The sequence below is a fragment of the Amycolatopsis sp. WQ 127309 genome (assembly GCF_023023025.1).
Taxonomy (GTDB): Bacteria; Actinomycetota; Actinomycetes; order Mycobacteriales; family Pseudonocardiaceae; genus Amycolatopsis.
In genome coordinates this window covers 10619347-10840919 of the sequence record NZ_CP095481.1, presented here as the reverse complement: position 1 = coordinate 10840919, position 221573 = coordinate 10619347, and the positions used below count along the sequence as shown (strand labels likewise).

243 protein-coding genes and 2 tRNA genes (2 of these 245 only partly in view) are annotated in these 221573 nt (G+C 71.8%); 127 read left to right on the top strand and 118 right to left on the bottom strand.

Features of this window, described 5'->3' with window-relative positions:
* Both MUY22_RS48145 and MUY22_RS48140 read right to left on the bottom strand, forming a co-directional pair.
* Nucleotides 1-597: the 5' portion of an alpha/beta fold hydrolase gene (locus MUY22_RS48145; protein WP_247055146.1), read on the bottom strand. 453 nt of this gene lie to the left of the window's left edge; 597 of the gene's 1050 nt are visible here — the first part of the coding sequence; the start codon lies at nt 595-597; the stop codon falls past the left edge of the window.
* A 150-nt stretch (nt 598-747) separates the two neighbouring features.
* The gene (locus MUY22_RS48140; protein WP_247055144.1) at nt 748-1713 is read right to left on the bottom strand and encodes a zinc-binding dehydrogenase; all 966 of its coding nucleotides are present in this window, start codon (nt 1711-1713) and stop codon (nt 748-750) included.
* A 186-nt stretch (nt 1714-1899) separates the two neighbouring features.
* Here MUY22_RS48140 and MUY22_RS48135 point away from each other — a divergent pair, with 186 nt between their 5' ends.
* The 3 genes from MUY22_RS48135 to MUY22_RS48125 are packed head-to-tail and all read left to right on the top strand — an operon-like array spanning nt 1900 to nt 2944.
* A complete protein-coding gene (locus tag MUY22_RS48135) occupies nt 1900-2103 on the top strand; it encodes a hypothetical protein (protein WP_247055142.1) in 204 nt (67 codons plus the stop codon).
* Nucleotides 2104-2114: 11 nt separating this feature from the next.
* A complete protein-coding gene (locus MUY22_RS48130) occupies nt 2115-2579 on the top strand; it encodes a ribonuclease domain-containing protein (RefSeq protein WP_247055140.1) in 465 nt (154 codons plus the stop codon).
* Nucleotides 2576-2944 (top strand): barstar family protein, encoded by a 369-nt coding sequence (locus MUY22_RS48125; protein ID WP_247055138.1) that lies wholly within the window; start codon nt 2576-2578, stop codon nt 2942-2944. Before MUY22_RS48130 ends, MUY22_RS48125 begins: the two co-directional genes overlap by 4 nt.
* Before the next feature lie 622 nt (nt 2945-3566).
* On the opposite strand, the gene MUY22_RS48120 is transcribed toward MUY22_RS48125, so the two are convergent.
* Nucleotides 3567-4340, bottom strand: a complete 774-nt coding sequence (locus tag MUY22_RS48120) for an enoyl-CoA hydratase family protein (protein WP_247055136.1) — start codon at nt 4338-4340, stop codon at nt 3567-3569.
* Nucleotides 4341-4441: 101 nt separating this feature from the next.
* On the opposite strand from MUY22_RS48120, the gene MUY22_RS48115 reads away from it, so the two are divergent.
* The gene (locus MUY22_RS48115) at nt 4442-5017 is read left to right on the top strand and encodes a transcriptional regulator (protein WP_247055134.1); all 576 of its coding nucleotides are present in this window, start codon (nt 4442-4444) and stop codon (nt 5015-5017) included.
* A gap of 87 nt (nt 5018-5104) precedes the next feature.
* The gene (locus tag MUY22_RS48110; RefSeq protein WP_247055132.1) at nt 5105-6385 is read left to right on the top strand and encodes a S9 family peptidase; all 1281 of its coding nucleotides are present in this window, start codon (nt 5105-5107) and stop codon (nt 6383-6385) included.
* Between the two features lies 1 nt (nt 6386).
* Here the strand turns inward: MUY22_RS48110 and MUY22_RS48105 are convergent, their stop codons facing one another.
* From MUY22_RS48105 to MUY22_RS49910, 9 genes are all read right to left on the bottom strand, one after another.
* Nucleotides 6387-6899: a DUF3291 domain-containing protein gene (locus tag MUY22_RS48105; RefSeq protein WP_247055130.1), complete on the bottom strand. Its 513-nt coding sequence runs from the start codon at nt 6897-6899 to the stop codon at nt 6387-6389.
* A 64-nt stretch (nt 6900-6963) separates the two neighbouring features.
* Complete coding sequence (locus tag MUY22_RS48100; protein WP_247055128.1) at nt 6964-7593, bottom strand: cyclase; 630 nt, start codon at nt 7591-7593, stop codon at nt 6964-6966.
* Nucleotides 7594-7786: 193 nt separating this feature from the next.
* Nucleotides 7787-8530, bottom strand: a complete 744-nt coding sequence (locus MUY22_RS48095) for a sirohydrochlorin chelatase (RefSeq protein WP_247055125.1) — start codon at nt 8528-8530, stop codon at nt 7787-7789.
* Complete coding sequence (locus MUY22_RS48090) at nt 8527-9789, bottom strand: sulfate adenylyltransferase subunit 1 (RefSeq protein WP_247055122.1); 1263 nt, start codon at nt 9787-9789, stop codon at nt 8527-8529. Before MUY22_RS48090 ends, MUY22_RS48095 begins: the two co-directional genes overlap by 4 nt.
* The gene (gene cysD / locus MUY22_RS48085) at nt 9789-10709 is read right to left on the bottom strand and encodes a sulfate adenylyltransferase subunit CysD (protein WP_247055120.1); all 921 of its coding nucleotides are present in this window, start codon (nt 10707-10709) and stop codon (nt 9789-9791) included. Before cysD ends, MUY22_RS48090 begins: the two co-directional genes overlap by 1 nt.
* Before the next feature lie 20 nt (nt 10710-10729).
* Entirely contained in the window at nt 10730-11425 is a 696-nt protein-coding gene (locus tag MUY22_RS48080) for a phosphoadenylyl-sulfate reductase (protein ID WP_247055119.1), read from the bottom strand.
* Nucleotides 11422-11577, bottom strand: coding sequence for an Insertion element protein (locus tag MUY22_RS48075; protein WP_247055118.1), 156 nt, complete (start codon nt 11575-11577; stop codon nt 11422-11424). The genes MUY22_RS48080 and MUY22_RS48075 overlap by 4 nt, the downstream gene beginning before the upstream one ends.
* The gene (locus MUY22_RS48070) at nt 11574-13268 is read right to left on the bottom strand and encodes a nitrite/sulfite reductase (RefSeq protein WP_247055117.1); all 1695 of its coding nucleotides are present in this window, start codon (nt 13266-13268) and stop codon (nt 11574-11576) included. Before MUY22_RS48070 ends, MUY22_RS48075 begins: the two co-directional genes overlap by 4 nt.
* Nucleotides 13269-13368: 100 nt before the next feature.
* Entirely contained in the window at nt 13369-13455 is an 87-nt protein-coding gene (locus MUY22_RS49910) for a putative leader peptide (protein ID WP_371827718.1), read from the bottom strand.
* A gap of 258 nt (nt 13456-13713) precedes the next feature.
* Between MUY22_RS49910 and hemW the strand changes: the two genes are divergently transcribed.
* Nucleotides 13714-14946, top strand: a complete 1233-nt coding sequence (hemW, locus tag MUY22_RS48065; protein ID WP_371827561.1) for a radical SAM family heme chaperone HemW — start codon at nt 13714-13716, stop codon at nt 14944-14946.
* Nucleotides 14947-15189: 243 nt separating this feature from the next.
* A complete protein-coding gene (locus MUY22_RS48060) occupies nt 15190-16110 on the top strand; it encodes an NADP-dependent oxidoreductase (RefSeq protein WP_247055115.1) in 921 nt (306 codons plus the stop codon).
* Between the two features lie 3 nt (nt 16111-16113).
* Here the strand turns inward: MUY22_RS48060 and MUY22_RS48055 are convergent, their stop codons facing one another.
* On the bottom strand, nt 16114-16821 hold the full coding sequence (locus MUY22_RS48055) for a TetR/AcrR family transcriptional regulator (RefSeq protein WP_247055114.1): 708 nt from the start codon (nt 16819-16821) through the stop codon (nt 16114-16116).
* A gap of 112 nt (nt 16822-16933) precedes the next feature.
* On the opposite strand from MUY22_RS48055, the gene MUY22_RS48050 reads away from it, so the two are divergent.
* The 4 genes from MUY22_RS48050 (at nt 16934) to MUY22_RS48035 (ending at nt 19801) form a co-directional block, all read left to right on the top strand.
* A complete protein-coding gene (locus tag MUY22_RS48050; protein ID WP_247055113.1) occupies nt 16934-17350 on the top strand; it encodes an SgcJ/EcaC family oxidoreductase in 417 nt (138 codons plus the stop codon).
* Entirely contained in the window at nt 17347-17682 is a 336-nt protein-coding gene (locus MUY22_RS48045) for a hypothetical protein (RefSeq protein WP_247055112.1), read from the top strand. The genes MUY22_RS48050 and MUY22_RS48045 overlap by 4 nt, the downstream gene beginning before the upstream one ends.
* A gap of 67 nt (nt 17683-17749) precedes the next feature.
* Nucleotides 17750-18562, top strand: a complete 813-nt coding sequence (locus tag MUY22_RS48040; RefSeq protein ID WP_247055111.1) for a siderophore-interacting protein — start codon at nt 17750-17752, stop codon at nt 18560-18562.
* Between the two features lie 9 nt (nt 18563-18571).
* Nucleotides 18572-19801 carry a serine hydrolase gene (locus tag MUY22_RS48035; RefSeq protein ID WP_247055110.1) on the top strand — a complete coding sequence of 410 codons (1230 nt, stop codon included), beginning with the start codon at nt 18572-18574 and terminating at the stop codon, nt 19799-19801.
* On the opposite strand, the gene MUY22_RS48030 is transcribed toward MUY22_RS48035, so the two are convergent.
* The 6 genes from MUY22_RS48030 to MUY22_RS48005 form a co-directional block, all read right to left on the bottom strand.
* A complete protein-coding gene (locus tag MUY22_RS48030; RefSeq protein WP_247055108.1) occupies nt 19707-20930 on the bottom strand; it encodes a type I restriction endonuclease in 1224 nt (407 codons plus the stop codon). The genes MUY22_RS48035 and MUY22_RS48030 overlap by 95 nt on opposite strands.
* A 91-nt stretch (nt 20931-21021) precedes the next feature.
* Entirely contained in the window at nt 21022-22482 is a 1461-nt protein-coding gene (locus tag MUY22_RS48025) for an alpha/beta hydrolase (RefSeq protein WP_247055106.1), read from the bottom strand.
* 143 nt (nt 22483-22625) lie between these two features.
* Nucleotides 22626-23624 carry a TIGR03842 family LLM class F420-dependent oxidoreductase gene (locus MUY22_RS48020; RefSeq protein ID WP_247055104.1) on the bottom strand — a complete coding sequence of 333 codons (999 nt, stop codon included), beginning with the start codon at nt 23622-23624 and terminating at the stop codon, nt 22626-22628.
* A 9-nt stretch (nt 23625-23633) separates the two neighbouring features.
* Entirely contained in the window at nt 23634-25016 is a 1383-nt protein-coding gene (gene hydA / locus MUY22_RS48015) for a dihydropyrimidinase (protein WP_247055101.1), read from the bottom strand.
* Complete coding sequence (locus tag MUY22_RS48010) at nt 25016-25798, bottom strand: nitrilase-related carbon-nitrogen hydrolase (RefSeq protein WP_247064487.1); 783 nt, start codon at nt 25796-25798, stop codon at nt 25016-25018. Before MUY22_RS48010 ends, hydA begins: the two co-directional genes overlap by 1 nt.
* Before the next feature lie 10 nt (nt 25799-25808).
* Nucleotides 25809-27362, bottom strand: a complete 1554-nt coding sequence (locus MUY22_RS48005) for an NCS1 family nucleobase:cation symporter-1 (protein ID WP_247055099.1) — start codon at nt 27360-27362, stop codon at nt 25809-25811.
* Between the two features lie 247 nt (nt 27363-27609).
* Here MUY22_RS48005 and MUY22_RS48000 point away from each other — a divergent pair, with 247 nt between their 5' ends.
* From MUY22_RS48000 to MUY22_RS47990, 3 genes are all read left to right on the top strand, one after another.
* On the top strand, nt 27610-28302 hold the full coding sequence (locus MUY22_RS48000; protein ID WP_247055097.1) for a response regulator transcription factor: 693 nt from the start codon (nt 27610-27612) through the stop codon (nt 28300-28302).
* Nucleotides 28299-29318: an ATP-binding protein gene (locus MUY22_RS47995; RefSeq protein ID WP_247055095.1), complete on the top strand. Its 1020-nt coding sequence runs from the start codon at nt 28299-28301 to the stop codon at nt 29316-29318. Before MUY22_RS48000 ends, MUY22_RS47995 begins: the two co-directional genes overlap by 4 nt.
* Nucleotides 29319-29799: 481 nt before the next feature.
* Entirely contained in the window at nt 29800-31233 is a 1434-nt protein-coding gene (locus tag MUY22_RS47990) for a DUF4153 domain-containing protein (RefSeq protein ID WP_371827717.1), read from the top strand.
* A 105-nt stretch (nt 31234-31338) separates the two neighbouring features.
* Here MUY22_RS47990 and MUY22_RS47985 read toward each other — a convergent pair whose 3' ends face one another.
* A complete protein-coding gene (locus tag MUY22_RS47985; RefSeq protein WP_247064485.1) occupies nt 31339-31671 on the bottom strand; it encodes an SSI family serine proteinase inhibitor in 333 nt (110 codons plus the stop codon).
* A 58-nt stretch (nt 31672-31729) separates the two neighbouring features.
* Nucleotides 31730-33367, bottom strand: coding sequence for a PucR family transcriptional regulator (locus MUY22_RS47980; protein ID WP_247055091.1), 1638 nt, complete (start codon nt 33365-33367; stop codon nt 31730-31732).
* A gap of 145 nt (nt 33368-33512) precedes the next feature.
* On the opposite strand from MUY22_RS47980, the gene MUY22_RS47975 reads away from it, so the two are divergent.
* The gene (locus MUY22_RS47975; RefSeq protein ID WP_247055088.1) at nt 33513-35003 is read left to right on the top strand and encodes a CoA-acylating methylmalonate-semialdehyde dehydrogenase; all 1491 of its coding nucleotides are present in this window, start codon (nt 33513-33515) and stop codon (nt 35001-35003) included.
* Nucleotides 35004-35078: 75 nt separating this feature from the next.
* Complete coding sequence (locus tag MUY22_RS47970) at nt 35079-35933, top strand: aldo/keto reductase (protein ID WP_247055086.1); 855 nt, start codon at nt 35079-35081, stop codon at nt 35931-35933.
* Between the two features lie 105 nt (nt 35934-36038).
* Here MUY22_RS47970 and MUY22_RS47965 read toward each other — a convergent pair whose 3' ends face one another.
* The 4 genes from MUY22_RS47965 to MUY22_RS47950 are packed head-to-tail and all read right to left on the bottom strand — an operon-like array spanning nt 36039 to nt 38483.
* Nucleotides 36039-36533 carry a hypothetical protein gene (locus MUY22_RS47965; protein ID WP_247055084.1) on the bottom strand — a complete coding sequence of 165 codons (495 nt, stop codon included), beginning with the start codon at nt 36531-36533 and terminating at the stop codon, nt 36039-36041.
* Nucleotides 36530-37732 (bottom strand): hypothetical protein, encoded by a 1203-nt coding sequence (locus MUY22_RS47960; RefSeq protein WP_247055083.1) that lies wholly within the window; start codon nt 37730-37732, stop codon nt 36530-36532. Before MUY22_RS47960 ends, MUY22_RS47965 begins: the two co-directional genes overlap by 4 nt.
* Complete coding sequence (locus tag MUY22_RS47955) at nt 37729-38040, bottom strand: type VII secretion target (RefSeq protein WP_247055080.1); 312 nt, start codon at nt 38038-38040, stop codon at nt 37729-37731. The genes MUY22_RS47960 and MUY22_RS47955 overlap by 4 nt, the downstream gene beginning before the upstream one ends.
* Nucleotides 38041-38048: 8 nt before the next feature.
* A complete protein-coding gene (locus tag MUY22_RS47950) occupies nt 38049-38483 on the bottom strand; it encodes a YbaB/EbfC family nucleoid-associated protein (protein ID WP_247055078.1) in 435 nt (144 codons plus the stop codon).
* Nucleotides 38484-38694: 211 nt separating this feature from the next.
* On the opposite strand from MUY22_RS47950, the gene hrcA reads away from it, so the two are divergent.
* The 19 genes from hrcA to MUY22_RS47855 all read left to right on the top strand — a co-directional run bounded on the left by hrcA (nt 38695) and on the right by MUY22_RS47855 (nt 53784).
* Nucleotides 38695-39717, top strand: a complete 1023-nt coding sequence (hrcA, locus tag MUY22_RS47945) for a heat-inducible transcriptional repressor HrcA (RefSeq protein ID WP_247064483.1) — start codon at nt 38695-38697, stop codon at nt 39715-39717.
* Between the two features lie 31 nt (nt 39718-39748).
* Nucleotides 39749-40921, top strand: coding sequence for a molecular chaperone DnaJ (gene dnaJ, locus MUY22_RS47940; RefSeq protein WP_247055076.1), 1173 nt, complete (start codon nt 39749-39751; stop codon nt 40919-40921).
* An 8-nt stretch (nt 40922-40929) separates the two neighbouring features.
* Nucleotides 40930-41682: a 16S rRNA (uracil(1498)-N(3))-methyltransferase gene (locus MUY22_RS47935; RefSeq protein WP_247055074.1), complete on the top strand. Its 753-nt coding sequence runs from the start codon at nt 40930-40932 to the stop codon at nt 41680-41682.
* Between the two features lie 450 nt (nt 41683-42132).
* Nucleotides 42133-42492 carry a histidine triad nucleotide-binding protein gene (locus MUY22_RS47930; protein WP_247055072.1) on the top strand — a complete coding sequence of 120 codons (360 nt, stop codon included), beginning with the start codon at nt 42133-42135 and terminating at the stop codon, nt 42490-42492.
* Nucleotides 42493-42582: 90 nt separating this feature from the next.
* Complete coding sequence (locus MUY22_RS47925) at nt 42583-43659, top strand: PhoH family protein (protein ID WP_247055070.1); 1077 nt, start codon at nt 42583-42585, stop codon at nt 43657-43659.
* A complete protein-coding gene (gene ybeY / locus MUY22_RS47920) occupies nt 43656-44234 on the top strand; it encodes an rRNA maturation RNase YbeY (RefSeq protein ID WP_247055068.1) in 579 nt (192 codons plus the stop codon). The genes MUY22_RS47925 and ybeY overlap by 4 nt, the downstream gene beginning before the upstream one ends.
* A gap of 9 nt (nt 44235-44243) precedes the next feature.
* Nucleotides 44244-45590 carry a hemolysin family protein gene (locus MUY22_RS47915; protein ID WP_247055066.1) on the top strand — a complete coding sequence of 449 codons (1347 nt, stop codon included), beginning with the start codon at nt 44244-44246 and terminating at the stop codon, nt 45588-45590.
* A complete protein-coding gene (locus MUY22_RS47910) occupies nt 45583-45921 on the top strand; it encodes a cytidine deaminase (protein ID WP_247055064.1) in 339 nt (112 codons plus the stop codon). The genes MUY22_RS47915 and MUY22_RS47910 overlap by 8 nt, the downstream gene beginning before the upstream one ends.
* Entirely contained in the window at nt 45918-46814 is an 897-nt protein-coding gene (gene era, locus MUY22_RS47905; protein WP_247055062.1) for a GTPase Era, read from the top strand. Before MUY22_RS47910 ends, era begins: the two co-directional genes overlap by 4 nt.
* Before the next feature lies 1 nt (nt 46815).
* Nucleotides 46816-47118, top strand: coding sequence for a CD225/dispanin family protein (locus tag MUY22_RS47900; RefSeq protein ID WP_247055060.1), 303 nt, complete (start codon nt 46816-46818; stop codon nt 47116-47118).
* Nucleotides 47119-47146: 28 nt separating this feature from the next.
* Complete coding sequence (locus tag MUY22_RS47895; RefSeq protein WP_247055059.1) at nt 47147-47470, top strand: CD225/dispanin family protein; 324 nt, start codon at nt 47147-47149, stop codon at nt 47468-47470.
* Entirely contained in the window at nt 47467-47916 is a 450-nt protein-coding gene (locus tag MUY22_RS47890; protein ID WP_247055057.1) for a DUF2752 domain-containing protein, read from the top strand. The genes MUY22_RS47895 and MUY22_RS47890 overlap by 4 nt, the downstream gene beginning before the upstream one ends.
* Nucleotides 47917-48101: 185 nt before the next feature.
* The gene (locus MUY22_RS47885; RefSeq protein ID WP_247055054.1) at nt 48102-49199 is read left to right on the top strand and encodes an RDD family protein; all 1098 of its coding nucleotides are present in this window, start codon (nt 48102-48104) and stop codon (nt 49197-49199) included.
* 72 nt (nt 49200-49271) lie between these two features.
* Nucleotides 49272-49733, top strand: a complete 462-nt coding sequence (locus tag MUY22_RS47880) for a CD225/dispanin family protein (protein ID WP_247055052.1) — start codon at nt 49272-49274, stop codon at nt 49731-49733.
* A 52-nt stretch (nt 49734-49785) separates the two neighbouring features.
* Nucleotides 49786-50589, top strand: coding sequence for a DNA repair protein RecO (gene recO / locus MUY22_RS47875; protein ID WP_247064481.1), 804 nt, complete (start codon nt 49786-49788; stop codon nt 50587-50589).
* 60 nt (nt 50590-50649) lie between these two features.
* On the top strand, nt 50650-51501 hold the full coding sequence (locus MUY22_RS47870) for an isoprenyl transferase (RefSeq protein ID WP_247055050.1): 852 nt from the start codon (nt 50650-50652) through the stop codon (nt 51499-51501).
* Nucleotides 51498-51923 (top strand): YbjN domain-containing protein, encoded by a 426-nt coding sequence (locus MUY22_RS47865; protein WP_247055048.1) that lies wholly within the window; start codon nt 51498-51500, stop codon nt 51921-51923. Before MUY22_RS47870 ends, MUY22_RS47865 begins: the two co-directional genes overlap by 4 nt.
* 77 nt (nt 51924-52000) lie before the next feature.
* Nucleotides 52001-53044 (top strand): permease, encoded by a 1044-nt coding sequence (locus MUY22_RS47860; RefSeq protein ID WP_247055046.1) that lies wholly within the window; start codon nt 52001-52003, stop codon nt 53042-53044.
* A complete protein-coding gene (locus MUY22_RS47855) occupies nt 53041-53784 on the top strand; it encodes a TIGR03943 family protein (RefSeq protein WP_247055044.1) in 744 nt (247 codons plus the stop codon). Before MUY22_RS47860 ends, MUY22_RS47855 begins: the two co-directional genes overlap by 4 nt.
* Here the strand turns inward: MUY22_RS47855 and MUY22_RS47850 are convergent, their stop codons facing one another.
* On the bottom strand, nt 53785-54198 hold the full coding sequence (locus MUY22_RS47850) for a Fur family transcriptional regulator (RefSeq protein ID WP_247055042.1): 414 nt from the start codon (nt 54196-54198) through the stop codon (nt 53785-53787).
* A complete protein-coding gene (locus MUY22_RS47845) occupies nt 54198-54578 on the bottom strand; it encodes an ArsR/SmtB family transcription factor (RefSeq protein WP_371827560.1) in 381 nt (126 codons plus the stop codon). The genes MUY22_RS47850 and MUY22_RS47845 overlap by 1 nt, the downstream gene beginning before the upstream one ends.
* A gap of 270 nt (nt 54579-54848) precedes the next feature.
* On the opposite strand from MUY22_RS47845, the gene MUY22_RS47840 reads away from it, so the two are divergent.
* The 12 genes from MUY22_RS47840 to MUY22_RS47785 all read left to right on the top strand — a co-directional run bounded on the left by MUY22_RS47840 (nt 54849) and on the right by MUY22_RS47785 (nt 67636).
* Nucleotides 54849-55940 carry a hypothetical protein gene (locus tag MUY22_RS47840; protein WP_371827559.1) on the top strand — a complete coding sequence of 364 codons (1092 nt, stop codon included), beginning with the start codon at nt 54849-54851 and terminating at the stop codon, nt 55938-55940.
* The gene (locus MUY22_RS47835; RefSeq protein WP_247055036.1) at nt 55941-56579 is read left to right on the top strand and encodes a class F sortase; all 639 of its coding nucleotides are present in this window, start codon (nt 55941-55943) and stop codon (nt 56577-56579) included.
* Nucleotides 56580-56659: 80 nt separating this feature from the next.
* Nucleotides 56660-57319 carry a class F sortase gene (locus tag MUY22_RS47830; protein ID WP_247055034.1) on the top strand — a complete coding sequence of 220 codons (660 nt, stop codon included), beginning with the start codon at nt 56660-56662 and terminating at the stop codon, nt 57317-57319.
* Between the two features lie 92 nt (nt 57320-57411).
* A complete protein-coding gene (locus MUY22_RS47825; RefSeq protein WP_247055032.1) occupies nt 57412-58800 on the top strand; it encodes a glycine--tRNA ligase in 1389 nt (462 codons plus the stop codon).
* A 161-nt stretch (nt 58801-58961) separates the two neighbouring features.
* On the top strand, nt 58962-59894 hold the full coding sequence (locus MUY22_RS47820) for an ABC transporter ATP-binding protein (RefSeq protein ID WP_247055030.1): 933 nt from the start codon (nt 58962-58964) through the stop codon (nt 59892-59894).
* Nucleotides 59891-60631 carry an ABC transporter permease gene (locus MUY22_RS47815; RefSeq protein ID WP_247055028.1) on the top strand — a complete coding sequence of 247 codons (741 nt, stop codon included), beginning with the start codon at nt 59891-59893 and terminating at the stop codon, nt 60629-60631. Before MUY22_RS47820 ends, MUY22_RS47815 begins: the two co-directional genes overlap by 4 nt.
* Before the next feature lie 27 nt (nt 60632-60658).
* Nucleotides 60659-61864, top strand: coding sequence for a sensor histidine kinase (locus tag MUY22_RS47810; RefSeq protein WP_247055026.1), 1206 nt, complete (start codon nt 60659-60661; stop codon nt 61862-61864).
* Nucleotides 61861-62466, top strand: coding sequence for a DNA-binding response regulator (locus MUY22_RS47805; protein ID WP_247055024.1), 606 nt, complete (start codon nt 61861-61863; stop codon nt 62464-62466). Before MUY22_RS47810 ends, MUY22_RS47805 begins: the two co-directional genes overlap by 4 nt.
* A gap of 32 nt (nt 62467-62498) precedes the next feature.
* On the top strand, nt 62499-63152 hold the full coding sequence (locus MUY22_RS47800) for a YdcF family protein (protein WP_247055022.1): 654 nt from the start codon (nt 62499-62501) through the stop codon (nt 63150-63152).
* Nucleotides 63153-63186: 34 nt separating this feature from the next.
* A complete protein-coding gene (locus tag MUY22_RS47795; RefSeq protein ID WP_247055020.1) occupies nt 63187-64464 on the top strand; it encodes a deoxyguanosinetriphosphate triphosphohydrolase in 1278 nt (425 codons plus the stop codon).
* A gap of 266 nt (nt 64465-64730) precedes the next feature.
* Nucleotides 64731-65825 carry a serpin family protein gene (locus MUY22_RS47790; protein ID WP_247055018.1) on the top strand — a complete coding sequence of 365 codons (1095 nt, stop codon included), beginning with the start codon at nt 64731-64733 and terminating at the stop codon, nt 65823-65825.
* A 95-nt stretch (nt 65826-65920) separates the two neighbouring features.
* Nucleotides 65921-67636 (top strand): glycosyl transferase, encoded by a 1716-nt coding sequence (locus tag MUY22_RS47785; RefSeq protein ID WP_371827716.1) that lies wholly within the window; start codon nt 65921-65923, stop codon nt 67634-67636.
* 78 nt (nt 67637-67714) lie between these two features.
* Here MUY22_RS47785 and MUY22_RS47780 read toward each other — a convergent pair whose 3' ends face one another.
* A complete protein-coding gene (locus MUY22_RS47780; RefSeq protein ID WP_247055014.1) occupies nt 67715-68401 on the bottom strand; it encodes an alpha/beta fold hydrolase in 687 nt (228 codons plus the stop codon).
* 50 nt (nt 68402-68451) lie between these two features.
* On the opposite strand from MUY22_RS47780, the gene MUY22_RS47775 reads away from it, so the two are divergent.
* Nucleotides 68452-68991, top strand: a complete 540-nt coding sequence (locus tag MUY22_RS47775) for a DinB family protein (RefSeq protein ID WP_247055013.1) — start codon at nt 68452-68454, stop codon at nt 68989-68991.
* 1 nt (nt 68992) lies between these two features.
* Here MUY22_RS47775 and MUY22_RS47770 read toward each other — a convergent pair whose 3' ends face one another.
* The 3 genes from MUY22_RS47770 to MUY22_RS47760 form a co-directional block, all read right to left on the bottom strand.
* Nucleotides 68993-70378 (bottom strand): serine/threonine-protein kinase, encoded by a 1386-nt coding sequence (locus MUY22_RS47770; protein ID WP_247055011.1) that lies wholly within the window; start codon nt 70376-70378, stop codon nt 68993-68995.
* A 106-nt stretch (nt 70379-70484) separates the two neighbouring features.
* The gene (locus tag MUY22_RS47765; protein ID WP_247055009.1) at nt 70485-70835 is read right to left on the bottom strand and encodes a VOC family protein; all 351 of its coding nucleotides are present in this window, start codon (nt 70833-70835) and stop codon (nt 70485-70487) included.
* Between the two features lie 24 nt (nt 70836-70859).
* Entirely contained in the window at nt 70860-71465 is a 606-nt protein-coding gene (locus tag MUY22_RS47760; protein WP_247055007.1) for a TetR/AcrR family transcriptional regulator, read from the bottom strand.
* Nucleotides 71466-71567: 102 nt separating this feature from the next.
* On the opposite strand from MUY22_RS47760, the gene MUY22_RS47755 reads away from it, so the two are divergent.
* From MUY22_RS47755 to MUY22_RS47745, 3 genes are all read left to right on the top strand, one after another.
* On the top strand, nt 71568-72269 hold the full coding sequence (locus tag MUY22_RS47755) for a carboxymuconolactone decarboxylase family protein (RefSeq protein WP_247055005.1): 702 nt from the start codon (nt 71568-71570) through the stop codon (nt 72267-72269).
* Between the two features lie 90 nt (nt 72270-72359).
* Entirely contained in the window at nt 72360-72926 is a 567-nt protein-coding gene (locus MUY22_RS47750) for a carboxymuconolactone decarboxylase family protein (protein ID WP_247055004.1), read from the top strand.
* 62 nt (nt 72927-72988) lie between these two features.
* Nucleotides 72989-73759 carry a hypothetical protein gene (locus MUY22_RS47745; protein WP_247055001.1) on the top strand — a complete coding sequence of 257 codons (771 nt, stop codon included), beginning with the start codon at nt 72989-72991 and terminating at the stop codon, nt 73757-73759.
* Here the strand turns inward: MUY22_RS47745 and MUY22_RS47740 are convergent.
* Nucleotides 73731-74684: a sigma-70 family RNA polymerase sigma factor gene (locus tag MUY22_RS47740; protein ID WP_247054999.1), complete on the bottom strand. Its 954-nt coding sequence runs from the start codon at nt 74682-74684 to the stop codon at nt 73731-73733. The genes MUY22_RS47745 and MUY22_RS47740 overlap by 29 nt on opposite strands.
* Before the next feature lie 32 nt (nt 74685-74716).
* Here MUY22_RS47740 and dnaG point away from each other — a divergent pair, with 32 nt between their 5' ends.
* The 3 genes from dnaG to MUY22_RS47725 are packed head-to-tail and all read left to right on the top strand — an operon-like array spanning nt 74717 to nt 77970.
* Complete coding sequence (dnaG, locus tag MUY22_RS47735) at nt 74717-76633, top strand: DNA primase (protein ID WP_247054997.1); 1917 nt, start codon at nt 74717-74719, stop codon at nt 76631-76633.
* Between the two features lies 1 nt (nt 76634).
* On the top strand, nt 76635-77159 hold the full coding sequence (locus MUY22_RS47730) for a hypothetical protein (RefSeq protein WP_247054995.1): 525 nt from the start codon (nt 76635-76637) through the stop codon (nt 77157-77159).
* A gap of 49 nt (nt 77160-77208) precedes the next feature.
* Entirely contained in the window at nt 77209-77970 is a 762-nt protein-coding gene (locus MUY22_RS47725; protein ID WP_247054993.1) for a trans-aconitate 2-methyltransferase, read from the top strand.
* On the opposite strand, the gene MUY22_RS47720 is transcribed toward MUY22_RS47725, so the two are convergent.
* Nucleotides 77967-78143 (bottom strand): hypothetical protein, encoded by a 177-nt coding sequence (locus tag MUY22_RS47720; protein WP_247054991.1) that lies wholly within the window; start codon nt 78141-78143, stop codon nt 77967-77969. The two genes, MUY22_RS47725 and MUY22_RS47720, sit on opposite strands and share 4 nt — an antisense overlap.
* A gap of 164 nt (nt 78144-78307) precedes the next feature.
* Between MUY22_RS47720 and MUY22_RS47715 the strand changes: the two genes are divergently transcribed.
* Nucleotides 78308-78380 (top strand) — tRNA-Asn (locus MUY22_RS47715).
* A 286-nt stretch (nt 78381-78666) separates the two neighbouring features.
* Nucleotides 78667-78825: a hypothetical protein gene (locus tag MUY22_RS47710; RefSeq protein ID WP_247054989.1), complete on the top strand. Its 159-nt coding sequence runs from the start codon at nt 78667-78669 to the stop codon at nt 78823-78825.
* A gap of 5 nt (nt 78826-78830) precedes the next feature.
* On the opposite strand, the gene MUY22_RS47705 is transcribed toward MUY22_RS47710, so the two are convergent.
* Nucleotides 78831-79625, bottom strand: a complete 795-nt coding sequence (locus tag MUY22_RS47705) for a MerR family transcriptional regulator (RefSeq protein ID WP_247054987.1) — start codon at nt 79623-79625, stop codon at nt 78831-78833.
* Between the two features lie 78 nt (nt 79626-79703).
* On the opposite strand from MUY22_RS47705, the gene MUY22_RS47700 reads away from it, so the two are divergent.
* Together MUY22_RS47700 and MUY22_RS47695 are read left to right on the top strand one after the other, a co-directional pair.
* Nucleotides 79704-80066 carry a nuclear transport factor 2 family protein gene (locus tag MUY22_RS47700; RefSeq protein WP_247054985.1) on the top strand — a complete coding sequence of 121 codons (363 nt, stop codon included), beginning with the start codon at nt 79704-79706 and terminating at the stop codon, nt 80064-80066.
* 36 nt (nt 80067-80102) lie between these two features.
* Nucleotides 80103-80891, top strand: a complete 789-nt coding sequence (locus tag MUY22_RS47695) for an SDR family oxidoreductase (protein ID WP_247054983.1) — start codon at nt 80103-80105, stop codon at nt 80889-80891.
* Between the two features lie 242 nt (nt 80892-81133).
* On the opposite strand, the gene MUY22_RS47690 is transcribed toward MUY22_RS47695, so the two are convergent.
* Both MUY22_RS47690 and MUY22_RS47685 read right to left on the bottom strand, forming a co-directional pair.
* Entirely contained in the window at nt 81134-81622 is a 489-nt protein-coding gene (locus MUY22_RS47690) for a hypothetical protein (protein WP_247054981.1), read from the bottom strand.
* 257 nt (nt 81623-81879) lie between these two features.
* The gene (locus MUY22_RS47685; RefSeq protein WP_247054979.1) at nt 81880-82389 is read right to left on the bottom strand and encodes a hypothetical protein; all 510 of its coding nucleotides are present in this window, start codon (nt 82387-82389) and stop codon (nt 81880-81882) included.
* Nucleotides 82390-82775: 386 nt separating this feature from the next.
* Between MUY22_RS47685 and MUY22_RS47680 the strand changes: the two genes are divergently transcribed.
* The 5 genes from MUY22_RS47680 to MUY22_RS49900 all read left to right on the top strand — a co-directional run bounded on the left by MUY22_RS47680 (nt 82776) and on the right by MUY22_RS49900 (nt 86866).
* The gene (locus MUY22_RS47680) at nt 82776-84602 is read left to right on the top strand and encodes an FAD/NAD(P)-binding protein (protein ID WP_247054977.1); all 1827 of its coding nucleotides are present in this window, start codon (nt 82776-82778) and stop codon (nt 84600-84602) included.
* 54 nt (nt 84603-84656) lie between these two features.
* Entirely contained in the window at nt 84657-85907 is a 1251-nt protein-coding gene (locus MUY22_RS47675) for a putative PEP-binding protein (protein ID WP_247054976.1), read from the top strand.
* 344 nt (nt 85908-86251) lie between these two features.
* Complete coding sequence (locus MUY22_RS47670) at nt 86252-86431, top strand: hypothetical protein (protein WP_371827558.1); 180 nt, start codon at nt 86252-86254, stop codon at nt 86429-86431.
* Nucleotides 86428-86556 carry a hypothetical protein gene (locus tag MUY22_RS49905; protein WP_371827557.1) on the top strand — a complete coding sequence of 43 codons (129 nt, stop codon included), beginning with the start codon at nt 86428-86430 and terminating at the stop codon, nt 86554-86556. The genes MUY22_RS47670 and MUY22_RS49905 overlap by 4 nt, the downstream gene beginning before the upstream one ends.
* Before the next feature lie 136 nt (nt 86557-86692).
* Nucleotides 86693-86866, top strand: coding sequence for a response regulator transcription factor (locus MUY22_RS49900; RefSeq protein WP_371827556.1), 174 nt, complete (start codon nt 86693-86695; stop codon nt 86864-86866).
* Between the two features lie 12 nt (nt 86867-86878).
* On the opposite strand, the gene MUY22_RS47660 is transcribed toward MUY22_RS49900, so the two are convergent.
* Both MUY22_RS47660 and MUY22_RS47655 read right to left on the bottom strand, forming a co-directional pair.
* Complete coding sequence (locus tag MUY22_RS47660; RefSeq protein ID WP_247054974.1) at nt 86879-87913, bottom strand: aldehyde reductase; 1035 nt, start codon at nt 87911-87913, stop codon at nt 86879-86881.
* A 38-nt stretch (nt 87914-87951) separates the two neighbouring features.
* Nucleotides 87952-89019, bottom strand: coding sequence for an aldo/keto reductase (locus tag MUY22_RS47655; protein ID WP_247054972.1), 1068 nt, complete (start codon nt 89017-89019; stop codon nt 87952-87954).
* A 142-nt stretch (nt 89020-89161) separates the two neighbouring features.
* Here MUY22_RS47655 and MUY22_RS47650 point away from each other — a divergent pair, with 142 nt between their 5' ends.
* Both MUY22_RS47650 and MUY22_RS47645 read left to right on the top strand, forming a co-directional pair.
* Complete coding sequence (locus MUY22_RS47650) at nt 89162-89710, top strand: TetR/AcrR family transcriptional regulator (RefSeq protein WP_247054970.1); 549 nt, start codon at nt 89162-89164, stop codon at nt 89708-89710.
* Between the two features lie 254 nt (nt 89711-89964).
* A complete protein-coding gene (locus MUY22_RS47645; protein WP_247054968.1) occupies nt 89965-91152 on the top strand; it encodes a cytochrome P450 in 1188 nt (395 codons plus the stop codon).
* A gap of 30 nt (nt 91153-91182) precedes the next feature.
* Here MUY22_RS47645 and MUY22_RS47640 read toward each other — a convergent pair whose 3' ends face one another.
* From MUY22_RS47640 to MUY22_RS47625, 4 genes are all read right to left on the bottom strand, one after another.
* Complete coding sequence (locus MUY22_RS47640) at nt 91183-92253, bottom strand: DUF2855 family protein (protein ID WP_247054966.1); 1071 nt, start codon at nt 92251-92253, stop codon at nt 91183-91185.
* A 123-nt stretch (nt 92254-92376) separates the two neighbouring features.
* Nucleotides 92377-94110, bottom strand: coding sequence for a thiamine pyrophosphate-dependent enzyme (locus tag MUY22_RS47635; protein WP_247054964.1), 1734 nt, complete (start codon nt 94108-94110; stop codon nt 92377-92379).
* 19 nt (nt 94111-94129) lie between these two features.
* The gene (locus tag MUY22_RS47630) at nt 94130-95713 is read right to left on the bottom strand and encodes an FMN-binding glutamate synthase family protein (protein WP_247054962.1); all 1584 of its coding nucleotides are present in this window, start codon (nt 95711-95713) and stop codon (nt 94130-94132) included.
* A gap of 108 nt (nt 95714-95821) precedes the next feature.
* Nucleotides 95822-96634: a phosphatase PAP2 family protein gene (locus tag MUY22_RS47625; RefSeq protein ID WP_247054960.1), complete on the bottom strand. Its 813-nt coding sequence runs from the start codon at nt 96632-96634 to the stop codon at nt 95822-95824.
* Nucleotides 96635-96706: 72 nt separating this feature from the next.
* Here MUY22_RS47625 and MUY22_RS47620 point away from each other — a divergent pair, with 72 nt between their 5' ends.
* On the top strand, nt 96707-97294 hold the full coding sequence (locus MUY22_RS47620) for an isoprenylcysteine carboxylmethyltransferase family protein (protein WP_247054958.1): 588 nt from the start codon (nt 96707-96709) through the stop codon (nt 97292-97294).
* A gap of 99 nt (nt 97295-97393) precedes the next feature.
* The gene (locus MUY22_RS47615) at nt 97394-98110 is read left to right on the top strand and encodes a hypothetical protein (RefSeq protein WP_247054956.1); all 717 of its coding nucleotides are present in this window, start codon (nt 97394-97396) and stop codon (nt 98108-98110) included.
* Between the two features lie 222 nt (nt 98111-98332).
* Here the strand turns inward: MUY22_RS47615 and MUY22_RS47610 are convergent, their stop codons facing one another.
* Entirely contained in the window at nt 98333-99019 is a 687-nt protein-coding gene (locus MUY22_RS47610) for a TetR/AcrR family transcriptional regulator (RefSeq protein WP_247054954.1), read from the bottom strand.
* Nucleotides 99020-99028: 9 nt separating this feature from the next.
* Nucleotides 99029-99442 (bottom strand): hypothetical protein, encoded by a 414-nt coding sequence (locus MUY22_RS47605; protein WP_247054952.1) that lies wholly within the window; start codon nt 99440-99442, stop codon nt 99029-99031.
* 212 nt (nt 99443-99654) lie between these two features.
* Between MUY22_RS47605 and MUY22_RS47600 the strand changes: the two genes are divergently transcribed.
* The 9 genes from MUY22_RS47600 (at nt 99655) to MUY22_RS47560 (ending at nt 109092) form a co-directional block, all read left to right on the top strand.
* On the top strand, nt 99655-102087 hold the full coding sequence (locus MUY22_RS47600; protein ID WP_247054950.1) for a tetratricopeptide repeat protein: 2433 nt from the start codon (nt 99655-99657) through the stop codon (nt 102085-102087).
* 1083 nt (nt 102088-103170) lie between these two features.
* Nucleotides 103171-103338 (top strand): hypothetical protein, encoded by a 168-nt coding sequence (locus MUY22_RS47595; protein WP_247054947.1) that lies wholly within the window; start codon nt 103171-103173, stop codon nt 103336-103338.
* Between the two features lie 64 nt (nt 103339-103402).
* On the top strand, nt 103403-103909 hold the full coding sequence (locus tag MUY22_RS47590; protein ID WP_247054945.1) for a MauE/DoxX family redox-associated membrane protein: 507 nt from the start codon (nt 103403-103405) through the stop codon (nt 103907-103909).
* On the top strand, nt 103909-104406 hold the full coding sequence (locus tag MUY22_RS47585) for a TlpA disulfide reductase family protein (RefSeq protein WP_247054943.1): 498 nt from the start codon (nt 103909-103911) through the stop codon (nt 104404-104406). The genes MUY22_RS47590 and MUY22_RS47585 overlap by 1 nt, the downstream gene beginning before the upstream one ends.
* A complete protein-coding gene (locus MUY22_RS47580) occupies nt 104403-106232 on the top strand; it encodes an ABC transporter ATP-binding protein (RefSeq protein ID WP_247054941.1) in 1830 nt (609 codons plus the stop codon). The genes MUY22_RS47585 and MUY22_RS47580 overlap by 4 nt, the downstream gene beginning before the upstream one ends.
* The gene (locus tag MUY22_RS47575) at nt 106229-106657 is read left to right on the top strand and encodes a S26 family signal peptidase (protein WP_247054939.1); all 429 of its coding nucleotides are present in this window, start codon (nt 106229-106231) and stop codon (nt 106655-106657) included. The genes MUY22_RS47580 and MUY22_RS47575 overlap by 4 nt, the downstream gene beginning before the upstream one ends.
* Before the next feature lie 135 nt (nt 106658-106792).
* Nucleotides 106793-107350, top strand: a complete 558-nt coding sequence (locus MUY22_RS47570) for a YbaB/EbfC family nucleoid-associated protein (RefSeq protein WP_247054937.1) — start codon at nt 106793-106795, stop codon at nt 107348-107350.
* 15 nt (nt 107351-107365) lie between these two features.
* Complete coding sequence (locus MUY22_RS47565; RefSeq protein WP_247054935.1) at nt 107366-107701, top strand: hypothetical protein; 336 nt, start codon at nt 107366-107368, stop codon at nt 107699-107701.
* Nucleotides 107698-109092 carry a hypothetical protein gene (locus MUY22_RS47560; protein WP_247054933.1) on the top strand — a complete coding sequence of 465 codons (1395 nt, stop codon included), beginning with the start codon at nt 107698-107700 and terminating at the stop codon, nt 109090-109092. Before MUY22_RS47565 ends, MUY22_RS47560 begins: the two co-directional genes overlap by 4 nt.
* 56 nt (nt 109093-109148) lie before the next feature.
* Here the strand turns inward: MUY22_RS47560 and MUY22_RS47555 are convergent, their stop codons facing one another.
* On the bottom strand, nt 109149-110129 hold the full coding sequence (locus MUY22_RS47555) for a hypothetical protein (RefSeq protein WP_247054931.1): 981 nt from the start codon (nt 110127-110129) through the stop codon (nt 109149-109151).
* Between the two features lie 210 nt (nt 110130-110339).
* Between MUY22_RS47555 and MUY22_RS47550 the strand changes: the two genes are divergently transcribed.
* Nucleotides 110340-111368, top strand: a complete 1029-nt coding sequence (locus MUY22_RS47550) for a LacI family DNA-binding transcriptional regulator (RefSeq protein ID WP_247054929.1) — start codon at nt 110340-110342, stop codon at nt 111366-111368.
* Here the strand turns inward: MUY22_RS47550 and MUY22_RS47545 are convergent.
* Nucleotides 111361-112125: a thioesterase II family protein gene (locus MUY22_RS47545; RefSeq protein WP_247054926.1), complete on the bottom strand. Its 765-nt coding sequence runs from the start codon at nt 112123-112125 to the stop codon at nt 111361-111363. The two genes, MUY22_RS47550 and MUY22_RS47545, sit on opposite strands and share 8 nt — an antisense overlap.
* A gap of 95 nt (nt 112126-112220) precedes the next feature.
* Here MUY22_RS47545 and MUY22_RS47540 point away from each other — a divergent pair, with 95 nt between their 5' ends.
* Nucleotides 112221-112982, top strand: a complete 762-nt coding sequence (locus tag MUY22_RS47540; protein ID WP_247054924.1) for a CoA ester lyase — start codon at nt 112221-112223, stop codon at nt 112980-112982.
* Nucleotides 112982-113467: an N-acetyltransferase gene (locus tag MUY22_RS47535; protein WP_247054922.1), complete on the top strand. Its 486-nt coding sequence runs from the start codon at nt 112982-112984 to the stop codon at nt 113465-113467. The genes MUY22_RS47540 and MUY22_RS47535 overlap by 1 nt, the downstream gene beginning before the upstream one ends.
* Here MUY22_RS47535 and MUY22_RS47530 read toward each other — a convergent pair.
* Nucleotides 113428-113916, bottom strand: a complete 489-nt coding sequence (locus MUY22_RS47530; protein ID WP_247054920.1) for a MarR family winged helix-turn-helix transcriptional regulator — start codon at nt 113914-113916, stop codon at nt 113428-113430. The genes MUY22_RS47535 and MUY22_RS47530 overlap by 40 nt on opposite strands.
* A gap of 62 nt (nt 113917-113978) precedes the next feature.
* Here MUY22_RS47530 and MUY22_RS47525 point away from each other — a divergent pair, with 62 nt between their 5' ends.
* Nucleotides 113979-114377: a DUF6069 family protein gene (locus tag MUY22_RS47525; RefSeq protein ID WP_247054919.1), complete on the top strand. Its 399-nt coding sequence runs from the start codon at nt 113979-113981 to the stop codon at nt 114375-114377.
* Nucleotides 114378-114580: 203 nt separating this feature from the next.
* On the opposite strand, the gene MUY22_RS47520 is transcribed toward MUY22_RS47525, so the two are convergent.
* From MUY22_RS47520 to MUY22_RS47505, 4 genes are all read right to left on the bottom strand, one after another.
* Complete coding sequence (locus MUY22_RS47520) at nt 114581-115453, bottom strand: hypothetical protein (protein WP_247054916.1); 873 nt, start codon at nt 115451-115453, stop codon at nt 114581-114583.
* A 61-nt stretch (nt 115454-115514) separates the two neighbouring features.
* Entirely contained in the window at nt 115515-115976 is a 462-nt protein-coding gene (locus tag MUY22_RS47515; protein WP_247054914.1) for a peptidase inhibitor family I36 protein, read from the bottom strand.
* 94 nt (nt 115977-116070) lie between these two features.
* Nucleotides 116071-116979 carry an NADP-dependent oxidoreductase gene (locus MUY22_RS47510; protein ID WP_247054911.1) on the bottom strand — a complete coding sequence of 303 codons (909 nt, stop codon included), beginning with the start codon at nt 116977-116979 and terminating at the stop codon, nt 116071-116073.
* On the bottom strand, nt 116976-117425 hold the full coding sequence (locus tag MUY22_RS47505; RefSeq protein ID WP_247054909.1) for a nuclear transport factor 2 family protein: 450 nt from the start codon (nt 117423-117425) through the stop codon (nt 116976-116978). Before MUY22_RS47505 ends, MUY22_RS47510 begins: the two co-directional genes overlap by 4 nt.
* Nucleotides 117426-117522: 97 nt before the next feature.
* Here MUY22_RS47505 and MUY22_RS47500 point away from each other — a divergent pair, with 97 nt between their 5' ends.
* Nucleotides 117523-118341: a LysR family transcriptional regulator gene (locus tag MUY22_RS47500; protein ID WP_247054907.1), complete on the top strand. Its 819-nt coding sequence runs from the start codon at nt 117523-117525 to the stop codon at nt 118339-118341.
* Nucleotides 118342-118383: 42 nt separating this feature from the next.
* On the opposite strand, the gene MUY22_RS47495 is transcribed toward MUY22_RS47500, so the two are convergent.
* Complete coding sequence (locus tag MUY22_RS47495; RefSeq protein WP_247054906.1) at nt 118384-119301, bottom strand: hypothetical protein; 918 nt, start codon at nt 119299-119301, stop codon at nt 118384-118386.
* 73 nt (nt 119302-119374) lie between these two features.
* Nucleotides 119375-120238 carry a helix-turn-helix domain-containing protein gene (locus MUY22_RS47490; RefSeq protein ID WP_247054904.1) on the bottom strand — a complete coding sequence of 288 codons (864 nt, stop codon included), beginning with the start codon at nt 120236-120238 and terminating at the stop codon, nt 119375-119377.
* 133 nt (nt 120239-120371) lie between these two features.
* On the opposite strand from MUY22_RS47490, the gene MUY22_RS47485 reads away from it, so the two are divergent.
* Nucleotides 120372-121694, top strand: coding sequence for an alginate lyase family protein (locus MUY22_RS47485; RefSeq protein WP_247054902.1), 1323 nt, complete (start codon nt 120372-120374; stop codon nt 121692-121694).
* Nucleotides 121695-121704: 10 nt separating this feature from the next.
* On the opposite strand, the gene MUY22_RS47480 is transcribed toward MUY22_RS47485, so the two are convergent.
* Entirely contained in the window at nt 121705-122106 is a 402-nt protein-coding gene (locus tag MUY22_RS47480) for a hypothetical protein (protein WP_247054900.1), read from the bottom strand.
* A gap of 139 nt (nt 122107-122245) precedes the next feature.
* Between MUY22_RS47480 and MUY22_RS47475 the strand changes: the two genes are divergently transcribed.
* The 3 genes from MUY22_RS47475 to MUY22_RS47465 all read left to right on the top strand — a co-directional run bounded on the left by MUY22_RS47475 (nt 122246) and on the right by MUY22_RS47465 (nt 128309).
* Nucleotides 122246-124978, top strand: coding sequence for a ricin-type beta-trefoil lectin domain protein (locus MUY22_RS47475; protein WP_247054898.1), 2733 nt, complete (start codon nt 122246-122248; stop codon nt 124976-124978).
* 157 nt (nt 124979-125135) lie between these two features.
* Nucleotides 125136-126590: a glycoside hydrolase family 76 protein gene (locus MUY22_RS47470; protein WP_247054896.1), complete on the top strand. Its 1455-nt coding sequence runs from the start codon at nt 125136-125138 to the stop codon at nt 126588-126590.
* Between the two features lie 186 nt (nt 126591-126776).
* Nucleotides 126777-128309, top strand: coding sequence for an FG-GAP-like repeat-containing protein (locus tag MUY22_RS47465; RefSeq protein WP_247054894.1), 1533 nt, complete (start codon nt 126777-126779; stop codon nt 128307-128309).
* Between the two features lie 3 nt (nt 128310-128312).
* Here the strand turns inward: MUY22_RS47465 and dapA are convergent, their stop codons facing one another.
* Nucleotides 128313-129197: a 4-hydroxy-tetrahydrodipicolinate synthase gene (gene dapA / locus MUY22_RS47460; protein WP_247054892.1), complete on the bottom strand. Its 885-nt coding sequence runs from the start codon at nt 129195-129197 to the stop codon at nt 128313-128315.
* Nucleotides 129198-129270: 73 nt separating this feature from the next.
* On the opposite strand from dapA, the gene MUY22_RS47455 reads away from it, so the two are divergent.
* Complete coding sequence (locus tag MUY22_RS47455; RefSeq protein ID WP_247054890.1) at nt 129271-130152, top strand: LysR family transcriptional regulator; 882 nt, start codon at nt 129271-129273, stop codon at nt 130150-130152.
* 55 nt (nt 130153-130207) lie between these two features.
* Nucleotides 130208-130816, top strand: coding sequence for an RDD family protein (locus MUY22_RS47450; protein ID WP_247054888.1), 609 nt, complete (start codon nt 130208-130210; stop codon nt 130814-130816).
* Here MUY22_RS47450 and MUY22_RS47445 read toward each other — a convergent pair.
* Both MUY22_RS47445 and MUY22_RS47440 read right to left on the bottom strand, forming a co-directional pair.
* On the bottom strand, nt 130697-131347 hold the full coding sequence (locus MUY22_RS47445; RefSeq protein ID WP_256475199.1) for a response regulator transcription factor: 651 nt from the start codon (nt 131345-131347) through the stop codon (nt 130697-130699). The two genes, MUY22_RS47450 and MUY22_RS47445, sit on opposite strands and share 120 nt — an antisense overlap.
* A gap of 13 nt (nt 131348-131360) precedes the next feature.
* Nucleotides 131361-132524 (bottom strand): sensor histidine kinase, encoded by a 1164-nt coding sequence (locus MUY22_RS47440; RefSeq protein WP_247054886.1) that lies wholly within the window; start codon nt 132522-132524, stop codon nt 131361-131363.
* Between the two features lie 180 nt (nt 132525-132704).
* On the opposite strand from MUY22_RS47440, the gene MUY22_RS47435 reads away from it, so the two are divergent.
* Nucleotides 132705-133157, top strand: coding sequence for a hypothetical protein (locus MUY22_RS47435; protein WP_247054883.1), 453 nt, complete (start codon nt 132705-132707; stop codon nt 133155-133157).
* Nucleotides 133158-133173: 16 nt separating this feature from the next.
* On the opposite strand, the gene MUY22_RS47430 is transcribed toward MUY22_RS47435, so the two are convergent.
* On the bottom strand, nt 133174-133938 hold the full coding sequence (locus MUY22_RS47430) for a DUF1206 domain-containing protein (RefSeq protein WP_247054881.1): 765 nt from the start codon (nt 133936-133938) through the stop codon (nt 133174-133176).
* 129 nt (nt 133939-134067) lie between these two features.
* Here MUY22_RS47430 and MUY22_RS47425 point away from each other — a divergent pair, with 129 nt between their 5' ends.
* Nucleotides 134068-135180 (top strand): DNA alkylation repair protein, encoded by a 1113-nt coding sequence (locus tag MUY22_RS47425; RefSeq protein WP_247054879.1) that lies wholly within the window; start codon nt 134068-134070, stop codon nt 135178-135180.
* 243 nt (nt 135181-135423) lie between these two features.
* On the opposite strand, the gene MUY22_RS47420 is transcribed toward MUY22_RS47425, so the two are convergent.
* Entirely contained in the window at nt 135424-136350 is a 927-nt protein-coding gene (locus MUY22_RS47420; protein ID WP_247054877.1) for an NADP-dependent oxidoreductase, read from the bottom strand.
* A 49-nt stretch (nt 136351-136399) separates the two neighbouring features.
* On the opposite strand from MUY22_RS47420, the gene MUY22_RS47415 reads away from it, so the two are divergent.
* A complete protein-coding gene (locus MUY22_RS47415) occupies nt 136400-137065 on the top strand; it encodes a TetR/AcrR family transcriptional regulator (protein WP_371827555.1) in 666 nt (221 codons plus the stop codon).
* Here the strand turns inward: MUY22_RS47415 and MUY22_RS47410 are convergent.
* Both MUY22_RS47410 and MUY22_RS47405 read right to left on the bottom strand, forming a co-directional pair.
* On the bottom strand, nt 137025-137396 hold the full coding sequence (locus MUY22_RS47410; protein WP_247054875.1) for a hypothetical protein: 372 nt from the start codon (nt 137394-137396) through the stop codon (nt 137025-137027). The two genes, MUY22_RS47415 and MUY22_RS47410, sit on opposite strands and share 41 nt — an antisense overlap.
* A 75-nt stretch (nt 137397-137471) precedes the next feature.
* Nucleotides 137472-138356 carry an RNA polymerase sigma-70 factor gene (locus MUY22_RS47405; protein WP_247054873.1) on the bottom strand — a complete coding sequence of 295 codons (885 nt, stop codon included), beginning with the start codon at nt 138354-138356 and terminating at the stop codon, nt 137472-137474.
* 157 nt (nt 138357-138513) lie between these two features.
* On the opposite strand from MUY22_RS47405, the gene MUY22_RS47400 reads away from it, so the two are divergent.
* Nucleotides 138514-139005: a carboxymuconolactone decarboxylase family protein gene (locus MUY22_RS47400; protein ID WP_247054871.1), complete on the top strand. Its 492-nt coding sequence runs from the start codon at nt 138514-138516 to the stop codon at nt 139003-139005.
* Nucleotides 139006-139053: 48 nt separating this feature from the next.
* On the opposite strand, the gene MUY22_RS47395 is transcribed toward MUY22_RS47400, so the two are convergent.
* Together MUY22_RS47395 and MUY22_RS47390 are read right to left on the bottom strand one after the other, a co-directional pair.
* Nucleotides 139054-139926, bottom strand: coding sequence for an LLM class flavin-dependent oxidoreductase (locus tag MUY22_RS47395; protein WP_247054869.1), 873 nt, complete (start codon nt 139924-139926; stop codon nt 139054-139056).
* Nucleotide 139927: 1 nt separating this feature from the next.
* Nucleotides 139928-140947, bottom strand: a complete 1020-nt coding sequence (locus tag MUY22_RS47390; RefSeq protein WP_247054867.1) for an aldo/keto reductase — start codon at nt 140945-140947, stop codon at nt 139928-139930.
* A gap of 62 nt (nt 140948-141009) precedes the next feature.
* Between MUY22_RS47390 and MUY22_RS47385 the strand changes: the two genes are divergently transcribed.
* The gene (locus MUY22_RS47385; RefSeq protein ID WP_247054865.1) at nt 141010-141627 is read left to right on the top strand and encodes a TetR/AcrR family transcriptional regulator; all 618 of its coding nucleotides are present in this window, start codon (nt 141010-141012) and stop codon (nt 141625-141627) included.
* Nucleotides 141628-141631: 4 nt separating this feature from the next.
* Here MUY22_RS47385 and MUY22_RS47380 read toward each other — a convergent pair whose 3' ends face one another.
* Complete coding sequence (locus MUY22_RS47380; protein ID WP_247054863.1) at nt 141632-142093, bottom strand: MarR family winged helix-turn-helix transcriptional regulator; 462 nt, start codon at nt 142091-142093, stop codon at nt 141632-141634.
* 372 nt (nt 142094-142465) lie between these two features.
* Here MUY22_RS47380 and MUY22_RS47375 point away from each other — a divergent pair, with 372 nt between their 5' ends.
* Both MUY22_RS47375 and MUY22_RS47370 read left to right on the top strand, forming a co-directional pair.
* Complete coding sequence (locus MUY22_RS47375) at nt 142466-143317, top strand: geranyl diphosphate 2-C-methyltransferase (RefSeq protein WP_247054861.1); 852 nt, start codon at nt 142466-142468, stop codon at nt 143315-143317.
* Between the two features lie 15 nt (nt 143318-143332).
* Nucleotides 143333-144439 carry a family 2 encapsulin nanocompartment cargo protein terpene cyclase gene (locus MUY22_RS47370; RefSeq protein WP_247054859.1) on the top strand — a complete coding sequence of 369 codons (1107 nt, stop codon included), beginning with the start codon at nt 143333-143335 and terminating at the stop codon, nt 144437-144439.
* Nucleotides 144440-144490: 51 nt separating this feature from the next.
* Here the strand turns inward: MUY22_RS47370 and MUY22_RS47365 are convergent, their stop codons facing one another.
* From MUY22_RS47365 to MUY22_RS47320, 10 genes are all read right to left on the bottom strand, one after another.
* A complete protein-coding gene (locus tag MUY22_RS47365) occupies nt 144491-144829 on the bottom strand; it encodes a hypothetical protein (RefSeq protein WP_247054857.1) in 339 nt (112 codons plus the stop codon).
* The gene (locus tag MUY22_RS47360) at nt 144826-145650 is read right to left on the bottom strand and encodes a nucleotidyltransferase domain-containing protein (RefSeq protein ID WP_247054855.1); all 825 of its coding nucleotides are present in this window, start codon (nt 145648-145650) and stop codon (nt 144826-144828) included. Before MUY22_RS47360 ends, MUY22_RS47365 begins: the two co-directional genes overlap by 4 nt.
* The gene (locus MUY22_RS47355; RefSeq protein ID WP_247054853.1) at nt 145647-146276 is read right to left on the bottom strand and encodes a hypothetical protein; all 630 of its coding nucleotides are present in this window, start codon (nt 146274-146276) and stop codon (nt 145647-145649) included. Before MUY22_RS47355 ends, MUY22_RS47360 begins: the two co-directional genes overlap by 4 nt.
* Nucleotides 146277-146333: 57 nt before the next feature.
* Nucleotides 146334-147272: a hypothetical protein gene (locus tag MUY22_RS47350; RefSeq protein WP_247054851.1), complete on the bottom strand. Its 939-nt coding sequence runs from the start codon at nt 147270-147272 to the stop codon at nt 146334-146336.
* Between the two features lie 292 nt (nt 147273-147564).
* Entirely contained in the window at nt 147565-148119 is a 555-nt protein-coding gene (locus tag MUY22_RS47345) for an ATP/GTP-binding protein (RefSeq protein WP_247054849.1), read from the bottom strand.
* A 16-nt stretch (nt 148120-148135) separates the two neighbouring features.
* Nucleotides 148136-148507, bottom strand: a complete 372-nt coding sequence (locus tag MUY22_RS47340; RefSeq protein ID WP_247054847.1) for a DUF742 domain-containing protein — start codon at nt 148505-148507, stop codon at nt 148136-148138.
* Nucleotides 148504-148929, bottom strand: a complete 426-nt coding sequence (locus tag MUY22_RS47335) for a roadblock/LC7 domain-containing protein (RefSeq protein WP_247054845.1) — start codon at nt 148927-148929, stop codon at nt 148504-148506. Before MUY22_RS47335 ends, MUY22_RS47340 begins: the two co-directional genes overlap by 4 nt.
* Nucleotides 148930-148994: 65 nt before the next feature.
* Complete coding sequence (locus tag MUY22_RS47330; protein ID WP_247054843.1) at nt 148995-151403, bottom strand: ATP-binding protein; 2409 nt, start codon at nt 151401-151403, stop codon at nt 148995-148997.
* A gap of 380 nt (nt 151404-151783) precedes the next feature.
* The gene (locus MUY22_RS47325) at nt 151784-152785 is read right to left on the bottom strand and encodes a YafY family protein (RefSeq protein ID WP_247054841.1); all 1002 of its coding nucleotides are present in this window, start codon (nt 152783-152785) and stop codon (nt 151784-151786) included.
* A gap of 251 nt (nt 152786-153036) precedes the next feature.
* Nucleotides 153037-153327: a PASTA domain-containing protein gene (locus tag MUY22_RS47320; protein ID WP_247054839.1), complete on the bottom strand. Its 291-nt coding sequence runs from the start codon at nt 153325-153327 to the stop codon at nt 153037-153039.
* Between the two features lie 347 nt (nt 153328-153674).
* On the opposite strand from MUY22_RS47320, the gene MUY22_RS47315 reads away from it, so the two are divergent.
* The 3 genes from MUY22_RS47315 to MUY22_RS47305 are packed head-to-tail and all read left to right on the top strand — an operon-like array spanning nt 153675 to nt 155935.
* Nucleotides 153675-155072 (top strand): fatty acid desaturase, encoded by a 1398-nt coding sequence (locus MUY22_RS47315; protein WP_247054836.1) that lies wholly within the window; start codon nt 153675-153677, stop codon nt 155070-155072.
* Complete coding sequence (locus MUY22_RS47310) at nt 155072-155260, top strand: ferredoxin (protein WP_247054834.1); 189 nt, start codon at nt 155072-155074, stop codon at nt 155258-155260. The genes MUY22_RS47315 and MUY22_RS47310 overlap by 1 nt, the downstream gene beginning before the upstream one ends.
* Nucleotides 155261-155308: 48 nt before the next feature.
* On the top strand, nt 155309-155935 hold the full coding sequence (locus MUY22_RS47305) for a TetR/AcrR family transcriptional regulator (protein ID WP_247054832.1): 627 nt from the start codon (nt 155309-155311) through the stop codon (nt 155933-155935).
* 81 nt (nt 155936-156016) lie between these two features.
* On the opposite strand, the gene MUY22_RS47300 is transcribed toward MUY22_RS47305, so the two are convergent.
* From MUY22_RS47300 to MUY22_RS47285, 4 genes are all read right to left on the bottom strand, one after another.
* Complete coding sequence (locus MUY22_RS47300) at nt 156017-156868, bottom strand: haloalkane dehalogenase (protein ID WP_247054830.1); 852 nt, start codon at nt 156866-156868, stop codon at nt 156017-156019.
* Nucleotides 156869-156878: 10 nt separating this feature from the next.
* Complete coding sequence (locus MUY22_RS47295) at nt 156879-157337, bottom strand: MarR family winged helix-turn-helix transcriptional regulator (protein ID WP_247054828.1); 459 nt, start codon at nt 157335-157337, stop codon at nt 156879-156881.
* A 77-nt stretch (nt 157338-157414) separates the two neighbouring features.
* Complete coding sequence (locus MUY22_RS47290; protein ID WP_247064475.1) at nt 157415-158641, bottom strand: kynureninase; 1227 nt, start codon at nt 158639-158641, stop codon at nt 157415-157417.
* Nucleotides 158638-159036, bottom strand: coding sequence for a DUF5997 family protein (locus MUY22_RS47285; protein ID WP_247054826.1), 399 nt, complete (start codon nt 159034-159036; stop codon nt 158638-158640). The genes MUY22_RS47290 and MUY22_RS47285 overlap by 4 nt, the downstream gene beginning before the upstream one ends.
* A gap of 41 nt (nt 159037-159077) precedes the next feature.
* Here MUY22_RS47285 and MUY22_RS47280 point away from each other — a divergent pair, with 41 nt between their 5' ends.
* Nucleotides 159078-159830 carry a LysR substrate-binding domain-containing protein gene (locus MUY22_RS47280; protein ID WP_247054824.1) on the top strand — a complete coding sequence of 251 codons (753 nt, stop codon included), beginning with the start codon at nt 159078-159080 and terminating at the stop codon, nt 159828-159830.
* A 3-nt stretch (nt 159831-159833) separates the two neighbouring features.
* Here MUY22_RS47280 and MUY22_RS47275 read toward each other — a convergent pair whose 3' ends face one another.
* Entirely contained in the window at nt 159834-160115 is a 282-nt protein-coding gene (locus MUY22_RS47275; protein WP_247054822.1) for an isoamylase, read from the bottom strand.
* Nucleotides 160116-160321: 206 nt separating this feature from the next.
* Here MUY22_RS47275 and MUY22_RS47270 point away from each other — a divergent pair, with 206 nt between their 5' ends.
* Together MUY22_RS47270 and MUY22_RS47265 are read left to right on the top strand one after the other, a co-directional pair.
* Nucleotides 160322-160837: a hypothetical protein gene (locus tag MUY22_RS47270; protein ID WP_247054820.1), complete on the top strand. Its 516-nt coding sequence runs from the start codon at nt 160322-160324 to the stop codon at nt 160835-160837.
* A 68-nt stretch (nt 160838-160905) separates the two neighbouring features.
* Entirely contained in the window at nt 160906-161079 is a 174-nt protein-coding gene (locus tag MUY22_RS47265; protein WP_247054818.1) for a hypothetical protein, read from the top strand.
* Nucleotides 161080-161116: 37 nt separating this feature from the next.
* Here the strand turns inward: MUY22_RS47265 and MUY22_RS47260 are convergent, their stop codons facing one another.
* On the bottom strand, nt 161117-162130 hold the full coding sequence (locus tag MUY22_RS47260; RefSeq protein ID WP_247054816.1) for a hypothetical protein: 1014 nt from the start codon (nt 162128-162130) through the stop codon (nt 161117-161119).
* A gap of 191 nt (nt 162131-162321) precedes the next feature.
* On the opposite strand from MUY22_RS47260, the gene MUY22_RS47255 reads away from it, so the two are divergent.
* On the top strand, nt 162322-163284 hold the full coding sequence (locus tag MUY22_RS47255) for a hypothetical protein (RefSeq protein WP_247054814.1): 963 nt from the start codon (nt 162322-162324) through the stop codon (nt 163282-163284).
* A gap of 55 nt (nt 163285-163339) precedes the next feature.
* Nucleotides 163340-163831: a hypothetical protein gene (locus tag MUY22_RS47250; protein WP_247054812.1), complete on the top strand. Its 492-nt coding sequence runs from the start codon at nt 163340-163342 to the stop codon at nt 163829-163831.
* Nucleotides 163832-163882: 51 nt separating this feature from the next.
* Here MUY22_RS47250 and MUY22_RS47245 read toward each other — a convergent pair whose 3' ends face one another.
* Entirely contained in the window at nt 163883-164155 is a 273-nt protein-coding gene (locus tag MUY22_RS47245; RefSeq protein WP_247054811.1) for a hypothetical protein, read from the bottom strand.
* Nucleotides 164156-164343: 188 nt separating this feature from the next.
* On the opposite strand from MUY22_RS47245, the gene MUY22_RS47240 reads away from it, so the two are divergent.
* Nucleotides 164344-164417: transfer RNA gene (locus MUY22_RS47240), tRNA-Ile, on the top strand.
* Nucleotides 164418-164574: 157 nt separating this feature from the next.
* Here MUY22_RS47240 and MUY22_RS47235 read toward each other — a convergent pair.
* From MUY22_RS47235 to MUY22_RS47225, 3 genes are all read right to left on the bottom strand, one after another.
* Nucleotides 164575-165885 carry a hypothetical protein gene (locus MUY22_RS47235; RefSeq protein ID WP_247054810.1) on the bottom strand — a complete coding sequence of 437 codons (1311 nt, stop codon included), beginning with the start codon at nt 165883-165885 and terminating at the stop codon, nt 164575-164577.
* 156 nt (nt 165886-166041) lie between these two features.
* On the bottom strand, nt 166042-166569 hold the full coding sequence (locus MUY22_RS47230) for a dihydrofolate reductase family protein (protein ID WP_247054809.1): 528 nt from the start codon (nt 166567-166569) through the stop codon (nt 166042-166044).
* A 61-nt stretch (nt 166570-166630) separates the two neighbouring features.
* Nucleotides 166631-167611 (bottom strand): bile acid:sodium symporter family protein, encoded by a 981-nt coding sequence (locus MUY22_RS47225; RefSeq protein ID WP_247054808.1) that lies wholly within the window; start codon nt 167609-167611, stop codon nt 166631-166633.
* Between the two features lie 96 nt (nt 167612-167707).
* On the opposite strand from MUY22_RS47225, the gene MUY22_RS47220 reads away from it, so the two are divergent.
* A complete protein-coding gene (locus MUY22_RS47220; RefSeq protein ID WP_247054807.1) occupies nt 167708-168553 on the top strand; it encodes a LysR family transcriptional regulator in 846 nt (281 codons plus the stop codon).
* Here the strand turns inward: MUY22_RS47220 and shbA are convergent, their stop codons facing one another.
* A complete protein-coding gene (gene shbA, locus MUY22_RS47215; protein ID WP_247064473.1) occupies nt 168554-169150 on the bottom strand; it encodes an RNA polymerase sigma factor ShbA in 597 nt (198 codons plus the stop codon).
* Nucleotides 169151-169297: 147 nt separating this feature from the next.
* Nucleotides 169298-169786, bottom strand: coding sequence for an RNA polymerase sigma factor (locus MUY22_RS47210; RefSeq protein ID WP_247054805.1), 489 nt, complete (start codon nt 169784-169786; stop codon nt 169298-169300).
* A 599-nt stretch (nt 169787-170385) separates the two neighbouring features.
* Between MUY22_RS47210 and MUY22_RS47205 the strand changes: the two genes are divergently transcribed.
* The gene (locus MUY22_RS47205; RefSeq protein ID WP_247054803.1) at nt 170386-170649 is read left to right on the top strand and encodes a WhiB family transcriptional regulator; all 264 of its coding nucleotides are present in this window, start codon (nt 170386-170388) and stop codon (nt 170647-170649) included.
* Between the two features lie 291 nt (nt 170650-170940).
* Here MUY22_RS47205 and MUY22_RS47200 read toward each other — a convergent pair whose 3' ends face one another.
* From MUY22_RS47200 to MUY22_RS47190, 3 genes are all read right to left on the bottom strand, one after another.
* The gene (locus MUY22_RS47200) at nt 170941-171930 is read right to left on the bottom strand and encodes an RNA polymerase subunit sigma-70 (protein ID WP_247054801.1); all 990 of its coding nucleotides are present in this window, start codon (nt 171928-171930) and stop codon (nt 170941-170943) included.
* Between the two features lie 53 nt (nt 171931-171983).
* Complete coding sequence (locus MUY22_RS47195; protein WP_247064471.1) at nt 171984-173501, bottom strand: MDR family MFS transporter; 1518 nt, start codon at nt 173499-173501, stop codon at nt 171984-171986.
* Between the two features lie 79 nt (nt 173502-173580).
* On the bottom strand, nt 173581-174198 hold the full coding sequence (locus MUY22_RS47190; RefSeq protein WP_371827554.1) for a TetR/AcrR family transcriptional regulator: 618 nt from the start codon (nt 174196-174198) through the stop codon (nt 173581-173583).
* Between the two features lie 97 nt (nt 174199-174295).
* Between MUY22_RS47190 and MUY22_RS47185 the strand changes: the two genes are divergently transcribed.
* Nucleotides 174296-175039 carry an SDR family NAD(P)-dependent oxidoreductase gene (locus MUY22_RS47185; protein ID WP_247054797.1) on the top strand — a complete coding sequence of 248 codons (744 nt, stop codon included), beginning with the start codon at nt 174296-174298 and terminating at the stop codon, nt 175037-175039.
* 211 nt (nt 175040-175250) lie between these two features.
* Entirely contained in the window at nt 175251-176477 is a 1227-nt protein-coding gene (locus MUY22_RS47180) for an LCP family protein (protein WP_247054795.1), read from the top strand.
* A gap of 6 nt (nt 176478-176483) precedes the next feature.
* Here MUY22_RS47180 and MUY22_RS47175 read toward each other — a convergent pair whose 3' ends face one another.
* From MUY22_RS47175 to MUY22_RS47145, 7 genes are all read right to left on the bottom strand, one after another.
* Nucleotides 176484-177674, bottom strand: coding sequence for an acyl-CoA dehydrogenase family protein (locus tag MUY22_RS47175; protein WP_247054793.1), 1191 nt, complete (start codon nt 177672-177674; stop codon nt 176484-176486).
* Between the two features lies 1 nt (nt 177675).
* Nucleotides 177676-178581: a 3-hydroxyacyl-CoA dehydrogenase NAD-binding domain-containing protein gene (locus MUY22_RS47170; protein WP_247054791.1), complete on the bottom strand. Its 906-nt coding sequence runs from the start codon at nt 178579-178581 to the stop codon at nt 177676-177678.
* Nucleotides 178578-179324, bottom strand: coding sequence for an acetoacetate decarboxylase (locus tag MUY22_RS47165; RefSeq protein WP_247054789.1), 747 nt, complete (start codon nt 179322-179324; stop codon nt 178578-178580). Before MUY22_RS47165 ends, MUY22_RS47170 begins: the two co-directional genes overlap by 4 nt.
* Nucleotide 179325: 1 nt before the next feature.
* On the bottom strand, nt 179326-180069 hold the full coding sequence (locus MUY22_RS47160; protein WP_247054787.1) for a crotonase/enoyl-CoA hydratase family protein: 744 nt from the start codon (nt 180067-180069) through the stop codon (nt 179326-179328).
* Between the two features lie 15 nt (nt 180070-180084).
* Nucleotides 180085-181239, bottom strand: a complete 1155-nt coding sequence (locus tag MUY22_RS47155) for a CaiB/BaiF CoA-transferase family protein (RefSeq protein ID WP_247054785.1) — start codon at nt 181237-181239, stop codon at nt 180085-180087.
* Between the two features lie 119 nt (nt 181240-181358).
* Nucleotides 181359-182264: a LysR family transcriptional regulator gene (locus MUY22_RS47150; RefSeq protein ID WP_247054783.1), complete on the bottom strand. Its 906-nt coding sequence runs from the start codon at nt 182262-182264 to the stop codon at nt 181359-181361.
* 211 nt (nt 182265-182475) lie between these two features.
* Nucleotides 182476-183012 carry a TetR/AcrR family transcriptional regulator gene (locus MUY22_RS47145; RefSeq protein WP_247054780.1) on the bottom strand — a complete coding sequence of 179 codons (537 nt, stop codon included), beginning with the start codon at nt 183010-183012 and terminating at the stop codon, nt 182476-182478.
* A gap of 81 nt (nt 183013-183093) precedes the next feature.
* On the opposite strand from MUY22_RS47145, the gene MUY22_RS47140 reads away from it, so the two are divergent.
* Nucleotides 183094-183498: an ester cyclase gene (locus tag MUY22_RS47140; RefSeq protein WP_247054778.1), complete on the top strand. Its 405-nt coding sequence runs from the start codon at nt 183094-183096 to the stop codon at nt 183496-183498.
* Between the two features lie 115 nt (nt 183499-183613).
* Here MUY22_RS47140 and MUY22_RS47135 read toward each other — a convergent pair whose 3' ends face one another.
* Both MUY22_RS47135 and MUY22_RS47130 read right to left on the bottom strand, forming a co-directional pair.
* Nucleotides 183614-184123 (bottom strand): hypothetical protein, encoded by a 510-nt coding sequence (locus MUY22_RS47135; protein ID WP_247054776.1) that lies wholly within the window; start codon nt 184121-184123, stop codon nt 183614-183616.
* 400 nt (nt 184124-184523) lie between these two features.
* Nucleotides 184524-187499, bottom strand: coding sequence for a BTAD domain-containing putative transcriptional regulator (locus MUY22_RS47130; protein ID WP_247054774.1), 2976 nt, complete (start codon nt 187497-187499; stop codon nt 184524-184526).
* 277 nt (nt 187500-187776) lie between these two features.
* Here MUY22_RS47130 and MUY22_RS47125 point away from each other — a divergent pair, with 277 nt between their 5' ends.
* A complete protein-coding gene (locus MUY22_RS47125) occupies nt 187777-188991 on the top strand; it encodes a hypothetical protein (protein WP_247054772.1) in 1215 nt (404 codons plus the stop codon).
* A 341-nt stretch (nt 188992-189332) separates the two neighbouring features.
* Here the strand turns inward: MUY22_RS47125 and MUY22_RS47120 are convergent, their stop codons facing one another.
* From MUY22_RS47120 to MUY22_RS47085, 8 genes are all read right to left on the bottom strand, one after another.
* Nucleotides 189333-191405 carry a tetratricopeptide repeat protein gene (locus MUY22_RS47120; RefSeq protein WP_247054770.1) on the bottom strand — a complete coding sequence of 691 codons (2073 nt, stop codon included), beginning with the start codon at nt 191403-191405 and terminating at the stop codon, nt 189333-189335.
* Nucleotides 191406-191506: 101 nt separating this feature from the next.
* Nucleotides 191507-191866 (bottom strand): helix-turn-helix domain-containing protein, encoded by a 360-nt coding sequence (locus MUY22_RS47115; RefSeq protein ID WP_247054768.1) that lies wholly within the window; start codon nt 191864-191866, stop codon nt 191507-191509.
* A 344-nt stretch (nt 191867-192210) separates the two neighbouring features.
* Entirely contained in the window at nt 192211-193599 is a 1389-nt protein-coding gene (locus MUY22_RS47110; protein ID WP_247054766.1) for a cell wall metabolism sensor histidine kinase WalK, read from the bottom strand.
* A complete protein-coding gene (locus tag MUY22_RS47105; RefSeq protein WP_247054764.1) occupies nt 193596-194282 on the bottom strand; it encodes a response regulator transcription factor in 687 nt (228 codons plus the stop codon). Before MUY22_RS47105 ends, MUY22_RS47110 begins: the two co-directional genes overlap by 4 nt.
* Nucleotides 194283-194327: 45 nt before the next feature.
* Entirely contained in the window at nt 194328-194516 is a 189-nt protein-coding gene (locus tag MUY22_RS47100; protein ID WP_247054762.1) for a hypothetical protein, read from the bottom strand.
* The gene (locus tag MUY22_RS47095; protein ID WP_247054760.1) at nt 194513-194935 is read right to left on the bottom strand and encodes a DUF3435 domain-containing protein; all 423 of its coding nucleotides are present in this window, start codon (nt 194933-194935) and stop codon (nt 194513-194515) included. The genes MUY22_RS47100 and MUY22_RS47095 overlap by 4 nt, the downstream gene beginning before the upstream one ends.
* A gap of 70 nt (nt 194936-195005) precedes the next feature.
* Nucleotides 195006-196733 carry a CocE/NonD family hydrolase gene (locus tag MUY22_RS47090; protein WP_247054758.1) on the bottom strand — a complete coding sequence of 576 codons (1728 nt, stop codon included), beginning with the start codon at nt 196731-196733 and terminating at the stop codon, nt 195006-195008.
* Nucleotides 196734-196743: 10 nt separating this feature from the next.
* Entirely contained in the window at nt 196744-197274 is a 531-nt protein-coding gene (locus MUY22_RS47085) for a TetR/AcrR family transcriptional regulator (protein ID WP_247054756.1), read from the bottom strand.
* 23 nt (nt 197275-197297) lie between these two features.
* Here MUY22_RS47085 and MUY22_RS47080 point away from each other — a divergent pair, with 23 nt between their 5' ends.
* The 4 genes from MUY22_RS47080 (at nt 197298) to MUY22_RS47065 (ending at nt 199621) form a co-directional block, all read left to right on the top strand.
* Complete coding sequence (locus tag MUY22_RS47080; protein ID WP_247054754.1) at nt 197298-197738, top strand: SRPBCC family protein; 441 nt, start codon at nt 197298-197300, stop codon at nt 197736-197738.
* Nucleotides 197739-197804: 66 nt separating this feature from the next.
* Nucleotides 197805-198380: a TetR/AcrR family transcriptional regulator gene (locus MUY22_RS47075; protein WP_326951604.1), complete on the top strand. Its 576-nt coding sequence runs from the start codon at nt 197805-197807 to the stop codon at nt 198378-198380.
* Nucleotides 198381-198420: 40 nt separating this feature from the next.
* On the top strand, nt 198421-198792 hold the full coding sequence (locus tag MUY22_RS47070; RefSeq protein WP_247054750.1) for a helix-turn-helix domain-containing protein: 372 nt from the start codon (nt 198421-198423) through the stop codon (nt 198790-198792).
* A gap of 100 nt (nt 198793-198892) precedes the next feature.
* Nucleotides 198893-199621, top strand: coding sequence for a M50 family metallopeptidase (locus MUY22_RS47065; RefSeq protein ID WP_247054748.1), 729 nt, complete (start codon nt 198893-198895; stop codon nt 199619-199621).
* 86 nt (nt 199622-199707) lie between these two features.
* Here MUY22_RS47065 and MUY22_RS47060 read toward each other — a convergent pair whose 3' ends face one another.
* Both MUY22_RS47060 and MUY22_RS47055 read right to left on the bottom strand, forming a co-directional pair.
* Nucleotides 199708-200358 (bottom strand): response regulator transcription factor, encoded by a 651-nt coding sequence (locus MUY22_RS47060; protein ID WP_247054746.1) that lies wholly within the window; start codon nt 200356-200358, stop codon nt 199708-199710.
* Entirely contained in the window at nt 200333-201568 is a 1236-nt protein-coding gene (locus MUY22_RS47055; protein WP_247054744.1) for a sensor histidine kinase, read from the bottom strand. Before MUY22_RS47055 ends, MUY22_RS47060 begins: the two co-directional genes overlap by 26 nt.
* A gap of 165 nt (nt 201569-201733) precedes the next feature.
* Here MUY22_RS47055 and MUY22_RS47050 point away from each other — a divergent pair, with 165 nt between their 5' ends.
* Both MUY22_RS47050 and MUY22_RS47045 read left to right on the top strand, forming a co-directional pair.
* On the top strand, nt 201734-203185 hold the full coding sequence (locus MUY22_RS47050; RefSeq protein ID WP_247054741.1) for a glycosyltransferase family 39 protein: 1452 nt from the start codon (nt 201734-201736) through the stop codon (nt 203183-203185).
* Between the two features lie 10 nt (nt 203186-203195).
* The gene (locus tag MUY22_RS47045; RefSeq protein WP_247054739.1) at nt 203196-203861 is read left to right on the top strand and encodes a GPP34 family phosphoprotein; all 666 of its coding nucleotides are present in this window, start codon (nt 203196-203198) and stop codon (nt 203859-203861) included.
* Between the two features lie 237 nt (nt 203862-204098).
* Here the strand turns inward: MUY22_RS47045 and MUY22_RS47040 are convergent, their stop codons facing one another.
* Nucleotides 204099-204254, bottom strand: a complete 156-nt coding sequence (locus MUY22_RS47040) for a hypothetical protein (protein ID WP_247054737.1) — start codon at nt 204252-204254, stop codon at nt 204099-204101.
* Between the two features lie 199 nt (nt 204255-204453).
* Between MUY22_RS47040 and MUY22_RS47035 the strand changes: the two genes are divergently transcribed.
* From MUY22_RS47035 to MUY22_RS47025, 3 genes are all read left to right on the top strand, one after another.
* Nucleotides 204454-205215, top strand: a complete 762-nt coding sequence (locus MUY22_RS47035) for an isocitrate lyase/phosphoenolpyruvate mutase family protein (RefSeq protein WP_247054735.1) — start codon at nt 204454-204456, stop codon at nt 205213-205215.
* Nucleotides 205216-205241: 26 nt separating this feature from the next.
* Entirely contained in the window at nt 205242-206255 is a 1014-nt protein-coding gene (locus MUY22_RS47030; protein WP_247054733.1) for an aminotransferase class V-fold PLP-dependent enzyme, read from the top strand.
* Nucleotides 206256-206367: 112 nt separating this feature from the next.
* Entirely contained in the window at nt 206368-206961 is a 594-nt protein-coding gene (locus MUY22_RS47025) for a hypothetical protein (protein ID WP_247064469.1), read from the top strand.
* A 75-nt stretch (nt 206962-207036) separates the two neighbouring features.
* Here the strand turns inward: MUY22_RS47025 and MUY22_RS47020 are convergent, their stop codons facing one another.
* Nucleotides 207037-207978, bottom strand: a complete 942-nt coding sequence (locus MUY22_RS47020; RefSeq protein WP_247054731.1) for a ferritin-like domain-containing protein — start codon at nt 207976-207978, stop codon at nt 207037-207039.
* A gap of 124 nt (nt 207979-208102) precedes the next feature.
* Between MUY22_RS47020 and rimP the strand changes: the two genes are divergently transcribed.
* From rimP to MUY22_RS46985, 7 genes are all read left to right on the top strand, one after another.
* Nucleotides 208103-208654 carry a ribosome maturation factor RimP gene (gene rimP, locus MUY22_RS47015; RefSeq protein WP_247054729.1) on the top strand — a complete coding sequence of 184 codons (552 nt, stop codon included), beginning with the start codon at nt 208103-208105 and terminating at the stop codon, nt 208652-208654.
* Nucleotides 208651-209697 carry a transcription termination factor NusA gene (gene nusA, locus MUY22_RS47010; RefSeq protein WP_247054727.1) on the top strand — a complete coding sequence of 349 codons (1047 nt, stop codon included), beginning with the start codon at nt 208651-208653 and terminating at the stop codon, nt 209695-209697. Before rimP ends, nusA begins: the two co-directional genes overlap by 4 nt.
* The gene (locus MUY22_RS49895) at nt 209694-210089 is read left to right on the top strand and encodes a YlxR family protein (RefSeq protein WP_326943079.1); all 396 of its coding nucleotides are present in this window, start codon (nt 209694-209696) and stop codon (nt 210087-210089) included. The genes nusA and MUY22_RS49895 overlap by 4 nt, the downstream gene beginning before the upstream one ends.
* 78 nt (nt 210090-210167) lie before the next feature.
* On the top strand, nt 210168-213194 hold the full coding sequence (gene infB / locus MUY22_RS47000; protein WP_247054725.1) for a translation initiation factor IF-2: 3027 nt from the start codon (nt 210168-210170) through the stop codon (nt 213192-213194).
* Nucleotides 213195-213274: 80 nt separating this feature from the next.
* Nucleotides 213275-213568 (top strand): DUF503 domain-containing protein, encoded by a 294-nt coding sequence (locus MUY22_RS46995; protein ID WP_247054723.1) that lies wholly within the window; start codon nt 213275-213277, stop codon nt 213566-213568.
* A gap of 19 nt (nt 213569-213587) precedes the next feature.
* Nucleotides 213588-214070, top strand: coding sequence for a 30S ribosome-binding factor RbfA (rbfA, locus tag MUY22_RS46990; RefSeq protein WP_247054720.1), 483 nt, complete (start codon nt 213588-213590; stop codon nt 214068-214070).
* Nucleotides 214071-214074: 4 nt separating this feature from the next.
* Nucleotides 214075-214908 carry an alpha/beta hydrolase family protein gene (locus MUY22_RS46985; RefSeq protein ID WP_247054718.1) on the top strand — a complete coding sequence of 278 codons (834 nt, stop codon included), beginning with the start codon at nt 214075-214077 and terminating at the stop codon, nt 214906-214908.
* On the opposite strand, the gene MUY22_RS46980 is transcribed toward MUY22_RS46985, so the two are convergent.
* Genes MUY22_RS46980 through MUY22_RS46965 form a run of 4 tightly spaced genes read right to left on the bottom strand, consistent with a single transcriptional unit; the run spans nt 214892 to nt 216967 of the window.
* Nucleotides 214892-215302, bottom strand: a complete 411-nt coding sequence (locus MUY22_RS46980; RefSeq protein WP_247054716.1) for a VOC family protein — start codon at nt 215300-215302, stop codon at nt 214892-214894. The genes MUY22_RS46985 and MUY22_RS46980 overlap by 17 nt on opposite strands.
* Nucleotides 215303-215307: 5 nt before the next feature.
* Nucleotides 215308-215751, bottom strand: a complete 444-nt coding sequence (locus MUY22_RS46975; protein ID WP_247054714.1) for a helix-turn-helix transcriptional regulator — start codon at nt 215749-215751, stop codon at nt 215308-215310.
* Nucleotides 215752-215777: 26 nt separating this feature from the next.
* Nucleotides 215778-216410 carry a class I SAM-dependent methyltransferase gene (locus MUY22_RS46970; RefSeq protein WP_247054712.1) on the bottom strand — a complete coding sequence of 211 codons (633 nt, stop codon included), beginning with the start codon at nt 216408-216410 and terminating at the stop codon, nt 215778-215780.
* Nucleotides 216407-216967, bottom strand: coding sequence for a TetR/AcrR family transcriptional regulator (locus MUY22_RS46965; protein ID WP_247054710.1), 561 nt, complete (start codon nt 216965-216967; stop codon nt 216407-216409). The genes MUY22_RS46970 and MUY22_RS46965 overlap by 4 nt, the downstream gene beginning before the upstream one ends.
* Before the next feature lie 133 nt (nt 216968-217100).
* On the opposite strand from MUY22_RS46965, the gene MUY22_RS46960 reads away from it, so the two are divergent.
* Nucleotides 217101-217352, top strand: coding sequence for a hypothetical protein (locus MUY22_RS46960; RefSeq protein WP_247054709.1), 252 nt, complete (start codon nt 217101-217103; stop codon nt 217350-217352).
* A 20-nt stretch (nt 217353-217372) separates the two neighbouring features.
* Nucleotides 217373-218533, top strand: coding sequence for an SPFH domain-containing protein (locus MUY22_RS46955; protein WP_247054707.1), 1161 nt, complete (start codon nt 217373-217375; stop codon nt 218531-218533).
* Nucleotides 218534-218578: 45 nt separating this feature from the next.
* Here MUY22_RS46955 and MUY22_RS46950 read toward each other — a convergent pair whose 3' ends face one another.
* The 4 genes in view from MUY22_RS46950 to MUY22_RS46935 are tightly spaced (each overlapping or abutting the next) and all read right to left on the bottom strand, a layout consistent with a single transcriptional unit that may run on beyond the window.
* Nucleotides 218579-219523, bottom strand: coding sequence for an ABC transporter substrate-binding protein (locus MUY22_RS46950; RefSeq protein ID WP_247054705.1), 945 nt, complete (start codon nt 219521-219523; stop codon nt 218579-218581).
* The gene (locus MUY22_RS46945; protein ID WP_305879349.1) at nt 219523-220290 is read right to left on the bottom strand and encodes an amino acid ABC transporter ATP-binding protein; all 768 of its coding nucleotides are present in this window, start codon (nt 220288-220290) and stop codon (nt 219523-219525) included. Before MUY22_RS46945 ends, MUY22_RS46950 begins: the two co-directional genes overlap by 1 nt.
* Nucleotides 220287-221210: an amino acid ABC transporter permease gene (locus tag MUY22_RS46940; RefSeq protein ID WP_247054703.1), complete on the bottom strand. Its 924-nt coding sequence runs from the start codon at nt 221208-221210 to the stop codon at nt 220287-220289. The genes MUY22_RS46945 and MUY22_RS46940 overlap by 4 nt, the downstream gene beginning before the upstream one ends.
* A protein-coding gene (locus MUY22_RS46935) for a GNAT family N-acetyltransferase (RefSeq protein WP_247054701.1) crosses the window boundary here: on the bottom strand, nt 221207-221573 show its 3' portion. Its footprint extends 119 nt past the window's final position; the window shows 367 of its 486 coding nt (coding positions 120-486); its start codon lies off the right edge, out of view; it ends in the stop codon at nt 221207-221209. Before MUY22_RS46935 ends, MUY22_RS46940 begins: the two co-directional genes overlap by 4 nt.

Here is a 221573-nt window from a genome sequence, read left to right as displayed (position 1 = left end):
CACCGGGACGGGCAGCGATGAGTACAGCCGCAGCGGCAGCGGGTAGCGCGCCATCGTGCGGATCAGCCACGAGTCCACGAAGCCCGGTGCGGCGATCGAGACGACGCCGGAGAGCGGCAACCGGGCGTTCTGGGCGGCGCGCAGGCTCATGGTGCCGCCGAGGGAGTTCCCGGCCAGCACGACCGACCCGAGCACGGCCTGCTCGCGGACGACGGCGGTGGTGAACGCGTCGAGCTGCGGCAGCATCGGGCCGGGCCGCAACGGCTGGGCGTCCCCGAACCCGGGGAGGTCGACGGCGATCGCCGGGATCCCGGCGGCCGCGAGCTGCTCCAGGGCGGGGCGCCAGGTGTCGGCGCTGTCGCAGTAACCGTGCAGCAGCACCAGCCTCGGCGCGGACGGCCGCACGTGCGGAGCGGCGGCCCGGCGGCGCAACGAGCGTCGCGCGGGGGACTGATCCGGGTCCTGGACGGGCTCGCCGACCTCGAGGACGCGGGTGCGGACTCCGGCGTAGCGCCGGAAGGAGACCCGGACGGGGTCCGGGTCGCTGCTGGGCCGGCCGCCCGGTTCAGCCGGAACGGGCCGCTTCGTCGCGGTCATGACTCCAGATTAGCTGGCCGGAGTGGAGTTCCGGTGGACCTTCGGTGCTAACGACCAGATCTCGATAAGAGTCCGTTGACAATTCACGAAGTAGCCGGTAAAAGCGGTGACCTGGGCGGATCCACTGCGGATCCGTCCAGGTCACGGCGATCAGCGGGTGAAGACGATCTTCCCGGCGGTGTCGCCGTCCAGCATCGCCTGGAAGCCCTTGGCCGCGTCGGCGAACGGAAGTTCCGCGCCGATCTGCGGCCGCACGCCGGTCAGGTCGAGGTACGCGAGCAGATCGGCGAGCTCGTCACGGGTGCCCATGGTCGATCCGGAGACGCGCAGCTGCAGGAAGAAGACGCGCTGCAGCTCCGCGTTCGCGTCGGGGCCGCTGGTCGAGCCGGAGACGACGATGATCCCGCCCGGCTTGAGCGACTTCACCGAGTGCGACCAGGTCGCCTTGCCGACCGTCTCGAACACCGCGTCGACGCGCTCGGGCAGCCGCGCGCCGGACTCGAACGCCTGGTGCGCGCCGAGACTCGTGGCGAGCGCGCGCTTCTCCTCGGTGCGGCCGGTGACCCAGACCCGGAACCCGGCCGCCCGGCCGAGCTGCACGAGCGCCGTCGCGACACCGCCGGAGGCGCCCTGCACGAGCATCGTCTGCCCCGGCCGCAGCCCGGACTTCACGAACAGCATCCGGTATGCGGTCAGCCAGGCCGTGCCCATGGTGGCGGCCTCGGCGAAGTTCAGGCCGGCCGGCTTCGGGACGACGTTGCGCGCCGGCACGACGACCTGGTCGGCGAAGGTGCCCTGGTGCTTCTCGGTGAGCAGCGTCCGCTTCGGGTCGAGGGTGTCGTCACCCTGCCAGCCCGGCGCGTTGATCACCGAGTGGACGACGACCTCGGAGCCGTCGTCGAGGGTGCCGGCGCCGTCGCAGCCGAGGATCATCGGGAACTGGTCCGGCTTGATCCCGACGCCGCGCAGCGTCCAGAGGTCGTGCATGTTGAGGCTGGCCGCCTTGACGTGCACGCGGACCCAGCCGTCGGGCACGTCGGGTTCGGGGCGCTCGCCGACGACGAGCGAGTCCAAGGGGCTTTCGGCGTTGGGTTCTTGCGCGTAGACGGCGAACATGTCCAGAACGTACCTTCTCCCTAAACCCTGTGCCGCGTGTCGCCAGACACGTGAGCCGGGCCGTGCGTCGAGCGAGTCCGAACCCGGCTCCGCCGGATGGCTTCGCCTCCGCCGCAATCGGCTCCGCCGATTTCAGGAGAGAGGCCCTGGGGCGCGGCGGCACGAGACCGCGCGTAGGCTCACACCGTGTTCAACGGGCTTGCCGACTGGTGGGACGGGGTCGAGCTGTGGCTCGCCCAGGCGTGGTTCCCGGTCCAGTTCGTGCTGGTGATGGTGGTCGTGGTGCCGCTGTGCCTGGCCGCCGCCTGGGTCCTCGACAAGGTCGTCGGCCTCTTCGCCAGACGACTCACCCCGGGGCGTGACGACGACCGCCCCGACCGCTCGGCATAGGCTCGCGAACCATGTTCAACCGAAGGCGGATCACCGCCGCGCTGATCGGCCTCCTCGTGCTGGTGCTGGGGGGCTGGCTGGTCAAGGACAACCTCGGCGGCTCGTCGAACTCCTCGACCGCACCCACCACGAGCGCCGGTTCCGCCGCGCCCGCCCAGGGTGGCTCGGCGGTGCCGGGCACGGACTCGGGCCTGCCGGTCAAGGCGCTGTCCACGCTGCCGGCGCAGGCCGCCGACACCTGGAAGCTGATCAAGGCGGGCGGCCCGTACCCCTACCCCCGCAACGACGACGTCGTGTTCGAGAACCGGGAGAAGCGCTTGCCCGGCAAGCAATCCGGCTACTACCACGAGTACACCGTGAAGACGCCGGGCAGTGCCGACCGCGGCGCGCGCCGGCTGATCTCCGGCCGGGCGCACGAGCTGTTCTACACCGGCGACCACTACTCGTCGTTCGTCGTCGTGGACCCGGCCCGATGACCGCCGCGGAGCAAGCGAAAGCCGCCGCGGAAGAGGCCTTCGGGCGGGGCGCGTACCCGCACCTGGTCAACGCGCGGGCCGCCGTGGACAAGGCCGGCACGCTGAGCGCGTTCGCCGAGGCACTGTCCTTTCCGGACTACTTCGGGCACAACCTCGACGCGCTCTACGACTGCCTGACCGACCTGTCGTGGCTGCCGCCGGGCGAGCACGTGCTCATCTGGCCGGGCTCGGAGGCCCTGCGCAAGGCCGAACCCAAGACCTACCTGGCGATCCGCAGCGTGCTCTCGGACGCGCAGCGCACGCTCGGGCCGAGCGGCCCGAGCGCCGGCTCGTGGCGGCTCACGGTCGTGCTGCCGGACGCCTGAGAGCGCCTGACAGCGTCGTACCGGGGCTGGCTGCGAATACTTGCGCGTGACCGAATATCGCTCGATCGATTCGCCCGACGGCACCGCGATCGGCTACGCCCGTCGCGGTGCCGGGCCGGGGCTCGTGATCGTCCCGGGCAACAATCGGATCGCGCACGACTGCGACCGGCTGGCCGGCGAACCCGTCGATCGGTTCGCCGTGTCGGTGATCGACCGCCGGGGGCGCGGGGCCAGTGGTCTGGGACTACAACCTCGAGATCGAGGATCTTCGCGCTGTCCGGCGCGCCGAAGACGCGCGCCTCGTCTCCCGGCCACAGCTACGGCGGCCTGGTGGCCGCGGGCGGTGGCGGAGCACCTCGCCGCGTTCCTCGCGGGTTGACGGCTCGTGCGGCCGGCGTTCGGTGCGGCGGCTGGGGTTCTTGAGGTTGTTGTGCCGAGGGTGGGACGCACCCAATGTGGCGTTGGGTGCGTTCAACGCACCCAATGTGGCGTTCGGTGCGTCCAGCGCACCCAACGCCACATTGGGGCGCATCGCCCGCCGCTGCCCAAGGTCGAAACCTCGGCGTCGCACCGGCTCCGCCGCGCGTCAAGATCAGGGTGGCCGCACCGAACGCCGCACCGGCTAGTCCTGCGGGACCCAGTTCGGCTTGCGCTTCTGGGCGAAGGCCAGGATGCCCTCCTGGCCTTCCTCGCTCGCGAAGAACTTGGCCGAGAGGCCGAGCATGTCCTCGAAACCGTCCGACGGCGTCGCCGGGCGGGGGCGGCTCAGCAGCGCCTTCGTCGCGGCCAGTGCGTTCGGGCCGCCCTGGGCCAAGGCCTTGACGAACCGGGCGACCTCGCCGTCCAGCTCGTCGGCGGGGACGGCGGAGTTGAGCAGGCCGATCTCGACCGCGCGGCGCGCGTCGAACGTGTCGCCGGTGAGGAACAGCTCGTGCGCGGCGCGCGCGTTCAGGCGGGGGAGCACGGTCAGCGAGATGACCGCCGGGACGACGCCGATGCGCACCTCGGAGAAGGCGAACGTCGCTTCCGGCACGGCCACGGCGATGTCGCACGCGGCGACCATGCCGATGCCGCCGGCCCGGGCGGGCCCGGCCAGCCGCGCGACGACCGGCTTCGGGCTGCTCCACAGCTGCTCGAGGATCTTCGGGAACTCGTTGACGCCCTGGTCGCCCGCGCCGGCGCCGCGGGCCTCCTTCAGGTCCATCCCCGCGCAGAACACCGGCCCGGTGTGGGTCAGCACGACCACGCGCACGGCGTCGTCGACAGCGGCGTTCAGCAGGTACTCCGAGAGTTCGCGGCGCAGCTGCGCCGAGAGCGCGTTGCGGTTGTGCGGGGAGTCCAAGGTGATCGTGGCGGTGCCGCCCACCACGTCGTAGTGCACCAGTTCGTCAGCCATGACCGACACCTTTACACACCCCGGGCCGTGCGGCCGGTGTGAGCCCGGGCACTTGCACGAAAATACGTGCACGAAAACTCGTGCAAGGCTACGGTGGCGGTATGCCCGAACCGCGGACCGCCGACCTCAAGGCGTTGAAGGCCCTCGCGAACCCGCTGCGCCAGCGGATCCTCGAACTGCTCACGGCCGGCGGCCCGGCGACGTCGACGACGCTCGCCCAGCAGCTCGGCGTCACCAGCGGCGGCACGAGCTACAACCTGCGCGTGCTGGCGGACAACGGTTTCGTGGCGGAGATCCCGGAGCGGGCGCACGGCCGGGAGCGCTGGTGGCGCGCGGTCGAGCACGACATCCGCCTGCCGCCGCCCGGCGACCGGGAGGACCCGGCGAAGGCCGCGATCGGCGAGCTGCACCGGCTCTGGCTCGCCGGGGACACCGAGCTGTACGAACGCTTCGAGCGGGAACGGCCGGAGCTGGGCGAGTGGGCCGACGCCGTGCCGTACTCACGCGGCGCGATCCGCGTCAACCTCGAAGAGCTCGCCGACTTCTTCGAGGCCTACCTCGCGCTCCTGCGGCGCTACCAGCGCCCGGACGGCGAAACCCCGCCGGACGCGCGCCGGGTCGAGACGCGGCTGCTCGCGTTCCCCGCGCCCGCCGAGAAGGAGGCCGGCCTGGGCTGACGAAGAAGGCCCTGGGTGCCGAGCGGCCACTCGGCACCCAGGAAACGGAAAACCGCTCACGATCTCCCGAACCAAGGAGAACACTCCATGCTGCCCTGGGGCAAATCACGGCTCGCCGCCGTGGTCCTCCTGCTGGGCGCGGTCACGCCGTCGACGGCGTCCGCCCAGCCACCGAACGACCTCACCTTCACCGGCGCCGGCGGGATCCCGTTGCACGCCACGGTGTTCCGCCCGGCCGGCCCGCCGAAGTCCGCGATCGTCCTGCAGGGCGGTTCGGACTGGCAGGTGCGCGACGACCTGCGCGTGCAGGCCGAGATGTTCACCCGCCTCGGCGTCACCACCCTGGTCTACGACCGCCGCACGACCGGGTACTCGAAGACCAGCCGCGACTACGGCGTGCTGGCCGACGACCTCATCGCGGCCGTCGGCGCGCTGCGCACCCAGCCGGGGGTCGACCCGGCGGACGTCGGCGTCTGGGGCGTCAGCGAAGGCGGCTGGGTCGCGCCGCTGGCCGCCACGCGTTCCCCGGCCGTCTCGTACGTGATCACCGAGGGCTCGGCCGGGATGGGCGGCGGCCGCCAGACGTCGTGGTACTGGGGCAACGTGCTGCGCCACCAGGGGATCTCGGGTTCGCTGCTGCGGACGCTGCCGGTGCAGGGCGCCCGCTTCGCCGTCGGCGCCGGGCTGTTCCCCGAGGCGTACTACGACCCGGTGCCGGTGCTCGAACGGCTGAAGCAGCCGATGCTGGCGTTGTGGGGCGACTTCGACGTCAGCCACGCGCCGGTGGAGAGCTCGCGGATCTTCGCCGACGCCCTGCGCGCGAATCCGGACCACACCATCAGGTTCGTCGCCGACGGCGGTCCCGACCTCTACGCGACCACCGACGCCGGGTTCGACCGGCTGCCGCGCGTCGTGCCGGGTTATCCCGCGGCCGTCGGGGCGTGGCTGGCCGACCGGCGCGGCGTGCACGTCGAGACGCCGTCGTTCACCCAGCGCCCGACCGAGGCGCTCGCACCCCTGGCGTGGTGGGAATCGGTGTGGGCGCAGGGAATCGTGCTGCTCGTGCTGCTCGCCGGGTTCGTGGTCGCGCTGGTCCGGCGGGCTCGCTGGCTGGGCGGGCTCGGGCTGGTGACCGTCGCCGGGTTCCTCGCCCTGCTCGGCTGGGCGCAGGCGTCGGGGATGAAGGACTTCGGGCCGGTGCTGCTCGGCCGGCCGCTGCCGTGGCTGGCCTTGCAGGCGCTGGCCGTCGCGACGGTGGTGGTGTTCGGCTTCACGGTGGCGAAACCGGCCGGCCGCCGGGTGCTCCCGGTGGCCGCCGGTGTCGCTTTCCTGCCATGGGCCCTCTACTGGGGACTGCTGCTGCCCTGACTCAGGCCGGGCAGAGCCAGTCCGGGTCGCCTTCGCGGGCCTCGACGACGGCCGCGTCCGAGGCGGGGAAGTGCTGCTTCAGCGTGAACGCCTCGGGCGTCGGCCCGTGGGCGCGCAGGTGCTTGATCTTCTCTTCGGCGTCGGCGGGTGTCGGCCGGTAGCCGGCCGGCACCCACCACAGCGCGGTCATCACGTCCTTCACGTGGTGGAACCACTCGCGGCGACGCTTGAGGATCGCCAGGTGGCCAGGGGAATACGTGAAGGCGGCCAAGGTCTCCACCGACGTCCAGGAGGACATGTTGATCAGGAGACCGGACGTGCCGCGCACGTCCCATTCGAAGGCGCGGATCGAGATCGCGTTGTCGTCCTCGGTCTGCAGCCGCCAGACGAATCCCGGTGCGGCGTCGGCGAGGGCGTTGACGGGCTCTAGCGCGTCGACGAAGTCCTTGAAGGACGGATCGTCGATCGGTGCTTTCATCCGGGCGATGTTGACTTCTGCGAGTTCGTACCCCATGAGGCCACCCTACGGACGGTTCGCCGTCCGCAGGGTGGCCTTTTCACGCGGTGTCAGCCGATGGTCAGCCGATGGTCGTCGTGGTGAAGACCGGGCTGGGGTTGGGGAAGCAGGCGGTGGGCGCGGTGATGTCGCCGATGAAGGTGCCCGCCACCGCCTTGAAGGTCAGGCCGGGGTCGCTGTAGCTGGTGCCGGACAGCTTCGTCTCGATGGTGCCGGACGCGCCCGCGGTCAGGTGCGCGGTGATGGTCGGCAGCTCGAAGGTGGCGCCGCCGGCGATCGGGCCGGGGAAGCTCAGGGTCGCGACGCCGCCGGAGACGGCGATCACCGGTGCGGTGGAACCGAGGCCGGAGCCGCCGGTGAGGTCGGCACTGACGTAGGTGGAGTTGGCGGGGATCGGGAACTTCAGCGCGAAGGTGTTGATGTTCTTCACGGTGTTCCCGGCGACTTCGCCGGGCACCTCGTTCGGCGCCGGGTCGATGACGACGTCGAAGGCGGCGCCGGGCGCGACGGTGGCGGGCGCGGTGACGTCGGCGTCCTGGTTCAGCGAGACCTGCTGCGGCCCGATGATCGGGGCGTCGGCCTGGCAGTCGAAGGCGATGGTGGTGGCCGCCGAAGCCGGGGCGGCGAGGGCCAGCGGGAGGATCGCGGCCGCGGTCAGAGCGGCCAGCCGGGAAAAGTGAAGCGCTTTCATCTGTATCCACCTACCTGCGGTTTTGGAGGGGAGGAACGAGAGCTGCGCAGCGCTTAGATAGTTACCGGCAAGTTAACTAGTCCGTCAAGGATTTACCGTTCCCAGGCACGGTGGGTAACAGAAATGTGAATAAGACTCGCCTTTTGGCGGTGGTGATCTTCGCGGGTGATCGTTCCGGCGCACTCAGCGTGCGCTAGACGTGCGCTCCGGCGCGCAGCAGTTCGGTGACGGCGGTGGCGTACCGGGCGATCACGACGTCCGCGACGCGCGGGTCGTCCGCCAGCGGTGCGGCGAGGAACGCGCCCGGGTCCGCTTCGCGAGCCAAGCGGGCGATCCGGTCCGGCAGCAGGCCCGGCGCCAGGAACCACGACGCCACGATCAGGTGCTTCACGCCGCGGTCCCGCAGCCGCGCGGCGGCCGTGGGGATGTCCGGCTGGGTCGCCGAAGCGAACGCCTCGCTCACCGGAAGGCCGAGCCGCTCCTCCCAGCGCGCGGCCACCGCGGCGATGACGGCATTGGCGGAAGAGTTGGACGAGCCGACCGCGCTGAGCAGCACACCCGTGCCGCGCCGCCGCGGGGCCGCGGAAAGCCGGTCCAGCGCTACCGCTTCCAGCGCCGGGTCCGCACCGAGCACGTCCGATAGCTGGACGCGGAAACCGGGGCACTCGGCCGTCACCGACGACACCAGCGCCGGCAGGTCGACCCGGGCGTGGAACGCGCTGCCCAGCAGCAACGGCACCACGACCGCCGTCCGGTGCCCCGCCGCGTGCAACGAACGCAGCACGTCCGTCACCCGCGGTGCCGACAGGTCCAAAAAGGACTCGTGCACCGGCAGTCCCGGCGCCCGCGTGCGCACGACGTCGGCGAGCGCCCGCACGGTCGTGGCCGAGCGGGGGTCGCGGCTGCCGTGCGCGACGGCGACCAGGGGCGGGGTCACGAGAACCGCTCACCCACCAGCCCGGCGGCCAGGGTGTCGCCGTCCTTCGGGTCGATCACCAGGAACGCGCCGGTGCGCGGGCTGACGCCGTAGTCGTCGACGCTCAGCTCCTCGGCCAGCGTCAGGGTGACCAGGCCGATGTCGTTCAGCTCCAGCGAAGCCGGCCCGGCCACGCTGGCCAGCTTCTGCTCGTCGAACCGCGCGTGCAGCTCGCCGACCAGCGCCTGGACCGTGCGCGCGCCGTGCTTGACCAGCACCCGCGCGCCCGGCTTGAGCGGCTTGGACGACAGCCAGCACAGCGTGCCGGTGATCTCGTCGGTCACCTCCGGCGGCGAGTCCGCGGCCGCGATCAGGTCGCCGCGCGAGATGTCGATGTCGTCGGCCAGCAGCAGCGTCACCGACGTCCCGGAACCGGCCTCTTCGAGCGGGCCGTCGGCGGTGTCGATCCGCTCCACGCGGCTGCGGATGCCTTGCGGCAGCACGACGATCTCGTCACCCGGGCGGACCGTGCCCGCGGCGATCTGGCCCGCGTACCCGCGGTAGTCCGGGTACTCGGGCGTGCGCGGGCGGATGACGTACTGCACCGGGAACCGCAGCGCCGAGTCGTGCGGGTCGGGCGCGACCGGCACCTCTTCCAGGTGCTCCAGCAGGCTCGGGCCGGAGTACCACGGCGTCCGGTCCGACCGCGACGCGACGTTGTCGCCTTCCAGCGCGGACACCGGGACCGCGAGCACCGAACCACGCTGGTAGCCCAGGGATTCGGCGTGCGTGGCGAACTCTTCGGCGATCACCGTGAACGTCGCTTCGTCGTAGCCGACGAGGTCGATCTTGTTCACCGCCAGCACCAGCTGCGGCACGCCGAGCAGCGCGAGCACGGCCGCGTGCCGCCGGGTCTGCTCGATGACGCCCTTGCGCGCGTCGACCAGCAGCACGGCCAGCTGCGCGGTCGACGCGCCGGTGACGGTGTTGCGCGTGTACTGCACGTGCCCCGGGGTGTCGGCCAGCACGAAAGACCGCTTCGGCGTCGCGAAGTAGCGGTAGGCGACGTCGATGGTGATGCCCTGCTCGCGTTCCGAGCGCAGGCCGTCGACGAGCAGGGACAGGTCCGGTGTGGACAGTCCCTTGTCGACGGACGCGCGGGTGACGGCGTCCAGCTGGTCGGCCAGCACGGACTTCGTGTCGTAGAGCAGCCGCCCGACGAGCGTGGACTTCCCGTCGTCGACGCTCCCGGCCGTCGCGAGCCGTAGCAGGCTGGACATCAGAAGTACCCCTCACGCTTGCGGTCTTCCATGGCCGCCTCGGACATCCGGTCGTCGGCGCGGGTGGCGCCGCGCTCGGTGAGCCGCGAGGCGGACACCTCGGCGATGACCTCTTCGACGGTGCTCGCGGTGGACTCGATCGCGCCGGTGCACGAGCCGTCGCCGACGGTCCGGTAGCGCACGGTCCGCTCACGGACCTCTTCGCCCGGCCACGGTCCGCCCCACGGGCCTTCGGCGAGCCACATGCCGTCGCGCAGGTACACCTCGCGCTGGTGCGCGTAGTAGATCGACGGCAGCTCGACCTTCTCGCGGGCGATGTAGTTCCAGACGTCCGCTTCGGTCCAGTTGGACAGCGGGAAGACGCGGACCTGCTCGCCCGGGCGGTGCCGGCCGTTGTAGAGGTTCCACAGCTCGGGCCGCTGGCGCCGCGGCTCCCACTGGCCGAAAGAGTTGCGGAGGCTGAAGATCCGCTCCTTGGCCCGGGCGCGCTCCTCGTCGCGGCGGCCGCCGCCGAACACGGCGTCGAACTTGTTCGCCGAGATGGTGTCGAGCAACGGCGTGGTCTGCAACGGGTTGCGCATCCCGTCGGCGCGTTCCTCCAGGCGCCCGTCGTCGATCCAGTCCTGGACCTTCGCGACGACCAGGCGCAACCCGTGCTGCTCGACGACGCGGTCGCGGAACTCGATGACCTCGTCGAAGTTGTGCCCGGTGTCGACGTGCAGCAGCGGGAACGGCACCGGCGCCGGCCAGAACGCCTTGATCGCCAGGTGCAGCAGCAGCGTCGAGTCCTTGCCGCCGGAGAAGAGGATCACCGGGCGGTCGAACTCGCCGGCCACCTCCCGGAAGATGTGGATCGCTTCGGATTCCAGCGCGGCCAGGTTGTCCTGTGCCGCGTCGGCCGCGGGTTCCAGAGTCGTCATGCGTCCCTCGGTGTCTGACATCAGCCGTGCAGTCCGCACTCGGTCTTGCTCTGCCCGGCCCACCGGCCGCTGCGGGCGTCCTGGCCCGGCTCGACCCTGGCCGTGCAGGGCGCGCAGCCGATCGAGAGGTAGCCGATCGAGACCAGCGGGTTCTCGAGGATCCCGTGCTCGGCGATGTAGCCGTTGAACTCGTCGTCGGTCCACGCCGCGATCGGGTTGATCTTCACCAGGCCGTTGCGGTCGTCCCAGGTGACGATCGGGGTGTTCGCGCGGGTCGGCGCGTCGACCCGGCGGACGCCGGTGATCCACGCCGAGTAGCCACCGAGGGTCTTGCGCAGCGGCACGACCTTGCGCAGGTTGCAGCACTGCGTCGGGTCGCGGTCGTGCAGCTTCTCACCGTACTCGGCGTCCTGCTCGGCGACGCTCTGCTCGGCCTGCGCGTTGACGATCCTGACGTTCGGGTAGACGGCCTGCACCGCGTCGCGGGTGCCGATCGTCTCGGCGAAGTGGTACCCGGTCTCCAGGAACAGAACGTCCACATCGGACTTCGCCTTCGTGGCGAGGTCGATCAGCACGGCGTCCTGCATGTTGGACGCGACGATGAAGTCGTCGCCGAACGTGTCGACGGTCCAGCGGATCGCCTCGTCCGCGGTCGCGTCCGCGAGTTCCTTCGAAGCGCGTTCGGCGAGGGTCTTGTGGTCGGCTGTGGCGGTCATCGGGACACCTCCGGGAGGGACAGTCCGAGGAACTTCACCGAGAAGACCCGGCGACAAGCGGAACACAGCCAGCCGCCGTTCTCTTCCGGGCGCAGGTCCTCGTCGCCGCAGTACGGGCAGTAGTACGGCGCCGCGCGTTCGGTGCTCGTCACTGCAGGACGCTCTCTTCGGCGCGCGCCGCCCACTGCGGGAACCGCTCACCGGGCTCGCGCCCGGCGACGTAGGCGCGCACGACGCGTTCGACGTACCCGGTCAGCTCCGCCGCGGTCACCTTGTGCCCGCGCAGCTTCCGGCCGAACCCGGCGTCGAGGCCGAGGCCGCCGCCGAGGTGCACCTGGAAGCCCTCGACCTGGTTGCCGTCGGCGTCGGTGACGATCTGGCCCTTGAGGCCGATGTCCGCGGTCTGGATCCGCGCGCAGGAGTTGGGGCAGCCGTTGAGGTGCACGCTGACCGGGGTGTCCAGCTCGGCCTGGATGTCCGCGAGGGACTTCTCCAGGTCCGTGACCAGCTGCTGCGCGCGGGCCTTCGTCTCGACGATCGCGAGTTTGCAGAACTCCAGCCCGGTGCAGGCCATCACCCCGCGCCGCCACGGCGACGGGTTGCTGTCGAGACCCAGCTCCACCAGCGCCGCCTGCAGCGCCGGCACCTGCGCCTCGGGGACGTCGAGCACGACGAGCTTCTGCTGCGGGGTGAGCCGGACCCGGTTCGACCCGGCCCGCTCGGCGGCCGCGGCGACGGCGACGAGCGTGTCACCGGAGACGCGCCCGGCGATCGGCGCCGCGCCGACGTAGAACTTGCCGTCGACCTGCGGGTGCACCCCGACGTGGTCGATCGGGGCCGCGGGCGTCTCGGGCGCCGGGCCGTCGATCAGCTCACGCTTGAGGTACTCGTCCTGCAGCACCTGGCGGAACTTCCCGGCGCCCCAGTCCTTGACCAGGAACTTGATCCGGGCGCGGGCGCGCAGCCGCCGGTAGCCGTAGTCGCGGAACAGCGAGATGACGCCTTCCCAGACGTCCGGGATCTCGTCGCGCGGCACCCAGGCGCCGAGGCGCTGCCCGATCATCGGGTTCGTGGACAGGCCGCCGCCGACCCAGAGGTCGAAGCCGGGACCGTGCTCGGGGTGGTTGACGCCGACGAACGCGATGTCGTGGATCTCGTGCGCGACGTCGGACTGGCCGGAGATGGCGGTCTTGAACTTGCGCGGCAGGTTCGAGTAGGCCGGGTCGCCGATGTAGCGGCGCTTGATCTCGTCGATCGCCGGCGTGCCGTCGATGACCTCGTCCGCCGCGATGCCCGCGACGGGGGAGCCGAGGATGACGCGCGGGCTGTCGCCGCAGGCCTCCATCGTGGTCATGCCGGACTTCTCGAGCTTGTCCCAGATCGTCGGCACGTCTTCGATCCGGATCCAGTGGTACTGGATGTTCTGCCGGTCGGTGATGTCGGCGGTGCCGCGCGCGTGGGTCTGGGAGATCTCGCCGAGCACGGCGAGCTGCTCGGTGCTCAGCGCGCCGCCGTCGAGCCGGACGCGCAGCATGAAGTAGCGGTCGTCCAGCTCCTCCGGCTCCAGCGTCGCGGTGCGGCCGCCGTCGATGCCGGGCTTGCGCTGGGTGTAGAGGCCGAACCAGCGGAACCGGCCGCGCAGGTCGCCGGGGTCGATGGCGTCGAACCCGCGGTGGGCGTAGATGTTCTCGATCCGCGCGCGCACGTTGAGCGGGTTGTCGTCCTTCTTGGACCGCTCGTTCGGGTTCAGCGGCTCCCGGTAACCGAGCGCCCACTGCCCTTCGCCGCGCTTCTGCTTGACGCGCGCGGGGCGGGCGGGGGTATCACGCGTTGGCGAGGCCATGGGGGCGTCCTCCGAGAGGCTTTTCGTGGCACCGGGGGACGCGAAAACACCTTCCCTCCGGCGCCGCTGTCCAGATTTCGTGGCAGTGGTGGCGACGCAGTCAGCGAACGGGCACGCAGAGGGCACTGGCGACCCGCAGGAGGTCGACGTGGCGGCGCGCCACGAGGAGAACACCGGCAGAAGTCACCCGCTCAGCGTGCCACGCGTCCACAATGTGGTCCAGGCCTGTCCGGATGGTGGGAGAAGGGTCACTAACCAGCGAGAACGCGCCGCCCGGCGGACCCTCGACCTGCGCCTCGGACGCGCCAGGCCCGCCGCGGCCGGTGTCAACCGCTCGACGGCCGGGTCGGTGGGGGCCGGACAGCGCAGTGGCTCTCGTCCGGCCCGGCGTGGGTGAACGGCGTTGACCCGAACGGGCCCTCGGCGGGGGCCAGGCCGCGGCGGGGTGGACAATCGGAGGGTGCCTGACCTGCGTCCCGACCCCGCCACACCGATCGACCCGGCCTTGCCGGAAAGCGCGCTGAAGGGTCTCGGCAGCAGAGCGTTCGGCGTCTACGTGCACGTCCCGTTCTGCGCGACCCGCTGCGGCTACTGCGACTTCAACACCTACACCGCGGGCGAGCTGGACTCCGGCTCGTCACCGCAGTCGTGGCTGGAAGGGCTGCGCCGGGAGCTGGAGCTGGCCGCCAAGGTGCTGGTCGTGCCGCCCGCCGCGGAGACGGTCTTCGTCGGGGGCGGCACGCCGTCGCTGCTCGGCGCCGACGGCCTGCGGTCGGTGCTCGACGCCGTCCGCGACGTCTTCGGCCTCGCGCCCGGCGCCGAGGTCACCACCGAGTCCAACCCGGAGTCGACGTCGCCCGAGTTCTTCGCCGGGATCCGCGAGGCCGGCTACACGCGGGTGTCCCTGGGCATGCAGTCCGCGGCGCGGCACGTGCTCAAGATCCTCGACCGCGTGCACACGCCCGGCCGGCCGGGGAAGGCCGCCGCGGAAGCGCGCGCGGCCGGGTTCGAGCACGTGAACCTGGACGTGATCTACGGCACGCCGGGCGAGCGCCGCGAAGACCTGCAGGCGACGCTGGAGGCCGTGCTGGCCGCCGGGGTCGACCACGTCTCGGCGTACGCGCTGATCGTCGAGGAGGGCACGGCGCTGGCCCGCCGCGTCCGCCGCGGCGAGCTGCCCGCGCCGGACGACGACGTGCTGGCCGCGGACTACGAGATGATCGACGCGACCCTGTCGGCGGCCGGCCTGAGCTGGTACGAGGTGTCGAACTGGGCGGCCACCGACGCCGCCCGCTGCCGCCACAACCTCGCCTACTGGCGCGGTGACGACTGGTGGGGCGCCGGGCCGGGCGCGCACAGCCACGTCGGCGGGGTGCGCTGGTGGAACGTCAAGCACCCGGCGCGCTACACGTCGCTGCTCGCCGCCGGCGACTCGCCCGCGGGCGGGCGCGAGGTGCTCACCGACGACGACCAGCACCTCGAACGGATCATGCTCGAACTGCGCGTCGCCGAAGGACTGCCGCTGGACGTGCTGGACGAGCCGGGCCTGGCGCAGGCCCGGGCGGCGGCGGCCGAAGGGCTGCTCGATCCGTCCGCATTGGACTCCCGCGGCCGCGCGGTGCTGACCGACCGCGGCCGCCTGCTGGCCGACGGTGTCGTCCGCCGGCTCGCGGGCTGAGGTCCCCTTGCCCGGCCGGTGGCGGATCGTGGAAGCGGGAGCCCGGGGAAGCGACGCGATCGGTGTCCGGCCCCGCCGGAGCGTGGCCGAGTTACTCGACGGTGCGGCCCGTCAGCGGTACTGAGCACCACTCGCGAACCGGCTGATAGCAGCTCGGTGGGAGCGAGCCGCTTGATCGTCTCGGGCATAAATCTCCGGTGCACGTCGTTACTTGCATCAAGCAACGACGTTCGAGGAGGGCCCATGGCGCGCGCGATCAGGTTCGGCGAGTACGGCGAAGCGGACGTCCTGCGGGTGGAAGACGTCCCGCGGCCCGCGCCCGGACCGGGCCAGGTGCTCGTCGAGGTGCGTGCTGCCGGGATCAACCCCGGGGAGAGCTCGATCAGACGCGGGCTGCTGCACGACCGCTGGCCGGCGACCTTCCCTTCGGGCCAGGGCAGCGACTTCGCGGGCGTGGTCGCCGAACTCGGCGAAGGCGTCGAGGAGATCGAGGTCGGCGACGAGGTCATCGGCTTCGTCGAGACCCGGTCCAGCCAGGCGGAGTTCGTCGTGGCGCCGGCGGAGAACCTGACGCCGCGCCCCGACGGCGTGTCCTGGGAAGCGGCCGGTTCGCTGTTCGTCGCCGGTGCCACCGCGTACGCCGCGGTGCGCGCGGTGTACCCGCGTGAAGGCGAGACGGTCGTCGTCTCGGGGGCCGCGGGCGGGGTCGGCTCGCTGGCCGTGCAGCTCGCGAAGCTGTCCGGGGCCACGGTGATCGGCCTCGCGAGCGAGGCGAACCACGCGTGGCTGCGCAAGCTCGACGTCGTCCCGGTCGCCTACGGCGAGGGCGTCGAAGACCGGATCAAGGCCGTGGCGCCGAACGGCGTCCAGGCGTTCGTCGACACCTACGGCTCCGGCTACGTGGACCTCGCGCTGCGCCTCGGCGTCTACGCGGGCCGGATCGACACGATCATCGACTTCGCCGCGGCCGAGAAGTACAACGTGAAGGCCGAGGGCAGCGCCGCTGCGTCGTCTGCGGACGTCCTGCGCGAGCTGGCGACGCTGATCGCCAAGGGCCTGCTGGAGGTGCCGATCGCGAGCGTGTACCCGCTCGACGAGGTGCAGCACGCCTACCTCGAGCTGGAGCAGCGCCACACGCGCGGCAAGATCGTCCTGGTCCCCTGACGCTCACGTGTTCCTGGCCGCGACCACCTTCACGCCGGCCAGGAACACGTCGAGCGCGAACTCGAGCCGCTCGGCCGCGGTCTCCTCGGTGAAGAACTCGCCCATGAGCAGCATGTTCGGGAACGCGTCGGCGGGCAGCGACCGCATGTAGGCCAGCATCTGCTTCCCGCGCTCGGAGACGTCGTCGGCGTCGATCTCGCCCCACGTCCAGCCGCTCGCTTCGTAGGCGTACGCCTTGGCGTAGAGCGAAAGCGCGTCGCCCGCGAAGCTCGCCTGCTTGAGGTCGAGCCCGCCCGCGCGCAGCAGCGCGAGCATCGCCTCGCCCTGGTGCAGTGAGCTGGGATTGACGGGCACGGCGATGTTCCACGCCACCCGCGCGATGCCCGGGTGCGCGACCATCGCCCGGATCTGCGCCTCGACCAGCTCTTTCACCTGCTCGTCCCAGCGGGCCGGGTCGGGCTCCGGCAGCGGCAGGTCGCCCAGGACGGCGTCGAGCATCAGCTCCGCCAGCTCGTCCTTGTTCGACACGTGCGCGTAGAGCGACGCGGGTCCCGTCTCCAGCTCCTGCGCGACCCGGCGCATCGTCACCGCGTCGAAGCCCTCCTTCGCCAGGACCTCCAGCGCCGTCTTGACGACGAGCTCCTGCGAGAGCGCGGGTTTCGCGGCGCGGCGGCGCGGGGCGCGGCGCCACGGCGGCGGGGGAACGGTCAACGAGCACCTCCTGGGGGTTCACGAACGTAACGAACACTGTACTTGACGCGAACGGCGTTCGTATGTAGAACGGTGTTCGTAACACGAACAGCGTTCGCAAAGGGGATCTCTCATGACCACGACCACCGCCGAAGCCGACGTCCGCGCCGTGCTCGACCGGCTCACGCAGGCCTGGAACGACGGCGACGCCGCCGCGTACGGCCGGCTCTTCACCGAAGACGCGGACTACATCACCTTCTTCGGGCTGAACATGCCCGGCCGGGCCGCGATCGAGAGCGGGCACCGCGCGCTCTTCGAAGGGCCGTTGAAGGGCTCGAAGCTGACCGGGAACCTCGGCGCCGAGACCAAGGTGCGGTTCATTCGCCCGGACGTCGCCATCGCCGTGGTGGGCGGCGGCTCCTCGCTCGGCGGCGGCGAGACCGCCGACGCCGGCCGTGAATCCACCGTCGGTTTCGCGCTGGTCGAGGAGGACGGCGAATGGCTGATCACGGCGTTCCAGAACACCCGCGTCTCGGATCCGCGCGGGTGAAAACGCTTGCGGAGGCGGCCGGGGTGGTTCCGCGGCCGCCGGACGAGGTGTTCGAGCGGCTGCGCGGGTGGCTGACCGCGGGCGGTCACCCGATGCGCGTGGACTTCGACGCGGACCGCGGTTTCGTCGCCGTGCAGGGCGGCTGGTGGTACCGCGGCGAGTACCGCGTGACCGCCGATCCGGCCGGCAGCCGGGTCGAGCACCGGGTGGTCAACGCGGCCGAGTGGGGCCGGTGGGGCGTGCCGCTGGCCAATCGGTTCTTCCTGGGGTACCGCGAAAAGGTGGCTGCCGGATTCGTCGGGTTGCTGCGGGAGCTGGGCGGACCGGAGTAGCCGGGGGCGCGATCCGGCGCGTAGGGTGACTTAGGTAAGCCTTAGTACCTGAGCGAGGAGTTGGCCGATGGCCGAAGCACCCCGGCGGTCCGGACGGCCCGCGGTGAAGCTGCGCGTGCTGCGCACCGAGCGGCTCACCCCGCACATGATCCGGATCGTCGCGGGCGGGGACGGCATCGCCGGCTTCGCGCCCAACGCCTTCACGGACGCCTACGTGAAGGTCCTGTTCAAGGTGCCCGGCGTCGTGTACCCGGAGCCGTTCGACGTCCAGGAGATCCGGGCCACGCTCCCGCGCGAGCAGTGGCCGCGGATGCGGTCCTACACGGTCCGGGCGTTCGACCCGCAGGCCGGCGAGCTGGTCTTCGACTTCGTGCACCACGGTGACGAAGGCATCGCCGGCCCGTGGGCGGCCTCGGCGCAGCCCGGCGACGAGCTGCTGCTGTCCGGCCCGGGTGGCGCGTACGCGCCGGGCGCCGACGCCGGCTGGCACCTGCTGGCCGGCGACGAGAGCGCGCTGCCGGCCATCGCGGCGTCGCTCGAGGCGCTCCCGGCCGGCGTCCCGGCGCACGCCGTGATCCTGGTCGAGGACGCGAGCGAAGAGCAGGCGCTGGTCACGAAGGCGGACGCGCAGATCACCTGGCTGCACCGCGCGTCGGGCGGCGACGTCGCCGCGGCGGTGAAGGCGCTGCCGTGGCGTGAGGGCGTCGTGCAGGCGTTCGTGCACGGTGAGGCGGGCTTCGTCCGCGACCTGCGCCGGTACCTGCTCGACGAGCGGGGCGTGCGGCGCGAGCTGCTGTCGATCTCCGGCTACTGGCGCGTCGGCAAGGACGACGAAGCCTGGCGTGAAGAGAAAGCGGCCGAGCGCGCGCGGGAGAAGTAACCTCGCTGCATGGGTGAGCTGAAGGTAGACGTCGACCCGGCCGAGGCCGGGTTCGACGCGGCGCGGCTGAAGCGGATCGACGACCACTTCGCCCGGTATGTCGACAATGGACGGTTGCCCGGCTGGCTCGCGGTGGTGAGCAGGCACGGCAAGGTCGTGCACGTCGGCAGCGGCGGCCATCGCGACGTCGAGGCCGGGCTGCCGGTCGAGCCGGACACGCTCTGGCGGATCTTCTCGATGACCAAGCCGATCACGTCGGTCGCCGCGATGATCCTCGCCGAAGAGGGTCTCCTGGAGCTGGACGACCCGATCTCGCGGTGGCTGCCGGAGTTCGCGTCGCCGCGGGTGTTCGTCAAGGGATCGGCGCTGAAGCCGCTGACCGAGCCCGCCACGGCCCCGATCCGGGTGTGGCACCTGCTGACGCACACGGCGGGCCTGACGTACGGCTTCCACCACGGCCACCCGGTGGACGCGATCTACCGCGCGGCCGGCTTCGAGTGGGGCACCCCGCCGGGTCTGGACCTGGCCGCGTGTTCCGAGCAGTGGGCGAAGCTGCCGCTGCTGTTCCAGCCGGGCGCGGAGTGGAACTACTCGATCGCGACGGACGTCCTCGGCCGCGTCGTCGAGGTGGTGTCCGGCCAGTCGCTGGACGAGTTCTTCGCCTCCCGCATCTTCGGCCCGCTGGGCATGACGGACACGGGTTTCTTCACCACCGACACCGACCGCCTGGCGGCGATGTACCTACCGGACCCGTCTTCTGGCGGGATCTTGAGGAACGACGCGTTCGGAGCACTGGGCACGTCCCGCCCCACGTGCCTCTCGGGCGGCGGCGGTCTGGTGTCGTCGGCGTCGGACTACTGGCGTTTCTCCGAAATGCTGCTGCGTGGCGGAGTTCTCGACGACGTCCGGTTGCTGTCCCCGCGGACGGTGTCGTTGATGTCGAGCAACCACCTGCCGGGCCACGTGGACCTGGAGGCGTACGGCCGGCCGCTGTTCGCGGAGATGCCGTTCGACGGCCACGGTTTCGGCCTCGGGTTCTCGGTGCTGGAGGACCCGGTGAAGGCCCGGACGATCTCGTCGGCCGGCGAGTTCGCCTGGGGCGGCGCGGCTTCGACCGCGTTCTGGGTGGACCCGGCCGCGGACATCACGGTGGGCTTCTACACGCAGCTGCTGCCGTCGAGCACCTACCGGCTGCGGCCCCAGCTGCGGCAGCTGGTCTATCAAGCACTCGTGGACTGAGGTTCTTCGACGACGTCGGTGGCGATCGGGGGTGCGGCCACGTACCGCGCCACCGTTCGTCGCAGGTGGTCGGCGTGGGTGTAGATCTCTTCCACGCTCGTGATCGGGATCCGGGTTTCGGCCTTGTTCTCGTCGAAGACGCCGAGGTACTTCTTCGAGCGGTTGAACCACAGCCGCGCGATGGGCTTGCGGTTGTTGTCGTCGAGCAGCACGCCGAAGTAGGTCTTGGTGTCGCGCGCGGCGATCCTCGCGGCCGGCACCTCGCCGCAGACGATGGCGCGGACGACCCGGTAGCCCTCCAGCTCTTCTTCGGTGGTGACGAGGTCGTCGTCGCGCTCGGGGCTTTCGGCGGCCGGCGGTTCGGGCTGCTCCGGCTGCGATGCGGCGCCACCCGAGACGCTGACGTAGGCGTCGGGCCCGCCGAGGCGTTCTTCAGGCGGTCGTTGACCTGCTCGTTCAGGAACTGGCGGGTCGCCTTGCTCACCAGCGGGCCGAACTGCTCGCGCACGCGCTGGGTGAACGCCCCTTCGTAGACCCGCGTCGTCAGGAACTTCACCCACTCGTCCTCCGGCTCCTTGAACTGCGCCGCGAGGATCCGCTTCAGCTGCCCGATGTACTTCAGCTCGCCGGCCGCGCTGATGACCGAGTCGAGGTCGAAGTCCTCCTTCGTGAGCTTCGCCAGTTCGGGCAGCAGGGTCTCGTCGATGTCCGAGAAGTCCATCACCAGGAACGGCTTGGCGTCCATCCGGTTCGGCGCGTCGAGGTCGGTGTAGAACTGGTAGACCTGCCCGTTGGTCAGCACGGCGATCCGCGCGTTCGTGACGGCGAAGTAGCGGAAGAGCTGCGACGCGTGCTCGATCTTGAGCGGGTCGTTGATCTTCTTCGCCTCGACGAGGACCTGCACCTGCCCGTTGTGCACGATCGCGTAGTCGATCTTCTCGCCCCGCTTGGTGCCCACGTCGGCGGTGAACTCGGGGATCACCTCGGCCGGGTTGAACACGTCGTAGCCGAGCACGGTGCTGATGAACGGCATCACGAAGGCGTTCTTGGTCGCCTCTTCGGTCTCGATGCCGTCCTTGTGCTTGCGGATCTTCAGGGCGAGTGCTTGCGCGCGCTCCGCGATGTCCATGCCGGTGCCGATCTCTGCGGGAACTGATCAAGCGCCAGAGTCGCCGCGGCGGCCCGGTCTGTTACGGACCGGACGGCCGCGGCCCTCGTGCTCAGCCGAACGGGCCCTGGTCCGGGGCGCAGACCGTGCCCCGCGCGGGGACCGCGCCCGTCAGGAAATAGGTGTCCAGCGACTTGTCGACACACGCGCTCTTGCCGCGGGAACCGTGGCCGTACGTGTCGAGGCTCAGGAGGCGCGCGTTGGCCAGCAGCTTCTCCGTGCGCTGGGCGCCGTCGTACGGCGTTTCCAGGTCGCCCTGCTTGTTGGCCAGCAGGAGGATCGGCGCCGTCGGGCGGTTCCACGGGCCCGTGTAGCGGCCCGTGTCCGCGACGTCCCAGCTCGCGCACGGCAACGTCTTGTAGACGTCGTACGGGCCGAAGCCGCGGCCGACTCGGTCCGCTGCGCGGGCGTAGCCCGCCCAGACCGCCGGGTCACGCGGGTTTGCCGCGTCCGAGCACAGGGTTGCGCCGCCGCCCAGCATCGAATCGACGTCCGGGGGGCCGCCGGCGGACGCCGGGGCGAGCGACGACGGGTCTGCCAGCGCATTGAGGAACGCTGCCAGCTGCGGGGCCGCCTGGGCGTCCGTCAGGTAGTTGTGGATCTGGGCGATCGCGCTCTGGTACGTGACGGCGACCTGGCGACCGTTGGTGTCCGTCACCGTGATCGGGCCGGTCGCCAAGCGGTCGAGGATGGCCGGGTAGTCGAAGGTGCAGCGGGCAGCGCAGGCGTCCAAAAAGGACTGAAGCGCCCGCGGGCCGTCGACGTAGCCCGCCAGGCGGTAGCTCATCGGGCCCGCGCCGGTCGCCCAGCGCGAGGGGTCGTCGACGGCGTCCAGGGCCAGCGTGCCGACGCGGCCGGGGAACAGGTTCGCGTACGTCTCGCCGATGTATGTGCCGTACGACTTCCCGTAGTAGCGCAGCTTCGGCTCGCCGAACGCGGCGCGCAGCCGGTCCAGGTCGCGGGCGATCGTGCCGGTGGACAGGTGGTTCGCCAGCGGGCCGGCGTTCTGCTCGCACAGGTCGGTCACGGTCTGGGTGTCCGCGATCTGCTGCTGCTCGGCGGCCGGCGTCAGCGGGAACGTCCCGAGGGCGCGTTGCAGCACCTGGACCTGCGACGGATCCGTGAAGCAGTGGATCTTCGAGCTCGCCCCGACGCCACGCGGGTCGATCCCGACGATGTCGTAGCGGGTGTGCAGGAAGGGCGTCAACGCCGGGGCGAACCGGCCGGACGAGCCCGGGCCGCCGGGGTTGTAGAAGATCGTGCCCAGCTTGCGGGCCTGGTCGGTGGCGGGCAGGCGGCCGATCGCGACCGACACCGTCCCGGCGGACGGGTCCTGATAGGACAGTGGGACGTCGAGGCGGCCGCAGTCGTACCCGCCCGGCGAGCCGGTGGGGCAGGTTTCCCAGACGATTCCGGCGGGGCTCGCCACTGCCACTGCCGCGGGCGCGCTCAACGCCACCACGCCCACCGCCGCCCCCAGAGCCAGCGCAGCACGGAGTTTCGGAGATTTCATGGGCCCGATCGTCCCGCCGCCGGGACCGGGGGCGCGCTGGTGCGCACCCCCGGAACCGGGGTAGGGCGAGCCCTACGCACGCCGAAAGCCGTGAAGGCCTCCCTCGCGGCCATAAGAGCCGGGAAGGAGGCCTTCACGGCCTTTCAGGCGGTCAGCTTCGGGATGATCTGTGTGCCGTATGACGCGAGCGTCGCTTCGCGGTCGTCGTGCATCAGGTACAGCGAGAACTGGTCGACGCCCAGCTCGGCCAGCTCCTGCAGGCGGGAGACGTGCGCCGATGCCGGGCCCAGCAGGCAGAAGCGGTCGACGATCTCGTCCGGGACGAACTCCGTCGACGGGTTGCCCGCCTTGCCGTGGTGGCTGTAGTCGTACCCCTCCCGCTCGCGGATGTAGTCGGTCAGCTCCTTCGGCACCGCACCCGACGAGCCGTAGCGCGCGACCAGGTCGGCGACGTGGTTGCCGACCATCCCGCCGAACCAGCGCAGCTGCTCGCGCTGGTGCGCCAGGTCGTCGCCGACGTACGCCGGGGCCGCGACGCAGATCGTGATGCCGCCCGGGTCGCGCCCGGCCGCGCGCGCCGCGTCCCGCACCGCGCCGATCGTCCAGCGCGCGATCGCCGGGTCCGCGCACTGCAGGATGAAGCCGTCGGCGTGCTCGCCGACCGTCTTCAGCGCCTTCGGCCCGTACCCCGCCATCCACATCTCCAGCCGGCCGTTGCGGATCCACGGGATCTGCACGGTCGTGTCGTTCAGCTCGACCGCCCGCCCCTCGGCGAGCTCCTTGACCACGTGCATGCAGTCGCGCACGGTGGCCAAAGTGGACGGTGGCTTCCCGACGACCCGGTGCGCGGAGTCGCCGCGGCCGATGCCGCAGACCGTCCGGTTGCCGTACATGTCGTTGAGCGTGGCGAACGTCGACGCCATCACCGACCAGTCGCGCGTGCCCGGGCTGGTCACCATCGGCCCGACCACCAGCGACGACGTCGCGGCCAGGATCGCCGAGTAGATGACGAACGGCTCCTGCCACAGCACGCAGGAGTCGAACGTCCAGCCGTAGTGGAATCCGGCGTCCTCGGCGTCCTTCATCAGCCGCACGACGTCCCGCGCGGGCGGGTCCGTCTGCAGCACGATCCCGAAGTCCATGGGCCGCTCCTAGTTCAGGTACTGGTTCAGCGAGCGGGACAGGAACTTGCCGTGCGAAGTACTTCCCGAGAAACCGGAAGGCGACACCACGACCCGCCCACGAGACAGGACCGTGTGCACACGACCGGTCAGCTCGAACCCTTCGTACGCCGAGTAGTCCACGTTCATGTGGTGCGTCTCGGCCGACAGGGTCTGGGTCGCCGTGGGGTCGTAGACGACGATGTCGGCGTCCGAACCCGCGGCGATCACGCCCTTGCGCGGGTACAGCCCGAACATCCGCGCCGGCGTCGCCGAGCACGTCTCGACCCAGCGCCCGAGCGTCAGCTCGCCCGCGACGACGCCCTGGTGCAGCAGGTCCATCCGGTGCTCGACGCCGGGCATGCCGTTCGGGATCGCCCGGAAGTCGCCGCGGCCCAGCTCCTTCTGGTCCTTGAAGCAGAACGGGCAGTGGTCGGTCGAGACGACGGACAGGTCGTTCGTCCGCAGCCCGCGCCACAGGTCGGCCTGGTGCGACTTCTCCCGCAGCGGCGGCGAAGCGACGTACTTCGCGCCCTCGAAGTCCGGCTTCGCCAGGTCCTCGATGGACAGGTAGAGGTACTGCGGGCACGTCTCGGCGAAGACGTTCTGCCCCTCGTTGCGCGCCTCCGCCACGGCCGCAAGCGCTTGCGACGCCGAGAGGTGCACGATGTAGAGCGGCGAGCCGGTGACCTTCGCGAGCTGGATCGCCCGTGACGTCGCCTCGCCCTCCAGCTCCGGCGGCCGGGTCAGGCCGTGCTGCACCGGGTCGGTGTTCCCGGCGGCCACGGCCTGCGCGGCCAGCTGGTCGATCGCGATGCCGTTCTCCGCGTGCATCATGATCGTGGCGCCGATCTCGCGCGCCTTCTGCATGGCCAGCAAGATTTCGCCGTCGGTCGAGTAGAACACGCCCGGGTAGGCCATGAACATCTTGAAGCTGCCGACCCCGGCGTCGACGCAGGCTTCCATCTCCTTCAGCGACTGGTCGTTGACGTCGGAGACGATCATGTGGAAGCCGTAGTCGATCGCGCAGTTGCCGTCGGCCTTGGTGTGCCACTTGTCCATCGTGGACAGCAGCGACGTGCCCTTGGCCTGCACGGCGAAGTCGATGATCGTCGTCGTGCCGCCCCACGCCGCGGCCGTGGTGCCGGTGGCGAACGTGTCGACGGAGTGCGTGCCGCCGAACGGCATCTCCATGTGCGTGTGCGCGTCGATCCCGCCCGGCAGCACGTACTTGCCGGTGGCGTCGATCGTCTCGTCGCCGGTCAGCGTGCCGGGCGCGCCGACGGCGGCGATGGTCTCGCCGTCGACCAGCACGTCCGCCAGCAGCGCACCCGACGGCGAAACGACCTGACCGCCCTTGATGAGCGTGGTCATCAGGCCTCCGTGAGGGGGCCGTAGGTGTCCGGCCGGCGGTCGCGGTAGAACGCCCACAGGTCGCGGACCTCGTCGACCAGGGTCATGTCGAGGTCGCGGATGACGACCTCGTCGTCGGTGTCGGACGCGGCGTCGCCGATCAGCTGGCCGCGCGGGTCGGCGAAGTACGTCTGGCCGTAGAAGTCGTTCTCGCCCAGGGGTTCCACGCCGACGCGGTTGATCGCGCCGACGAAGTACTCGTTCGCCACGGCGGCCGCCGGCTGCTCCAGCTTCCACAGGTACTGCGACAGGCCGCGGCTGGTCGCCGACGGGTTGAACACGATCTTCGCGCCCGCCAGGCCCAGCGCGCGCCAGCCCTCCGGGAAGTGCCGCTCGTAGCAGATGTAGACGCCGATGCGGCCCACGGCGGTGTCGAACACCGGGTAGCCCAGGTTGCCGGGCCGGAAGTAGAACTTCTCCCAGAACCCCTTGACCTGCGGGATGTGGTTCTTGCGGTGCTTGCCGAGGTACGTGCCGTCGGCGTCGATCACCGCGGCGGTGTTGTAGTACACGCCGGGCTGCTCGACCTCGTACATCGGCACGATCAGCACCACGCCGTGGCGCGCGGCGACCTCCTGCATGAGCTTGGTCGTCGGCCCGTCCGGGATGCCCTCGGTGTAGGAGTAGAACTCGGTGTCCTGCACCTGGCAGAAGTAGGGGCCGTAGAACAGTTCCTGCAGGCAGACGACCTGGGCGCCCTGCGAGGCGGCGGAGGCGATGTGGTCCACCGCCGCCTTGATCATGGACTCCTTGTCACCCGTCCACCGCTGCTGGATCAATGCGGCTCGGACCACGCTCACTGGCTTCCTCCTTGTTCGATGATGCGGACAGGGCGGCGAAGACGACGAACGCCGAGACGAAGCCGACCACCCAGTTGTAGTCGTAAAGCGGCTTGAGGAACGGGATGAGCCCGCTGTCGGGGAACGGCCCGCCGTACGCACCGCCGACCGAAAGAACGGCTCCGACCAGCGTCGCGACCAGCGCGCGCCAGTTCCAGCCCCCGCTGAACCAATACACCCCATCGGGTGTGTAGAGGTCCTTCAGCTTGAGCTTCGTGCGGGCGATCACCCAGTACCCGGCCACCAGCACGCCGGCGACCGCGCCGAGCAGGCCGCCGTAGAAGCCGAGCCACGCGAAGATGTAGATGTTCGGGTCGGAGTAGAGGCGCCACGGCTGGATCAGGATGCCGATGACGCCGGTGATCCCGCCGCCGATCGCGAAGGTGATCTTCTTCGGGAAGGCGTTGGAGAAGTCGTAGGACGGGCTGACGACGTTGGCCGCGAGGTTCGCCGAGATCGTCGCGAGCACCAGCGCGACCAGCGCGACGACGACCACGACCGGGCTGGTGAACTTGTCGGCCAGCTGCGCCGGGTCCCAGATGTCCTCGCCGTAGAGCACGTGCCCGCCCGACGTGGTCAGGATGGCGACGATCGCGATGAACGTCATCGTCGTCGGCAGGCCGAGGATCTGGCCGCGGACCTGCTTGCGCTGACTGCCGCCGAAGCGGGTGAAGTCGGGCATGTTCAGCGAGAGCGTCGACCAGAACGCGATCATCGCCATCAGGGACGGCGCGAACACCTTCCAGAAGTCCGGGCCCCAGCCGAGCTTGCCGCCGTCGGCCAGGATCGGGCCGAGTCCGCCCGCCTTGACCAGCACGTAGCCGAGCATGATCAGGAAGCCGACCGACACCAGCGGCGCCGTCCAGTTCTCGAACCGGCGGACCGCGTCCATGCCGCGCCAGATGATCAGCATCTGGCCGATCCAGAAGACCACGAAGGACAGCCAGAGCGTCCAGTGCTGCCCGGCGATCTCCGGCGCGTCCCGCCACCACGAGCCGAGCAGGCGTCCGAGGATGACGTAGATGGCCTCGCCGCCGACCCAGGTCTGGATGCCGAACCAGCCGCACGCGATGAACGCCCGCAGCAGCGCGGCCAGGTTGGCGCCGCGCATGCCGTAGAAGGCGCGGGCGAACACCGGGAACGGGATGCCGTACTTCGTGCCGGCGTGGCTGTTGAGCAGCATCGGCGCCAGCACGACCAGGTTGCCGATGGTGATGGTGATGAGCGCCTGCACCCAGTTCATGCCGAGGGCGATCAGCGACGCGGCCAGTGCGTAGCTGGGGATGTTGTGCGCCATCCCCATCCAGAGCGCGAAGTAGTTGTAGGTGGTCCAGGTTCGCTTTTGGACCGGGACGGGGGCCAGTTCGTCGTTGAAGAACCGGCTGCCTTCGAGAGACCGGACGTCACCGGGTTCGAGCTCGACCCGGCCGTCCTCGTGCACGCGCTGGTCTGCGGGTGTCGGCGCCATTGCGGAATCTTCCGCGCCGGTGCGCGCGGGTGGCATTGGCAGACTGTTCACTCTTCGGCGCGTCGGAACGCAGACTGTCGATTGCGTTCACGTCGTGGCAATGCATGACGTACGTCACACATCACGCCGTAGTCCTCACGCAACCTCTTCGCAACACGCGGGCCCCGTGACCTGCCGGTTCGCGTCTTCACAGGATCTCCACAGTTCGCGCCGACCGTCTCCACCTCCGGTGCTTAAAGTCGCCCCTATGGAACTGGGTGGACGGCGCGTGCTGGTCGTCGAGGACGACGTCACGATCGCCGCGTCGATCGCGGCCCGGCTTCGGGCCGAAGGGTTCACCGTGGACGTCGCCCACGACGGCCCGGCCGCCGTCGAGGCCGAAGCTTCGCTCGAGCCGGACCTGGTGGTGCTGGACGTGATGCTCCCGGGCTTCGACGGCCTGGAGGTCTGCCGCCGGATCCAGGGGCGGCGGCCGGTGCCGGTGCTCATGCTGACCGCGCGCGCCGACGAGACGGACATGCTGGTCGGGCTCGGCGTCGGTGCCGACGACTACCTCACGAAGCCGTTCTCGATGCGGGTCCTGACGGCTCGGGTGCACGCGCTGCTGCGGCGCGTCGAGCGATCTTCGTCCGCGCACGGCGCGCGGATCGTGCTGGGCGACCTCGAGATCGACGTCGACCAGCGGCGCGTCGCCCGGGCCGGGGTGGCGGCGCAGCTGACGCCGATCGAGTTCGACCTGCTGGTGCACTTCGCGCGGCGGCCACGGGTGGTGCAGCCGCGGGAACGGCTGCTCTCGGAGGTGTGGGCGTGGGACGTGCACGGCACGTCCGCGGGGACGCGGGCGGTGGACAGCCACATCAAGGCCCTCCGGCGGAAGCTCGGCGCGGACCTGATCCGCACCGTGCACGGCGTCGGCTACGCGCTGGAGGCGGGATCGTGAAGCGCGTCATCGTGACGGTGGCCGAGCTGCTGCCGCGGCCGCTCGACCGCGTCCGGTCGATCAAGCTGAAGCTGGCGATCCTGATGCTCGCGTCCGGCGGGGTCGCGTTCGCCTTCTTCAACTGGCAGATCGGCTGGCTGCCGCCGAAGACGACGATCACCGCGATGGTGCTGGCCCTGGTGCTCTCGCAGGTGCTGGCGCACGGGATGACCCGGCCGCTGCGCGAGATGACGGCGGCCGCGCGGGAGATGGCGAAGGGCGACTACACGCGTCGCATCCGCGCCACCACTCGCGACGAGGTGGGCGAGCTGGCGCAGGCGTTCAGCCAGATGGCGGGCGACCTCGGCGACGCGGACCGACAGCGCCGCGAGCTGGTGGCGAACGTGTCCCACGAGCTGCGGACGCCGATCACGGCGTTGAGCGGGGTGCTGGAGAACCTCGTCGACGGCGTCGAGGACCCGGACCCGGCGACGTTGAAGACGGCGCTGCAGCAGACCGAGCGGCTGGCGACGCTGGTCGACGAGCTGCTGGACCTGTCGCGGCTGGACGCGGGCGCGATCCCGCTGCACAAGACGTCGTTCCCGCTGGCCGCGTTGTTGTCGGACGTCGTCGGCGAAGCGGCCTTCGCGGGTCGCGGGGTGCGCTTCGAGGTGGCGGTGACGCCGCCGGAAGCGGTGGTGACGGCGGACCGCGGCCGGCTGTTCCAGGTGGTGGCGAACCTGCTGGAGAACGCGGCCCGCCACGGCCCCGCGGGCGGCGTGGTGCGGATCCTCGCGGAGACGCGGGTGGGCGAGGTGCGCATCGACGTGTGCGACGAAGGCCCGGGCATCGCCCCGGCGGACCGCACGCGGGTCTTCGAGCGCTTCACGCGCGGCGAGCGCCCGACCGGCGGCGGCACGGGCCTGGGGCTGGCGATCGCGCGGTGGGCGGTGGAGCTGCACGGCGGGTCGATCGGCGTGGTGGAGCCATCGGCGGGAACCGGCGGCCGGATCCGGGTGACCCTCCCGACGGCCTGAGTGCCGGGGGTCGTGAGAAGCCGAGCACAGCGGCACCTGACATTTGCGAACGTGAACGCGAGTACGCGAGAAAGCAGGCGAGATGCCCAAGTCCAGTGTCGGTGGCGGCGGCGTGCCACGCGGTAAGCGCTCGGCCGGGCCTCGGGTGGCCGGGGCGCCGGAGGGTTCGGGCGGTTCGGCCACGCCGGTTGACGCGACCGCGCCGGGAAGTGGCGGCGCGCGGAGGGGTGCAGCGGCCGGTGGCGGGCCGGAACTTGGTGCGGCTGCGGGACGCGAGCCAGAGACGAGCGGTCGGTCGGGGCAGGTGTGGTCGGCTGCGGGCGCGGCCGGTGGAGTGGGCGCGGCGGGAGGTGTCGGCGCGCGGCAGGGTGCGGTTGGCGGTGGCGGGCCTGAGCTGGGTGCTGCCGTGGGGCCGGAACCAGGGACGGGTGGTGGGTTGGGGGCCGGTGGTGGGGTGGCCGTGGCCGCGCCGCCGGTGTTGATGCGGCCGCTGCCGCCGCCCAAGTCCGCTGTGGTGCCGTTGCCGTCTTCCGTGTTGCCGGCCGCCGGGGTGGCTGGGGTGGTTGCCGCGCTGGTGCTGCCCGTTTGGCGGCCCGGGATCGGGTGGCTGCTCACCGGGATCGCCGTTGTCGGGGCCGTCGTCGTCGCCGATCGGCGGGCTCGGGACGGCCAAGACGGGACCTTCACCTGGCGCAACGCCGGGTGGGCCGCCCTTTCCCTCGCGTTGCTGGGCATGGGGGCCATCCGGGCGTCCGGGTGGCTGTTCGTCCTCTGCGTGCTGGGGGCCGTCGTCAGTGGATCGCTGGCACTGGTGGGGAAGCGGACCGTCCACACCGTTCTCTACGACGTGCTCGCCGTCCCGCTCGAAGCGCTGCGGGCGGTTCCGTGGGCCGGCCGCGGACTCGGGAAGTTCACCGCTCGCCGCGACGGTGTGGCCCGGCGGATCGCGCTCGCCGTGCTGGCCGCCGCGGTGCTCGTCGCCGTCTTCGTGCCGCTGCTCGCCAGTGCCGACGCCGCCTTCGCCGCGCTCGTCCGGGCGATGATCCCCGACCTCAGTGTCGCGACCGTCGCGCGGTGGTGTCTCGTCTTCGTCGTCGCCGCGTCGGTCGTCGCCGGGGCCTGTTACTTCCTCGCCGCGCCACCGCCTCGGGCGACGGCCGACCGTCCACATCGGAGCAAATACGGTCTGGAGTGGACGGTCCCGCTCGGCGTCCTCGTGCTGCTCTTCAGCGTCTTCGTCGCGGTCCGGCTGGTCGCGCTCTTCGGTGGCACCGAGTACGTCCTGCGCACCAGCGGCCTGACCGCGGCCGAATACGCCCGCGGCGGCTTCTGGCAGCTCTGCGCGGTGACGGTGCTGACGCTCGCCATCGTCGCCGCCGCGCTGCGCTGGGCGCCGGACGTCACCCGGGCCGACCGGCTCCGCCAGCGCGTCCTGCTCGGGGCGCTCAGCGGGCTGAGCCTGGTGCTCGTCGGGTCCGCGCTGAGTCGCATGTGGACCTACCAGGAGGCCTACGGCTTCACGGTGTTGCGGCTGCTGGTCGAAGTCTGCGAGCTGTGGTTCGGCGCGGTTTTCGTGCTGGTGATCGCTTCGCTGGTCAAGCTGCGCTCGGCGTGGCTGCCCCGCGCGGCCGTCGGCACCGCCGCCGCGGCGCTGCTGACGCTCGCCCTCCTCGATCCGGAACGGCTCATCGCCGACGCCAACCTCGACCGCGCCGCGGCCGGAAAGCCCCTGGACCACAGCTATCTCGGCGGGTTCTCGACGGACGTCGTCCCGGTCGTCTCGGCGCGGCTGCCCGAGCCGGTGCGCACCTGCGTGCTGCGGCGGATCCTCGCCGACGACACCCCGGACGGCTGGCCCGCGTGGAACCTCAGCCGCTCCACGGCGCGCGAGGTCACCCTCGGCCGGTGCGGCTGAACCGAACGGGGCGTTCGTGCGTGGTCCATGAGGTCGAGCGGGAGCCACCGGGCCGTCGTGGGGGCGGCCCGGCGGCTCCCGCGCGCGAAAACCGATGAAACCCGTTCAGAAGGCGAAGACGTCGTCGGAGTCGCGGACGGCCTCGCAGCGGTTGGCGTAGGTCGTGCGGAACGACACCGGCTTGCCGCGCCAGGTGCCGACCACCGTGATGTCGACCGGGGCGTAGATCAGCGTGCACGCCTGCTGCCGGCCGCGGATGCGGGTGAAGTCGCCGTTGACGCCTTCGAGGACGTCGCACGCCTTCCCGCGCTTCGGGTGCGTGCCGCCGGTCGGGTCGCAGGTCAGCACGACCGAGCCGATCCGGTCGGCGGTGTCGTGGCTGGTCAGCTGCAACGTCGACGCCGGCGGCTGCGCGGGCGCGAGACAGCTCAGGCTCATCAGGCAGGCAGCGAACGGGAGGAGGGCCATATCGGTCTCATCGGCAGGCCGAAGGTGCTCACTGTGCTGCACGTCCGGGTGAGTCTTCTTCGCTCGGCCGGGTGAGGTCCACCGCCAGCAGCGCGACGTAGAGCGAGAGCATCGACTCCGGCTCCTCCAGCCGGACGCCGAGGACCTGCTCGATCCGGGCGAGCTGCTGGTAGTACGCCGTCCGCGAGGTGTGCGCGGCCGCGGCCGCCGCGGACTTGTTGCCGCCCTGCTCGCAGTAGTGCCGCAGCGCCTGCACGAGCCGGCTGCCGGACGCGGCGTCGCGGTGCAGCAACGGCCCCAGCTCGCGGGTCGCGAACGCCGTCACCCGCTCGTCCCCGGCGAGCAGGTGCAGCAGGCCGCGCAGCCGGACGTCGGACAGCCGGTGCAGCACCCGTTCCTCGCCGGCGCCCAGGGCGGCGGCCGCGACCTGCCCGGCTTCCAGCAGCGTCCGGCTCGCCTCGGCGGGCGAGAGCACCGTGGTGCCGACCGCGAGCACCCCCGGGGCGCTGCTGCGCGCCTCGCGGACGTCGGTGGCGAGCCGCTGCAGCACCGCGTCGGCGTTCGCCTCGAGGGACAGCGCGATCAGCGCCCGCACCCCGGTATCGTCGGTCGCCACCAGCGCCGACACCTTCGCGCGGCGCGCGGCCAGCGCCGTCGCCTCGGCCAGCTCGCGCAGCACCGGCGGCGTCGACAACGCCGGCCGCCCGGTGCCGGTGAACCGCGGCCGCACCGCGAGCCCGACCAGCTGCCGCCCGGCCAGCGGCACGGCCAGCGCGGACGCCCGGGCCAGCAGCTCCGCCGACGGCGCGGGCGAGGCCAGCAGCTCGGCGAGCACCGCGCGGTGGGCCTGGCGCTCCAGGCCGTCGGAGTCCTTGGCGACCAGCCGGTGCACGGCGAGCGCGGACGCGGCGCGTTCGGCGACCACGCGGTGGCGGTGCGGCGGCTGGTCGGCGCACACGACGATCAGCCGCGCCCAGTCGTGGCCGCGCGCGCCGACGATCGTGACCAGCCAGCCCGCGTTCGCGTGGTAGCCGGTGCGCTCGCCGACCTGGACCACCCGGGACCGCGCGGGCCAGCCCGTGAGCAGCTCGGCCGGGTCGGTGCCGGCCGCGTCGTAGGCCAGGACCTCGTGCGAGAGCGTCTCCAGCACCACCGGCTGCTCGGTGAGCCGCGCGACCTCGCCCAGCACGACGCCGGGTTCGGCGCCCGCGACCGTGAGCGCGGTGAACGTCTCGTGCACCCGCTCGGCCGCGCGCAGCTCGGCGACCTGGGCGTCGACGATCTGGCCGTTGACGGCCTCGGTGACGCTCACGAACCGCGTCTCGCGTGACAGCGTGACCAGCGGGAACCCGTGCGCGTCGGCGGCCTCGACCAGGGCCGCGGGCAGCTTGTCGCTCCAGTGCCGGACCAGCTCGATCACCACGCCGGCGGCGCCGACGCCGGCCAGGTCGGCGACGTAACGGGCCAGCGACGGGCCGTCGTCGGGCAGCGCGACGCCGGTCGTCAGCACCAGCTCGCCGCCGCGCAGCAGGTGCGCGATGTCGGCGACCTCGGCGACGTGCGCCCAGCGCACGGGCGCGTCCAGCCCGGCGGCACCCGCGACGACGTGCGGCCGGCCCTGGCGCAGCACCGGCAGCGCGAGCACGTCGGCCACGGTCGGGTACACGGCACCTCGCTGGTGATGGTTGCGATGATCGGCAGGGGACAGACTGTACGGCCGGGGCGGCGAGTCCGTACACGTTGCCGATGGCGTCCGCGTGGCGCCCGCCCGGACACTCGCAGGGACGTCCCCGAGCGAAGGAGTGCCCGTCGTGACCGACCGCATCAGCCACTGGATCGACGGCAAGCCGTTCACCGGGACCCCGGCCCGCACCGGCGACGTCTTCGACCCCGCCACCGGCCAGGTCCGCGCGCAGGTCGACTTCGCCGGGCAGGCCGAGGTGGACCAGGCCGTGGCGGCCGCGGCGGCGGCGCTGCCGGGCTGGCGCGGGACGTCGCTGGCCGGCCGGACGCGGGTGCTGTTCGCCTTCCGCGAGCTGCTCTCGGCGCGCAAGCACGAGCTGGCGAAGATCGTCACGAGCGAGCACGGCAAGGTCGAGTCCGACGCCGCCGGCGAGATCGCCCGCGCGATCGAGAACGTCGAGTACGCCTGCGGGGCCGCGCAGCTGCTCAAGGGCGGCTTCAGCGAGAACGCCTCCACCGGCGTCGACGTCTACTCGATCGCCCAGCCGCTCGGTGTCGTCGGCGTCATCTCGCCGTTCAACTTCCCGGCCATGGTGCCGCTGTGGTTCGTGCCGAACGCGCTCGCCTGCGGCAACACCGTCGTGCTCAAGCCCAGTGAGAAGGACCCGTCGGCGGCGGTGTTCCTCGCCGAGCTGTTCGCCGAGGCCGGGCTGCCCGCGGGCGTGCTCAACGTGCTGCACGGCGACAAGATCGCGGTCGACGGCCTGCTGGAACACCGCGACGTCAAGGCGATCTCATTCGTCGGGTCGACGCCGATCGCGCGGTACGTCTACGAGACCGGCACCCGCCACGGCAAGCGCGTCCAGGCCCTCGGCGGTGCGAAGAACCACATGATCGTGCTGCCGGACGCCGACCTCGACCTGGCCGCCGACGCCGCGGTGTCCGCCGGGTTCGGCTCGGCGGGGGAGCGCTGCATGGCCGTGTCGGTCGTGGTGGCCGTCGACCCGGTCGGCGACGAGCTGGTCGCGAAGATCGCCGAGCGGATCGGGAAGCTCAAGGTCGGCGACGGGCGTGACCCGGAGTCCGAGATGGGCCCGCTGGTCACCCGCGCCCACCACGAGCGCGTCGAGTCCTATGTGGACGCCGGGGTCGGGGCGGGCGCGTCGCTGGTCGTCGACGGCCGCGGCGTCGAGGTGCCGGGCGACGGCTTCTGGCTCGGCCCGACGCTGTTCGACCACGTGCGCCCGGAGATGTCGATCTACACCGACGAGATCTTCGGCCCGGTGCTGTCGGTGGCGCGCGCGGCGTCCTACGACGAGGCCCTGGACCTGGTCAACGCCAACCCGTACGGCAACGGCACGGCCATCTTCACCGGCGACGGCGCGGCCGCGCGGCGGTTCCAGAACGAGGTCGAGGTCGGCATGGTCGGCGTCAACGTCCCGATCCCGGTGCCGGTCGGCTACTACTCCTTCGGCGGCTGGAAGGACTCGCTGTTCGGCGACAGACACGCCTACGGGCCGGAGGGCTTCCACTTCTTCACGCGCACCAAGGTCGTCACCTCGCGCTGGCCCGACCGGTCGCACGCCGGGGTGAACCTGGGGTTCCCGCGCAATTCCTGACGTGATCCGGGATTGTCCGGGGCGCTTCGCGGGTTGAGACCCGGTGGAGCACCCCGGACGACGATGGGACGAAAGATGAGTGCGAAGAACTCAGGCACCTTCACGATCGGTGGCGACCTGCCGGTGACCCGGCTGGGGTACGGCACGATGCAGCTCACCGGGCCCGGCGTCTGGGGTGACCCGAAGGACCCCGACGAGGCCGTCCGCGTGCTGCGGCGCGCCGTCGAGCTGGGTGTCACGTTGATCGACACCGCCGACGTCTACGGCCCGTTCGTCGCCGACCTGCTGCTGAAGAAGGCCCTGCACCCGTACGCCGACGACCTCGTCATCGCGACCAAGGCCGGCTTCACCCGGCAGGGCCCGAACGAGTGGATTCCCGTCGGCCGGCCCGAGTACCTGCGCCAGCAGGTCGAGCTGAGCCTGCGCCACCTCGGCCTGGAGCGGATCGACCTGCTGCAGCTGCACCGGATCGACCCGAAGGTGCCGGTCGCCGAGCAGATCGGGGAGCTGAAGAAGCTGCAGGACGAGGGCAAGATCCGGCACATCGGCCTGTCCGAGGTCGGCGTGGCGGACCTGCAGGAGGCGCAGAAGACCGCGGAGATCGTGTCCGTGCAGAACATGTTCAACCTGGTCAAGCGCGACGCCGAGCCGCTGCTGGAGCACGCCACCGAGCACGGCATCGCGTTCATCCCGTGGTTCCCGCTGGCCACCGGCGCCCTCGCCGGCCCGGACAGCCCGCTGAGCACCCTGGCCAAGGAGCACGACGCGTCGCCGTCGCAGCTCGCGCTGGCCTGGCTGCTCAAGCGCTCGCCGGTGGTGCTGCCGATCCCGGGCACGTCCTCGGTCGCGCACGTCGAGGACAACATCGCGGCGGCGGACATCGAGCTGACGGACGCCGAGTTCGACGCCCTCTCCGAGGCGGCCGCCTGACCCCCTGTGGGAAAGCCGTGAAGGCCTCCTTCCCGGCCATAAGAGCCGGGAAGGAGGCCTTCACGGCTTTCAGGTGGTGGTGAGCGCGCCGAGGGCGGGAGATCGCTACGCGGGGAGCACGTTGATCAGCAGCTTGCTGCGCGGCGTGACCAGCACGGTGTTGACCCGGTCCGGCCGGATCCGCTCGCGGAGCTTCCGCTCCAGCGGGTAGGTCCGGCCGCCGGCGCGCAGGCTGAACGTCTCGATGCTCTTGAACCCGGCCGGGCTGTGGTGCAGGCCGATCGGGTACTCGTCGGTGAGACGCGCGGTGTCGAAGTCGTGCGTCCAGCCGGTGACCGCGAGCAGCCGCCCACCGGCGGCGTCGGCCAGCCGCCGCCAGCAGATGTACGAGAACCAGGCGGTCAGCGCCAGGATCGGGACGACGGTGCCCAGCACCTCGCCCGCGGTGTCGGCCACCGTGGCGATGAGCACCGCGACCACCACTCCGGCGACCGCCACCACCGCGGCCGCCCAGAAGTTGAGGTCGAGCAGCTTCCCGCGCTGGGCGGGGTGGAGCTGCCCGTTGCGGTTGGCCAGCTCCACCTCGGCCTGCTCGATCACTCGCCCTCGCCTTCGGGGTGTTCCTTCTCGTAGGCCTCTTGGCCCTCGTGGTAGCGGTCGATCTGCTCGTTCTCCTGGCGGCGGCCCTCGGTCGCCACGCCGACGTTGTCGGCGGTGTTCCAGCGGACCTGTTCCTTGGGGTCGAGCACCTTGTGCTGGTTCAGCACGTTGCGGCCCTCCTCGGAGTACTTGCCAGGGCCCTCGAGCTTCTCGCGGCCGGGCACGTGCTCCTTGGCGGCGTCGCTCCAGCCCTTGGCCGTCTCCTCGGCGGTCTTCGCCTCCTTGCCCGCCTGCTTCAGCTCGGTGGCCTTGCGCTCGATGCCCGCGGCCGTGTCGACGCTCTTGTCCACCAGCTTGTCGACGCCCTTGCCCACCCTCTTCAGCGCGTTCGCCGCGCCTTCGAGGGCCGCCTTCGACTTGCCGGCGCCCTTGGCCAGGCTCTCCAGCTTCTCGACGACCTTCGTGATGCGCGTGCTGATCTTCTCCGCGAGCACCCCGCCCTCGACGACGGAGTCGGCGATGAACGCCGCGATCGTGCCGCCGAAGGTGCACCACGACGCCGCGAGCGCGGCCAGCGCCTTGACGATCAGCTCGCCGACGAACGACGAGATCATGTCGCGGATCAGCCCGCGCTCGGTGCCGACCAGCGCGGCGCCGACGTTCATCGCCGTCGATGCGCTGTCGGCGTGCGAGGCCGCTCCGCGCAGGACGCCGACGTAGCTCTCCGCCGTTCGCTGGTACGCCTCCGCGGAGCCGCAGTCGCTGAACGACTGCCCGACCTTCGCCGCCTTCTGCTCGTACTGCTCGGCCGTCTCGGTGAGCTGCTTCGAGATGTTCGACCAGGTCACGGCCTTGGCCGTGACGGCCTCGGGCTTGCCGGCGAGCTTGTCGAGGCCGTCCTTGAGGAAGCTGATGTGCTCGATCAGCCAGCCGACACCCGCGCCGGCCAGCGTCCCGAGCGGGTCCATCGCCGCGCCCAGCAGGTCGAGGGCGTCGGTGCCGACGTCCATGGCGAGGTTGCCCCAGTCGCCGTTGCGCGCGTCGGTCAGCGTCGAGGCGGCGTCGCTGAAGATGCCGGCGCCGCCGGTCTGGGCGTTGACGTTGTCCAGCTCGCCCTTCGAGCCGTCGCCCATCCCGCTCCAGAAGCCGCCTGACGACTCGCTCGTCGCGACCAGCGGGTTCTCCTGCGTCTCGGTCATGCCGGCAGCTCCTTGCCGATGCCTTCGATGAGGCTCTTCGTGTGCTGCTCGTGCTCGCTGAACGCCGTGTGCGCGGTCTTCACCCGGTCCGCGACGTCGTGCCCGGCGTCGACGGCGGCCTGGAGGAAGCCGTCGGCCTGGTCGACCCACCCCTGGATCGGGACGGCGAAGACCTGCCCGACGATGCCGAACGCGTCGAAGTCGAGCGCCTGGGCGGTGCCCGCGGCGTCGAGCGCCTGCTGCACCCGGCCGGCGATCTCGCGGATCTCGTCCTCGTGGCCGCCGAGGACGTCGAAGTCGACCTTCATGGCCGCCATCACAGCCCCCGGCGCAGGATCGGGCCGCCGAAGTCCTCGTCGTCACCCGGCCGCGGCGGCGGTTTCCGGGGGAAATCCCGAGGTGATTCCTCTTCGGGCAATTCGGGCTCCGGAATCTGTTCCCGGAGGAATTTCATCGCGTCGCTGCCGGCGCCGATCACCGGCGCCATCACGCTCGTCAGCTGCTGGGCCGCCTGCACCTGGGCGCGTCTCGCGGTGGCCACGACGGCGGCGGCGAGGCGGGCGCGCGGCAGCTCGTCGGCACGCGGGCCGAAGGTGAGTTCCTGCAGCGCACCGCTGGTGTTGACGGTCACCGTGACGGCGCCGTCGGCGCTCGTGGCCGTCGCCGAGATGTGCTGGAGCCGGACCTTGGCCTCCGCGGCGCGCCGGGCGATTTCGGGCATACCGGCCGAAGCGGATTCAGTGGTGTTCACGGCGACCTCGAAAGTCGGGGAAGGGCATGCGGATCAGAGGCAGCAAACCCCGTTTCGGTTCCGCCGACAACCCGGAAAATCTTTCCGAGAACAACGCATGGGAATTCATTTGTCCGTTCTTTACCCGGGGCGAGACGGGCGGTGTTGAGCGCGACCGGCTCAGGCTTCCGTAAACTCGGCATGAGCAGCGAGCGAAGTGGGTGAGGAACGGGTGGCCAACGCGGACGAACGCCGCTTCGACGTGCTGCGCGCGATCGTCGCCGACTACGTCTCCAACCAGGAGCCGGTCGGCTCGAAGACGATCGTCGAACGGCACAACCTGGGCGTGTCCAGCGCGACCGTGCGCAACGACATGGCCACCCTCGAAGAAGAGGGCTACATCACCCAGCCGCACACCAGCGCCGGGCGGATCCCGACCGACAAGGGCTACCGGCTCTTCGTCGACCGGCTGTCCGAGATCAAGCCGCTGAGCGCGGCCGAGCGCCGCGCGATCACGACGTTCCTCGACAGCGGCACGGACCTCGACGACGTCCTGCGCCGCTCGGTCCGGCTGCTCGCGCAGCTGACCCGGCAGGTCGCCGTCGTCCAGTACCCGATGCTGACCAACGCCGCGGTGCGCCACCTCGAAGTGGTGCCGCTGACCCCGGCCCGGCTCATGCTGGTGCTGATCACCGACTCCGGCCGCGTCGACCAGCGGACCGTCGACCTCGGCGACGTCATCACCGAGGACGGCGTCGCGCGGTTGCGCACGGTGCTCAACGCCGCGATGGCCGGCCGGCGGCTCAACGAGGCCGCCGCGCGCGTCGCCGAACTCCCCGACAAGTCGCCCGGCGAACTGCGCGACGCGCTCATCCGCGTGTGCACGGTGCTGGTCGAGTCACTGGCCGAACACCCCGAAGAACGCCTGGTCCTGGGCGGTACGGCGAACCTCACCCGCAACGTCGCGGACTTCCCCGGCTCGCTGCGCCAGGTCCTCGAAGCGCTCGAGGAGCAGGTCGTCGTCCTCAAGCTCCTCGCCGCCACCCGCAACCCCGGTGCGATCACGGTGCGCATCGGTGAGGAAAATGAGGACGAGCAGATGCGCAGCACCTCGGTCGTCTCGATCGGGTACGGCCAGGACATGGTGCTCGGCGGCATGGGGGTGGTCGGCCCGACCCGGATGGACTACCCCGGCACGATCGCCGCGGTGCGCGCGGTCGCCAACTACGTGGGTCAGATCCTGTCCGGCCGCTGAGCCGGGCAGAGCAGAAGGAGAAGCAGAGACGGTGGCGAGGGACTACTACGGCATCCTCGGGGTGGCGAAGAACGCGAGCGACCAGGACATCAAGCGCGCGTACCGGAAGCTGGCCCGAGAGCTGCACCCCGACGTCAACCCGTCGGAGGACGCGCAGCACAAGTTCGGCGAGGTGACGACCGCCTACGAGGTGCTGTCCGACCCGCAGAAGCGCAAGATCGTCGATCTCGGCGGCGACCCGATGGACGGCGGCGGCCGCGGCGGCGCGGGGGGCGGCGACCCGTTCGCCGGCTTCGGCGGCCTCGGCGACATCATGGACGCCTTCTTCGGCGCGGCCGGTGGCGGTGGCGGCGGTCGCGGGCGTGGCCCGCGCAGCCGCGTCCAGCCCGGTTCCGACGCCCTGATCCGGCTCGGCCTCAGCCTCGAGGACTGCGCGACCGGCGTGGACAAGGAGATCGCGGTCGACACCGCGATCGTCTGCGACCTCTGCCGCGGCGCGGGCACCACCGAGGGCACCGGCGTCAAGACCTGCGACACCTGTGGCGGCGCCGGCGAGGTCCAGTCCGTCCAGCGGTCCTTCCTCGGCCAGGTCGTCACGGCCCGCCCCTGTCCGGTCTGCCGAGGCTTCGGCGAGGTCATCTCCGACCCCTGCCGCCAGTGCGGCGGCGACGGCCGCATCCGCGCCCGCCGCAACGTCACCGCGAAGATCCCGCCGGGCGTCGGCGACGGCATGCGCATCCGGCTGTCCGGCCAGGGCGAGGTCGGCCCCGGCGGCGGCCCGGCCGGCGACCTCTACGTCGAGATCGACGAGACCCCGCACGAGGTCTTCGTCCGCCAGGGCCACGACCTGCACTGCAACTTCCGCATCCCGATGACCACGGCCGCGCTCGGCGCCACGGTGCCCATAGCGACCCTCGTCGACGGCGACTACGAGCTCGACGTCGAACCGGGCACCCAGCCCAACGCCGAGCTGGTCCTCACCGGCAAGGGCATGCCCCGGCTGCGGTCCTCGGGCCGCGTCGACGGCCGCGGCGACCTCCACGTCCACATCGACGTCGTCGTCCCGACCAAGCTCGACGAGGCCCAGCGCGAGCTGCTCATGGACCTCGCCACGCAGCGCGGCGAGGAAGTCCCGACCCTGGCGTCCAACGGCAACAAGCACGGCGGCCTGTTCTCCAAGCTGCGCGCCAAGAACCACCGCTGAGCTGCGCTGTGCCCGACACCACCCTGCCGGTCTTCCTCGCCGCCTCGGTGCCCGCCTCCGGGCGCACCGTGCTCGACGGCGAGGAAGCCCGGCACGCGGCGACCGTCCGCCGCCTGCGCGTGGGGGAGCGGCTGATCCTCTCCGACGGCGCGGGCGGCCTGGCCCGCTGCGTCGTCGACGCCGTCCAGCCCGGCCGCGACGCGCAGCTGACCCTCACGATCGAAGAACGCTGGACCGAGGAACCACCCGCGCTGCGCGTCGTAGTGGCCCAAGCCCTCGCCAAGGGCGACCGCGGCGAACTCGCCGTCGAACTCGCCACCGAGGCCGGCGCCGACGCCATCGTCCCCTGGCGCGCCGCCCGCAGCGTCGCCAAGTGGGACGACGGCGGCCGCGGCGACAAGGCCCTCGCCCGCTGGCGCACCACCGCCCGCGCCGCCGCGAAACAGGCCCGCCGCGCGCACGTCCCCGACGTCACCGAACCCGTCGGCACCCGCGAGCTCGCCGGTCTCGCCACGACGATGTCCCTGGTCATCGTCCTCGAGTCCGACGTCCCCGACCGCCTCACCGACCTGACGCTGCCCGACACCGGCGACGTCCTCCTCGTCGTCGGCCCCGAAGGCGGCATCACCGACGACGAACTCCACACCCTGCGCGAAGCCGGTGCCCGGGCCGTCCGCCTCGGCACCACCGTCCTGCGCACCTCCACCGCCGCGGCCGTCGCCCTCGGCGCGCTGGGCGCCCTCACCACCCGGTGGCAGTGAAAAGATCACCCCCGAAAAAAAGGCCGGTTTTTGCGCCCAGTTATGGCGCGATCACGCTCCGACCCGTTACTCTCGTTTACTAACGCGCCACACAGTGTTTCGGCGCGCCACTGGGAAAACACAGACCCCGCCGGGCACCTCCCCCCTCGGTCCGGCGGAGCCGCGGACGCGGTAGATCGACCCCCAGGATCTACCGCGCCGCGGCGTTTTCTCTCGCTTCGCTCGCTCCAACGCCGCTTCTGCGTTCGCGATGCCCTCTGGGGGTCAAACCCCCAGACCCCCAGCCGGGGCAAGCCCCGGACCCCCGCGGCTTTTGTGTTTCTCTCGTTCAAAAGGCGCGTTCCTTGCTCGGGCCTTCGGCCCTCGCCTCGTGTGGTCGGGTTGCTCGCTCGCTTCACTCGCATCGGTTCGTGTGGTCGGCTTGCGGGGTTGGTCGATAGGGTTCCTCCTATGAGTGAGGACGAGACGCTCTTCGAGCGGATCATTGCTGGTGAGATCCCTGCCGATGTTGTGTACTCGGACGAGACGACCTTTGCGTTCCGGGATATTCGGCCTCAGGCTCGGGTTCATGTGCTTGTGGTGCCCAAGAAGCGGTACCGGAACCTTGCTGAGTTGGCTGCCGGGGATCCGTCTCTCTTGGGTGAGGTTGTTGCTACTGCTCGTAAGGTTGCCGAGTTGGAGGGCATCCTTGGGAGTGGGTACCGGGTGGTTTTCAACACTGATGGGGATGCCGGGCAGACTGTGTTCCACGTGCATGCTCATGTGCTTGGTGGGGAGCCCTTGGGGTTCTTCGGGGCTCATGCGGGCTGATTAGCGGAAACCCGTCTGCGTTCTGTCGGTGGGTGCCAGTAGCATCGAGGGGTCAGTAGTCCCTCACCGAGAAAGCAGGGCCGAGGCCACGTGGCCGGAACCGCACCGGGTGGAGCCGCCCGACCCGACGTCCCCGGAGACGTCCCCAAGACCGACGACAGCGCTGCCACCCAGGCGGCCCAGTCCCGGTTCCCGATCCCCGACGCCGCCGCCCTCAGCCTGCTCGGCTCCCGCGACGAGAACCTGCGTGTCGCCGAGGAACTCCTCGCCGCCGACGTGCACGTGCGCGGCAACGAGGTCACCCTGACCGGCACCCCCGCCGACGTCGCCTTCGCCGAACGCGTCTTCGCCGAGCTCGTCACCCTCGCCACCGGCGGGCAGCAGGTCGGCCCGGACACCGTCCGGCGCACGATCGGGATGCTGAGCACCGGGGACGCGTCCCCGGCCGAGGTGCTCAGCCTCAACATCGTCTCCCGCCGCGGCAAGACCATCCGGCCCAAGACGCTCAACCAGAAGCGCTACGTCGACGCCATCGACAAGCACACCGTCGTCTTCGGCATCGGCCCGGCAGGCACCGGCAAGACCTACCTCGCCATGGCGAAGGCCGTCCAGGCCCTCCAGGCGAAGCACGTCACCCGCATCGTGCTCACCCGCCCGGCCGTCGAAGCCGGCGAGCGCCTCGGCTACCTGCCCGGCACCCTCAACGAGAAGATCGACCCCTACCTGCGGCCGCTCTACGACGCGCTGCACGACATGGTCGAGCCCGAGTCGATCCCGCGGCTCATGCAGGCGGGCACCATCGAGATCGCGCCGCTGGCCTACATGCGTGGCCGGACGCTGAACGACGCCTTCATCATCCTCGACGAGGCCCAGAACACCACGCCCGAGCAGATGAAGATGTTCCTCACCCGGCTCGGGCAGGGCTCCAAGATCGTCGTCACCGGTGACATCACCCAGGTCGACCTGCCCAACGGGCAGCGCAGCGGCCTCCGCGTCGTGCGCGACATCCTCGGCGGCGTCGAAGGCCTGCACTTCGCCGAACTGACCAGCCAGGACGTCGTCCGGCACAAGCTCGTCGGCGACATCGTCGACGCCTACGAGAAGTGGCAAGCCGTGCAGGACGCCCAGGACCAGCAGAGCAACGGCTGGAAGGGCACCCGGCGTTGAGCATCGAAATCGCCAACGAGTCCGGCGTCGACGTCGACGAGACGTCCATCGTCTCCGCGGCCCGCTACGCCCTCGACAAGATGGAGGTCAGCCCGCTCGCCGAGCTGTCCATCCTCCTGGTCACCCTCGAAGTCATGGAAGACCTCCACGAACGCTGGATGGACCTGCCCGGCCCCACCGACGTCATGGCCTTCCCGATGGACGAGCTCGACTCCTCCCGCCGTCCCGACGCGCCCGACGCGTCCCCGGCGCTGCTCGGGGACATCGTGCTCTGCCCGGCGTTCGCCAAGGACCAGGCCAAGACCGCGGGCCACCGCCTGATCGACGAGCTGCACCTGCTCACCGTGCACGGCTGCCTCCACCTCCTCGGCTACGACCACGCCGAACCCGCGGAGGAGCGCGAGATGTTCGCTCTCCAGAAGCGCATCCTCGGCGAGTACCAGGACGCCGTCGCCGCCCTGGAGAAACGCAACGCCCAGCGCAACACCGACGACCGCGTCCTCGGCATCGCCGGACTCGACGCGGACGCCGAGCCGGCCGTGGACGCCGGCCCAGCCGCCGGGGAAACGCCCTAGGCGCCAGCCATGGTCCAGCTCCTCTTCGCGATCGCGCTCGTGCTCCTCGCGGGCGTGTTCGCGGCGGCCGACGCCGCCGTCAGCACCGTCTCGCAAGCCCGGGCCGACGGCCTCGCCCGGATGGGCGTGCCCGGCGCCGGGCACCTCGCCGCGGTCATCGCCGAACGGCGCCGGCACATCAACCTGCTGCTCCTGCTGCGCCTCGGCTGCGAGCTCACGGCCACCGTGCTGGTCACCGTCTTCGTCGGCACCCGGCTGGCGCCGCTCGGCCTCGCCGTGCTGGTCACGGCGGTCGTCATGATCGTCGTGAGCTACGTCCTCATCGGCGTCGGCCCGCGCACCCTCGGCCGCCAGCACCCGTACCGCATCGGCCGCTACGTCGCCGGGCCCGTCCGCGTCCTCGGCTCGGTCCTCGGCCCGCTGTCCCGGCTGCTGATCCTCGTCGGCAACGCCATCACCCCCGGCCAGGGCTTCCGGGAGGGCCCGTTCAGCTCCGAGGTCGAGCTGCGCGAGCTCGTCGACCTCGCCCAGGAACGCGGCGTCGTCGAGGACTCCGAACGCGAGATGATCCACTCGGTGTTCGAGCTCGGCGACACCGTCGCCCGCGAGGTGATGGTGCCGCGCACCGAGATCGTCTGGATCGAGCGCACGAAGACCATCCGCCAGGCCCTCGCACTGGCCCTGCGCACCGGCTTCACCCGGCTCCCGGTGATCGACGAATCCGTCGACGACATCGTCGGCGTCGTCAACATCAAGGACCTCATGGCCGGGTACATGGACCCGGACGGCCCGAGCACCGTCGTCGACACGCTGATGAACGAGGCCGGCTTCGTCCCCGACTCCAAGCGGCTCGACGAGCTGCTCAAAGAGATGCAGCGCTCGCACAACCACATGGCCATCGCGGTCGACGAGTACGGCGGCACCGCGGGCCTGCTCACCATCGAGGACGTCCTCGAGGAGATCGTCGGCGAGATCACCGACGAGTCCGACGCCGACGAGCGCCCCGAGGTCGAAGAGCTCGACGACGGCGCGGTCCGCGTCTCGTCCCGGATGGGCATCGACGACCTCGGCGAGCTGTTCGGCATCGACCTCGAAGACCACGACGTGGAGACCGTGGGCGGGCTGCTCGCGGAACGACTGGGTAGGGTCCCGCTACCGGGGGCCGAAGCCGAGGTCGCCGGCCTCCGGCTGTTCGCCGAAGGCGGCAAGGATCGACGCGGCCGCATGCGCATCACCTCGGTGGTGGTGCACCCGGCCGACGCCGACGCGATGACCGACCCGGCCGACCGGACCACCCGGCGCCGCACGCGCCTGCCCCACCCCGACGAACGCGACAGGAGCGTCGAACATGCCTGACCTCGAGGCGGAGGACCAGAAGCTGGTCACCCTCGCCCGGTCCTCGCGCGCCCGGATCCAGGCCTCGGAAGGCGCGGCCGTCCGCGACACCGACGGCCGCACGTACACCGCGGGCACGGTCGACCAGCCGTCCTTCAAGCTCACCGCGCTGCAGGCCGCCGTGGCCGCCGCGCTCTCCAGCGGCGCCGAAGGCATCGAAGCCGCCGCCGTCGTCACCGGGGAGGGCCTGCTCAAAGAGGCGTCCCGGCACGCGATCCGCGACATCGCGAAGTACGCGCCGATCATCCTCGCCGACCCGGCGGGCGACGTCATCGAGGTGCTGAAGCGATGACCGAACACCGTTCCGGCTTCGCCTGTTTCGTCGGCCGTCCCAACGCGGGCAAGTCGACGCTGACCAACGCGCTCGTGGGCACCAAGGTCGCGATCACGTCGAGCAAGCCGCAGACCACCCGCCACGCGATCCGCGGCATCGTGCACCGCGAGGACGCCCAGCTCGTCCTCATCGACACCCCCGGCCTGCACCGCCCGCGCACGCTGCTCGGCCAGCGGCTCAACGACATCGTGCACACGACCTGGTCCGAAGTGGACGTCGTCGGCCTGTGCGTGCCGGCCAACGAGAAGATCGGGCCCGGCGACAAGTTCATCGCCGCCGAGCTGGAGAAGATCGCCCAGCGCACGCCGGTCATCGGCATCGTCACCAAGACCGACCTCGTCCAGCCGCAGCAGGTCGCCGAGCAGCTGCTGGCGCTGCAGAACGTGATGGACTTCGCCGAGCTGATCCCGGTGTCCGCTGTGGACGGTTTCCAGGTCGGCGCCCTCGCGGACCTGCTCGTCACGAGGCTCCCCGAGGGCCCGCAGCTCTACCCGGGCGGCGAGCTCACCGACGAACCCGAGCAGACGCTGGTCGCCGAGCTCATCCGCGAGTCGGCGCTGGAAGGCGTCCGCGACGAGCTGCCGCACTCGATCGCCGTCACCGTCGAGGAGATGCTGCCCCGCGAGGGCCGCGACGACCTCATCGACGTGCACGCGTTCCTCTACGTGGAGCGGCCCAGCCAGAAGGGCATCATCCTCGGGCACAAGGGCGAGCGGCTGCGCGAGGTCGGCGCCACCGCCCGCAAGAACATCGAGGCGCTGCTCGGCTCGAAGGTCTACCTCGACCTGCACGTCAAGGTGGCCAAAGAGTGGCAGCGTGACCCCCGCCAGCTGCGCCGGCTCGGGTTCTGACGTGACCGAGCGCCCGCGCCCGCCCGCCGACTACAACCCCGGGCCCCCGCCGTCGAGCAACCTGGCCTGGGGCATCGTCGCCGCGATCCTCTGCCTGCCCTTCGGCATCGTCTCGATCTTCCAGGCGGCCAAGGTCGAGCGGCTCTGGGCCCAGGGCGAGCCGGACGCCGCCCGCGGCGCGGCCGGCGCCGCCCGGCGCTGGGCGATCATCGGCGGTGTCGTCGGGGTGGTGTTCTGGGTGGCCCTGGTCGTCGGCGGTGTGCTGCTGCTGGGAACGCTGCTCGACGACGCCGCGTCCCACTGACGACCGTCGGCAGCAGGAGGCGATACCGGTGACCCAGCCGTACCCGCAGCAACCCCCGTACGGCTGGCAGCCGAACTACGGGCCGCCCCCGGAGAACAACCTGGTCTGGGCGATCCTGTCGACGGTGATGTGCTGCCTGCCGTTGGGTATCGTCGCCATCGTGAAGGCGAACCAGGTCAACACCCTGTGGTTCCAGGGCTACCACGTCGAGGCGCGCCGGGCCGCCGACGAAGCCCGCAAGTGGGCGATGTGGTCGGCGATCGCCTTCGGTGCCCTGATCGGCCTCTACCTGCTGTTCGTCTTCGTGATGTTCGCGATCGCCGGCGTCTCGTTCTGGGGGCTGGCGTCGTGACGACCGTCTACACGGGATTCCCGGCCCAGGGGGCCAAGGCCCGGCTGCGCGCCTTGAGCGCCCCGATGGCCGTGGTGGGCGGGCTCGGCGCGTGCTGCGTGGCCGTCTGGCTCGGCGACCCCACCACCCCCGGCGGCTGGCTCCCGGTCTGCCCCACCAAGGCACTGCTCGGCATCGACTGCCCGGGCTGCGGCGGCATGCGGATGGCCTACAGCCTGATGCACGGCGACCTTCCCGCGGCCCTGCACTACAACGCCGTCTCGCTCGTCTTCGTGCTGCTCTTCGTCTGGAGCACCGTCGCCTGGGCGGTCGGGCGGTTGCGGGGCCGGTGGGTGAACAGCTGGCTGCACTGGCGCTGGACGCCACTCGCCGTCGGCGTCGTGTTCGTCGCCTGGTTCGTCATCCGCAACCTCCCGTTCGCGCCGTTCACCGGTTTGCGCGTCTGAATGGCAACAGAGCGGAACCGGCGCGCCGTGTAACGCGTCGGACCTCCACGACGTTCACTCGGACAGCGGACGCCTGACACACGCGGGCGAACGCGAACCGAGTACGCTCCCGCGGACCGTGCCGTACATTCGGGCCGGTTCCGCATGAGGTGTGCGGTGGAGTGACCAGCGAGGGGGAGACCCACATGACCGATCCCTACGGTCAGCAGCCGTTCGGGCAACAGCCCGGCGGCCAGCAGCCGTTCGGACAGCCGCAGCCGGGACAGGCGCCGCCGCCCTACGGGCAGCAGGCGCCGTACGGTCAGCAGGCCCCGTTCGGGCAGCCCGCGCCGTTCGGCCAGCAGGGTGCTCCGTTCGGCCCGCCCCAGAACTACGCGCCCTGGGGGCTGCGCGCCGGCGCTCTGCTGATCGACATCGCCCCGCTGATCGTCATCGACCTGCTGGGGTTGATCGTGACGATCGCCGGCAGCTACACCCTCGGCTCCATGCTGTACCTGCTCGGCGCGCTCGCCGGCATCGGCTGGTCGGTCTACAACCGGTGGATGCAGCAGGGCACCACCGGCCAGTCGCTCGGCAAGCGGATCACGAAGATCAAGCTCGTCGGCGAGTCCACCGGGCAGCCGATCGGCGCCGGCATGGCGTTCCTGCGCGACCTCGCGCACTTCGTCGACGGCATCATCTGCTACGTCGGTTACCTGTGGCCGCTGTGGGACGACAAGAGCCAGACCCTCTCCGACAAGATCATCGGCACCGTCGTCATCAACGCCGACGACGCCGCGCAGTACGGCCAGCCCGGTGCGCAGCAGTTCGGCGGCGGTTACCCGCCGGCGGGGCAGCAGCCCGGCCAGTTCGGCCAGCCGCAGTCCGGTGGCTTCGGCCAGCCGCCGTCGGGTGGTTTCCCGCAGCAGCCGCAATCCGGCGGGTTCGACCAGCCGCAGTCCGGTGGTTTCCCGCAGCAGCCCGCGCAGGGTGGTGGCTTCGGCCAGCCGCCGCAGGCCGGCGGTTTCCCGCAGCAGCCCCAGTCCGGCGGCTTCGGCCAGCAGCAGGGCCAGCCGCTCGCGCCGCCCCCGGGCCAGGGTGCCTTCGACGAAGGCGCCGAGCGCACCCAGATGCTGCGTCCCGATTCGGGCGGCAGCGGCGCTTCGCCGTTCGACGAAGGTGCGGAGCGCACCCAGATGCTGCGTCCCGAGGCCCAGGGTGAGGCCGAGGCGACCCAGAAGATCCAGCCGGGCCAGTTCGGGCAGCAGCCGCCGCAGCAGCCCGGCCAGCCGCCGCAGCAGTAGCCGCGGCACCTGACTTCCGCACCACCGCCGGGATTGCCGGCGGAAGTTCACGAGTAATTGGGGTAGACGTTCATGACCAATCCCTACGGTCAGCAGCAGCCGCCTTACGGCCAGCAGCCGCAGTCCGGCGGTTTCCCGCAGCAGCCGGGTTACGGCCCGCCGTCCGGGGGCATGCCCGCTCCGTACGGCCAGCCCGCGCCCTACGGCCAGCCGCCCTCCGGCGGTTTCGGTGCCCCGGGTTACGGCATGCCCGGTGGTGGCGACATCAACCAGATCAAGGACTACAAGGGCTGGGCGATCGGCTGCATCTTCCTCTGCTGGATCCTCGCGATCTTCGCGATCATGAAGTCCAACGAGGTCCAGACGTACAAGATGCAGGGCAACTACATGATGGCGGAGCAGGCGTCAAAGACGACCAAGACGCTCTGCCTTATCGCCTCCATCATCGGCGGTCTCGGTTGCGCGTTCGCGATCATCTGGATCATCGTCGCGGCCACCGCGGTGAGCACGTACTGCAGCGGCTACTACTGCTGAACCCGGGTCGGTCCACCCCGGCGTCGTCCGATAGTGGGACGATGTCGGGGTGGTGAACCTCTACCGCGACACCGGGGTGGTGTTGCGCACGCACAAGCTGGGTGAGGCCGACCGGATCATCACCCTGCTGACCCGGCGGCACGGCAAGGTCCGTGCCGTGGCGAAGGGCGTGCGGCGCACCTCGTCCCGCTTCGGGGCCCGGCTGGAGCCGTTCGGCCACGTGGACGTGCAGTTCTACACCGGCCGCACGCTCGACGTCATCACCCAGGTCGAGACCGTGGACGCGTTCGCGCTGCCGCTGGTCGCCGACTACCAGCGCTACACTGCGGCCAGCGCGATCGCCGAAACCGCGGACCGGCTCTCGGCCGAAGAGGGCGAGCCGGTGCTCAAGCTCTACCTCCTCGTCTGCGGCGCGCTGCGCTCGCTCGCCGCGGGGGAACGCGACGCCTCCCTGGTGCTCGACGCCTTCTTCCTCCGCGCGATGTCCTACGCCGGCTGGGCGCCCGCGCTCACCGAGTGCGCCCGCTGCGGCCTGCCGGGCCCGCACGTCGCGTTCAGCGTCGTCGCCGGCGGCTCGATGTGCCAGGACTGCCGCGTGCCCGGTTCGGTGCACCCCGCGCCCGAGGTCCTGGACCTGCTCACCGCCCTGCTGCACGGCGAATGGCCGATGGCCGAGTCGACGCTGCCCGGTACCCGCCGCGACGCGAGTGGCCTGGTCGCGGCCCACCTGCAGTGGCACCTGGAGCGTCAGCTCCGGTCCCTTCCCCTGGTGGAGCGACGCGCGCGGGAGACCACGGTGAAATCCGGGGCTTCGCCCCGGGCCGAGGGCTCCGCCACCCGGACCCCCGCAGGATAGGGAGTGCGCGGGCAGTAGGGTCGGGCCTGAATCGATTTCACCCATCCAGGGAGGCTCGCCGTGCTGCGCAGGGGACGCGAGAACAAGGCGTCGCGATCGGAGCTGCGGGTCCCGGAGCCGCACCCGACCGGTGCGGTGCCGCCGGAGATCCCGCGCGAGCTGGTCCCGAAGCACGTCGCGCTGGTCATGGACGGCAACGGCCGCTGGGCCAACCAGCGTGGCCTGCCGCGGATCGAAGGCCACAAGCGCGGCGAAGCGGTGATGATCGACGTCGCCGCCGGCGCGGTCGAAATCGGCGTCAAGTGGCTCTCGGTGTACGCGTTCTCTACGGAGAACTGGAAGCGCAGCCCCGAAGAGGTGCGGTTCCTGATGGGCTTCAACCGCGACACCATCCGCCGTCAGGTCGACTACCTCGGCTCGATCGGCGTCCGCATCCGCTGGGCCGGGCGCCGGCCCAAGCTGTGGGCGTCGGTGATCAAGGAACTGCAGGCGGCCGAAGAGAAGACCAAGCACAACACCGCGCTGAACATGACGATGTGCGTCAACTACGGCGGCCGCGCCGAGCTGGGCGACGCCATGCAGCGGATCGCGCGGGACGTCGCCGACGGCAAGCTGAGCCCGGACAAGGTCACCGAGAAGACCATCGGCAAGTACCTGTACCAGCCGGACATGCCGGACGTGGACCTGTTCCTGCGGCCCTCGGGCGAGCAGCGGACGTCGAACTTCCTGCTGTGGCAGTCGGCCTACGCCGAGATGGTCTACCAGGACACGCTCTTCCCGGACTTCGACCGGACCCACCTGTGGCGGGCCTGCCTGGAGTTCGCCAAGCGGGACCGCCGGTTCGGCGCTGCCGTCGACCAGGCTGCCGCCGATCAGGCGGCCGTCGACCAGGCTTCGGAGGCCACGTCGTGAGCTCGACCGAGGCGGCCGAGACCGCGGAACTGCTGACCAGCGCCAAGGGCGCCCTCGAGCGCTACCTCGAGGTGCACGTCGACGACGACGGCGCGCTGACGTTCTCCCACGGCGACGTCCCGTGCGTGATCCAGGCGACCCGTCTCGGCGAGGGCCTCACCGTGCTGACCCTGACCTGCGTGGTCGGCTGGGACCTGGCGGACGCGCCCGAGCTGTCGATCGCGGTCGCCGAGCGGGCCGGCCAGGGGCTGTTCGGCACCCTCGGCGTCGGGCACTCCGACAACGGCGTCGACGTCACGCTGCGGTACGCGTTCCCGGCCGTGGGCCTGGACGCCGCGGCGCTGGGGACGCTGCTGATGCTCGTGGTGTCGACGGCGTCGCAGCTGCGGACCGAACTGCCGGGAATCCTGCCCGCGCAGTAGCGGATTTCGCCGCGAACGGCGTTTTCCGGTCCGAAACGGACGGTGTCCGACCGTTCGCGGCCTGTGCGGATCACGCGATGTCCCGGTGTCCTGGCATCATCGCCGTCGTGGACACCCTTTCCGAAACTTCCACCGAGCCCGGCCGGCGTGCCCGCCGGTTCCGGGTCAGCTCGGTCGAAGTGCTGTGCGCGATCCTGCTGGTCGCGATCCTCGGCCAGGGCTGGCTGCAGCGGCTGTTCGACGTGCCCGCGCTGCGCACCGGCTCGACCGTGTTCGTCGCCGTCTGCGTGCAGGCGCTGCCGTTCCTCGTGCTGGGCGTGCTGATCAGCGGCGCGATCGCGGCGTTCGTACCCGCGCGGGTGCTGGAGAAGGTGCTGCCGCGGCGAGCCGGTGCCGCGGTCGGCGTCGCCGGGCTCGCCGGGGTCGCGCTGCCGGGCTGCGAGTGCGCGTCGGTGCCGGTGGCGCGGCGGCTGATGGGCCAGGGCGTGGCGCCGGCCGCGGCGTTGACGTTCCTGCTGGCCGCGCCGGCGGTGAACCCGGTGGTGCTGGTGGCCACCGCGGTCGCGTTCCCGGGCAAGCCGGAGATGGTGCTGGCCCGGTTCGCCGGCTCACTGGCCACGGCGATGGTGATGGGCTGGCTGTGGGCCCGCTGGGGCAAGCTCGAGTGGATCACCGAGCGCGCTTTGCGCCGCCTGCCGGACGTCGCGGGCGGGCAACGGTGGCGCGTGTTCGCCGAGACGGCCCGCACGGACCTGGTCGAGGCCGGCGGGTTCCTGGTGCTGGGCGCGCTGATCTCGTCGACGCTGAACGTGCTGGTCCCGGCGAAGTGGTTCGGCGTGCTGGGAGATCAGCTCGTGCTGGGCATCGTGGTGATGGCCGTGCTCGCGGTGGTCCTGGCGCTGTGCAGTGAGGCGGACGCCTTCGTGGCGGCCTCCCTGACGGCGTTGCCGCTGCTGCCGAAGCTGGTGTTCCTGGTCGTCGGCCCGGCGGTCGACGTCAAGCTGTTCGCCTTGCAGGCGGGCACGTTCGGCCGGGCGTTCGCGGTGCGGTTCGCCCCGGTGACGTTCGTGGTGGCAGCGGCCTGCGCGGTCGTGACCGGACTGGTGGTGGGGCTGGCGTGAAACGGGAGACCCAGAACATCCTGCTGATCCTGCTCGGCGGCGCGCTGGTCAAGATCGCCGTCAACGGCGACTACCTGCGCTACGTCAAACCCGCGCAGCAGCCGTGGATCATCGCCGGCGGGGGCGTCATGGTGCTGCTCGGCGCGGTGGCCGTCGTGCGGGATCTGCTGGCCGCGCGGGCGAAAGCGGCCGAGAAGGCCGGGCACGACCACGACCACGACGACGACGGCCACTCCCATTCGGCCCGGCCCGCCTGGCTGCTGCTGGTCCCCGTGCTGGCCGTTTTCCTCGTCGCGCCACCCGCGCTGGGCGCCGACTCGGTGATCCGCACCGAAGCGCGTGTCCCGGCGAGCGCGGCCGCGGCCAACGCGGCGGCCTTCCCGCCGCTGCCCGCGGGGAACGTCGTTCCCTTGTCGGTCAACGAGTTCGTCAGCCGCGCGGGGTGGGACAAGGCCGGCACCCTCGACGGCCGCACCGTCTCGCTGACCGGGTTCGTGGTGCACACCGAAGGCCGGACCCTGCTGGCCCGCTTGGTGATCAGCTGCTGCGCGGCGGACGCCTTCCCGGTGACGGTCCGCCTCACCGGCACCGACGCCGCCCGGTACGCGAGCGACGCGTGGATCCAGGTGACGGGCCAGGTCGTCCCCGGCACGGCGACCCAGGCCAACAGTTACACGCCGGACTTCGCCGCGGCCTCGGTCGCGACGGTCCCGACCCCGAAGGATCCCTATGAGTACTAGTTAATGCTGCCCGCAGGTGCCGGTGATCTCCACGGTGTGGGAGATCTCCGAGAAGCCGTGCTCCGCCGCGATCTTCTCGGCCCAGCGCTCGACCGCCGGCCCCTCGACCTCCACCGTGCGGCCGCACAGGCGGCAGACCAGGTGATGGTGGTGGTGCGCCGAGCAGCGACGGTAGATCGCCTCGCCGGAGTCGGTGCGCAGGACGTCGATCTCGCCGGCCTCCGACAGGGACTGCAGGGTGCGGTACACCGTCGTCAGGCCGATGCCGTCGCCGCGTTTGCGCAGCTCGTCGTGCAGTTCCTGGGCGGAGCGGAAGTCGTCGACGGCGCTCAGCAGCTCGACGACCGCGGCCCGCTGCTTGGTCGATCGGCGGCCGGGCACCGGAGCCTGGCTGCGTGGCGCGACGGGAGTCATCACTGCTTTCCTTCCTGCACGTGGGCGACGGCGTCGACGACGATGTGCGCCAGGTGGTCGTCGGCGAGCCGGTAGACCACCTCGCGGCCGCGCCGCTCGCCCTGCACCACCCCGGCGGTCTTCAGCACCCGCAGGTGCTGGCTGATCAGCGGCTGCGCGACGTCGAGGGCGTCCACCAGCTCGTGCACGCACCGGTCGGCCTCGCGCAGCTGCAGCACGATCGCGATCCGGACCGGCGCGGCCAGCGCCCGCAGCAGGTCGCCGGCGTCGGCCAGCACCGTGCTCGCCGGGTGCCGGGAGGGGGCCACCCGGTCCCGTTCGAGCTCGTGGGTGTGCGGTCCGGCCTCGTCCGCGACGCCGCTCCCCGTCACCGTCGCCATCGCTGCCTCCACGTCGTCGCCGCCTGAGACCATGAATTCCGTAGTCATTACCGATAACGGCCCGGCCCATCCTAGTGTTCCCCCGGACGGGCCCCGTCCGGTCACCGCGTCCTGAGGGGTACGGCAGGACGCATTACCCCGTTCGGGTGAGTTCGTGGGATATTGGCTCTTCGGCTTCGCATGTCGTGGCCGACGGTGCAAGGTTGTCGCGGAGCGTTGCGTCGCTTCTCGTACGCCGGCGCCCGCCCGAGCAGATCGCAGTGGGGAGACATGACCCGATTCGCAACTAAGGCAGCCGTCGTGACGGCCGTCCTGTTTCCGCTGGTCGGAGTGGGTGTGGCCAGGGCGCAGAGCCAGGCGGTCGACGAGAAGACCGGCCCGGTTTCGTTCGCGAACGTGGCGTCGGTCCGGATCGGTGGCGAGGGCCAGCACGGCGGCTCGCTGATCACCGAGACCCAGCGCTCGCCCCTGCTGCCGGGCCAGTCGAAGCTCGGCACCGACCGGGTCGCGGTGCCCAAGGACGACGGCGAGCGCGCGACGTTCGGCGGGCACTACGCGATCGACCTCGGCCGCTACAGCGGGTCGCAGGACCCCTACCCCGCGGGGATCGCGAGCCGGGACCACAACGTCGTCGCCGCGCTGCAGGCGAGCACCGTCCCCACGGCCGTCGCCGAGACCAACTACGCGCTGCGCGACACCTGGCAGGGCGGCGCGAAGCCCGTCGACGACACCGTGCTCGTGCTCGAAGGCGCCAAGACCGCGGTCGACTGCACCGCCCCGGCGAAGCTCACCGGCACCTCCTCGGTGGCCCGGCTGTGGGTGCGCCAGGCCGGCGGCGCGCTCGGCATCGTCCCGATGCCCGGCGGCAACGCCGGCCTGCAGCTGCAGAACCTGCGCCTGGGCCCGCCCGGCGACATCACGAACGCGAGCAAGGACACCACGCTCTCGGACCTCAAGCTGACCCGCGTCGCCGCGTTCGACCAGCTGATCCGCCAGGACGGCTGGCGCGGGGGGGACTTCACCGCCGTCGCCGGCTGGCGGGTCGAGATCACCACCCACGTCAAGGACGCGACGGGGGCCGCGCTGCAGGACGTCCAGACGAACGTCGTGCTCGGCGGGGTCAGCTGCTCGGTCCCGAAGGGCTTCGTCGCGAAGGCCTCCGGCACCACCGGCGGCGGCACCAGCGCGACGCAGCCCGCGGTGCCGACGCAGGTCCCGGCCGGGTACCTCGGCGCGGCCGCGCCGGACACCGGCAGCGACCTCTCGCGCATCCCGCTCGGCATCGGCCTGCTCTTCGGCGGCGTGTTCTTCGGGAGCGTCGCCCTGCTGCTGGGCAGGCGGCGCAAGTCCGGGACGGACTAGGTGCTGCGCACCGGGCTGGCCGCCGTCTCGGGGGCGCTGGCCGTCGCCGCCTTCGCGGCCGGGGTCGTCGTGCTGACCTGGCTGCCGCCCGAGCCCACGTCGATCGCCGCGCCCGCGCCCGGCTCGCTGCCGGGGGAGAACGCGGCCCCGGCCGTGCTGCCCGCCGACAGCTCGTCCACCGAGCAGCAGCGCCCGGGCACGGTCCGGCTGCCCGACGGCGCCACCGCCCGGCTGGTCCGCACCGAGCTCACCGACACCGGCGTGCTGCCGATCCCGCGCGGCCTCGGCGACGCCGCGTGGTGGGGCGCGAAGCTGGGCGCCGACCACGGTGCCGCGCTGCTGTCCGGGCACGTGAACTGGGAGGGCGACCGCGGCCCGTTCGACGAGCTGTGGCGGATGCGCGACGGCGAGGACGTCAGCGTCGTCGACGCGCGCGGCGGGCGCTGGGTCTACCGCGTCGACGACGTCGTCACGCTGCCCAAGGAGACGCTGCCGGCGCAGGCCGCCCGCTGGTTCGGCCAGGACGGCCCGCACCGGCTGGTGCTGGTGACCTGCGGCGGTGACTACGTCGGCGGCACCGAGGGCTACGACGAGAACCGCCTGGTGACCGCGACCCTGGTGACCCGCCCCACCGGCTGACCGAGTTCGATGCAACCTCCGCCGCCCGTCGCGGCATGTGTGTCTGTGCACTGCCCACGACAGCGGAGGAGCACAGGCACATGCAGGACCAGCACCCGGTGACGGCGGAGCGCGAGAAGGGCCGCGGCCGCTGGTGGATCGTCGGCGCGGCCGGCGCGTTCGTGATCGCGGCGATCGTCGCGTCCCTGCTCGTGTTCACCGGAAAGGATGAACCTGCCAACGCGAACGGCGCGACCGCGCCCGTTCCGACGGCGCCCGCCACGGCCGCGCAGGGCACCCCGCAGGACACCGGGCAGGCGCCGGCGCAGCTGTCGCTGCCCGGTGGCGGCGCCGCGAAGCTCGTCCAGGAGGACCTCGACGCGAACGGCGCGCTCAAGATCCCCGAAGGTCTCGACGAGGCCGCGTGGTGGGGCGCGAAGCTGGGCGCCGACCACGGCGTCGCGCTGCTGTCCGGGCACGTGAACTGGAAGGGCGAGAAGGGCCCGTTCGACGAGCTGTGGCAGGTCAAGCAGGGCCAGGACGTCAAGCTGACCGACGCCGCCGGCGGCGCCTGGGTGTACCGGGTCGACGCGACCGAGACCATCCACAAGTCCGAGCTGGCCGGGCGGTCGGAGCAGCTGTTCTCCCCGGACGGCCCGCACAAGCTGCTCCTGGTGACCTGCGGCGGCGAGTACGTCGGCGGCACCGAGGGCTACGAGGACAACCGGGTGGTGACGGCGTCGCTGGTCTCCCGGCCCTGACGAGGCTCACCTGCGCGGAAACCCGGTGGGCCCGGCGGATACCCTTGACGTTCTAGTCCGATAACCGTCCCCGCATGCTTCCGGAGCGTGGAGTGCCCACGAACACCATCGATACCGTAGTCAGCCTGTGCAAGCGCCGTGGTTTCGTCTTCCCCAGCGGAGAGATCTACGGCGGTACCCGCTCGGCGTGGGACTACGGGCCGCTCGGGGTCGAGCTCAAGGACAACATCAAGCGCCAGTGGTGGAAGACCGTGGTCCAGAGCCGCGACGACGTCGTCGGCCTCGACTCCTCGGTGATCCTGCCGCGCCAGGTGTGGGAGGCGTCCGGGCACGTCAAGGTGTTCACCGACCCGCTGGTCGAGTGCCTCTCGTGCCACAAGCGCTTCCGCGCCGACCAGCTGGCCGAGGACTACACCGCGCGCAGCGGCAAGGAGACGTCGGAGGAAGACCTGTCCGACGTCCCGTGCCCGAACTGCGGCACGCGCGGCCAGTACACCGAGCCGCGGGCCTTCAACATGATGCTGAAGACCCACCTCGGCCCGGTGGAGACCGAAGAGGGCCTGCACTACCTCCGCCCGGAGACGGCGCAGGGCATCTTCGTCAACTTCCTCAACGTGCAGACGACGTCGCGGAAGAAGCCGCCGTTCGGCATCGGCCAGATCGGCAAGTCCTTCCGCAACGAGATCACGCCGGGCAACTTCATCTTCCGGACGCGTGAGTTCGAGCAGATGGAGATGGAGTTCTTCGTCGAGCCGGGCGAGGACGAGACCTGGCACCAGTACTGGATCGACCAGCGCACGGAGTGGTACAAGGACCTCGGTATCAAGCCCGAGAACCTGCGCCACTTCGAGCACCCGAAGGAAAAGCTCTCGCACTACGCGAAGCGCACGGTCGACATCGAGTACCGGTTCGCGTTCAACGCCGGGCAGGAGTGGGGCGAGCTCGAGGGCATCGCCAACCGCACCGACTTCGACCTGACCACGCACTCGAACCACTCGGGCGTGGACCTGTCGTTCTTCGACCAGGCGTCCGGGCAGCGCTACCGGCCGTTCGTGATCGAGCCCGCGGCGGGTGTCGGCCGCTCGATGATGGCGTTCCTGGTCGACGCCTACCACGAGGAAGAGGCGCCGACCGCCAAGGGCGGCGTCGAGAAGCGGATCGTGCTCAAGCTCGACCCGCGGCTCTCGCCGTTCAAGGTCGCGGTGCTGCCGCTGTCGCGCAACGCCGACCTGACCCCGAAGGCGAAGGACGTCGCCGCCCGGCTGCGCAAGCACTGGAACGTCGACTTCGACGACGCCCAGGCGATCGGCCGCCGCTACCGGCGCCAGGACGAGATCGGCACGCCGTACTGCGTGACGGTCGACTTCGACTCGCTCGAAGACCAGGCCGTGACCGTGCGCGAGCGCGACACCATGGCCCAGGAGCGCGTCGCGATCGACAAGCTGGAGTCCTACCTGGCCGGCCGCCTGATCGGCTGCTGACCCCGCTTTCCCAGAGGTCCGTGAAGGCCTCCTTACCGGCCATAAGAGCCGGTAAGGAGGCCTTCACGGCTTTCCGGGGACCGGCACCCCTGACACCTGTCACCCCCAGGTCGTGACGCACGGTCTGGGGACGGCGGCCCGCGAAGCGGCAGCCTGGGGGCATGCGAGACACAGACATCCAGGCGGTGGCGGCGGGGGCCGCGATCCACCTCACCGGCCTGCGGAAGCACTACGGCGACGTCCACGCGGTCGACGGCGTCGACCTGACCATCGCCCCGGGCGAGGTCGTCGCCCTGCTCGGCCCCAACGGCGCGGGCAAGTCCACCACCGTCGACATGATCCTCGGCCTCAGCACGCCGGACAGCGGTGCGGTCCGGGTGTTCGGCCGGAAGCCGATCGACGCCGTCCGCGCGGGCCTGATCGGCGCGATGCTGCAGGGCGGCGCGCTGATGGACGACCTGACCGTCGCCGAGACCGTCGGCATGGTCGCGGCGCTGCACCGCAAGCCGATGCCGGTGGCCGAGGCGCTGCACGCCGCGGGCGTCGAAGAGCTGGCCGGCCGTCGCGCGAACAAGCTGTCGGGTGGGCAGAAGCAGCGCGTGCGCTTCGCCGTCGCGCTGGTCAGCCACCCCGATCTGCTGATCCTCGACGAGCCGACCGCGGCCATGGACGTCGGCACGCGGCGGGAGTTCTGGCAGTCGATGTACTCGTTCACCGAGTCCGGCCGCACGGTCGTGTTCGCCACGCACTACCTCGAAGAGGCCGAGGAGTTCGCCGACCGGGTGGTGCTGATGCGCCGCGGCCGGATCGTCGCCGACGGGTCGGTCGCCGAGGTCCGCGCGCTGGCCGGCGGCCGCAGCCTGCGCGCCGCCGTCCCGGGCGCCACCGAAGCCGCGATCGCGGCCCTGCCCGGTGTCAAGGAGTTCGAGCTGCGCGGCGACCGCGTCGCCATCTCCACCGGCGACTCCGACGCGACGCTCTGGGCCCTGAAGGCCGCGGTGCCTTCGGTGTACGACATCGAGATCAGCGCCGTCGGCCTCGAAGGCGCTTTCCTTTCCCTGACCGCCGACGAAACCGCGGAGCCCGTCCGATGAACGCCACCTACCTGGTCACCGAGATCCGCCGGAACTTCCGGGCGCCGCGGTTCCTGATCTTCGTCGTCGCGTTCCCGGTGCTGATGTTCCTGTTGCAGGCCAACGTCTTCACCAAGTCCTCCGATCCGGACCACGTGCAGATCGCCGCCGTGATCATGATCAACATGATGACGTTCGGCGCGTTCGCCGCCGCGACGAACAGCGGCGCCCGGCTCGCGCTGGAGCGGGCCGCGGGCTGGCAGCGGCAGCTGCGCCTGACCCCGCTGACCGGCACCGGCTACCTGGCCGGCAAGGGCATCTCCGGCCTGCTCGTCGGGCTGCCCGCGCTGATCCTCGTACCGGTGCTCGCCGTGGCCGTCGAGGGTGTGCACCTCGACGCGGCCGGCTGGGTCCGCGTCTTCGCCGGCGTCTGGCTCGGCACGATCCCGCTGGTGCTGCTCGGGTTGCTGCTCGGCCAGTTCGGCACGCCCGACTCGATGCAGCCGGTCAACATGATCGTCACGCTGGGCATGGGCTTCCTCGGCGGGCTGTGGATCCCGATCGAAAGCATGCCGGGCTGGATGCACGACGTCGCCCAGCTCATGCCGACGTACTGGGTGCTGCAGCTGGCGCGGCCCGCGGTGACCACCGACATGGTGGTGTCGCTGCCGCACGCGGTGGCCGTGCTCGCGGGGTGGACGGTCGTGCTGGGAGCCCTGGTGATCAGGCGTTACCGTAAGGACAGCGCCCGGGTCTGAGGGCCGGGGACGGGAGAAGGAACGGCGATGGCGAACGACGACACGAACCGCCGGTTCGGGCTCAACACCCGCGAAGGGTGGTGGGACGACCCGCTGCCCGACCCGAAGAACCAGGGGCCGGACAGCGTCCGCTGGCCGATCATGGGCGCGGTCTTCCTGCTGCCGTTCCTCATCCCCATCACGAAGTCGCTGCTGGCCGAGACCGTCGTGACCGTGGAGCTCGTGCTCATCTGGATCCTGGTCTACGCCTACGCCGCCTGCTACCTGCTGTTCCCGTACTTCTTCCGCCAGGTGCGCCCGCTGAAGCTGGGCTTCGGCATCGTGATGGTCGCGCTGGGGCTCGGCGTGGTGGCGGCGGTCGAGGCGAGCCCGTTCATCCTGCTCTACGGCACGGCCGTGATGGTGTTCCTCGCCCCGGCCGCGTGGTCGGTGATCGTGGACGTCGTCGCATTGCTGCTCGGGGCGCTGATCCTGCTGGTGAGCGGCCGGTTCCACGACGGCTACGGCGACCTGATCACCGTCGGCTCGGTGACGCTGGCGATGTTCTTCATGGCCAACCTCATCCGCGCCATCCGGCGCCTGGAGCTGGCCAACAAGGAGATCGCCACGCTCGCCGTGACGAACGAACGCCAGCGCGTCGCCCGCGACCTGCACGACCTGCTCGGGCACAGCCTGACCACGATCACCGTCAAGGCGGGGCTGGCCCGGCGGGTGCTGGAGAGCGCGGGCGACATCCCGCGCGCGGTGGAAGAGATCCGCGAGGTCGAGAGCCTCACCCGCAGCGCGCTGTCGGACGTCCGCGCGACCGTGTCGGAGTACCGCGAGGTGTCGCTGTCGGCGGAGCTGGTCGGCGCTCGCGCGGCGCTGCGGGCCGCGGAGATCGACGCCGACCTGCCGCACGCGGTCGACAACGTCCGGCCCGAGTTCCAGAACCCCTTCGGGTACGTGCTGCGCGAAGCCGTCACGAACGTGCTGCGGCACTCCGGGGCCAAGCAGGTGAAGGTGAAGCTGGGCGGCAACTGGCTGGAGATCGAGGACGACGGCACCGCCGCCGACGTCGTCCCGGGCAACGGCCTGCGCGGGCTCACCGAGCGGCTCGCCGCGGTCGGGGGCACGGTGCGCGCGTCCGTCCGGCCCGGGGGAGGATTGACGGTGCGAGCGGAGATCCCGCTGCCCGAACCGCGTGCGGCCGCCCCGGCCGTGCGCGCCGAACCCGCGGGAGGTCTCGCTTGATCCGGGTGCTGCTGGCCGACGACCAGGCCATGGTGCGCGGGGCCCTGGCCACCGTGCTGGGCCTCGAATCCGACATCGAGGTGGTCGGGCAGGTCGGTTCCGGCGACGAGGTGGTCGCCGCCGCCCGCGAGCTGAAGCCCGACGTCGCGCTGCTGGACGTGCAGATGCCGGGCAAGGACGGCCTGGAGGCGGCGGGCGACCTGCGGGCCGCGCTGCCGTCGTGCCGGGTGATCATCTGCACCACCTTCGGCAGGCCCGGCTACCTGGCCCGCGCGATGGCCGCGGGGGCCGCCGGGTTCGTCGTCAAGGACGCGCCGCCCGAGCAGCTCGTCGAAGCCGTCCGGCGAGTCCACAGTGGACTCCGGGTGGTGGATCCGGCGCTGGCCGCGGAGTCGCTCGCCACCGGCGCCAGCCCGCTCACCGGGCGCGAGCGGGACGTGCTGCGGGAGGCCAGGGACGGCAGCACGGTCGCCGACGTCGCCCGCGCGCTGCACCTGTCGGAGGGGACCGTCCGCAACCACCTGTCCGCCGCGATCGGCAAGACCGGCGCCCGGACCCGCGCCGAAGCGGTGCGCGTCGCCGAGGAGCGCGGCTGGCTGTGAGCGGCCGGTGACCTTCTGACAAGATGGGCGGGGTGGGTACCGCTGAACGCACCAAACCGTCGCACGCGAGCTGGGCGCGCCGGATCGCCTTCGGCACGGCCCTCATGCTGCTCGCCCTCGTCGGCGGCACGGCGTTCCGGATCTGGCAGGTCGCCCGGGACAACGACCGCACGCAGGCCGACGTCATCGTGGTGCTGGGCGCGGCCCAGTACAACGGCAAGCCGTCGGACATCTACGCCGCGCGGCTGATCAAGGCGAAGCAGCTCTACGACGCGGGCGTCGCGAAGATGATCGTCACCGCGGGCGGCAAGAAGGCCGAGGACAACTTCACGGAGGCGCGGGCCGGCCAGCTGTGGCTGACCCGCCGCGGCGTGCCGGCGGCGGCGACGCTGGCCGTCGGGGAGGGCAGCGACACGCTGCGCAGCCTGCGCGCGGTCGCCCAGCAGGTCGAGGCGCGCGACTGGCACACGGCGGTGCTGGTCAGCGACCCGTGGCACTCCTTCCGTGCCCGCACCATGGCCGACGACCTGGGCCTGGACGCCTGGACCGCGCCGACGCACAGCGGGCCGATCGTCCAGGAGCGCGTCACGCAGGTCCGCTACATCGTCCGCGAAACCGGCGCACTGCTGTACTACCGGCTGACGAAGACCCCCGCCGACGACCTCTTCGCCACCTTTCTGGGCTGAGCGTTTTGTCGGCCCTCCCGCTTAAGCTGGGCGGGTGGACCACGGTTACAGCGAGCACGACACCGCCCGCCTCCGGCCGGAACCGGCGAAGGGCGCGGCGCTGGCCGGGGCGCGCGCGGACGGGCGCAGCGCGTTCTCCCGCGACCGCGCCCGCGTGCTGCACTCCGCGGCCCTGCGGCGGCTGGCCGGCAAGACCCAGGTGGTCGGCCCGGGGGAGGGCGCCGAGATCACCGGCGCGCCGCGCACCCGGCTGACGCACTCCCTGGAGGTCGCCCAGATCGGCCGCGGCATCGCCGAGGAGCTGGGGGCCGACCCGGACCTGGTGGACACCGCCGGGCTGGCGCACGACATCGGGCACCCGCCGTTCGGGCACAACGGCGAACGCGCGCTCGACGAGGTGGCCGCGGCGTGCGGCGGGTTCGAGGGCAACGCGCAGACGTTGCGCATCCTGACCCGGCTGGAACCGAAGCTGGTCGACGAGAACGGCGCCACGGCCGGGCTCAACCTGACCCGCGCGTGCCTCGACGCGACCACGAAGTACCCCTGGCCGCGCAAGCCGGGCCGGGGGAAGTACGGCGTCTACGCCGACGACGCCGCGGTCTTCACCTGGTTCCGCGACGGCGCGGCGGCGGCGGAAACGTGCCTGGAGGCCCAGATCATGGACTGGGCCGACGACGTCGCGTACTCGGTGCACGACGTCGAGGACGGCGTGCTCGCCGGCCGGATCCGGCTGCGGGTGCTGGCCTACTCGGACGAGCGCGCCGCCGTCGCCGAGGCCGCGGCCAAGCACTTCTCCGGCCAGTCGGTGTCCACTTTGGAGAGTGCGGCCGACGAACTGCTGGCACTGCCGGTGGTGGCGGCCTTGGCCGAGGCGGCGCCGGACGGCTCACCCGGCGCTCAGGTCGCGCTGAAGCGGCTGACGAGCGAGCTGGTCGGCCGCTTCGCGACGGCCGCCGTCACCGGAACGCGAGCCCGCTTCGGCGAGGGCCCGCTGGGCCGCTACCGGGCCCGGCTGGCCGTGCCCGAGCAGGTCGCCGCCGAGGTGGCCCTGCTCAAGGCCCTGGCCCTGCGCTACGTGATGAGCGACCGACGGCGGCTGGCGATGCAGGAAGGCCAGCGCGAGCTGCTGGGCGAACTGGTCCACGCCTTGGCGAGGCGCGCCCCGGAGTCACTGGACCCGCTGTTCCTCCCGGCGTGGAAGGCCGCGAAGGACGACGCGGGCCTGCTGCGCGTGGTCGTCGACCAGGTGGCCTCCCTGACCGACGCCCAGGCCCACGCCTGGCACTCCTGGCACGTGACCCGCCACCACTAGCCCGGGCCCCAGCGTGATGGAAGCGCCAACACCCGTGATGGAAGGGTCGACACGACGCGGGGGCCTGCTCCTCACCGTGTCGACCCCCGAATCACGCGTGTCGGCGCTTCAATCACGCGTGTCGACCTCCCCATCACGCGTGTTGACCCTTTGGGCACGCGGGCCGGCGCTTCCGGCGCGGGGTGGCCGCCGCCGGATTCGTCACCCGGTGGGGGAGTTCCGCGTGGCCGCCCGGCCGGGTGCGGGGTTCCGGTAGTCTCGCCCGCATGGCCACGGACAGCCACCTCCGGTTCGCCCTCGCCGTCCATGGGGCCCTCGGCGCCGAGGGCGGGAACTCCTGTTTCTCGCCGTATTCGGTGGCCAGCGCGCTGACGCTGGCCGCGCTCGCCGCCCGGGGGGCCACCCGCGAGGAGCTGGTCGCCCTGCTCGGCGAGCCGGCCGCGCAGGCCGAGCTGCTGCGGGCGGCCACGCAGCTCGTCGAGGAGGGCCGGGGCGCCGAACCGCCCGAGATCGCCGTGGCCAACACGCTGTGGGCCGCCGACAGCCTCCCGCTCGAGGACGGCTTCAAGACCGAACTCGCGGGGTGGCCCGGGGCGAACGTCGAGAGCGCGCCGTTCGGGGAAGACCCCGAACGAGCCCGCGCCCTGATCAACGAGGACGTCGGGCGCACCACGCACGGCCTCATCCCGCAGCTGCTGCCGCCGGGCTCGATCGACACCGGCATCGCGGCCGTGCTGGTCAACGCGCTGTACCTGAAGGCCGCCTGGAAGCTGCCGTTCCGCGAGGCCAACACCACCGACGCGCCGTTCCACGCCCCGTCCGGCACCCTGGACGTGCCGACGATGTGGCTCGGGGAGAACGTCGGCTACGCGCACACCGGCGGCTGGCAGGCGGTGCAGCTGGTCGCGGCGGGTGGCCTGCAGGCCGTGGTGCTGCTGCCCGACGGCGACCTCGCCGAGGCGGAGGCGTCGCTCGACGAAGCGGCGCTCACCGGCCTGCTCGGCAAGATCCGCTCGACGCGCGTGGAGCTGGCGCTCCCCAAGGTCTCGCTCGACGTGCCCAGCTTGCTCACCGGCGTGCTGCACGGCCTGGGCGTGCGCACGATGTTCACCGACCGCGCCGACCTGAGCGGGCTCTCCCCGGACCCGCGGCTCGCGGTGTCCGAGGTGGTGCACCAGGCCGTGCTGCGGGTCGACGAGCAGGGTTTCGAGGGGGCCGCGGCGACGGCGTTGACCATGCGCCTCACCTCGATGATCACGTCCGACCCGGTCGCCGTGACGGTGGACCGGCCGTTCCTGCTGCTGGTCCGGCACGCCGGCACCGGCGCGCTCTACTTCTTCGCCAGGGTGGTCGAGCCGTGAGCTTGAAGTCCGAAGCCGTCCCCGAGCTCGTCCCACCCGCTCCCGAAGCCCCACCCGAAGGCCCGAAACGCTGGCAGTGGCCGGACTCCGCCATCATGGGCGGGTTCCTGCTCTTCACGATCCTGCTCTACAACGGCTTGTGGTTCGACCTCAAGCGCGGCTACCTGTGGAACGGCGCGTCGGACCAGAGCCAGTGGGAGTGGTACTCGACGGTCGTCGCGAAGTCCGTCCTGCACTTCCAGAACCCGTTCACCACGGACCTGCAGAACTACCCGTACGGCGTGAACATGGCGGCGAACGCGGCGATGTTCGGCCTGAACATCCCGCTCGCCCCGATCACGCTGACCTTCGGCGCCACGCTGACCTGGGCGATCGTGCTGACGGCCGGGCTCGCCGGCACCGCGATCGGCTGGTACTGGGTGTTTTCCCGGCACCTGGTGCCCAACCGCACGGCCGCCGCGATCGGCGCCGCGTTCTGCGGGTTCGCCCCGCCGATGATCTCGCACGGCAACGCGCACCCGAACTTCGTCGTGCTGTTCGTGCTGCCGTTCATCGCGCTGAAGGCGTTCCAGATCGCGCGCGACGAACGCCCGGTGCGCAACGGCGTCGTGCTCGGCCTGCTCGTCGCGTGGCAGATCCTGCTCGGCGAGGAGCCGCTGGCGATCTTCGGGCTCACGTTCCTGGTGTTCGTGATCGCCTACCTGGTCCCGCACCGCGCCGAGGTCCGCGGCATGCTCGCGCCGCTGGCCAAGGGCGTCGGCCTCGGTGCCGTCGTGGCGCTGCTGATCGCGGGATTCCCGTTGTACTGGCAGTTCTTCGGGCCGCAGAGCTTCCATTCGCTGCTGCACGGCCCGGCCGGCAACGACACGGCGGCGTTCACCCGGTTCGCGACGCAGTCGATCGCCGGCTGGCCGGAGTCGGCCGCGGACGTCTCGATGAACCGCACCGAGGAGAACGCGTTCTTCGGCTGGCCGCTGATCGTGCTCGTGGTGGTGCTGACGATCTGGCTGTGGCGCGACGTCGTGGCGCGCGCGCTCGCGATCACCACGTACGTGCTGGCGTTCCTCTCGCTGGGCGTCGAGATCACGGTGGCGCACCAGGACACCGGCATCCCCGGGCTGTGGAAGTGGCTGGGGCAGCTGCCGTTGCTGGACTCGCTGCTCGAGTCCCGGCTCGCGATGGGCTGCATCCCGGCGGTCGGCGGGCTGCTGGCGATCGCGACGCACCGCGTCTGGACGGCCGCGGCCGAGCAGCCCGAACCCCTGGACGGCAAGCAGCGCTTCCCCCTGCGCCTGGTCTGGGTCGGCGCGGTGGTGGCGGTGCTGCTCCCGATCGCGCCGACGGAGCTGGTGACGCACGAGCGCCCGCTGTCGCCGCCGTTCTTCGCCGACGGCATCTGGCGCCAGTACATCGCCCCCGGCGGCTCGCTCGTGCCGGTGCCGCTGCCGAGCACCGGCGAAGCGGAACCGTTGCACTGGCAGGTGGACGCGGGCCTCGGCTACCCGATGCCCGAGGGCTACTTCGTCGGCCCGACGTCCGCGGAGGACCGCAGCGGCCGCTACGGCGCCGTTCCGCTCCCGACGTCGGACCTGTTCGCCGAGGTCGAGCGCACGGGCCAGACGGCGGAGGTCACCGAAGCCGACCGCACCCAGGCCCTGGTGGACCTGCGCAAGTGGAACGCCGACGTGCTGGTGGTCGGCCCGCGGCAGAACCAGGAAGCGCTCAAGTCCACTGTGGAACTGCTGCTGCGCAAGCCGGCGGAGTTCGTCGGCGGGGTCTGGGTCTGGGACGTCCGCGCGCTGACGGCGTAGGCCGCCGGGCCGCACGAGCCAGGCTGGTGGCGTGACCGGCCACGGTGGGGCTGCTCTCGGAAGCCCCACCGGCGGCGGTCAGGCCTTCACGGCGTCGAGCAGGATCGTCGCGAGCTCCTTCGGTTGCGAGAACATCGGCCAGTGACCCGTGTTCAGCTCCACCAGGTTCCACCGGTCGCTCTTGAGCAGCTCGACGACGTCCGGGCTCGGCGTGTCGCCGTCGAGCAGGCACTTGACGTAGGTCGCCGGTAGCTCGCCCAGTGGCCGGCTCAGGACGGCCGGTTCGGTGAGCGACGCCGCCGGGTGCGGGGTCGAGCCGCCGACGATGCGGGCGATCTCGGCGTCGGAAAGGCCTTGTCCCGCATAGTCTTCCGCGGTCAGGGGTGGCCAGAAGCCGCGTTCGGTGAGGGCGGCCACCTGGGCCTCGGACCAGACGGACGTGAACGACTCGCCATCGGCCGGCACGTTGGAGTCGACGAACACCGCGCGCGCCAGCCGGTCGCCGATCCGCTCGGCCGCCTGCCCGGCCGGGATGCCCGAGTAGCTGTGCCCCACCACCACGACCTCACGCAGGTCCGCGCCCTCGACGACGTCCACGATGTCCTGGACGTGGATCGCCTGCCCGGCGGGCACCGCGCTCTTCTCGGCGACGCCGGACAGCGTCACGGGGTGGGCGCCGTGCCCGGCCGCCGTGAGCTCCGGCACCACCTCGCTCCACGCCCACGAGCCGAGCCAAGCACCTGCTACGAGTACGAATTCAGCCATGCCCGGAAACCTAGCGGAGCCCACCGACAAAATCGGTAGAGTGCCCGCTCATGACCATCGTGGACGAGCAGGGCCGGGCCGAACCGCCGGTCGACGCCGACGAAGCCGGGACCCTGCTGGGGTTCCTCGAGTACCACCGCGCGACGCTGGCGTGGAAGAGCGCGGGCCTGGGCGAGGCGGGCCTGCGCGCGACCGTCGGCCCGTCCCCGCTGACCCTCGGCGGGATGCTCAAGCACCTGTCCTACGTGGAGGACCACTGGTTCTCCCGCATCCTGTCCGGCAACGAGCGGGCGGAACCGTGGAACTCGGTCGACTGGACCGCAAGCCCGGACTGGGACTGGGATTCCGCCGCGGAAGACACCCCGGAGCAGCTCCGCGAGATGTGGGAGTCGACGGTCGCCCGCTCGCGCGAGCTGGTCGCGAAGGCGATGGAGAACGGCGACCTCGCGCAGCCGGCCGTCCGCGGCTGGCCGGACGGCCGCAAGCCGAACCTGCGCTGGATCCTGGTCCACATGGTGGAGGAGTACAGCCGCCACAACGGCCACGCGGACCTCATCCGCGAGTCGGTGGACGGCAGCACCGGCGAGTAGGTCAGTGGTTCCGGGTCACCGAATCCGAGTCGACGCACAGGTGGCCCTCCCACATCGCGACGCCGAGGACGTGCGTTTCGGTGACGTCCGCGCGCCCGTCGCGGTAGTGGAACCGGACGCGCGCGGTCACCGTGCTGTCCGCGACGGCCGGCGTGCCGACGACCTCCGCGCCGCTGAACTTGCTCCAGAACTTGTCGTAGCTGTCCCGGGTCCGCAGGCGCAGGTTGGGGCCGATCAGCTCCCAGCCGGAGCCGGTGTCCGGCATCAGCCCGTAGTAGTGGACGACGAACCCGGAGAGGTCGCCGGGGGACGGCCGGCTCTCCTGAGCCGTCGGCACCGTGGTGTCCGCTGCCGGAGTGGACGTCCGGGGCGCGGCGGGCGCGGCGATCTGAACCGACGTCGGCGTCGACGGCGTCCGCGATGTCAAGCCCGGCAACGCGATCATGGCTCCCACTCCGCTGAGCAGGACGACGGTCAGCGCGACCGCCAGTGCCGCTTTGCGCCCCGGTGCGGCCGCCGGTCCGACCCGGGTGAACGTCCGGGTTTCGGCGGGTGGAGCGGGGAAACCACGAGGTGCGCCCAGCGCGGCACGCGCCCCCGCCGCGAGCGCCGCGGCGGTGGGGTAGCGGTCGTCCGGGCTCTTCGCCATGCCTCGCGCCACCACGTCGTCGAGCGCCGCGGGCGTGCCCGGGCGCAGCAGGCTCGGGCGGGGCGGGGCCTGGTTCAGGTGGGCGTTCAGCAGGGACGCCGCGGTCGTCGCGGCGAACGGCTTGGTCGCGGTCAGGCACTGGTGCAGGACGCAGGCCAGGGCATAGACGTCGACGCGCTGGTCGGGCCGGGCGCCGGTGAACCGTTCGGGCGCCATGTAGTCGAGCGTGCCGATCGCCGCGCCCGTGCCGGTCAGCCCGGTCGCGGCTTCCTGCGACCGGGCGATCCCGAAGTCCACGAGGTAGGCGAACCCGCTGGGGCCGATGATGATGTTCGACGGCTTGACGTCCCGGTGGACCAGGCCCTCGGCGTGCGCGGCCGTGAGGGCCTGCGCGATCTGGCCGACGACGTCGACGGCTTCGGCGGGGTCCAGCGGCCCGCGGGTGCTCAGCCGCGTCGCCAGGTCTTCGCCCTCGATGAGCTGCATGTCCAGGTAGAGCCGGCCGTCGATCTCCCCGAACGAGTGAATCGGCACGATGTGGGGCTCGCGCAGCCGGGCCGCCGAATGGGCTTCGCGGCGGAAGCGTTCGCGAAAGTCCTGATCGGCGGCGAGGTGCGGCGAGAGCACTTTCAACGCCACGACCCGGTCGAGCCGGGTGTCGCGGGCGCGCAGCACTTCGCCCATCCCGCCGCGCGCGATCAGCCGTTCGATCCGGTACGGCCCGAATTCCGAGGTCACGTGCCACAGTCGCCCGGCGACGGGTGCCGCGTTACACGTCACCGATTCCCGTTCACCACGCGGAATCCGGTGGAGATCAAGTCACGAAGACGTGCAGCAGCGCTACTCAGTCGCGCGCGTGGGCGATCTGGAAGACGTTGCCGAACGGGTCGCGGATCATCGCCCGGCGGTCGCCGTACGGGGTGTTCGCCGGTTCCTCCAGGCTCGCCGCGCCGCAGTCGAGGGCCCGGCGGTACGTCGCGTCCGCGTCGGCCACGTACACGTACAGGAACGCGGGGAACAGCTCCCGCTCGCCCTCGGCGGAGACCAGGACGCGCGAGCCGCCGATGCGGAGGTCGGCGGGGCGGCCGCTCTCCAGCTCACCGGTCGCGCCGAACACCGTGCGCAGGAACGCGACGGCGGCGACGAGATCGCGCACCACCATCCGCGGGATCACCGTCTGGTCGTCCTGGCTCATACCGGCCCACCCAAGTCCGTTTCGTCACGGAACACAAGGGAGGCCGACCAGCTTCGCCAGGAACCGGTCGACCTGCTCGACCGCGGGCGACCACGGCAGGTCGGGCTCGTTGATCCGTTGCGCCAGCATGCCGTTGACGGCGGTGCGCAGATCGATGGCGACCGTCACCGGGTCGTCCGCGGGGGCCAGGCCGGCGTCCATGCACGCCCGCACACCGTCGACCGTGCGGGCGACCATGACCTCCTTGAACGGCATCCCGAGCCGCCGGTGGACCTTGCTCTCGTGCAGCACCTTGTAGAGCCCGGGGTGCTCGCGCGCCCACGCGGCCTGCGTGAGGATCCGCGCGCGCAACGCGGCCGCCGGGTCCGGCGCCGCCGCGTAGGCGTCGTCGCCGGTCCGCACCAGCTCCTCGTGGCAGCGCTGCATGGCGGCCAGGACCAGCGCGTCGCGGTCCGGGAAGTGCAGGTAGACCGACGTCGCCGCGATCGACACTGCGCGCGCGACGGCCCGCAGCGAGAGCGCCTCGTCGTCGGCCAGCTCGTCGAGCATCCCGACGGCGGCCGTGACGATCTCCTCGCGCAGCAGTTCGCCCTTGCCGCGGGCGTTGGGACGGCGGCGGGTCTCGGTCATGGTCGTCCCACTATAGCTGGACACCCATTGCGCTACAGGTGTAGCGTAATTCGCACTACAGCTGTAGCGCTACGATCGTTCATCAACTGAGGGAGCACGATCTTGACCACCGCTGCCGCACCCACGAGCCTCGAGCGGCTCGCCGCGCTCGACCCCGCCTTCGCGCAACTGGCCGGCGCCACCGCGAAGTTCGTCCGGGCGATCCCGGAGCTGACCGACCGCGAGAAGACCTTCCTGTGCGTCACGGCCGACGTCTGCCAGGGCAGCCTGGGCCTGGCGTTCACCGCGCACGTGCGGGCCGGCCTGGCCGCCGGGGTGTCCACTTCGGACATCCGGGAGCTGCTGCGCTTCGTCTCGTACGACTGCGGTTACCCCGCCGCGACCGCGGGCGTCGAGCGGATCACCGAGCTCGAAGCCGAGCTGGGCCTCCCGCATCCGGACGTCGAAACCCTGGCCGCCGAGCTGGTCTCGACCGGCCCGGACGCCGCGCCGAGCCCGCTCCCGGACGCGGTGCGCGCCCGGCTGAGCGAGCTGGACCCGCACTTCGCCGCGTACTTCGACCTGCAGTCGCGGATGCGGACCGGGCACGGCCCCGGCACGCTCACCGAGCGGGAGCGCGGCCTGGTCAGCATGAGCGTCGACGTCTGCTACCAGACGCTCGCCGACACGTTCCGCATCCACGTCGGCCGGGCGCGGCGGGGCGGCGCGACGGCGGAAGACGTCCGCGCCGCGCTGCGGTTCCTGGCGCAGTTCGGCGTCACGAGGGCTTGGCACGCCTGGGAAGCGCTGAACGCGATGGACTGACCGGCCGGGAGCGGCCGGTGGCGTGTCACGTCCCCGGCCGCCGTCTCGTCCCCCTCCCGACCGAGACGACCGAGACGAATGGAGACGGACATGCCCCGCATCGCCGCGAAGAAGACCACCGAAGCCGGCCCGCTGCTCAAGCTCTTCTACCGCGTCGCCGGCCGGAAGTACGGCGCCGTGCCCGAACCGATGGCCGTCGCCGCGCACCACCCCGGGCTGCTGCGCGCGAACGCGGTGCACGAGCTGATGGTGCAACGCGCGTCGAAGAAGCTGCCGGCGAACGTGCGCGAACTGGCCGTCTACCGCGTCGCCACCCGGATCGGCTGCTCGTGGTGCGTCGACTTCGGCACCATGCTGCAGAAGCACGACGGCCTGGACGTCGAACGCCTGAAGGCGATCGACGGCTACGCGACGTCGCCCGCGTTCAGCCCCCAGGAGCGGCTCGCGATCGCCTACGCCGACGCGATGTCCGCCGAGCGGGTCACGGTGACCGACGAGCAGGTCGCCGAGCTGGTGCGCGAGTTCGGCCGTGACGGCGTCATCGAGCTGACCTACCAGATCGGCCTGGAGAACTCCCGTGCCCGGATGAACAGCGCGCTCGGCGTCGTCGAGCAGGGCTTCACCTCGGGCGACGCCTGCCGGGTCCCGCTCCCGTAGGACCCCGGGAACCAGACCCCGGTGGGACGCGCCCGGGGTGCGCGCCGCGGGACCGTTCCGGCATGCACCTCGTCGCCAGTGAACGGATCAAGCTCTTCAGCATCGCCACGCCGTGGGCGTGCGGCCTCTTCGCGGTCGTCGCCCTGGTCGCGCCGGCCGTGCTCACCGCGCTCACGGCCACCGAGTCCCGGTTGCCGCCCACCGTCGCGAGCACCCAGTTCGGCTTCCAGCTCAGCCTGGTCGCCGTCCTGGTGCTCGCGGCCCTCTCCGTGACGAGCGAGTACCAGTCCGGCACGATCCACGGCACTTTCCAAGGCGTCCCGAGCCGGTGGCCGGCGCTGGCCGCGAAGGCCGCGGTCGTCGCCGGGTACGCCGTCCTCCTCGGCGAAGCCGCCGCGTTCCTCGCCTGGCTGGTCGCGCGAATCCTCGCCCCGGACGCCGATCTGGCGCTCGACAGCGCGGCGGACTGGACGATCGTCGCCGGCACCGGCCCGGTCTTCGCGCTCGCCGCGGTCTGCGGGGTCGGCGTCGGCCTGCTCGTGCGCCACACCGCCGGCGCGGTCGCGCTGCTCGTCGGCTACCCGCTCATGGCGGAGAACGTCGTCACGCTGATCCCGCGGGCCGGGCAGGCGATCCACCGGTGGCTGCCGCTGAACGCCGTCACGAAGTTCCTCAGCGGCTCCGGCGGTGCGAACGCCGGTCGCGACGGCGGCAACGCGGCGAGCCTGTCCGACTCGCCGTTGGACCCGGGCTGGGCGTTGGCCTACTTCGGTGCCTTCGCCGTGCTCGTGCTGGTGGCCGGGATCACGAAGGCGCGGCGCCGGGACGCGTGATCCGGGTCAGCTTGTCCGGGTTGACGACGTCGTAGATCGCCACGATCTTCCCGTCGCGGACGCTCATCGCCTGGACGTGCTCGTCGAGCGCCAGGAAACCCTCGCGCTCCGGCAGCGGCGGCAGGTAGAACCCGAGGTCGCCGTTGACCAGCACCGGCGCGCCGCGGGTGACGCTCTCCGGGGCGTACTTGCGCATGAGCCCGACGAAGAAGCGGGCGAGCTTGTCGGCGCCGACCATGAGCTGGCGCGTGGTGCGGCCCTTGCCGTCCGAGTCGCCGATCAGCACCGCGTCCGGGTGCAGCAGCTCGACGACCGCGCCGATGTCGCCGGCGAGCAGCGCGGTGACGAACTTCTCGAGGACCTTCGCCTGCTCGTCCAGCGGCGCGCGCGGCGCCGGGTCCGCGTCGGCCAGCGCGCGGCGGCCGCGCGAGCCGTGCTGGCGCGCGGCGTCCACCGAGCAGCCGAGGATGTCCGCGATCTCGGCGAAGGGCAGCGAGAACGCGTCGTGCAGCACGAACGCGACGCGCTGCTCCGGCGTCAGCTTGTCGAGCACGACCAGCGCGGCCATCCGCAGCCCGTCGTCGCGGACGGCGAGGTCGAGCGGGTCTTCGCTGACCGGCTGCCCGAACGGCGTCACGACGGGTTCCGGCAGCCACTGGCCGACGTAGCGCTCCCGCTGCGCCGCGGCCGACTTCAGCCGGTCGAGGCAGATCCGGCCGACGACGGTGGTCAGCCAGCCGCGCAGGTCGCGGATCGCGTCCTGCCCGGCGTCGTCGAGCCCGGCCAGCCGCAGCCACGACTCCTGGACGGCGTCCTCGGCGTCGGCGCGGGTGCCGGTGAGCCGGTAGGCCACCCCGATCAGGTGGCCGCGGTGCTCGGCGAACCGCGCGGCGAGGGTGTCCTGGGCGGTGGGCGTGGAGGCCATGCCCCGAGTGTGCCGCAACCGGCGCGGCTAGAGTGGGCGGCGTGGCAGGACGGATTCGGGACAGCGACATCGCGGAGGTGCGCGAGCGGAGCCGGATCGACGAGGTCGTCGGGGAGTACGTGGCGCTGCGCCGCGCTGGTGGGGGCAGCCTGAAGGGCCTCTGCCCGTTCCACAACGAGAAGACCCCGTCGTTCAACGTCCGCCCGACGCACGGCACCTTCCACTGCTTCGGCTGTGGCGAGGGCGGCGACGTGATCAAGTTCGTCCAGAAGATCGACCTGATCACCTTCGTGGAGGCCGTCGAGCGGCTGGCCGACCGGGTCGGCATCCGGCTCACCTACGAGGGCGGCGGCGCGACCATCCAGCGCGACCGCGGCAGCCGCAGCCGGCTGATCGAGGCGCACCGCGCCGCGCAGGAGTTCTACGCCGAGCAGCTGGTCACCGACGAGGCGCGCACCGCGCGGGACTTCCTGTCCGAGCGCGGGTTCGACGCCGCCGCGGCGAAGACGTTCGGCTGCGGCTACGCCCCCGGCGGCTGGGACAAACTGACCAAGCACCTGCTCACGCGCGGGTTCGAGGTCAAGGAGCTGCTGACGGCGGGGTTGTCCAAGGAGGGCCAGCGCGGCCCGATGGACCGCTTCCACCGGCGGCTCGTCTGGCCGATCCGCGACGTCGGCAACGAGGTCGTCGGCTTCGGCGCGCGGCGGCTGTTCGACGACGACCGGATCTCGGCCAAGTACCTCAACACCGCCGAGTCGCCGATCTACAAGAAGTCCCAGGTCATGTTCGGCCTCGACCTGGCCAAGCGCGAGATCGCGAAGCGGCACCAGGTCGTCGTGGTCGAGGGCTACACGGACGTGATGGCGATGCACGCGGCGGGCGTCCCGACGGCCGTGGCGTCCTCGGGCACGGCGTTCGGCGAAGACCACATGAAGGTGCTTCGCCGGCTGATGATGGACGACGACGCCTTCCGCGGCGAAGTGATCTTCACCTTCGACGGTGACGAAGCGGGCCAGAAGGCCGCGCTGAAGGCGTTCGAAGGCGACCAGACGTTCGCCGGCCAGACCTACATCGCGGTCGCGCCGGACGGCATGGACCCGTGCGAGCTGCGCCTGGCCAAGGGCGACAGCGCGGTCAAGGACCTGGTCGCGCGCCGGATCCCGCTGTTCGAGTTCGCCATCCGCAGCACGCTGAAGAACTTCGACCTCGACTCGGTCGACGGCCAGGTCTCGGCGCTGCAGAAGACCGTGCCGATGATCGCGGCGATCAAGGACCGCGCCGCGCGTGACGGCTACGCGTCGAAGCTCGCCTGGTGGGTGGGCTGGCAGGACGTCGCCCAGGTCGTCAACCGCGTGCGCGGCAGCGCGGGCGCGACCGACAAGCGCGGCGGCGCGCCCTTGAAGCAGCCGGCCCGCGTCGGCGCTCCCGAGGTGAAGGCCCCGGAGTCCGACGTCGCCCGCCCCGCGCCGAAGGACCCGCGGTTCGCGATCCAGCGCGAGGCGCTGAAGGCCGCGCTGCAGCAGCCCGCGATCGCCGGGCCGGAGTACGACGCGCTGCCGCTGGAGGCGTTCACGCACCCGGTGTACATCGCGGTGCACGAAGCCGTGCTGAAGGCGGGCGGGGCCGGTTCGGGCCTCACCGGCCCGTCGCTGCTGGACGCGGCGGCCGCGCACTGCCCGGAGGGGACGGTCCGCCGGGTGCTCTCCGAGCTGGCCGTGGAACCGTTGCAGGCCAAGGACGAAGTCGACTCCCGCTACATCTCATCGATCCTCGCCCGGCTGCAGGAGAGCCTCGTCGGGCGGCAGATCTCGGAGATCAAGGGGAAGCTGCAGCGGCTGTCGCCGGTCGAGGCGCCGGACGACTACCGCGCCCTCTTCGGCGACCTCGTCGCGCTGGAGCAGTACAAGAAGTCGCTGGGCGAGCAGGCGTCCGCCAGCTCGTGGAGCTGACGTGAGTTTCCTGCGCCGGTTGCTCGGCGACCGCACCCCCGACGGTTTCGCCGGTTCGCTGGACGCCGGCGAAGACGTCGTGGACAGCGCCCCGGTCGAGGGCGGCGGGCACCTGGTCGTCACGCCGCTCGGGCTGTGGATCCCGGACGGCGCCGGCGGCGCGCGCCGCGTCGGCTGGCACCTGATCGGCAAGGCGGCCTGGAAGGACAGCGTCTTCACGCTGACCGAGTCGGCCGAGTCCGGCACCGTCGGCTCGGCCGTCGTGCTGAGCGACCTCGCGCCCGTGCGGTTCAGCCTGCCGGAGCCGAGCCGGGTGCCGCACCACGTGCGGCTGCGCGTCGACGGCTCGGTGCGCTCAAGGCACCGCCAGGACATCGGGGACGGCGGCGCGTGGTTCGTCCAGCGCAAGGTCCCCGGCCGCGACGGCAGCGTCCTGCAGGTCAGGCCGGACCCGGGCACGGACGTCACGCTGGTGGCGGCCATCGCCGAGCAGGTCGCCGCGAAGCTGGCCACCGCCGCCGAATAGCAGTACGCTCGTACTCAGTACACGCGTACTGTTTGTTCGGGAGGCGCCTGTGTGGGATCCGGAGAAGTACCTCGACTACGCCGACCTGCGGGCCCGGCCGTTCTACGACCTGACGTCCCGGATCGGCGCGGTTTCACCCAGGCGGGTGGTCGATCTCGGCTGCGGCCCCGGAAACCTGACGGTCGACCTGGGCAAACGCTGGCCCGGTGCCGCTTTGGAATGCAGCGACAGTTCACCCGAAATGGTGGCGGCCGCGCGTGCCCGCGGCCTGGACGCCGCAGTGCTCGACGTCAACGACTGGACGCCGGCGCCGGACACCGACGTCGTGGTCTCGAACGCCGTCCTGCAGTGGGTGCCCGGGCACCGCGACCTGCTGCACCGCTGGGCCGGGCAGCTGCCGTCCGGCGCGTGGCTCGCGGTGCAGGTCCCGGGCAACTTCGACGCCCCGTCGCACGCGCTGACCCGCGAACTGGCGGCGTCTCCGGCCTGGTCGTCACAGCTGGCCGACGTCGTCCTGCGCGAGGACGACGCGGTCTCGACCCCACTGGAGTACGCGAACCTCCTGGCCGACGCCGGCTGCGGCGTCGACGCCTGGGAGTCGACGTACGTCCAGCCGCTGCGCGGGTCGCGAGCGGTGCTGGAGTGGATCACCGGAACGGCGTTGCGCCCGATCCGCGCGGTCCTCGAGGATGAGGCGTGGGACCGGTTCCGCGCCGAACTGGCCCCCCGGCTCGACAAGGCGTACCCCACGCGCACCGACGGCACGACGTGGTTCGAGTTCCGCCGCGTGTTCGTCGTCGCGCAGGTCTAACGCCGGCGCCCCGCCTTTTCGCTGATCTTGGCCCGCGCGACCCCGGCGGCACCCTGGACCATCGGATGGTCGACGACCCGGCGGTAGGTGCGCACGAGCTGCTCGTACCGCCCCCGGCCTGCCTTGGCGCCCAGTACGTAGCCCAGGCCCGCGCCCAGCAGGAACTTCTTCATCCGTGTCCACGCCTCTCGTCGATAGGTCGTCCGACTGTCCATTGTCCAGGAAAACCGGCCGCAGGGGGCGGTTGCGCTAAGTGGGGGGTGGTGCGAACCGGGTTGCGGGGATGGTCTAAAGTTCTTCTTGTCGGGCGAGAGCGCGGCACCGGAAAGAGCGACATTCCCCTGTAGCTCAACTGGCAGAGCATTCGGCTGTTAACCGGAGGGTTCTTGGTTCGAGTCCAAGCGGGGGAGCAAAGCCCAGGTCTCAGACCTGGGCTTTTTTGCTACCCGGGTTAGGGGCGATTTAGTGTCTGTCTTGACGATCGTCCAACGGCGGCCCGTCGACCGCTGACGCCGCCGGCCGGCACGATGGTCGGACGGTCGCGCTGTTACGAATGCCCGTCGCCGGCCCGGCGACTCCGATGAGTTGATCGGGCGTGCGATATGGGCATGGACCGGTGGCGAGCCGTTCGGCTTGGCTGGTTCGTACCTGGCTGTCGCTCGTCCGGGCCTGACACATCCCGGCTCGACTTTGCCGGTGATCGGCGCCCGGGAGCTGACGAACCGGCCTTCCGGATTGCTGGTGCCGACGTCGGCACGAGCCTCGCGGCAGCCGATCGACTTGATCGGCCTGGTCATCACTTCCGACGACGCCCCCCGGGCAGCCTCGCTGTTCCAAGACTTCGTTCCGCACTGACCGTTTCAGGTGACGCGAAAGACCGGCCAGCCGATCTCGGTGCGCCACGCAGCGGGATCGCTTGCGTCACGAGGGCCGACTGCGTAGACCTCCCGCACCGGCCCGGCCACCGACATCGCGTTCTCCACCACCCAGGTCCCGAGTTCGCCGTACGTGACCTCGATGCCGTCGTGCTCGCCGACGTGGGTGGTGACGGCCAGTTCGACGGCCGGGAGAACTGCGGGGTGCACGCGTCCGGTGCGCGGCGGCGCGGCGGTCGGCAGGTAGACGAGCGCGTGACCGCGCTCCTGTTCGAAAAGGGCGTTGTCGTAGCAGCCGCCCGGCGGTCCGGTCACGGCGTCGCCGACGGCTGCCTCCAATTCGGCCATCGCGCCTGCGAACCAGCTCTCGACGTCGCGATGCCCGACTACGGCCTCCACCGCCGCGACTGTCCGAGCGGGCTCCGCACGCAGCTCGACCTCGATCGGCGCGGGGTCCGGCTGGAGCAGGCGCCGCAGCGACACGACCGCGGCCCGGGTGCGGTCGAGCACGGCCTCGAGGCGTTGCAGGTGGTCCGCGACCAGGGCCGCCCGGACACCGGGGTCGGGGGTCCGCAGGATGCGCTGAACATCGCTCAGTGGCACGTCGAGTTCACGGAGCCGGTGGATGACCTGCGCGATCGGGATCTGGTCGAGTCCGTAGTAGCGGTAACCGGTGGTCTCGTCCACCACGGCGGGTTCCAGCAGGGCCGCCTCGTGGTACCGACGCAGGGTCCGCACGCTCAAGTGGGTCAGCCGCGAAAACTCCCCGATGCTCAGCATGTCTCCATTGTGGACTCTCTCCCCGGGGGAGAGTCCACGGCTTGACCCTCCCACGCCGCGAGGTCACACGATGTGCTCATGACACAGCACACCGATCTCCCGTCCGATCTGCTCCCGGCCACCGTGCGCGAGTTCTTCGCCGCCCACGTCGTCAACGACGCCGACACCGCCTCGTCGTTCCTCGCCGAGGACGTGGTGCTCGTCGACCAGGGCGAGACCTTCCGCGGCCGGGAGAAGGCCCACGCGTTCCTGCGGGACGCCGGGTCCGAGTTCGAGTACACGACCGAGCAGCTCGGCGCTCGCCGCGTCGACGACGCCCACTGGGTGGTGACCGTGCGGCTCGAGGGCAGTTTCCCGGGTGGTGTCGCCGAGCTCGATTACCGGTTCGCGTTGCGGGACGACCTCATCGCCGGACTCGTCATCGCCAACCACGCAGCTTGACCGAACCCGCGCCACGTCGATCTTCAGTGGAGAAAAATGTCTATTTCAGATCGTGATCGTCTCGATGGTCGCCGGGCGCTGGTCACGGGCGGTTCGAAGGGCTCGGGCAAGGCCGTCGCGGAGAGGCTGCGAGAGATGGGTGCCGAGGTGTACGTGACGGCGCGAACGATGCCCGGCGGATACGAGCATCCCGACCGATTCATCGAAGCGGACGTGACGACGGTCGAGGGCACCGACGCGGTGGCCGCTCGAATCGCCGAGGCCGGCGGCGCACTCGACATCCTGGTGCACGTCGTCGGAGGCGCGTCGACGCCGGCTGGTGGATTCGCGGTCATCACCGATGATCAGTGGCTCACCGAGCTGAACCTCAACTTCCTGGGCGCGGTGCGGCTCGATCGGGCTCTTCTCCCGGCGATGATCGAGTCCGGGGCGGGTGTGGTGCTGCACTTCACCTCGATCCAGCGTGAACTGCCCCAGTACGACGCGTCCCTGGCGTACGCGGCCGCGAAGGCCGCTCTGCGCACGTACAGCAAGGGGCTGGCCAACGAGCTCGCGCCGCGCGGCGTACGGGTCAACGCGATCAGCCCCGGCGGGATCGAGACCGAAGCCTACGAACGATTCGTCGACCGGATCGCCGAGGGCAACGGACTCACCCGTGAAGCAGCCAAGCAGACCATCTACGACTCCCTGGGCGGGGTACCGCTGGGACGGTTCGCGAACACCGCGGAAATCGCGGACCTGGTCGGGTTCCTGGTCTCGGACCGCGCCTCGGCGATCGTGGGTGCCGAGTACGTGATCGACGGCGGGACCGTTCCGACGGTCTGAGCCCCTCCCCGTTGCCTGGACGAGCGCTCAGCTCGACCCACCAGGTGGCGGCGCATCCGCCACCCGTCATCACAAGGAGAACGTATGACCACGCACGTCACGGATCGGTCCTCCGCTCAGCCGGTCGGACCGCCGACTTCCCGCCCAGGCTCATGTCCGGGCCTGGTCGCGCCGGCGCCGGCGCGACCAACACCAGCCACTGTCGACGACGCCACCCATCCTGACGAAGTGCGGTTGGAGTACTAGAGCGTCTCGCGCATGCAGATTTCGGTGAAGACGTGGCCCTCGGGGATCACGTGGAAGCAGTGCTCGGTCCGGAAGGTGGCGGTGAGCGTGATCCTGCTGTTCCCGGCCCACCAGTGACCGTTGGAGTGGGACATGTAGCCGGCGGCCCTGACTCTGCCGGCGAGCGCCCGCCGGACCTCGGTCACCGTGCCGGGGCGGATGGTCTGCCAGCACATCGAAGCCTGGTGGCCGATGACCGCCCACCGCCGCCGGCTCTCACGCACCAGCTCGCCCTCGCGCGCGCCGATCCGCGCGGCGAGTTTCCGCATCTCACGCCACCGCCGCCGGATCGTGAACTCCATGCTGAACCCGGACACGACGACCAGGAACGTGAAGACGAGCGCGATCGGGACCGCCCAGAGCAACCACTGCCAGCTGCCCGTCCAGAGCCACAGCCCGGCCGCCAGCAGGACGTACGACAGCGGCAGCCAATAACGTCCACGCATCCGACGCCTCCCCAGGTCTGGCTTCCTCTCGACACGGTACGCGCGAGCGCTCCGATCGGGCGTGCACCGGAACCAGGCGTCGCCTGTCCGGCGGCGCACCGCCTCCGCCAGACCCGCGTCAATGGCGCCGAAGAACTGCTCGTCGGCATGTGTCGCCGTGGCAGGTGTCATCGACCTGCCATCGCAAGGAGCCCGCTCAAGGCGCACCTACCCGGCTGCCTGTTCGAGCCTCCCTGGGACAGCCCAGTTTGCCCCGGTCACAGGGGGTCGTATGCGTCGCCGTTCTCGTTGAGCAGCAGGTAGCCGGGCGACAGTTCGGTCAGGCACCTGCTCAGCGAGGCCAGCAGGTCCTCGACGGCGACCTGGCCGAGTCCCAGCTCCGCGGTGACCTCGGAGCGGAACTGGCCGATCCGGGGTTCGTCGGATTTCAGTTCGGCGTAAGAGGATTCGAAGGAGGCGTGCATCGCCTTGACGTCAGGTGCGTCCGACACGACGTCGTGCCAGGTCGGCACGCCGACGACCAGGCGGATCACGGCGTGCAGGTCGGCGGCGACGATCCCGGCCCCGCCTTCGGAGCCGGCGTAGAGCACGGGTCCGTCGTCGCACACGAAGAACGTGCCGCCCGAGGCGTCGCCGGCGACCGTGCGCAACTCGCCGTCAGACGCCAGCCGCACCGGTTCGACGGGCTCGAGGCGGGTGACGTCGAAGTCGAACACCTCCGCCAGCAGCGCGGCGGCGCGGGTGTTTTCGCGGATGCGATCGAGCATGGCGGAACGATAGACCATCCGTCACCGGGAAAGACCGGCGTGCCAGGACGCGTCCGCTCTTCGGCATGACCGGACGGCAGGTCAGCGGCTCGAGCGGATGCGGGACGAGGTACGGCTGCAGTTGCTGCGCACTCCGGCCCGCGACGCGCACACCACCGGGTGAGCCGGCCCGTGCGTGGGTCACCGGTGATTCCCTCACCGGAAGATGACCTTGGACGCCCATAACGTCGTGGCGTAGCCGGAATATCCGGTCGGGTGATGAGGCAGACACGATCGGACGCCGCGTATCCTGGGCGACGCAAGGTAATCTCATCGCTCGCTGATCGAGAGCGGGCACCCGCGCCGTTCGTGACGACTCGCGAAGCCGACAGGACAGGAGTGGCGCGATGCGGCTCTCGGACCGGCTTCGCCGGGTGGTCATCGTCGGCGCCGGCCTGGGTGGCACCGCCACCGCCGTCCGACTCCTCCAGTTCGCCCGGGAACCCTTGCAGGTCATGCTGATCGAGCGCCGTCCCGAATACCGCAGCGCCGGCGTGGCCTATCACCCGGCCGGCAACCACTGGCACCACGTCTTCAACATCCAGGCCGGCCGGATGTCGATGTTCCGCGAGGACGTCGACGATTTCGTGGCCTGGGCGAACGACGAAGCCGACCGCACCGGCTGGCCCCCGGAGTGGAGCGGCTTCACCTTCACCGAGTCCGGGCCCGCGCCGCGCCGGATCTACGCCGGCTACCTCGCGGACCGTCTCGCCCGGGCCGCGCGCGAAGCGGCCGACGGCGTCACCCTCGTCGAAGCCGACGGCGAGGTGGTCGACGTGGAGGTCGGCGTCGGCCACGCCCACGTCGTCGTCGAGCGATTCTCCGTGTCCCGCAACGACCTCGGTCGCACCACGCTCCGCGCCGACCACGTCGTCATCGCGACGGGCCTGGAAGAACGTGACCTTCCCTTCGCGGCCGACGTGGTCCACCACCCGTCCTTCGTGCGCCATCCCTACTCCGAAGCGGGAATCGCGCGCATCCTCGGCGCCGGGAAGGACGCCACCGTCGCGATCATCGGCACGTTGCTCACCGCGTACGATTCGGCCACGCTGCTGCTGCGGCGCGGCCACACCGGGAAGATCGCGATGATCTCCCGGTCCGGCCGGATGCTGCGGACCTATCCGCCGGACCACCGGCACCGCGTGCTCGCGCTGCCGGCGCCGCTGCTGCACAGCGACAGCTACGAAGGCCGTGAAAGCCTTCTTCGCCGCGTCACGGCCGAATGGGAACGGGCGTGCGCGATCGTCGCCCGCGAACACCCCGAAGTGGCGCCGGTGACCGTGCCGGAACGGGTCTCGAAATCGTGGGAGCCCCACCTGCCCGAGGTGCTCGCCCGGATCCCCTCGGCCGACCTGCGGGCCCTGCTCGACCAGTACGGGACGCTGCTGGCCACCCTGCGGGTCGGCGCGGTCGCGTACACGACCGGGATCGTCGACGCGGCGATCGACGACGGCGGCCAGATCACCCTCGTCACCGGAAGGGTCGACCGGATCGCCGGCACCGAGGCGGGGACGCTGCTGGTATCGGTGGCCGGGTCGTCGGCGCAGACCTTCGAAGCGGATCTCGTGATCTCGAACTTCGGGCGCGAGCCGGACTACGGCCGGTCCGGGTCGGCGCTCTGGGCGGCGCTCCTGCGGAAGGAGATCGCCGTAGGGCACCGGCGAACCGGGCGCGGCGTGGAGGTCGACGCCGACGGCGCCCTCCTCGGGCCGTCCGGCGTCGCGTCCGGCCCGATCTCCGTGGTCGGCGGCCCGCGGGAGGGCGACGAGATCGTCCGGCACGGCCGGATCGGTGCGTTCACCTTCAACCTCGCCGCGATCAAGAACCATTCGGTCGGCGTCGCCGCGACCGTCCTGCGCCGGCTCGAATCCTGCTACGACGAGCATGCCGCGACGGTGGTCGAAGTTCCCGGGGAGGACTTCGGTCGTTCGGTCGTGCTCGATGTACACCGGATGACCGCTCGGCTCAGGCACGACCGGGAAGCCTTCGCGACCCGGCTCGAGATGAGCCTCGGGCGGATTCGTGACACCGCCGGTGGCGAGGTCCCGTGGACCTACCGCGCCCTGCGCTCCGCCGTGAACACGGCCGCCACGGAGAAGCTCAACGACCTGTCCGTCACCCCGCGCGAACTCCGTGGCCTGCTCGGGCTCGCCGAGCCGTCCACAGTGGAGTGACGGGGAGCAACGAGGAAGACGCGCCGCCGGCGGGAGGTCGGCCAGCATGGTGCCATGCCTCGACCGGGCTTGCGTGAAATACCGGGTTCCCTGCTCGTCGGCTCACCGCGGGCGAGCGTTCGCGGTCTCTGCAACCGCACCGGGAAACCGATCGAGGGCACCGTCCTGGTGGCCGAGACGCTCGGTCCCGACCTCTACGACGCGATCGTCGTCTCGGCTGCCGTGATCTGCGCCCGCGGCGGCCGGACCGGGCACATGCAGTCGCTGTGCCGCTCGCGGGGGATCCCGGTGCTGCGCGTCGACGCGTTCGAGCCGGACGCGTTCGTCGGCGAAGTCACCATCCGGGTCGATCGCGAGTCCGTCGTTCTCGGCGGGGTCGACGCCGAGCCGCAGCGGGCGCGGCTCCCGGGGGGCAGCCTCGACACCCTCGAGTCGATCTGCGTGGTCATCTCCGACGCCGCCGACATCCGGTCCACGAATGACCTAGCGCCGCTGGTCGAGCAGGTGAACTGCTTCTTCGTCCGCGAGGAGTTCGTCTGCTTCTCCGCCGGTCTGAGCCCGGTCGACGCGCTCCGGGCCGGGGATCGCGAGGCCGAGCGCTACGGCGAAGCCATCGCTGCGGAGCTGTGCACGATGGTGAAGGAGCTCGTCCCCGGCCAGCGCCTGGTCATGCGGCTGCTCGACCTCCGTTCGGACGACGCCGCCCGGATCACGACGGGGGTGGCGGTGGCGGAGGAGCCCAACCCGGAACTCGGCCTCCACGGCGCCCGGTGGCTGCTGGCGGAGGGCCGCTATCCGCGCGCGTTCCGGGCGCTGCGGGCGTACCTGCAGGACCGCCTGGGCTGGGACGCGGAGCGAGTCGGCTTCGCCGTACCGTTCATCAACGACGAGGACGAGTTCCTGCGGCTGCGGCGGCACCTCGGCCTTCCCGGTGACACACCGCTCGGCGTTTTTCTGGAGACACCGGCCGCCGTGCACTCGACGGCCGGGTTCTTCGGTGCGGGAGCGAACGAACTGTTCATCGGGACCAAGGACCTGATCCAGTTCTACCTCGCCGCGGATCGTGGCAACCATTTGGTCGCTTCGTCGTACGAGACCCGGCACCCGGCGGTGCTGGCCGCGCTTCGCGGAGCCGTCGAGTCGTGCCGGGAGACCGGGTTGCCGCTGCACGTGTTCGTGCTGGGTGCCGACGTGGACCACTACCTCCGGCAGGTGCCGACGCGCACGCTGATGATGTGCACCGCGGAACTGGCGCAACTGGCCCATCGGCGAGCCGGACCGGCTTCGACGGGCTCGGGTTCGTGACCAGGACACCAAAGCGCCGCTGAGGACTTTCTACGCCTCGGCCGGGCACCTTGATCGCGGGCTGCCGCTGGGTAGCACCGACGAGCCGACCGGGCTGCCCGGGGTGGTCCGGTGGGCATCGAGAAAGGGGCGAGCGTGAAACGCGGTCTGATCCGTGCTGTCGCCGGCATCGCCGTTCCGGCGACGGCGGCCACCACCGGGAAGGTCTAGCCGGCCGGTGTCGTCGCCGATGGCACCTACCGGTGGGCCAACGCCGACAGCGGGCTGTGCCTGGCCTACGACGTGGGGTCGCGGGGCGCGAACCGCCAGGAGGGCTGCGACGACGGCGACTACACCATGTCACGGTGGACGTCACCGACACCGGGCCGCCGACCTCTCCTGTCACCCACGCCGGCAACGGCATCACCGGCATGCGCGAGCGTTCGGCAGGCTACGGCGGGACGGTGCCGGCCGGACCGCTGCCCGGCGGCGGCTGGGGCGTGCACACCCGTCTCGTCTTCGGCGGCCCGGCGGCGTCCGCATGACGATCCGCGTCCTGATCGCCGACGACGAGGCGTTGCTGCGCATGGCGTTCAGCACGGTCCTGGAGGCCCGGCTGGACCTGGTACCGGTCGGCGAAGCCGAGGACGGCGCCGACGCATGCCGGTGACCGACGGGATCGAGGCGATCCGGCAGATCATCCGGAACCGCCCGCAGACCAGGGTGCTGATCCTCACCACCTGCCCGACGCCGCCGCCACCGCCCGCGACGAGCGGCTGAGCAGGCTCAGCGCCCGTGAGCGCGAGGTGCTCGTCCAGGTGGGCTCCGGCCTGTCCGACGCCGAGATCGCCGCCACCCTGCACCTGGCGGAGGCGACTATGAAGTCCCACCTGGGGCGGATCCTGCACAAGCTCGAGCTCCGTGACCGGATCCAGGCCGTGATCTTCGCCTACGAAAGCCGCCTCATCCACCCGGCGTGACATCGGTGGGTATCACTGGCGGGCCCGTCGGACGGTGGCGCTCTTCAACGCCAGCAGGCTCTCCGCGGTGTCGGTGATGGTGTCCTCGATCGGCCGGGGTGACCAGCCCAGCAGGCGCTGGGCCTTCTCCGACGTGGCGTCGAAGTTCTTGCCCAGCTGCGGACGCAGGACACGCATCGCCGGGTTGACCCGGGCGAGGGCCCGCGCGGCCCACAGCGGCAGTTCCCGCGTCGGCACCTTCGCCGCGCGCTCGCCCAGCCGTGCGCGCAGGATCGCCGCGACCTCGCGGACCCAGAGGCTGTGCCCGGAGATGGCGATGAACCGCTGTCCGGCCGCGGCCGGGTCGGTCATGGCGCGCAGGTGCAGGTCGGCGACGTCGCGCACGTCGACGAACCCGCTCGCGAACGGGGGCGACGCCGGCAGCTCGCCGTCGAGCATCCGCTGCACCAGACCGAGCGACGGCGAGTAGTCCGCGCCCAGCACCGGCCCGAACACACCCACCGGGTTCACCGCGGCCAGTTCCGGTCCGCCTGCCGCGACGAACTCCCACGCCGCTTTCTCCGCGAGGGTCTTGGACTTCTGGTACGGCGGGATCCCACCGTCCACATCGGTCCAGTCGTCCTCGGTGAAGACGCGCGTGGCCTCGGGGTGGCCGTAGCCGATCGCGCCGAACGCCGAGGTCAGCACGACCCGCTTCACGCCGGCGTCGCGGGCCGCCCGCAGGACCCGCAGCACCCCGTCGCGGGCCGGGACGACCATCTCGTCGTCGTTCTCGGGCACGCTCGTCAGCGTCGGCGAAGCGACGTGCAGCACGTAGTCGCAGCCCTCCACCGCCTCGCGCCAGCCGGCGTCCTGCTGGAGATCCGCCTGCAGGACGGTGACTTTCGCGTCGTCGGCCGCGCCGCCGGCGCGCAACATGGCCCGCAGCTCGGGCTCCCTCTTCAGGTTCCGCACGGTGGTGCGTACCGAGTGCCCGTCGGCCAGCAGCGCGAGCACGCACCAGCTGCCGATGTAGCCCGAGCCGCCGGTGACCAGGACTTCTGCCATGATTTGCACCCTTTCGAAGTGATCGTGGACCGTGCGGGTCAGACCGCGCGGCGGTAGCCGGCCGAGCCGACGCCGTTGATCCGCGTGCCGCCCTGTTGCAGCGGAACGGCGATCGTCGCGAGCCACGGGAAGGGGTAACCGAGGTCGGGAGCCGCCACGTCGTCGAGCTTCCGCAGCCCGTCCTCGGGGATGGTGACGCGCAGGGATTCGAGGTTCGCCTCGAGCTGGGCCACCGAGCGGGCGCCGATGAGCGTGGACGTGACGGGAGCCTGCTGCCGCACCCAGGCGAGCGCGACCGCGGCGACCGTGGTGTCCAAGCGGTGCGCGAGGTCGCGCAGGACGTCCAGTACCTCGAACGCGTGGGTGCCGTCGAGCTGGGCCTGGGCCAGCGGACCCCGGCCGGAGCCGGCGGGCGTCGGGTTTTCGCGGGTGTACTTGCCGGAGAGCACGCCGCTGGCCAGCGGGCTGTAGGGCAGGACGCCGAGACCGAGTTCGCGGGCCAGGCCGAACAGCTCGCCTTCGACCGTGCGGCGCACCAGGGAGTACTCGACCTGCAGCGCCACGATCGGCGCCCACGCGCGGAGTTCGGCGATCGTGGCCATCCGCGACGCCGCCCAAGCCGGGGTGTTCGAGAGGCCGGCGTAGCGGATCTTCCCGGCGCGCACCAGGTCGTCGAGGGCGGCGAGCGACTCTTCGAGCGGGGTGTGCCGGTCGAGGCAGTGCTGCCAGTAGAGGTCGATGTAGTCGACGCCGAGGCGGCTCAGGGAGGCGTCGACCTGCTGGAAGATCGCTTTGCGGCTCGCGCCGCCGCCGTTCGGGTCGCCGGGGTGCATGTTTCGCGCGTACTTGGTGGCGAGGACGACGCGATCGCGCAGGCCGGGGCGCGCGGCCAGGTACTCGCCGATGATCCGCTCGGACGCGCCTTCGGAGTAGCCGTTGGCGGTGTCGATGGTGTTGCCGCCGGCGTCGAGGAACCGCGCGATCACGTCTTTCGACACGTCGGCGCCGGAACCCCAGCCCGGGTCGCCGAACGTCATCGTGCCCAGGGTCAGCGGGCTGACTCGCAGGCCGGAGCGGCCGAGGGTGCGGTAGTCGTCGAGTTCCATGCCGGGGAAACCTTCCTGAGCCGGCGAGCCGTAAGTGGAGCGCTCTCCAGTTAAGGTAGTGGAGAGCGCTCCGGTTAGCAAGCGCGGTAGTGGAGGAGTCTCCGGATAGGGTGGGCGCAACACGGACAGCAGGGAGGGCACGTTGGTTCGCTCGGACGCTCGTGAGAACCGGGCACGCATCCTGCAGGTCGCCCGCGAGGCCTTCGCCGAGGGCGACGACACCTCGATGAACCAGATCGCGCGCCTCGCCGGTGTCGGCCCCGGCACCCTGTACCGCAACTTCCCCACCCGCGAGGCGCTCGTCCTGGCCATCTACGAAGACGAGGTCGACGGGCTCGTCGAGTCCGTCGCGGAATCGCTGGCCACGTTGCCTCCGCTGGAGGCGCTGCGGAAGTGGACCACCGACCTGGTCGACGCGATGCGCAAGAAGCACGGTCTCGGTGACGCGCTCAGCCCCGGCGCGCACCAGACGATCACCGAGCGGACCTACGGCCCGGTCATCGCCGCCATCACGCTGATCCTGGACGCGGGCAAACGCGACGGCACCATCCGCGCGGACGCCGACGCCCGTGACTTCCTGCAGCTCACCGGTGCGCTCTGGCGTGCCGCTTCCGGACCGGAGGACAGGTCGCCGTCGATGCTCGCCCTGATCCTCGACGGACTGAGTCTCCGCCGGGGCCCTGCCGAATGACGTGACGCCGTCGCTCGGGGGCGCAGGCGTGTGCCGATCTCGCTCCCGAAATCGTGGCTGAAGTGGCTTTGGCAATCATGATTCGCCCGCGTTTCACCGCCTTGCTGACAGCGCATGGCGGGAGATGTTGCGATACGACCGGTAGGCGCACGCTCTACTGTGCGCGACGATCGGGAGATCACTGCGAGGGGTCGGCAAAGCTAACCGGTGGAGGGGTCATGGCAGAGGGCGGCTCGGGAAACGATTCCTGTCCCGTGGCACACGCTTATCCGTTCAGCCCTCCGCACGCGCTCGACCTCGATCCGACGTACGCGCGCCTTCGCGCGGCCGATCCGGTGGCCCGGGTCCGGCTGCCGTACGGACGGGACGGCTGGCTGGTCACCAGGTACGCCGACACGCGGACCGTGCTGGCCGACAGCCGGTTCAGCAGGGAAGCCGTTGTGGGCGTGGACATTCCCCGCGTGCGTCCGGAGCTGACCGACCAGGCCGGGTCGTTGCTCTCCCTCGATCCGCCGGCGCACGGCCGGTTGCGGCGGCTGGTGGCCAACGCGTTCACCAAACGCCGGGTGGACACCCTGCGCCCGCGCATGGAGCGCGTGGTGAACGATTTGCTGGACAAAATGTGCGCGGCCGGGCGGCCCGCCGATTTCGTGCGGCACGTTTCGGTGCCGCTGGCCGTGACGACGATCAGCGAATTGTTCGGCATTCCCGAAGCGGGCCGGCCGCGATTTCACTCTGGCGCCGCGGCCGCGTTGTCGACGTCGGCGATGAGCCCGGAAGAACGCCGCGCGCACCGCGCGGACCTGAACGACTACCTCGTCGAACTGGTCGGCCGGCGCCGTCGCGAACCGGCCGACGATCTGCTCGGCACCCTGGTGGCGGCCCGCGACGAGCGCGACCGGCTGTCCGAAGCGGAACTGGTGCAGCTCGCCTGGGTCGTCCTCGTCGCGGGGTACGACGCGACGATCAACCAGATCGGCAACATGGTGTGGACGCTGCTGAGCGAGCCGGACCGCTGGGCCGCGGTCGTGCGCGAGCCCGACCGGCTGACCGCGCGGATCGAGGAACTGCTGCGCTTCATCCCGCTCGGTGTCGCCGCCGCCTTCCCGCGGATCGCCACCGAGGACGTGGAACTGAGCGGTGTCACGATCCCCGCGGGTGACGCGGTGCTGCTGCTGGTGCACGCGGCGAACCGGGACCCGGACGTCTTCGCCGATCCGGAGGTGCTCGACCTGGACGGCGAATCGGGCGCGCACCTCGCGTTCGGCCACGGGCCGCACCACTGCGTCGGGGCGCAGCTGGCCAGGATGGAGCTCGAGGTGCTGCTCAGCACGCTCGTGCGGCGGTTCGGCGGGCTCGAGCTCGCCGTCGCGGCCGACGACGTCCCGTGGCGCGCGGGCGGGATGTTCCGCGGTCCCCGCGAGCTGCTCGTGACCTGGTGATCCGCCGGGCGCTCCAGCGCGAGCCGGCTCTCACGGGCTGAGGACGTCCGTGACGCCGGCCGGCACCGTCCCGGCGAGCAGCGCGCCGAACGCCTTCGCGATCGCCTCCGGGCCCTGCTGCCGGCGGATGGTGAGCCAGGCGGTCGCCGACTCGAGGAACCGCTGCTCGGCCTCGTGGTAGCGGGCGTAGAACCGGCTCTCGCCGTCGTCCGCCACCATCCGCTTCTCCGCCCACGGCGCGAAGAAGAACTGCGGCTTCGGGTCGGTCAGCGCGGGTCCGTGCTGCTGGGAGTCCGGATGGGTGAAGCCGACCAGCGCGACGTGCCCCAGCGCGCCGGCGAACCGCTCGTGGACGTCGGTGATCACCCGGTGGGAGCCGGTCAGGTCGACCAGCACCGCCGGCGCGAGCACCGAAACCGCGGCCGGCTCGTCGTAGCGGGCCACCGAGCCGTAACAGCCGATCCCGGCGGCGAAGCCGTGGTTGGCGGCGGAGGTGAGCCCGGCCGCCGGCAGGCCGGTGTCCCGGGCCAGCAGGTGGGCCAGCCCGATCGCGGTCCGGCTGGACGCGCTCGTGATCAGCGCCGACTTGATCCCGTCGGCCGCCAGCCCGGCGACGAACGCGGCGAGGGTGAACGACGCCGGGAAGATCGGCCGGAACACCGCCCGCTGGTCGTCCAGGTCGTCCGGTTCGGCGGCCGGCTGGAACGTCCGGTACCAGGCCGGCATGAAGGCCCGGTCCGGATCGGCGTCCTCGAACCCGCGGGACGTCGGCAGCGCCTCGACCGTGTGGTGGGTCCCGATCGGCACGAAGCCGAAGTGCCTGCTGCCGACCGGGATGGCGGGGTTGCGCGAGTCGATCACCCGCACGAACGCCCACACCGGCACCCGGCCGTACCCCGCCGGGGCCGGAAAAGCGTTCCAGTACGGCAGTGTCTGGTCGCCGAGCCGGGCGTAGGTGACCACGTTCATGGTCAACGCGAACTTCTCGACCGCGAGCCGCACGGCACCCGGCGCGAGCGTGGGGTGTGCCGCCGCCCGCGGGCCGCTGACCGTCAGGTCGGCCCGCCGCACCCACAGCTGCCAGTTGTCCACAGTGGACATCGAAGCTCCCTGCCGGAGATCGTGCGCGTGACCGGGCGAGCGTCCGGCGCTCCAGCCCATCGTGGCCGCCGGGCGGTCCCGGTCACGTCTCGCGGGTTGCGGACCCGCCGCGGCTCGGGCAGGTCAGCTGTTGTCGCCCGTGCTGCGGAGGTGCTCCTTCACCTTGGCGATCGCGAAGCCCCAGCCCTGGTCCACCGTCGGCTTCGGCGGCACGGACATCTCCTCGGGGTTGGTCAGGACGTCCAGCAGGACCGGGCCTTCGGTGCTCAGCGCGCGCCGGACGGCCTCGGCCAGCTCGTCCGGGTCGGTGACCCGGATCCCCGTGATGCCCAGCGCGGTGGCGACGGCGGCGAAGTCCGGGTTGTCCAGCTCGGTGCCGAACTCGGGCAGCCCGGCCTGTTCCTGCTCGAGCTTCACCATGCCCAGGCGCCGGTTGTCGAAGACCACGAGCTTCACCGGGAGCCGGTAGGTGCGGATGGTCATCAGGTCGCCGAGCAGCATGCTGAGGCCGCCGTCGCCGCAGAACGCGACCACCTGGCGGTCGCGGTCCTGGAACTGGGCGCCGATCGCCTGCGGCATCGCGTTGGCCATCGACCCGAGGTTGTACGAGCCGAGCAGCCGGCGCGATCCGGTCATGTGGACGAACCGCGAGAGCCACACCGTGGCCATCCCGGTGTCGGAGGTGAACACGGCGTCCGGGGCGGCGTGCTCGTCGATCAGCGCGGCCAGGGCCTCGGGCCGGATCTGGTGGTCCTGGTTGTCGAAGACCGAACGGACCTTCCCGGCCAGGCTCTTGTCGTGGCCGGGGGCGGCCAGCCGCGCCTGCCCGGCGTGCCAGCGCTCGAAGTGCGCGCGGGTGTCGTCGAGGTGCTTGCGGGACGCCTGCGGCGACAGCCGCGGCAGCAACGCGGCCACGGTGGGGGCGACGTCGCCGACCAGGCCGAGCTCGACGGGGACGCGGCGGCCGATGTGCTCGGCCACGGCGTCCACCTGGATGACCTTCTTGCCAGTCGGGTACCAGGCGCGGTACGGGAAGTCGGTGCCCAGCAGCAGCAACAGGTCGGCGTCGTCCATCGCCTGCGCGGCGGCGGGGTTGCCGATCAGGCCGGTCTGACCGACCTGGAACCGGTTGTCGTCCTCGAAGCCCTCCTTGGCCTTGAGGGTGAGGACCATCGGGGCGCCGAGGCGGTCGGCCAGCGCCAGCACGTCGGCACGGCCTTGGCGGGCGCCGCGCCCGACCAGCAGGGTGACCTTCTCCGCCGCGTTGAGCAGCTGCGCGGCGGCGTCCAGCGCCGGGTCGTCGGGGCGGGTGCTGCGCTCGGCGAGGGAGAACCGCGGCTCGCGGTCGGCGTCGACCTTCTGGTCGCCGATGTCGCCGGGCACGGTGAGCACGGCGGGACCGCCGCGGCTGACGGCCGTGCGGACGGCGATCTCCAGCAGGCCGGGGATCTGCTCGGCGGAGGTCACGGTGGCGCGGAAGACGGCGACGTCCTTGAACAGCAGGTCGTTGTCGACCTCCTGGAACATGTCCGTGCCGACGTCGGCGAGCGGGACCTGCCCGGCGATGGCGAGCACGGGCGCGTGGCTCTTCGCGGCGTCGTAGAGGCCGTTGAGCAGGTGCACCGACCCGGGGCCGACGGTGCCCATGCAGACGCCGATGGTGTCGCCGAGCTGCGCCTGCGCGCCGGCGGCGAACGCGGCGACCTCCTCGTGCCGGCAGCCGACCCACTCGATGCCGTCGGTACGGCGGATCGCGTCGGTCAGCGGGTTGAGCGCGTCTCCGACGACGCCGAACACGTGGGTGACGTTCAGCTGGACGAGGCTGTCGATGACGACCTGGGCGACGGTGCGGGTCACGGAGCTCTCCTGGGGTGGGTCAGAGGGTGAAGTGGTCGGGGTCGGCCGCGGCCCAGTCCTGCGCCCACTCCCGCGGGGGTCCGGACAGCAGCTGCTCGGGCTCGAGCCAGTCGTAGAGTTCGGCGTAGGACCGCACCCGGTGGGGATCGACGCGCCGGCGCAGCATGTGCGGCCGCAGCTCGGCGGGGAACCGGACGCCCATCGACGCCATGATCTGCTGGGCGCCGGTCACGGTGGAGCGCTGGAACCGTTCCACGCGCAGGGATTTGTCGGCGACGTCCAGTGCGCGGGCGCGGCGGGCGTCCTGGGTGGTGACGCCGGTCGGGCAGGTGTTCGTGTGGCAGCGCTGGGCCTGGATGCAGCCGACCGCGAACATCATCGCCCGCGCCGCGTTCGTGTAGTCGGCGCCCTGCAGGAGGCGTTTGACGATGTCGGCGCCGGTGGCGACCTTGCCGCTGGCGCCGATCTTGATCCGGTCGCGCAGGCCGGTGCCGACGAGTGCGTTGTGGACGGTGATGAGACCCTCGGTCAGCGGCGTGCCGATGTGGTCGGCGAACTCCAGGGGTGCGGCGCCGGTGCCGCCCTCGGCGCCGTCGACGATGATGAAGTCGGGTGTGACGCCTTCGGCCAGCATGGCCTTGCAGACGGCGAGGAACTGGCGCCGCGAACCGACGCACAGCTTGAACCCGGCCGGCTTGCCGCCCGCGAGCTCGCGCATCGACGCGATGAACCGGATCAGCTCGCGGGGTGTCGAGAACACCCGGTGGTACGGCGGGGAGATGACGGTCTCGCCCTGGGGGACGTCGCGGACCCGCGCGATCTCGGCGTTCACCTTGCCGCCGGGCAGCACGCCGCCGATCCCGGGCTTGGCGCCCTGGGACAGCTTCAGGGACACGCACTTGACCGAGTCGTGGGCGGCCTTCTCGGCGAACTCCGTTCTGTCGAAATCACCGTCGGCGGTCCGGCAGCCGAAGTAGCCGGTGCCGATCTCCCAGACGAGGTCGCCGCCGTGGCGCAGGTGGTACTCCGAGAGGCCGCCTTCGCCGGTGTCGTGGGCGAAGCCGCCGAGCGCGGCCCCTTTGTTGAGCGCCAGGATCGCGTTGGCGGACAGCGAGCCGAAGCTCATCGCGGACACGTTGAGCAGGGCCATGTCGTACGGCTTGGTGCAGTCCGGACCGCCGATCCGGATCTTCGGCGGCTCGTCCGGCGTCGCGATCGGCGCCATCGAGTGCACCAGGGACTCGTAGCCGTCGGCGTAGACGTCGCGCTCGGTGCCGAACGGCGCTTCGGCGTCGGTGCCCTTCGCGCGCTGGTAGACGATGCTGCGGATGTCGCGGTCGTAGGGGCGGCCGTCGAAGTTGCGCTCGATGAAGTACTGCTGCAGCTCGGGCCGCAGTGCTTCGAGCAGGAAACGCAGGTGCCCGAGGACGGGGTAGTTCCGCAGGACCGAGTGCTTGCGCTGGAGGAGATCCCAGCACCCCAGACCGGCGACGAGGAGCAGCGGCGCGGCGAGGAACCACCACCAAGCGCTGACGGACAGCGCGAGCGCGGCGACGCCGAGGGAGACCAGCGACAACGCACCTACCGCAGCGAATCTGAGCACGGAACCGAAGCTATCCGGACGGCCGGTCGAGCGCAGGTCGAGCACGCCGATCAGGGCCGTTGCCTACGCCGATGGGGCATTCGTCCCCTCGTCGGAGCCGCCTCGGCTTCAGATCCGGACAGACCGCTGGGCTCCGGCGAGACGGCCCCACAGCGTCGCGGCGGCGATCGAGACGGCCAGCAGCGTCACGCTGCCTGCGACGTCGAGGACGTAGTGGTTCCCCGTGGTGAGCACGTCCGCCACCATGAGCAGCGGGAACGACCACGACAGCAGCGCCAGGCGGGGATGCGTGCCCCGGAGCGCGGTCCACGCGGCGTACGCGCACCACAACGCCCAGCCGACGTGCATGCTGGGCATGGCCGTGTAGTGGCTGGGGCTCGTCCAGCTCTCGCGGCCGGCCTGGCCCAGGATGTCGTACCTGGCCACGATGTCGACGGCGCCCGGCAGCGCGAACCGCGGCGGCGACATCGGCACCGCCCAGTAGACCGGCAGCACGAGGGCCGTCATCGCGATCATCGTCCGGCGGACCTTGCGGTAGACCTCGGCGTGCCGGAGGAACACCCACAGCAGGGTGCCGGCGACCACCGCGTAGTACAGCCGGTACAGGTACACCGCGAGGTGCGCGAGGACGGGATGTTCGGTCAGCCAACCGTTCGCGCTGCGCTCGACGTCGAGGTGCAGCGCGTGTTCCGCGGACTGGAGGGCCAGCGCGTGGGCGTTGGCGGCCGCGAGGTCCCGGCCCACGACGGCGTCGAGACGCGTGAAGAGCAGGAACCAGAGCAGCAGGAAGATCAGCTCGACGAGCACGCCGGGATGGCCATCGGTACCGCGGAGCAGGGTTCGTGTGAGCCGGCCGGGAGCGGCCGCCGCGTCGGCCATCGGCGGGGGACGTCGGCGGTGGCCGTCCGGCGGCGGGTTCACGCGGTCACCCTAGCCGCCCGCGGCCGCGGGAATCCGTCGGTTCCGGCGCGTTCTCCGGGGGATGATGGCGGTGTGCGCACGCCTTTCGAAGAGCTGCCGGACGTGGCCCGGGTCGTCCTGGTCGTCGGCGTCGCCGCCTTCGCGGCGGGTGAACTCGTCCAGGCGTTCCGCACGCGCGGCGGCGCGAAACTCGTCAACGTGCCCGCGGAACTCGGCTTCCGGGTGCTGTTCCTCGGCGCGATCCTGCTGTGGCCGATCGGCCGGGCGGTCGTCCCGGCCGCCGGTATCGGTGGCGGCGCGGGGCTGGTCACGGCCGGGCTCGTGCTCGGGTGGCTCGGCCTGCTCCTGCGCTGGTGGTCCTTCCACAGCCTCGGAAAGTACTTCACCGTGACGGTGCAGACGAGTGAAGACCAGCCCGTCGTGGACCGGGGTCCCTACCGGGTCCTGCGGCACCCGAGCTACACCGGCCTGTTGCTGATCTTCGCCGGCGGCGGCCTGATCGCGGGCAACTGGGTCAGCGCGGCGGGCCCGGTCGTGGTGCTGCTGATCGCCCTGGTCCACCGCATCCGGATCGAGGAACACGCCCTCGGCGAGGCGCTGGGCAGCCGTTACCGGCAGTTCGCCGCCGACCGCGCCCGGCTCGTCCCTTATGTGTGGTGACCTCGCGATCCGCGCGGTGTGCGGGCGTGCCGGAGGTTAGGCTGGCGCCCCGACGAACCGGGGCCGGTCAGCGGCCGTCCGCGAGGAGCAGCCGCCGCCATGTCAGCCGACCGTGCCGAGGCCCGTACCCGTCATCCCCGCCACCAGCGCCGCGGTGAGGCGCGGCTGCCCGCCGCCGTCGCGACGCTCGTGGCCATCGCGCTCTACCTGGCCCTGCCGGAACAGCTGCTGGTCGCGCCGCGGTTCGTGGTGCCCGCGCTGGAGATCGCGCTGCTGGTGCCGCTGATCGCGATCAACCCGCGGCGCGTCACGCGGCAGACCCGGCTCTCCCGGATCCTCTCGCTGGCGCTGGTCGCGGTCGTCGCGCTCAGCAACCTGGGCGCGCTGGGGCTGCTCATCCACGACCTGGTCGCCGGCGCGGCCGGCGACGGCAAGGCGTTGCTGCTGGGCGCGTTGCAGGTGTGGCTGACGAACGTGATCGCGTTCGGCCTGGCCTACTGGGAGCTGGACCGGGGCGGCCCGGTCAGGCGCACCCAGTCCGGCCGGGCCGACCTGCCGCTCGCCGACTTCCGGTTCTCGCAGGACGAGAACGCCGACACCGTCGAGGAGGTCGCCGAGGGGTCCAGCGTCAAGTCCGACTGGGTGCCGGCGCTGCTGGACTACCTGTACGTGTCGGTGACCAACTCGACGGCGTTCAGTCCCACCGACACGATGCCGCTGTCCTCGCGGGCGAAGGTGCTGATGGCGGTGCAGAGCGTCGCGGCGCTGCTGACGTCGTTGCTGGTCATCGCCCGCGCGGTCAGCGTGCTCAAGTAAGCGCGTTGATCGGTGATCCCTCGGCGACCCGGAACCCCTCGGCTTCCAGCTGCCACGTCACGACGGTCCGCACCCGCGGGTCGTCGTCGACGACCGGGACCCGCCGCCCGGGCGTCCATCGCGGGCTCCTTCACCGACGGCCGGCCGCCACGGCGCGGCCGTCGTCCGTGGTGCCTCACCTGCGGCGCGGTGGCCAGGTCCGGCGGATCCGGCGGGGTGCGGTCAGAGGCCGATGGTGTCCGCGAGGCCCGCGACGTGGTCGCGGAGGAACGCTTCCTTGTCGCTCACCGTGTCCGCCGCGTACTGGCCGAAGGCGTCGAACAGGATGGCGCCGGTGACCGCCGACCACAGGCCGTAGACCCGGGCGACGTTGCTCGCCGGCATGTCGAGGCCGTGCTGCTGGCGCAGGCGTTCCATGTCCGCGCGGACCGGCTGGCTGAGCGTCGCGTCCACCTTGCGCAGCTTGCCCGTTCGCCACGCGTCCTCGGCCAGCCGGCCGAGCGCGGCGACGACCCGGGTGCCCGGCCCCACCGTCTGCTCGCCGGGTGCCTGGTAGCCGAGCACCGGCGTGCCGTAGAGCAGGGCGAACCGGGACGGTTCGCGCACCGCCCAGGCCCGCGCGGCGAGCACCGCCGCCTCGAGCCGCTTCCGGTGCGATCGGCGTGACGCCGCCTCGATGGCGGCGTCGACCTCGTCGGCCAGTTCGTCGTAGGCGTCGATGATCAGCAGCGTGATGAGCGCTTCGCGGTCGCGGACGTAGCGGTAGAGCCCGGAGGGCACGACGCCGACGTCCCGGGCCACCCCCCGCAGCGACAGATCGGCCGGGAGCACCGTTTTCAGGTGCTCCCGGCCGACGCGCACGACGTCGCGCATCATCTGTTCACGCGCCGACTGCCGCGGGGTCACCATGGGCCGACCTTAGTGTCCACGCCGGACGAGCCGCCACGACCGCCACCCGCGGCAGACGACGTAGGCGAAGATCGTCGACAGCGCGACCCAGGAGTCGGTGATCGACGACTGGCCGCCTTCGGTGGTGTGGATGATCGTGAGGGCGAGGATCGCCGCCGCCACCTTGTGGGCGATGACCATCTCCCAGATCGCCGGGGCCTGTCTCGGCCGGAACGCGAGCATCGTCCACATCGCCGTGAAGACGAGGTAGCCGAAGGTCCGCCAGCCTTCCACCATGAGGCGGTCGTCGGTCGTCGCCGCCATCAGGAACAGGCCGTGGACGAACACCGCGAAGGTGGTCACGGCGTTGAAGGCCATCAAGCCGCGGCCCACGAGGTCCCAGCGGCGGGTGGGAACGGCGGCGGCGAACGTGGTGGTGGTCATGGGGTTGTCCCTTCTCCGGTGAAAGCGAGAACACTGTTCTCGATCTGGGATCCAGGGTGGCGCCTGTGCGCGCCGAAGTCAAGAACAGTGTTCACAAAAGTGAGCACTGTTCTCGAATGGGCTGATGGGCCTGCGTAACCGGTCGCTTGCGGACAGACACCCTGCGGCAAACCCGTGGTCGTGGCCGCGGATCGCGGCCACGATAGGGCGTCATGGCGTTCACCGAAGCACCTGATCCCGGCCACGCGCGCACGCTGGCCGAGCTCATCGCCCGGCTGCGGCTGCTCAAGACGTGGGCGGGCGACCCGTCGTACGCGCAGATCGCCGAGCGGGTGAACCGGCTCTGGACGGCGGCCGGGCGCCCGCCCGCCGAGCGCACCGCCCGCACGACGGTCGCCGACTGCTTCAAGACCGGCCGCGCCCGGCCCAATACCGACCTGGTGCTGGCCGTCGTCGAGGTGCTGCACCCGGACCCGGGGTACGTCGCCGGCTGGCAGGACATGCTGCGCGTCGTCCGCAGCCGCGCGGAGGCGGCGACCTTCGTGCAGGCCCAGCTCGGCCTGCCCGAGGCGATCCCGCACTTCACCGGGCGCCGGGTGGAGCTCGCGCGGCTGTGCGCGGCGCTCGGCGACGCCGCGGGCGGGCAGGCGTCGGCGATCGCGGGCATGGCCGGGGTCGGCAAGACCGGGCTGGCCGTGCACGTCGGCCACGAACTGCTGCGCACCGGCCGGTTCGACGACGCGCTCTTCGTGAACCTGCGCGGGTTCCACCCCGACCTCGGCCGGCCGCCGGTGGACCCGGCCGCGGTGCTCGACTCCTTCCTGCGGCTGCTGGGCGTGCCCGGGCACGCCGTCCCCGCCGACCTGCCGGGCAAGGAGCGGGTCTACCGGGAGCGCTCGGCCGGGCGGCGGCTGCTGGTTGTGCTCGACAACGCCCACAGCGAGGACCAGGTCCGGCCCCTGCTGCCCGACGCGCGGGGCGGCCCGGTGCTCGTCACCAGCCGGCTGGCGCTGCCCGGGCTGGCCGGTGCGCAGGTGCGGCTGGACGTGCTGAGCCCGGACGAGGCGCTGGCCTACCTGCGGCGCACCGTCGGCGCGCAGCGGATCGACCAGGAACCCGGCGTGGCCCGGGCGATCACCGCGGAGCTCGGCCACCTGCCGCTCACGCTGACGCTGGCCGCGTTGCGGATGACCGCGCCGGCCCACCGGTCGTGGCTGCTGGCCGACCACCTGGAGCGGCTCGAGCAGCGGCGGGCGCACCTGCGCCTGGACGACGCCGTGGACGCGTCGATCAGCCTGTCCTACGACCACCTCGGCGAGCCGGAACAGCGGGCCCTGCGGCTGCTCGCCCTGCACCCGGGCGCGGACCTGGACGTCTACGGCATCGCCGCGCTCACCGGCACCGGCCTGGAGGAGGCGACCCGCACCGCCGACCGGCTCGCCGCCGCGAGCCTGGTCCGGCGTCGCGAGGCCGACCGGTTCGAGCTGCACGACCTCATCCGCGCGTTCGGGATGGCGCGGGCCGAGGACGAGGACGTCTCCGCCGGCCGTCGGGCCGCGCTGGCGCGGCTGCTCGACTACTACGCGTTCGCCGCCGCCACGGCGATGGACCACTACGCGCCGCGCGTGCGCGACCACCGGCCGCACGTCCCCGACCCCGGCCTGCCGATCCCGCCGGTGACCGACCGGGCGTCGGCGGCGGCGTGGCTGGAGGCCGAACGGGCCAACCTGGTCAGCGCCGGCCTGCACGGGGTGGCGTCGGGCCACGCGGGACTGCTGTCGCGGATCCTGTTCCGGTACCTGCAGACCGGCGGCCACATCCGGGAAGCGCTGGCCCTGCACACGAGCGCGACGGAGTCGGCGGACCCGGTCGCCCGCGGGCACGCCCTGCTGAGCCTCGGGGCCACCCACAGCCAGGTCGGCCGCTACGAGGTGGCGACCGGGTTCGCCGAACAGGCGCTGGCCTGCTTCCGCGGCGCCGAAGACCGCTCCGGCGAGTGCCGCGCGTTAGGCACGCTGGGCGCGATCGCCTCCTGGAACGCCGATTTCGCGCGCTCGGCCGGGTTCCTGCAAGGGGCCTTGGCACTGGCCCGCGAGATCGGCGCCCGGGCGGGCGAACGCACCGCGCTCACCAACCTCGGCTACGTCCACGGCCGGCTGGGCCGCTACGACGAGGCGCTGGAGAGCCACCTGAAGGCGCTGGCCATCGACCAGCAGACCGGCGACCTGAGCGACATGGGCCGCACCCTGCTCAACATCGGCGACACGCACCTGAGGTCCGGCCGGGGCGCGGAGGAGGCCTGCGGTTTCTTCCGCCGCGCGACGGCCATCGCCCAGCAGGCGGGCGACCGCGACCTGCACCTGGAAGCGCTGCTGTGCCTCGCGGACGTCTCCCTGGACCTAGGCCGCACCGGCCAGGCGAGGGTGTCGCACGAGTCCGCGCTGGCGATGGCGGTGGACCTGGGCATCCTGCACCAGGCCGCCCGCGCGCACCTGGGCCTGGCCCGGGCGTGGACCGCAATGGGCGACCCACGGCGAGCCCACCAGCACTGGCTAGCGGCCCGCGACCACCACCGCGAGCTGGGCTTGCCGGAACCGCCGGAGATCCCGGAGCCCGCGGCCCGTTCGGTCACCACCGGCGGCTGACGCCCACCCGCCACCCGCCGGGCCGCCGCCGCGGCTCGGCCGACCGTCCGCGGCAGAGGTCACCGAGGTTGAGGACGGCCGAGATCCGCCCCCAATCACGCGAGTCACGCCCCCGATCACGAGACACGCGCCCAGTCACGCGAGTCACGCGCCCAGTCACGCGAGATGCGCGGCCAATCACGCGAGACGCGCTCAATCACGCGAGACACACCCCCGATCACGAGACACGCGCCCAGTCACGCGAGTCACGCGCCCAGTCACGCGAGATGCGCGGCCAATCACGCGAGACGCGCTCAATCACGCGAGATCCGCCCCCAATCACGCGAGTCGCGCGCCCAATCACGAGACACGCGCTCAATCACGCGAGATCCGCCTCCAATCACGCGAGATGCGCGCCCAGTCACGCGAGACGCGCTCAATCACGCGAGATCCGCCTCCAATCACGCGAGACACGTGCCCAATCACGTGAGATCCGCGGCCAATCACGTGAGATGCGCTGCTAGGCACGCGAGACACGCGAGCAATCACGTGATGCGCGGCCAGGCACGTGAGACACGCGCGCAATCACGTGAGATGCGCGGCCAATCACGTGAAATGCGCGCGCAATCACGTGAGACGCGTCCCCACTCGCGCGAGACATGCGCCGGGGCAAGGTCGGTTCGCGTGCCTGCGGGGTCGGTTCGCGTACCCGGAGGGTCGGCTTGCGTGCCCAGGGGGTCGGCTTGCGTACCCGGAGGGTCGGCTCGTGTGCCTGCGAGGTCGGCTCTCGCACCCGCGGGTCAGCTCGGGGGTGGCCTGCCGGTGGGTGAGGTTTCGGGCTTTCTCCACTGCTCGCGGGGTCGGGCGTCGGCGGTGACCGTGTCCGGCTGCGGTGGGTGTGGTGATTGGTGACCGCCGGTGGGGGAAGCGGTGAGACCCGGCCCCAGCCCCGGCCGCAGCGCGCCGGGTGGTCGTGAAGCGGGCGTCCGGGTTCGTCCGGGATTGCTGCTCTGGTCGTCTGTGGCGGCGATGCTCGCGGCCGGTGCGGGATCGCGGGCTGCGGCTCCGTGCCACGTCGGACGCCCACCGTCGAAGGGAGACACCATGCGGCGCCTCGTTGACCGCGTGCTCGACCGGATCGTGCCCACTGCCCAGGCTTCCGCCTGCGCCGGCGGCTACTTCTGCAACAGCGCGGGCCACCCCGGGTACTGGTACCGGTTCTGTTGCCCGCAGACCGGCTGCGAATGGTCCAAGATCCGCAGCACCTGCTGAACCGGTCCCGAACGTACCGGGCGGTGTCCGCGGAAGCGGGCACCGCCCGTCGGAAAGGAGTGCCGTGGACTACCTCCGTGCGGCCTGCGCGACGCTGATCGCCGTGGTGTTCGCCGCCTCGTCGGTGTCGAAGCTCCGGGACTTCCGCGGGTTCGCGCGGTCGGTGCCCGCGCTGGTGCCGATGCCCGCGAACGCCGTGGTGCCGGTGTCGGTGGCCGTCGTGGGGGGCGAAGCGGGCGCCGCGGTGCTCGTGGTCGTGCCGGCCACCGCGACGGCCGGTTTCGTCCTCGCTTCGCTGCTGCTACTGGCTTTCGCCGCTTCCATCGGCACGGCGCTGCGTCGCGGGCGGCCCGCGTCGTGCCGCTGCTTCGGCACGGCCGACACCCCGGTCGGCCCGCGTCACCTGGCCCGCAACACCGTGCTGCTCTGCTTCGCCGCCGTCGGCGCCCTCGCGCCGGAGCACCTGCCACCCGTCGCCGGGGCCGCTCTCGCGGTCGCGGCGGGCGGGGTGGCGGCCGTCCTCGTCATCGCGATGGACGACATCGCCGTCGTGTTCGCAAGGAGTTCCTGATGCCCTTCGTCGTCGCCGCTCTGGTGCTGCTCGGCCTGCTGTGCCTGGTGAACCTGCTCCTGACCGTCGGGATCCTGCGCCGGATGCGGGCCCAGGCCTCGACGACGTCGCTCTTCGCGCTGCGGCCCGGTTCGGCCGTCGGCGAGTTCGCCGCCACGACGACCGACGGCGAGCCGCTCACCACCGCTACGCTGGACGGCACGGTGGCCTTCTTCTCCGCCGACTGCCCCGCCTGCCACGACACCCTGCCGGACTTCCTCGCCTACGCCCGCGAGCAGGGCCGCGACCGCGTCCTGGCCGTCGTCGGCGGGGACGACGCGGACACCGTGCGCGCGCTCGCCGAGGTCGCCCGGGTGGTGCCGGCGGACCTCGACGGCGGTCCGGTCGCCGCCGCGTTCCGCAACACCTGGACGCCCGCGCTGTACGTCGTGGCCGACGGGCGGGTGGTCGCGACCGCGGGCCGGGTGGCCGAGCTGACCGTCCCCGCCGGGCGGTGACGGTGCGCGAACCGGACCGGCGGATCGCCGCGGGCCGGCTGCGCGACGCGGCCGCGGCCGCCGCCGTGCTGCTGTGGCGGTCCGGCCCGGCGCGGCTGGCCGGGCTGCTGGTGATGACGGCGGCCGCGGCCACCGCGCCGATCGCCACCGCCTGGCTGACCAAGCTCGTCCTCGACCGGCTCGTCTCGCGCACCGGCGCCGTCGGCGGCCTCGCCGTGGCGCTGGCGTGCGCCGGGCTCGCCGTCGCCGCGCTGCCCGTGGTCGTCCACTACGTCCGGGCGCAGATCGGCCGCGCGGCGAGCACCGTCGCCACCGACGGGCTGTTCGCCGCGCTGGGCCGCCAGGTCGGGTTGCGCACCTTCGAGAACCCCGCCTACCAGGACCGGTTGCGGCTGGCCCAGGAGAGCTGCGGCCGGATGCCGGAGATCGTCGACGGCGTCGGCGGCACGCTCAGCGGAACCCTTTCGCTGGCCGGGTTCCTCGGCTCGCTGTTCGTCCTGAGCCCGGCGATGACCGGGGTCGTGCTGGCCGCCGCGATCCCCGCGCTGCTCGCCGAACTGCTGCTGGCCCGGCGCCGTGCCGCGGTGGAATGGCGCGTCGAGCGGTTCGCCCGGCGCGAGTTCTTCTACAGCCAGCTGCTCACCGGGATCCCCGCCGCGACCGAGATCCGGCTCTTCGGCATCGGGGCGTTCCTGCGCGCCCGGCTGATGGACGAGCGTCGCAGCGCCAACGCCGACCGGCGCCGGATGGACGAACGGGAGCTGCGGACCATGGGCGGCCTGACGGCGCTGAGCGCGGCGGTCGCCGGGGCGGGGCTCTGGTGGGCGATCACGTCGGCGCGCGACGGGTCGCTCAGCGCCGGCGACGTCTCGATGTTCGTGGCCGCCGTCGCCGGGGTGCAGGCCGCGCTGGGCACGCTCGCGTCGGCGATCGCCAACGGCCAGGCGCGGCTGCTGTCGTTCGCGCACTACGTCGCCGTGGTCCGCGCGGAACCCGATCTGCCGAGCGGCTCCGGTGACCCGGCACCCGCGTTGCGGCAGGGGATCGAGCTGCGCGACGTCTGGTTCCGCTACAGCGACGACCACCCGTGGGTGCTGCGCGGGGTGGACCTCACCCTCCCGCACGGCGCGGCGGTCGCGCTCGTCGGCCTCAACGGCGCGGGCAAGAGCACGCTCGTGAAGCTGTTGTGCCGCATGTACGACCCGACGCGCGGGCGGATCCTCTGGGACGGCGTCGACCTGCGCGACATCCCGCCCGCGTCGCTGCGCGAGCGGATCAGCGCCGTGTTCCAGGACCACATGAACTACGACATGACCGCGGCCGAGAACATCGGGCTCGGCGAGCCGGCCGCGATGACCGACCGGGCCCGGCTGGTGGCCGCCGCGACGCGGGCGGGCGCGCACGACCGGATCGCCGCGCTGCCCCGCGGGTACGACACGCCGCTCACCCGGATCTTCGAGATCGGCACCGACACCGGGGACGCGTCGACCGGGGTGGTGCTCTCCGGCGGGCAGTGGCAGCGCCTGGCGCTGGCCCGCTCGCTCGTGCGGGAGGGCCGGGACCTGATGATCCTCGACGAGCCGAGCTCCGGTCTCGACCCGGAGGCCGAGCACGAGGTGCACGCGCGCATCCGCGAGCACCGGCACGGCCGCACGAGCCTGCTCATCTCGCACCGGCTGAGCGCGGTGCGCGACGCCGACCGCATCGCCGTGATCGAGGACGGCCGGGTCAGTGAGCTGGGCACGCACGAGAGCCTGCTCACCGACGGCCGTGGTTACGCGCGCTTGTTCCGCTTGCAGGCCGACGGTTACCAGGCCGTGCCGTGAAAGCGCTGGTCCTCGCCGTGCTGCTGGCCGCGGGCGGTGCCGTCGCCGTCCGCCGGCTGCTGATCGTGACCACAGTGGACGGTGCGAGCATGGCCCCGGAACTGGCGTCCGGCGACCGGGTCCTGGTGCGCCGGACCCGCCGTCCGCGGCGCGGCCGGGTGGCCCTGCTGCGCTACCCGCGGCTGCCGAGCGGCGCGCCGGTGGGCGGGCAGCTGCTGCTCAAGCGCGTGGTGGCGGTGGCGGGCGACCGCGTCCCGGCCGGCTGGGCCGACCCGGACGTCCACGGCCTCGGCGGCACGGTGGTGCCGCCCGGCTGCACCGTCGTCCTGGGCGACAACCGGCCGGCCAGCTGGGACTCCCGGCACTACGGGTTCGTGCCGCGGGAGCGGCTGGTCGGCGTGGTGGTGCGGCACGTCCTTTCTTGAGTGAGCCGCATCCTGCTCGGCCCGCGCGGCGTGAGCCGGGCCGCGTTCAGCTGGCGGCTCTGTCCGTGTCACCTGACGTTAAATGAGCACTGATTGACTTCACTCGTTCACGAACTTTCTCGCGACGAGGACAAATTGACCCAGTCAGTGCCCCCCGGCGACGGCGACCCGCTGGCCGCGTTCAACGCCGATCTCGAGGAACTCCAGGCCAAAGCCGCGGCGGCCCAGGAACGGCTCCAATCCGCCGTCGCGTCCGTGCAGTCGCCGGACGGCGCGGTCTCGGTGACCGTCGGTCCGAGCGGGGTGCTGCAGGAGCTCCGGTTCGGTCCCCGCGCGTACGACCGTCCCCCGCAAGCCCTGTCCGGCATGGTGATGCAGCTGATCGGCCGCGCGCAGCAGAAGGTCTCGGCCGAGGTCGCCGACGCGTTCAGCGGCATGGTGGGCGAAAGCTCGGCCGCCCGTGAGCTGCTGGACGAGTTCCTGCCGTCGCCCGAACCGGACGAAGGCGCGCAACCGGACAACGGTTTCGCGGTGCCGCCGGAAGCCGGCGCCCGCCCGCAGCGGCCGGTCCCGCCGCCGCAGCGCCCGTCGCCGCCACCTCCGCCGCCCCCGCAGTCGCCGCAGCAAGGTCCGCCGCGTCGTCGTCCCCGGTCCACGCCGGAAGAGGACGACGGCGAGAGCAATCCCTGGTAGTACGGAGGAGAACCAGTGGTTTCCGGAGCAGGTTTCTCGGTCGACCCGGCCGAGCTGCAGAAGTTCAGCCAGTTCCTGTCGGGTACCACGCAGCCGGCGGTGCAGGACGCCGCGAACCGGATGCAGGCGGCCAACGGGTTCGACAACGCCGCGTTCGGCATGCTGCTCGCGCAGGTGCTGGCCGTGCCCTCACGGATCACGATGGGCGTCATCACGGGCGAGATCACCAAGCTCGTCGGTGACATCGGGAAGTCCGCCGACGACGTGAAGAAGGCCGCCGAAACGTACGCGACCCACGACGCGAACACGGCGCAGGGGCTGCGCACCTTCGAAACGGAGCTGGGCAAGTGACCGTTCCCATCACGGCATCGAACTCGACGACCGGGGCCGGCGTCTTCGACAGCTGGAAGCAGGTGGGCGACTCGATCGGCAAGGTCCAGACCGAACACGGCGGCGATCTCGCGGCCGTCAGTGTCGAGCTGGGCATCAACGTCATCAGCGCCGCGCTCGACACCGTCGCGTTCGTGATGGACCCGCTGGCGAAGCTGATCGCGGCGGGCCTGGGCTGGCTGATCGAGCACGTCTCGTTCCTGAAGTGGCCGCTGGACCAGGTCGCGGGCAACCCCGCGGAGGTCACGAAGATCGCCAACGAGCTGCACAAGATCGGCGAGTCGCTGCGCAACACCGGCACCGAGCTGGACGACACCCTCAAGGCCACGATCACGCAGTGGGAGGGCAAGGGCTACGACAGCTTCCTGAAGTCGATCAACGACCGGAAGGGCTGGATCGACGCCAACGCCAAGGCGTCCGACGTCGCCGGCTACATGGTCGAGACCACCGGAGCGCTGATCGGCGCGGTCCGCTCGCTGCTGCGCGACATCATCACGACGATCCTCGGCGACATCATCTCCACGATGCTGATCGCGCTGGCGCTGGCCATCCCCACCTTCGGCGCGTCGATCGCCGTCGGGGTGACCAAGTGCGTCGCGACCGTCTCGGTGCAGGTCGCGGCGATGATGGCGAAGCTCGCCAAGGTCGTCGCCTACGCCGGGCGCACGCTGGCCCGGCTCACCGGGCTGTCGAAGCTGGTCAAGGGGAAGCCGGGCTCGTCCGGTGCGGGGCACGAGCTGAGCAACCTCCCGCCGCACGGTGGCGGGGTGCCGAACTTCTCGCGGCCGCTGCCGAAACCGCCGGGCACCGCCGTCACCCACGACGGCCCGCCCACCGGTGGCGGCGCCACCCCGAGCACCCGGCCGCCGGGTGACGGCACGACCCCCAACTTCTCGCGGCCGCTGCCGCCACCGGGCACCGCGGTCACCCACGACGGCCCGCCGGGAGGCGGCGCCACGCCGAGCACCCGGCCCCCGGGCGACGGCACCACGCCGAACTTCTCGCGGCCCCTGCCGAAGCCCGCGGACCCACCGCCCGCGCCCAAGCCGCCGTCGCCGAAGTCGAAGCTGAGCGACCAGGACATCTCGACGATCAAGAAGCACGAGGACTGGCTGAAGACCAAGTTCGGCGACAGCTACAAGAAGATGAAGTTCGTCGACGACTGGCTGAAGGCCAAGGCACCGGACTACTACCCGATGCTGAAGGCGCTGTCGGACGCCAAGAGCTCGAAGAACTTCGTGGGCTGGGCGGGCAAGGACATCGTCCAGGTCGACCGCGGCCTCACCGACATCCAGATGCAGGCGGAAGCCGCGTGGGCCGAGGAGGACAAGAAGGAACAACAGCCGAGCTAGGCGCCTGGGAACGCCGTCCACCGCACGTCACGGTGGACGGCGTTCCCCGGTTCGGGTCAGATCGCGCGGGCGATGGCGATGTTGCCCGCCAAGCGCTCGCCGGCCTCGTAGATCATGTACTCGTGCCCCTGATAAGTGCCGAAGCTCGGCGCCGCGCTGCGGCCGTTGTCCGGGGATCCGCTCAGGGAGTCGTGGAAGACGCCCAGGTGGTTGCGCTTCGAGAAGTCGTTGCCCACCTCGGTGATCATCAGGTTGCCGCCGTGGGCGATGTCGGTGTTGTAGACGACGTACGTGCTGTTGTTGCGGTTCAGCAGGTGCGGGCCGCCGATGTCGTTGGCGCCGACGTCCGTGTGCCTCACCAGCGGCGTCTGGGAGAACGTCCAGTTCAGCGCGTCGGGTGACCAGCCCCAGCCGATGTCGCGGTGGTTGGTGGTGTTGTTGAGCATGAAGACCATGACGTAGCGGGCGTTCTTCGACGGCACGTCCTGGCGGAACACCCGCGCGTAGGACGTCTCGGTCGTGCCGGCGGGCTGCAGCCGGGTGGACAGGACCTCCTTCTCGTAGGTGAAGTGGATGCCGTCGGCCGAGCTGGCCAGGCGGGTCACCGTGTTCTCGCCGTGGAAGTACAGGTAGAGCCGCTTGACGTCGTCGTTCCACAGCGCGTGCGGCGAGGAGACGTGGCTGACCGAGTACTCGCCGGGCCACGAGTTCTTGATGATCGGGTTGCCCGCGTACTCGGTGAACTCCTGGTCGAGGGTGTTCGCGTAGGCCAGGCAGATCCCGCCCGGCGCGTCGTGCGGGGCGTAGTAGAGGTAGTAGGCGGCGAGCGCGTTCGGGATGCGGCCCGCGGTGCCGCGGATGCACGGGAAGATCAGCTCGCCGGTCGGGTTGTACTTGAGCTTGCTCTTCACCAGCGCGAGCCGCTGGTAGCGGTAGTCGGGGAAACCGGCCGGGGCCGCGAGGGCGGGCGCCGGCAGCAGGGCGCCCGCGCCGAGTGCGGCGGCACCGGCCAGCAGGCCGCGTCGAGTGAGGGACATGGTGCCGCTCCTTCGCCTTCGAAGTGTTCGCGTCCGGCGACGGTGGCACGCGCCGAACGGCGAAGTCAATGGAGTAATACGTATTAGTACGGTCGGGACAGGTTCGCTGGAGTTTCGGGCAAAACCGTTGACGGGTCCGCGCGCGGGCCGCACCCTGACGACTGAACCGAGTCAGTTGACCCGAGGTGAGGCGAACCGAGCGAGGTACCGATGAGCAGGGCGCGGCGGACGCCGAGGCAGGCCGACATCGCGCGCGTCGCCGGGGTCTCGCAGGCGACGGTCTCGGTGGTGCTCGGCGGGAACCGTACCGGCGTCCGGCTGTCCGAGCGCACCCGGCTGCGGGTGCTGGAAGCCGCCGAACGGCTGGGGTACGTGCCGGACCCGGTGGCGACGCGGCTGGCGTCGGCGCGCAACAACCTGCTCGGCGTCTACACCTTCACCCCGGCGTTCCCGATCGACGTCGCCGACTCCTACTACCCGATCCTGGCCGGCGTCGAGGCGGAAGCGGCCGAACTCGGCCAGGACCTGATCATGTTCACCGCGTCGAGCGCGGTGCCCGACCACACGCGGATCCGCCGCACCCGGCTCGCCGACGGCTGCCTGTTCCTCGGCCGGCACGTCCCGGTGGCCGCGGTCGGCGACCTGATGGCGAGCGGCTTCCCGATCGTCTACATCGGACGCCGGACCGAGCTGGGCGGCACGATCCCTTACGTGGGCGCGGATTACGTGTCGGCTTCGGCCGAGGTGGTGACGCGGCTGGTCGGCGCGGGCCACCGGCGCCTGCGCTACCTGCGCGAGCCGGACGAGGCCCCGTCGTCGGACGACCGCGAGCGCGGCGTCCGCACTGCGGCGGCCGACGCGGGCGCGGCGCTGACGGTCGTCCGCACCGACGGCACGGACCTCACCGCGGCGGACGTCACCGCCTGGCTCGAAGACGGCGTCACGGCGCTGGTCGTCGAAGAGACCGACACCGGCGCGGTGTTCCACGCGACGTGGCGCGCCCTGCGCGAGGCCGGGGTTTCCGTCCCCGGCGACGTCTCCCTGGCGGTGCTCGGCCGCCCGCCCGGCGACCCGCCGGGCCCCGAGATCAGCGGCTTCGAGGTACCGCGCCGCGAGATGGGCCGGGCGGCGGTCCGGCTGCTGGCGTCCCTGCTGGACCCGGCCGCGGCCGACCCGTCGGTCCACCGGCTGCTGACGTGCCCGCCGGTGGCCGGGGCGACGATCGCGCCGGTCAGCTGACGCGCAGCGCGTCGAGGTGCCCGGCGAGCTCCGTGTCGACGTCGGCCTGGTGGTCGGCGAGGAAGAAGTGCCCGCCCGGGAAGACGCGCAGCGTGAAGGCGCCCGAAGTGTGCTCGCGCCAGGCCTCGGCCTCGGGCCGCGTCGTCTTCGGGTCGTCCTCGCCGGTCAGCACGGCGATGGGGGCCGCGATCCGGCGGCCCGGCTCGCAGCGGTAGGTCTCGATCGCGGTGTAGTCGCCGCGGATCGCGGGCAGCGCCAGCTGCAGCAGCTCCTCGTGCCCGAACACCGCCGAGTCCGTGCCGTCGAGCAGCCGCAGCTCGGCGATCAGGCCCTGGTCGTCGCGCTCGTGGACGCGCTCGTCGCGGCGGGTCGAGGGTGCCCGCCGGCCCGACGCGACCACGGCGGCCGGCGCGTTCGTGCCGGCCCGCTCCAGCCGGTAGGCGGTCTCGAACGCGAGCACCGCGCCCATGCTGTGCCCGAAGAACACCGCCGGCTTGGCGCTCAGCCCGGCGAGCGCGTCGGCGAGCTGGTCGGCCAGCTTGCCGATGTCCTCGACGCACGCCTCGCGCCGCCGGTCCTGCCGTCCCGGGTACTGCAGCGCCACGACGTCGGTGCCGGGGGAGAAGCGCGCGGAAACCGGGTGGAAGAAGCTCGCCGACCCGCCCGCGTACGGGAAGCACACCAGGCGGGCGGTGCTGCCGGTCGCGTCGTGGAACCGGCGGATCCACCCGGTCGTGGCGCCGTCGTCGATGCGCAAGTCGTCCGTCCTCCGCGGTCGGGATATCGTCGTCACGACCAGTGAAACACGTCGGTTCCGCCGGGTCCGCCGGTTTCGCCGGATGGGAGGCGAAGGTGGCCGCGACGACGTTCCTGTTCGTGCCCGGCGACCGGCCCGACCGCTTCGGCAAGGCCGTCGCGAGCGGCGCCGACGTCGTCGTCCTCGACCTCGAGGACGCGGTGGCCCCGGCGGACAAGGCCGACGCCCGCGCCGCCGTGTCCGCGTGGCTCGCCGGCGGCGGCCGGGCGATGGTGCGGATCAACGCCCCCGGCACGCCCTGGTCCGACGCCGACGCCGCCCTGGTGGCCGAGCGCGGTGTCCCGGTGATGGTGCCGAAGGCCGAGACGCCCGGGGTGCTCGCCGGGTTCGCCGACGTGGTCGCCCTGGTCGAGACGGCGCTCGGCGTCGAACGCGCGGGTGAGCTGGCCGCCGTCGGATCGGTGACGCGGCTGGCGTTCGGCGGTGTCGACCTGGCTGCCGAGCTGGGCGTCGCGCCCGAGGATCCGGAACCGTTCGCCTACGCGCGCTCGCGGCTGGTCGTGGCGTCGGCGGCGGCCGGGCTCGCGCCGCCGGTCGACGGCGTCACCACGGACCTGCACGACGAAGCGCGGCTCGACGCCGACGTCCGCTACGCGCGGCGCATGGGCTTCGCGGGCAAGCTCTGCGTGCACCCGAAGCAGATCGCCCCGGTCCGCGCCGGGTTCGCCCCGACCGGCGACGAGGTGGCCTGGGCCCGCCGGGTCGTCACCGCGGGCGATTCGGTGTCTACTGTGGACGGTAAGATGGTCGACAAGCCGGTGCTGGCCCGGGCCCGCCGGATCCTCGGGGAGCGGTGATGGGCGGGAAGACGCGCCAGGCCGGGCTGCGCCAGGTGCGCTCGGGCGACGACGAGTTCTGCTACCAGCTGCACCGCGGCGCGCTCGGCGAGTACGTCGAGGCGATCTGGGGCTGGGACGAGCCGGTCCAGCGCGCCTACCACGAGAAGACCTTCGACGCGGCCCGCACGCAGATCATCACCGTCGACGGGCAGGACGCCGGTGTGCTGGTCGTCGACGACACCGGGACCGACGTCGTCCTCGGCCGGATCGAGCTCGAGCCGCACCACCAGGGCCACGGCGTCGGCGCGCACGTCGTGGCGGCCCTGGTCGCCGAAGCGGCGTCGCGCGGCCGGGGCGTGGTGCTCGAGGTCCTCGACGTCAACCCGCGCGCCCGGGCGTTCTACGAGCGGCTCGGCTTCCGCGAGACCGGCCGGCCGCGGCCGCACAAGATCGTCATGCGCCATCACGGTTTCAGTGACGTGGTGGGCAGCCCGAGCACCTGAACGATCCGCTCGACGGCCTCGCCCACCCCCACGAAGTCCGCGCCCAGCGGCTCGACGACCAGCCGGCGGATCATGGCGACGTGCCCGGCGGCCGACGCGCCCAGGTGCGCGCGGCCCGCGTCGGTCAGGCTCGCGACGGTGAAGCGCCGGCCCTGACCGGTGCACACCGTCCGCGTCACCCAGCCCCGGTCCTCGAGCCGCGCGACCGCGTGCGAGATCCGCGGCAGCGACCCGTTGGCCATCTGCGCGACCTCGCTCATCCGCAGCGTCCGGCCGGGGCAAGCCTCCAAGCGGGCCAGGATCATGTAGCCCAGCAGCGTGAGGTCGGCGTCGCGCAGGAGCTGGCTCTCCAGCACCCCCGGCAGCGTCAGCAGCACCTTCACCAGGTTGATCCACGCGCGGTGCTGGACTTCGTCGAGCGGTTCCACCGCGTCCTCGTGCTCGGTCACCGCTTGACTTTAACACGCAACCCAACCTACCTTGGGTTGCACACGCAACCCAAGGAGAAGCGATGACCACCACCGCAGCCACCCCGACCTCGGCCGTCGCTCTCCGGTACGGCCTCGCCGCGCTGGCCGCCGCGGCCCTCAACACGGCCATCGGGCTCACCGCGGCCGCCCTCGACGACGGCGGCATCGGCATGGGCCTCGCCCCGGTCGCCTACCTGCCCGCGACGATCGTCGGGTTCGTGCTCGGCGTCGTGGGCTGGACCTTCCTCGCCCAGCGGTTCCCGCGGGCCCTGCGCGTCATCGTGCCCGCGGCGCTCGTGCTGACCTGGATCCCGGACGTCCTGCTGCTGACCGCGGGCGCGACGGCCGCCAACGTCGTCGGGCTGATGCTCATGCACCTGGTCGTCGCCACAGCGGTCGTCACCGTGGGCCTGCGCCGGCTCCGGGAAGCGCGCGGCTGAGCGCTGGGACCGCCTGCCGGGTGAAGGGCAGACGGTCCCGCGCCGGGCGGTCCCGCTCCGCTGGGGTACAGGGTGGGACACGCCGGTCAGTGCCCCCGCGGCGCGGCTCCGGCGGACCCCCACGCCGTCGGAACCCCACCCGCGAGCACGCCGGTGCACCCCGTTGTAGCCGACCGGGCCGGGGACCGGTCCCCGGTGCGCCGTCACCCGGCGATCCCGCGGGCCACCGCCAGCTGGCTGTCCTTGTGCCGCTGCTCGCGGGCCAGGTCGGCGGCGTGGTGCGAGACGAGCCCCTCCTGCACGGCGCGCTCGAGGGCGACCCACGTCCGGACCCAGCCGGTGCGCTCCTTGCACCGCACGTCCCGGACGGCGACGGCGATCTCGCGCGCCGACGCCCGCCCCGCGCCGAACGCGGGGTCCTCGATCGCGGCTTGCGGTTCGGCGTAGCGGAACCCGGCCTCCGCCATGCACCGCGACCACGCCGCCGCGGCCGCCGTCACCGGCGGGGTGGTCCGGGTGATGTCGTAACTCCGTTGGCTCAGAGCGAAACCCACCGGTTCCTGGCCGGGTTTCCCGTCGGGTGCCAGGGCTCGGTCCGCCTCGCCCGCGCACCCGCCGGGCGGGACGTCACGCCCTTCGCGCGTGCCGGTGATCATCGCGACGACGTCCGGCGGCGGTGGCGGCCGGTCGGCGCCGTGCGGGGCGAAGACCGCCGGGTCGCGGTAGCCGTACGCCGCCGCCTCGGCCGCGTCGACGAGACCGTGCCGCCGCGGCTTGGCGGCGTCCCGCACGGGATCGACGGGCGGGAAGGTGAACGAGAGCCCGTGGGCGGCGAGGCAGCGTTCCACCAAGGTGTTGCGCGCCTTGATGACCTCCAGCTCCTCGACCGGCGTCAGCTGCGACCGGTCGAGCGGGAGGTCGAGGCCGTGCACCGTCGACAGGTCGCGGGGCACCTTCCCGAGCGCGACGGCGAGGTCGCCCGCACCGAAGTCGGACGTCGCGGCGGGCGCCGCCGAGCAACCGGCGACGATCGCCAGCACCGCGGCGAAGGCGGCCAAGCGGCTGAGTGTGGCCACGGCGGGACCTCCGGTTCGCGACCGGGACCGCGCCGGTGTGGCGCGGTCCCGGCCGGTGCGGCTAGAACTGATCGCGGTTCGCACAGTCGGAGGACGCTCCGGCACTCCCCGGCCACCTGAAGCTCGCGTTCTGGTTCTTCATGGTGGCGTTGAAGTTTCCGGAGGAGTACGGGGCGAACGACTGCGACGCGACACTGCCGTTGCAGCCGCTGTTGTAGTAGACCGTCGCCGTGTAGGACCAGCTGTTGGTCACCGACGCGGCGTGGTTCTTCACCTGGACGCCCAAGCCGTTGCTGGTGGTGCCGGCCTTGTTGAACAGCTCGTCGCCTAGGTTGCCGTCCGAATGGAAGTAGTCGCCGTGAGCGCCGGCGTTGCCGCTGTTGAAGTAGAAGCAGAAGTAGGCGCTCGGGCAGGCGGCGCTCGCCGCCGTGCTCACGGTCGCCGCCTGGGCGGCCGGGGCCGCGATGAGCCCGGCCGCGGCCAGGACGGCACCGATCGCGATTTTCCGCACCTTCGACATCATGGGTTCTCCCTCGTTCGTGGTCCTGCACCGCTTCCACGCCCGAACCGGACCCGGGTTGAGGCCGGACCGCGGAGAGAACCCGGGTGGAGCAACGTCAGGGGACCAGGACGAGCCGGCCCGGTGCGTGTCCTTCCGCCAGCATCTGCTGGGCCGCCGCCGCTTCCTCCAGCGGGAACGTCCGCGCCACCCGCACCTTGAGCTTCCCCGCCCCCGCCAGGTCGGCGACCGTGCGCAGGTCACCGGGGACGAGGCGGGCGAACACCGGTGTCACGCCCGGGACGTCGAACTCGGCGACCGACGCGACCCGCGTGCCGAGGCCCGGAGTCGCCCTCAGCGTTCCGCGCCCGGCGGTGTCCAGGACGGCGTCGACGCCCTCAGGGGCAAGGGCGCGGACGCGCTCGGCGAGACCGTCGCCGTAGCGGACCGGCTCCACGCCCAGGGAACGCAGGTAGCCGTGGTTGGCCTCGGACGCCGTGCCCAGCACCCGGACGCCGCGGCCGACGGCGAGCTGCGCGGCCAGCGAGCCGACGCCGCCCGCGGCCGCGTGGACCAGCAGCGTCTCGCCGGGCTGCGGGGCGAGCGTGTTGACGGCCTGCAACGCGGTCAGTCCGGCCAAGGGGAGGCTCGCCGCCTCGGGCCAAGGCACCGCGGCGGGCTTGCGGACCAGCGTCCGGACGTCGGCGGCGACCAGTTCGGCGTAGGCGCCGTTGCGGTGCCCGACCTCGCCGCGGACGTAGCCGATCACCTCGTCGCCGGGCGCGAACTCGGGCGCCGCGGGGCCGGCGCGCTCGACCATCCCGGCGACGTCCCAGCCGGGCACGACCGGGAAGTAGGACGCGCGGAACCCGGCCAGCGCTCCGGATCGGACGCCGAGGTCGGCCGGGTTGAGCGCGGCGGCCCGCACCCGCACGAGCACGCCGTCGAGGTCGACCACGGGCTCGGGCAGCTCGGCGATCTCCAGCACCTCGGGACCGCCGTACCGGTGGTGGACAACGGCTTTCACGGCTGCACGACCCGCATCGGCAGGTCGCCCAGCGCGTGGTGGCGGACGATCTTCCACTCGCCGTCGAGCCGCCGCAAGTCGGTGTCGTAGTACCCCGACTCGACGGCCTGGATCGAGCGTTCGGGCGTGGTCCGGACCTCGAACACGACGAACTGGGCGTTGAGGTGGGCGGTGTCGCCGTCGACGGTGATCAGGTGGTCGGCGGTGACGTGGTGACTGGAACCGCCTTCGGGGTGCGGGGCCATGAAGTTCTCGACGGCGTACTGGACGCCGGCGCCGCCGGTCAGCGGCTCGCCGACGGGCTCGTACCGGTCGGGGCCGGCCTTCTGGAAGATCCGGACGACGGCGTCGTCGGTGAACAGGGCGCCTTGGGCGGCGCCGTCGCGCCGGTCGGTGGCGCGGACGTAACGGGCCAGGACTTCCTGGACCGCGCGTTCGTCGGACACGGGGTGACCTTTCGTCGGTGGTGGCTGTGCTTCCAGCCAACCGCGACGTGACCGGCGGAACGATGCCGTCCGGGCCGCCGATCATTACCTTGGAGGTATGGATCGACTGGAGACGCGCGAGCTGACCTATTTCGTGACGGTCGCCGAGGAGCTGCACTTCGGCCGCGCGGCCGAGCGGCTCGGGATCGCGGCCCCGCCGCTGTCGCGGGCGATCGCGCGGCTGGAACGACGCCTGGGCGTGCGGCTGTTCGACCGGACGAGCCGCCGCGTCTCGCTCACCGACGCCGGCCGCGTCTTCCTGGCCGACAGCCGGTCGGCGCTGGCCGCGGTCGACCGGGCGGCCCGGCGCGCCCGGCGGGCGGGACGCTCGTCGCCGCTGACGGTCGCGGTGCGCTCGGGCACCGCCGCCGGCGTGCTGGCCGAGCTGGTCGAGGCGTTCGCCCGCGGGTACCCGGTGGAGCTGCTGTTCACCACCGACCAGGTCGGCGCGGTCCGCGGCGGTGCCGCCGACGTCGCCCTGCTCTGCGCGAGCAACGACCTCGCCGGGTTCGTCACGACGGACGTCGCCGAAGAGCTGCCGGTGGCCCTGGTCCCAGCGTCGCACCCGTTCGCCGGCCGGACGGCGGTCTCGATCGCCGACCTCCGCCGCGAGGACGCGTTCCGGCAAGAGTGCCCGCAGCTGCCGCTCGACGAGATCGTGGACCGGGTCGCCGTCGGCCAGCTGCTGGCGGTCGTGGGTCACGGCGCGGTGAGCCGGGCCGGTGACGCCGTCGTGGGTGTGCCGGTGGCGGACTGCCCGCCGACGCGGGTGGTGCTGGCCCGCCTGGCCGGGAACGTCAGCGCCGAGGTGACGGCGTTCGAGCGCACGGCGAAGGACGTCGCGGCCCGCCGGCTCGCCATGGCGGCGATCGCGTAGCCGGGCCGCGCCCCCGGGAATCGGGGGCGCGGCCCGGGACGCTCAGCAGCGCGGCAGCGCGGTCCGCAGCAGGTTCGGGTCCGTCTGCGTGAGGTAAGCCGCGCTCAGCACGGAGACCTCGTTGCCCCGCACCGCGATCGACGTCGGGTTCTGCAGTCCGTCGGCCGCGTCCAGCACCGTCGACGCGGTTCCGTCCGCGCCGATCCGGACGACCTTGTTCGGGCTGTCGAGCGCGGCGAGGATCTCCTCGCCGCGGCCGGTGAACGTGAAGTCGTCGATGCCCGCGAGACCGGTGGCTGTGATCCGCGGGGTGCCCGCCCGGCCGTCCGGCCGGATCGGGATGCGCAGCACCGTGCCGCGGTCGAGGTTGGTCACCCAGAGGGCGCCGTCGTGGAGCTTGGCGCCGTTCGCGCCGAGGAAGCCGTTCGGCGCCAGTTCGGCCGCGGCGGACCAGGATTTCGCTGTCCCGCCGAGGAACGGGACCGTCCACACGGTACCGAGCACCGAGTCGGTGACGAAGAAGCGGTGCCCGTCGAACGCCAGTCCGTTGGGCAGCCCGTTCCCGGGCAGGGCCGCGATCCGCTGCGGGGTGCCGCCCGGGCGCAGCCGCCACAGGCCGGTCAGGTCGTCGGTGCCGGTCGCGTAGAGGACGTACAGGGTCCCATCGGGCGTCCGGACCAGGCCGGTCGTCAGCGGGAAACCCAGAGCGGGGGCGCCGCCGCCGGTCGCGGGCGCGGGCAGTGTCGCCAGGATCCGGGTCCGGCCCGCCCGGTCGACGCGGGCGACCTGCCGCGCGCCGGCGAAGGTGACGTCGGCGGCACCGTCGGGTTCCAGGGCGACGTTTTCCGGCTGCTGACCGGCGGCCAGGTCGAAGTGCACGACGTTCCGCGACGCGGCGAAGGCCGGAGTGGCGGTGGTGAGGGTCGCCAGGAGGGTGAGGGTCACGAGCGTTTTCTTCATGGTTCCTTCGTTTTCCGGCGCGTTCGAGGAACGCGCGGTGGATGAAAACCGTGCGGTGCGGGGAAAAGTGAACTCAGTGCCGGGCGGTTTCCCGGGCGGTGACGTCCCGGGCGAGCAGCTGCAACGCGTGCGCGGACGCCGAATCCGGTTCCGCCGTCGCGACCACGACCCGGTGCCCCTGCTCGGTGTGCAGGGTCTGCTGGGTGACCGTCATGGCGCCCACGATCGCGTGGTGCATCTCGTAGACGCCGACGTCGCAGGCGCGGACGCGGTGGTCCGACCACAGCGCGGCGAACTCCGGGCTCTTCATCGAGAGTTCGCCGATCAGCGACGCCAGCAGCGGGTCGTCGGGGTGCTGTCCGGCAGCCAGCCGCAGGTTGCCGACGACGTCGCGGGCCTTCGCCGCCCAGCCGGGGTACAGCTCGCGGGTGTGCGCGTCGGTGAACACCAGCCGCGTCATGTTGGGGCGGGCGCCCTTCCGGTCCGGATCGCCGTGGCCGAGGTGCCCGGCGTGCAGCGCGTGCCCGGTCCGGGTCCAGGCGAGGACGTCGCCGCGCCGCCCGAGCACGACGACCGGGACGTCCGCGAGCGCGGTCACCAGCTGGCGCGTCGCGGCGGTGAGCCGCTCGGGCGCCGGCCGGCGGCTCCCGGGCCGGCGGCGGGGGCCGGCCAGGTTGTGCAGGTGCCGGCGCTCGGCGTCGTCCAGCCCGAGCGCCCCGGCGATCGCGTCCAGCACCTCGGTGGAGGCGTTGAGCGAGGCGCCCTGCTCGAGCCGCGCGTAGTACGACGCGCTCACACCGGCCAGCAGCGCGAGCTCCTCCCGGCGCAGGCCCGGCACCCGCCGCCGGTCCCCGTACCCGGCCAGCCCGACGTCCTCGGGCCGCAGCCGGGCGCGCCGGGTCTGCAGGAACTCACCGAGCTGCCGTCGTCCGTCCATGGCTCCAGTGTCGAGCTTCCGGCGAACCCGAGCCACACCCTGGCCCGGGGACCCTTGTGCATCGCCCAGCGTTCAGGTATCCAATCAAGCGTCACATGTATGTCACTAGTTCATGTACGTGAACGGAGTAGCAGTGTCGCCACTCAGAAACCTTCGCCGTCTCGGTGTCCTGGCCGTGGTGACGGCGACCCTCGGCGGGTCGCTGTCCGGGATCGCCGCGGCCGCACCGGCCACGACCGCCGGGGTGTGCTCGCTACCCGGGATCGAACGGCTCTGCCCGCCCAAGACCGTCGTGCTCGACGGGAACCGCCTCCTGCTGACCAAGCTCGCCCTGCTGCTCGGGGACCGGACCGTCAAGACGTCGCTCGGGAACCTCGTCAAGCAGGCCGACGTCGCGGTCACCGCCGGGCCGTGGACCGTCGCCGACAAGGAACGGGTGCCGACCAGCGGCGACAAGCACGACTACCTGAGCCTCGCCCCGTACTGGTGGCCCAGCCGGCCGAAGACCGCGGCGAACCCGCTCGGCTGCCCGTACGTGCAGCGCGACGGCGTCCTCAACCCCGAGACGACAGCCGTGCCCGACAAGGCCGAGCGGCTCAAGGCGTTCAGCTCGATCTACCAGCTCTCGCTGGCCTGGTACTACACCGGCAAGGCCGACTACGCGCGCCGCGCGGCGCTCGACCTGCGCACCTGGTTCCTCGACGCCGCCACGAAGATGAACCCGAACCTGAACTTCGCGCAGGGCATCCCGTGCAAGAACGACGGGCGCGGCATCGGCATCATCGAGTTCTCCTACACCTTCACCCAGGTGCTCGACGCCGCCGCGATCCTCAGCACCGGCGCGCCGGGCTGGTCGAAGGCCGACGAAGGCGCGTTCAAGGGCTGGTCGAGCGAGTTCCTGGCCTGGCTGCGCACCAGCCAGTACGGCCAGGACGAGGCCGCGGCCCAGAACAACCACGGCACGTTCATGGACATGCTCACGGCCGGGATCGCGCTCTACACCGGGCAGAGCGGCGTCACCAAGGACATCCTCGAGAAGGCCAAGGCGGGCCGGATCGACCACCAGATCGCCGCCGACGGCAGCCAGCCGGAGGAGATCGCGCGCACCCGCACGTTCCACTACTCGACGTTCAACCTGGTCGCGCTGACCCGGCTCGCGCAGATCGGCAGCCACGCCGGCGTCGACCTGTGGGGCTACCGGAACCCGCAGGGCGGCAGCATCACCAAGGCCGTCGACTTCCTGCTCCCGGCGGCCACCGGCGGCGCCGCGCAGTGGCACTACCCGGACCTGAACTTCACCCAGTACGCGGCCCTGGACAGCGTCCACGCCGCCGCGGACGCCGGTGACCGCCTGGCCCGGGCCGCGCTCCCGAAGGTCCCGGCGCCGCCGGGTGGTGACCTCTACCCGGTCCGGCCCGCGGCCGAGCAGCTCGACGACATCTCGACGACCGGCTGAGCCGGCCGAGTCACCGGGAAAGCAGCTCGGTGATCGCCGCGGTGGGGACGAACTCGTCCGCCACCGCGGCGAGCGCCGGGTCGAGGGTGACGAACCGGTCGGCCTGCAGCTTCGCGACGGCCAGGTACTCGGCCATCCCGATGCCGGGCCAGTCCAGCCGAGCGGCGATCCGCCACGCCGTCGAGCGCGACACCCGGTCGCCGAGCAGGCGGATCTTCAAGCCGGCCAGGCGCTCCAGCAGGACCAGGCCGTCCCGGTCCGTCCGCTCGCCCCGGCGGACGCTCTCGTAGAGGTGCGCCATCGCGTGCGACCGCAGCACACTCGGGGCGACGAGCTTGTGCTCGGGGGCCACCACGACCTGGTCTTCGGCCAGGCGCAGCGCGGTCAGGGCGTCGATGCCGAAGCGCGTCACGCGCCCAGGGTAACCGGACAGGAATCGGACGGATCTCGCCACACGCGACTTCGGTCCGTTGACTTTCCTTGCTGCGAGCCGCTTCCCTGAGGTGCGGCGCCCCGTCGCGGGGTGCCCGGCTTCGGCTGGAGGAGCACACATGGCCCGCCTCGCCCGGTTGCTCGTGGTCCCGTTCCTGGTCCTCACCGCGCTGGTCGTCCCGGCGACGGCGGCGTCGGCGGCGACGACCGACGTCGCGGTCGACGGCGCCGCGGCGGGGAGAACCTTCGACGGCGTCGGGGCGATCAGCGGCGGTGGCGGGAACTCGCGGCTGCTCGTCGACTACCCGCCCGCCCAGCGCGCGCAGATCCTCGACTACCTCTTCAAGCCCGGCTACGGCGCCGCGGTGCAGCTGCTGAAGCTGGAGATCGGCGGCGACGCGAACTCCACCGACGGCGCCGAACCCAGCCACGAGCACGTGCGCGGCGAGGTGAACTGCGACGTCGGCTACGAGTTCTGGCTGGGGGAGCAGGCCGTCGCGCGCAACCCGGGCATCAAGCTGGTCGCGCTGCCGTGGGCCGCGCCGGGCTGGATCGGCGGCGGGAACTTCTGGTCGCAGGACATGATCGACTACGACCTCTCGTGGCTCGGCTGCGCGAAGCAGCACGGCCTGACCATCGGCTACCTCGGCGGCTGGAACGAGCGCGGGCACGACACGACCTGGTACAAGAACCTGCGCTCGGCCCTGGACTCCCACGGCTACGGCGCGGTGCAGATCGTCGGTGACGACACCGGCTGGAACACCGCCGACGACATGCTGGCCGATCCGGCGTTCGGGCGCGCGGTCGGCGTCGTCGGCTCGCACTACCCGTGCGGCTACCTGTCCGACGCGACGTCGTGCGGGTCGTCGGCCAACGCCGTCGCGACCGGGAAACCCCTGTGGGCCAGCGAGTTCGGCTCGCAGGACGACAACGCGGGCGCCGTCCCGCTGATCCGCAGCATCACCCGCGGCTACCTCGATGGACAGCTGACGGGGTTCATGAACTGGCCGCTGCTCGCCGCGATCACCCCGAACCTGCCCTACAGCACGGTCGGGCTGGCGGTGGCCGGATCGCCGTGGTCGGGCTCCTACCAGCTCGGCAAGAGCCTGTGGGCCACCGCGCAGGTCACGCAGGTCACCCAGCCCGGCTGGAAGTTCCTCACCGGCAGCGCGAGCGGCTACCTCGGCGGCAACCGGGCGAACGGCAGCTACGTCAGCCTGAAGTCCGCTACCGGCACGGACTACTCGACGATCTACGAGACGACCGGCGCCACGGCCGCGCAGACGGTGAACGTCAGGGTCTCCGGCGGGCTCGGCACCGGGACGGTGCACGTGTGGTCGACCGACCTCGGCGGCACGGACTCCTTCGTGCGGCAGGCCGACGTCACGCCGCAGGGCGGGGCGTACGCGCTGACCCTGCAGCCCGGCCGGATCTACTCCGTCACCACGACGTCCGGCCAGGGCAAGGGCACCGCGGCCGGCCCGGCCGGGCACGCGCTGGCGCTGCCGTACTCGGACACCTTCGACGGCTACCCGAGCCGCACCGAGGCGAGGTACTTCGCCGACATGCAGGGCTCCTACGAAGCGCGCCCGTGCGCGGCGGGCCGGACCGGCCAGTGCCTGCAGCAGGTCGCGCCCGTCAAGCCGATCGAGTGGCAGGACGACAGCGACGCCTACGGTCTCGTCGGCGACCCGGCCTGGCGGGACTACACCGTCAGCGTCGACGTCGACCTGCAGCAAGCCGGCACCGTCACGCTGCTCGGGCGGGCCAACACCCAGACCCGGCCGCAGAGCCGGCAGGCCGCCTACCAGCTGCGCCTGGACGACCGGGGCCGGTGGGCGATCGCGAAGAACAGCAGCGGCGGCGTCCTGACGACGCTGGCGTCCGGCACGGCCACCGCGCCGGGGCTGAACACCTGGCACCGGCTCGGGCTGGGCTTCTCCGGCAACAGCGTCACCGCGACGCTCGACGGCGCCCCGCTCGGCGCGGTCACCGACACGTCGTTCACCGCGGGCCAGGTCGGCCTCGGCGTCGTCGGCTACCAGACCACGGTGTTCGACAACCTGTCCGTCGTCGCGGCCCCGCCCGGCAACCTCGGCGGTGTCCTCAAAGGACGGGAGTCCGGCCTCTGCGCCGACGTCCCGGCGCTGAGCCAGGCCAACGGCACCGCGATCACGCTGTGGGACTGCAACGGCGGCGCGAACCAGCAGTGGACGGCGACCCCGTCCGGGCAGCTGACCGTCTACGGCGGCAAGTGTCTCGACGCGGCCGACAGCACCGCCGTCCGGATCCAGGACTGCGCGGGCACCCCCGCCCAGAGCTGGCGGCTCGACCCCGACGGCAGCGTGGTGAACACCGGCTCCGGCACCTGCCTCGACGCCGTCGCGCACGGGACGTCACCGGGCACCGCGCTCACCACCTGGGCGTGCAACGGCGGGCTCAACCAGCGCTGGGACCGCGGCGCGAGCACCGGCGTCCTCAAGGGGCAGGCGTCGGGCCGCTGCGCCGACGTCCCCGCCGCGGACCAGACGAACGGCACCCGCCCGGCGCTGTGGGACTGCAACGGCGGCGGCAACCAGGCCTGGACGTCGACCCCGTCCGGCCGGCTGACCGTCTTCGACACGAAGTGCCTGGACGTCGTCGGCGGCGCGACCGCGGACGGCACGCCGGTGCAGATCTGGGACTGCACGGGCGTTCCCGGCCAGCAGTGGCGGGTCCGCTCCGACGGCACGGTGGTCGGCACCGGCTCGGGGAAGTGCCTGGACGTCGCGGGCGGTGCGACGAGCGCGAGCAGCCCGCTCGTCATCGCGGCCTGCTCGGGCGCCGGCAGTCAGCGGTGGTCCCGCGGCTGAGTCTTGCCGAAAGTTGTCTGGACCAAAAACGGGACAATCTGTTGACAGTCGCCCGGGTCGGGGCTCAACCTGAAACCGGTTCACCGCCGGGCCCGGGCGGGTTCTCCCTGCTCTCAGTGATCTTCACGCGGATCCCGTGTTCAGCGAGGAGTTCGTCATGCCCGGTACCTGGATTTCCGCTGCCCTCACCGCCGCCGCGCTCGTGGCCCCGGCGGCGACGCCACCTCCCTCCGCGACGCCGTCGAGCGCGCTCGCCACCATCTGCAACAAGCTCTGCGACGCCGCCGATCCGGCGAACTCACCCGGTGACCGCCGGCCGGTGACCTCGACGCTGTTCTCGCGGACGATCACCCTGCACTTCGACGACTCCGACGCGATGGGCTGGGCGTCGATCGAGAACGGCAGCCCGGGCGACGAGGTGTGGCTCGACCGCTCCTTCGACGGCGGCCGGTCGTGGTCCTCGGGCAGCCGGCTCGGCGCCACGGCGATCCCGGCGAACAACCGCGGCTGGCGCACCCTGATGTACAACGTGGACGACTGGAACAACACCGGCGTCGGCGCGCTGCGGGCGTGCGGGAAGGCCGTGGACCGCGCGGACGTCGCCTGCACGACGTGGGCCCGGACCACCTGGAACGCCGGGGAGCGCCGCACGGCCGCGGCCACCGCGGAGATGATGTTCTACAACAACTCCACGGGGTTGTTCGACACCACCGGCTGGTGGAACTCGGCGAACGCGCTCACCGCGGTGATCCGCAACGTCCAGGTCACCGGGATGCCCAGCTACCGCTACGCCATCGCGCGGACCTACGACAAGAACATCAACGCCGCGCAGGGGCAGTTCCGCAACGAGTACATCGACGACACCGGGTGGTGGGGCCTCGCCTGGGTGCTGGCCTACGACGTCACCGGCGACAGCCGCTACCTGAACACCGCGCGCGCCGACGCCGACCACATGGCCGCGTACTGGGACGGCACGTGCGGCGGCGGGGTCTGGTGGAGCACGGCGAAGACGTACAAGAACGCGATCGCCAACTCCCTCTACATCCAGCTCAGCGCGGCCCTGCACAACCGGATCTCCGGCGACAGCACGTACCTGAACCGGGCGAAGAGCGGCTGGACGTGGTTCCAGGGCACCGGCATGGTGAACGGCTCGTCCCTGGTCAACGACGGCGTCGACCTCGGTTCCTGCCGCAACAACGGCAGCACGGTCTGGTCGTACAACCAGGGCGTGCTCATCAACGCGCTGACCGAGCTGAACCGGGCGACGGGCGACGCGGGGCTGCTCACGACCGCCCGCCGGCTGGGCGACGCCAACGTCACGTCGACGTCGCTCAACACCTCCGACGGCATCCTGCGCGACCCGTGCGAGAACGGCGACTGCGGCGGCGACGGCCCGTCGTTCAAGGGCGCCGACGCCCGCGGCCTGGCCGCTCTCAACGCGGCGCTGAGCGACCACCCGTACACGGCTTACCTGCGCCGCCAGGCGGATCGGGCGTACTCGGCGGACCGCAACCCCCTCGACCAGTACGGCCTGCGCTGGTACGGCCCACTGGACAAGCTCGACGCGGCCCGCCAGCAGAGCGCACTGGACGTCCTCAACGCGGCGTCCTGAGTGGACGGTTCAGGCGGCCCGGTAGGCGACGCCGCTCGCGTTCGGCGAGCCGCGCGCCGCCGCGCCGCTCGTGAACGCGAGCAGCGTGCTGCCGTTCGCTTTCGCCTGCGCACGAACGACCGGGTCATCGGGATCGTACTCAGACCGGCTGGGTGACGCCCGCTGCGTTTCTCACGGAGGTTTCCCTTGCTACGCCGTCTCTTCGTCGTGATCGCCCTGCTCGTGTCCGGCGTCTTCCTGGTGCCCGCGGCGTCCGCCGCCGCGCTCGGCCCCGCCGTGCGGGTCATGCCGCTCGGCGACTCGATCACCTGGGGCGTGGGCAGTGCCACCACGTCGTCCTACCGCGCGCCGCTGGCCCGGTTGCTGGCCGCGCAGTCGCGGTATTCGGCGCGGTTCGTCGGGACGCAGGCGTCGGGCAGCCTGCCCGGCCCGGCCAACGAAGGCCACAGCGGCTACACGATCGACCAGCTGACGGCGGGGATCGACGGCTGGCTCGCGTTCGACCGGCCGGACGTGGTGCTGCTGCACGTCGGGATCAACGACCTGGCCCGCGGCATCGACGTCGCCCATGCGCCGCAACGGTTGCGGACACTCGCCGACCGGATCTTCGCGGACCGGCCCGGAGTCGCGGTGCTGTTCCTGGGCCTGATCCCGACCACGCCGGGGCTGGAGAGCGCGACGGCGTCGTTCAACAGCAGCGTGAAGGCGATGCAGGGGAGTGAACAGCAGGCGGGACACCGGTTCCGCTACGTCGACCCGCCGGCGTTGACGTCCGCCGAGATGGCCGACAACCTGCACCCGGACGACGCGGGCTACCAGCGGATGGCGCAGAGCCTGTACGGGCCGCTGGACCAGGCCTACACCGACGGCTGGATCGCCACGCACCCCGCACTCGGCGCGGCCACCGAAGCCGGCGGCTCGGGCAAGGTCCGCTGGGCCGACTTCGACGGCGACGGCCGGGCGGACTACCTGACGGTGGCGTCGAACGGTGCGGTGTCGGCCATCCTGAACCGCGGCGGCGACGGCCACGGCGGCTGGTCGGTCCTGGGCCAGGTGGCGACCGGCACCACGACGGACCCGGCACGGGCGAGGTTCGCGGACTTCGACGGCGACGGCCGCGCGGACTACCTGACGATCGCCGCGAACGGTGCGGTGACGGCGTTCCTGAACCGCGGCGGCGACGGCCGGGGCGGCTGGCTGAGCCAGGGCCAGGTAGCAACCGGAACGACGACCGACCAGTCACGCGTCCGGTTCGCCGACCTCGACGGCGACGGCCGGGCGGACTACCTGACGATCGCCGCCAACGGTGCGGTGACAGCGTTCCTGAACCGCGGCGGCGACGGCCGTGGCGGCTGGCTGGGCCAGGGCCAGGTGGCCACCGGAACGACCACGGACCCATCGCTGGTCCGCTTCGCCGACTTCGACGGCGACGGCGCGGCCGACTACGCGGCACTGGCCACTTCGGGCGCGGTGACGCTGTACCTGAACCGAGGAGGCGACGGCCACGGCGGCTGGCTCCCGTACGGCCAGGTCGCCACGGGCCTCACCACGACGGCGAGCCAGGTCGCCTTCGCCGACTTCACGGGCGGCGGCAACGCGGACTACGTCCTGGCCGACCCGCCCACCAACGCGGCAACGGTCTACGCCTGGCAAGGCGGCGACGGCCACGGAGGCTGGACGAACCTCGGAAAGGTGGCTGCCGGAGTCCCCATCGGCTGACGCTCAAACAGGAACCGCCATGCTCGCCAAGGCGTCCGTGAGCCGCTGGAGGTGGGCCGGTGGGGACTCCAGCAGCGGTGAGCGCACGGCCGCGCTCGGGATGACGCCCAGCTCCGCCAGCGCGGCCTTCGCCATGATCGCGCCCTGGGACGTCCGCATGATGGCCTCCACCAACGGAAGCAGCGCTCCCTGGATCGTCCGCGCCGCCTCCAGGTCGCCGCGGCGGACCGCGTCGATCAGCGACGCGTTGCGGTCGGCGAACGCGTTGCCCACGACGCTCACCACCCCCGCTGCACCGGAAGCGAGGTACGGCAGGTTCAGCTCGTCGATGCCGCAGTAGTACGCCAGCGACGTGCGGGACATGACCGTCATCGCCTCGAACAGGTCGCCCTTCGCGTCCTTCACCGCGCGGATGCGGGGGTGCTCGGCCAGCTCGAGCAGCGTCGGCAGCTCCATCGCGACGCCGGTGCGCGCGGGGACGTCGTAGAGCATCACCGGCAGTGACGTCGCGTCCGCGACCGCGGTGCAGTGGGAGACGATCCCGGCCTGCGTCGGGCGCGAGTAGTACGGGCACACCAGCAGCAGCCCGTTGGCTCCGGCCGCCTCGGCTTCGCGGGCGCGGCGGACGCTCGTGGCCGTGTCGTACGTGCCGATCCCGGCGATCACCCGGGCGCGACCGGCCGCGCGCACGGCGACGTCGTGGACGAGCCGGGCGGACTCGGCGTCGGTCAGGGTCGGCGATTCGCCGGTCGTCCCGCCGACGACCAGGCCGTCGCAGCCGGTGGCCAGCAGGTGGTCGACCAGGCCGGCGAGGCCGGTGTCACTGAGCGTGCCGTCCGGGTGCATCGGGGTCACCATGGCGACGAGGTTGGTGCCGAAGAGCGTCATGGTCCGAGCCTGCCGCGGCCCGACTACCCCGGTCCAGCGATGCTTTCTTGCCGGTATTGAGTAGCGTGGCTTTATGGTTGACGTCGGAGCCCTGCGGGCGTTGCGGTCGGTGGCGGCACTCGGGACGCTCGCGCGCGCGGCCGACGAGCTGGGTTTCACGGCCTCGGCCGTGTCGCAGCAGCTCAAGCGGCTGGAACGGCAGCTCGGTGTGCCCGTGCTCGCGCCGGCCGGCCGCGGGGTGGTGCTCACCCCGGCCGGGCAGGCGCTCGTCGACTCGGCGCCCGCCGTGTTCCAGGCCCTCGAACGCTGCGCGGAGGCCGCCCAGTCGGTCTCGGCCGGCGCGCCGCGCGGGATCCTGCGCGTGGTGGCCTTCTCGACCGGCATCCGCGGCCTGCTCGCGCCGGCCTTGCGGCGGCTGTCCGAGAGAAACCCGCACCTGAGCGTCAGGATCACCGAACAGGACCCCGGCGAAGCCCTCCACAGCGTCGACGCCGGGACCGCCGACCTCGCCCTCGTCCACGACGCTGACGGCCTGCCCGCCCCGCTGCCGTCGTCTTTGACCCGGCGGCACCTGCACACCGACGTCGGCGACGTCGTCCTGAGCGGCACGCACCCGCTCGCGACCCTCGAAAGGCCGCTCGACGACGCCGACCTCGCCGGGCACGCGTGGGTGACCAGCCCGCCCGGCACGGTCTGCCACCAGTGGTTCCGGCGGCTCGTGCCCGGCGATCCCGCCGTGCGGCACCTCGTCGACGATTTCGCCACGCAGCTCGCCCTGGTCGCCGCGGGCGACGTCCTCGCGCTGATTCCGCGGCTGGCCCGCCCGCCGCTGGGGGAGCACCTCGTCGCGCGGGCGCTGCGCCGGCCCCCGAAACGCGAGGTCCACGCGGCGTGGCGGCGCAGCGCCGACGCCAGCCCGGCGATCCGGGCGGTGCTCACCGAACTGTCCACATGAGACAAGGACCGCGACCCGGCGTGCGCCCGGCCGCCGGGGCCGACATCATGGGGTGATGACCGGTTCCCCGCCCGAGGATCGCCCCGGGCCCGGCATCATCGGGCGCAGGCTCGTGCAGTTCTTCCTGGACGAGATGCTCGTCTTCGTGCCGATGCTGCTGCTCGCCGTGCTGGTGATCGTGCTGTTCCACCCGAGCGGTCTGGTGTCACTCCTGCCGTTCCTCAAGGTCGTCGTCTACACCATGCTGGCCCTGGACCTCGTCGGCCTGTGGTTCGTCACGACATGGTGGCCCTACCGGCACGGCGGCCAGACGCCGGCGATGCGCTGGCTGCGGCTGCGCGTCGTCATGCTCGACGGCTCGCACCCGTCGTTGCGGCTGTTCCTGGTGCGCCAGGTGCTGATGCTCATCGACGGTTTCGCCTGGGGTCTCGCCGGGGTCGTCGTGATGCTGTGCACCCGGCGGCGTCAGCGGTTCGGCGACGTCGTGGCGCGCACGGTCGTCGTCCGGGTGTCCAAACGCAGCCCGGCGGACTCCCCAGTGGACTCAATGGACGAGGCCGCTTTCCCAGGCCCAGATGGCTATCTCGGTGCGGTTGCGGGCCCCGAGCTTGCGCTTGGCCGCGCCGATGTGCGTCTTGACGGTGGGCAGCGAAACCACGAGTGAGCGGCAGATCTCGTCGTTCGTCGCGCCGCGGGCGACCGCGCGCACGACGTCGAGTTCGCGGGGTGTCAGCGGGCTTTCGGGCGCGACGGCCTGCCGTGGATCGCGCCGCGCGTAGTGCGCCAGCAGCCGGGTCGTGATCGCCGGCGACACGAGCGCTTCGCCGTGGGCGGCCGCGTGCACCGCCTCGATGAGCAGGTTCGGCCCGGCGTCCTTGAGCAGGAAGCCGCAGGCGCCGGCGCGCAACGCCGCGTGGACGTTCTCGTCGAGGCCGAACGTCGTCACCATCACGACGTGCAGCGGGTCGGGCACGTCCGGGCCGGCCAGCAGCTCCGTCGCGCGCAGACCGTCCACCCCGGGCATCCGGATGTCCATCAGCGTCACGTCCGGGCGCAGTTCCCGGGCCGCGCGCACGGCTTGCTCGCCGTCGGCGGCCTCCCCGACGACCTCGATGTCCGGTTCGCCTTCGAGGATCAGCCGGAATCCCGCGCGGACCATCGCCTGGTCGTCGGCGATCAACACTCGCGTGGGCAACGGGTTCTCCTCCTCAGCCGGGGTCGAGCGGCAGCCGCGCCGCCACCCGCCAGCGCTGTCCGGCGGCCGGTCCGGCCTGCACCGTACCGCCCACCGCCGCCACCCGCTCGGCCATCCCGAGCAGGCCGTAACCGCCGCGGCGGGCGGGCCGCGCGGCGCCGTCGTTGACGACCTCGACGCGCAGCTCGCCGCGGGGTTCGTGGCGCACGAGCACCCGGACCTCGACGGCGTCGGGCGCGTGCCGGCGGACGTTGGTGAGCGATTCGGTGAGCAGCCGGTGCGTGGTCGTCACGACCTCGGGCGTGACCGGGAGGACGGCGAGGTCGTCGCTGACGTCGAGGTGGATGCGGGTGTCGTCGGGCACCGCGCGGTCGACGGCGGTGGCGAGGTCGGCGGGCGGGACGAAGAGGTCCTCGCCGTCGGTCCGCAGCGCGCCGACGAGCCGGCGCATCGCGGAAAGGGCCGCCGCACCGGCGGTTTCCAGCTCGGCGAACGTCTCGGTGTCGCCCCCGCTGCGTTCGGCGACGCGGTGCGCGGCCTGGACGCGCACGACGATGCCGGTGATCTGGTGGGCGACGAGGTCGTGCAGCTCGCGCGCGAGCCGAAGTCGTTCGGTGGTGCGGATTTCGAGGACGTCGGCGCGGCTGCGCACCTCGGCGTCGCGCAGGATCAGCCCGACGGCCAGCGCGCCGCCCCAGAGCAGCGCGGCCCCGGCGGCGAACAGCGCGGCCGGGGTTTCGGCGCCGTAGCGCAGGATCGGGGCGAGCGTGGTGGCGGCGCCGCCGAGGATCGCCAGCGCGGCCGCCGCCCGCGGGGCGAGCCGATGGCAGCAGGCGCCGACCATCAGCGCGATGGCGAGGGCCTCGGCCGCGCTGGGCTGCGGCGGGAGCTGCCGGCCCGCCGTCGCCGCGATGACGGCGGAGATCGCCGTGCCCAGCAGGGAAAGCCCGGACACGGCGGCGGCCAGTGCGGCCGTGTGGTCGGGGAACCGCCGGCGCAGCACGGCCAGGAGCGCGACGACCGGGCCGAGCCCGGGCGCGAACTCCAGGGTGATAGTGGCGAGCTGACCCTGGACCGGTCCGGGCCGGACGGCGAGGGTCATGTCGAGCGCCACCAGCGCGCCGAGGACGACCGACTCGGCCACGAGCAGCCCGCGCCGGCCCGGCAGGAGGATCACGTGCTCGTTCCGGGAGTCATCTCCCGATCGTGCCTCACCCGAACCCGGCGCGCTCCGCCACGGCGACATCTCATCCCCAGGTACGAGACGCCCGGCGAATCTCGTACCGCCGGTTGATCGCGGCCGCGGCGGAGTTCGCCAGACTCGGGACGGAAGACGAGGCGAGACGGAGGGAATCCGATGCAGGAAACCGCGTTCGTACCCGGCCCGCGGCCCGTGAACGGGAAGATAGCCGGCCTGCCGGGCTGGTACTTCCTGCTGGTCGGCCTGCTGGTGGCCAGCAACGACCTGACCCAGCAGTTCGCGGACCGCTATTCGTGGGTCTCACTGCTGCCGCTGGTGCTGGTGGCGGTGCACATCGTCCTGTGGTTCACGATGCTTTCCCGGCGCCGGCAGTACTTGCGGGCGGTGTGGCGCAGCAAGCAGGCGCTCGGCCTGGTCGCCGTGCTGTTCGCGGCGCGGTTGTTGCTCCAGCTGGGGCTGACCGCGCTGACCGACCGCGTGGCGCCGTTGCACAGCTACACGCACCTGATCCTCGGGCTGACCATGCTGGTGCTGACCACCGCCGGGGCCTGGTTCGACCAGTGGCTCGTGCTGCGGGTGGTGAACAAGCAGCAGCACCCCGGCTTCTGAGCGTCGGATCCGGGCGTCAGATCTTGCGGAACCGCGCGTCGAAGAGCGCGAACACCCCGAAGGCGGCGATCCCCGCGGCGAGGACGAGCAGCAGTGGCTGCCCGTAGGGCTGCACGGCCAGCGTCTTCAACGCGGGGTCCAAGCCGGCTGCCTTGGCCGGGTCGTAGTTCACCGCGGCCAGCACGAACATCACGCCCACCGCGGCGTAGGCCACCGCGACGGCGCACCAGCCGATCTGGCCCAGGCGTTCGGTCGAGCGCCGGACCGTCCGGGGCGCCTTGCCGAACTCCAGCTCGCGCAGGAACGTCTTGCGGACGCCCCGGTGGACGAGGAAGGCCGCGACGCCGATCACCGCGATCCCGGCCGCGATCACGACGACCGCGCCCCACGGCTGGGCGAGCAGGCCGGCGACCAGGGACTTGCCCTGGCTCGGCGCGCCGATGGCGGTCTTGCCGGCGCTGTAGGCGACGAGGCCGTACAGCACGACCTCGATCCCGCTGGTCACCCGGCGCAGCAGCCGGCGGCGGGGCGGGGCGTGCCGGTGGCCGGTGAGGACCTCGGTCACCTGCCAGAGCGCGAGCACGGTCGTGCCCGCGGTGACCAGCCACAACAGCCAGACGCCGGCGCCGTCCGCGACGAGCTGGAGGGCGCCGGCCTTGTCGGCCTTCTCGTTGTCGCCCAGCGCCACCTGGGCGGCCAGCCAGGCCACGACGAGGTGCACGATCGCGTAGCACGTGAGCCCGATCCGGGCGATCAGGGTGAAACCTTTGAAATCGGGCATCCGCCGATCCTCGTCCCCCGAGGCCGGAATGACCAGAACGGGTTTGCCGGTGCCGTTTTTGTCGGTCCCCTTGCGTACGGTCTCGGTGATCGGTCGAGGACGGCCGGTCACCCGAGACCGGAGGACCCCATGCCCTTCGCCGATGAACTGATCGGCACCCCCGCGGTGCGCGCGCTGATCGCGTCACTGCACGTCGCCGCCCCGAAGGCGCGGCTGACGAGGTTGCGCGCGGCGGAGGCCGCACTCGGGCCGCTGTCCCTGCGCGAACGCAGCGACCTGCTGCGGGACGCGCTGCTGGAAGACCTGCCGGGCGACTACGCGTCCCTGGCGGCGGTGATGCGGACGGCGGCGGCAGAGGCACCGACGTTCACCGGCTGGCTGATCTGGCCGGTGACCAGCGCGATCGCGGTCAAGGCGGTCTCCGACGGCGGCCCGAAGGCCTTCGACGACGCCCTCGCGCTGCTGGCGGAGCTGACCCCACGGCTGACAGCCGAGTTCGCGCTGCGCGTGCTGCTCAACCACGACCTGGACCGCGCCCTGGCCAAGATTTCCGGCTGGACGACGTCGGACAACCACGACGTGCGCCGGCTGGCGTCCGAAGGAACCAGGCCGATGCTGCCGTGGGCCGTCCGCGTACCGGCCATCCTCGCGTCGCCGAAGTCGACGCTGCCGATCCTGGACGCGCTGTACCGCGACGAGAGCGAGTACGTCCGCCGCTCGGTGGCCAACCACCTCAACGACCTGAGCCGCCGCGAGCCGGACCTGGTGGTCGAGACGGCGTCGGCGTGGCTCGCCGCCCCGGGCGCCGACCCGCCGGCCACCACCCGCCTGGTCCGCCACGCCCTGCGCACGCTGGTCAAACAAGGCCACCCGGGTGCCCTGGCCCTGCTGGGCTTCACCCCGGCCCGGGTCGACGTGACGGGCCCGCTGCTGGTCTCGGACACGGTGCTGATCGGCGACGCCCTGGCGTTCACGGCCTCGATCCGCAACCTGGCCCCGGAGCCGGCCCGCCTGGCGATCGACTACGTGGTCCACCACCGCAAGGCAAACGGCGGCTCCACGACCAAGACGTTCAAGCTGACCACCCAGGTGGTGCCGCCGGGGGAGACGTACGAGCTGACCCGCGAGCACTCGTTCAGGCTGATCACGACCCGCCGCTACCACCCGGGCCCGCACGCACTGGAACTGCAGATCAACGGAGTGAGAAGCGGCCGAGCAGACTTCGACCTCCTGGCCGAGTAGCGCCGAGTAGCTGGCCCCCGAACGCCCCAATGTGGCGTTGGTTGCGTCCAACGCACCCAATGTGGCGTTGGGTGCGTTGGATGCACCGAACGCCACATTGGGGCGCTCGGGGCGAACGGCGACCTGGCCGAGCGCGCGGGGTAGCGGCGGCAGTGCCTGCCCGGTGAGCGTGACCGTGAGCGGAAGTCCCTGCAGCGACAAGAGATCGCCACCTGTCGTCGCGGCGGTCGGAGCGTCGGGCGGTCAGTGTTGCAGGACGATCTTCCCCCGTGCGTGGCGGCTTTCGCTGAGTTCGTGCGCGGCCGCGACCTCGGTGAGCGGGAACGTCGCGGCCACCGGGATCCGCAACCGGCCCTCCGCAGCGAGTGTGACCGCGACCGGAAGTCCGTTCAGCGCCAAGGGATCCGCGCCGGGCGTGTCCGGCGCGCCGTGCGACATGTGCACCCCGTGCGCCGCCGCGGCGAAATCGGCGATCGTCACGACGGAAGGGGCGCCCGCCAGCGCCACGAGGTCCGGCAACGCGCCGCCCGCGCAGTCGAACACCGCGTCCACTCCGGACGGTGCCAGGGCCCGGACCCGCTCGACCAGCCCTGGGCCGTACGTCGTCGGCTCGGCGCCCAGTGAGCGCAGGAAGTCGTGGTTTCCCGCACTCGCCGTGCCGATGACCCGCGCGCCGCGGGCGGTCGCGAACTGGACGGCCACCGAGCCCGTGCCGCCCGCCGCGCCGTGGATCAGCACCGTCTGGCCGGCTCGGACCGCGAGCCGGTCGAGGACGCGGGTGGCCGTCTCGACCGCTCCCGCCGCGCCGCCCGCCTCCGCCCAGCTCCACGCCGGCGGCTTCGGGGCCCACGCCGCCAAGACCGCGAAGTCGGCGTTCGCCCCGCGCGTGGCCGCAGGCGCCATGCCGAACACCGGATCACCGAGCGAAACCCCCGTGACCCCGGTGCCGATCTCGTCGACCACCCCCGCGGCGTCGAACCCGGTGCGGAACGGGAACCGCACCGGCACGACGTCCCGCAGCTCGCCCGAGCGCAACCTGATCTCGCCCGGCGAAATCGCGGACGTCCTGACGGCGATGCGGATCTCACCCGCGCCGGCGTGTGGTGGCGGGACCTCGGCGACCTCCACCACGCTCGGCGGGCCGTACGCGGAAAACCGGACAGCTCTCATACGGGCGAACGTAACGGAGCACCCCGTCCGGTTGGTTAAAGTGAGAGCGGTGACGGCCGAAGTGAGAGCGCCCCTGCGCTCTGACGCCCGCGACAACCGCGGGCGCATCCTGGTGGTCGCCCGCGCGGCTTTCGCCGCCGAGGGCCTGGACGTGCCGATCCGCGAGATCGCCCGGCGCGCCGGGGTCGGCGTCGCGACCGTCTACCGGCACTTCCGCACCAAGGAAGCCTTGCTCGCCGAGGCCTTCGCCGAGCAGCTGGCCTCGTGCCGGGCGGTCGTCGAAGACGGCCTCGCGGCGGCCGACCCGTGGCGCGGGTTCTGCCTGGTCATCGAACGGCTCATGGAGGTCCACGCCCTCGACCGCGGCTTCGCCCGCGCGTTCACGTCGCAGCTGCCCGGCGTCACGCACTTCGCCGCCGACCGCGACCGGACCCTGCGCCTGCTGCTCCGGCTGGTCCGGCGGGCGAAGGACGCCGGCGACCTGCGCGACGACTTCGTGCTGGAGGACGTCAGCCTCGCGCTGATGGCGAACGAGGGCATCCGCGCCGAGACGCCCGAGCTGCGGGTGGCGGCGTCCCGGCGGTTCGCGGCCCTGATGATCCAGTCGTTCCGGGCGGACCCCGTCCTGACGCCGTTGCCGCCCGCCGTCCGGCTGCCGCTGTCCCGGGTCGAGCTCAGCAGGGCCCGAAGTAGCGGCACTCGATCAGCGCCCTGAGGTCGAGCGCCGCGGCGCGCGGTTCGAGGTCGTCGAGCAGCGGGCCGACGCCGTCGACGGGGACGACCCGCTCGGCCGTGTCGTGGTCGGCGCAGCCGCTCCCGTGGAGGTTGCCCGCAGGCAGGACGCAGAACACCTCCGCGCCGTCGTCGTAGCTGAAGTAGGCCTGCAGCGGCACCGGCGTGGCGTCGGCGACGTCGTTGCACCGCACGCCGCCGAAGCTGCCGGGGAACTCCCAGCCCGGGTCGTCGGCGGTGCGCTCGTCGGCGCGCCAGCCGCGCCCGGTGAGGAACTCGTGCACGCGCTGCCGGTCGGACGCGGTCTGGGCCATCGAGGGTTCCCTTCGAACGAGGCGAGGAACCTCCAGTGTCTCGGGACCCCGTCCGCCACGAACGGGTGACCGGGGTCAGCGGCGGAGGGTGGTCTCCGCCGCCATCCGCGACAGCTTCTCGGGGTTGCGCACGGCGTAGACGCCGGTGACGAGACCGCCGTCGATCCGCAGCGCCAGCACGGTGTCGAGCTCGCCGTCGAGCGACATGACCAGCGCCGGGTGGCCGTTGACCTGCGCCGGGCGCAGCGTCGCCCGGCCCTCGACCCGGCCCAGCCCGCCGGCCAGCACCCGGCCGACGCGGCCGGCGCCGACCACCGGCCGCAGCACCGCCTGCTTGACGCCGCCGCCGTCGCCCACCAGCACGACGTCCGGGGCGAGGACGTCGAGCAGGCCCTGCAGGTCACCCGTCTCGATCGCCCGCTGGAACGCCTCGAGCGCGGTGCGGGCGGCGGCGCGCGAGACGTCGCCGCGCGGCCGCCGCGCCGTGACGTGCGAGCGGGCCCGGTGCGCGATCTGGCGCACGGCGGCCGCGGACTTGCCGACGGCGTCCGCGATCTCGTCGTAGGGCAGGTCGAAGACGTCACGCAGCACGAACACCGCCCGTTCGGTCGGCGTCAGCGTCTCCAGCACCAGCAGCATCGCCATCGAGACGCTGTCGGCCAGTTCGACGTCCTCGGCGACGTCGGGTGCGGTCAGCAGCGGCTCGGGCAGCCACGAGCCGACGTAGGACTCCTTGCGGCGGCCGAGCGTGCGCAGCCGCTGCAGCGCCTGGCGGGTGGTGATCCGGACCAGGTACGCGCGCTGCGCCTGCACGGTCGCCAGGTCGACGCCGACCCACTTGAGCCAGGTCTCCTGCAGGACGTCCTCCGCGTCGGCGGCCGAGCCGAGCATCTCGTAGGCCACCGTGAACAGCAGGTTGCGGTGGGCGAGGAACACCTCGGTGGGGTCGTCCCCGGTCATGTGGTCCCCCTTCGCGGTCGGCTGCGTCCCCCATCAGATACCGGGCCACGACGTTCTGTGACAGGGCGTCGCTGTGGCGTGGGTCACTGTCACAACCGCCGGGGGCACCGGCATCTGGTGGTCGTCAACGCACGATCACGAGATGAGGACACACATCATGGAAGCTCGATTCGACATGTTGAACAACGAGTTCGCGGCCAAGTTCGGCAAGCGGTTCGCCGGCGTCAGCCTGCTCATCGACCGGTCGCCGCTGCCGAAGGCCGTCCAGGAGCTGGTCAAGATCCGCGCCAGCCAGATCAACGGCTGCGGCTTCTGCACCGACATGCACACCAAGGACGCCGCGGCCGACGGCGAGGCTCCGGTCCGGCTCAACCTGGTCGCGGCGTGGCGCGAGGCCACCGTGTTCACCGACGCCGAGCGCGCCGCGCTGGCCCTGACCGAGGAGGGCACCCGGCTCGCCGACGCCCACGAGGGCGTGTCCGACGAGACGTGGGCCCGGGCGCGCAAGCACTTCGACGACGACCAGCTCGGCGCGCTCGTCTGCCTGGTCGGCCTGATCAACGCGGCCAACCGGATGAACGTGATCGCCCGCACCCCGGCGGGTTCCTACGAGGCCGGCATGTTCGCCGATTTCGTCCCGAAGGACTGAGGGCGGCGGCGGTGCCCAATATGTCCACTGTGGACACCGCCGTGGCCGTCAGGCCGACGTCACCGGCCGGATCACCTCGTCGGCCAGCCACTTCGCGACGCCGTCCGGGTACGGCGCCGCCAGGCTGAGGACGAAGTGCCCGAAGCCCGCGTCCCGGGCTTCGCGGATCGCGTCCCGGGTGGTGCCGGGCTCGTCGTAGGACACCGGCAGGTGGATCGAGCGGGTGATGGCCGCCGGGTCGCGGCCGATCTCGCCGCAGTAGCGGTCCAGCAGCGCGCTGCGGCTCACGACGTCCGCGAGGTCGCCACCGGGGATGTTCCACACGTCAGCGTGCTCGGCGACCACGCGCAGCGTCGCGGCCGCGCGCCCGCCGATGACGATCGGCGGGTGCGGCCGCTGGACCGGCTTCGGGCTGCCGAACGCCCCGGTCAGCCGGTGGTGGACGCCGTCGAAGTCGAACGGCTCGTCCTCGGTCCACAGCCGCTTGATCAGCGTGCAGGCTTCGGCGAAGCTTGCCACGGCGTCCGCGGTTTCCAGGAAGGGCAGGCCGTGGGCCGCGTATTCGCGCCGGGCCAGGGGATGGCTGGGCCGCGAGCCGACGCCGATGCCGAAGTCGAGCCGGCCACCGGACACGACGTCGACCGTCGTGGCGATCTTGGCCAGCACGGCCGGCGGCCGGAAGCGGTTGCTGGTCACCAAAAGCCCCAGGCGCAGCCGGGACGTCTGCGCGGCCAGCGCCGAAAGCAGCGTCCAGCCCTCGAAGATCGGGCCGTCCGGGTCGCCGAAGATCGGCATGAGGTGGTCGAACAGCCAGGCGTGCTCGATCTCGGGGATCGCGTCCGCCTCGCGCCAGACGCGCAGGATCTCCGGGTAGGAGACCTGCGAAGGCGCGGTCATGATGCCGAATCGCGGGATGGACATGTCAGCGGCGCCTCAGGGTCGGGTCGAGCAGGGCGGGCGGGGTGTCGAACTTCTCGTCGGGGGCCAGGTCGAGGCCCGGCGCGACGATCGCGTCGATCTCGTCGAGCACGTCAGCGGGTAGCACGGTGTCGGCGGCGGCGAGCTGCGAGTGCAGGTGGTCGAGCGTGCGGGGGCCGATGATCGCGCTGGTCACGGCGCGGTGCGCGGTGACGAACCCGAGTGCGAGCTGGATCAGCGTCAGCCCGGCCTCGTCGGCGACCTTCACCAGCCGCTCGACGGCGTCGAGCCGGGCCCGGTTGGCGGGCAGGGCGAGGTCGAAGCGCTGCGGCAGGACCCGCGAGCGGCTGGTGGTGATCTCCCGGCCCTCGCGGACCGCGCCCGAGAGCCAGCCCGACGCGAGCGGGCTCCACGCCAGCACGCCGAGGCCGTACTCCTCGGTCACCGGCAGCACGTGGGTCTCGATCCCGCGCTGCAGGATCGAATAACCGGGCTGCTCGGTGACGTAGCGGCTCAGGTGGTGCTCGCGGGCGGCCCACTGGGCCTGCACGATCCGGTACGCGGGGAAGGTCGACGAGCCGAAGTAGCGGATCTTGCCCGCACGCTGCAGGTCGGTCAGCGCGGACAGTGTTTCCTCGTCGCCGGTGGCCGGGTCCCACCGGTGCATCTGGTAGAGGTCGACGTGGTCGACGCCGAGCCGGCGCAGGCTGTGGTCCAGCTCGGTGACCAGCCAGCGGCGGGAGCTGCCCCGGTGGTTGCGCTCCTGGCCGATCGGCATGGTCGCCTTGGTGGCGAGCACGAGGTCGTCGCGGCGCCCGGCGATGGCCTTGCCGACCATGACCTCCGACTCGCCGTCGCCGTACATGTCGGCGGTGTCGACGAGGTTGATCCCGCCCTCGAGCGCGGCGTCGACGATCGCGGTGGCCTCGTCCTGGGTGGTGCGCCCGATGGCACCGAAGTTCATCGCGCCGAGCGCGAGCGAGCTGACCTGCACACCGGTGCGGCCCATCGTGCGGTACTGCATGAGACTGGTCCTCCATGGCATCATGGATAAACGGAACGTTGCTCCACTAACGATACGGAGCAATGTTCCGTTTCGCAACCGACGGGAGGAACGGCGTGGTGGACGAGGGCGCCCAGGGGTCGGTACGGCCGAAGCGGGCCGACGCCCGGCGCAACCAGGAGACGCTGCTCGACGCGGCCGCGGCGGTGTTCGTCGCCTCCGGCGTGGACGCGCCGGTGCGCGACATCGCGGCCAAGGCCGGCGTCGGGATGGGCACGATCTACCGCCACTTCCCGACCCGCGCGGACCTGGTCATCGCCGTCTACCGGCACCAGGTCGAAGCCTGCGCGGAGGCCGGCCCGGCCCTGCTCGCGGCCGCCGAAAGCCCGCACGCCGCGCTGGCCCAGTGGATCGACCTGTTCGTCGGCTTCCTGGTGACCAAGCACGGCCTGGCGGGGGCGATGCAGTCCGACCAAGCCGGCTTCGAGACGCTGCACGCGTACTTCCTCGACCGGCTCGTGCCGGTGTGCACCGAGCTGCTCGACGCCGCGGTGGTGGCCGGCGAGGTCCGCGCCGACGTCGCGGCGCTGCAGCTCATGCGCGGCGTCGGGAACCTGTGCATCGGCGCGGACACCGACGCCGGTTACGACGCGCGCCGGCTGGTCGAGCTGCTCATCGCGGGGCTGCGCGTGCCGCGGTGAGGCGTCACTCGGCGACGAACGCGCGCTGCTCCTCGGTGATGTCGGTGAACATCCGCTTGAACCGCGCGTAGTCCTCGGCGCCGAGCCGCTGCGCGTGCCGCCGCTGCATGTCCGCCATGATCGCGTCCGCGGTGCGCATCTGGTCGAGCCCGCGCGCGGTGGGGCGGATCAGCTTCGCGCGGCGGTCGCTCGGGTCGGGCCGGCGCTCGACGTAGCCGAGGGCTTCCAGCTCGTCGACGAGCGTGCCGACGATCTGCTTGTGCTGGCCGGACAGGCGCGACAGCTCGGTCGCGCGCACGCCGGCGGGGTCCAGGTAGGCGAGCACGGCGCCGTGGCGGGGGTTCAGGTCGCCGAAGCCCCGGGTGGCCAGCGTGGTGAACAGCTCCCGCTGCACCGCGAACAGGAGCCGGCCCGCCAGGACGCCCAGATCGGGGTCCGTCGCGGTGCGCTCGGCTCGGGTGACCATCCGCCCACCCTACCGAGCGGGTACCGCGCGTCGCGAGCACGGCGGCCGGTTCCTCCACAGTGGACCATCGGCGCGGGGGAACCCCGAAACCGGTGTCGGTCGTCCGCCAGGCCGGCGGCGGCGCGTTCACCCGCTGTCGTCCGGCGTCATCCGACCAGGGAACGCAATCGGCCGCCCGGGTTGTTCCCGCCGTCGCGATCCGGTCCGCCTGGGGAGCCGAATAGGCCGATCAGGCCGCGGAACCGGACGTCTTCCGTTTACCGGAGTGAACGTTCTTGTGACCCCCGACAACGGGCCGCTAGCGTTGCTCATCGGGCCGAGGGAAATCGTCCGGCCCATTCTTTCCGGCGTGGGAAAAAGAAGGAGCCGCCCGTGATTTCCACCGACCAGCCCGTGATCCGCAGCGCGTACCAGCAGTCGATCGCCGACTACTGGAACCGGGAAAAGGATCCGGTGAACCTCCGGCTGGGCGACGTCGACGGGCTCTACCACCACCACTACGGCATCGGCGAATACGACCCCGCGGTGCTGGAGGCACCCGAAGACGTCCGGGACGCCACGATCATCGCGGAAATGCACCGGCTGGAAACCGCGCAGGCCGAGGTGCTCCTCGACCACCTCGGCGCGATCGGCCCCGGCGACCGGCTGCTCGACGCCGGCTGCGGCCGCGGCGGCAGCAGCATCATGGCCAACCACCGCTTCGGCTGCCGGGTCGACGGCGTGTCCATTTCGGAGCAGCAGGTCGCGTTCGCCAACGAGCAGGCGGCCAAGCGCGGGGTCGCCGACCAGGTGCAGTACCACCTGCGCAACATGCTCGACACGGGCTTCGAAACCGGTGCCTTCAAGGGCATCTGGAACAACGAGAGCACGATGTACGTCGACCTGCACCAGCTCTTCGCCGAGCACGCCCGCCAGCTCGCGCCGGGCGGCCGGTACGTCACCATCACCGGGTGCTACAACGACGTGACCGGTGGCCGGTCGCGCGCGGTGAGCCAGATCGACCAGCACTACATCTGCAACATCCACGCCCGCGGCGACTACTTCAAGGCCCTGTCCGCCAACGGTTTCGTGCCCATCAACGTCGTCGACCTCACCGCGGCCACGATCCCGTACTGGGAGCTGCGCGCGCAGTCGTCGGTGGCCACCGGGATCGAGGACCCGTTCCTCACGGCCTACCGCGAAGGCAGCTTCCACTACCTGCTCATCGCCGCCGACCGGATCTGAGCGAGGGGATTCCCGATGACCGGCACCGTTCCCGAGTGTCCTTTGTGGACGCTGGACGACGCGCTCGCGTTCTCCGCGGGCCCGTCGGGGATCGGCACGTCCGCGGCCCGGCTCTCGGCGCAGCTCGCCGACGACCCGGTGTACGTCGAACGGCAGTGGGGTGACGGGACGGCGTCGCCGCTGTACGTCCCGGTGGTCGAGCGCGTCGACGAGCCGCTGGCCGGGGAGGTCGACCGGCGGCTCGTCGCGTGGGCGCTGGAGTGCGGGTTCACCGGGGCGGGGCTCGAGCAGATCGCCAAGGCGGGCTTCGGGCGCCTGGCGGTGCTGGCCCACCCCGACAGCGCGGACCCGGACCTGCTGCTGATCGCCGCGCAGCTCAACGCCGTGTGGTGGGCCGCGGACGACTACTACGCCGACGACAGCGCGCTCGGCGCGTCGCCGACCGAGCTCCCGCCGCGGCTGGCGCTGGTGATGGCGGCGATGGACCCGGTCGCCCCGGCGGGCGAGTTCACCGACGCGCTCGACGAAGCCCTGCGGGCCGACCCGATCCTGGTCGGGCTGAACTCGGCGATCGGGCACCTGGGCCGGCACGGCACGCCGACGCAGGTGCAGCGCGTCTGCTACGCGACGTTCTCGATGTTCGTCAGCTGGGACGCGTACGCGGCCTGGCGCTACACGGCGAAGTACCCGCCGGCGTGGGAGTACCTCGCCGCGCGCCAGCACGACAGCTTCTACACGTCGATGACGCTCTGCGACCCGGTCGGCGGCTACGAACTGCCCGCCGCGCACTACTACGACCCGCGCGTGCGCCGGGCGATGATGCGCGCCGGCACCGCCTGCGTGCTGGTGAACGACCTGTACTCGGTGGCGAAGGACGCCGCCGACGAGAACCCGGTGTGCAACATGGTCCTGCAGATCGCGGCCGACCGCGGGTGCTCGATCGAGGAGGCCACCGAGGCCACCGTGGAGCTGCACAACAAGCTCGTCCGCGAGTTCGAGGCGGGGCACCGGGAACTGCTCGCGGTGCCCGCGCCGGAACTGCACCGCTTCCTGAAGGGGGTGCGATCCTGGATGGGCGGCGGCTACGAGTGGCACGCCACCAACCCGCGCTACCGGACCTGAGGGCACCGAGCCTGCCGGGACCTGTTCGGGGGCAGGTCCCGGCGGGGCCCGTCAGGCGCCGGCCGAGACCTCGACGACGAACCGTCCCGGGTGGCCGGCGAAGATCAGCCGGCCGGCCGGGCCGTTCGTGGCTTCGGCGAGGTCGAACAGCCGGGCCCACTCCCGGGCGGCCCCGGGTTCCGCGGCGGTCCCGCTGATCTTGACGCGCGGTTCGGTCAATGCTTCCGGCCGCTCCGGCGGTCCGGCGTGGGTGGTGACCTGGACCGCCGCCAGCCGCCACGCCAGGGGCGCCAGCCCGGCCCGCGCGCCGACCGCGTTCAGCTGCGCGGTGACGGCCTGGTCGAGCACCGCGTCCAGCGGGTCGGTGCTCACCTCGGCCCACCCGGTCACGACGAGAGCTGCTCGTGCCAGGAGGTGAACGCCGCCACGAGGTCCTCGGGAGCGCCGGCCTCGCGCAGGCGGGCCGTCTCCTCCTCGACGTACTGGCGATACAGCGGCCGCAGGTGGGCCAGCAGCTGCGGCTCGGCCTCCGCGGGGTTGAGCGGCCGGCCCTCGCGGACCTGCCGGGCCAGGTGGACCAGCGGCGCCGCCGAGGCGTCGGGACGGCCGAGGTACCACGTGATCGCCTCGTCGTTGGTCGCCGCGCGGCCGGTCGCCGTTGTGCCCGTGTACCCGAAGCGGAGCGGGAAGAACACCGCCTTCGTGAACCACACCGGGTCGGCCAGCAGCCGCTTCGGGCGGGCGAACTCGCCGAGCACCTCGTCGGTCGCCAGGACGGCGACGGCGAACCGCGCGCTCTCCACCCGCAGCTGCTCGCTGTCCGGGCGGGCCACCTTCGCGGTGACCTCCTCGCCGAACAGGAGCGTGGCGTGCTCGGCCAGCTCGAGCCGGTCGATCGCCGGGAAGCGCCCGTCCTGCTCGCCGCGGCTCAGGGCCGGCAGCGAGCCCCAGAACACGGACAGCTTGCGGTGCAACGGACCGCGCTCCCGCAGCGACTCGCCGAGGGCCTCGAACGTCGCCGGGTCGTCGTCGTGGCGGTCGGCGAGGACGACGGCCAGGTCGATGTCGCTGACGGCGGGCGAGTAGCCGCCGTAGGACAGGCTGCCCAGGAGGTACGCCGCGAGCAGGCGCTCTCCGAAGGCTTCCTGGTACGTGCGCGCGGCTTCGACGGCGACGGCGCGGGCCGCCGTGGCCGGTTCGGTCGTGGTCATGCCGCGACGGTATCGCGCAGTGCGCGCTCCGCGATGCGGTTCGAGACGACGACGATGACCTGCCAGGCCCGGTCCAGCACGGTCACGAGCGCCTCGACCGTCCAGTCGCTGCGCTGCCGCAACACTTCGTAGCCCATTTCGAGGTGTTCGACGTCGGCCTCGTCGTGCAGCTCGAAGTACTCGTCGTCGGGGAACGCCCGGGTGCCCGCCTGGCTGAACACGAGGCTCCCGGCTTCGAGCGCGAGGTGCGCGAGGACGGCGCGCTGCACCCCGGGCAGCACCGCGAACTGGTCGACGAACCACGACGCGCCCGCCTCGATGACCGGGTCCCAGACCAGCTCCCGGTCGTCCGCGCGGCTGCGGGCCAGGATCTTGTCGTGCCCGATCTCCTCCTCCTGGTGCTCCAGGGCGAGTGCCCGCAGCTGCGGGTCGGACTCGAAGGTGACGCGCGCGCTGATCATCCGCTGGAAGGCGTTCGACCACGGCTGCAGGTAGGTGAGCACGGCCTTCTTGGTCTCGTCCGACGTGGTCTCGTCGGTCAGCAGCCGGATCAGGTCCGACGACTCGTACTCGCGCTGCCGCTCCTGGTTGTAGGCGGCGACGCGCTCGACGTCCTGCTGGGTCATGGCCGGCTCCTTCCGGTGGTGCTGTGAGCCCTCTGGGTGATCATCTTTCCGGCGAAACTACCCAAGATCGACAGTGGCAAGGGTCTGGTCGTAGACGGGGAACCGGAAGTACGTCGTGATGTCGCCGCGCCGGCCCGCGGCGCGGTGGCTGACCAGTTCGAGCAGGCCTCGGCTCTCCTCGAGCGGCCCGGGCGCCAGCGCGGCGGCGAGCGCGCGGAACCGGCCGGGGTCGACGCCCTCGCCGCGCAGCAGCGCGGCCGTGCGGTCCACGGCTTCGGCGTCGCCGGCGGCGAGCGAGGGGAGGCGGAGGTAGGTCGTGGCCTCGGCGGCCCGGTCCAGTCCGGACCGGAACGCCAGGCAGCTCAACGCGGCTTCGCCGGCGCTTTCCGCGCCGCCGGCCAACGTCCGGTAGGCGGTGAGAGCGCTTTCGGCGTCGTGGCGGCCCGCCGCGGCCGCGACGCGGTTCATCTCGGCGACGTCGGCGCCGTGGTTGCGGTAGTAGATCTTCACCCGCGCGTCGGCGCCGTCGGCGACGTCGACGGCGAAGAACTCGATCTCCCGCTCGCCGGCGGCGCTCTCCACCCGGCGGCGCGCGTCGTCCCACGCGGTGGTCAGGCCGAGCCGGTCCATGGCCTCGCCCACCGCCGCGTAGCGGTGGGCCGGCGGCCACTCGTACAGGCCGAAGTAGGACTTGTGGACGATCCGCGCCGGCGGCCGCCAGGCGAGCGAGTGCCACAGCGGCGCCGTCGACGGCCGGCCGGCGTGGGTCGTGAAGAGCTCGTGGATCCGTCCCCAGTACCGCGTTTCCCCCGTGTCCACAGGAGAATCCGGGTCCTGTTCGTCGAGGGTGTCGAACAGCACGCGCAGTTCCGGGTGGTCCCCGGCCCAGTTCACCGACAGCTCGGCCGGGAACCCGTCTCCGGCCACGTAGGACGGCCGGGCGGGCTTCAGGCCGATCGCGTCGCCGCTCCACGAAGGAAGCAGCCCGCGCAGCATCCGGGTGGTCCGGACAGCCTGCTCGACCGGGACCTCGAGCGCGTCGCACGCCGTCGCCCAGAGACCACCCAGGAAATCTCCGAACAGCCGTCCCCGTGCGGGGTAGTTTTCCCTTATATATTCGGGAAACCACGGCAATCGACTGGTCACGACCGGATGCTATCAGTTGAGTGCACCCTCAACTAAAAAGCTCTACCCGGGTGGTCCAACCAATTGCGCCATGTGGGTTTGCCGGCGTTCCCCCTGGCCACGCAGGGAAACGGCACTGTCTCGACCGGACAGGATCAAGACATCAGACCGTCGCCGGTATCACGGTCATCGCGTGCTTGACCAGACGAATCAGGGCCAGTTTGCTGGAATCCCGGTCACGTGCGTCACACATGACGATGGGCACCCGGTCGGGAATGACCAACGCTTCCCGGATTTCGTCCGGGGTGTACCGCGGCGCGTTGTCGAAGCAGTTGACCGCGACGACGAACGGGATCTTCCGGCGTTCGAAGAAGTCGATGGCGGCGAAGCTGGTCTCCAGGCGCCGGGTGTCGATGAGCACGATGGTGCCGATCGCGCCGCGCGCCAGGTCGTCCCACATGAACCAGAAGCGGGCCTGCCCCGGCGTGCCGAACAGGTACAGCACGTGCCGCGGCGAGATCGTGATGCGGCCGAAGTCGAGCGCGACCGTCGTGGTTTTCTTGCGCTCCACGCCGGACAGGTCGTCGACGCCCGCGCTGGCCTCGGTCAGCACCTCTTCGGTCGTCAGCGGCGGGATCTCGCTCACCGAGCCGACCATCGTCGTCTTCCCCGCGCCGAACCCGCCGGCGATGATGATCTTGACGGGGGTGGGGACCATGTCCACGCCGGAGCCGTCAGTACTTGATGAGGCCATCGAGAACCGCCTGGAGAGTTTCGAGGTCCGGCGCCTTCGCCGGATTGTGGGTGGGGGACCGCGTGATGACGAGGCCGCGCTCGATCAGGTCGCCGCACAGCACCCGGACGACCCCCAGCGGGATCTTCACGTACACCGCGATCTCGGCGATGGACACCGGGTTGCGGCACAGCTGCACGATCGCCAGGTGCTCCGGGCCCAGCCCCGGCGGCTCCTGCTCCGAGCGCAGGGTCATCACCTGGGTGGACAGGTCGAGCCGCGCGCTCTCGCCCGGCGTCCGGCCGCTGGTGATCGTGTAGGGCCGCACCAGCGGCCCCGCGGCCTCGTCGTACCAGCCCTCGTCCCCGCTCATGTGGCCTCCCGTAGTACGCGTGCGGCGTCGCGCGGCGCGGACGCCAGGTAGTCCCCGACGCGCTTGACCAACCGGTTCATCTCGTAGGCGATCATCTCGACGTCGACGCTGTCCGCCGCCAGCACGGCCAGGCACGCGCCCAGGCCGGCCGCGGAGACGAACAGGTAACCCCGCTCCATCTCGATCATGTTCTGCAGCACCGGCCCCCGGTTGAACTGCTTGCTCACGCCCTTGGCGAGGCTCTGCAGGCTGGAGGCGATGGCGGACAGCTGGTCCGAGTCGTCCTTGCTCATGCCGGCCGACTTGCCGATCAGCAACCCGTCGGCGGACAGCACGATGGCGTTCTGTGCGCCGACGACGCGGCTCACGACGTCGTCGAGCAGCCAGTTGAGATCGGGCTTCGCGTTCCCGTACTCGTTCATGCTCCAGAGACCTTGACTTTCCTGTGACGACTTTCCTGTGTGGACGTTCGGGTGTGCGGCGCGGATCAGGAGTCTTCGGCGCCGTCGCGGCCTCGCCGGGTGCCCTTGTGGAAGGCCGCGAGCGTGCGCGCGGTGCCTTCACCGGGAGCCACGTCGGGTGTGACGTCCTCCTCCGGCTCGTTCTCCAGCTGGGCGACGAGGTTCTGCTGCGGCTCGCGCCGCGGCAGCCGCGGCCGGTCGTCGCCCCGCTCCTTCGGCGGCTCCGCCGGGCGGGCGGCGAGCCGCTCCTCCAGCGCGGCCGGCGCGGCGGCCGGCGGCTGCGGGTCGAGCGGGGCGCGCACCGGGTACGGCCGCGGCTTGACGTCCCGCTTCATCGGGATCTGCCCGGTGAAGGAGCTGGGCAGATCCATCGACCGGAGCGCGCTTTCTTGAGCCTGGGACTGCGGCGCGGGTCCGCCCACCGGCGCGAGGATCGCGGTGTCCTCCGGGGCGACGAACTCGGCCTCGGCCTGGCCCGGGAGCTGCTCACCGGCCAGGTGCTGGGTCGGGACGAGCACGGTGGCACGGAGGCCGCCGTAGCGCGACGGGTCGAAGGTGACAGTCATCCCGAGCTTGGCCGCCAGCCGCGCGACCACGAACAGGCCGAGGCTGGAGTCGGCCCGCAACGCCATCGCGTCGAACTCGGGCGCTTCGGCCATCATCGCGTTGGCCCACTGGCGGACCCCTTCCTTCATGCCCAGACCCTGGTCCGAGACGTCGACCACGACACCGCGGGCGACCACTCGGCTGGTGACCTCGACCGGCGAACCGGGCGGGGAGAACGTCGTCGCGTTGTCGACCAGCTCGGCGATCAGGTGGATCGTGTCGGCCACCGCGGTGCCGGCGACGGCGACGTCGGCGACCTGCTCGACCTGGACCCGCGCGTACTGCTCGGTTTCCGACACCGCCGCGCGCAGCACCTCCATCAGCGCCACCGGCTTGCGCCAGCGGCGGCCCGGCTGCTTGCCGCCGAGGATGATCAGGTTCTCCGTGGTGCGCCGGGCCCGGGCGGCGAGGTGGTCGAGCTGGAACAGCGAGGCCAGCTGCGTCGAGTTCTCTTCCCGGGCCTCCATCTCGTCCAGGATCTGCAGCTGCTGGTGGACCAGGACCTGGTTGCGGTGGGCGATGCCGAGGAACACGTTGTGCACGCCGCTGCGGGCCTTCGCCTCGCTCGCCGCCGCGTTGACGGCGGTCAGCTGGGCGACGTTGAACGCCTCGGCCACCTGCCCGATCTCGTCCCGGCCGTGGTCGAGCTGCGGGAGCTCTTCGTTCAGGTCGACGGACTCGCCGTTCTTGAGCCGGTCCACGATGTTCGGCAGCCGGTTGCGCGCGAGGTCGAGGGAGTCGTTGCGCAGCCGCGCGAGGCGCGTCATGAGCGCGCGGTCGACGAGCGAACGGGACACCCGGACCGCGACGATGATCGCCGCGAGCGAGGCGAGCAGGGCCAGCACACTGCCGACGATCGCGTTGCGCAGCTGGGAGTCACCGGAGTCGATCGCCGCCGCGGAGACCTTGTCGGCCTGGTCGATGGCCATGTCGTTGAGGCCCTGGGCGACCTGGCTCGTCGCGCTCTGCCAGTCGGCCCCGCCGACCGGCGGGCCGTCCCGATCACTGGCGGACCAGGGGCCGTGCTTGACGATCGCGTCCTCGGCGCCGGCCAGCTGCTTCCAGGCCACGCCGGTGGTCAGCGTCTGGTACTTGGTGCGGACGGCGGGGTCGAGGAACGGCGCGACCTGCGCCAGCTGCGTCTTGTAGTACCCGGACAGCTGGGTGAACTGGACGAAGTCGTCCGGGGCGAACGTCCCGGACGCGAGCGCCGTCGAGACCAGCGACGTCTCCCGCGACATCATGTCACCGGCGCGGAAGACCGACGTCGCGGTGATGCCGCCGTACGCGGCCGCGGCGTCCGGCACCACGCGGGCCTGGGTGTCGAACAGGTTCGACGCCGTGTCCAGCACCCCGTTGTAGTAGGTGTTGACCTGGCTGCGGTCGATGCTGCGGAAGCCGATCTGCGAGCGCAGCACCGGCAGCTGGTCGAACTGGTTCTTGAGCGCGTTGACCTTGGTCGCGATCTCGTCGGGCGCGCTGGAGATCGTCGCGGCGAACGCGTTCTGCAGCGCGCCGAGCTTCTCGTCGGTCGCCTTCTGCTGCGTCTGCAGCCGGGTCTGGCCCACACCCGGGTCGTCCAGGTACTGCAGGGCGACCTGGCGCTCCTGCTGGAACGCGGCCAGCGCGGTGGCGGCGGGGATCGACACTTCGCGCACCGAAGCCGCGACCAAGCGGACGTAAAGGCCGTTCACGAAGAAGTACGAAGACAGCGCGGTCCACAGCACCAGGAGCGTCACACTCGGAATGAGGACGGTCCTGGTGAGCCTTTTGCGGATCGACTTGTCGTACGGCTTGTCGGACTCGTCTTTGTCGGCTTTGCTCTTCACGGGGGTTCACGAACTCCTGAGTGACGGTCGGCGATAGGTGGGGACCCGGTCGAGGAAGCAGACACGACGAAGGGACATTGTGGCCGCCGTCACTCGTCTTCGCCTCACCCTCCGTGTTGCCGCAGTATCGATCAGGGTCCGTTTTTTACCACGAACCACTGACGCGCGGCGGAGCTGACCCGGCCCGCGGACCGTTGTCCGGCGTCGCGCGAACACCGTTTACCGTCCGCGGCGGGGAAGCTACCGCCATTTGCGCGGGTACCGGGGCCGGGCGCCAATTCGCACTACCGTGTATTGGGCCGAACGGGTGAAAGTGAATTCGCCCGCACTCGCCTTCCCGGTAACGGGAAGAACGGGCAGGGGCGCTGCCCCGGTGCGCGCTACCGCCGTTCGGGTTCTTCGACGATTTCACCGGGATCGGCGTCCGCACCGGCGGTGAGCCCGCGGGCGAAGGTGCGAACTCGATCACGCAGCGCGTCCGGCGTCTCGATCACGAAGGGGCGGTCCAGGGACGCGAGCACCGACGGGACCCAGTCCAGCCGCTCGGCCCGCAGCCGCACGCGCACCCAGCCCGGTTCGCCCGCGATCGCCGTCACGGTGGCGATTCCCGCCGGCAGCCGCGGCCGCACCTGCTCGGCCGTCGCGCGCACCCGTACCGAGACCTCGTGCCGGTGCGGCACTTCCGCGAGCCTCGACAGGACGTGCGCCCCGGGGTCGAAGCCGTCGGGCACGGCGAAGGACCCGGCGCCGGGCGTGGCGGCGGCGATCCGGTCGAGCCGGAACGTGCGCACCTCGCCGCTGGCGGAGTCCTCGCCGGTGACGTACCAGCGCCCGGAGTGCGCGACGATCCCGTACGGGTGCACGGTGCGCTCGCTGGCCCGCCCGTCCCAAGCGGTGTAGGAGACGGCGACAGGCCGGCGATCCCGCGCGGCTTCGGCGAGCGTCAGCAGCACGGCCGTCTCGGGACTGGCCGCGGGCCGCGCGGGAGAGGTGAAGCCGAGGGTGTCGAGCAACGCGTCGAGCTTCCGCCCGAGAGCCTCGGGCAGCACCCGCCGCACCTTGGCGGCGGCGCTCTCCGTCGCGACGCCGGAGGCCGTGACCAGCCCGGCCCGCTGCCCGGCGACGAGCCCGAGAAGCACGGCAAGCGCCTCCTCGTCGGTGAGCATCAGCGGCGGCATCCGGAACCCGGGCGCCAGCCGGTAGCCGCCGTACCGCCCGCGGACGGTGCGGACGGGGACGTCGAGGTCGATCAGGTGCGCGGCGTACCGGCGGACAGTGCGCTCGTCGACACCAAGCCGCCCGGCGAGATCGGCGACGGTGCGGGTCCCGCCGCCCTGCAGGATTTCCAGCAGAGCGAGCACCCGGGCGGTCGGTCGCGTCACGTGGGGAAGTCTGCCACGGATACCGGACAGCCTCTGCCCGGTATCCGGCGGCTGGGTCCGGTGGATCGTCACCGGCGCGCGCACTTCTTGTCGGATCGGCGGTGGTCGGCGTGTGCCGATGGCGCTTGCGGGACGCCGGACCGCTGTGTGCGCCGGTGGGCTGCCACGGTTTCGCATGGTCCGGGTCGGCGTGCCGGGATGGTCGCGATTCTCGCGCCGCGGGTGGTCGTCGCCCAAATCCCCAGGACGGGTCAGCGGTCTCGGTCCGCTTCCTCCTGATCGGCCCGGCGGACCGGCAGCGGCCGGCGTGGTTCGCGGACTCCGGCGGGGTCGCCGCCGCCGGTGATCCAGACCGTGACGGTGCCCCAGCGTGTCAGCCGCGTCCCGGCCGCGGGTACTTGCGCGACGACGCGGCCGTTCAGGAGGGGATGGGGGCTGTCGGGATCGGGACCCTGCACGAAGAGCCCTGCGTCATGCCCGGAAAGCCAGGCGTCGAGCGCTTGCCTGCCCCGGAAGTTCGGCACGATGACCGGTTCGTCCAACTGTGCTCACCCGAGTCCAAAATACCGGACGACACCGGAGTCCGGCTATCCGCAAGTCCGTGAATGTCCCATCGAGGGACTTCACGTCCCTCGATGGGACATTTACGGACTTCAAGTACTGGCGTACGGCGCGGGCCGCAGTGCTCGAGGTCGGTCGGCGTATGGCCGCCGTACCGACCGGCCGCCGTGCTGTGCGATCGCTGCACTGACCGGCCGACGTGCCGATTGGCCGCCGGAGTCGTCTGACCTGGCCGGACCCGCCATCCGATTGACATCAATCCACCTATTGTCAACCAAGCTGTACATCAACTATCGTTTTGTAAACCCAGCCAACGGAGGAGGGTGTGATGAGCGAAGTGACCGGGACCGTGCCCGCCGGGTCGACCGAGGTGTGGCGCGATCGCAAGCGGTACCTGTGGCTGATCGGGCTGGTGGTGCCGTCGCTCGCGTTCCTCGCCATCGGGCTGCACGCCGCCACCGGCTGGGGGGTCTGGTTCTGGATCGGGCCGATCGTGATCCTCGTTGTCGTGCCGCTCATCGACCTGCTCGCCGGGCTCGACCGCGGCAACCCGCCCGACGACGTGCTCGAACGGCTGGAGAAAGACCGCTACTACCGCTGGATCACCTTCGCCTTCCTGCCCATCCAGTACGTCGGCTTCGTGGCGGCGTTCTGGCTCGTCGCCCGCGGTGACCTGTCCATTGTGGACAAGATCGGCCTGGCGATCTCGATCGGCTGCATCGGCGGGATCGGCATCAACACCGCGCACGAGCTCGGCCACAAGAAGGAGAGCCACGAGCGCTGGCTGTCGAAGATCGCGCTGGCGCAAAGCTTCTACGGTCACTTCTACATCGAGCACAACCGCGGCCACCACGTCCGGGTTGCGACGCCGGAGGACCCGGCCAGCAGCCGCGTCGGCGAAAGCTTCTACCGCTTCTGGCCGCGCACGGTCTTCGGCTCGCTGAAGTCCGCGTGGCGGCTGGAGCGCAAGCGCTACGCCCGGCGCGACAAGCACCCGTTCCGGATCGGCAACGACGTCCTCAACGCGTGGCTGATGTCGGCCGTGCTGTGGGCCGCGATGATCGTCTGGCTGGGCGTCGGCATCCTGCCCTACCTGGTGATCCAGGCCGTGGTCGGCTTCTCGCTGCTCGAAGTCGTCAACTACATGGAGCACTACGGCATGCTGCGGCAGCGCGTCGGCGTGCCCGGCCGCCGCCGGTACGAGCGCGTGGATCCCAGCCACAGCTGGAACTCCAACAACATCGCCACCAACGTCCTGCTCTACCACCTGCAGCGCCACAGCGACCACCACGCCAACCCGACGCGCCGCTACCAGACCCTGCGCGACTTCGCGGAGTCGCCGGTGCTGCCCACCGGGTACGCCGGGATGATCGTGCTGGCGCTCGTCCCACCGGTGTGGCGCCGCGTGATGGACCCGCGCGTGCTCGCCCACTTCGACGGCGACCTCTCCCGCGCCAACCTCCGGCCGGGCAAGCGCGACAGGATCCTCGCGCGCTACGGCACCCGCGTCACCGAAGTTCACCAGGCCCAGGACACCCACGGCGACGCCACCGAAGGCGGCATGTGCCCGGGCTGCGGCTACGTCTACGACGAGCGGCGCGGCGACCCGCGTGAAGGGTTCCCGGCCGGCACGCCGTGGTCGGCGATCCCGGACTCGTGGTGCTGCCCCGACTGCGGCGTGCGCGAGAAGGTCGACTTCGTCGCGCCGGGCCGGGTGGGCGCGTGATGCGGATCGAAGCGGACCGCGGCAAGTGCGACGGCATCGGCATGTGCGAGGCGATGGCGCCCGGCTTCTTCGAGGTGGGTGACGACGGCACGGTCGTCGTCCTCGACGAGCGCCCCGGCGAGGACCACCGCCAGGACGTCGCCGCCGCCGTCGGCTCCTGTCCCGTGCTGGCCCTGAAACTGACGTGACGTCCGTCGTCGCGGGCGCGGCGCCGGTCTTCGCGGGCGCGGCCTAGAATGACGATCATGAGCGGGGCACTGGCGCCGCCCGAGGGTGGTCAGCACCGGCGGCCGATCATCATCGCGGCGATCGAGCTGACGGCGCGGGCCGGCTGGTCGGCGGTCACGATGGCCCGGCTGGCCGAGCTGGTGGGCGTCAGCCGCCAGACCGTCTACAACGAGATCGGCTCCAAGACCGCCCTGGCCGAGGCCATGGTGGCGCACGAGCTCGACCGGTTCCTCTCGGTCGTCTCGGCGGCGTTCGAGCGCCACCCCGCCGACCTCGTCGAAGCGATGTACGACGCCGTCCGCGCGGTCCTGGAGCTGGCCGACGACAACATCCTGCTGCGCGCGATCGCCTCGGCGACGCACGGCACGGACACCGAGCTGCTGCCGCTGCTGACCACGCAGGCGGGGATGCTGCTCACCGGGGCGAAGACCATGCTGGTCGACCGGGTGCTGTCCTACCGCCCGGAGCTGACGCCGGAGCAGGTCACGGTGGTGATCGACGTGGTCGTGCGCACCGTCCTCAGCCACGTGATGCAGCCGTCGGACACCCCGGCCCGCACCGCGGACGCCCTGGCCTGGGTGGCCGCGCGCGTCCTCGGCGTCGAGGCGGCGACCCCGCCCCTGCGCCACGCCTGACGCGCGCCGGCTCGAAGGCCGTGAGGGGCACCCTCAGGGACATCCGATCCCTGGGGGTGCCCTTCACGGCGTCGAGCCTCGTCACCGGAGGCCGTGGCGGTCCGCCCACGCGGCGATCTCGGTGGCGATCTCCTTCGGCCGGTCCTCGTGGGCGTGGTGCCCGGCTTCGCCGCACGCGACGACGTCCAGCGCCGCGATGTGCTCCGCGCACCACCGCGCCATCGCCTCGCCGATGAGCAGGGTCGGTGAGCCCGCGAACGTCAGCAGCAGCTTGGGCACGCCGGTGCTGCCCGCCAGCCACTCGTCGTAGGCCTCGATGCGCGTGACGAGCCCGGCCGGGTCGCCGCCGAGCGGCAGCTGGCGGGCCCAGGCGAGGACCGGGCGGCGGCTCTCGGGCGTCGGAAACGGCGCGAGATAGGCGTCGAGATCGGCGACTGGCGTGCGCACGCCGCCGGTGAACGCCTGCCGGATGAACAGGTCCTGCTCCAGCACAATCTCCTCGCCGACGCCCGGCGTGCGGATCTTCCGCGACCGTTCGGCCGCCTGCGGCGAGAGGTCTTCCCACGCCATCGGCTTGACGATCGTCTCGAAGAACGCCAGCCCGCGGACGCGGCCCGGGTGGCGCGCGGCGAAGTCGAACGCGAGCGCGCCGCCCCAGTCGTGCCCGACGAGGACGACGTCGTCCAGGCCGAGCGCGTCGAACCAGGCGTCGAGGTAGCGGGCGTGGTCGGCGAAGGCGTACGGGATGTCGGGCTTGCCCGAGCGGCCCATGCCGATCAGGTCCGGGGCGAGCAGCCGCCCGGCGCCGACGTGCGGGAGGACGTGGCGCCAGCCGTACGACGAACCGGGGTTGCCGTGCAGGAAGACGATCGGGGCGCCGCTACCGGATTCTTCGTGGTGCAGGACCGAGTCGAGGACGGGGGTTTCGGGCATGGCCGGTCCTTCAGGAGGGATCCAGTGGGGTGTCGATCAGGAGGGTGAGCTCGCGGACCAGCACGTCGGTGCGGTCGCCGTCGCGGCCGCCGAGCGGGGCGAGGAGCCGGTCGAGCAGAGCGCTCACCGTGCTGATCGCCGGCCGCACGATCTCGCGGCCGTGGCCGGTGAGCGTCAGCCGGACGGTCCGGGTGTCGGCGGGGTCGCGGGTGCGGGCGATGAGCCCGTCGGCGTCGAGGGCGCGGGCCAGCTTGGAGACATAGAGCGCCTCGAGCCCGGTCTGGTCGGCCAGCTCGCGCTGGCTCGGCGGCTGACCGGTGCGCTCCAGGCCGTACAGCGACGCCATCAGCACGTACTGGGCGTGCGTCAGCCCCAGCGGCGCCAGCGCGCGGTCGACGGCCACGCGCCACTTCATGGACAGTCGCCAGACGAGGTAACCCGGCGTCGCGCCGTTCGATGTGCTGCTCACGGTCGATACGGTACATGGCTACTAAATACATGGCTACTATTTGGGCGGAGCCGGCCCCGGGGGAGACGCGGGTGCGGTCAGGCGGCCAGTTCGCGGATCCGGGCCATCGCCCGCCGGACTTCGGCGAAGCCGGTGGTCAGCGGGCTGAGCCCGAGGCGGATGCCGTCGGGACGGCGGAAGTCGATGATGACGCCGTGCTCGATGAGCAGCGCCGAGAGCCGTTCGGCGTCCGGGTGGCGGAGGGTGACGTGCCCGCCGCGCCGGTCGTCGTCGCGGGGCGAGGCGACGGTGAAGCCGAGCGGTACGAGCCATGCGTCGGCGAGGTCGAGCACCCACCGGCCCAGCTCGACGGCCTTGGCGCGCACGCGCGTGATCCCGGCTTCGGCCAGCAGCGCGACGCCTTCCCGGACGCCGATCATGCCGAGCACCGGCGGGGTGCCGGACAGCGCGCGGCGGATGCCCGGCGCCGGCTCGTAGTGCGCCGCCATGGCGAAGGTGTCGGCCGCGCCGATCCAGCCGGTGATCGGCTGGCCGAAGGCGTCCTGGTGCCGGGCGGCGACGTAGAGGAACGCGGGCGCGCCGGGGCCGGCGTTGAGGAACTTGTACGTGCAGCCGACCGCGAAGTCGGCACCGGCCGCGTCCAGCTCGACCGGGAGGCACCCCACGCTGTGGCAGAGGTCCCAGACGACGAGCGCGCCGTGCTCGTGCGCCAGCCGGGTGATCCCGGCCAGGTCGGCGATCGCCGCGGAGCGGTAGTCCACATGGGACAGCACGACCGCCGCGGTGCGCGGGCCGACGACGGCCGCGACCTGCTCGGCACCGAAGCCGGCCCACGGGTCGGCGTCGATCCACCGCACGGTCAGGCCCAGCTCGGCGGCGATGCTCTCGACGAGGAACCGGTCGGTGGGGAAGTTCGCGGTGTCCGTGACGAGCTCGTCGCGCCCCGGCCGCAGCGCGACGGCGGCCCGGATCGTCTTGTAGAGGCAGACGGACGTCGAATCGGCGACGATCGCCTGCCCGGGCGCGGCGCCGAGCGCGACCCGGCCCAGCTCGTCGCCGATTTCCCCGGGCAGCGCGAGCCAGCGCTCACCCCACGACCGGATGAGCCGCGAACCCCACTCTTGGACGACGACTTCCTGCAGCCGCTCCGCCGTCGCGAGCAGGGGACGGCCGAGCGAGTTCCCGTCGAGGTAGGCGACGACGCCGGGGTCGGAGATCGGCACGAACCGGGCCCGGAACGCGGCCAGCTCGTCGGCGGCGTCGAGCGCCTCGGCGCGCTCGAGGGAGGTGCCGGCGGCGGTCAGTTCCCCTGCTCCTTGCCGTTCTCCTTGACGCCGTTTTCCTTGACGCGCTCGGCCTCCTTGCGCACCTCGGCCTGCGTGGCGCGCTCCTGCTCCAGCCAGGCGGGGCTTTCCGTCTTCAGCGCGTCGATCTGCTCGGTGGTGAGCGCGTCGGTGACACCGCCGCGCGCGAGGCCGCCGATGGACACGCCCAGCTTCGCCGCGACGACCTGCCGCGGGTGCGGGCCGGTGCGGCGCAGCTCGCGCAGCCACTCCGGCGGGTCGGTCTGCAGCGCGTTCAGCTCGTCGCGCGAGACGACGCCCTCCTGGAACTCCGGGGGCGTGGCTTCGAGGTACACACCCAGTTTCTTCGCCGCTGTCGCGGGCTTCATCGTCTGGGTGGTCTTGTGCGACGTCATGCCGTCCAGGGTAGCCAGCGCCCGACCGGTAACCTGACCCGGTGACCGGCCCGGACGTTCCCGCCTCCTTCCGGCTCGCGTACGTCCCGGGAGCGACACCCGCCAAGTGGGTGCGGACCTGGGCCGAGCGGGTCCCCGAAGTGCCGCTGCAGCTGGTGCCCGTCGCCGCGGCGGACGCCACCGCCCTCGTGCGGGAGCGCGGCGCCGACGCGGCCCTGCTGCGCTCGCCGCTGGACCGCGACGGCCTGCACGCGATCCCGCTCTACACCGAGACGACGGTCGTCCTCGTCCCCAAGGACCACGTGGTCGCCGCGGCCGACGAAGTGTCCACAGCGGACTTGGCGGACGACGTCGTGCTGCACCCCCTCGACGACACGATCGAGTGGGAGTCGCTCCCGGGCCGCCCGGCCGTGGACCGCCCGGAAACGACGGCGGACGCGATCGAACTGGTGGCGGCGGGCGTCGGGGTGCTGGTCGTCCCGCAGTCGCTCGCGCGGCTGCACCACCGCCGCGACCTCACCTACCGGCCGGTGGCGGACGCGCCGCAGTCGAGCGTGGCGCTGTCGTGGCTCGAAGACGAGACGAGCGACCTGATGGAGCAGTTCATCGGCATCGTCCGCGGCCGCACGGTCAACAGCACGCGCGGCCGCTCACCCGCACCGGCGCCGGCTCCCGCTGAAAGGAAGCCGCCGGCCCGCAAGCCCGCCGGCGGGAAGTCCGCGGGCGGGAAGCCGGGAGCCGGTCGACGCGGTGGCGGAGTGGCGAAGCGCGGCAAGCCGCGTCGCCGCTCTTGAGCGCTAGCTGGTCTCGCAGACGCAGTTGCCGTTCGCGCGGTCCTGGAGGTCGGGGTCGTCGAACCAGTGGCCGTCCTCGCCGAGGTAGCGGAACTGGAGCACGGTGCCCGGCACCACCTCGACCGACGTCGAGCGGCGGCCGTTCGAGCGCGGCAGCAGGTGGTGGCGGCCGGGGGTCCAGTCGTTGAACGACCCCACCACGCTCACCCGCCCCGGCGGCGCGCCGATCGGCAGGCTGAAGGTGACGCGCTTGGCGCCGGCGGGACTCTTGCTGATCTTGATCACTCGTCGGTGGCCCTTTCACGGGACGGTCAGGAGGGCGTGCTCGACGTTGAGCGCGCTCATGATCGCACACCTGTGACGATTCGGTCACGAAGAGTGCTCAAAAGGGGGACGACGCCGCTCAACGGTGCGCCACCGACCGGGTGGACTCGCCGCGATCCATGATCATCTTGCTGTCTTTCGCGGCTTCCGGTGCAAAACTGGCTGCCGTGACCATCACCGTTGATCGTCTCGTCAAGGACCCGTGTGCCTGGCTCAGCGCCGCGACCCGCGAGCTCGCCGACGCGCCACCGGCCGACACGCGAGCGGTGCTCCTGACGGTGTGGGACGGGCTGGCCGCCGCGCGGCTGGCCGGCCTGCACGCCGCCACGGCGTCGCCCGGCTGGCAGGTGCGGCAGCGCTGCGCCGAAGCGGTCGAGTTCGACCTCGCCGTGCAGCTGGCCCGGGACTGCACCGTCGCGCCCGGCCTGGCCGTCCCGGCCCGGCTGCCCGGAGCCGCGGTCGCCTGGACGACGGAGCGGGCGGACGCCGCGGTCGCGACGATCATCCGCTTCTGCCGCACGGCCGAGCGCGTCCTGCGCCGGGCCGGCGAGCTGCGGCCGGTGTGGGAGGACAGCCTCCTCGGCCCGGTCGCGCTGACCCGCTGGCTGGGCGACTGCTGGGTGGGCCGGCACACGTGCTGCCCGCTGCGGCTCCCGGCACCGCCGCCACCGTGGTGGCGCTGAACGTCGAGGCGTGTCCGTCAGGGGAAGGCGGGACCGGCGGCAGCCGGCGCCGGCGAGAGGAGCAGCGGGTGAGACTGGCCGACGCGACCCGGTCGTCCCTGCGTGAGCTGCTGGTGGCCGAACTGGCCGCCGCCGGCACCCGGGCCCGCGACGCGGGTTGCCCGCCCGAGGTCCTGGCCGAACTGCTCGACGCCCGCTCGGGATCGCTGACCGAGGACAGCCGGGGCCGGGATCGTGAGTGACGGCGTCCCGGGTCTGCCACGACCGATGCGCCGGTGGTCAGTGGTCGAGGACGGCCAGCGCCGTGGCGACGATCCGCGCGAGGTGCGCGTCGTCGGCGAGGGCGGTGGACAGCCAGTCGTCGCGGGTGGAACCGTTGTGCGGCAACCGGTCCAGCGTGGCCGGATCGGCTGTGCCGAACACCACCCGCACCACCGCCGTGATCACGACCGCCGGGTCCTGGCCGCGGGCGAGGCGGGCCTCGATCGCCCGCAGGGCCTGCTCGGCGAGGCCGGTGAGCCGGGCGTCGTCCACCTCGTGCGGGCGCACCAGCTCCAGCGCGGTGAGCTCGGACGAGCTGTCCGCCGGCATCGGCGCGACCGGCGCGCGCTTGTGGCCGAGCGGCCGCTCGACGTGCTCGGCGTACCATTTCGGCCGGGTCCGCATGGCCGCCAGCACGGTTCGCACCTCGCGGTCGAGCGTCTCGCGGTGGTCCTGGCCGGCCGGCGGCTCGCCGGTGACCTCGGCGCGGCGCGCGGCCCAGCCGGCCAGTGGCCACAGCTCGCCGCCCGCGGTCGTCGGCACGCCGACCCAGAGCAGGATCCGCACGGCCAGCTCGCCCAGCCACGGGTCGCCGCCGAGGGCGTCGCCCAGCCAGGCCGGGAGCCGAGGTCGTTGCAGGGCCCCGATTTCGCCGCGCCGGCGCCGGTGCGCGTCGACCGTCGCGGGGCTGAGCCGGGTGGCCAGCCAGCCCTCCAGGTTCTGGATCGGGTCCGTCGCGCGCCGCAACGCGTGCTCCACCACGGCTTCGACGTCGTCGTGGAAGCCGTCGAGGCAGTCGCGCCGCATCCATTCGAGCCCGCGGAGGCAGTCCGGGTGCCGGCGCTGCAGTTCCAGCGGCTTGGTGATCCGCGCGAACACCAGCGGCCAGGTCACGGTGTAGACGGCTCCGCGCAGCCGGGCGAGGTCGCGGGGCGGCGCGGCCGACGCCGACCGGGCCAGCCGCCCGGCGCGCGCCAGCTCGCGGACCCCGGCGACGTCGGCCGGGCGGGTCGGGTGCGTGGTGCCGGGCAAGCGTTCCTCCAGATGCCTCGCGCGAATACGCCGACAGGGCAAATGGTCGGCCCCGCGAGGGAGGGGAAAAGGTCGGTGCCAGGCCGAGTTCCGGGCCGACTGGCCAGCAACTGGCCACCGGGTGAATCACCTGATCGGTGGAGCGAATACGTCCGATCGCGCGGAAGTCCGCGTGCCACAATCGGTTTCCGATGGCACACGACGGCGGGTTGAGCCGCGAACTGACCACGCTGCGGCGGGGCTGGGGCCTGGAGACCGAGGGCCTGCTCGGCCGGGTCGGCCCGCTGATCTCCGGCTGGTGCGAGCTGCACCGGGCGAAGAACGACCGGGAGGCGCGGCGCGTCCTGCGGGCCGCGATCGAGTCCGCGATCGAGGAGTTCCCCCTGGAAGACCGCCTCGCGGTCACCATCGCGCTGTGCATCGAGCCGGGCGCGCAGCACTCGCTGCTCAGCGACCGGGTCGCCGTCCTGATGGAGCGGCTGCAGGTCGCCGAGCGCACCGCCCGCCGGCGGATCGACCGGGCCTGCGCCCGGCTGGCCGCCGAGATCGAGGCGAGCACGCACCCCGAACGGGGAGAGCAGGACCCGGACAAGGGCTGGTTCGTCAAGCGGCTCACCGCCGTCGTCCGGCTGGACACCCCGGTGCCGACGCTGATCGAGGAACGCCTGATCGTCGCGACCCGCGAAGGCCTGAGCCGCATCTCCGCGCAGTTCACGGTGCCCCGCGTCGAGGACGGCACCGACGCCGAGCGCGACGTGACCGCCGACGCCCAGTTCGGCGTCCGCCTGGGCGAGCCGATCCGCCAGGGCCAGCGGCACTTCCGCTGGCTGCTGGACCTGCCGCGGCCCCTCGGCGCCGGCGAAGACCACACGTATTCGCTGGAGTACCAGGTCCGCGACGGCCGCCCGATCCGCCCGTCGTACGCGTTCGTGCCGCTGGTGACGTGCGAGTCGTTCACGGTCCGGGTCCGCTTCGACCCGGACCACCTGCCCCGCGCGATCTGGCGCCTGGACAAGGTGCCGACCTCGGTGCTGTCCGACCCGCCGCAGCCGGGCGAGCCCTTGCCGCTCGACGGCACGGCCGAGGTGGTGCAGGACTTCGCGGCACCCCAGCTGGGCTACGCGTACGGCGTCCAGTGGCTGGCGGACGCGTAACGGGCTGCGGGCCGGCGACGACCCTGGGTGCGTCGTTCACCAGGGGAGGCCCAGCATGGGAAACAGAGCACGGATCGCTTTCGCGGCACTGGCCGGCGCTTCGGCGGTGACGGCGGGCGCGGTGGTCTTCGCGGGCGCGTCCGCGGCCGTCGGCCCGGCGCCGGCGCCGATCGTCCAGGCGGCGCAGGCCACCTGCGTCACCGACGGCAACGGTTTCTGCACGGTCACCCACGGCCTCGGCACGGTGCCGGAGGCGGTCGTGGTCTCGCCGAACACGCCGAGCGCGTTCAACGCGTTCACGCTCAACACGGTGCTGGGCTCGTACACGGCGACGACGTTCCAGGTGCGCGCGATGTTCACTCAGACGACGCCGAAGACGTTCGGCCAGATCTGGTTCACCTACGCGGCTTACGGCGCTGCGGCAACACCGCCGACCACGACGCCGAAGACGACCACTCCGCCACCGGAGACGACGACACCGCCTCCGCCCACTACCACTACCTCTCCGCGAACCGATACCACCACTCCGGCGGGCGGTGGCGGCTGAGCTGTCGTCGCGGAATCCGCGGTGAAACCCTTGCCCGGCAACGGCTTCAGGTCAGCGAGGCCAGGGCGAGGGTTTGTCCCGAAGCTCGTCGGCGAAGATGGCGTCCACCCGTGAACCCGCCCGGGACAGCACCCGGGCGGCCGTGCGGATCCCGTAGCCCAGTGCGAACAGGAGCAGGAGCGCCAGGCCGATGGCCGCGGAGTTCGCCACGAGCGCCTCCCGGTACTGGTGCGCGAGGTAGCCGAGGCCGGCGCCGGCGGTCACGGCGTCGAGCAACGCCAGCCGGAGCAGCTGTGCCGGTGCGGCTCGCAGTGCGGTGGCCATCGTTCACCTCCCGCCGGGCCGTTCAGCGGCAACGTCCTTGCAACTTAGACGAGCGTGCTCCGATCGGCAGCCACGACAACCTGTTTGGCCTACCGGGTGGGCCCGGATGGCCGCTGTGATAACTTGAAACGAACTGGGTCTTCTTTGCATGTGTGAATCCCCGAGCCGCCTGCGCGCACCGGGGTCAGGGGGCGGTAGCTCAGTTGGTTAGAGCAGGGGACTCATAATCCCTTGGCCGCGGGTTCGAGCCCCGCCCGCCCCACTCGGTCGTGGGCGAGGTCCGCTCGCGCGGCACACTCGCCGTCCCGCGGATTCCCGCCGGCGCGCACCCATCTTGCATCGATTTCCGTTGCGCCCTCGGCGTTTCCCGCCGGAACCCGGGCCCGGCCGGAACACACCCGGCCGGACCCGAGCACCCGTCAGCGACGCGCCGACGCCGAAAACGCGGCGACGGCCGCCGCGGCCCGGCCGTCCCGGGATCCGGCCACGGCCGCGTAGGGCAAGGGATTCCCGTCGTTGACGCACCCGGGCACGTCCGCCACCGACGAGCAGTTGCGCGGCCGGTTGCCCGTCACCGTGGCGCCGTCGGCCAGCGTCACCCGGGCGTCCAGCGTGTAGACGCCACCGGCGTCGGCGGCCAGCGGCGAGTAGCCCGCCCCCGGTTCGCCCGCGGTGTTGCCCGTGACGCTCCCGCCGTCGAAGGTGAGTGCGTCGTAGAACAGGCCGAGCCCGCCGCCGTTGCCGCCGTAGCCCGCCCAGCCGACGTAACCGCCCGCGCCCGGGACGCCCGCGTCGCCGCCACGGCCCGCGTGGTTTCCGCTCACCTCGGTCGCCGTGACGACCGGGTTCAGGTGCTCACCCTGGCGGGTGGACACGAACAGCCCACCGCCCGAGCCGCCGCTGCCCCCGGCTCCGGAACCGGTGCCCGGGCCACCCGTTCCGCCCGGGCCGCCCACCCCGGCGGTGTTGCCCGTGACGGTGCTGCCGGTGATCCGCAGGACCGTGCCGACGGAGGTGTAGAGGCCGCCGCCGAACCCGCCCGAGCCGCCGTCGCCGCCGGTGGCCGTCCCGGTCGCGTCGCCGCCCCGGCCGCCGTCGCCGGTGGTGTTGCCGGTGATCTCGCTGCCGGCGATGGTGAGGGGAGCGGTCGTGCTCCCGATGTAGGAGGAGATCCCGCCGCCGAAGCCGGCCGGCCCGCCGCGGCCGGGCGAGCCGCCATCGGCGCCGCGCCCGCCCGAACCGGACGTGTTGCCGGTGACCGTGCTGCCGGTGATGCTCAACGGCCCCCAGTTCTCGATGGCACCCCCGCTTTCGCCCGGGTTCCCGCGCCCGTCGCTGCCGGCGCCGACGCCGTCGGGCGCGTGGCCGCCGGTGAGCGTGACGTCGGTGAGGGTCAGGTCGCCCCAGTTGGCGATGAGCCGGAACTGCGGCGCGCCGGTGGCCCGGCGGATCGTCGCGTGGTTGCCCTGGACGGTGAGCTTCCCGCGGACGGACGGCAACCCCGCCGCCCAGGTGGTGTCCGCCACGGCGGTGAGCGCGTAGTCGCAGCCCGGTGCCAGCGACAGCGTGTCCGCGTCTGTGGTGGCGGTCGCCGCGGCGACCGCCTGGACCAGCGCGGCCGCGTCGCAGGGAACGGTGGTTCCGGCGGCCTGCGCCGGTGGTGCGATCAAGGCGAGCGCGCCCAGCGCGGTCACCACGGTGGCTCTTCTTCGGAGTTTCGTGCCTGTCATCGGAGTCCCCTCGTCGCCGGACGCGCGCGAGGGAGCCGGGCAGCACGAAGAAGCCCCCGGATCGTGCCTCCCCCGCACGACGAACATCAACAGTAGGGCCCGCGGTGATCCGGTGTCACCGGGTTTCCGCTGAGCGGGACCGTCCACAGTGGAGCGTCAGGCGACGCGGCACCAGACGGTGCTGATCCGCCCCGCGTGACTCAGCTCGATCGGGTCGAGCCGCACCTGCGTACCGCCCGGGTGGTCGAACAGCCGGACGCCGTCGCCGAGCAGGACCGGCACCACGTGCACCAGCACCTCGTCGAGCAACCCGGCGTCCAGGCACCGCCGGGCCAGCGTCGGGCCGAGCAGCGCGACGTAGCCGTCACCGGCGGCCTTCGACGCCGTCGTGACGGCGGCGCCGAGGTCCTCGACGAAGGTGAAGCCCGGCTGGGCCGTCGCCGGGTCGTCGCGCGTGAGCACGAACTTCGGGCCCTGCCAGCGGCCGCCGTAGACCTCGCCTTCGGCCGACGTCGCCGGGGCGTAGGTGCGGTGGCCCAGCAGGACCGCCCCGATCTCGCCGAGCAGCCGCTCGACGACCGGGTTCGGCCCGGTGGCCTGCCCCGCGAGCCAGGACATGTCGTCGGCGGGCCCGGCGACGAAGCCGTCGAGGGACATCGTGATGTGGCAGAGCAGCTTGGCCATGAAGGTGCCTTTCCGTGCGGGGTCACCTCTACTGACGGGCGCGGTCCGGGAAACTCATCGCTCAGGCGGCGACGAGCTCCTCGGCGTCCGAAGCGTCCCGGGCGTAGCGGCGCGCCATCGTCGCGCAGACGATCAGCTGCAGCTGGTGGAACAGCATCAGCGGCAGCACGATCAGCCCGACCTGTGCGTGCCCGAACAGCACCGTCGCCATCGGCAGGCCGCTCGCCAGGCTCTTCTTCGACCCGCAGAACACGATGGTGATCCGGTCGGCGCGGGCGAACCCGAGCGCCTTCGCGCCCCACCCGGTCGCCGTCAGCACCGCCGCGAGCACGACGACGCAGACCGCCGCGAGCACCAGCAGGTGACCGGCGTCGAGGCGGTGCCAGATGCCCTCGGTCATACCTGCGCTGAACGCCGTGTAGACGACCAGCAGGATCGAGCCGCGGTCGAACAGCTTCAGCGGCGCGGAGTTGCGCGTGATCCAGCCGCCGATCCAGCGCCGCGCCAGCTGCCCGGCGACGAACGGCGCGAGCAGCTGCAGCACGATCCCGAGCACGGCCGAGCCGTCGACGCCCGCGCCGTCTCCGGACAGCAGCAGCGCCACCAGGATCGGCGTCACCACGATGCCGGCCAGGTTGGACAGCGACGCGCTGCAGATCGCGGCCGCGACGTTGCCCCGCGCGATCGACGTGAACGCGATCGAGGACTGCACCGTCGAGGGCAGCACGGCCAGGAACAGGACGCCGGCGGCGAGCTGCCCGGGCAGCACCGACGACGGCAGCAGCGTGACGGCCAGGCCGAGCAGCGGGAACAGCACGAACGTCGAGGCGAGCACGACCGAGTGCAGCCGCCAGTGCCGCAGGCCTTCGAGGGCCTCCTGCGTGGACAGCCGGGCGCCGTAGAGGAAGAACAGCAGCCCGACGGCGATCGTCGTGGCGGTGCCGAACCCACTGGCCACGGCGCCGGAAGCGGGCAGCAGCGTGGCGACGCCGACGGTGGCGAGGATGGCGACGATGAACGGGTCGAGACGCAAGCGGGACATGGATCTCCTTCCACGGCCATTCTCGGACGCGCGCCGCTCATTGTGAACCCCGATGACCGGACTGACTGTCATCGCCGCTTGTGATAAAAGGAGAGAGTGCTGGACCCACGGCTGTGCCGGTCGTTCCTCGCCGTCGCCGAGACGCGCAGCTTCACCGCGGCCGCGCGCCGGCTCGGTGTCGGCCAGCCGACGGTCAGCCAGCACGTCCGGCGGCTCGAGAAGGACGCCGGCGGGCTGCTGTTCGCCCGCGACACCCACACGGTCGAGCTCACCGCGCGCGGGCAGGCGATGGTGGGGTTCGCGCAGACCATCGTGGACACCGAAGAGCGCGCGCAGCGGCACTTCCGCGGCGCCGGGCTGCGCGGCCGCGTCCGCTTCGGGGTGTCCGAGGACTTCGCGCTCGGCGAGCTGCCGGAGATCCTGCACCGGCTGCGCCGCAGTCACCCGCTGGTCGACGTCGAGCTGACCGTCGAGCTCTCGGACGTCCTGGCGCAGCGGCTGCGGGCCGGGCAGCTGGACCTGGTCCTGGGGAAACGCCGTCCGGGCGCGCACCACGGCCGGCTGCTGTGGCGCGAACCGCTGGTGTGGATCGGCTCGGCCGCGACGGTGCTGGAGCCGGGCCAGCCGGTGCCGCTGGTGCAGTACCCGATGCCGTCGATCACCCGGCAGCTCGCCGTGGAGTGCCTCGAACGCGCCGGCCTGGAGTGGCGGGCGGCGTGCCAGACCTCGAGCCTCACCGGCCTGCGGGCCGCGGCGGCGGCCGGGCTCGGCGTCACGCTGCACGCGCGCAGCCTCGTCCCGGCCGACCTCGTCGAGCTCGACGGCCTGCCCGAGCCCGGCGACATCGAGTTCATGCTGCTGGCGCGGGAGTCGATGGAGGAGCCCGCCGCGGCGCTCGCGGAGTTCGTGCTGGACCGGGTCGGACCCAGGAAACCCGGCTGATTACGCTTCGTCGCCGGTCAGCAGGCGCCGCAGCCGGGTCAGTGCCCGGTGCTGGGCGACGCGGACCGCACCCGGGGTCGAGCCGACCGCGCCCGCCGTCTCCTCCGCGGACAGGCCCACGACCACCCGCAGCACGACGATCTCGCGCTGTTTCTCGGGCAGGATCTCCATCAGCCGGGTGAGCCGCTCGTTGAGCTCGAACTGCAGGGCCCGCTGCTCCGGGCCGGCGGTGTCGGCGACGCCGTCGGGCACCTCGGCCACCGGGTCGGTCCGGTTGCGGGCCGCGGCGCGGTGCGCGTCGGCGACCTTGTGCTGGGCGATGCCGTAGACGAACGCGAGGAACGGGCGGCCCTGGTCGCGGTAGGACGGCAGTGCGGTGAGCACGGCGAGGCAGACCTCCTGGGCGACGTCGTCGGCCGAGGCGAAGGTCCGCTCGGTGCGCCCGACGCGGGCCCGGCAGTAGCGCACCACCAGCGGCCGGATCGTGGCGAGCAGCCGCGCGGTCGCGGCGTCGTCGCCGGCGATCGCGGCGGCGACCGGCTCGTCGTGCCGGCGCCAGTGGTCCGGGAAGTCCCCGGCGGGTTGCGCCGCGGCGATCTCCCGCACGAGCGCGCGGCCGCGCACCCGCAGCAGGGTGCCCTCCACGTCGAGGCCGACGCGCAGCGAGTCGTGCAGCGCGGCGTTGGACTCCCGCAGCTGCTCGGTGATCGCGCGATCCCCGTACTCGGTTGCCGGCATTTCAGCTCACCTTCCCCTGTCCCGCTGATCGTCGGGTGGTGCGGCCCGGTGACGCCGGAGGCGTTCCCGTACGTGGCGGAGGTTGGACCGGACGGTCGCCGGGTCGACCCGGAGCGCCTGCGCGATCTCCGCCGGGGTGAACCCGTCGAGCGACCACGCGAGGACCGTCCGCTGCCGGCCGGGGAGCGTCGCGAGCAGCTCGATGAGGTCGCCGTGCTGCTCCACCAGAGCGGCCAGCTTCTCGTCGTCCCGCGGGTCGGCGACCGGTGCCCAGTCGACGCGCGCTTCCCCCGGCGCGTCGAGCAGCCGGCCGGCGACCCGGCGGACCCAGGCCCGCGGGTCCTCGATGGTCGGCCACGCCTCCAGCGCGTGCAGCATCGCCTCGGCGGCGACGTCACGCGCGGTTTCGACCTCGAACCCGGCCTTGCACAGGAACGCCACGAGTGGCGGGAAATCGGCGCGGAAGAACGCGTCGAACTCGTCTCGACCGCACACGGCCGCCTCACCACCCCTCGCCTCCACAGGAACAAGTGCGGTGAGGTGACCGCTACGTGTAACGATTCGGCCACGACTCCTCGGTAGGAGTAATGCGGTACGCCGTCCGGGTCACGCAAAGTGATGGGTTAGCTCGACGATCTTGGGTACCCGGGCGGGATGAGCCACGGAGAGCGAAGCCGAGAGCAACTGGCCACGCGTCCCGGTTCGTGCCGGAGACGCACCCGCGAACGGTGACTTCCGGTCACCGGCCGGCGACCGCGCGTCCCGGTGTGCGGTCCTGTGCGGTCCGCCGCGGCCGAGCCGGGAATCCTTGCCGGACCGGCAAACCCGGCGCCGGTGACCAGGTCCGCGTGTGATCGCGCAAGGGGACGCGCCGAGGCCGATGCCGTCGATCGGGTGACGTGATCGACATCGAGATCCCCGGAAGAAAGGCGTACTCTCACGTGTTGCAGTCTTGGTTGCCCGGAGGGTGAGCCGGGGACCGACGCCAAAACCCCTTGACCCAGGCGGATACGCTTGCGCGCCCGCGGCGGTCAAGTCGGTTGACGCGTCACGACAATGGGAAACAAGCAGAGCTAGGGAGGTGAACGAAGGAAATGGAAGCCACGATGACGGGCTGGGCGGAACTCGCGGCCTGCAAGGACGAGGACCCGGAACTGTTCTTCCCGATCTCCGAGGTCGGTCCGGGCGCCCGGCAGACGTCCCACGCGAAGGCGGTGTGCGGTCGCTGCCCGGTACGCGCCGAGTGCCTCGGCTACGCGCTGGACAACGGCCTGGACCACGGCGTCTTCGGCGGCACCACCGCGGTCGAACGCCGCCGGCTGGTGCGCACGGCGCCCCAGCGGGACCGAGTGGCGTGACCGCCGCCCGGTGACCTCTTCCCGGCGGCCTGGAGCGAAACACCGAAACCGGAGAACGAATTCGGGCGTGTGTGTGCCCGGGTGGGTGACCCTTGTGGAATCACCCACCCGGGCATTTCCATTGCCTGATGTGGGTGACACATTCTTCGAGTGCTATTGGCCGCGTTTCCGAGTACTTTCCGCATCTCGCGAGTCCCGTCCTCACTCACGCGAGTCCCGTCTTCACTCACGTGAGTCACGGCTTCGATCACGCGGGTCACGGCTTCGATCACGCCGGACCCGCGTACGTGCTCAGTGCGGCGGGGGTGTGCCGTCCGCGGGCCAGACGTCCGGCAGGCCCCACGGCTCCGCCGACGGCGGTTCGAACGCCGCCATCGCCGCCACCAAGCCGCGTTCGACCGTCAGGAGCGTCACGCCGAACCAGCGGTAGCCGTCCTCGCCCGGGCGTCGCAGGTAGGTGGCCACCGCGGGCTGGCGGTTGGCGCGGATCGGCAGCATCCGGAACCGGCCGACGCAGGTCGCCGCCGCCGGGTCCATGCTGAGCGACAGTGCCCGGACGATCGCGGCGCGCGAGGCGAACCACAGCGGGTACGGCGGCATGACGGCCTGGGCGTCCTCGTGCAGCAGCTTCGCCACGGCGCTCGGGTCACCCTGCTCGTACGCCGCGATGAACCGCTTGAGCAGCGCGGCTTCCGCCGCCGTCGGATCACCCGCGGTCCACTCGGAACGGCGCGCGGGCAGCCGCTCACGCAGCGTCGTGCGGGCCCGCTGGAGCGCGCTGTTCGCCGACGCGACGCTCGTCTCCAGCAGTGACGCCGTCTCCTTCGCCGACCAGCCGAGCACGTCGCGCAGCACGAGCACCGCCCGCTGCCGCGGCGGCAGGTACTGCACGGCGGCGAGGTAGGCCAGCTCGATCGTCTCCCGCTCGACCACGACGGCGTCGGGCGTCTCGAGGTCGAGCAGCCGGTCCGGACAGGGTTCGAGCCACGGCTGGTCGACGGCGGCGAGCGGCCCGTCCGGTTCCCCGGACGGCCCCAGCTGATCGGGCAGCACCCGCCGCGGCCGCCGGGCGAGCGCGTCGAGACAGGCGTTCGTCGCGATCCGGTAGAGCCAGGTGCGCACGCTCGCGCGCCCCTCGAACCCGTCGCGGCCCTTCCACGCGCGCAGGAAGGTCTCCTGCGTCAGGTCTTCGGCATCCCCGAGCGAGCCGAGCATCCGGTAGCAGTGCACCTGGATCTCCCGCCGATGCCGCTCGACGACGCGCTCGAAGTCCCCGCTCATCCCCGGCACGCTAGCGCACCGCAGGTCAGAGACCGAGGATTCGCGTCGCCGAGCTAAACCGCCGCCGTCTCCTCGTCCGCCAGCCGTTCCAGGCCGCTCTGGGTCTTGAGGGGCAGGTGCTTGAGGAACGCCACCGCGACGACCACCAGCAGCGCGATCGGTGCCGCGATCAGGAACAGGTCGCTGGTCGCCGTGCCGTACGCCTCGCGGATCACCTTGGCCACCGGCTCCGGCAGCGTCGCCAGGTTCGGCACCGTCTCCGAACTGCCGCCGCCCGGCAGCGGGCCGAGGCCCGCGGTGATCAACGACGTCACCCGGTCGGCCAGCACCGCGCCCAGCGCGCTCACCCCGATCGAGCCGCCCAGGCTGCGGAAGAACGACAGCGTGGACGTCGCCGCGCCGAGGTCGTGCGCGGGGACGTCGTTCTGGGCCACCAGCACCAGGTTCTGCATCAGCATCCCGACGCCGGTGCCGAGCACCAGCATGAACAGGCTGAGCACGAGCACGCTCGTGTGCGCGTCGATCGTGCCGAGCAGCCCGAGCCCGGCCGCCAGCAGGATCGCGCCGATGACCAGGTGCGCCTTCCACTTGCCGGTCCGGCTGATCAGCTGGCCCGACACCGTCGAGGAGATCAGCAGGCCGAAGATCATCGGCAGGCTCATCAGCCCGGCCACCGTCGGCGACTTGCCCAGCGCCAGCTGGAAGTACTGCGACAGGAACACCGTGCCGCCGAACATCGCGACGCCGACCAGGAAGCTGGCCACCGTGGTCAGGGTGATGGTGCGGTTGCGGAACAGGCCCAGCGGCAGGATCGGCTCGCGCACCCGCGACTCGACGAACACCGCCAGCGCCAGCACGACCAGGCCGGTGGTCACCAGCACGGCGGTCTGCCAGGAGCCCCAGGCGAACTGGTGCCCGGCCAGCGACGACCAGACCAGCAGCGTCGACACCCCGGCCATGATGAGGAACGCGCCGAGGTAGTCGACCTTGACGTCCCGGCGGACCGTCGGCAGCTTCAACGTCCGCTGCAGCAACAGGATCGCGGCGACGGCGAACGGCACCCCGAGGAAGAAGCACCAGCGCCAGCCGAGCCACGACGTGTCGACCATGACGCCGCCGATCAGCGGGCCGGCGACGGTGCCGACGGCGAAGACGCCGCCGAAGATCCCGGAGAACTTGCCCAGCTCGCGCGGGGAGACGATGGCCGCCATGATCACCTGCGCGAGCGCGGTGAGCCCGCCGCCGCCGATGCCCTGGGCGACGCGGCTGGCGATCAGCACCTCGATGTTGCCGGCGAACCCGGCCACGAGTGAGCCGACCACGAACAGCGCCAGCGAGGCCTGGATCAGCAGCTTCTTGTTGTAAAGGTCGGAAAGCTTGCCCCACAACGGAACCGTGGCCGTCATCGCCAGCAGCTCGGTGGTGACCACCCACGTGTAGGACGACTGCGAGCCACCCAGCTCGCTGACGATCCGCGGCAGCGCGTTGGCCACCACGGTCGAGGCGAGGATGGCCACGAAGATGCCCATCATCAGCCCGGACATGGCTTCGAGCACCTGTCTGCGGTTCATCGGGCCGGACGTCGACGTCTGCGGCGGGTCGGCGGTCGTGGACACGGGTGTCCCCCCTGGGTGTCGGACGCGGACCGGGTCAGCGGGTCCGCTGCGGGTCGGGCAAGCCGGCGGCGATGCTCGCCACGGCCTCGTCGAACAGGGCCGAGACGGTCTCTTCGCCGCCTCGTTCACGCCACCGCAGCATCGCGGCGTTCAGCGCGCCGCCGACCACGGCCAGCAGCAGCGAGGGGTACAGGTCGGCCGGGTCGCACCCGGCGCGCCGGGCGATCGCCGCGGTCAGCGGCTCGGCCTGCTGGGCGTTCATCACCACCGCCCGGTGGAACAGCGCCGGGTTCCGCTTGACCGCGGTCATCCGGGCCAGCCACTCCCGCGGGTTCGCCCCGACGTCGGCGACCTCCTCGCGCATGACGGTGACCAGTGCGTCCAAAGTGGACACTCCGGCCGGCTGCGCGAGGAACCGTTCGATGGCGCGTTCGGTGCGTTCGAGGTGGTCCGGGTAGGCGATCACGACGGCGTCCTCTTTGGACGCGAAATAGTTGAAGAAGGTGCGGACCGAGACGCCGGCCGTCGCGGCGATGTCCTCTACCGTGACCGCGTCGAGGCCGCGCTCGGCGACGAGTTCGACGGCGGCGACGGCCAGCGCGCGGTGCGTCTCGTACTTCTTGCGCTCACGCAGGCCGGGTGGTGGGGGCACGCCGACCACGGTAGCGGAACTTGCACGTCATGCAAAGTTGCATTTCGTGCACTGGCCTGCCTCCGCGGGCGGCGGCCGGGGCTGGGAGACTGCCGGGGTGAGCGGAACGGTGCTGGTGCTCGGCGGACGCAGTGAGATCGGGCTGGCCGTGGCGAAACGCCTGGTCAGCGGGGACGCGCGGCGGTTCGTCCTGGCCGCGCGGCCGGGCGCGGACCTCGCCGGGGAGGTCGCCGCGCTGCGCGAAGCCGGCGCCGAAACCGTCGAAACCGCGGACTTCGACGCCGACGACCTCGGCGCGCACGGCGCATTCCTGGAGAAGGTCGCCGCCGGCCACGGGCCCCTGGACGTCGTCGTGCTCGCCTTCGGCATCCTCGGCGACCAGGAACGGGCCGAGTCCGACGCCGCCCACGCCGCTGCGATCGTCCACACCGACTACGTCGCCCAGGTCGGCGTCCTGACCCACGCCGCGAACCTCCTGCGCGCGCAGGGGCACGGCCGGCTCGTCGTGTTCTCCTCGGTGGCCGGGGTGCGGGTGCGCCGCGCGAACTACGTCTACGGCTCGGCGAAAGCCGGTCTCGACGGCTTCGCGAGCGGCCTCGCCGACGCGCTGCACGGCTCCGGCGTCCTCCTGCTGCTGGTCCGCCCGGGCTTCGTGATCGGGCGGATGACCGAGGGCATGGCGCCGGCGCCGTTCTCGAGCACGCCGGACCAGGTCGCCGACGCGACCGTCGCCGCGCTGCGCCGCGGCCGCGGGGTCGTCTGGGTGCCCGGCGTACTCCGTCCGGTCTTCTTCGCGATGCGCTTGCTGCCGCGCGCGATCTGGCGCCGGATGCCGCGGTGACCCGCTAGCCGGGACGCGTGTGTCGGGCGCCACAGCCCATTCCCGTGCGCGCTCCGGCACGGTGCGTCGCGAAATCGGCCGATGGGCCTGGTTTTGCTCGGCCGTTCGGGCAGCGTCACAAGCTTTCAACAAGTTTCTCAGGTAATTCCCAGCTAACGCGGTGATCCTCGAACACAGGGGTTCCATCGAGGGAAGCAAGGGGAAACTTGTCGTGCTGCTGTCGTCCCGGGGGCGCCGCATCGGCGGCCGTGTCGCGCTCGGCGTCGTGTCGACGCTGGTGCTCGCGGCCACCGGGTACGCGTGGTCGCAGCTGAGCAAGCTGGACGACGGCATCGTCACGGCCAACGTCATCCCGCCCGCCGCGCAGATCGACACCGAGGACACCCCGGCGGGCGAACCGCTGAAGATCGCCCAGAACATCCTGCTCGTCGGGATCGACGCGCGGACCGACGCGTACGGCAACCCGTTGCCGCAGAGCGTTCTCGACGCCCTGCACGCGGGCAGCGGCGACGACGGCGGGGACACCACGGACACGATGATCGTGGTGCACATCCCGGCCGGCGGCGCCGCGGCGACCGCGATCTCGATCCCGCGTGACTCCTATGTGGACATCGCGGGCGGCTACGGCAAGCACAAGATCAACTCGGCCTACAGCCGCGGCAAGAACGCCGCGATGTCCGGGTTGCGGGCTCAGGGCCTCTCCGGCGCGCAGCTGGAGGTGGCGGCGAACGAGGCCGGCGCGAAGACCGCGATCCAGACCGTCGAGAAGTTCACCGGCCTGACCGTCAATCACTACGCGTCGATCAACCTCGCCGGGTTCGACGCGCTGTCGCAGGCCGTCGGCGGCGTCGAGGTCTGCCTCAAGGCGCCGGTGCACGACACCTACTCCGGCGCGGACTTCCCGGCCGGGCCGCAGACGCTGTCCGGCGCCCAGGCGCTCGCGTTCGTCCGGCAGCGCCACGGCCTCCCGGGCGGCGACCTCGACCGGATCGCGCGGCAGCAGGCGTTCCTGTCCGCGATGGCGAAGACCGTCCTCAACGCCGGCACGTTCACCAGCCCGTCGAAGCTGAACGCGCTGGTCAGCGCGGTGCAGGGCTCGGTCGTCCTGGACAGGGGGTGGGACGTCCTGAGCTTCGCGCAGCAGCTGCGGGGGATGACGTCGGGCGCGATCGGCTTCGCCACGATCCCGGTGCAGAGCCTCTCGCTGGCGACGCCGTCCGACGGCGACGCGGTGAAGGTCGACCCGGGCCAGGTCCAGCAGTTCGTCCGCACGGCGATCAGCACCCCGGCGGTGCAGGCCTCCGGTGCCGAGGTGGCGGGCGGCGTCAAGCCGGTGGCCGCGACCGGCACGTCGACGCCGGACCCGGGCAAGACGCCGGACACCTCGGGCACCACGAAGCAGCCGGCGACCTCGACGGCCGCCGGCTGCGTGAACTGAGCGTCTCTACACGAACGCGGACTGTCCGGTGATCGCCTTGCCGACGATCAGGGTGTTCATCTCACGCGTGCCCTCGAAGGAGTAGATCGCCTCGGCGTCGGCGAAGAAGCGCGCGACGTCGTAGCCGAGCACGATCCCGTTGCCGCCGAAGATCTCCCGGCTCCAGGCGACGACCTCGCGCATCCGCGACGTCACGAACGCCTTGGCCAGCGACGAGTGCTCGTCCTTGAAGATCCCGGCGTCCTGCAGGCGGGCGAGCTGCACGAGCATGCCCCACGACGCCGTGATGTTCCCGAGGCTCTTCACGAGCAGGTCCTGCACCAGCTGGAAGCGGGCGATCGGCCGGCCGAACTGCTGCCGCTCCTGCGCGTAGGCGAGCGCGGCTTCGTAGGCGCCGATCGCCACGCCGAGCGCCTGCCACGCGACGCCGCCGCGGGTGGCGCGCAGGATCTCCGCGACGTCGCGGAAGGAGTCGATGCCCTGCAGACGGTTCGCCTCCGGCACGCGGACGTCGGTCAGGGTGATCTCGGCGTTTTCGACGATCCGGAACGCGATCTTGCCCTCGATCTTCTCCGCCACGAAGCCCGGCATGTCCTTCTCGACGACGAAGCCCTTGACGTGGTTGTCGTCGACGTCCCGCGCCCACACGACGATGTAGTCGGCGAAGGTCGCGTTGCCGATCCACTTCTTGGCGCCGTTGAGGATCCAGGTGTCGCCGTCCCGCTTGGCCGTGGTGCGCATGCCGCCCGCGACGTCCGATCCACCGAGTGGCTCGGTCATCGCGAACGCGCCGATCTTGTCCATCGCGGCCATCTCGGGGAGCCAGCGGTCACGCTGCTCCTGGCTGCCGCCGGAGTAGATCGAGTACATCGCGAGTCCGTTGTGGACACCGAAGAACGTCGCGACCGACGCGTCCGTGCGGCTCATCTCCATCGCCATCATGCCGGTGAGCAGGTGGCTGACCGCGGGCTTGTGCGCGCCGTAACCCTCGTAGGGCAGGCCCGCGAGACCGCTTTCGCGGAACATCCCGATCAGTTCCTTCGGGAAGGTGCCCTTCTCCCAGTTCTCGTTCACCAGCGGCTTGACGTCGTTCCGCATGAACTCGCGCGCACTCACGAGCAGCTTGCGCTCGTCGTCCGGCAGCAGCGCCTCGAAGTCGTAGAAGTCGGCGGTCAGCTTGTCCTTGAGCGGTTCCATGTCAGTTCTCCTCCACTGCTTTCAACACTGCGAGCTGCTTGCGGTCGCGCGTCTCGGAAAGCTCCGAGTACGTGGAGGAGCCGTAAGCCTTTTCGACGGCTTCGATCAGCCGTTCCTGCTCTTCGGGACTCTGGCTGGGATTGCCCAGCCCGGCCCACATCTGCTTCATCGACTTGCCGATGTGCTCGGACATGTGCCGGTACCCGCCGGGGCCGCCGCCCAGGTGCGAGCCGAGGAACGGCCCGACCGTCGCCCAGCGGATGCCGAGCGAGTTCGTGATGACCTTGTCGAGGTCTTCCGGCGTCACGACGCCCTGCTCGACGAGGTAGATCGCCTCGCGGCTCAGCGCGTTCTGCAGCCGGTTGCCGACGAAGCCGGGCATTTCCTGGTGTTCCACGACCGGCGTCCGGCCGAGGAAGGTGTAGAAATCGACGGCCTGCTGCACGGATTCGTCGCTGGTGCGCTCGCCCGGGACGACCTCGACCAGGGGGAGCAGGTGCGGCGGGTTGAACGGGTGTCCGATGAGGACCCTGCTGCCGTCGATCTCGCCGGTGAACGCGGTCGAGGGGATGGCGCTCGACGAACTCAGCAGCAGCGCGTGCCGCGGAGCTTCCTCGACGAGCTGCTTGAAGAGGTCCTTTTTGAACTCGACGTTCTCGGGTCCGTTCTCCTGCACGACATCCGCGTCCTTCACGGCCTCGGTGACGTCGGCGGCGACGTGCACGCGGCTCGCCAGCTCGTCGGCGGTCGTGCCGAGGTGCGGCGCGAACGTCTCGAGCGCCTCGGTGATGGCGTCGGCGAGGTCGGGGCGCGGGTCGGTGACCCGGACGGTCAGGCCGTGGTGGGCGAACAACGCCGTCCAGGACAGGCCGATGGTGCCGGCGCCGATGATGGCCGCGTTCTTCATGATTGCGCACCCTTCAGGTAGTCGAAGACCGGTTTCACCGGGGCGAGCGTCAGGTCGGTGAGGATGTGGCTGGCGGACACGACCTCCAGCACGGGCAGGTCGGCCAGCGGGGCCAGGACGTGCTGGAACAGCTGCAGCCGCGCGGGGCCGGTGTGGGCCTGCTTGACCACGACGTCGGTGATCTCGGTGCGGACCAGCTCCTGCACCCGCGGCGTGCCGTCGTAGCCCGGGACGGTCTTGAGCATGAACGTCGGGACGGTGATCTGCTTCTCGGCTTCGCGGACGTCCAGCTCGTGGTGCTTGTAGCCCATGGTCGCGGTCGCCACCCGCAGTGTCCCGTAGTCCAACGTGCCCACGAGAACGCCGTTGTCGACATACAGACTCGGGCTGCCGACGGTCTTCGGGTACGCGCTGACCTCGCGCCCGGACGCCGTCGCCGGGAAGTTGTCGAGGTACATCGCGTGCAGGTACTCGCCGCGCTCGCCGTCGAAGCTGACCTCGATCGCCTGGCCGGACTCGGTGTACGGGCCGTAGCCGGAGACGTCGCCCATCTTCATGACCTCGAAGCGCACCAACGGTTCCTCGACCCGCAGCGGCTCCGGCACGACGGCGCGCAGGGCGTCGGCGTCGGTGCGGTAGACGATGTTCAGGTACTCGCGGTCGGTGAACCTCGGGACCACGGGCGCGAACGCCGGGGCGGTCAGGGGAGTCGTCACGTGCTGGCGGACTTCGTCGATCTTCATGTCACTCACCGGTCCACTTCGGAGCGCGGCGCTCGGCGAAGGCGGTCATGCCCTCGCGGACGTCGGCGGACTGCATCAGTTTCTTGATTTCTTCGCCCTGCACGGCCGCGGGATCCGCGGCTCGCACGATCTTCTTGACGGCGGCCAGCGCCAGCGGCGCGTTCTCCGCCAGCTTCTCGGCCAGCTGCAACGCGACGGCGGCGGCGTCCCCGCTCGGCGTCACGCGGTTGACCAGGCCCAGCTCGCCGGCGCGGCGGCCGGTGACGGGCTCGCCGGTGAGCAGGAACTCCATCGCCAGGTGGTGCGGGATCCGCTTCGGCAGCCGGATCACGCCACCACCGGCGGCGATCAGACCGCGCTTCACTTCGGGGAGGCCGAACTTCGCGTCTTCGGCGGCGACGATCAGGTCGCAACCCAGGGCCAGTTCGAACCCGCCGCCCATGGCGAACCCTTCGACGGCGGCGATCAGCGGCTTGGCCAGCTCGGCCTCGGTGAGACCGCCGAACCCGCGTCCGGGAATCTCCGGTGACTCGCCCTTGAGCGCGGCCTTGAGGTCCATGCCGGCGCTGAAGGTGTTCTCGGCGCCGGTGAGGACGCCCGCCCGCAACGTGGGGTCGGCTTCCAGCTCGTCGAGCGCGGCGGCCAGCCCGGCGGCGACGGCGGCGTTGACGGCGTTGCGGGCCTGCGGCCGGTCGATGGTGATCAGCAACGTGCTGCCGATCCGCTCGGTGCGTACTTCGGTCATGGTCCTGCTTCTTTCTCAGAGTTCCGCGAGGACTTCGGCGGTGTCCTGGCCGGCCAGCGGGGCCAGGCGGCGGATCGAGCCGGGCGTCGCGGAGAACTTCACCGGGATGCCGACCGTGCGGATGGTGCCCTCGCTCGGGTGCTCGACGGCGTCGAGCAGGTGGCCGTCGCGGACGTACGGGTCCTCGTGCGCCCGGTCCAGCTCCAGCACCGGCGCCATCGGGATGCTGTGCTTCGCGCAGACCTCGGCCCACTCCTCGGTGGTCAGCGCCGGGGCGTACGCGGCGATCTGCTCGGTCAGCCACTCGTTGTCGGCGCGGTCGATGGCCTCGCCGTTGACGCGCGGGTCCGCGGCCAGTTCGGGACGGCCCGCCGCGGCGAAGAAGTCGCGGAAGTTCTTGGGGTTGTAGGGGATCACGCAGGCGAGGCCGTCCTTGGTGGGGACCGCGGCGTGGCCCTTCGTCATCGACAGCGCGAAGCCGGTGGGGCCCTCGGCCGGCTCGTAGGTGTGCCCGGCGAGGTGCTCGACGAGGTTGAACGCGAGCAGCGTGTCCGTCATCGGGATCTCGATCTGCTGGCCCTCGCCGGTCCTGTCGCGGTGGACCAGCGCGGCGAGCACGCTGTAGGCGATGGTCAGCGACGACACCTTGTCGCCGATGATCGTCGGCAGGTAGACGGGCTTGCCCAGGGCGCGGTTCGTGACGTCGACCAGGCCGGATGAGGCCTGCACGGTCTCGTCGTAGGCGGCGTTGCCGGCCTGCGCGGAGTCGCCGCGGAAGCCCTGCGCGTGGGCGTAGACCAGGCGGGGGTTGCGCTCGGCGACGTCGGCGTAGTTCAGCCCCAGGCGGGCCAGCGCGCCGGGGCGCATGTTGGTGATCAGGATGTCGGCCGTGTCGATCAGCTTCAGGGCCTGCTCACGCTCGGCGTCGTCCTTCAGGTTGAGGGCCACGCTGCGCTTGTTGCGGTTGACGTTCAGGTTCAGCGGGGTCATGCCCGGCGTGGTGCGGTACTGGCCCACCCGCACGGTGTCCGCGGGGGACTCGATCTTGATCACGTCGGCGCCCAGGTCACCGAGGATCTGGGCCGCGTACGGGCCCATGACCACGGTCGAGAGGTCGATCACGCGCACGCCGTCCAGCGGGCCGGCGGCGGTCGGGGTGATGTCCGTCATCATTCGTCCTTTCGCGCCTTGCTTCGTTGCTCTACTTACGAAGTTAGGCGCGATGGCGATGAAAGGGAATGATCATGATGCGCACAATGGTATGACTGCGGCGGTCATACCATTGTGGTTTAGGTGGCGATCGGTTCCTTGAAGACGTCTTTCGCGGCTTCGACGAGTTCTCGCAGGTCGCCGTCCGCGCGGTCGCGGCGCCAGAGCAGGCCGGTATCGAGCTGGGGCCGGAAGTCGGTGAACGGCAGCACGATGACGTTGTCGAGGCGGTAGCCGTGCATCGGGCTCCGGTCGTCCAGCATGGAAATGGAAAAGGCCTCGCCGCTGGAAATGATTTCGGACGTTCCACCGTAGCCGGTGTTGGTCAGGCGAATGCGTTTCTTGACGCCCAATTCACTCAACTGGTGGTCGAGCTGGTCGAAGTACGCCGGCGTGATGTCCCCGGGTGAGGCGACGTACGGGAATTCGGCCAGCTCGGCCAGCGTCACCGAGTCCCGCCCGGCGAACATGTCGGCCGGGACGACCGCGCCGAGCCGTTCCGACATCACCGGCAGCTGTTCCAGCGCCGGATCGGTGACCGGCAGCCGGGCGAGGGTGAGCGCGAGCTTCCCGTCGTGCACGCCCTGCACGAGGTCGGCGGTGGTGCCGGGCCAGCGCTTGACCTCGTAGCGCGCCTTGACCAGCTCGGCGAGGGCGTTGACGCGGTCCCGCAGGTCCGGGTGCACCCCGGCGGGCATGCCGAGGAAGACGGTGCTGCGCTGCGGCCGCGTCGCCTCCTTCAGTTTCCAGGGGATCGCGCCGACCTGCTCGAGGACGTCCCGCGCGAGCGGCAGCAGGGCGGTCCCGGCGGCGGTGAGCGTGACGTGGTGGGTGCTGCGGTCGAACAGCTGCTGGCCCAGCTCGTGTTCGAGGTCCTTGATCCGCTGGCTCAACGGGGACGCGGCCATGTGCAGCTTCCGAGCCGCGGCCGAGAAGTTCAGTTCCTCGGCGACCGCGACGAAGTAGCGCAGGTGCAGCATCTCCATCCCCAGACCCTAACGACCCACCGCCCCACCCCTCCCATCACGTGTCGACCCCCCAATCACGCGAGTCACGCCCCCAATCACGTGAGTCACGCCCCCAATCACGCGAGTCACGCTCCCAATCACGCGAGTCACGCTTCCGATCACGCGAGTCACGCGTCGGATCACGCGAGCTGACCCTCCAGGTACGCGAGCCGACCGTTCCGGTACGCGTTCAGTCGGCCGATGCGCCGCGGCGGACCAGGGTGAGCAGCCGGGCGGGGTCGCCGCCGGAGAGGGCGACGCCGGTCGCGAGCAGGAGGAGGTCCAGCTCGGTGACGTCGGGGGCGACGGCGCCGGCGGCCCGGGCGCGGCCGAGCAGAGCGGTGGCGGTCGTGTTCATCGCGGCGTGCCAGCCGGCGAACAGGCTCTCGTGCTCGCCCGCGGGATCGGCGAGCGACAGCGCGAGGGCGCGCTTGGTCCGGACGTGCTCGACGAACAACCCGAGCCACGCGAAGAGCGCTTCGCCGGGGTCGTCCGCGTCGAGGTCCGCGCGGCTTCGCAGCTCCGCGACTTCGTCGGCGTACACCGCGACGACCAGTTCGCGCCGGTTCGGGAAGTGCCGGTACATCGTCGCGTTGCCGACGCCGGCGCGGCGGGCGACGCGGTCGAGCGGCGCGTCCGGGCCGTCCTCGGCGAAGACGTCCTTCGCGGCGGCGAGCAGCAGCGCCTGGTTGTCCCGCGCGTCCGACCTGCGGGCCCGTGCCGTCATGCTGCTCCCTTGCCAAGTGGGGATGTCCCCGGTTAGCGTAGCCGAACCCTAACCGGGGAAGTCCCCACTTGAGGAGTGACCATGGACGCCGCCGAAGTCCACCGCCGGCTGATCGCGTTGACGCCGTTCACGGCCGAGAGCGTCACCGAAGGTCTGCGCTACATCGACCCGGACGTGGTCGACCACCGCGGCGGCGCGGGCGGCGACCACCACGGCATCGACGCCTGGCGCGCGAAGTGGGAAGCCATGCTGGACGGCGAGTTCTTCGCCGGCTTCCGCGACGTCGGCGTGCGGGTCGAGCGCAACGTCGCCGACGGCGAGTTCTCGGTCAACCGCTACACGAGCACGGGAACGCAGCTCTCGACCGGCCGCAGTTACGCCGTGACCAGCATGGACATGATTCGCGTCCGCGACGGCCGGGTCGTCGAGCACTGGGCCGTCATGGACGTGACCGACCGCGCGGCCCAGCTGGCACCGCCGTCCTGACGCGACGCCGCGTGCTTGGGCGCGGATCTCGCGTGATCGGACGCGTGACTCACGTGATTGAAGGCGGATCTCGCGTGATTGGGCGCGTAGAACGCGGGGCCGCTCAAGAGGCGGGTCAGGTGTGGCGCGGGCCGGAGATTTCGAGGTCGTCTCGACCTGTCTTCGTGAACTCCGTGACCGACGCGCGCAGTTTAGCCAAGGCGTCATCGTGGGCCGCGGAAAAACGTTGGTCGACGGTACCTTGGTGGCCGGGTTTGCTCGACCTCCGGATGGTCACGGTCAGATCGGTGAGTTCGGTCGCCGCGCGGAGTACGGGTGTCGCGGCCGCCTCGGTGGATTCGGGGGCGAAGAAAGCGATCTGGTGTCCCAATCCACCGAGGCGGTCGAGGCGTCGTCGGCCGGCTTCCTGACTGTCCTCCCAGAGGGGTGCGGCGACGATCTCGTAGGCGGCGGCGATGAAGTCCGGGTAGATCTTTTCCTTGTGCTCCCGGAAAAGCCTGCGTTGCTCAAGCCGCCGTTCAGTCCGCTTCGGGAGTGTCGTGGCCAGCGCCGCGGTGAGTGCTGTGAGCAATCCGGTGGCCAGTGCGAACAAACCACTTCCCCACCAGGGCGCCGTCGAGTTCATGAAGCCATGGTATCCGGCTCGATCCTGGTGGTACGCGAAAGGAAGCGCCCGGGATTCGTCCGCCGGGCGCTGTCGCTACGGCCTAGCACCACCACCAAAGGGGGAACAAGAACCCGCGAGCCTCGGGATCCGGGCGCAGGCGGGTGCATGTGGGGTGCGGGGAGTCGAACACGGTCGTTCCTCTGGCTTTCCTCATGGAAGTGGTGCGGTCGGAAGTGCCTTTGGCACTTGCCCGACGACACTCGGGATTGCCAGAGGCTATGGCTCGTTGCGGGCATAAGCAAGCCCCCTTGCGACGGAGGCCTCGCCTGGAGACGGGGCCCCTAAAGATTCAAAGTGGCCTCTACCAGTACTTAAAGCTGTCCGTTAGAGGGAGACGACAGAGAGGATTGGGTGACTATCACCCGTTAAGGTGGTTCTTTGTTGCGGAGTGTCGCGTGGGTGCGGGCAGGGACACTGTGTCTTTGTCGGCAGTTCGCGCCTCGGGAATTTCCGGCTCCGGGCCGGCCTCGGCCAGCGCGTGCTCGACCTGCTCGGCCTTGGCGTGGCGACGACGGTTGCGATACAGCTGCACGGCGCGTCTCCAGGCCGCGCGTGCTTCGCCGAGGTCGCCTCGTGATGCCAGCACGTGACCCAACGTCGTGAGCGCGCGGGCTTCGGCAGTCGCGGTGTGGGCGCGGAAGGCGAGTGCCAGACCGTCTCGCGCGAAAGCGAACGCTTCGTCGTGGCGATCCTGGGCCGAGGCCAAGTGCGCGCGCACCGTGTAGAGCTTCATCGTGGCGACCAGATCGCGGACGGCGGTGGACAGCTGGAAGGCCTGGCGGCAGTGCTTTTCCGCGGTGGTGAACTCACCCAGCCGCCGGTACTGGTCGGTGAGTTCGGTGAGCGTGGCGAGCAGTCCGGCGTCGTCGCCGATGATCGTGCGCAGGTGCTGGGCGCGGTGGAAGTGGTGCAGCGCGCGGTGTCCCTGGTCGAGTTCCACGAGGGACTTGCCGAGTTCGTGGCTGGCGGTGGCTTGCCGCTCGGCGTCTCCCGCGGTCCGGGCTTCGTGGAGGCAACGTTCGTAGAGCCGGACGGCTTCGGGGAGGCGCCCGGCGTGGCGGCTGTACCTGGCCATGTTGAGCCGCACGGTCAGGGTGCCGATCGGTATCACGTGGACGGTCGCGAGGTGGAGGGCCTGTTCGAGGTAGACCTCGCCCACGTCGTCGTACCCGGCCAGCAGGCTGACGTAGCCGAGGTCGTTCAGGCTTGCCGCCTCCGCCATGTGATCACCGAGAGCAGCGGCCGAACGCGCGGCCTGGACGAGTCCCGCGATGATGTCGTCGTAGAACCCGAACCGGTTGAGGATCGCCCCGGTGACGTGGGGTAGCCGCCAGGCGTAGCCGTGGAGCCCGTGGTCCGCTGAATACGTCACCATCGCGTTCAAGTTCGCGCGTTCCCGCAGACACCACCGCATCGCGCCGACCGGATCGGTGAACCGGGTCGGCGCGCAACCCTGCTCGACCTCCGGCATCGGGGCCATGCCGCGGTGCGGGTAGACCATCCGGTGGGCGTTGTGCGCGGTGTGCAGGTAGTACGAGGCCATCCGGCTGCGGGCCGCGTCGGCCTCCGGGCCGCTGCTGACCAGCGTCCGGGCGAAGTGGTGGAACAGGTCGTGGATGCGGTACCGGTCGCCGTCGTTCGGCTGCTGCACCAGGTGCGCCGACACGAGGATGTCCAGCGCACGCCGTCCCGCGGCCACCTCGACGCCGCCTGCAGCGGCCAGCACCTCGGCGCCCACCTCGGGCCCGGGGTGCAGGCCGAACAGACGGAACGTGTCCTGCGCCGCCGGATCGAGTCCCTGGTACGACCACGAGAAGGCCGAAAGCAGGTTGCCGTCGTCGCCGTCGCCGTCATCGCCGATCGTCAGCAAGAGAGCGGGATCCCTCAGCTGGTCGACGAGGGTGCGGAGCCGGCTGCCGGCCCGGACGGTGGCTCGTTCCGCGACGATCGTCAGTGCGAGCGGCATTCCGCCGCACAACGTGGCGAGATTCGCCAGTGCCTCGGGTTCGCGGTCCAGCCGGTTGCCCAGTCTCCGGTCGAGCAACTCGACGGCGGCTTCCGGGGCCAGCGGCGCCAGCGTGATGACCGGGCTGTGGTGCTGCCGGGCCAGCCGGGTGAGACGCTGCCGGGACGTGATGATCACCGCGCAGTCCGACAGGACACTCAGCAGCGTCTCGATGTGTTCGGTGTCCTGGGCGTTGTCCAGCACCACCAGCATCGGGTGGTCGCTCAGCAGGCCGCGTAACCGTTTGGCGCGCCCGGCCGCGCCGACGATGCGGTCGACCGGGTAGCCCGAGGCCGACAGGAGGTTGTCGACGACGTCGGCCGATTCGACTCGCATCCCCGGTCCGACCCCGTGCAGGTCCACAAGCGCGACCCCACCGGGGAAGCGGTCGGCCGTGCGGTGCGCCCATCGGACGGCTGTGCTCGTTTTGCCGACCCCCGGAGGCCCGGTCAGCGTGACGAGGGCCGGGGTGAACGGCCCGGGCCTGGGGATGATCGTGGCGTCGAGGCTGGCCAGCACGTCGTCCCGGCCGGTGAAGTGGCCGATGTCCCGGGGGACTTCCCGCAACGGTGCCGACGCGATGCCGGGCGGCGAGGCCAGGTCGGGTCCGTCGTCGCCCGTCGGCCCGGCGAGGCGTTCGGGCGTGCGGAGGTGTTCGTTGAGGGCGCGGAGATCGTCGGCGGCTTGGACGTCGTGGTCCTGCCGGAACGTCCGGTACATTTCGCGGAAGTACTCGTCCCGCGCGCGGTAGCGCCCGATCGCGGTGAGTGCCTGCAGTCGCAGTTTCGCGAACCAGAGCTCCGTCGAGTACGCGTGCCCGAGTTGGTCCAGGAGTCCCAGCGCCTCCGCAGGATGCCCGGCCGTGAGCAATTCGGCGAGCAGGAAGGTGCTGGCCGGAATCCAGTCGTTGTCCGTCACCGAAACGCGCCAGTTTTCGGCGGCCGCCGACGTGATCCCCGCGAGCGGCTCGTCGTTCCACAGGGCCAGTGCGTTCCGCGCGGCTTCGCAGGCCGCCTGGTGGTTCCCCTGGTCGCTGAGCCCGTGCGCGTGGCGCATCATCCATCGGAAGACGTGGTAGTCGATGAGATCGGGGTCGACGTCCAGCCGGTAGCCACCGTTGTCCGCGACCAGGGTCGCGGGCGCGACGGCGCCTTCCAGCGCCTGCCGGATCCTGGCCGCGCACTTGTAGAGCGCGCCCTTCGGCGACCGGGGGCGTTCTTCGTCGTCGTTCCACGCCCAGTCGACCAGGGACTCGATCGAGACACGCTTGCCGGGCTGGGTCAGCAGCGCCGCCGTGATGTTGCGCTCGCGCCGATGAGACCATTTCACGGTCAGGTTCCCGTGCATTCGCATCGTTGTCTGCCCGAGAATTCCGAACGCGATCTCCATTCTGCTTCCCCTCCCGTAGAAGCGCCCCACCTTCGCTTCATCGTTGTCGATTTTGGCACTCTCGCAGCGATAAATCCACGTCAGAGTCGCCGAAGCACGCTTTCGCGGGACGCAGGTGATCCTTTGTCAGCATTTTGTCCACTAGCTGGAAGTTGCTTGTCGGACGACCATTGCACGATTGCTCCCGAGGGTGCCGAATACGGGAGGGAGCACGAAGATGGATCAATGGGTTCGCGGGCCGATAGGGATGGGTGCGCACTTGCGGGTCACCCGCCCCGGCTGCCGGACGGCGTTGGTGGTGGTGCCGACGATGGCCGCGGGCACGCGGTTGCTCGACCTGGTGCCACTGCTCGAGACCGACCATCGGGTGCAGATCCTGTTCACGGTTCCGCACGACACCGACAGCTGGTACGGCGTCGAAGAGTTCGTGCGGGCACAGCACGGCCTGGTGCTGCCCTGGCACCAGGCGATCCAGCACCGGTTCGACCTCGTGCTGACCGCGAGCCACCGGCACCTGGCGGAACTGCGCGGGCCGATCCTCCTCGTCAGCCACGGCGCCGGTGCGCTGAAGTCGTACCGGTTCAGCCGGAAGGCCGGCGCCACGGCGGCGCCGGCCACCGGCCTCGACCGGGAGTTGCTCACCTACCGGGGCCGGATCCTGCCGTCGGTCCTCGCACTCGGCACCGAGGCCGAGCGTGACGCCGTCCGCGACCTCTGTCCGGAAGTCCTGTCCCGCGTCGACGTCACCGGGGACATCTGCCTCGACAGGATGCGCGCCAGCGCGTTCCGCCGGCAGCAGTACCGTGACCGCCTCGGCGTCGGATCCGACCAGCACCTGGTCACGATCAGCTCCACCTGGTCGACGGACTCGGTGTTCGGGCAACTGCCCAAGCTGGGACGAGCGGTCTGCGACGCGCTCGCGTCGAATCGTTATGCGGTCGCGGCAGTGTTGCACCCCCTCGTCTGGACGGTGCACGGGAAGCGGCAGGTGGCTGCCTGGTTCTCCTCGTGCGTTCGCGCCGGGTTGCTCCTGATCCCACCCGATGCCGGTTGGCAGGCAACAATGATCGCGTCCGACTGGGTGATCGGGGACCACGGGTCCACGACCGCGTACGCTGCCGCGATCGGGTGCCCGGTCACGGTCGCCGCGCACCCGGGAGACGCGCTCCGAGAGGGCAGCCTGGGCGATCTGGTGCGGCGAGAGGCTCCGGGATTGCGGCACGATCAGCCGCTCGTCGACCAAGTGGGACGCGCCGTCGAGGCACGGGACCAGGTGGCGGCGGCGGTGTCCGCGGCCATCACCTCGCGGCCGGACGGCGCGGCCGCGGCCCTGCGAAAGGCGATGTACCGGCTTATGGAGCTTTCCGAGCCGCGTGAACCGGCTGAGCCGGCGGTGCTGCCGGCTCCGGTGCCCTGGCAGTCGGGGGCGTGACCGGCTGGGTGGTGGCGTCCGGACCACCGGCCGCCGTCTGTCACCAGGGTGTGCTGCGGGTGCGGCTCGGCCGTCATCGGAAGGCCTGGGCTGATGTGCTCGTCGTGGTGGACGACTGTGCGTCGCGATCCTGGTTCGCCTGCGCAGACGTGGTGCTGTGCAGGGACGCCGCTTCAGCCGAGCCCGCAGGGAAGCAGGTCACGGCCGCACTGCGCGCCTCCCCAGGAGCGGAAGCGGCGGTGTCCGCGTTTCCCGGTGGCTGTGCCCTCGGCCTGCCTGGTGCCGGCGTGTGCTGGTTCGCCAACCGCACCGTGCCCGGTGACTGGGTCGACAGGCTGCGTTCACTCGCCGTCGTTGGCGGTGGCTTGTGGATCCCCCGTCCTGGCGTAGAGCTCGCGAGCCCGGGCGAGGTGGTTGCGTGCCTCCTCGTCACGACCATGGCGACCCTCGATCCGGCCGAGCGAGGCCAGGATTTCGGCCGTGTAGTAAGGAGAGTCGAGGCGTTCGACGACCGCTAACGCTGCCGACAGCATCTCGATCGCCGTTCCCGGGCGGCCGTCGCGTTCGCGGATGCCGGCGAGTGCCATGACGGCGCGGGCGTGCTGGTTGGCGTCCCCGAGTTCGTCCATCAGGTTCGCGGACGCTTCCAGCTCGATGCTTGCTTCGCCGGTCTGGCCCAGCTCGGACAGCACTTCACCGCAGCGTCGCCGGCCCAGCGCCACGCCGCGGCGATTGCCCAACTCCTCGTGCAGTGCCACTGACTGCCGGTAGAACCCGAGTGCGCCCGGCAGGTCACCTTGTCCTCGGGTGGCCCGTCCGAGCTGTGACAGCGCCGTCGCGCGCGTCTGGCCGTCTCCTTCCTGCTCGCTCAGCCGCAGGGCGGTCAGGTTCTGGGAGACGGCCTCGTCGTACCGGTGGAGTTTCGCGTAGGCGAACGCCAGCTGGGATCTCAGCCGGGCTTCGACCAATGGTTTCGCGCATCGCCGTGCCGCGGCCACGCCCGCGGTGTTCATCGAAAGCCAGGGTTCGTAGTCGCGGTGGTGGAGGAAGAAACCCCAAGAGGCCTCGCAGAACTTCCACGTCTCCTCGTCCCACTGGTTCCGGTCCGCCTCGGCGAAGGCCGCGCGGAGTGTGGACAGCTCGCGGCGCCACCACGCGACCGCCGATGCTCGATTACCGAAAGTCGCCGAGCCTGCGGTGTCCGGCTGCGCGAACCTTTGCCGGTGCGGGTGGATCACAGTGTCGGCCAGCTGGGCCCGGGCGAGGTACCAGCGCACGAAACCCCGGGCGATCGCTCGCCGATCGGAGGAACTGTCCTCCCTCTCGGCCCGGCTCCGGGCGTCCCGCCGAAGCAGTTCGTGCTGGGTGACCCGGTCATCGTCGGCGTCGGCGAGCAGGTTCGAACCGACCAGGGCCTCGACGTCGTCTTCGATCCGTTCGAGCGGGAAGCCGAGTACGTCGGCCAGGGTCTCGAGCGCGACCTGCGGCCCGGGGTGCAGTCCGCACACGCGGTACAGCCGTGCGGCGCCGCCGGGCAACTCGGCATACGACGCGTCGAAGACCGCCTGGACGTCGCGGACGTCTTCCGGGACCTCGTCAGCCGTTTCCAGGTGCCGGACGTAGCTGTGCGCTTCGCGCTCGAGACGACGGAGCGGCCGGGCCCGAAGCCGCGCGGCCACCACACCCAGCGCCAGGGGCAAGCCACCGCAGGCCGCGATGATCAGGTCGGCCGCGGCGGGCTCGGCCGACAGCCTTTCCCGGCCGATCGTCTCGCGCAGCAGTTCCGCGGACGCGTCCGGATCCAAGGGCTCGACCGTGATCAGCGTGGCGTCGTCGATCCCGAGGCCGGCCAACCGGCGCCGGCTGGTCACCACCACCAGCACCGACGATGTGGCCGGGAGGAGGGCACGCACTTGAGCCGCCGACACGGCGTCGTCGAGCAAGATCGCCAGGTGCCGTTCGGCGGTGAATGCGCGGAACATCGCCGACCGGCGGCCAGGCCCCGTCGGGACCTCGGCCGCCGGCAGGCCCAGGGACGTGAGGAAGCCGTGCAGGGCATCCTCGGGGGTGACCGGGCTGCCGTCTGCTTCACTGAGGTTGGCGTACAGCAGACCGTCGGGGAAGTCGGCGCGGCGCAGGTGCAGCCAGTGCGTCGCCACGGCGGTTTTGCCGACCCCGCCCATGCCGTCGAGCACGACGAGCGGACGAGAAACGTCGCGGTGGCCCCAGAGCTCGTCCAGCTTGGTCAAGGTGACATCGCGGCCGACCAGGCGCCCGGTTGCGGCCGGTAACTGGAACGGTGGCCCCGCGCCGGGTCCTTCTCTTTCCGGTGTGCGTGACCGTTCTACTTGCTCGTCCATCCGAGATCTCCCCCGCAAGTCCCGAACTTCTCTGTTTACTCGCCGATCGAGCATACTTTTGGCGGAATTCGGAATTTCCACTCGAAAGCACGAAAAGTTCCCGTGCACCTGCACGGGAGGTGATTAACTGTCGAGTGACCCACGGCACAACCAGGTCAAGAGTCGGGTTTGGCGCGAGTCGAGGGGCGCAACTGCACACCGTGACCGAGCAGGAGCTCACGGACTCGCTTGTAATACAAACCGTAGGTCCGGGCCAGCACCATAATGCTGGCTCCCGCGTGGTACTCGTCCGCCAGCTGATCCAGGGGAATCGGACAAGGCTTCGGGGCGGGTCTGCGCCGCAGCTCGGCACCCGCGTTGCGCAGTTTTCGCCGCATCCACGTGTAGCTCAGACCTTCCTGCTCGGCGAGCTCTTCGATGGAGGCCCCGAGTTCGTAAGCGCGGGCCAAACTCCGGTCCCGCTCACCGGGATCCGCGGCTTCCCGATCGCCGCGTTGCTTTCGTTCCTCCGTCAAGTTCCGTACTCCCGTCACAGTGATTGTGCATGGAGATTCGGTCGCTGAGCGCTGTCGAAGTGGACACCCACCGAGTTTCTCTGTCGCTGGGATTGAACATAAAGTTACGCGCTGGGCGCGGATGGGTGGTCACGAACACAGGATCGCCGAGCTATTCGCTAGATCCGTTGGGTGTTCGATCGTGCCCGAGTTCGACGGAGAGTGAGCACCAACCGAGTGCGTGGGTGCCGCTTGCCCAGTGAATTCACGAGTCGTTCGGTCGCGCTGCGCTGAACTGCCCGGGCTGGATTCGCATCCGGGCGAATCGTGGCCGAACTCCGGGGTCCGGGCCCCGGCTTGCGGAATCAGGGGCGGGGGAGCGGCACGGTGGCGGACGTCGCCGCCAGGGGGAGGGTGATGGTGAACGCGGCGCCGCCTTCGGGGGCCGGGCCGGCTGTCAGGTCTCCGCCCATGCGGGTGACCAGGGCGTGGACCAGGGCCAGGCCGATGCCCGAGCCGACTGGGCGGCGGTCGCGGTAGCGGGCGTTCAGGACGCCGCGCTCGAAGGCCACCGGGTAGTCCTCCGGGGCCAAGCCCGGGCCGCCGTCGCGGACGGAAAGCTGAGCGTTGGGGCCGGACACTGACAGGGAGAAGACCATGGGGGCGCCTGAGGGGGTGACTCGCAGGGCGTTTTCCGCCAGGCCGTCGACGACCTGGTGCAACCGGCGGGCGTCGGCCCGCACCGGGACCGGGGACGACGGCGCCGCAACGGACAGTCGCACGTTCTCCCGGGCGCACCGCAGCTGCCAGACCTCGGCGCAGTCGCGCAGCAGCGCGCCCAGGTCCAGGGTCGTGACGTCCAGCCTGAACTCGTCGGCGCCCAGCCGGGCCAGCTCCAGCAGGTCCGTGACCAGGCGTTCCAGCCGCGCGGCCTCGCGCTGGATGGTCTGGCCGGCGCGCTGGGCGTCGTCGCCCGACGTTACGCCGTCCGCGATCGCCTCGGCGAAGCCCGTCACCGCCGTCAACGGCGTCCGCAGCTCGTGCGACACCGACAGCAGGAAGTCCCGCTGCCGCGCCTCGCTCTGGGCGAGCGCGTCGGCCAGCGAGTTCAGCGAACCCGCCACTTCCGCGACTTCCCGAGGTCCCTCCACCGGCACCCGGACGTCCCGCCGGCCGGCCCGCAACGACCCCGCGGCCGCGGCCGCCCGGCGCAGCGGACGGCCCAGCAGCCGGCCGGACACGAACCCGGCCGCGGCCGCCACCAGCAGCCCGATCCCCAGCGCGAACGCGATGTTCCGGACCAGCGCGCGCTGCGTCGTCTCCGCGTTGCGCGCCGGCAGGACCAGCGCGAACGCCGCCCCGCGCGTCCCGACCGCCCGCGTCTCCACCAGGTACTGCGCGCCCGCGACCAGCACCCGCTCCGAGTGCGCGGCGCCGAGCCCCGCCTTCGCCGCCGCCTGCACCGACACGGCGTCCCCGACGGCCTGGCCGCCCGCGCGCCGCACCACGACCGAGATGCCCTGACCGCGGACGACGTCGGCGACCTTGCCGACGCCCAGCCGGTTGCCGATGCCGCTTTCGTCGAGCTGCGACGCGACGACGTCGGCCTGCGCGGACAGCGACGCCTGCAGCACGTTGTCCGCCGTGGTCCGGATCAGCCGCGCCGCCACGAACCCGGCCACGATCACCGCGATCCCGGCGACGGCGAGGCAGACGAGCGTGATCCGCCCGGCGAGCGTCCCGCGGTACCTCATGCCTGGTCCGCCGCGTAGCCGATGCCGCGGACCGTCCTGATCGGACTGGCCGCGCCGAGTTTCGCCCGCAGCTGCGCGACGTGGACGTCGACCGTGCGCGTGCCCGCCGCGGCGGCGTAGCCCCAGACGGCGCTCAGCAGCTGGTCGCGCGAAAGCACCTGCCCCGGGTGCCGGAGCAGGTGCGTGAGCAGGTCGAACTCCGTGGACGTCAGGGAAATCTCCGTCTCGCCGGCCCAGGCGCGGCGGCTCGTGAGGTCGACGCGCGCCGCGCCGACGGTGAACGCCGACGGGGCCGGCGCCGCGCCGGACGCGCGTCGCAGCACGGTCCGGACCCGGGCGGCCAGCTCGCGTGGGCTGAACGGCTTGGTCAGGTAGTCGTCGGCGCCGATCTCCAAGCCCAGCAAGCGATCCAGCTCGTCGTCGCGGGCGGTGACGAACAGCACCGGCGTCCAGTCCCCGGCCGCGCGCAGCGTCTTGCAGATCTCGATACCGTCCATTCCGGACAGTCCGATGTCGAGCACGATCGCCACCGGCTTGAGCCGCCGGACGGCGTCGAGCGCGCGGCCGCCGTCCGCCTCGACGTGCACGCCGAAGCCGTCGCGCTTGAGGTACAGCGCCGCCAGCTCGGCGATCGCGGCCTCGTCCTCGACCACGAGGACGAGGCCGCGTCCCGGTGACCCCATTGCCGCTCCCGTCTCCGCCGTCGCCCCCGGGGAGACGCTAGCCGGTCAGGGGGAGCCGTCGTCGTTCATGTCGGACTCGACACCGTTGAGCGTCGACTCGATGCCGCTCAGCTCGGACGACGCCGGGGAAGTCCCGGAGTCCGGCGAGCCCATCAGGTTGTCGCGGCAGGCCGAGCAGCCGAGCGTGATGAGCGCGGCCGCCCCGACCGCCGCCGCGATCCTCGCCGCCCTCACTTGGTCGGCGCCGGGGCGGCCGGCTTGCAGTGCGCCGTCGCGAAGGCGTCGAGCTTCTGCTTCGCCGTGGTCAGTTCGCCGACCTTGCCCTGCCGCTTGGTGGCGCGCTCGTCGAGCTTGGTGGCGCGGTCGTTGTGCCCGGCCGTGCGCTGGTCCTGGGCGCGGGCCTTGAGGTTGGCGACCGAGCCGGCGACCTCGGCGCCGCCGTTGATCCGCTTCTCCAGGTTGTCGGCCCGCTTCTGCAGCTTCGGCACCCAGTCGCCGCAGACCTGCTGCGACTCCTCGGGGCTGAGCGTGATCGGCGCGACCGGCGCCGGGGACGTCGTCTGGGCCGAGGCCAGCGGCGACAGCGCCAGCAGGCAGGCCGCGCTCCCGGCGCCCGCCAGTGCCAGCCGCCGCGTCCAGGTGGGTCCTCGCATGGTGTCTCCCTCAGGAAGGTTTCCGGGTACGAGGAGAACTCTGGCGGGCCGGTGTTCGGGCGGCGTGCGCCTAGTGTTCGGGCTGTGTAAGGCCCACGGTGATCGACGTCCGCGCGAGGTCGAACGTCAGCGTGTCGCCCAGTACCGGCAGCGCCGGGTCGAACAGCTGCCCGTCGGTGCCGCCGAGCAGCAGCCCGAGCCGGTGCCCGGCCGGGACGACGTGGTCGAGGCTGCTCAGCGTGAACGTCATCGGGTACGCCCGCCCCGGCACGAGCGGCTCGCCGTGGCGCAGCGACGCGTGGTGCCCGAGGTCGGCCCAGCCCGCGGCGACGATCTGGTGGTCGACGTGGACGAGGTCGGTGGCGGTGTCCAGGAAGCACGCGCTGTCACCGGGCCGGCTCACACCCCAGCACGATCGGGTGGTCAGGGTCTTGATCCCGCTGCCGTAGTTCGTGGTGTTCCGGACTTCCGCAGGGCCGTAGTCGACGAGCGCGACGCCGAGCCGCGCGGCGGGCTTGTCGGACGACGCGGTGATCGTCATCGACGGCGTCCCGGCGAGCCGCACCGCCGAGGTCAGGGGAGCGCCGGTGAACCGCGCGGCCGACGTCCCGGCCGCCCACTGCTCGCGGCCGGCCGCCGGGTCGTCGACGACCGTGGCCGTGCCGGAACCACGCCGCCCGAGCGTGCCGCCGGCCGCCGGCCGGAACGTCGTGGCGGTGGTCGCGGGCGGCCAGGCCCGGACGTCCGTCCACCGGTCCGGCGTGGTTTCCAGGTGCACGGCGGGCTCGTGCTCGACGCCGTTGCGGACGCCCCGCAGCCAGCGGTCGAACCAGCGGCCCAGCGTGTCCACCCACCGCGCCCGCTGCAGGTCGAACGGGTCGACGTGGCCGGCCTGGCTCAGCCACGCCTGGCGCGGCACCCCCGCCCGGCCGAGCGCGGCCCAATACGCGGCGAACTGGTCCGGGCCGACGACGCTGTCCCCGAACCCCTGCGCGATCAGCACGCTCGCGCGCACCCGCCCGGCCTGCGGGACGTAGTTCACGCTCTGCCAATAGGCGTTGTAGTCACCGTCCGTGCCCATGCGCGCCTTGACGTCCGCCTCGAACGGCTGACACAACCGCGCCGCGCGGTCGTTGTAGGTGAAGGCCGACCCGGTGTTGTCCGGCGTCGCCAAGGGCGCGCCGTTCGCGACGAGCTGGGCGTAGTTGTCGGCGACGCCTTCGATCGGCACGATCGTCTTCAGTCCGGCGATCCCGGAGGCGGCCATGCCGATCGCGGTGGCGCCGTCCTGGGACTTGCCGATCGCGCCGACGTCCCCGGTGGCCCAGTCGGCCGTCACCGGCCGCCCGCCGTCGGGCGCGTCGAAGGCCTTCGCCCGGCCGTTGAGCCAGTTCACGACGGCGTTGCCGTCGGCGACGTCGTCGAAGCAGCCGGACGAGCGGTTCGTACCGCCGACGTCGGCCAGCACCACCGCGTACCCGCGCGGCACGAAGTAGTTGTCGAGGAACAACGGGAACTGCTCGGGGGTGCCGTCCGGCGCAAACGTTTTCTTCTGGGACTCGTTGCCGCGGCCGCAGCACGCGAAGTACGGGCTGACGTCGAGGATCACCGGGACGCGTCCGCGCCCGGCGGGCCGGACGACGTCGGCGGCGACGCGGTCGGGCCTGCCGTCGTGGTCGAGGTCGGCGCCGGTTTCGACCCACGCCGTCGCGCGGACCGGGCCGGTTTCGGCCGCTGCCGCGGGCGCGAGGACCGCCGTCGTGACCAGCGCGAGCAGGAACCCCAGTGTCAGCCGCATGGCGCCAGTATCACTTCTGGTATCTCGCCAGGAAAAGCTCCATCGCGGCGTCGACGGCCGCGCGGTCGCCGGTCGTGACGAGGTCCAGCAGCAGGCCGCGGGTGACGGCGAGGCTGAGCCGGGCGTGCGCCGGCCGGTCGGCCTCGGGGACGCCGTAGCGCGCGAGCAGGGCCTCGATCGGGCCGAGCCAGTCGTCGACGACGCCGTTCAGGAACCCGGTCGTGCCCGGGGTGCCGCCGAGGGCCTGGCCGTAGAGCTGGAAGAAGAGCTTCTCGTTGGCGCGCAGGTCCTCGTCGGTCAGCCGCCGCCAGAACTCGCGGCCCTCGCCGACGTCGGCCAAGGCCGCGCGCTGCCGGGCCTCGACCTCGCGCGCGACGGCCGTGAGCAGGCCTTCCTTCGAGCCGAAGTGGTAGATGAGCATGCGGTGGCTGGTGCCGAGGCCGGCGGCCAGGGCGCGCAGGCTCTCGCTCGCGCCGCCGTGGTGGGCGATGTGGTCGATCGCCGCGTCCAGCAGCTTGGCGCGCGGGCTTGTGTCGATCATGTACCAGATGGTACACGTACCAAATGGTACAGAGTATATCGGTCCGCGGCCGGACGTCCGCGTCGGCCGGCACCGTCTACGCCCTCCTCCGTGACGGCACGAGCTGGCCGACGTGGTCGCCGCTGGAGTCGTTCGAGCTGGTCAGCGAGGGGGAAGGGGAGCCGGAAGGGCTCGGCGCGGTCCGGCTGTTCCGCACCGGCCGCACCCGCTCGTACGAGCGGATCGTCGCGCTGGAGCCCGGGCGCCGGTTCGGCTACGCGCTGGAGCACGGCCTGCCGCTGCGGGACTACGTCGCCTACGTCGACCTTTCGCCGGCCGACGGCGGCACCGAGGTTCACTGGCATTCGACGTTCACCGCGAAGATCCCCGGCACCGGCTGGTTCTACCGGCGGATCCTGGGCGTGTTCATCAAGCGGGTGGTCGCCGGGCTGGTCGCCGCGACCGAGGCACGCGTCGCCCCATAAAGTGGGCGCATGTCAGCGCCACGACGGGGATCGACCGGCCGCACCCAGGAGGAGCGCAGCGCGGCGATGCGCGTCCGGCTGCTCGACGCGACGATCGACTGCCTGGTCGAGTACGGCTACGCGGGCACGACGACCACCCGCGTCGCCGACCGCGCCGGTGTCACGCGCGGCGCGCAGGTGCACCACTTCCCGACGAAGGCCGACCTGGTCACCTCGGCGATCCGGCACCTGGCGGCGAAACGCACCGAGGTCGCGATGGCCGAGCTGGACCGGCTGCGCGCGTCCACCGACCCGGTCGGCGACGCGCTGCAGCTGATGTGGGAGATGCACCAGGGGCCGGTGTTCTCGGCGACGGTGGAGCTGTGGGTCGCGTCGCGGACCGACGCCGAGCTGCGCCGTCAGATGGCCGTGGTCGAGCCGATCGCGACGTCCAGCCTGGTCGAGTTCGGCAAGGCGCTGCTGCCGGAGCACGCGGGGCACCACGAGTTCCTGCACGCGGTGTACACCGCGATGGACGTCGTGCGCGGCATCCTCATCGCCAGCTGGGCCACCCGCGACCAGGGCGAGCTGGACGCGCGCTGGGAACGCGGGCGCCGCCACCTGCGGATCCTGTTCGCCACGTTGATGGCTCCCACCGCCTGAATCGCGTGTTACTCTCTTTGGGAAAGTGAGGAGACGCGCTGTGCACCCGGACCCGTACGACCGCGACTGCCCGACCCGCCAGCTGCTCGACCGCATCGGCGACCAGTGGACGGTCCTCATCGTCGGCGCGCTCACCGACGGCCCGCTGCGGTTCACCGAGATCGCCCGCCGCGTGGACGGCATCTCGCAGAAGGTCCTGACGCAGACCCTGCGCAGCCTGGTCCGCGACGGCATCCTCACCCGCACGGCGTACGCGGTCATCCCGCCGAAGGTCGAGTACGAGCTGACCTCGTTGGGGCGCAACCTTTCCGAGCCGCTGGAGATGCTGGACCGGTGGGCGCGGCAGCACATGACGTCGGTCCAGGACGCCCGCGACGCCTACGACGCGGAGCACACACCCGCGTCCGCGTGACGTTGGACAGCTCTAGGACAATTCCCGGCGGGGATGCCGCTTGGCCCGCGGCACCGGTGACACTGTGGAGGACGGCTCCACGGCTCCGGGGAGGGAATCCATGGCGTCCGCGTTCGCCGTGCTCAACGAAACCGTGCCGCTGCCGGGGCCGGAACTCGTCGGGATCACCGCGCTGGTGGCCGTCGTGGCGGTGGTGACGGCGTTCGCCGTGCCTGCCAGTGGCCGGCGGAGTGTCTTCTACCGGGCCAACTTCCTCGGCACGCTCTTCCACGAAGGCGGCCACGCGCTGGTGAGCGTCCTGACCGGCGGTGGCGTCTTCCGGATCGAGATCGACAGCCCGGAGTCCGGCGGCACCTGGCACTGGAACCCGTCGCCGTTCGCGCGGGTGCTGGCCACCGCCGCCGGGTACGCGATGCCCCCGCTGGCCGGCCTCGGCGCGGCCGCGCTCCTGCACCGCGGCCTCTCGCCCGCCGTGCTTCTCCTGACCCTGGTCACGATGCTGTTCATCCTGCTGGTCACGCGGGACATGCTCACCTTCGTGGTGGTGGTCGCGGTGGGCGCGGTCATGTTCGGCGCGCTGCGCTGGGCGCCGCCCTGGCTGAAGAACGGCATCGCCTACGCCGAAGCCTGGCTGCTGCTGACCAGCGAGATCGGCGGCCTGCGCGCGCTCCTCGCCAACCGGTTCGCCGGCGGGTTTCGCGGGCAAGAGGACGACGCCGCCTCGGTCGCCGAGCGCACCGGGATCCCGTCGCTGGTGTGGATCGCGGCGTGGTTCGCCCTCATCGGCTGGGCGGTGTGGCACGCCTTCCCGTTGCTGTGGCACCTGTAAAATCCGTGTGAGGCGATGCATCTTTCCTAGGGAAAGTGACGTCAGATCGGTGTGAAGCCGCATCTTTCGTGGTGAAAGTGGCGGGGTCAGCGGGCGACCAGACCCGCTTCGTGGGCCAGCAGGCCCGCCTGGGTCCGGTTCGTGCAGTCCAGCTTCACGAGCATCCGCGAGACGTAGCTCTTCACCGTCGCCTCGGCGAGGTGCAGCCGGGTCGCGATGTCCGCATTGGACAGTCCCTCGCCCAAGCACGCCAAGACATCCCGCTCCCGGTCCGTGAGGCCGGACGTCCGGCGGCGGGCGTCGTCGCCGCGTTCGCGGCTGTCCGACGACAGTGCCACCAGGCGGCGGGCCGCGGACGGCGAGAGCACCGTGTGGCCGTCCGCCGCGACGCGGACCAGGCCGATCAGGTCCTCCGGCGGCGTCGACTTCACCAGGAAGCCCGCCGCGCCCGCGCGCAGTGCGCGGATCACGTACGTGTCCGCGTCGAACGTCGTCAGCGCGACCACCGCCGGCGGGTCGGGCAGCGCCGCGATCCGGGCGATCGCCGTCAGGCCGTCGACGCCCGGCATCCGCAGGTCCATCAGCACGACCCGCGGCCGGTGCCGGACCACGGCCTCGACGGCTTCGGCGCCGTCGGCGGCCTGGGCCACGACGTCGATGTCGTCGGCCGAACCGAGGATCGTGCGCAAGTGCGCGCACACCATCGGCTCGTCATCGACCACGAGCACCGGGATCACTCTGCGTGCCTTCCGCCGTCGGGACGTAAGCGGGCAGTATCGCACCGACCCGGAACCCGCCGCCGCGCACCGGGCCCGCGTCGAACCGCCCGCCGACGAGCTCGACGCGCTGCCGCAGCCCGGCCAGCCCGGCCCCGGAACCGCTGGCCGCCAAGGCCGGGTCGGGCCGCTGCCCGGCCGCGGTGCTGGCGACCGAGACGTCCAGGCCGCCCGGGTGGTAGCGCAGCGAAACCGTCACCGACGCGCCCGGCGCGTGCTTGCGGACGTTCGTCAGCGCCTCCTGCACCAGCCGGTACGCGGTCCGCGCGACGGTCGGCGACACCTGCGCCGGGTCGCCGTCCACCACGAACGCCGTCTCGATGCCGACCGAGCGGGACTCCTCGACCAGCTGAGCCGGATCGCCGGGCTGCTCCTGGCCGAGCGTCCGCGGGCTCAGCTCGGAGCCGTTGCGCAGCACGCCGACGAGGTCGCGCAGCTCGTCCAGCGCGAAGACGCCTTCGCGGCGGATGTCCTCGGCCGCCGCCCGCACCGGCTCCTCGTGCGACGTCACGCCGAGCGCCCCCGCGTGCAGCACCATCAGGCTGAGCCGGTGCGTGACGACGTCGTGCATCTCGCCCGCCAGCCGCCGCCGTTCCTCCGCGCGGGCCTGCTCGGCGAGCAGGTGCTGCTCGCGCTCGGCGCGTTCCGCGCGGTCCCGCAGCGATCGCAGCAGCTGGCGCCGCGCCTCGCCGTACAGCCCGAGCATCGCCGGCAGCGTGGTGCTGAGCAGGGCGAACGGCGTGGTGCTCCAGCTCGGCACCCACGGCCGCGCGGCGATCAGCGTGAGGATCCCGGCCAGCCAGAGCACGGTCCGCCGGTCCAGCAGCCGCGGCAGCTGCGACAGCAGGACCGGGCTGATGGTCGGCACCGTAGTCAAGGCGAGCTGGCGCACCGGCACGAGCAGGCCGGGGGTGAACAGGTCGGACGCCAGCATCAGGCCCGCCGCCGCGACGACGAACCAGGCGACCTGCCGCGGGAACCGGAACACCAGCACCAGGGAGAAGTCGCAGACCAGCTGCAGCACCAGCCCGGCCGCCGGGCCGAGCGGCCCGGTCGTGACCTCGCCGAGGGTGTAGAGCAGGACGTTCAGGCCCGCGAACGCGAACGCCGCCACGAACAGCCAGAAGACGTCGGCGCGGCTCGGCCACCACGGCCGCCTGGTGCTGGTCACGCGGCCACGGTAACCGCTCGCGGAAGCCGCCGCGCCGGATGCGCAACCAAAGTTGCGCACCGGTCCGCGGGCCGCAACTTTCGTCGCCGCGATCACCTTCCTTGCCCCGTTTCGCCCGCGTCCCCGATCCGGTGGAGTGGGCGGACCACAGCGAGGGAGGCAACCGTGGTGACTGTCCAAACGCGACAGACGACGAGCGTGGTGTTCGCCCGCGGCCCGGTGCTGGCGATCGCGGGCCTCGCCGGGCTCGCGCTGCTGCTGACCAGCGGGCGCTACGCCGGCGGGTTCGACGAGCTCTACTTCCTGGTGGCCGGTCGAAATCACCTGAGCTGGGGGTATTTCGACCAGCCACCGCTCATCCCGGCGCTGGCGGCGGCGATGGACTGGCTCGCGCCGGACTCGCTCGTCGTGCTGCGGCTGCCGATGACGCTCGCCGCGGCCGCCGGGGTGGTCGTCACGGCGCTCATCGCGCGGGAGTTCGGCGGCGGGCGCGGCGCCCAGGCGATGGCGGCGGCCTGCTACGCGACGTCCGGCATCGTGATCGTCAGCCACTGGATCGGGACCTACGTGCTGGACCCGTTCCTGTGGACGGTCGTCGCCTGGCTGCTCGTCCGCTGGACCCGCACCCGCCGCGACGGCCTGCTCGTCTGGGCCGGCGTCGTCACGGCGGTGTCGCTGGAGACGAAGTTCCTGATCCCGGCGCTGTGGGCGGCGGTGCTGCTCGCCGCGCTGGCGGTCGGGCCGCGGGACCTGCTCCGGCGCCCGAAGCTGTGGCTGGGCGCGGCGATCGCCGCCGTGGTCACGGTGCCGACGCTGATCTGGCAGGCGACCCACGGCTGGCCCTACACCCACATGAGTGAAGTCGTCGCCGCGGAGTTCCCGGGCTACGGCCCGTGGGTGCGCGACGGGCTGCTCGGCGCCGGGATCGGGGTCGGCGTGGTGGCCCTGCTCTACGGCGTCTGGCGGTTGCTGCGGTCGGCGGAGCTGCGGCCGTACCGCTACCTCGGCGTCGCGCTGGTCCTCGTGGCGCTGGCCGTGGTCGCGACGCAGGGGCGGTCCTACTACCTGATGGGCTGCTACGCCGTTCCGTTCGCGGCCGCCGCGACCGAGCTGACCCGGCGGAACCTGGTGCGCTGGTGGAAGGTTGTGGCGTGGCCGGTGTTCGTGCTCTCGGCCGTCGTCACGCTCGTCGCGCTGCCGGTGTGGCCGGCGTCGGCGCGGACGTCGGTCGGGCCGTTCTCGCTCGGCAGCGCTTTCGCGCAGGGGGAGCTGCCGCAGCAGGAGCTGGCGAAGGTGATCGGGCAGACGTACGCCGCGCTGCCGCCGGCGACCCGGGCCCGGACGGCGGTGTACTCCGAGATCTACCCGTTCGCGGCGGTGACCGAGTTCTACGGGGCGCCGTACGGCATCCACACCGTCTACAGTGGACACCGGGCGTACTGGTACTTCGGGCCGCCGCCGGAGTCGGCCGACGCGGTGCTGTTCGCCGGGTTCGACCCCGGGCTGCTGCGGCCCCACTTCGCGCACGAGACCCAGGTGGTCGACGGGCTGCTGTGGCTCTACGACGGCCGGAACGCGCCGTGGTCGCGGATCTGGCCCCAGCTGAAACGGCAGTGAAGGGAAAATGATGAGCACTTTGTCCTTGCCCGCCCAGGCTTACCTGCTCGCGTGTGACACCGGCCGCGACCGGCTCCCGCACCGGGAACGCGTCGCGCTGCTGGTGCGCGCGGCGGCGCTGACGGACCTGGTCCTGCGCGGCCAGGTCGTCGACGGCGACGGGCGGCCCGTGGTCACCGGTGCGGCCGGCACCGGCCACCTCGTGCTCGACGACCTGCTGGGCGACCTCGCCGCGGACCCGCACCGCAAGTGGCGCCGGTGGGTCCGCCGCGACGCCCGGGCCACGCTCCAGTCCCTGGAGGCCCAGCTCGACGCGGCGGGCACGATCACGCTGAAGACGTCGCACGTGCTGGGGTTGTTCCCGCGCCGCCGCCCGGTGGTCCGCGACCGCGCGGAAGCGGCCCGGCTGCACGAGGCGGTGGCGGCCGCGCTGCGGGGCCGCGAACCGGCGTCCCGGGTCGCCCCGGACGCGGCGGCGCTGACGTCGCTGGCCGCGGCGGTGGAGCTGCGCACGGTCGTCTCGCGCCGCGACGCCCGCCACCACAAGGCCCGGCTCGCGGAGCTGGAGGACCGCGCGGGAGCGGCGGTCCCCGCACTGCGCAAGGTGGTCCGGGAGCTGAAGGCGGCCCGCGCCGCGGCGATCTCGGCAGCCGCCTCGTCCGGCAGCAGCGGCTGACGCCGTGTCGACCCGGCAACCACGAGTCGACCGCCCAGTCACGCGTGTCGGCGTTTCGATCGCTCGAGGGGTGTGATCGAAACGCCGACACACGTGATCCAGGGGGTCGACTCGCGTGATTGGAGGGTCGACACGGTGCTTCGGTGCTGCCGAGGAGTTTCTTCGAGCGGGTGCGCCGATGGCTGCCCTCGCCGTGACGATGGTCCCGACGCGCTGCCGGGGCCATCGTCGTCGCGGCTACCGCTGGATCCACTCCCGGCCGTGCCAGTCCGCGAAGGCCGGGTCGGCACCGGCCTCCCGAGCCGCGGCGAGCAACTCATCCTCGCGACGGCGGAGCGCGTCGCGGACGAGGTAGGCAGTCAGATCGGGCAGCGGTTCGACCATGGTGATCACGCCTTTCGGTTAGGTTTCCCCTCTCACTTCTTAAGCCCTGCGAGAGTCGGATCGGGCAGGAGGATCAGCCCGGACTGCGCACAACCGACGTCGAACGGGTCAGGCGCTTGAGGGGTGTGATCGAACGGCCGACACACGTGATCGGAGGGTCGACACGGCTTCGGCGGCGGCCGAAGTGTGGTGGTCCTAGGTTCGGGGCATGGACGAATTCCGTGCGCTGCACGTCCCCGGTACCCCGCTCCTGCTGCCGAACGCCTGGGAGTTCGGCGTCGGCGCCCACCTCGTCGCGCAGGGGTTCCGCGCGCTCGGGACGACCAGCCTCGGCGTGTCGGCGGCGGCGGGGGAGCCGGACGGCGCGCCGTCGACGCGGGACACGACCGTCGCGCTGGCCGCCCGGCTGGCCCGGCTCGACGCGCTGGTCAGCGTCGACGTCGCCGACGGCTTCAGCGCGGACCCGGCCGCGGTCGCCGACCTGGCCGAAGAACTCGCCGCGGCGGGCGTGGTCGGCGTCAACCTCGAGGACGGCCGCGCCGACGGCTCCCTCGCCCCGGTCGACGTCCAGGCCGCCCTGGTCGCGGCCGTGAAGGAGCGGGCGCCGCGGCTGTTCGTCAACGCCCGCACCGACACCCACTGGGCGGGCGACCGCTCGGTGGCCGAAGCCGAGACGCGGGCGCGGGCGTACGTCGCGGCGGGGGCGGACGGCGTCTTCGTGCCCGGTCTCGCCGCGCCGGCCGACGTCGAGCGGCTCGTCGCCGTCGGGGTCCCGCTCAACCTGCTGTTCCTGCCCGGCAAGGTCACCCTGGCCGGGCTGGCGGAGCTGGGCGTCGCGCGGGTCAGCCTGGGCTCGCTGCCCTACCGGATGGCCCTGGCCGCGGCGGCCGAGACGGCGCTCGCGGTGCGCGACGGCCGTGACCTTCCCCTCACTCCGCCGTCCTACGCCGACGTCACCGCGTTCCTGTGAGAACCGGATCTGCTTGGCTCGGGGACATGCACGCCTTCGGAGCCGACTTCGCCGTCCCGTCCGGGTACCTGAACACGCCGAGCATGGGCATCCCGCCCGCGCCGGTCGCCGCGGCCGTGGCCGAGTCCGTCGAGAACTGGCGGACCGGCGCGAGCCGGCCGGCGGACTTCGACGAGGCCGTCGCCCGGTCGCGGGCCGGGTTCGCCCGGCTGCTCGGGGTCGACGCCGGGCGCGTCGCGATCGGCGCGTCGGCGTCGCAGCTGATCGCCAACGTCGCCGCCGCGCTGCCCGCCGGCACCCGCGTGCTCGCCGCCGAGGGCGACTTCACCAGCGTGACCTTCCCGTTCGCGGCGAACCCGGGTGTCACCGTCACCGAGGTGCCGCTCGACGACCTCGCCGCCCGGGTCGAGGGGCACGACGTCGTCGCGGTGAGCGTCGTCCAGTCCGCCGACGGCCGGATCGCCGACCTCCCCGCGCTGCGGGCCGCGGCCGAGGCCGCCGGCGCGGCGGTGCTGCTCGACGCGACCCAGGCCGCGGGCTGGCTGCCCTTGGACGTCGCCTGGGCCGACTGGGTCGTCGCGGCGGGCTACAAGTGGCTGCTCGCGCCGCGCGGCTGCGCGTGGCTGGCGGTGCGCCCGGACGCCCAGGACCGCACCCGCGCGGTCGCGGCGAACTGGTACGCGGGGGAGGACCCGTGGGCCACCGTCTACGGCCTCCCGCTGCGGCTGGCCGGCGACGCCCGCGCGTTCGACCTCTCACCCGTCTGGCTGGCCCAGGTGGGCGCGGCCGCCGCGCTGGAGTACCTCGGTGGGCTCGACCTCGCGCAGGTCGCGGCGCACGACATCGGCCTGGCGGACACGCTGCTGGAGAAGCTCGGCCGGCCGCCGCGGGGGAGCGCGATCGTGTCGCTCGAGGCCGACCCCGGACGGGTGGCCGCGGCCGGGATCGTCTCCGGGTTGCGCAACGGCAAGGTGCGGGTCGGCTTCCACCTCTACAACACCGCTGACGACGTCGAACGCGTCTTACACGCATTCGAGTGAACAGCTCAGCGGGCGTGAACTACCGTATGGCGTCGTGGTTGGTGCGCATTTCACCCCAGGCCCGTCCGACACGGCCCCGCTGGGCGCGGTTCCCCCGCAGCCCCGCCCGCCCGTGCCCGGCCCACCGAAGCGTGACACCCGGACCCTGGCACTCAGGGGCGCCGGGCTGGTCGCGATCGCCGTGATCTCCGGGCTGCTCTGGTTCCTGATCCGGCACGACTCGACGCCGGACGAGCCGACGGCGCAGCCGCCGGCCCACAGCACCGGGAAGTACACGTTCACGCCCGTCGCCGGGCCGGTGCGCTCCACCGACTGCGTCGCGAAGTCCTACGGCAAGACCAAGGACTTCTTCCAGGACAGCCCGTGCCAGTCGCTGGTCCGCGCGCTGTACACGACGGAGTCGGGCGGCGCGAAGGCGCTGGTGTCGGTGGTGCTGGTGGGATTGCCGGACTCGACCAAGGCGAAGGCGCTCAAGGCGCTGACCGAGCAGGACGGCACCGGCAACGTCACCGACCTGGTCCGGGACAAGACGTTCGCCGGCGCCGGCACCCCGAGCGTGAGCGGCGCCGACGCGGCGTACGCGTCCCGCGTCGAGGGCACGAACGTGACGATCGTGCTGGGCGACTTCTACGACAAGCACCAGGACAAGGCGCTGATCGACAAGATCGCCGAGGACGCGCTGCGCCTGTCGGCCGACTTCGGCTGAGCCCCTCTCGAAAGCCGTGAAGGCCTCCTTACCGGCCATAAGAGCCGGTAAGGAGGCCTTCACGGCTTTACCGGGTCAGCTCGCCTGGCCGGGCATGGCCACCGCCACCGGCTTCTCGCCGGCCTCGGAACGCCACGGCGTGCCGCGCCGCGAAGCCGCCACCAGCGCGTGCAGCGCCGTTTTGCGCAGGCCGACGTCGTCGGTGTGGTTCACCACGGCCAGCCACGCCGACGCGCAGTCGGCCTCCGCCGTCGCGACCACCAGCGCGGCCGACGCCGTGTCGGTCACCGGCTTCTTCGGGTTGTACGCGGCCTCCGGCGCGACCGGGGTCGCCCCGGCGCCCGCGAGCATCGTCTGCAGCAGGTCGCGGCGCAGCGCGTGTTCCGCGACGCCGCCCTTCTCCGCCTCCCCGAAGTCGGCCGGGAGGAACGCGCCGACCAGGCCGTACACCCAGACCGCGGCGTGCTCGGCGGCGAGCGCCTGCTGCAGCGGGTCGACGGCTTCGGCGGGGACGCCGCCGGGCGGGGCGGCCGCGGCGGGGGCGTCCTCGCCCGGGCCCAGCGCCGGGGTGGTGCGCTGCAGCGCCGCGCAGCCCGCGGCGATCGCGGCGACCATCCCGGCGCGGTAGCGCGGCAGGCCGCCGACGAGGTCCTCGGCCTGCTTGCGCGCGGTGGCCAGCCGCTCCTTCAGGTCGCCCAGCGCCGCCGCGGCCGGTGGCGACGCCGCCGACGGCGGTTTCGGCCGGTTCAGCCGGTCCACTTCGGACTTCAGGGCGGCCGCGTGCGCCGCGCGCGCGTCGGCGAGCTGGCCGGCGGCGTCGGCGTCCTTGCCCTTGGCCAGGGCACGCGCCGCCGCGGCGTCCGCGTCGGCGGCGGCCAGGAGCGGCTGCAGCGGGTCGGGGCTTTCGTCGTAGCCGGGCCCGCAGGCGGCCAGCGGCACGGCCAAAGCGGCCAGTGAGGCCACCGCCCCGAAGCGGAGGGCGGCACGGCGGGTCAGCTCGGTCGGTCTTCCGGTCACGTCGGCCCATCCTGCCAGGCCCCGGGGCGGGCCCGCCGCTCGCGCGTGGTGACAAGGCGACCGGATAAGCTGGTCCACCACCGACCCGTTCCCCAACCCCCACCCCGACCGAGGAGAGCCCCACGTGCCAGGAGAACTCGCCAGCCGGCTTCAGCCGATCGTGGCCGAAGCCGTCACCGCCGCGGGTTTCGACCTCGATTCGTTCGAGGTCCAGCAGGCCGGCCGGCGGCAGCTGGTCAAGGTCGTCGTCGACTCCGACGACGGCATCGGGCTGGACGAGGTCGCCGAGGTCAGCCGCAAGGTGGCGGCGGCGCTCGACGAGAACGAGCACGTGCTCGCGAGCGCGTACACGCTGGAGGTCACCTCGCCGGGCATCGAGCGCCCGCTGACCCAGCAGCGGCACTGGCGGCGCGCGCGGTTCCGCTTGGTCAAGGTCACCCCGGTCGAAGGTGACGCCTTCGTGGGCCGGGTCGGTCACGCGGGCGCGGACGCCGCCCGCCTCCTCGCCGGCGGCGAGCTCCGCGACGTCCGCTACGCCCAGGTGGCGAAGGCGGTCGTCGAGATCGAGTTCAAGCAGCCGCCCGCCGAGGATCTGAAACTGCTCGACGACGACGCGTCCGGCCTGACCGGCGCCGGTCAGGCCGAGACCGAGAAAACGGAGAAGGGGTCGAAGTGAACGTCGACATCGCCGCACTGAGGGCGATCGAACGGGACAAGGACATCCCCTTCGAAACGGTGATCGAGGCCATCGAGACGGCCTTGCTCACCGCGTACAAGCACACCGAAGGGCACCAGCCGCACGCCCGCATCGACATCGACCACAAGTCCGGCCTGGTGCGCGTGCTCGCGCGCACGCTGACCCACGACGGCGAGACCGACGAGGAGTGGGACGACACCCCCGAGGGGTTCGGCCGGATCGCCGCCACCACCGCGCGCCAGGTCATCCTGCAGCGGCTGCGTGACGCCGAGCACGAGAAGACCTTCGGCGAGTTCTCCACCAAGGAGGGCGAGATCGTCGCCGGCGTCATCCAGCGCGACGCCCGCGCCAACGCGCGCGGCATGGTCGTGGTCCAGGTGGGTGACACCGAGGGCGTGCTGCCGTCGGCGGAGCAGGTGGCCGGGGAGTCCTACGAGCACGGCAGCCGGATCAAGGCGTACGTGGTCACCGTCGCGCGCGGCAACCGCGGCCCGCAGATCACGCTCTCGCGCTCGCACCCCAACCTCGTGCGCAAGCTGTTCGCGCTGGAGGTCCCGGAGATCGCCGACGGGACGGTCGAGATCGCCGCCGTGGCGCGCGAACCGGGACACCGCACGAAGATCGCGGTGAAGTCCACCGTGGCGGGCGTGAACGCCAAGGGCGCCTGCATCGGCCCGGTCGGCGCGCGCGTGCGCAATGTGATGAGCGAGCTGGCCGGCGAGAAGATCGACATCATCGACTACTCGGAGGACCCGGCCCGGTTCGTGGGGAATGCCCTGTCCCCGGCGAAGGTTGTTTCCGTACGGGTCATGGACGAGCGGGGCAAGACCGCCCGCGTCGTGGTGCCGGACTTCCAGCTGTCGCTGGCGATCGGCAAGGAGGGCCAGAACGCCCGCCTCGCCGCCCGTCTGACCGGCTGGCGGATCGACATCCGCAGCGATGCCGCGCCGGTGGACGACGAGGGTGATCAAGACCACGCCGGTCCGTCGCGGCCCGCCGCGACAACCGGTTCGGCTGAGTGAAGGTCGAAGCGGTAGACTCTGGAGTGGTTCGAAGCCCGCGGCGGGTAGCCGAGCGCCAGCCCCACCGAGAATCCCCGGTGCGGACTTGTGTCGGTTGCAAGCGGCGGGCCTTGATCGGTGAGCTGCTGCGCGTGGTCGCGGTGGCCGGACGGGTGGTCGTCGACGGACGTCGTCGGCTCCCGGGCCGGGGGGCGTGGTTGCACCCCGACGCGGACTGTCTGGCCAAAGCCGAACGGCGGCGGGCTTTCCCGAGGGCCTTGCGGGCCCCGGGAGCGCTCGACGTCCGGGAGGTCCGCGGGTACGTCGAGCACGCCACGCATCACGAAGCCGGGACGTCCCCGGCTCCGCGAGGAACGAAGGAAGCAGGTCGACCCGTCATGAGTCAGCCGTGAAGCTGAAGCCATGAACGCGAGACAATAAGGACGAGGTCAGCGGGTTCCCCGCCTGGCCTCCCCTAGATGAGGAGAGCTGTGCCAGGCAAGGCCCGCGTACACGAGCTCGCTAAGGAGCTCGGCATCACCAGCAAGGACGTGCTCGCCAAGTTGAAGGAACAGGGCGAATTCGTCAAATCCGCGTCGTCCACGGTCGAGGCGCCCGTCGCCCGCCGGCTGCGCGACGCGTATGCGCCCAAGGGCGCCAAGAAGCCCGGCCCGACCCCCGGTCCGTCGGCGCGCCCGGGACCCCCGGCCGCCAAGCCGGGCGCTCCCGCGCCGAAGCCCGCGACGCCCGCTCCCCAGCAGCAGGCACCCGTCGTGCAGGCCGCCCCCGCGGCGGCCCCGCAGCAGCAGGCCCCGGCCTCGAAGCCGGCCGCCGCACCGGGCAACCGCCCGGCCGGTCCCGGCCCCCGGCCCGGCCCGCGTCAGCAGCCGGCCGCGCCCGCTCCGCAGGAGCAGGTCCCGGCGGCTGCCGGTGGGCAGACCCCAGCAGCGCCGGCCGCACCCCCCAAGCAGGAGACCCCGGCCGCGCCCGCTCCGCAGGGCAACACCGGTTCGGTCGTCCCGCCGAAGCCGCAGGGCCCCAAGCCCGGCGGTCCGAAGCCCGGTCCGCGCACCCCGCGGGTCGGCAACAACCCGTTCGGTGTCGGTTCCGGCGCCCCGCCGCGTCCGCAGGGCCCGCGTCCCGGTGGCGGCGGCCAGGGCGGCGACACCCGCCCGCCGCGTCCCGGTGGGACCGGTGGCGGCGGTGACCGTCCGGCTCCGCGTCCCGGTGGCGGCGCCGGTGGCAACCGGCCGAGCCCGGGCAACATGCCCCCGCGCCCGAACCCCGGCATGATGCCGGGCCGCACGCAGCGCCCGGCCGGTCCCGGTGGCGGCGCTCGCGGTGGTCCCGGTGGCGGTGCCCGTGGCGGCCCCGGCGGCGGCGCTCGTGGCGGTCCCGGTGGCGGCGGCGGCGGTTTCCGCGGCGGCCCCGGTGGCGGCGGCGGTGCCGGTGGCGGCTTCCGTCCCGGTGGCGGCGGCGGTGGCGGCGGTGGTTTCCGTCCCGGTGGCGGCGGCCCCGGTGCCGGTGCCCCGGCCGGTGGCGGCGGCGGTTTCCGCGGTGGCGGCGGCCGTGGTGGCCCCGGTGGCCGTGGCGGCACGGCGGGTGCCTTCGGGCGTCCGGGTGGTCCCTCGCGCAAGGGTCGCAAGTCGAAGCGGCAGAAGCGCCAGGAGTACATGGACAACATGCAGGCGCCCAGCGTCGGCGGCGTCCGCTTGCCCAAGGGGCAGGGCGAGACGATCCGGCTGCCGCGTGGCGCTTCGCTGACCGACTTCGCCGAGAAGATCGACGCCAACCCGGCTTCGCTGGTGCAGGTGCTCTTCCACCTCGGCGAGATGGTCACCGCGACGCAGTCCGTGTCGGACGACATCCTCGAGCTGCTCGGCGGCGAAATGAACTACCACGTTCAGGTCGTCAGCCCCGAGGAGGAGGACCGCGAGCTGCTGGAGACCTTCGACATCACCTACGGCGACGACGCGGGTGGCGAAGAGGATCTGCAGGTCAGGCCGCCGGTCGTGACCATCATGGGTCACGTCGACCACGGTAAGACCCGGCTGCTCGACACGATCCGGAAGACGAAGGTCCGCGAGAGCGAGGCCGGCGGCATCACGCAGCACATCGGTGCGTACCAGATCGAGACCGAGCTCGAGGGCAACCCGCGCTTGATCACCTTCATCGACACCCCGGGCCACGAGGCGTTCACCGCCATGCGTGCCCGTGGTGCCAACTCGACCGACATCGCGGTGATCGTGGTGGCGGCCGACGACGGTGTGATGCCGCAGACGGTCGAGGCGATCAACCACGCGCAGGCCGCCAAGGCCCCGATCGTGGTCGCGATCAACAAGATCGACAAGGAAGGCGCGAACCCGGACAAGATCCGGCAGCAGCTGACCGAGTACAACCTCGTGGCCGAGGAGTACGGCGGCGACACGATGTTCGTCGAGATCTCCGCGCGGCAGAACATCAACATCGACGGTCTGCTCGAGGCGATCCTGCTGACCGCCGACGCCGCTCTGGACCTCCGGGCCAACCCGGACATGGAGGCCCAGGGTGTCGCGATCGAGGCGCACCTCGACCGCGGCCGCGGCCCGGTGGCCACCGTCCTGGTCCAGCGCGGCACGCTGCGCGTCGGTGACTCGGTCGTGGCGGGTGACGCCTACGGCCGCGTCCGCCGGATGGTCGACGAGCACAACGTCGACGTCACCGAGGCGCTGCCGTCGCGTCCCGTCCAGGTCATCGGGTTCACCTCGGTGCCGGGTGCGGGCGACACCTTCCTGGTGGTCGACGAGGACCGCGTCGCCCGGCAGATCGCCGAGCGCCGTTCCGCTCGTACGCGCAACGCGCTCAACGCGTCGCGTCGCAAGCGGGTCAGCCTCGAGGACCTCGACTCCGCCCTGAAGGAGACGAACAGCCTCAACCTGATCATCAAGGGTGACAACTCGGGTACCGTCGAGGCCCTCGAGGCATCGCTGCTGCAGCTGGACGTCGGCGACGACGTCGAGCTGAACGTGGTGCACCGCGGCGTCGGTGGCGTGACCGAGTCGGACATCGACCTGGCGACCGCGTCCGACGCGATCGTCCTCGGGTTCAACGTCCGCGCCCAGGGCAAGGCGACCGAGCGGGCCACCCGCGAGGGCGTCGACGTCCGGTACTACACGGTCATCTACCAGGCGATCGACGAGATCGAGCAGGCCCTCAAGGGCATGCTCAAGCCCGAGTACGAAGAGGTCGAGCTGGGCCGCGCGGAGGTTCGCGAGGTCTTCAAGTCCTCCAAGATCGGCACGATCGCGGGTTGCCTGGTCATGTCCGGCGAGATCCGGCGCAATGCGCGCGCCCGGCTGCTGCGCGACGGCACTGTCGTCGCGGAGAACCTGCCGGTCAGCTCGCTGCGGCGGTTCAAGGACGACGTGGTCGAGGTCCGCGAGGGCTACGAGTGCGGTCTGACGCTCGGTTCGTACGGCGACCTCAAGGTCGGCGACTCGATCGAGACGTACGAGCAGCGCGAGAAGCCGCGGGCGTAAGGCGTCCGGTCCCGGGGTGCGGTTTCGGTCGCACCCCGGGGCTTTCGCTTCCCATTCCTACAACACCACCACCATTGCCTATGTACGTCGGAGCTCTTGAGCTCGACATCCTGCTCGGCGACGTCCATTCGCTGAAGCAGAAGCGATCCGTGGTCCGGCCGGTGCTGGCCGAGGTGCGCAAGCGCTTCGCCGTGTCGGTGGCCGAAGCCGGTCACACCGACCTGCACCGGCGGACCCTCATCGGGGTGGCCGTGGTCGCCGAAGGTGGCGAGCACGTCCGTGACGTGCTCGACTCGTGCGAGCGCTACGTGGCGAGCAGGCCGGAGTTCGAACTGCTCTCCGCCCACCGCCGGCTGCTCGGCCCAGACGACTGATTTTCTCGAGGAGAAAGACATGGCTGATCCTGCTCGGGCCCGCAAGCTCGCCAAGCGGATCTCGCAGATCGTGGCGTCCGCGATCGAGCACGAGGTCAAGGACTCCCGGCTGGACTACGTGACCGTCACGGACACGAAGGTCACCGGCGACCTGCACGACGCCACGGTGTACTACACGGTGCTCGGCGAGAAGCTGGACATCCCCCCGGACTTCGCCGGTGCCGCCGCCGCGCTCGAATCGGCGCGCGGCATGCTCCGCACGATGGTCGGGCAGGGCACCGGGGTGCGCTACACCCCGACCCTGACGTTCGTGGCCGACACGATCCCCGAAGAGTCGAAGCGCATCGAGGCCCTGCTCGAAAAGGCCCGTGAGGCCGACGCGGAGGTCGCCCGGCGGTCGGCGGGGGCCCAGCACGCGGGCGAACCCGACCCGTACAAGGCCCCCCGCGAAACCGAGGACGAGGACGAAGACGAGCCGGCGGCGGAGGAGAGCCGGGGCTGACCCGGTGCTCTCCCGTCGCGGCCTGCTCGCCGGCAGCGCACTCGCGCTGCTGGCGGGCTGCTCGCCGGCCCCCTCCGGTCCGCCGCCCGGCCCGCCCGCGACGGCACCCCCGACCGGCCCGACACCGCTGAGCGCGCCCGTCACCGTGCAGCGGATGCACTCGGCGGCCCGCGGCACCGACGTCGAACTGGTCCTGATCACCCCCGGCGGCGTCCCGGCCTCGGGCCTGCCGGTGTGCCTGGCCCTGCACGGCCGTGGCGCCCGCGCCCGGACGTTCCTCGACCTCGGCGTCCCCGAGGCGCTCACCAAGGCCGTGCGCGCGAGTGTCCCGCCGTTCGCGATCGCCGCACCCGACGGTGACCACTACTGGGTGAACGTCGGCGGCGACGACGACCCGCAGCGGATGCTGTCCGAAGAACTCCCCGCCTGGCTCACCCAGCGCGACCTCAAGGCGCCCGCGGCGGTGTTCGGCATCTCGATGGGCGGCTTCGGCGCCCTCCGCTTCGCCCGCGCCCACCCGGACCTGAAGGCGACGGCCGTGGCGAGCGCGGCCCTGTTCGTCAGCTGGCCGGACGCCCGCGCCCGCAAGGTGTTCGCCGACGAGGCCGGCTGGCGCGCGGAGGAACCGCTGCTGCACCCGGCCGATGTGCACGGCACGAACCTGGGCGTGTGGTGCGGCGAGTCCGACCCGTTCCTGGGCGCCGACCGCAAGCTGGTGAACGCGGTCTCGCCGGCCGTGGCGCGGTTCTCGCCGGGGAAGCACGAAGACGCCTTCTGGCGCGGTGTCCTGCCCGAGGTGCTCGAGTTCGCCGGGCGGCGGATCACCCCAGCTGGCTGATGCGGACCATGGTGCCCGCCGGGTCGCGGAACGCGCAGTCGCGGACGCCGTAGGGCTGGTCCATCGGCTCCTGGACGACGTCGGCGCCGCTCGCCTGGACCTGGTCGAACGTGCCCGCCAGGTCCGAGGACGCGAGCACGATCGACGCGTAGCTGCCCTTGGCCATCAGCTCGGCGATCGTGCGGCGCTCGTCGTCGGTCAGGCCCGGGTCGGCGGCCGGCGGGTGCAGCACGATCGACGTGTGCGGCTGATCGGCCGGGCCGACCGTGATCCAGCGCATGTCCCCGTACCCCACGTCGTTGCGCACCTCGAAGCCCAGCGCGTCGCGGTAGAACGCGAGCGACTTCTCCGGGTCTTCGGCGGGGAGGAACGTGTGCTGGATGATGAGGTTCATGCTGCTCACGATAGGTGCGAGCGGGTGGGCGTCGCTTCTCGATTCCTGATCGGCCGCATGACCTGCTTGGCCAGGCAGGTCGGGATGCCCTCGCCGTCGCCGGCCGCCAGGCGCTTGTAGGCGCTCGGCGAGATGCCGACCAGCTCGGAGAACCGCGTGCTGAACGTCCCGAGCGACGAGCAGCCGACCGCGAAGCAGACCTCCGTGACCGACAGGTCGCCCCGCCGCAGCAGGGTCATGGCTCGCTCGATGCGCCGGGTCATCAGGTAGCTGTAGGGCGACTCGCCGAAGGCGGCGCGGAACTCGCGGCTCAGGTGGCCCGCCGAGAGGTGGACGCCGCGCGCCAGCGCCTCGACGTCCAGCGGCTGCGCGTAGTCCCGGTCGATCCGGTCGCGGACACGGCGCAGCAGCACGAGTTCGCGCAGGCGCGCGTCCGATTTGCCGGTCACGCAGTCAGCATGCCCGCTCGATCGCGTCACCGCAAAGGCGGCCGCCGAGCGAACAGGATCGCTTGCGGAACGTCATCATCGGGGTTCAGCAGCCACTCCGCCTCGATCTCGAACCCCGCGTCGCGGGCGAGCGCGCCGACCCGTTCCGGGCGCCGGCGGTGGACGTGGACCTTCATCGGGTGGCCGCCGTAGCCCTGGGTCTTCAGCGTGGCCGAGTCGCCGACGTGGTAGCCGATCACCAGCCGGCCGCCCGGGCGCAGCACCCGGTGGAAGTGGCCCAGCACGCCGGGAACCGCTTCGTCCGGGACGTGGATCAGCGACCAGAACGCGAGCACCCCCGCGACGGAGGCGTCCGGGCGGGGCAGGTCCGTCATCGAGCCCACCTCGAACCCGACGTCGGGGTAGGCCTCGCGGGCCAGCTCGATCATCGACGGCGAGAGGTCGACGCCCGACGCGTCGAGGCCGAGGGAAACCAGGTGGGCGGTGAAGTGCCCCGGGCCGCAGCCGACGTCCACGACCGGGCCGTCGGCCCGCTCGGCGAACAGGGCTAGCGCCGCCCGCAGGTACGGCTGGGTCGTGACGGCGTCGCGCACGATGCCGGCGTAACTCGACGCCACCGTGTCGTACGACGTGCGCGTGTCCGCGAGCCAGCCGGTCACGGCAGCGGGTGGGCGGCCGGGGCCCGCAGGCCGTCGAGGACCAGGGCGAGCCCGCGCCGCCAGTCCGGGGTCGCCGTCGCCGCCGCGAACACCACGGCGAGGTCCATCGTGCGGAAGTCCGGCCGCAGCGCACCGGCGTCCTGCGCCCGCTTGACGATCCGGTCCATCCGGGAACCGTTGGCGCGCTTGGCTTTTTCGAGGCCCGAGGCCGGGTCGAACGTCCGCGAGCACACCTCGGTGAAGCCGCGGTCGGTCACCTGCATCCGCACCGACCGCTCGAGGTAGAGCACGAAGCCGTCCCACGGGTCCGCGCACGCGAGGGCCTCGTCGCTGATCGCCTGCGCTTGTTCCAGCGTCGGCAGGAACGCGGCTTCGACGAGGTCGGCGCGGGTCGGGAAGCGGTTGTAGAGCGTGCCGATCGCGACCTCGGCGCGGCGGGCGATCTCGTCGAGCGGGGCATCGACGCCCTTGGCGCCGAACACCGCCCGTGCGGCCGCCACCAGCGCCTCGCGGTTGCGCCGGGCGTCCGCGCGCAGGGGGCGCTGCTCCACCGTCATCATGCGGAGTGTAGTCGTCCGCGCCGCTTCCCGATCGGAACCTCGCACAGCCCACGCCGGGCGGCCACCGGGAGCACAATGGGGTGAGCGGGCTCGGTCCGCACCGAGGCGGGCAGACGAGGGAGGTCGGTACATGCACTCCGATCTGACCCCGTCGGGCCGCACCGGGGTCCTCCTCGTCGGCACCCGCGGGCCGCACGGTCCCGGGGAGGTGCTGATCCGGATCCGGGGCGGGCTGGAAACCTTCCTGGCCTGGTCCGACACGGCGCTGCCGAAGGGGACGACCGTGCTGGTCGTCGAAACCCGCGGCCGGCGCACGGTCGACGTCGTGGCGTGGGACGTCCCGGAAAGCACCGCGGAACCCACGCCGGAAACCACTTCCTAGTGTTCGTCTAAGGACAGCCGATGTTCGGTTATCGCGTGCCGGCCCCCAACGAGGCGATGCTCATTTCGGGCGGCAAGAGCAGCAAGGGCGCGTCGCCGTTCCGGGTCGTCACCGGGCACGGCGCTTTTGTCATGCCGGTGTTCCGTAAAGTCCGGTTCCTGACGCTTTCGATGTGCGAAGCCGAAGTGACCGAAGTGTGCGTGACGAAACAGGCCATCGCCCTGACCGTGCGGGCGGTGATCGCGTTCAAGGTCGGCAACGACACCGAAAGCATCGTCAACGCCGGCCAGCGGTTCCTCTCCGACCAGGACCAGATGTCCGTGCTGACCGGCCGCATCTTCTCCGGTCACCTGCGCTCGATCATCGGGTCGATGACGGTCGAGGAGATCATCACCGAGCGGCAGAAGCTGGCCACCGAGGTGCTGGACGGCTCGGCGGTGGAAATGGCGAAGATCGGCCTTTCCGTCGACGCGCTGCAGATCCAGTCGATCGACGACATGAAGCTCGGCTACATCGCCGCGATGGCCGCGCCGCACAACGCCGCCATCCAGCGGGACGCCCAGATCGCCCAGGCCGTGGCGAACAAGAGGGCGGCGGAGGCCGAGCAGGAGTCCCAGCGGACCCAGGCGGCGTACGTCCGGCAGACGTCGATCGTGCAGGCGCAGTACCGCGCCGAGGTCGAGGCGGCGCAGGCGGAGGCGGCCCAGGCGGGGCCGCTCGCGCAGGCGAAGGCGCAGCAGGAGGTCATCGACGCGCGGACCGTGCTGGCCGAGCGCGAGGCCGAGCTGCGCCAGCAGCAGCTGGTGGCCGAGGTCATCAAGCCGGCCGACGCGGAGGCCGAGCGGATCCGCATCCTGGCCGTGGCCGACGCCGAGAAGATGCGCGTGCAGGCGGAAGCGGCGGCGTCGAACAACCGCGTCGCGCTCGACCGGATGCTCATCGACCAGCTGCCGCTGATCGTCAAGGAGGCCGGGCGCGGCCTGGCCGGTGCGAACGTCAACATCCTCAACGGCGCCGACGGCCTGGGCGAGATGGCCGCGGGCCTCGTCGGCCAGGGACTGTCCATCCTGGACTCGGTGAAGCGCGGGCTGAGCCCCTCGCCGGCCCCCGCGCCCGCGGCTTCCCCGGAGAGCAACGGAAAGGCCATCACCGCGAAGCCCAGCGAGGCGACGCAGTCTTAGCCCGGTGCCGCGGGCCCGAGCGGCGACGGGCCCGCGGCACCCGGATCACTTGCGGGGCAGCCCCTGCGGGTTGATCTCCGACGCCGGCAGCCCTTCCGACGTCAGGTTCCAGCGCTTGAGGACCTCGGCGTACCGGCCGCTCTTGATCACCGTGTCCAGCGCCTGCTGCAGGGCGTTCACGAGGCCGTTGCCCTTCTTGGTCATCGCCGCGATGTCGGCCTCGATCGTGCCGCCGCCGGACACCGAGCCGACGATCTTCGTCTTGCCCTCGACGGCGACGTGGTAGGCCGAGGTCGGGTTGGGCCCGACGTAGGCGTCGATCCGGCCCGACTGCAGCGCCAGGTAGTAGTCCGAGGTCGCCTGGTAGTACTGGAACTTCACCGGGGCCAGCCCGGCGGTCTTGTTCTGCTGGTCCCAGCGCAGCAGGATCTGCTCCTGGTTCGTCCCGGCGCCGACGCCGACGGTGAGCCCGGCGATGTCCTTCGCCTCGCGCACCGTGGTGTTCTTGTCGTTTCGCACCTCGAACGCGATGGTGTCCTTGCGGTAGGTCGCGAAGTCGTACTTGTCCTTGCGCTCCTCGGTCACCGTGATGTTCGAGAACCCCGCGTTGTACTGGCCGTTGTCGACGGACAGGAACAGGTTCTCCCACGACGTCGCCTGCAGGTCGAGCTTCAGCCCGAGGACGTCGGCGACGAGCGACGCGACGTCCGGCTCGACGCCGATGACCGTCTTGTCGTCGTCCGCGCGGAACGACAGCGGCGGCGTGCCGTTGCCGGTGGTGCCGACGACCAGCGTGCCGCGGGCCCGGATCGCCGCCGGGACGAGCGCGGCGATCGCGTCGACCTTGGCGGCGTGGACGCGGTTCTGGTTCGCGGTGATGTTGACGCCGCCCGGCTGGGCCGCCGGTTCCGTGGCCGCTTCGGGACTGCCGCACGCGGTGAGCGCGAAGGCCGACGCGAGCAGGAGGACGCGCAGTTTCATCGTTTTCATCAAAGGACTTTCTCCACGAAGGCCCGGGTGCGGGCGTGCTGGGGGTGGTCGAGGACGGCTTCGGGTGAGCCCTGTTCGACGACGCGGCCGGCGTCGAGGAACACGACGGTGTCGGCGACTTCGCGGGCGAAGCCCAGTTCGTGGGTGACGACGACCATCGTCGTCCCCGATTTCGCGAGGTCCCGGATGACCGCGAGGACCTCGCCGACGAGCTCGGGGTCCAGCGCCGACGTCGGTTCGTCGAACAGCAGGACGTCCGGGTCGAGGGCCAGCGCCCGCGCGATCGCGACGCGCTGCTGCTGGCCGCCGGAGAGCCGGCGCGGGTACTGGCCCGCCTTGTCGGCGAGCCCGACCCGGTCCAGCAGCTCCCGGGCGCGGACCTCGGCCTCGCCGCGCGGCCGGCGTTGCGCCGAGATCGGCGCCTCGACGACGTTCTCCAGCACGGTCAGGTGGCCGAACAGGTTGAAGTTCTGGAAGACGAACCCGATCCGGGTGCGCTGCTTGAGGATCTCGCGTTCCTTGAGCTCGTGGAGCCGGTCGCCGGCCCGGCGGTAGCCCATGAGCTCGCCGCCGACGCTGATGAACCCGCGATCGGCCCGCTCCAGGTGGTTGATCAGCCGCAGCAGCGTCGACTTGCCGGACCCGGACGGTCCCAACAGGACGGTCACTTCGCCTTGGCGCACCTGGAGATCGACTCCGTCGAGCACGGTCAGCGGGCCGAAACTCTTGTGCACGCCCCGGACGTCCACCATGAACTCCGCGCTCATGACCGCCCCCAGACCGCGCGCAGGCGCTGCAGCGGGGTCGGCGGCAACGTGCGGAGCGCGCCGCGGGCGTAGTACCGCTCGACGTAGAACTGGGCGACCGAGAGCACCGACGTCAGCGCGAGGTACCAGAAGGTGGCCACCAGCAGCAGCGGGATGACCCGGCCGCTGCGGGTGTAGATGACCTGGACCTGGTAGAACAGCTCGGGCAGCGCCATCACGTAGACCTGCGAGGTGGCCTTCAGCAGGCCGACGATCTCGTTGGCGGCGGTCGGCACGATCGTGCGCATCGCCTGCGGCAGCACGATCCGGCGGAACTGCCGCCCGGCCGGGATGCCGAGCGCCGCGGCGGCCTCGCGCTGGCCGGCGTCCACCGAGAGGAACCCGGCGCGGACGATCTCCGAGGCGTACGCGCCCTGGTGCAGCGCGAGCCCGAGCCCGGCGGCGAGGAACGGCGGGATGAGGCTCATCGTGCCGACCGAGACGAACGACGGCCCGAACGGGACGCCGAAGGAGATCTCGTTGTAGAGGATCGCGAGGTTGTACCAGAACAGCAGCTGGAGAATGAGCGGGACGGACCGGAAGATCCACGTGTAGGTCCAGGCGACCGCGCGCAGCAGCGGATTCCGGGAAATGCGCATGAGCGCGAGCACGGTGCCGAGCAGGAATCCGGCGACCACGCCGAACGCCGTCAGTTCCAGGGTGAGCAGCACGGCGTCGAGCACCGATTTCTGGAACAGGTACTTCGAGAAGGTCGGCCAGTCGAACGCCGTGTTGGTCACCAGCGCGTGGCCCGCCATCGCGACCAGCACCGCGACGATCGCGGCGGCCACCCAGGTCAGCGGGTGCCGCGCGGGCACGATCTTCAGCGATTCCTCCGGCGCCGTCAAAGGTGCGGGCCGGGTGCCGACGTCGCTGGTCACCGCGATCCCACGGACGCGGGAAGCGCTTTCGAGAACCGCAGCCGGGTGACCGGCACGGCGTCGACGTCGAAGTGCGGCGTGTACCCGGTGGCCAGGTAGAGCGCGCGGGCCTCGGGCTGGCTCGGGCCGGTGGTCAGGTGGATCCGGCGGTACCCGCGGAGCGCGATCTCGGCCTCCAGCTCGGCGACGACGCGGCGGCCGAGCCCGTGGCCGCGGTGCGCGCGGTGCGTCCAGATCCGCTTGAGCTCGGCGGTGTCGTCGTCGTAGCGCTGGAACGCCCCGCCCGCGACGGCGCGCCGGTCGTGGAGCAGCACCAGCAATCCGCCGTTCGGCGGCGCGAAATGCTCCGCCGGGTATTCCCGC

What these genes read in the sequence shown, in the direction of transcription:
- MUY22_RS49905 (WP_371827557.1), top strand. Translation starts at nt 86,428, where the DNA reads ATGACGATCCGCGTCCTGATCGCCGACGACGAGGCGTTGCTGCGCATG.
- MUY22_RS47500 (WP_247054907.1), top strand. Translation starts at nt 117,523, where the DNA reads ATGGATCGACTGGAGACGCGCGAGCTGACCTATTTCGTGACGGTCGCC.
- MUY22_RS47915 (WP_247055066.1), top strand. Translation starts at nt 44,244, where the DNA reads ATGGTCCAGCTCCTCTTCGCGATCGCGCTCGTGCTCCTCGCGGGCGTG.
- MUY22_RS47085 (WP_247054756.1), bottom strand. Translation starts at nt 197,274, where the DNA reads ATGATCGACACAAGCCCGCGCGCCAAGCTGCTGGACGCGGCGATCGAC.
- MUY22_RS47685 (WP_247054979.1), bottom strand. Translation starts at nt 82,389, where the DNA reads ATGCTCGATCGCATCCGCGAAAACACCCGCGCCGCCGCGCTGCTGGCG.
- MUY22_RS47345 (WP_247054849.1), bottom strand. Translation starts at nt 148,119, where the DNA reads ATGGTCCCCACCCCCGTCAAGATCATCATCGCCGGCGGGTTCGGCGCG.
- MUY22_RS47660 (WP_247054974.1), bottom strand. Translation starts at nt 87,913, where the DNA reads ATGGCAGAAGTCCTGGTCACCGGCGGCTCGGGCTACATCGGCAGCTGG.
- MUY22_RS46995 (WP_247054723.1), top strand. Translation starts at nt 213,275, where the DNA reads ATGTACGTCGGAGCTCTTGAGCTCGACATCCTGCTCGGCGACGTCCAT.
- MUY22_RS47360 (WP_247054855.1), bottom strand. Translation starts at nt 145,650, where the DNA reads ATGACCACGACCGAACCGGCCACGGCGGCCCGCGCCGTCGCCGTCGAA.
- MUY22_RS48035 (WP_247055110.1), top strand. Translation starts at nt 18,572, where the DNA reads ATGGGTGAGCTGAAGGTAGACGTCGACCCGGCCGAGGCCGGGTTCGAC.
- MUY22_RS47385 (WP_247054865.1), top strand. Translation starts at nt 141,010, where the DNA reads ATGTTCCGTTTCGCAACCGACGGGAGGAACGGCGTGGTGGACGAGGGC.
- MUY22_RS47150 (WP_247054783.1), bottom strand. Translation starts at nt 182,264, where the DNA reads ATGGAGATGCTGCACCTGCGCTACTTCGTCGCGGTCGCCGAGGAACTG.
- MUY22_RS47400 (WP_247054871.1), top strand. Translation starts at nt 138,514, where the DNA reads ATGGAAGCTCGATTCGACATGTTGAACAACGAGTTCGCGGCCAAGTTC.
- MUY22_RS47425 (WP_247054879.1), top strand. Translation starts at nt 134,068, where the DNA reads ATGCCCTTCGCCGATGAACTGATCGGCACCCCCGCGGTGCGCGCGCTG.
- MUY22_RS47230 (WP_247054809.1), bottom strand. Translation starts at nt 166,569, where the DNA reads ATGGCCAAGCTGCTCTGCCACATCACGATGTCCCTCGACGGCTTCGTC.
- MUY22_RS47910 (WP_247055064.1), top strand. Translation starts at nt 45,583, where the DNA reads ATGCCTGACCTCGAGGCGGAGGACCAGAAGCTGGTCACCCTCGCCCGG.
- MUY22_RS47790 (WP_247055018.1), top strand. Translation starts at nt 64,731, where the DNA reads ATGGCCACGGACAGCCACCTCCGGTTCGCCCTCGCCGTCCATGGGGCC.
- MUY22_RS47810 (WP_247055026.1), top strand. Translation starts at nt 60,659, where the DNA reads ATGGCGAACGACGACACGAACCGCCGGTTCGGGCTCAACACCCGCGAA.
- MUY22_RS47045 (WP_247054739.1), top strand. Translation starts at nt 203,196, where the DNA reads ATGAGCACTTTGTCCTTGCCCGCCCAGGCTTACCTGCTCGCGTGTGAC.
- MUY22_RS47200 (WP_247054801.1), bottom strand. Translation starts at nt 171,930, where the DNA reads ATGAGCGGGGACTTCGAGCGCGTCGTCGAGCGGCATCGGCGGGAGATC.
- dapA (WP_247054892.1), bottom strand. Translation starts at nt 129,197, where the DNA reads ATGACGCTCTTCGGCACCAACCTCGTCGCCATGGTGACCCCGATGCAC.
- MUY22_RS47120 (WP_247054770.1), bottom strand. Translation starts at nt 191,405, where the DNA reads ATGCTCGATCGGCGAGTAAACAGAGAAGTTCGGGACTTGCGGGGGAGA.
- MUY22_RS47310 (WP_247054834.1), top strand. Translation starts at nt 155,072, where the DNA reads ATGCGGATCGAAGCGGACCGCGGCAAGTGCGACGGCATCGGCATGTGC.
- MUY22_RS46950 (WP_247054705.1), bottom strand. Translation starts at nt 219,523, where the DNA reads ATGAAAACGATGAAACTGCGCGTCCTCCTGCTCGCGTCGGCCTTCGCG.
- MUY22_RS48105 (WP_247055130.1), bottom strand. Translation starts at nt 6,899, where the DNA reads ATGGGGTACGAACTCGCAGAAGTCAACATCGCCCGGATGAAAGCACCG.
- MUY22_RS47880 (WP_247055052.1), top strand. Translation starts at nt 49,272, where the DNA reads ATGACCAATCCCTACGGTCAGCAGCAGCCGCCTTACGGCCAGCAGCCG.
- MUY22_RS48080 (WP_247055119.1), bottom strand. Translation starts at nt 11,425, where the DNA reads ATGACCGCCACAGCCGACCACAAGACCCTCGCCGAACGCGCTTCGAAG.
- MUY22_RS47235 (WP_247054810.1), bottom strand. Translation starts at nt 165,885, where the DNA reads ATGACAGGCACGAAACTCCGAAGAAGAGCCACCGTGGTGACCGCGCTG.
- MUY22_RS47205 (WP_247054803.1), top strand. Translation starts at nt 170,386, where the DNA reads ATGGAAGCCACGATGACGGGCTGGGCGGAACTCGCGGCCTGCAAGGAC.
- MUY22_RS47030 (WP_247054733.1), top strand. Translation starts at nt 205,242, where the DNA reads ATGCACGCCTTCGGAGCCGACTTCGCCGTCCCGTCCGGGTACCTGAAC.
- MUY22_RS47700 (WP_247054985.1), top strand. Translation starts at nt 79,704, where the DNA reads ATGACACAGCACACCGATCTCCCGTCCGATCTGCTCCCGGCCACCGTG.
- MUY22_RS47740 (WP_247054999.1), bottom strand. Translation starts at nt 74,684, where the DNA reads ATGGCCTCCACGCCCACCGCCCAGGACACCCTCGCCGCGCGGTTCGCC.
- MUY22_RS47970 (WP_247055086.1), top strand. Translation starts at nt 35,079, where the DNA reads ATGAGTGCGAAGAACTCAGGCACCTTCACGATCGGTGGCGACCTGCCG.
- MUY22_RS47780 (WP_247055014.1), bottom strand. Translation starts at nt 68,401, where the DNA reads ATGGCTGAATTCGTACTCGTAGCAGGTGCTTGGCTCGGCTCGTGGGCG.
- MUY22_RS47430 (WP_247054881.1), bottom strand. Translation starts at nt 133,938, where the DNA reads ATGCCCGATTTCAAAGGTTTCACCCTGATCGCCCGGATCGGGCTCACG.
- MUY22_RS48090 (WP_247055122.1), bottom strand. Translation starts at nt 9,789, where the DNA reads ATGTCCAGCCTGCTACGGCTCGCGACGGCCGGGAGCGTCGACGACGGG.
- MUY22_RS47195 (WP_247064471.1), bottom strand. Translation starts at nt 173,501, where the DNA reads ATGAACCGCAGACAGGTGCTCGAAGCCATGTCCGGGCTGATGATGGGC.
- MUY22_RS47515 (WP_247054914.1), bottom strand. Translation starts at nt 115,976, where the DNA reads ATGATGTCGAAGGTGCGGAAAATCGCGATCGGTGCCGTCCTGGCCGCG.
- MUY22_RS47885 (WP_247055054.1), top strand. Translation starts at nt 48,102, where the DNA reads ATGACCGATCCCTACGGTCAGCAGCCGTTCGGGCAACAGCCCGGCGGC.
- MUY22_RS47080 (WP_247054754.1), top strand. Translation starts at nt 197,298, where the DNA reads ATGGTACAGAGTATATCGGTCCGCGGCCGGACGTCCGCGTCGGCCGGC.
- MUY22_RS47155 (WP_247054785.1), bottom strand. Translation starts at nt 181,239, where the DNA reads ATGACGGACATCACCCCGACCGCCGCCGGCCCGCTGGACGGCGTGCGC.
- MUY22_RS47695 (WP_247054983.1), top strand. Translation starts at nt 80,103, where the DNA reads ATGTCTATTTCAGATCGTGATCGTCTCGATGGTCGCCGGGCGCTGGTC.
- MUY22_RS47340 (WP_247054847.1), bottom strand. Translation starts at nt 148,507, where the DNA reads ATGAGCGGGGACGAGGGCTGGTACGACGAGGCCGCGGGGCCGCTGGTG.
- MUY22_RS48020 (WP_247055104.1), bottom strand. Translation starts at nt 23,624, where the DNA reads ATGGACTTCGGGATCGTGCTGCAGACGGACCCGCCCGCGCGGGACGTC.
- MUY22_RS47675 (WP_247054976.1), top strand. Translation starts at nt 84,657, where the DNA reads ATGCCTCGACCGGGCTTGCGTGAAATACCGGGTTCCCTGCTCGTCGGC.
- MUY22_RS47595 (WP_247054947.1), top strand. Translation starts at nt 103,171, where the DNA reads ATGCGGCGCCTCGTTGACCGCGTGCTCGACCGGATCGTGCCCACTGCC.
- MUY22_RS48110 (WP_247055132.1), top strand. Translation starts at nt 5,105, where the DNA reads ATGCTGCCCTGGGGCAAATCACGGCTCGCCGCCGTGGTCCTCCTGCTG.
- MUY22_RS47105 (WP_247054764.1), bottom strand. Translation starts at nt 194,282, where the DNA reads ATGGGGTCACCGGGACGCGGCCTCGTCCTCGTGGTCGAGGACGAGGCC.
- MUY22_RS47610 (WP_247054954.1), bottom strand. Translation starts at nt 99,019, where the DNA reads ATGGTGACCCCGCGGCAGTCGGCGCGTGAACAGATGATGCGCGACGTC.
- MUY22_RS47225 (WP_247054808.1), bottom strand. Translation starts at nt 167,611, where the DNA reads ATGTCCCGCTTGCGTCTCGACCCGTTCATCGTCGCCATCCTCGCCACC.
- MUY22_RS47110 (WP_247054766.1), bottom strand. Translation starts at nt 193,599, where the DNA reads ATGAGGTACCGCGGGACGCTCGCCGGGCGGATCACGCTCGTCTGCCTC.
- MUY22_RS47065 (WP_247054748.1), top strand. Translation starts at nt 198,893, where the DNA reads ATGGCGTCCGCGTTCGCCGTGCTCAACGAAACCGTGCCGCTGCCGGGG.
- cysD (WP_247055120.1), bottom strand. Translation starts at nt 10,709, where the DNA reads ATGACGACTCTGGAACCCGCGGCCGACGCGGCACAGGACAACCTGGCC.
- MUY22_RS48060 (WP_247055115.1), top strand. Translation starts at nt 15,190, where the DNA reads ATGGCGCGCGCGATCAGGTTCGGCGAGTACGGCGAAGCGGACGTCCTG.
- MUY22_RS47405 (WP_247054873.1), bottom strand. Translation starts at nt 138,356, where the DNA reads ATGACCGGGGACGACCCCACCGAGGTGTTCCTCGCCCACCGCAACCTG.
- MUY22_RS47760 (WP_247055007.1), bottom strand. Translation starts at nt 71,465, where the DNA reads ATGACCGAGACCCGCCGCCGTCCCAACGCCCGCGGCAAGGGCGAACTG.
- MUY22_RS48125 (WP_247055138.1), top strand. Translation starts at nt 2,576, where the DNA reads ATGACCGCCGCGGAGCAAGCGAAAGCCGCCGCGGAAGAGGCCTTCGGG.
- MUY22_RS47380 (WP_247054863.1), bottom strand. Translation starts at nt 142,093, where the DNA reads ATGGTCACCCGAGCCGAGCGCACCGCGACGGACCCCGATCTGGGCGTC.
- MUY22_RS47395 (WP_247054869.1), bottom strand. Translation starts at nt 139,926, where the DNA reads ATGTCCATCCCGCGATTCGGCATCATGACCGCGCCTTCGCAGGTCTCC.
- MUY22_RS47145 (WP_247054780.1), bottom strand. Translation starts at nt 183,012, where the DNA reads ATGACGGCACGGGCCCGCAGGTCGGACGCGCGGGACAACCAGGCGCTG.
- MUY22_RS48140 (WP_247055144.1), bottom strand. Translation starts at nt 1,713, where the DNA reads ATGTTCGCCGTCTACGCGCAAGAACCCAACGCCGAAAGCCCCTTGGAC.
- MUY22_RS47300 (WP_247054830.1), bottom strand. Translation starts at nt 156,868, where the DNA reads ATGCCCGAAACCCCCGTCCTCGACTCGGTCCTGCACCACGAAGAATCC.
- MUY22_RS47605 (WP_247054952.1), bottom strand. Translation starts at nt 99,442, where the DNA reads ATGACCACCACCACGTTCGCCGCCGCCGTTCCCACCCGCCGCTGGGAC.
- MUY22_RS47785 (WP_371827716.1), top strand. Translation starts at nt 65,921, where the DNA reads ATGGGCGGGTTCCTGCTCTTCACGATCCTGCTCTACAACGGCTTGTGG.
- MUY22_RS48120 (WP_247055136.1), bottom strand. Translation starts at nt 4,340, where the DNA reads ATGGCTGACGAACTGGTGCACTACGACGTGGTGGGCGGCACCGCCACG.
- MUY22_RS47160 (WP_247054787.1), bottom strand. Translation starts at nt 180,069, where the DNA reads ATGACCGAAGTACGCACCGAGCGGATCGGCAGCACGTTGCTGATCACC.
- MUY22_RS47860 (WP_247055046.1), top strand. Translation starts at nt 52,001, where the DNA reads ATGTCCCGGTGTCCTGGCATCATCGCCGTCGTGGACACCCTTTCCGAA.
- MUY22_RS47245 (WP_247054811.1), bottom strand. Translation starts at nt 164,155, where the DNA reads ATGGCCACCGCACTGCGAGCCGCACCGGCACAGCTGCTCCGGCTGGCG.
- MUY22_RS47355 (WP_247054853.1), bottom strand. Translation starts at nt 146,276, where the DNA reads ATGACCCAGCAGGACGTCGAGCGCGTCGCCGCCTACAACCAGGAGCGG.
- MUY22_RS47285 (WP_247054826.1), bottom strand. Translation starts at nt 159,036, where the DNA reads ATGACGTCGCACAAGACCACCCAGACGATGAAGCCCGCGACAGCGGCG.
- MUY22_RS47250 (WP_247054812.1), top strand. Translation starts at nt 163,340, where the DNA reads ATGGGAAACAGAGCACGGATCGCTTTCGCGGCACTGGCCGGCGCTTCG.
- MUY22_RS47075 (WP_326951604.1), top strand. Translation starts at nt 197,805, where the DNA reads ATGCGCGTCCGGCTGCTCGACGCGACGATCGACTGCCTGGTCGAGTAC.
- MUY22_RS48040 (WP_247055111.1), top strand. Translation starts at nt 17,750, where the DNA reads ATGGCCGAAGCACCCCGGCGGTCCGGACGGCCCGCGGTGAAGCTGCGC.
- MUY22_RS47455 (WP_247054890.1), top strand. Translation starts at nt 129,271, where the DNA reads ATGGTTGACGTCGGAGCCCTGCGGGCGTTGCGGTCGGTGGCGGCACTC.
- MUY22_RS48030 (WP_247055108.1), bottom strand. Translation starts at nt 20,930, where the DNA reads ATGGACATCGCGGAGCGCGCGCAAGCACTCGCCCTGAAGATCCGCAAG.
- MUY22_RS47600 (WP_247054950.1), top strand. Translation starts at nt 99,655, where the DNA reads ATGGCGTTCACCGAAGCACCTGATCCCGGCCACGCGCGCACGCTGGCC.
- MUY22_RS47955 (WP_247055080.1), bottom strand. Translation starts at nt 38,040, where the DNA reads ATGAAGGTCGACTTCGACGTCCTCGGCGGCCACGAGGACGAGATCCGC.
- MUY22_RS47450 (WP_247054888.1), top strand. Translation starts at nt 130,208, where the DNA reads ATGACCGGTTCCCCGCCCGAGGATCGCCCCGGGCCCGGCATCATCGGG.
- MUY22_RS47175 (WP_247054793.1), bottom strand. Translation starts at nt 177,674, where the DNA reads ATGGAACCGCTCAAGGACAAGCTGACCGCCGACTTCTACGACTTCGAG.
- MUY22_RS47990 (WP_371827717.1), top strand. Translation starts at nt 29,800, where the DNA reads ATGCGGCCGCTGCCGCCGCCCAAGTCCGCTGTGGTGCCGTTGCCGTCT.
- MUY22_RS47830 (WP_247055034.1), top strand. Translation starts at nt 56,660, where the DNA reads ATGCAGGACCAGCACCCGGTGACGGCGGAGCGCGAGAAGGGCCGCGGC.
- MUY22_RS47135 (WP_247054776.1), bottom strand. Translation starts at nt 184,123, where the DNA reads ATGAACTCGACGGCGCCCTGGTGGGGAAGTGGTTTGTTCGCACTGGCC.
- MUY22_RS48010 (WP_247064487.1), bottom strand. Translation starts at nt 25,798, where the DNA reads ATGATCAAGGCGGCGGTGGACCACATCGCCTCCGCCGCCTCGCAGGGC.
- MUY22_RS47840 (WP_371827559.1), top strand. Translation starts at nt 54,849, where the DNA reads ATGACCCGATTCGCAACTAAGGCAGCCGTCGTGACGGCCGTCCTGTTT.
- MUY22_RS47350 (WP_247054851.1), bottom strand. Translation starts at nt 147,272, where the DNA reads ATGCTGCGCGGGCTGCTTCCTTCGTGGAGCGGCGACGCGATCGGCCTG.
- MUY22_RS47720 (WP_247054991.1), bottom strand. Translation starts at nt 78,143, where the DNA reads ATGAAGAAGTTCCTGCTGGGCGCGGGCCTGGGCTACGTACTGGGCGCC.
- MUY22_RS48115 (WP_247055134.1), top strand. Translation starts at nt 4,442, where the DNA reads ATGCCCGAACCGCGGACCGCCGACCTCAAGGCGTTGAAGGCCCTCGCG.
- MUY22_RS47555 (WP_247054931.1), bottom strand. Translation starts at nt 110,129, where the DNA reads ATGTCCCTCACTCGACGCGGCCTGCTGGCCGGTGCCGCCGCACTCGGC.
- MUY22_RS47315 (WP_247054836.1), top strand. Translation starts at nt 153,675, where the DNA reads ATGAGCGAAGTGACCGGGACCGTGCCCGCCGGGTCGACCGAGGTGTGG.
- MUY22_RS47655 (WP_247054972.1), bottom strand. Translation starts at nt 89,019, where the DNA reads ATGGAACTCGACGACTACCGCACCCTCGGCCGCTCCGGCCTGCGAGTC.
- MUY22_RS46980 (WP_247054716.1), bottom strand. Translation starts at nt 215,302, where the DNA reads ATGAACCTCATCATCCAGCACACGTTCCTCCCCGCCGAAGACCCGGAG.
- MUY22_RS47335 (WP_247054845.1), bottom strand. Translation starts at nt 148,929, where the DNA reads ATGAACGAGTACGGGAACGCGAAGCCCGATCTCAACTGGCTGCTCGAC.
- MUY22_RS48000 (WP_247055097.1), top strand. Translation starts at nt 27,610, where the DNA reads ATGGAACTGGGTGGACGGCGCGTGCTGGTCGTCGAGGACGACGTCACG.
- MUY22_RS47525 (WP_247054919.1), top strand. Translation starts at nt 113,979, where the DNA reads ATGACCACCACCGCAGCCACCCCGACCTCGGCCGTCGCTCTCCGGTAC.
- MUY22_RS47490 (WP_247054904.1), bottom strand. Translation starts at nt 120,238, where the DNA reads ATGGACGGACGACGGCAGCTCGGTGAGTTCCTGCAGACCCGGCGCGCC.
- MUY22_RS47535 (WP_247054922.1), top strand. Translation starts at nt 112,982, where the DNA reads ATGGGCGGGAAGACGCGCCAGGCCGGGCTGCGCCAGGTGCGCTCGGGC.
- MUY22_RS48130 (WP_247055140.1), top strand. Translation starts at nt 2,115, where the DNA reads ATGTTCAACCGAAGGCGGATCACCGCCGCGCTGATCGGCCTCCTCGTG.
- MUY22_RS47820 (WP_247055030.1), top strand. Translation starts at nt 58,962, where the DNA reads ATGCGAGACACAGACATCCAGGCGGTGGCGGCGGGGGCCGCGATCCAC.
- MUY22_RS47140 (WP_247054778.1), top strand. Translation starts at nt 183,094, where the DNA reads ATGGACGCCGCCGAAGTCCACCGCCGGCTGATCGCGTTGACGCCGTTC.
- MUY22_RS47435 (WP_247054883.1), top strand. Translation starts at nt 132,705, where the DNA reads ATGCAGGAAACCGCGTTCGTACCCGGCCCGCGGCCCGTGAACGGGAAG.
- rbfA (WP_247054720.1), top strand. Translation starts at nt 213,588, where the DNA reads ATGGCTGATCCTGCTCGGGCCCGCAAGCTCGCCAAGCGGATCTCGCAG.
- MUY22_RS47495 (WP_247054906.1), bottom strand. Translation starts at nt 119,301, where the DNA reads ATGAAGAAAACGCTCGTGACCCTCACCCTCCTGGCGACCCTCACCACC.
- MUY22_RS47930 (WP_247055072.1), top strand. Translation starts at nt 42,133, where the DNA reads ATGAGTGAGGACGAGACGCTCTTCGAGCGGATCATTGCTGGTGAGATC.
- MUY22_RS47305 (WP_247054832.1), top strand. Translation starts at nt 155,309, where the DNA reads ATGACGATCATGAGCGGGGCACTGGCGCCGCCCGAGGGTGGTCAGCAC.
- MUY22_RS47550 (WP_247054929.1), top strand. Translation starts at nt 110,340, where the DNA reads ATGAGCAGGGCGCGGCGGACGCCGAGGCAGGCCGACATCGCGCGCGTC.
- MUY22_RS47420 (WP_247054877.1), bottom strand. Translation starts at nt 136,350, where the DNA reads ATGAGAGCTGTCCGGTTTTCCGCGTACGGCCCGCCGAGCGTGGTGGAG.
- MUY22_RS48050 (WP_247055113.1), top strand. Translation starts at nt 16,934, where the DNA reads ATGACCACGACCACCGCCGAAGCCGACGTCCGCGCCGTGCTCGACCGG.
- MUY22_RS46945 (WP_305879349.1), bottom strand. Translation starts at nt 220,290, where the DNA reads ATGAGCGCGGAGTTCATGGTGGACGTCCGGGGCGTGCACAAGAGTTTC.
- MUY22_RS47985 (WP_247064485.1), bottom strand. Translation starts at nt 31,671, where the DNA reads ATGAGCCTGAGCTGTCTCGCGCCCGCGCAGCCGCCGGCGTCGACGTTG.
- MUY22_RS47815 (WP_247055028.1), top strand. Translation starts at nt 59,891, where the DNA reads ATGAACGCCACCTACCTGGTCACCGAGATCCGCCGGAACTTCCGGGCG.
- hydA (WP_247055101.1), bottom strand. Translation starts at nt 25,016, where the DNA reads ATGACCACGCTCATCAAGGGCGGTCAGGTCGTTTCGCCGTCGGGTGCG.
- MUY22_RS47615 (WP_247054956.1), top strand. Translation starts at nt 97,394, where the DNA reads ATGTCAGCCGACCGTGCCGAGGCCCGTACCCGTCATCCCCGCCACCAG.
- MUY22_RS47370 (WP_247054859.1), top strand. Translation starts at nt 143,333, where the DNA reads ATGACCGGCACCGTTCCCGAGTGTCCTTTGTGGACGCTGGACGACGCG.
- MUY22_RS47390 (WP_247054867.1), bottom strand. Translation starts at nt 140,947, where the DNA reads ATGCAGTACCGCACGATGGGCCGCACCGGTGTGCAGGTCAGCTCGCTC.
- MUY22_RS48100 (WP_247055128.1), bottom strand. Translation starts at nt 7,593, where the DNA reads ATGAAAGCGCTTCACTTTTCCCGGCTGGCCGCTCTGACCGCGGCCGCG.
- MUY22_RS47960 (WP_247055083.1), bottom strand. Translation starts at nt 37,732, where the DNA reads ATGACCGAGACGCAGGAGAACCCGCTGGTCGCGACGAGCGAGTCGTCA.
- MUY22_RS47705 (WP_247054987.1), bottom strand. Translation starts at nt 79,625, where the DNA reads ATGCTGAGCATCGGGGAGTTTTCGCGGCTGACCCACTTGAGCGTGCGG.
- MUY22_RS47095 (WP_247054760.1), bottom strand. Translation starts at nt 194,935, where the DNA reads ATGCGAGGACCCACCTGGACGCGGCGGCTGGCACTGGCGGGCGCCGGG.
- MUY22_RS47750 (WP_247055004.1), top strand. Translation starts at nt 72,360, where the DNA reads ATGCCCCGCATCGCCGCGAAGAAGACCACCGAAGCCGGCCCGCTGCTC.
- MUY22_RS47090 (WP_247054758.1), bottom strand. Translation starts at nt 196,733, where the DNA reads ATGCGGCTGACACTGGGGTTCCTGCTCGCGCTGGTCACGACGGCGGTC.
- MUY22_RS47165 (WP_247054789.1), bottom strand. Translation starts at nt 179,324, where the DNA reads ATGAAGATCGACGAAGTCCGCCAGCACGTGACGACTCCCCTGACCGCC.
- MUY22_RS48070 (WP_247055117.1), bottom strand. Translation starts at nt 13,268, where the DNA reads ATGGCCTCGCCAACGCGTGATACCCCCGCCCGCCCCGCGCGCGTCAAG.
- era (WP_247055062.1), top strand. Translation starts at nt 45,918, where the DNA reads ATGACCGAACACCGTTCCGGCTTCGCCTGTTTCGTCGGCCGTCCCAAC.
- MUY22_RS47765 (WP_247055009.1), bottom strand. Translation starts at nt 70,835, where the DNA reads ATGAGCCAGGACGACCAGACGGTGATCCCGCGGATGGTGGTGCGCGAT.
- MUY22_RS47585 (WP_247054943.1), top strand. Translation starts at nt 103,909, where the DNA reads ATGCCCTTCGTCGTCGCCGCTCTGGTGCTGCTCGGCCTGCTGTGCCTG.
- MUY22_RS46960 (WP_247054709.1), top strand. Translation starts at nt 217,101, where the DNA reads ATGCACTCCGATCTGACCCCGTCGGGCCGCACCGGGGTCCTCCTCGTC.
- MUY22_RS47125 (WP_247054772.1), top strand. Translation starts at nt 187,777, where the DNA reads ATGGATCAATGGGTTCGCGGGCCGATAGGGATGGGTGCGCACTTGCGG.
- MUY22_RS47470 (WP_247054896.1), top strand. Translation starts at nt 125,136, where the DNA reads ATGCCCGGTACCTGGATTTCCGCTGCCCTCACCGCCGCCGCGCTCGTG.
- MUY22_RS47690 (WP_247054981.1), bottom strand. Translation starts at nt 81,622, where the DNA reads ATGCGTGGACGTTATTGGCTGCCGCTGTCGTACGTCCTGCTGGCGGCC.
- MUY22_RS47775 (WP_247055013.1), top strand. Translation starts at nt 68,452, where the DNA reads ATGACCATCGTGGACGAGCAGGGCCGGGCCGAACCGCCGGTCGACGCC.
- MUY22_RS47475 (WP_247054898.1), top strand. Translation starts at nt 122,246, where the DNA reads ATGGCCCGCCTCGCCCGGTTGCTCGTGGTCCCGTTCCTGGTCCTCACC.
- MUY22_RS46955 (WP_247054707.1), top strand. Translation starts at nt 217,373, where the DNA reads ATGTTCGGTTATCGCGTGCCGGCCCCCAACGAGGCGATGCTCATTTCG.
- MUY22_RS47745 (WP_247055001.1), top strand. Translation starts at nt 72,989, where the DNA reads ATGCACCTCGTCGCCAGTGAACGGATCAAGCTCTTCAGCATCGCCACG.
- MUY22_RS48025 (WP_247055106.1), bottom strand. Translation starts at nt 22,482, where the DNA reads ATGAAATCTCCGAAACTCCGTGCTGCGCTGGCTCTGGGGGCGGCGGTG.
- MUY22_RS47035 (WP_247054735.1), top strand. Translation starts at nt 204,454, where the DNA reads ATGGACGAATTCCGTGCGCTGCACGTCCCCGGTACCCCGCTCCTGCTG.
- MUY22_RS47680 (WP_247054977.1), top strand. Translation starts at nt 82,776, where the DNA reads ATGCGGCTCTCGGACCGGCTTCGCCGGGTGGTCATCGTCGGCGCCGGC.
- MUY22_RS47410 (WP_247054875.1), bottom strand. Translation starts at nt 137,396, where the DNA reads ATGGCCCAGACCGCGTCCGACCGGCAGCGCGTGCACGAGTTCCTCACC.
- MUY22_RS47255 (WP_247054814.1), top strand. Translation starts at nt 162,322, where the DNA reads ATGGCACACGACGGCGGGTTGAGCCGCGAACTGACCACGCTGCGGCGG.
- MUY22_RS46965 (WP_247054710.1), bottom strand. Translation starts at nt 216,967, where the DNA reads ATGACGGTGGAGCAGCGCCCCCTGCGCGCGGACGCCCGGCGCAACCGC.
- MUY22_RS48005 (WP_247055099.1), bottom strand. Translation starts at nt 27,362, where the DNA reads ATGGCGCCGACACCCGCAGACCAGCGCGTGCACGAGGACGGCCGGGTC.
- MUY22_RS47850 (WP_247055042.1), bottom strand. Translation starts at nt 54,198, where the DNA reads ATGACTCCCGTCGCGCCACGCAGCCAGGCTCCGGTGCCCGGCCGCCGA.
- MUY22_RS47845 (WP_371827560.1), bottom strand. Translation starts at nt 54,578, where the DNA reads ATGGCGACGGTGACGGGGAGCGGCGTCGCGGACGAGGCCGGACCGCAC.
- MUY22_RS47640 (WP_247054966.1), bottom strand. Translation starts at nt 92,253, where the DNA reads ATGTCCACTGTGGACAACTGGCAGCTGTGGGTGCGGCGGGCCGACCTG.
- MUY22_RS47170 (WP_247054791.1), bottom strand. Translation starts at nt 178,581, where the DNA reads ATGAAGAACGCGGCCATCATCGGCGCCGGCACCATCGGCCTGTCCTGG.